218 protein-coding genes, 8 tRNA genes and 1 other RNA gene (2 of these 227 cut by a window edge) are annotated in these 221,216 nt (G+C 68.1%); 126 read left to right on the forward strand and 101 right to left on the reverse strand.

Features of this window, described 5'->3' with window-relative positions; translation table 11 throughout:
* Positions 1-299, reverse strand: the 5' end (the start) of a protein-coding gene (engB, locus tag NOW55_RS07340; RefSeq protein WP_256399455.1) for a GTP-binding protein EngB. Its footprint begins 319 nt before the window's first position; only the first 299 of its 618 coding nucleotides appear in the window; it begins with the start codon at positions 297-299; the stop codon falls past the left edge of the window.
* A gap of 90 nt (positions 300-389) precedes the next feature.
* Between engB and NOW55_RS07345 the strand changes: the two genes are divergently transcribed.
* The gene (locus tag NOW55_RS07345; RefSeq protein ID WP_256399456.1) at positions 390-662 is read left to right on the forward strand and encodes a hypothetical protein; all 273 of its coding nucleotides are present in this window, start codon (positions 390-392) and stop codon (positions 660-662) included.
* Between the two features lie 202 nt (positions 663-864).
* Positions 865-2,256: a TIGR00341 family protein gene (locus tag NOW55_RS07350; protein ID WP_256399457.1), complete on the forward strand. Its 1,392-nt coding sequence runs from the start codon at positions 865-867 to the stop codon at positions 2,254-2,256.
* On the opposite strand, the gene NOW55_RS07355 is transcribed toward NOW55_RS07350, so the two are convergent.
* The 6 genes from NOW55_RS07355 to NOW55_RS07380 form a co-directional block, all read right to left on the reverse strand.
* The gene (locus NOW55_RS07355) at positions 2,253-3,221 is read right to left on the reverse strand and encodes an NOG1 family protein (RefSeq protein WP_256399458.1); all 969 of its coding nucleotides are present in this window, start codon (positions 3,219-3,221) and stop codon (positions 2,253-2,255) included. The two genes, NOW55_RS07350 and NOW55_RS07355, sit on opposite strands and share 4 nt — an antisense overlap.
* Before the next feature lie 95 nt (positions 3,222-3,316).
* Positions 3,317-4,426: an N-acetylmuramoyl-L-alanine amidase gene (locus tag NOW55_RS07360; RefSeq protein ID WP_256399459.1), complete on the reverse strand. Its 1,110-nt coding sequence runs from the start codon at positions 4,424-4,426 to the stop codon at positions 3,317-3,319.
* A 100-nt stretch (positions 4,427-4,526) separates the two neighbouring features.
* A complete protein-coding gene (hisE, locus tag NOW55_RS07365; protein ID WP_256399460.1) occupies positions 4,527-4,859 on the reverse strand; it encodes a phosphoribosyl-ATP diphosphatase in 333 nt (110 codons plus the stop codon).
* The gene (locus tag NOW55_RS07370; RefSeq protein WP_256399461.1) at positions 4,856-5,305 is read right to left on the reverse strand and encodes a bifunctional nuclease family protein; all 450 of its coding nucleotides are present in this window, start codon (positions 5,303-5,305) and stop codon (positions 4,856-4,858) included. Before NOW55_RS07370 ends, hisE begins: the two co-directional genes overlap by 4 nt.
* Positions 5,306-5,344: 39 nt before the next feature.
* On the reverse strand, positions 5,345-5,953 hold the full coding sequence (gene pdxT / locus NOW55_RS07375) for a pyridoxal 5'-phosphate synthase glutaminase subunit PdxT (RefSeq protein WP_256399462.1): 609 nt from the start codon (positions 5,951-5,953) through the stop codon (positions 5,345-5,347).
* A gap of 81 nt (positions 5,954-6,034) precedes the next feature.
* Positions 6,035-6,196 carry a preprotein translocase subunit Sec61beta gene (locus NOW55_RS07380; RefSeq protein WP_089733897.1) on the reverse strand — a complete coding sequence of 54 codons (162 nt, stop codon included), beginning with the start codon at positions 6,194-6,196 and terminating at the stop codon, positions 6,035-6,037.
* 125 nt (positions 6,197-6,321) lie between these two features.
* Here NOW55_RS07380 and NOW55_RS07385 point away from each other — a divergent pair, with 125 nt between their 5' ends.
* Positions 6,322-6,591 (forward strand): thioredoxin family protein, encoded by a 270-nt coding sequence (locus NOW55_RS07385; RefSeq protein ID WP_256399463.1) that lies wholly within the window; start codon positions 6,322-6,324, stop codon positions 6,589-6,591.
* Between the two features lie 92 nt (positions 6,592-6,683).
* Here the strand turns inward: NOW55_RS07385 and npdG are convergent, their stop codons facing one another.
* The 4 genes from npdG to NOW55_RS07405 form a co-directional block, all read right to left on the reverse strand.
* Positions 6,684-7,352 carry an NADPH-dependent F420 reductase gene (gene npdG / locus NOW55_RS07390; protein ID WP_256399464.1) on the reverse strand — a complete coding sequence of 223 codons (669 nt, stop codon included), beginning with the start codon at positions 7,350-7,352 and terminating at the stop codon, positions 6,684-6,686.
* A gap of 398 nt (positions 7,353-7,750) precedes the next feature.
* Entirely contained in the window at positions 7,751-8,155 is a 405-nt protein-coding gene (locus NOW55_RS07395) for a hypothetical protein (RefSeq protein ID WP_256399465.1), read from the reverse strand.
* A 90-nt stretch (positions 8,156-8,245) separates the two neighbouring features.
* On the reverse strand, positions 8,246-8,770 hold the full coding sequence (locus NOW55_RS07400) for a hypothetical protein (protein ID WP_256399466.1): 525 nt from the start codon (positions 8,768-8,770) through the stop codon (positions 8,246-8,248).
* A 119-nt stretch (positions 8,771-8,889) separates the two neighbouring features.
* A complete protein-coding gene (locus NOW55_RS07405) occupies positions 8,890-9,180 on the reverse strand; it encodes an ArsR family transcriptional regulator (RefSeq protein WP_256399467.1) in 291 nt (96 codons plus the stop codon).
* Between the two features lie 116 nt (positions 9,181-9,296).
* Here NOW55_RS07405 and NOW55_RS07410 point away from each other — a divergent pair, with 116 nt between their 5' ends.
* Together NOW55_RS07410 and NOW55_RS07415 are read left to right on the forward strand one after the other, a co-directional pair.
* Positions 9,297-9,635: an EMC6-like membrane protein gene (locus NOW55_RS07410; RefSeq protein ID WP_256399468.1), complete on the forward strand. Its 339-nt coding sequence runs from the start codon at positions 9,297-9,299 to the stop codon at positions 9,633-9,635.
* Between the two features lie 3 nt (positions 9,636-9,638).
* On the forward strand, positions 9,639-11,453 hold the full coding sequence (locus NOW55_RS07415; RefSeq protein ID WP_256399469.1) for a ribosome biogenesis/translation initiation ATPase RLI: 1,815 nt from the start codon (positions 9,639-9,641) through the stop codon (positions 11,451-11,453).
* A gap of 44 nt (positions 11,454-11,497) precedes the next feature.
* Here the strand turns inward: NOW55_RS07415 and NOW55_RS07420 are convergent, their stop codons facing one another.
* Together NOW55_RS07420 and NOW55_RS07425 are read right to left on the reverse strand one after the other, a co-directional pair.
* Positions 11,498-12,100: an OsmC family protein gene (locus NOW55_RS07420; protein WP_256399470.1), complete on the reverse strand. Its 603-nt coding sequence runs from the start codon at positions 12,098-12,100 to the stop codon at positions 11,498-11,500.
* Positions 12,101-12,261: 161 nt separating this feature from the next.
* A complete protein-coding gene (locus tag NOW55_RS07425) occupies positions 12,262-13,086 on the reverse strand; it encodes a helix-turn-helix transcriptional regulator (protein ID WP_256399471.1) in 825 nt (274 codons plus the stop codon).
* 152 nt (positions 13,087-13,238) lie between these two features.
* Here NOW55_RS07425 and NOW55_RS07430 point away from each other — a divergent pair, with 152 nt between their 5' ends.
* The gene (locus tag NOW55_RS07430) at positions 13,239-13,730 is read left to right on the forward strand and encodes a response regulator (protein ID WP_256399472.1); all 492 of its coding nucleotides are present in this window, start codon (positions 13,239-13,241) and stop codon (positions 13,728-13,730) included.
* Positions 13,731-13,745: 15 nt separating this feature from the next.
* Here NOW55_RS07430 and NOW55_RS07435 read toward each other — a convergent pair whose 3' ends face one another.
* Positions 13,746-14,447, reverse strand: a complete 702-nt coding sequence (locus NOW55_RS07435) for an SDR family oxidoreductase (protein ID WP_256399473.1) — start codon at positions 14,445-14,447, stop codon at positions 13,746-13,748.
* A gap of 220 nt (positions 14,448-14,667) precedes the next feature.
* Between NOW55_RS07435 and NOW55_RS07440 the strand changes: the two genes are divergently transcribed.
* Both NOW55_RS07440 and NOW55_RS20750 read left to right on the forward strand, forming a co-directional pair.
* Complete coding sequence (locus tag NOW55_RS07440) at positions 14,668-15,258, forward strand: 50S ribosomal protein L15e (protein WP_256399474.1); 591 nt, start codon at positions 14,668-14,670, stop codon at positions 15,256-15,258.
* Positions 15,259-15,384: 126 nt separating this feature from the next.
* Positions 15,385-16,251 carry a DMT family transporter gene (locus NOW55_RS20750; RefSeq protein ID WP_256399475.1) on the forward strand — a complete coding sequence of 289 codons (867 nt, stop codon included), beginning with the start codon at positions 15,385-15,387 and terminating at the stop codon, positions 16,249-16,251.
* Between the two features lie 57 nt (positions 16,252-16,308).
* Here NOW55_RS20750 and psmB read toward each other — a convergent pair whose 3' ends face one another.
* Complete coding sequence (gene psmB, locus NOW55_RS07450) at positions 16,309-16,998, reverse strand: archaeal proteasome endopeptidase complex subunit beta (protein ID WP_256399476.1); 690 nt, start codon at positions 16,996-16,998, stop codon at positions 16,309-16,311.
* Positions 16,995-17,741: an archaeal proteasome endopeptidase complex subunit alpha gene (gene psmA, locus NOW55_RS07455; protein ID WP_256399477.1), complete on the reverse strand. Its 747-nt coding sequence runs from the start codon at positions 17,739-17,741 to the stop codon at positions 16,995-16,997. The genes psmB and psmA overlap by 4 nt, the downstream gene beginning before the upstream one ends.
* A gap of 201 nt (positions 17,742-17,942) precedes the next feature.
* On the opposite strand from psmA, the gene NOW55_RS07460 reads away from it, so the two are divergent.
* From NOW55_RS07460 to NOW55_RS07470, 3 genes are all read left to right on the forward strand, one after another.
* On the forward strand, positions 17,943-18,254 hold the full coding sequence (locus NOW55_RS07460; protein WP_256399478.1) for a helix-turn-helix domain-containing protein: 312 nt from the start codon (positions 17,943-17,945) through the stop codon (positions 18,252-18,254).
* Positions 18,251-18,652 carry an arsenate-mycothiol transferase ArsC gene (locus NOW55_RS07465; protein ID WP_256399479.1) on the forward strand — a complete coding sequence of 134 codons (402 nt, stop codon included), beginning with the start codon at positions 18,251-18,253 and terminating at the stop codon, positions 18,650-18,652. Before NOW55_RS07460 ends, NOW55_RS07465 begins: the two co-directional genes overlap by 4 nt.
* 69 nt (positions 18,653-18,721) lie before the next feature.
* Entirely contained in the window at positions 18,722-19,732 is a 1,011-nt protein-coding gene (locus tag NOW55_RS07470; protein ID WP_256399480.1) for an AIR synthase family protein, read from the forward strand.
* A gap of 19 nt (positions 19,733-19,751) precedes the next feature.
* Here NOW55_RS07470 and NOW55_RS07475 read toward each other — a convergent pair whose 3' ends face one another.
* Both NOW55_RS07475 and NOW55_RS07480 read right to left on the reverse strand, forming a co-directional pair.
* Positions 19,752-20,789, reverse strand: coding sequence for an ATP-binding protein (locus NOW55_RS07475; RefSeq protein WP_256399481.1), 1,038 nt, complete (start codon positions 20,787-20,789; stop codon positions 19,752-19,754).
* A 114-nt stretch (positions 20,790-20,903) separates the two neighbouring features.
* On the reverse strand, positions 20,904-21,788 hold the full coding sequence (locus NOW55_RS07480) for a mechanosensitive ion channel family protein (RefSeq protein ID WP_256399482.1): 885 nt from the start codon (positions 21,786-21,788) through the stop codon (positions 20,904-20,906).
* 326 nt (positions 21,789-22,114) lie between these two features.
* On the opposite strand from NOW55_RS07480, the gene NOW55_RS07485 reads away from it, so the two are divergent.
* Entirely contained in the window at positions 22,115-23,035 is a 921-nt protein-coding gene (locus NOW55_RS07485; RefSeq protein ID WP_256399483.1) for a thiamine-phosphate synthase family protein, read from the forward strand.
* 20 nt (positions 23,036-23,055) lie between these two features.
* On the opposite strand, the gene NOW55_RS07490 is transcribed toward NOW55_RS07485, so the two are convergent.
* Entirely contained in the window at positions 23,056-23,628 is a 573-nt protein-coding gene (locus NOW55_RS07490) for a hypothetical protein (RefSeq protein WP_256399484.1), read from the reverse strand.
* Entirely contained in the window at positions 23,628-24,971 is a 1,344-nt protein-coding gene (locus NOW55_RS07495) for an NRAMP family divalent metal transporter (protein ID WP_256399485.1), read from the reverse strand. Before NOW55_RS07495 ends, NOW55_RS07490 begins: the two co-directional genes overlap by 1 nt.
* Before the next feature lie 113 nt (positions 24,972-25,084).
* Between NOW55_RS07495 and NOW55_RS07500 the strand changes: the two genes are divergently transcribed.
* On the forward strand, positions 25,085-25,468 hold the full coding sequence (locus NOW55_RS07500) for a hypothetical protein (RefSeq protein ID WP_256399486.1): 384 nt from the start codon (positions 25,085-25,087) through the stop codon (positions 25,466-25,468).
* Positions 25,469-25,566: 98 nt separating this feature from the next.
* Positions 25,567-26,931, forward strand: a complete 1,365-nt coding sequence (thiD, locus tag NOW55_RS07505; RefSeq protein WP_256399487.1) for a bifunctional hydroxymethylpyrimidine kinase/phosphomethylpyrimidine kinase — start codon at positions 25,567-25,569, stop codon at positions 26,929-26,931.
* A 490-nt stretch (positions 26,932-27,421) separates the two neighbouring features.
* Here the strand turns inward: thiD and NOW55_RS07510 are convergent, their stop codons facing one another.
* Positions 27,422-29,305: a PINc/VapC family ATPase gene (locus NOW55_RS07510; RefSeq protein WP_256399488.1), complete on the reverse strand. Its 1,884-nt coding sequence runs from the start codon at positions 29,303-29,305 to the stop codon at positions 27,422-27,424.
* Between the two features lie 141 nt (positions 29,306-29,446).
* Here NOW55_RS07510 and NOW55_RS07515 point away from each other — a divergent pair, with 141 nt between their 5' ends.
* Positions 29,447-31,075 (forward strand): globin-coupled sensor protein, encoded by a 1,629-nt coding sequence (locus NOW55_RS07515; RefSeq protein ID WP_256399489.1) that lies wholly within the window; start codon positions 29,447-29,449, stop codon positions 31,073-31,075.
* 65 nt (positions 31,076-31,140) lie between these two features.
* Complete coding sequence (locus NOW55_RS07520) at positions 31,141-32,256, forward strand: M20 family metallopeptidase (protein WP_256399490.1); 1,116 nt, start codon at positions 31,141-31,143, stop codon at positions 32,254-32,256.
* 24 nt (positions 32,257-32,280) lie between these two features.
* Here NOW55_RS07520 and NOW55_RS07525 read toward each other — a convergent pair whose 3' ends face one another.
* Complete coding sequence (locus tag NOW55_RS07525; RefSeq protein ID WP_256399491.1) at positions 32,281-33,234, reverse strand: CBS domain-containing protein; 954 nt, start codon at positions 33,232-33,234, stop codon at positions 32,281-32,283.
* A 612-nt stretch (positions 33,235-33,846) separates the two neighbouring features.
* Here NOW55_RS07525 and NOW55_RS07530 point away from each other — a divergent pair.
* Together NOW55_RS07530 and NOW55_RS07535 are read left to right on the forward strand one after the other, a co-directional pair.
* Positions 33,847-35,358 (forward strand): carboxypeptidase M32, encoded by a 1,512-nt coding sequence (locus tag NOW55_RS07530; RefSeq protein WP_256399492.1) that lies wholly within the window; start codon positions 33,847-33,849, stop codon positions 35,356-35,358.
* 375 nt (positions 35,359-35,733) lie between these two features.
* Positions 35,734-37,053 (forward strand): NHL repeat-containing protein, encoded by a 1,320-nt coding sequence (locus tag NOW55_RS07535; protein WP_256399493.1) that lies wholly within the window; start codon positions 35,734-35,736, stop codon positions 37,051-37,053.
* Here the strand turns inward: NOW55_RS07535 and NOW55_RS07540 are convergent.
* Both NOW55_RS07540 and NOW55_RS07545 read right to left on the reverse strand, forming a co-directional pair.
* Positions 37,011-37,739, reverse strand: coding sequence for a hypothetical protein (locus NOW55_RS07540; RefSeq protein WP_256399494.1), 729 nt, complete (start codon positions 37,737-37,739; stop codon positions 37,011-37,013). The two genes, NOW55_RS07535 and NOW55_RS07540, sit on opposite strands and share 43 nt — an antisense overlap.
* Positions 37,740-37,772: 33 nt before the next feature.
* Positions 37,773-38,294 (reverse strand): archaemetzincin family Zn-dependent metalloprotease, encoded by a 522-nt coding sequence (locus NOW55_RS07545; protein ID WP_256399495.1) that lies wholly within the window; start codon positions 38,292-38,294, stop codon positions 37,773-37,775.
* A gap of 39 nt (positions 38,295-38,333) precedes the next feature.
* On the opposite strand from NOW55_RS07545, the gene NOW55_RS07550 reads away from it, so the two are divergent.
* The 4 genes from NOW55_RS07550 to NOW55_RS07565 all read left to right on the forward strand — a co-directional run bounded on the left by NOW55_RS07550 (position 38,334) and on the right by NOW55_RS07565 (position 40,778).
* On the forward strand, positions 38,334-38,774 hold the full coding sequence (locus tag NOW55_RS07550; protein ID WP_256399496.1) for a UPF0146 family protein: 441 nt from the start codon (positions 38,334-38,336) through the stop codon (positions 38,772-38,774).
* A gap of 117 nt (positions 38,775-38,891) precedes the next feature.
* Positions 38,892-39,761 carry a TIGR01548 family HAD-type hydrolase gene (locus NOW55_RS07555; RefSeq protein WP_256399497.1) on the forward strand — a complete coding sequence of 290 codons (870 nt, stop codon included), beginning with the start codon at positions 38,892-38,894 and terminating at the stop codon, positions 39,759-39,761.
* Positions 39,762-39,815: 54 nt separating this feature from the next.
* Positions 39,816-40,223, forward strand: coding sequence for a hypothetical protein (locus NOW55_RS07560; RefSeq protein WP_256399498.1), 408 nt, complete (start codon positions 39,816-39,818; stop codon positions 40,221-40,223).
* A 300-nt stretch (positions 40,224-40,523) separates the two neighbouring features.
* On the forward strand, positions 40,524-40,778 hold the full coding sequence (locus tag NOW55_RS07565; protein WP_256399499.1) for a DUF7533 family protein: 255 nt from the start codon (positions 40,524-40,526) through the stop codon (positions 40,776-40,778).
* Here NOW55_RS07565 and NOW55_RS07570 read toward each other — a convergent pair whose 3' ends face one another.
* The 4 genes from NOW55_RS07570 to NOW55_RS07585 all read right to left on the reverse strand — a co-directional run bounded on the left by NOW55_RS07570 (position 40,779) and on the right by NOW55_RS07585 (position 44,330).
* Entirely contained in the window at positions 40,779-41,870 is a 1,092-nt protein-coding gene (locus NOW55_RS07570; RefSeq protein WP_256399500.1) for a M24 family metallopeptidase, read from the reverse strand. It lies immediately after the preceding gene.
* A gap of 3 nt (positions 41,871-41,873) precedes the next feature.
* On the reverse strand, positions 41,874-43,715 hold the full coding sequence (locus NOW55_RS07575) for a UvrD-helicase domain-containing protein (RefSeq protein WP_256399501.1): 1,842 nt from the start codon (positions 43,713-43,715) through the stop codon (positions 41,874-41,876).
* Positions 43,716-43,832: 117 nt separating this feature from the next.
* Positions 43,833-43,991, reverse strand: coding sequence for a DUF7563 family protein (locus tag NOW55_RS07580; protein ID WP_256399502.1), 159 nt, complete (start codon positions 43,989-43,991; stop codon positions 43,833-43,835).
* 153 nt (positions 43,992-44,144) lie between these two features.
* Positions 44,145-44,330: an HVO_0416 family zinc finger protein gene (locus tag NOW55_RS07585; RefSeq protein WP_256399503.1), complete on the reverse strand. Its 186-nt coding sequence runs from the start codon at positions 44,328-44,330 to the stop codon at positions 44,145-44,147.
* 170 nt (positions 44,331-44,500) lie between these two features.
* Here NOW55_RS07585 and ubaA point away from each other — a divergent pair, with 170 nt between their 5' ends.
* Positions 44,501-45,313, forward strand: coding sequence for an SAMP-activating enzyme E1 (gene ubaA / locus NOW55_RS07590; RefSeq protein ID WP_256399504.1), 813 nt, complete (start codon positions 44,501-44,503; stop codon positions 45,311-45,313).
* A gap of 9 nt (positions 45,314-45,322) precedes the next feature.
* On the opposite strand, the gene NOW55_RS07595 is transcribed toward ubaA, so the two are convergent.
* Positions 45,323-46,573, reverse strand: a complete 1,251-nt coding sequence (locus NOW55_RS07595; RefSeq protein WP_256399505.1) for an outer membrane protein assembly factor BamB family protein — start codon at positions 46,571-46,573, stop codon at positions 45,323-45,325.
* A gap of 80 nt (positions 46,574-46,653) precedes the next feature.
* On the opposite strand from NOW55_RS07595, the gene mutL reads away from it, so the two are divergent.
* From mutL to NOW55_RS07625, 6 genes are all read left to right on the forward strand, one after another.
* Complete coding sequence (mutL, locus tag NOW55_RS07600) at positions 46,654-48,876, forward strand: DNA mismatch repair endonuclease MutL (RefSeq protein WP_256399506.1); 2,223 nt, start codon at positions 46,654-46,656, stop codon at positions 48,874-48,876.
* A gap of 189 nt (positions 48,877-49,065) precedes the next feature.
* On the forward strand, positions 49,066-50,022 hold the full coding sequence (kdgK1, locus tag NOW55_RS07605) for a bifunctional 2-dehydro-3-deoxygluconokinase/2-dehydro-3-deoxygalactonokinase (protein ID WP_256399507.1): 957 nt from the start codon (positions 49,066-49,068) through the stop codon (positions 50,020-50,022).
* Positions 50,023-50,094: 72 nt separating this feature from the next.
* Entirely contained in the window at positions 50,095-50,577 is a 483-nt protein-coding gene (locus NOW55_RS07610; RefSeq protein ID WP_256399508.1) for a universal stress protein, read from the forward strand.
* 105 nt (positions 50,578-50,682) lie between these two features.
* Complete coding sequence (locus tag NOW55_RS07615; protein WP_256399509.1) at positions 50,683-51,828, forward strand: PGF-CTERM sorting domain-containing protein; 1,146 nt, start codon at positions 50,683-50,685, stop codon at positions 51,826-51,828.
* A gap of 279 nt (positions 51,829-52,107) precedes the next feature.
* Positions 52,108-52,563, forward strand: coding sequence for an Hsp20/alpha crystallin family protein (locus NOW55_RS07620; RefSeq protein ID WP_256399510.1), 456 nt, complete (start codon positions 52,108-52,110; stop codon positions 52,561-52,563).
* A gap of 176 nt (positions 52,564-52,739) precedes the next feature.
* Positions 52,740-52,976, forward strand: a complete 237-nt coding sequence (locus NOW55_RS07625) for a DUF8132 family protein (protein ID WP_256399511.1) — start codon at positions 52,740-52,742, stop codon at positions 52,974-52,976.
* On the opposite strand, the gene NOW55_RS07630 is transcribed toward NOW55_RS07625, so the two are convergent.
* Together NOW55_RS07630 and tnpA are read right to left on the reverse strand one after the other, a co-directional pair.
* The gene (locus NOW55_RS07630; protein ID WP_303648711.1) at positions 52,973-54,124 is read right to left on the reverse strand and encodes a tubulin/FtsZ family protein; all 1,152 of its coding nucleotides are present in this window, start codon (positions 54,122-54,124) and stop codon (positions 52,973-52,975) included. The two genes, NOW55_RS07625 and NOW55_RS07630, sit on opposite strands and share 4 nt — an antisense overlap.
* A gap of 552 nt (positions 54,125-54,676) precedes the next feature.
* Positions 54,677-55,075 (reverse strand): IS200/IS605 family transposase, encoded by a 399-nt coding sequence (gene tnpA, locus NOW55_RS07635; protein WP_256399513.1) that lies wholly within the window; start codon positions 55,073-55,075, stop codon positions 54,677-54,679.
* A 54-nt stretch (positions 55,076-55,129) separates the two neighbouring features.
* Here tnpA and NOW55_RS07640 point away from each other — a divergent pair, with 54 nt between their 5' ends.
* Positions 55,130-55,285 (forward strand): DUF2080 family transposase-associated protein, encoded by a 156-nt coding sequence (locus NOW55_RS07640; RefSeq protein ID WP_256399514.1) that lies wholly within the window; start codon positions 55,130-55,132, stop codon positions 55,283-55,285.
* Entirely contained in the window at positions 55,282-56,541 is a 1,260-nt protein-coding gene (locus tag NOW55_RS07645) for an RNA-guided endonuclease InsQ/TnpB family protein (protein WP_256399515.1), read from the forward strand. Before NOW55_RS07640 ends, NOW55_RS07645 begins: the two co-directional genes overlap by 4 nt.
* A 54-nt stretch (positions 56,542-56,595) precedes the next feature.
* On the opposite strand, the gene NOW55_RS07650 is transcribed toward NOW55_RS07645, so the two are convergent.
* The 6 genes from NOW55_RS07650 to NOW55_RS07675 are packed head-to-tail and all read right to left on the reverse strand — an operon-like array spanning position 56,596 to position 64,775.
* Positions 56,596-57,015: a NusA-like transcription termination signal-binding factor gene (locus NOW55_RS07650; RefSeq protein WP_256399516.1), complete on the reverse strand. Its 420-nt coding sequence runs from the start codon at positions 57,013-57,015 to the stop codon at positions 56,596-56,598.
* Positions 57,015-58,217 carry a DNA-directed RNA polymerase subunit A'' gene (gene rpoA2, locus NOW55_RS07655; RefSeq protein ID WP_256399517.1) on the reverse strand — a complete coding sequence of 401 codons (1,203 nt, stop codon included), beginning with the start codon at positions 58,215-58,217 and terminating at the stop codon, positions 57,015-57,017. The genes NOW55_RS07650 and rpoA2 overlap by 1 nt, the downstream gene beginning before the upstream one ends.
* Positions 58,210-61,143 (reverse strand): DNA-directed RNA polymerase subunit A', encoded by a 2,934-nt coding sequence (locus NOW55_RS07660; RefSeq protein ID WP_256399518.1) that lies wholly within the window; start codon positions 61,141-61,143, stop codon positions 58,210-58,212. Before NOW55_RS07660 ends, rpoA2 begins: the two co-directional genes overlap by 8 nt.
* A gap of 1 nt (position 61,144) precedes the next feature.
* Positions 61,145-62,974, reverse strand: coding sequence for a DNA-directed RNA polymerase subunit B (gene rpoB / locus NOW55_RS07665; protein ID WP_256399519.1), 1,830 nt, complete (start codon positions 62,972-62,974; stop codon positions 61,145-61,147).
* A 3-nt stretch (positions 62,975-62,977) separates the two neighbouring features.
* Entirely contained in the window at positions 62,978-64,543 is a 1,566-nt protein-coding gene (locus NOW55_RS07670) for a DNA-directed RNA polymerase subunit B'' (protein ID WP_256399520.1), read from the reverse strand.
* Between the two features lie 4 nt (positions 64,544-64,547).
* Positions 64,548-64,775 carry a DNA-directed RNA polymerase subunit H gene (locus tag NOW55_RS07675; RefSeq protein ID WP_256399521.1) on the reverse strand — a complete coding sequence of 76 codons (228 nt, stop codon included), beginning with the start codon at positions 64,773-64,775 and terminating at the stop codon, positions 64,548-64,550.
* Between the two features lie 276 nt (positions 64,776-65,051).
* Between NOW55_RS07675 and NOW55_RS07680 the strand changes: the two genes are divergently transcribed.
* From NOW55_RS07680 to NOW55_RS07690, 3 genes are all read left to right on the forward strand, one after another.
* Positions 65,052-65,124 (forward strand) — tRNA-Asp (locus tag NOW55_RS07680).
* A gap of 326 nt (positions 65,125-65,450) precedes the next feature.
* Complete coding sequence (locus NOW55_RS07685; RefSeq protein WP_256399522.1) at positions 65,451-65,870, forward strand: group I intron-associated PD-(D/E)XK endonuclease; 420 nt, start codon at positions 65,451-65,453, stop codon at positions 65,868-65,870.
* 68 nt (positions 65,871-65,938) lie between these two features.
* Positions 65,939-66,011, forward strand: a tRNA-Asp gene (locus NOW55_RS07690).
* A 162-nt stretch (positions 66,012-66,173) separates the two neighbouring features.
* On the opposite strand, the gene NOW55_RS07695 is transcribed toward NOW55_RS07690, so the two are convergent.
* Positions 66,174-66,869: a nuclear transport factor 2 family protein gene (locus tag NOW55_RS07695; protein ID WP_256399523.1), complete on the reverse strand. Its 696-nt coding sequence runs from the start codon at positions 66,867-66,869 to the stop codon at positions 66,174-66,176.
* Positions 66,870-67,003: 134 nt separating this feature from the next.
* Here NOW55_RS07695 and NOW55_RS07700 point away from each other — a divergent pair, with 134 nt between their 5' ends.
* A complete protein-coding gene (locus tag NOW55_RS07700) occupies positions 67,004-70,000 on the forward strand; it encodes a bacterio-opsin activator domain-containing protein (protein WP_256399524.1) in 2,997 nt (998 codons plus the stop codon).
* A 258-nt stretch (positions 70,001-70,258) separates the two neighbouring features.
* Here NOW55_RS07700 and NOW55_RS07705 read toward each other — a convergent pair whose 3' ends face one another.
* Positions 70,259-72,142 carry an ABC transporter substrate-binding protein gene (locus NOW55_RS07705; protein WP_256399525.1) on the reverse strand — a complete coding sequence of 628 codons (1,884 nt, stop codon included), beginning with the start codon at positions 72,140-72,142 and terminating at the stop codon, positions 70,259-70,261.
* Between the two features lie 287 nt (positions 72,143-72,429).
* Positions 72,430-73,470: an ATP-binding protein gene (locus tag NOW55_RS07710; protein ID WP_256399526.1), complete on the reverse strand. Its 1,041-nt coding sequence runs from the start codon at positions 73,468-73,470 to the stop codon at positions 72,430-72,432.
* Positions 73,471-73,554: 84 nt separating this feature from the next.
* Here NOW55_RS07710 and NOW55_RS07715 point away from each other — a divergent pair, with 84 nt between their 5' ends.
* Positions 73,555-74,001 carry a DUF7382 domain-containing protein gene (locus tag NOW55_RS07715; RefSeq protein ID WP_256399527.1) on the forward strand — a complete coding sequence of 149 codons (447 nt, stop codon included), beginning with the start codon at positions 73,555-73,557 and terminating at the stop codon, positions 73,999-74,001.
* Here the strand turns inward: NOW55_RS07715 and NOW55_RS07720 are convergent, their stop codons facing one another.
* A complete protein-coding gene (locus tag NOW55_RS07720) occupies positions 74,002-75,099 on the reverse strand; it encodes an iron transporter (protein WP_256399528.1) in 1,098 nt (365 codons plus the stop codon). It abuts the gene before it with no gap.
* Between the two features lie 88 nt (positions 75,100-75,187).
* Here NOW55_RS07720 and NOW55_RS07725 point away from each other — a divergent pair, with 88 nt between their 5' ends.
* The 3 genes from NOW55_RS07725 (at position 75,188) to NOW55_RS07735 (ending at position 77,463) form a co-directional block, all read left to right on the forward strand.
* A complete protein-coding gene (locus NOW55_RS07725; RefSeq protein ID WP_256399529.1) occupies positions 75,188-75,628 on the forward strand; it encodes a halocyanin domain-containing protein in 441 nt (146 codons plus the stop codon).
* Positions 75,629-75,754: 126 nt separating this feature from the next.
* Positions 75,755-77,008: a right-handed parallel beta-helix repeat-containing protein gene (locus tag NOW55_RS07730; RefSeq protein WP_256399530.1), complete on the forward strand. Its 1,254-nt coding sequence runs from the start codon at positions 75,755-75,757 to the stop codon at positions 77,006-77,008.
* Complete coding sequence (locus NOW55_RS07735; protein WP_256399531.1) at positions 77,008-77,463, forward strand: hypothetical protein; 456 nt, start codon at positions 77,008-77,010, stop codon at positions 77,461-77,463. The genes NOW55_RS07730 and NOW55_RS07735 overlap by 1 nt, the downstream gene beginning before the upstream one ends.
* Here the strand turns inward: NOW55_RS07735 and NOW55_RS07740 are convergent.
* Genes NOW55_RS07740 through NOW55_RS07755 form a run of 4 tightly spaced genes read right to left on the reverse strand, consistent with a single transcriptional unit; the run spans position 77,460 to position 80,523 of the window.
* Positions 77,460-78,188 carry a protein-L-isoaspartate O-methyltransferase family protein gene (locus tag NOW55_RS07740; protein ID WP_256399532.1) on the reverse strand — a complete coding sequence of 243 codons (729 nt, stop codon included), beginning with the start codon at positions 78,186-78,188 and terminating at the stop codon, positions 77,460-77,462. The genes NOW55_RS07735 and NOW55_RS07740 overlap by 4 nt on opposite strands.
* 23 nt (positions 78,189-78,211) lie before the next feature.
* A complete protein-coding gene (locus NOW55_RS07745; protein ID WP_256399533.1) occupies positions 78,212-79,189 on the reverse strand; it encodes a methyltransferase domain-containing protein in 978 nt (325 codons plus the stop codon).
* 52 nt (positions 79,190-79,241) lie between these two features.
* Positions 79,242-79,868: a protein-L-isoaspartate(D-aspartate) O-methyltransferase gene (locus tag NOW55_RS07750; RefSeq protein WP_256399534.1), complete on the reverse strand. Its 627-nt coding sequence runs from the start codon at positions 79,866-79,868 to the stop codon at positions 79,242-79,244.
* Between the two features lies 1 nt (position 79,869).
* The gene (locus NOW55_RS07755; RefSeq protein WP_256399535.1) at positions 79,870-80,523 is read right to left on the reverse strand and encodes an HVO_0476 family zinc finger protein; all 654 of its coding nucleotides are present in this window, start codon (positions 80,521-80,523) and stop codon (positions 79,870-79,872) included.
* 522 nt (positions 80,524-81,045) lie between these two features.
* On the opposite strand from NOW55_RS07755, the gene NOW55_RS07760 reads away from it, so the two are divergent.
* The 6 genes from NOW55_RS07760 (at position 81,046) to NOW55_RS07785 (ending at position 85,673) form a co-directional block, all read left to right on the forward strand.
* Positions 81,046-81,474 (forward strand): 30S ribosomal protein S12, encoded by a 429-nt coding sequence (locus NOW55_RS07760; RefSeq protein WP_089733776.1) that lies wholly within the window; start codon positions 81,046-81,048, stop codon positions 81,472-81,474.
* Between the two features lie 2 nt (positions 81,475-81,476).
* Entirely contained in the window at positions 81,477-82,091 is a 615-nt protein-coding gene (locus NOW55_RS07765; protein WP_256399536.1) for a 30S ribosomal protein S7, read from the forward strand.
* 97 nt (positions 82,092-82,188) lie between these two features.
* On the forward strand, positions 82,189-83,514 hold the full coding sequence (locus NOW55_RS07770; RefSeq protein WP_256399537.1) for a PQQ-dependent sugar dehydrogenase: 1,326 nt from the start codon (positions 82,189-82,191) through the stop codon (positions 83,512-83,514).
* Positions 83,515-83,585: 71 nt separating this feature from the next.
* Entirely contained in the window at positions 83,586-84,239 is a 654-nt protein-coding gene (locus tag NOW55_RS07775) for a biotin transporter BioY (protein ID WP_256399538.1), read from the forward strand.
* The gene (locus tag NOW55_RS07780) at positions 84,236-84,937 is read left to right on the forward strand and encodes an energy-coupling factor ABC transporter ATP-binding protein (protein ID WP_256399539.1); all 702 of its coding nucleotides are present in this window, start codon (positions 84,236-84,238) and stop codon (positions 84,935-84,937) included. The genes NOW55_RS07775 and NOW55_RS07780 overlap by 4 nt, the downstream gene beginning before the upstream one ends.
* Positions 84,938-84,947: 10 nt before the next feature.
* Positions 84,948-85,673: an energy-coupling factor transporter transmembrane component T family protein gene (locus NOW55_RS07785; protein ID WP_256399540.1), complete on the forward strand. Its 726-nt coding sequence runs from the start codon at positions 84,948-84,950 to the stop codon at positions 85,671-85,673.
* A gap of 4 nt (positions 85,674-85,677) precedes the next feature.
* Here the strand turns inward: NOW55_RS07785 and fer are convergent, their stop codons facing one another.
* Both fer and NOW55_RS07795 read right to left on the reverse strand, forming a co-directional pair.
* Complete coding sequence (gene fer, locus NOW55_RS07790; RefSeq protein WP_256399541.1) at positions 85,678-86,325, reverse strand: ferredoxin Fer; 648 nt, start codon at positions 86,323-86,325, stop codon at positions 85,678-85,680.
* Between the two features lie 402 nt (positions 86,326-86,727).
* Positions 86,728-87,480 (reverse strand): DUF5781 family protein, encoded by a 753-nt coding sequence (locus NOW55_RS07795; RefSeq protein WP_256399542.1) that lies wholly within the window; start codon positions 87,478-87,480, stop codon positions 86,728-86,730.
* 213 nt (positions 87,481-87,693) lie between these two features.
* On the opposite strand from NOW55_RS07795, the gene NOW55_RS07800 reads away from it, so the two are divergent.
* Positions 87,694-89,883: an elongation factor EF-2 gene (locus NOW55_RS07800; protein WP_256399543.1), complete on the forward strand. Its 2,190-nt coding sequence runs from the start codon at positions 87,694-87,696 to the stop codon at positions 89,881-89,883.
* 533 nt (positions 89,884-90,416) lie between these two features.
* The gene (locus NOW55_RS07805) at positions 90,417-90,872 is read left to right on the forward strand and encodes an Ig-like domain-containing protein (protein WP_256399544.1); all 456 of its coding nucleotides are present in this window, start codon (positions 90,417-90,419) and stop codon (positions 90,870-90,872) included.
* On the opposite strand, the gene NOW55_RS07810 is transcribed toward NOW55_RS07805, so the two are convergent.
* Positions 90,848-91,066 carry a hypothetical protein gene (locus NOW55_RS07810; protein ID WP_256399545.1) on the reverse strand — a complete coding sequence of 73 codons (219 nt, stop codon included), beginning with the start codon at positions 91,064-91,066 and terminating at the stop codon, positions 90,848-90,850. The genes NOW55_RS07805 and NOW55_RS07810 overlap by 25 nt on opposite strands.
* A gap of 171 nt (positions 91,067-91,237) precedes the next feature.
* Here NOW55_RS07810 and NOW55_RS07815 point away from each other — a divergent pair, with 171 nt between their 5' ends.
* The 6 genes from NOW55_RS07815 to NOW55_RS07840 all read left to right on the forward strand — a co-directional run bounded on the left by NOW55_RS07815 (position 91,238) and on the right by NOW55_RS07840 (position 95,252).
* Positions 91,238-91,768: an amino acid-binding protein gene (locus tag NOW55_RS07815; RefSeq protein ID WP_256399546.1), complete on the forward strand. Its 531-nt coding sequence runs from the start codon at positions 91,238-91,240 to the stop codon at positions 91,766-91,768.
* Positions 91,765-92,709 carry a homoserine dehydrogenase gene (locus NOW55_RS07820; RefSeq protein ID WP_256399547.1) on the forward strand — a complete coding sequence of 315 codons (945 nt, stop codon included), beginning with the start codon at positions 91,765-91,767 and terminating at the stop codon, positions 92,707-92,709. Before NOW55_RS07815 ends, NOW55_RS07820 begins: the two co-directional genes overlap by 4 nt.
* 146 nt (positions 92,710-92,855) lie before the next feature.
* Complete coding sequence (tuf, locus tag NOW55_RS07825; RefSeq protein ID WP_256399548.1) at positions 92,856-94,121, forward strand: translation elongation factor EF-1 subunit alpha; 1,266 nt, start codon at positions 92,856-92,858, stop codon at positions 94,119-94,121.
* A gap of 4 nt (positions 94,122-94,125) precedes the next feature.
* Entirely contained in the window at positions 94,126-94,434 is a 309-nt protein-coding gene (rpsJ, locus tag NOW55_RS07830; RefSeq protein ID WP_089733751.1) for a 30S ribosomal protein S10, read from the forward strand.
* A gap of 95 nt (positions 94,435-94,529) precedes the next feature.
* On the forward strand, positions 94,530-95,147 hold the full coding sequence (locus NOW55_RS07835) for a rhomboid family intramembrane serine protease (RefSeq protein ID WP_256399549.1): 618 nt from the start codon (positions 94,530-94,532) through the stop codon (positions 95,145-95,147).
* A 33-nt stretch (positions 95,148-95,180) separates the two neighbouring features.
* Positions 95,181-95,252, forward strand: a tRNA-Ala gene (locus NOW55_RS07840).
* Between the two features lie 188 nt (positions 95,253-95,440).
* On the opposite strand, the gene NOW55_RS07845 is transcribed toward NOW55_RS07840, so the two are convergent.
* Together NOW55_RS07845 and NOW55_RS07850 are read right to left on the reverse strand one after the other, a co-directional pair.
* Positions 95,441-96,901: a SipW-dependent-type signal peptide-containing protein gene (locus NOW55_RS07845; RefSeq protein WP_256399550.1), complete on the reverse strand. Its 1,461-nt coding sequence runs from the start codon at positions 96,899-96,901 to the stop codon at positions 95,441-95,443.
* 426 nt (positions 96,902-97,327) lie between these two features.
* A complete protein-coding gene (locus NOW55_RS07850) occupies positions 97,328-97,561 on the reverse strand; it encodes a DUF2061 domain-containing protein (protein ID WP_256399551.1) in 234 nt (77 codons plus the stop codon).
* 106 nt (positions 97,562-97,667) lie between these two features.
* Here NOW55_RS07850 and NOW55_RS07855 point away from each other — a divergent pair, with 106 nt between their 5' ends.
* Positions 97,668-98,096, forward strand: coding sequence for a DUF8147 domain-containing protein (locus NOW55_RS07855; RefSeq protein ID WP_256399552.1), 429 nt, complete (start codon positions 97,668-97,670; stop codon positions 98,094-98,096).
* Positions 98,097-98,126: 30 nt separating this feature from the next.
* On the opposite strand, the gene NOW55_RS07860 is transcribed toward NOW55_RS07855, so the two are convergent.
* The 3 genes from NOW55_RS07860 to NOW55_RS07870 form a co-directional block, all read right to left on the reverse strand.
* Positions 98,127-98,300 (reverse strand): hypothetical protein, encoded by a 174-nt coding sequence (locus tag NOW55_RS07860; RefSeq protein WP_256399553.1) that lies wholly within the window; start codon positions 98,298-98,300, stop codon positions 98,127-98,129.
* A gap of 81 nt (positions 98,301-98,381) precedes the next feature.
* A complete protein-coding gene (locus NOW55_RS07865) occupies positions 98,382-99,677 on the reverse strand; it encodes an RNB domain-containing ribonuclease (RefSeq protein ID WP_256399554.1) in 1,296 nt (431 codons plus the stop codon).
* Between the two features lie 63 nt (positions 99,678-99,740).
* The gene (locus NOW55_RS07870; protein ID WP_256399555.1) at positions 99,741-100,031 is read right to left on the reverse strand and encodes a DUF7562 family protein; all 291 of its coding nucleotides are present in this window, start codon (positions 100,029-100,031) and stop codon (positions 99,741-99,743) included.
* A 131-nt stretch (positions 100,032-100,162) separates the two neighbouring features.
* Here NOW55_RS07870 and NOW55_RS07875 point away from each other — a divergent pair, with 131 nt between their 5' ends.
* Positions 100,163-100,642: an RNA-binding protein gene (locus tag NOW55_RS07875; RefSeq protein ID WP_256399556.1), complete on the forward strand. Its 480-nt coding sequence runs from the start codon at positions 100,163-100,165 to the stop codon at positions 100,640-100,642.
* On the opposite strand, the gene NOW55_RS07880 is transcribed toward NOW55_RS07875, so the two are convergent.
* Positions 100,639-101,337 (reverse strand): DUF1028 domain-containing protein, encoded by a 699-nt coding sequence (locus NOW55_RS07880; protein WP_256399557.1) that lies wholly within the window; start codon positions 101,335-101,337, stop codon positions 100,639-100,641. The two genes, NOW55_RS07875 and NOW55_RS07880, sit on opposite strands and share 4 nt — an antisense overlap.
* Before the next feature lie 90 nt (positions 101,338-101,427).
* The gene (locus tag NOW55_RS07885) at positions 101,428-103,239 is read right to left on the reverse strand and encodes a S8 family serine peptidase (RefSeq protein WP_256399558.1); all 1,812 of its coding nucleotides are present in this window, start codon (positions 103,237-103,239) and stop codon (positions 101,428-101,430) included.
* A gap of 209 nt (positions 103,240-103,448) precedes the next feature.
* Here NOW55_RS07885 and NOW55_RS07890 point away from each other — a divergent pair, with 209 nt between their 5' ends.
* Entirely contained in the window at positions 103,449-103,808 is a 360-nt protein-coding gene (locus tag NOW55_RS07890; RefSeq protein ID WP_256297957.1) for a cell division protein SepF, read from the forward strand.
* A 156-nt stretch (positions 103,809-103,964) separates the two neighbouring features.
* On the opposite strand, the gene NOW55_RS07895 is transcribed toward NOW55_RS07890, so the two are convergent.
* From NOW55_RS07895 to NOW55_RS07915, 4 genes are all read right to left on the reverse strand, one after another.
* Positions 103,965-104,333 carry a NifU family protein gene (locus NOW55_RS07895; protein WP_256400398.1) on the reverse strand — a complete coding sequence of 123 codons (369 nt, stop codon included), beginning with the start codon at positions 104,331-104,333 and terminating at the stop codon, positions 103,965-103,967.
* A gap of 83 nt (positions 104,334-104,416) precedes the next feature.
* Positions 104,417-105,940, reverse strand: a complete 1,524-nt coding sequence (locus NOW55_RS20590; RefSeq protein WP_303648694.1) for an LVIVD repeat-containing protein — start codon at positions 105,938-105,940, stop codon at positions 104,417-104,419.
* A gap of 120 nt (positions 105,941-106,060) precedes the next feature.
* Positions 106,061-107,614 (reverse strand): LVIVD repeat-containing protein, encoded by a 1,554-nt coding sequence (locus tag NOW55_RS07910; protein WP_256399559.1) that lies wholly within the window; start codon positions 107,612-107,614, stop codon positions 106,061-106,063.
* 124 nt (positions 107,615-107,738) lie between these two features.
* The gene (locus NOW55_RS07915) at positions 107,739-108,716 is read right to left on the reverse strand and encodes an ROK family protein (RefSeq protein WP_256399560.1); all 978 of its coding nucleotides are present in this window, start codon (positions 108,714-108,716) and stop codon (positions 107,739-107,741) included.
* 136 nt (positions 108,717-108,852) lie between these two features.
* Between NOW55_RS07915 and NOW55_RS07920 the strand changes: the two genes are divergently transcribed.
* On the forward strand, positions 108,853-111,048 hold the full coding sequence (locus NOW55_RS07920; protein ID WP_256399561.1) for a PAS domain S-box protein: 2,196 nt from the start codon (positions 108,853-108,855) through the stop codon (positions 111,046-111,048).
* Between the two features lie 8 nt (positions 111,049-111,056).
* Here the strand turns inward: NOW55_RS07920 and NOW55_RS07925 are convergent, their stop codons facing one another.
* Complete coding sequence (locus NOW55_RS07925) at positions 111,057-111,638, reverse strand: LURP-one-related/scramblase family protein (RefSeq protein WP_256399562.1); 582 nt, start codon at positions 111,636-111,638, stop codon at positions 111,057-111,059.
* 114 nt (positions 111,639-111,752) lie between these two features.
* Between NOW55_RS07925 and uvrA the strand changes: the two genes are divergently transcribed.
* From uvrA to NOW55_RS07945, 4 genes are all read left to right on the forward strand, one after another.
* Complete coding sequence (gene uvrA / locus NOW55_RS07930; RefSeq protein WP_256399563.1) at positions 111,753-114,743, forward strand: excinuclease ABC subunit UvrA; 2,991 nt, start codon at positions 111,753-111,755, stop codon at positions 114,741-114,743.
* A gap of 45 nt (positions 114,744-114,788) precedes the next feature.
* On the forward strand, positions 114,789-115,199 hold the full coding sequence (locus tag NOW55_RS07935; protein WP_256399564.1) for a GNAT family N-acetyltransferase: 411 nt from the start codon (positions 114,789-114,791) through the stop codon (positions 115,197-115,199).
* A 254-nt stretch (positions 115,200-115,453) separates the two neighbouring features.
* Positions 115,454-116,875, forward strand: a complete 1,422-nt coding sequence (locus tag NOW55_RS07940; RefSeq protein WP_256399565.1) for a sulfatase family protein — start codon at positions 115,454-115,456, stop codon at positions 116,873-116,875.
* A 57-nt stretch (positions 116,876-116,932) separates the two neighbouring features.
* Positions 116,933-117,892 carry a WD40/YVTN/BNR-like repeat-containing protein gene (locus NOW55_RS07945; protein ID WP_256399566.1) on the forward strand — a complete coding sequence of 320 codons (960 nt, stop codon included), beginning with the start codon at positions 116,933-116,935 and terminating at the stop codon, positions 117,890-117,892.
* Between the two features lie 24 nt (positions 117,893-117,916).
* On the opposite strand, the gene NOW55_RS07950 is transcribed toward NOW55_RS07945, so the two are convergent.
* The 8 genes from NOW55_RS07950 to NOW55_RS07985 form a co-directional block, all read right to left on the reverse strand.
* Positions 117,917-118,807, reverse strand: a complete 891-nt coding sequence (locus NOW55_RS07950; protein WP_256399567.1) for a DUF7351 domain-containing protein — start codon at positions 118,805-118,807, stop codon at positions 117,917-117,919.
* A 59-nt stretch (positions 118,808-118,866) separates the two neighbouring features.
* A complete protein-coding gene (locus NOW55_RS07955) occupies positions 118,867-119,520 on the reverse strand; it encodes an alpha/beta hydrolase (protein WP_256399568.1) in 654 nt (217 codons plus the stop codon).
* A 2-nt stretch (positions 119,521-119,522) separates the two neighbouring features.
* Positions 119,523-120,548, reverse strand: a complete 1,026-nt coding sequence (locus tag NOW55_RS07960) for a ring-cleaving dioxygenase (RefSeq protein ID WP_256399569.1) — start codon at positions 120,546-120,548, stop codon at positions 119,523-119,525.
* 112 nt (positions 120,549-120,660) lie between these two features.
* Positions 120,661-121,152 carry a GNAT family N-acetyltransferase gene (locus tag NOW55_RS07965; protein WP_256399570.1) on the reverse strand — a complete coding sequence of 164 codons (492 nt, stop codon included), beginning with the start codon at positions 121,150-121,152 and terminating at the stop codon, positions 120,661-120,663.
* 59 nt (positions 121,153-121,211) lie between these two features.
* Complete coding sequence (locus NOW55_RS07970; protein WP_256399571.1) at positions 121,212-121,448, reverse strand: hypothetical protein; 237 nt, start codon at positions 121,446-121,448, stop codon at positions 121,212-121,214.
* 44 nt (positions 121,449-121,492) lie between these two features.
* Positions 121,493-123,904, reverse strand: a complete 2,412-nt coding sequence (locus NOW55_RS07975; protein WP_256399572.1) for a heavy metal translocating P-type ATPase — start codon at positions 123,902-123,904, stop codon at positions 121,493-121,495.
* A gap of 7 nt (positions 123,905-123,911) precedes the next feature.
* Positions 123,912-124,715, reverse strand: a complete 804-nt coding sequence (locus NOW55_RS07980; protein WP_256399573.1) for a sulfite exporter TauE/SafE family protein — start codon at positions 124,713-124,715, stop codon at positions 123,912-123,914.
* 16 nt (positions 124,716-124,731) lie between these two features.
* The gene (locus tag NOW55_RS07985; RefSeq protein WP_256399574.1) at positions 124,732-124,926 is read right to left on the reverse strand and encodes a DUF8131 family protein; all 195 of its coding nucleotides are present in this window, start codon (positions 124,924-124,926) and stop codon (positions 124,732-124,734) included.
* A gap of 101 nt (positions 124,927-125,027) precedes the next feature.
* Here NOW55_RS07985 and NOW55_RS07990 point away from each other — a divergent pair, with 101 nt between their 5' ends.
* Genes NOW55_RS07990 through NOW55_RS08015 form a run of 6 tightly spaced genes read left to right on the forward strand, consistent with a single transcriptional unit; the run spans position 125,028 to position 129,153 of the window.
* Positions 125,028-125,258: a hypothetical protein gene (locus NOW55_RS07990; RefSeq protein ID WP_256399575.1), complete on the forward strand. Its 231-nt coding sequence runs from the start codon at positions 125,028-125,030 to the stop codon at positions 125,256-125,258.
* A gap of 6 nt (positions 125,259-125,264) precedes the next feature.
* Positions 125,265-125,774 (forward strand): cytochrome c oxidase subunit II, encoded by a 510-nt coding sequence (locus tag NOW55_RS07995; protein ID WP_256399576.1) that lies wholly within the window; start codon positions 125,265-125,267, stop codon positions 125,772-125,774.
* Positions 125,771-127,525, forward strand: coding sequence for a b(o/a)3-type cytochrome-c oxidase subunit 1 (locus tag NOW55_RS08000; RefSeq protein WP_256399577.1), 1,755 nt, complete (start codon positions 125,771-125,773; stop codon positions 127,523-127,525). The genes NOW55_RS07995 and NOW55_RS08000 overlap by 4 nt, the downstream gene beginning before the upstream one ends.
* The gene (locus NOW55_RS08005) at positions 127,522-127,737 is read left to right on the forward strand and encodes a hypothetical protein (protein WP_256399578.1); all 216 of its coding nucleotides are present in this window, start codon (positions 127,522-127,524) and stop codon (positions 127,735-127,737) included. The genes NOW55_RS08000 and NOW55_RS08005 overlap by 4 nt, the downstream gene beginning before the upstream one ends.
* A 1-nt stretch (position 127,738) precedes the next feature.
* Complete coding sequence (locus tag NOW55_RS08010; protein ID WP_256399579.1) at positions 127,739-128,368, forward strand: DUF7546 family protein; 630 nt, start codon at positions 127,739-127,741, stop codon at positions 128,366-128,368.
* Positions 128,369-128,424: 56 nt separating this feature from the next.
* Positions 128,425-129,153 (forward strand): DUF5806 family protein, encoded by a 729-nt coding sequence (locus NOW55_RS08015; RefSeq protein ID WP_256399580.1) that lies wholly within the window; start codon positions 128,425-128,427, stop codon positions 129,151-129,153.
* 60 nt (positions 129,154-129,213) lie between these two features.
* Here the strand turns inward: NOW55_RS08015 and NOW55_RS08020 are convergent, their stop codons facing one another.
* Positions 129,214-129,981 (reverse strand): hypothetical protein, encoded by a 768-nt coding sequence (locus NOW55_RS08020; protein ID WP_256399581.1) that lies wholly within the window; start codon positions 129,979-129,981, stop codon positions 129,214-129,216.
* A 72-nt stretch (positions 129,982-130,053) separates the two neighbouring features.
* Positions 130,054-130,533: a DUF7529 family protein gene (locus NOW55_RS08025; protein WP_256399582.1), complete on the reverse strand. Its 480-nt coding sequence runs from the start codon at positions 130,531-130,533 to the stop codon at positions 130,054-130,056.
* Positions 130,534-130,648: 115 nt separating this feature from the next.
* On the opposite strand from NOW55_RS08025, the gene NOW55_RS08030 reads away from it, so the two are divergent.
* From NOW55_RS08030 to NOW55_RS08050, 5 genes are all read left to right on the forward strand, one after another.
* Complete coding sequence (locus tag NOW55_RS08030; protein ID WP_256399583.1) at positions 130,649-133,129, forward strand: ABC transporter ATP-binding protein; 2,481 nt, start codon at positions 130,649-130,651, stop codon at positions 133,127-133,129.
* Between the two features lie 78 nt (positions 133,130-133,207).
* Positions 133,208-134,836 (forward strand): ABC transporter substrate-binding protein, encoded by a 1,629-nt coding sequence (locus tag NOW55_RS08035; protein ID WP_256399584.1) that lies wholly within the window; start codon positions 133,208-133,210, stop codon positions 134,834-134,836.
* A 22-nt stretch (positions 134,837-134,858) separates the two neighbouring features.
* Positions 134,859-135,881, forward strand: coding sequence for an ABC transporter permease (locus NOW55_RS08040; protein WP_256399585.1), 1,023 nt, complete (start codon positions 134,859-134,861; stop codon positions 135,879-135,881).
* Complete coding sequence (locus NOW55_RS08045) at positions 135,878-136,846, forward strand: ABC transporter permease (RefSeq protein ID WP_256399586.1); 969 nt, start codon at positions 135,878-135,880, stop codon at positions 136,844-136,846. The genes NOW55_RS08040 and NOW55_RS08045 overlap by 4 nt, the downstream gene beginning before the upstream one ends.
* Position 136,847: 1 nt before the next feature.
* The gene (locus tag NOW55_RS08050) at positions 136,848-137,189 is read left to right on the forward strand and encodes a DUF7268 family protein (protein WP_256399587.1); all 342 of its coding nucleotides are present in this window, start codon (positions 136,848-136,850) and stop codon (positions 137,187-137,189) included.
* 9 nt (positions 137,190-137,198) lie between these two features.
* Here the strand turns inward: NOW55_RS08050 and NOW55_RS08055 are convergent, their stop codons facing one another.
* Together NOW55_RS08055 and NOW55_RS08060 are read right to left on the reverse strand one after the other, a co-directional pair.
* Positions 137,199-138,485, reverse strand: a complete 1,287-nt coding sequence (locus tag NOW55_RS08055) for a dihydroorotase (protein WP_256399588.1) — start codon at positions 138,483-138,485, stop codon at positions 137,199-137,201.
* Positions 138,486-138,548: 63 nt separating this feature from the next.
* Positions 138,549-139,235: a lipoate--protein ligase family protein gene (locus NOW55_RS08060; RefSeq protein WP_256399589.1), complete on the reverse strand. Its 687-nt coding sequence runs from the start codon at positions 139,233-139,235 to the stop codon at positions 138,549-138,551.
* 54 nt (positions 139,236-139,289) lie between these two features.
* On the opposite strand from NOW55_RS08060, the gene NOW55_RS08065 reads away from it, so the two are divergent.
* Positions 139,290-140,195, forward strand: coding sequence for a DUF8155 domain-containing protein (locus NOW55_RS08065; protein WP_256399590.1), 906 nt, complete (start codon positions 139,290-139,292; stop codon positions 140,193-140,195).
* Positions 140,196-140,381: 186 nt separating this feature from the next.
* Here NOW55_RS08065 and NOW55_RS08070 read toward each other — a convergent pair whose 3' ends face one another.
* On the reverse strand, positions 140,382-140,963 hold the full coding sequence (locus NOW55_RS08070) for a cysteine hydrolase family protein (RefSeq protein WP_256399591.1): 582 nt from the start codon (positions 140,961-140,963) through the stop codon (positions 140,382-140,384).
* An 84-nt stretch (positions 140,964-141,047) separates the two neighbouring features.
* Between NOW55_RS08070 and NOW55_RS08075 the strand changes: the two genes are divergently transcribed.
* The 3 genes from NOW55_RS08075 to NOW55_RS08085 are packed head-to-tail and all read left to right on the forward strand — an operon-like array spanning position 141,048 to position 145,265.
* The gene (locus NOW55_RS08075; protein WP_256399592.1) at positions 141,048-142,589 is read left to right on the forward strand and encodes an Hvo_1808 family surface protein; all 1,542 of its coding nucleotides are present in this window, start codon (positions 141,048-141,050) and stop codon (positions 142,587-142,589) included.
* Positions 142,590-142,631: 42 nt separating this feature from the next.
* Positions 142,632-144,089, forward strand: a complete 1,458-nt coding sequence (locus NOW55_RS08080; RefSeq protein ID WP_256399593.1) for an Hvo_1808 family surface protein — start codon at positions 142,632-142,634, stop codon at positions 144,087-144,089.
* Between the two features lie 30 nt (positions 144,090-144,119).
* Positions 144,120-145,265 (forward strand): nicotinate phosphoribosyltransferase, encoded by a 1,146-nt coding sequence (locus NOW55_RS08085; protein ID WP_256399594.1) that lies wholly within the window; start codon positions 144,120-144,122, stop codon positions 145,263-145,265.
* Here the strand turns inward: NOW55_RS08085 and NOW55_RS08090 are convergent.
* Positions 145,262-145,870 carry a TIGR00296 family protein gene (locus NOW55_RS08090; protein WP_256399595.1) on the reverse strand — a complete coding sequence of 203 codons (609 nt, stop codon included), beginning with the start codon at positions 145,868-145,870 and terminating at the stop codon, positions 145,262-145,264. The genes NOW55_RS08085 and NOW55_RS08090 overlap by 4 nt on opposite strands.
* Before the next feature lie 119 nt (positions 145,871-145,989).
* On the opposite strand from NOW55_RS08090, the gene rnpB reads away from it, so the two are divergent.
* Positions 145,990-146,313: RNase P RNA component (gene rnpB / locus NOW55_RS08095), an RNA gene on the forward strand.
* Between the two features lie 35 nt (positions 146,314-146,348).
* On the opposite strand, the gene NOW55_RS08100 is transcribed toward rnpB, so the two are convergent.
* The 3 genes from NOW55_RS08100 to NOW55_RS08110 all read right to left on the reverse strand — a co-directional run bounded on the left by NOW55_RS08100 (position 146,349) and on the right by NOW55_RS08110 (position 147,906).
* Positions 146,349-147,440, reverse strand: a complete 1,092-nt coding sequence (locus NOW55_RS08100; protein ID WP_256399596.1) for an aminopeptidase — start codon at positions 147,438-147,440, stop codon at positions 146,349-146,351.
* 55 nt (positions 147,441-147,495) lie between these two features.
* The gene (locus tag NOW55_RS08105; protein ID WP_256298024.1) at positions 147,496-147,630 is read right to left on the reverse strand and encodes a hypothetical protein; all 135 of its coding nucleotides are present in this window, start codon (positions 147,628-147,630) and stop codon (positions 147,496-147,498) included.
* A gap of 202 nt (positions 147,631-147,832) precedes the next feature.
* Positions 147,833-147,906 (reverse strand) — tRNA-Val (locus NOW55_RS08110).
* A 68-nt stretch (positions 147,907-147,974) separates the two neighbouring features.
* Between NOW55_RS08110 and NOW55_RS08115 the strand changes: the two genes are divergently transcribed.
* From NOW55_RS08115 to NOW55_RS08140, 6 genes are all read left to right on the forward strand, one after another.
* Positions 147,975-148,481 carry a DUF192 domain-containing protein gene (locus tag NOW55_RS08115; protein WP_256399597.1) on the forward strand — a complete coding sequence of 169 codons (507 nt, stop codon included), beginning with the start codon at positions 147,975-147,977 and terminating at the stop codon, positions 148,479-148,481.
* Between the two features lie 55 nt (positions 148,482-148,536).
* Complete coding sequence (locus NOW55_RS08120; protein ID WP_256399598.1) at positions 148,537-148,806, forward strand: DUF7538 family protein; 270 nt, start codon at positions 148,537-148,539, stop codon at positions 148,804-148,806.
* A gap of 179 nt (positions 148,807-148,985) precedes the next feature.
* Entirely contained in the window at positions 148,986-150,911 is a 1,926-nt protein-coding gene (locus NOW55_RS08125) for an ABC transporter ATP-binding protein (protein WP_256399599.1), read from the forward strand.
* Positions 150,912-150,974: 63 nt separating this feature from the next.
* Entirely contained in the window at positions 150,975-152,693 is a 1,719-nt protein-coding gene (locus tag NOW55_RS08130) for a sensor histidine kinase (RefSeq protein ID WP_256399600.1), read from the forward strand.
* Positions 152,694-152,770: 77 nt separating this feature from the next.
* Entirely contained in the window at positions 152,771-152,947 is a 177-nt protein-coding gene (locus NOW55_RS08135) for a DUF7501 family protein (RefSeq protein ID WP_175526433.1), read from the forward strand.
* Positions 152,948-153,007: 60 nt separating this feature from the next.
* Entirely contained in the window at positions 153,008-153,730 is a 723-nt protein-coding gene (locus NOW55_RS08140) for a creatininase family protein (protein ID WP_256399601.1), read from the forward strand.
* A 2-nt stretch (positions 153,731-153,732) separates the two neighbouring features.
* Here the strand turns inward: NOW55_RS08140 and NOW55_RS08145 are convergent, their stop codons facing one another.
* The 3 genes from NOW55_RS08145 to NOW55_RS08155 all read right to left on the reverse strand — a co-directional run bounded on the left by NOW55_RS08145 (position 153,733) and on the right by NOW55_RS08155 (position 155,066).
* Complete coding sequence (locus tag NOW55_RS08145) at positions 153,733-154,146, reverse strand: DUF5790 family protein (RefSeq protein ID WP_256399602.1); 414 nt, start codon at positions 154,144-154,146, stop codon at positions 153,733-153,735.
* 132 nt (positions 154,147-154,278) lie between these two features.
* Complete coding sequence (locus NOW55_RS08150; RefSeq protein ID WP_256399603.1) at positions 154,279-154,725, reverse strand: MaoC/PaaZ C-terminal domain-containing protein; 447 nt, start codon at positions 154,723-154,725, stop codon at positions 154,279-154,281.
* Positions 154,722-155,066: a dihydroneopterin aldolase family protein gene (locus tag NOW55_RS08155; RefSeq protein WP_256399604.1), complete on the reverse strand. Its 345-nt coding sequence runs from the start codon at positions 155,064-155,066 to the stop codon at positions 154,722-154,724. Before NOW55_RS08155 ends, NOW55_RS08150 begins: the two co-directional genes overlap by 4 nt.
* 381 nt (positions 155,067-155,447) lie before the next feature.
* On the opposite strand from NOW55_RS08155, the gene NOW55_RS08160 reads away from it, so the two are divergent.
* Positions 155,448-155,690, forward strand: coding sequence for a glutaredoxin family protein (locus tag NOW55_RS08160; protein WP_256399605.1), 243 nt, complete (start codon positions 155,448-155,450; stop codon positions 155,688-155,690).
* Here NOW55_RS08160 and NOW55_RS08165 read toward each other — a convergent pair whose 3' ends face one another.
* Complete coding sequence (locus NOW55_RS08165) at positions 155,691-157,433, reverse strand: MutS-related protein (RefSeq protein ID WP_256399606.1); 1,743 nt, start codon at positions 157,431-157,433, stop codon at positions 155,691-155,693.
* Between the two features lie 266 nt (positions 157,434-157,699).
* Between NOW55_RS08165 and NOW55_RS08170 the strand changes: the two genes are divergently transcribed.
* The 3 genes from NOW55_RS08170 (at position 157,700) to NOW55_RS08180 (ending at position 161,353) form a co-directional block, all read left to right on the forward strand.
* Entirely contained in the window at positions 157,700-159,646 is a 1,947-nt protein-coding gene (locus NOW55_RS08170; protein WP_256399607.1) for a hypothetical protein, read from the forward strand.
* Between the two features lie 57 nt (positions 159,647-159,703).
* Positions 159,704-160,600 (forward strand): ribonucleotide-diphosphate reductase subunit beta, encoded by an 897-nt coding sequence (locus NOW55_RS08175; RefSeq protein ID WP_256399608.1) that lies wholly within the window; start codon positions 159,704-159,706, stop codon positions 160,598-160,600.
* A 198-nt stretch (positions 160,601-160,798) separates the two neighbouring features.
* Complete coding sequence (locus NOW55_RS08180; protein ID WP_256399609.1) at positions 160,799-161,353, forward strand: metal-dependent hydrolase; 555 nt, start codon at positions 160,799-160,801, stop codon at positions 161,351-161,353.
* A 31-nt stretch (positions 161,354-161,384) separates the two neighbouring features.
* Here NOW55_RS08180 and NOW55_RS08185 read toward each other — a convergent pair whose 3' ends face one another.
* A complete protein-coding gene (locus NOW55_RS08185) occupies positions 161,385-163,055 on the reverse strand; it encodes a hypothetical protein (RefSeq protein WP_256399610.1) in 1,671 nt (556 codons plus the stop codon).
* 138 nt (positions 163,056-163,193) lie between these two features.
* Positions 163,194-164,396: a hypothetical protein gene (locus NOW55_RS08190; protein WP_256399611.1), complete on the reverse strand. Its 1,203-nt coding sequence runs from the start codon at positions 164,394-164,396 to the stop codon at positions 163,194-163,196.
* Between the two features lie 183 nt (positions 164,397-164,579).
* Between NOW55_RS08190 and NOW55_RS08195 the strand changes: the two genes are divergently transcribed.
* The 7 genes from NOW55_RS08195 (at position 164,580) to NOW55_RS08225 (ending at position 169,102) form a co-directional block, all read left to right on the forward strand.
* Positions 164,580-165,383: a hypothetical protein gene (locus NOW55_RS08195; protein WP_256399612.1), complete on the forward strand. Its 804-nt coding sequence runs from the start codon at positions 164,580-164,582 to the stop codon at positions 165,381-165,383.
* Positions 165,384-165,392: 9 nt separating this feature from the next.
* Positions 165,393-166,259, forward strand: coding sequence for a winged helix-turn-helix domain-containing protein (locus NOW55_RS08200; RefSeq protein ID WP_256399613.1), 867 nt, complete (start codon positions 165,393-165,395; stop codon positions 166,257-166,259).
* A gap of 64 nt (positions 166,260-166,323) precedes the next feature.
* The gene (locus NOW55_RS08205) at positions 166,324-166,605 is read left to right on the forward strand and encodes a hypothetical protein (protein WP_256399614.1); all 282 of its coding nucleotides are present in this window, start codon (positions 166,324-166,326) and stop codon (positions 166,603-166,605) included.
* A 48-nt stretch (positions 166,606-166,653) separates the two neighbouring features.
* Positions 166,654-167,193, forward strand: a complete 540-nt coding sequence (locus NOW55_RS08210) for a metalloprotease family protein (RefSeq protein WP_256399615.1) — start codon at positions 166,654-166,656, stop codon at positions 167,191-167,193.
* Positions 167,194-167,271: 78 nt separating this feature from the next.
* Positions 167,272-167,736 (forward strand): CopD family protein, encoded by a 465-nt coding sequence (locus tag NOW55_RS08215; RefSeq protein ID WP_256399616.1) that lies wholly within the window; start codon positions 167,272-167,274, stop codon positions 167,734-167,736.
* 95 nt (positions 167,737-167,831) lie between these two features.
* Complete coding sequence (locus tag NOW55_RS08220; protein WP_256399617.1) at positions 167,832-168,422, forward strand: AsnC family transcriptional regulator; 591 nt, start codon at positions 167,832-167,834, stop codon at positions 168,420-168,422.
* An 86-nt stretch (positions 168,423-168,508) separates the two neighbouring features.
* Positions 168,509-169,102 carry a riboflavin synthase gene (locus NOW55_RS08225; protein ID WP_256399618.1) on the forward strand — a complete coding sequence of 198 codons (594 nt, stop codon included), beginning with the start codon at positions 168,509-168,511 and terminating at the stop codon, positions 169,100-169,102.
* A 33-nt stretch (positions 169,103-169,135) separates the two neighbouring features.
* On the opposite strand, the gene NOW55_RS08230 is transcribed toward NOW55_RS08225, so the two are convergent.
* The gene (locus NOW55_RS08230) at positions 169,136-170,173 is read right to left on the reverse strand and encodes a PrsW family intramembrane metalloprotease (RefSeq protein ID WP_256399619.1); all 1,038 of its coding nucleotides are present in this window, start codon (positions 170,171-170,173) and stop codon (positions 169,136-169,138) included.
* 404 nt (positions 170,174-170,577) lie between these two features.
* Between NOW55_RS08230 and NOW55_RS08235 the strand changes: the two genes are divergently transcribed.
* Both NOW55_RS08235 and NOW55_RS08240 read left to right on the forward strand, forming a co-directional pair.
* Positions 170,578-170,952, forward strand: a complete 375-nt coding sequence (locus NOW55_RS08235; RefSeq protein ID WP_256399620.1) for a DUF7532 family protein — start codon at positions 170,578-170,580, stop codon at positions 170,950-170,952.
* Positions 170,949-172,382, forward strand: coding sequence for a ribonuclease FAU-1 family protein (locus NOW55_RS08240; protein ID WP_256399621.1), 1,434 nt, complete (start codon positions 170,949-170,951; stop codon positions 172,380-172,382). Before NOW55_RS08235 ends, NOW55_RS08240 begins: the two co-directional genes overlap by 4 nt.
* Here the strand turns inward: NOW55_RS08240 and NOW55_RS08245 are convergent.
* On the reverse strand, positions 172,379-172,678 hold the full coding sequence (locus NOW55_RS08245; protein ID WP_256399622.1) for a DUF6432 family protein: 300 nt from the start codon (positions 172,676-172,678) through the stop codon (positions 172,379-172,381). The two genes, NOW55_RS08240 and NOW55_RS08245, sit on opposite strands and share 4 nt — an antisense overlap.
* Before the next feature lie 125 nt (positions 172,679-172,803).
* Here NOW55_RS08245 and NOW55_RS08250 point away from each other — a divergent pair, with 125 nt between their 5' ends.
* The 3 genes from NOW55_RS08250 (at position 172,804) to ygfZ (ending at position 175,587) form a co-directional block, all read left to right on the forward strand.
* Complete coding sequence (locus NOW55_RS08250; protein ID WP_256399623.1) at positions 172,804-173,958, forward strand: DUF7093 family protein; 1,155 nt, start codon at positions 172,804-172,806, stop codon at positions 173,956-173,958.
* 37 nt (positions 173,959-173,995) lie between these two features.
* A complete protein-coding gene (locus tag NOW55_RS08255) occupies positions 173,996-174,385 on the forward strand; it encodes a DUF5611 family protein (RefSeq protein ID WP_256399624.1) in 390 nt (129 codons plus the stop codon).
* 107 nt (positions 174,386-174,492) lie between these two features.
* Positions 174,493-175,587 carry a CAF17-like 4Fe-4S cluster assembly/insertion protein YgfZ gene (gene ygfZ / locus NOW55_RS08260; protein ID WP_256399625.1) on the forward strand — a complete coding sequence of 365 codons (1,095 nt, stop codon included), beginning with the start codon at positions 174,493-174,495 and terminating at the stop codon, positions 175,585-175,587.
* Between the two features lie 5 nt (positions 175,588-175,592).
* Here ygfZ and NOW55_RS08265 read toward each other — a convergent pair whose 3' ends face one another.
* The 3 genes from NOW55_RS08265 to NOW55_RS08275 form a co-directional block, all read right to left on the reverse strand.
* Entirely contained in the window at positions 175,593-176,516 is a 924-nt protein-coding gene (locus NOW55_RS08265) for a metallophosphoesterase (RefSeq protein ID WP_256399626.1), read from the reverse strand.
* Between the two features lie 39 nt (positions 176,517-176,555).
* Entirely contained in the window at positions 176,556-177,638 is a 1,083-nt protein-coding gene (locus NOW55_RS08270) for a geranylgeranyl reductase family protein (RefSeq protein ID WP_256399627.1), read from the reverse strand.
* A gap of 115 nt (positions 177,639-177,753) precedes the next feature.
* Positions 177,754-178,143, reverse strand: coding sequence for a hypothetical protein (locus tag NOW55_RS08275; protein ID WP_256399628.1), 390 nt, complete (start codon positions 178,141-178,143; stop codon positions 177,754-177,756).
* Positions 178,144-178,293: 150 nt separating this feature from the next.
* Between NOW55_RS08275 and NOW55_RS08280 the strand changes: the two genes are divergently transcribed.
* Complete coding sequence (locus NOW55_RS08280) at positions 178,294-178,746, forward strand: universal stress protein (protein ID WP_256399629.1); 453 nt, start codon at positions 178,294-178,296, stop codon at positions 178,744-178,746.
* Positions 178,747-178,894: 148 nt separating this feature from the next.
* Positions 178,895-179,224 carry a DUF7344 domain-containing protein gene (locus tag NOW55_RS08285; RefSeq protein WP_256399630.1) on the forward strand — a complete coding sequence of 110 codons (330 nt, stop codon included), beginning with the start codon at positions 178,895-178,897 and terminating at the stop codon, positions 179,222-179,224.
* A 41-nt stretch (positions 179,225-179,265) separates the two neighbouring features.
* On the opposite strand, the gene NOW55_RS08290 is transcribed toward NOW55_RS08285, so the two are convergent.
* Positions 179,266-179,814 carry a GNAT family N-acetyltransferase gene (locus tag NOW55_RS08290; RefSeq protein ID WP_256399631.1) on the reverse strand — a complete coding sequence of 183 codons (549 nt, stop codon included), beginning with the start codon at positions 179,812-179,814 and terminating at the stop codon, positions 179,266-179,268.
* The gene (locus tag NOW55_RS08295; RefSeq protein ID WP_256399632.1) at positions 179,811-180,179 is read right to left on the reverse strand and encodes a universal stress protein; all 369 of its coding nucleotides are present in this window, start codon (positions 180,177-180,179) and stop codon (positions 179,811-179,813) included. The genes NOW55_RS08290 and NOW55_RS08295 overlap by 4 nt, the downstream gene beginning before the upstream one ends.
* 104 nt (positions 180,180-180,283) lie before the next feature.
* Between NOW55_RS08295 and NOW55_RS08300 the strand changes: the two genes are divergently transcribed.
* Together NOW55_RS08300 and NOW55_RS08305 are read left to right on the forward strand one after the other, a co-directional pair.
* Entirely contained in the window at positions 180,284-182,356 is a 2,073-nt protein-coding gene (locus tag NOW55_RS08300; protein ID WP_256399633.1) for a beta-propeller domain-containing protein, read from the forward strand.
* 78 nt (positions 182,357-182,434) lie between these two features.
* Positions 182,435-183,295 carry an aldo/keto reductase gene (locus tag NOW55_RS08305; protein WP_256399634.1) on the forward strand — a complete coding sequence of 287 codons (861 nt, stop codon included), beginning with the start codon at positions 182,435-182,437 and terminating at the stop codon, positions 183,293-183,295.
* Between the two features lie 171 nt (positions 183,296-183,466).
* On the opposite strand, the gene NOW55_RS08310 is transcribed toward NOW55_RS08305, so the two are convergent.
* Positions 183,467-184,084 carry a hypothetical protein gene (locus tag NOW55_RS08310; protein WP_256399635.1) on the reverse strand — a complete coding sequence of 206 codons (618 nt, stop codon included), beginning with the start codon at positions 184,082-184,084 and terminating at the stop codon, positions 183,467-183,469.
* Between the two features lie 232 nt (positions 184,085-184,316).
* Between NOW55_RS08310 and NOW55_RS08315 the strand changes: the two genes are divergently transcribed.
* The 3 genes from NOW55_RS08315 to azf all read left to right on the forward strand — a co-directional run bounded on the left by NOW55_RS08315 (position 184,317) and on the right by azf (position 186,371).
* Positions 184,317-185,159, forward strand: coding sequence for a ZIP family metal transporter (locus NOW55_RS08315; RefSeq protein WP_256399636.1), 843 nt, complete (start codon positions 184,317-184,319; stop codon positions 185,157-185,159).
* A gap of 93 nt (positions 185,160-185,252) precedes the next feature.
* Positions 185,253-185,564, forward strand: coding sequence for a DUF8106 domain-containing protein (locus NOW55_RS08320; RefSeq protein WP_256399637.1), 312 nt, complete (start codon positions 185,253-185,255; stop codon positions 185,562-185,564).
* A gap of 54 nt (positions 185,565-185,618) precedes the next feature.
* Positions 185,619-186,371 carry an NAD-dependent glucose-6-phosphate dehydrogenase Azf gene (azf, locus tag NOW55_RS08325; protein WP_256399638.1) on the forward strand — a complete coding sequence of 251 codons (753 nt, stop codon included), beginning with the start codon at positions 185,619-185,621 and terminating at the stop codon, positions 186,369-186,371.
* Positions 186,372-186,520: 149 nt separating this feature from the next.
* On the opposite strand, the gene NOW55_RS08330 is transcribed toward azf, so the two are convergent.
* Positions 186,521-186,958 carry a hypothetical protein gene (locus NOW55_RS08330; RefSeq protein ID WP_256399639.1) on the reverse strand — a complete coding sequence of 146 codons (438 nt, stop codon included), beginning with the start codon at positions 186,956-186,958 and terminating at the stop codon, positions 186,521-186,523.
* A 448-nt stretch (positions 186,959-187,406) separates the two neighbouring features.
* Here NOW55_RS08330 and NOW55_RS08335 point away from each other — a divergent pair, with 448 nt between their 5' ends.
* The gene (locus tag NOW55_RS08335) at positions 187,407-188,231 is read left to right on the forward strand and encodes a hypothetical protein (RefSeq protein WP_256399640.1); all 825 of its coding nucleotides are present in this window, start codon (positions 187,407-187,409) and stop codon (positions 188,229-188,231) included.
* A 67-nt stretch (positions 188,232-188,298) separates the two neighbouring features.
* Positions 188,299-189,204, forward strand: coding sequence for a diacylglycerol/lipid kinase family protein (locus NOW55_RS08340; RefSeq protein WP_256399641.1), 906 nt, complete (start codon positions 188,299-188,301; stop codon positions 189,202-189,204).
* A gap of 6 nt (positions 189,205-189,210) precedes the next feature.
* Here NOW55_RS08340 and NOW55_RS08345 read toward each other — a convergent pair whose 3' ends face one another.
* The gene (locus NOW55_RS08345) at positions 189,211-189,828 is read right to left on the reverse strand and encodes a DUF309 domain-containing protein (RefSeq protein WP_256399642.1); all 618 of its coding nucleotides are present in this window, start codon (positions 189,826-189,828) and stop codon (positions 189,211-189,213) included.
* A gap of 93 nt (positions 189,829-189,921) precedes the next feature.
* On the opposite strand from NOW55_RS08345, the gene NOW55_RS08350 reads away from it, so the two are divergent.
* Positions 189,922-190,965: an NAD(P)-dependent alcohol dehydrogenase gene (locus tag NOW55_RS08350; RefSeq protein ID WP_256399643.1), complete on the forward strand. Its 1,044-nt coding sequence runs from the start codon at positions 189,922-189,924 to the stop codon at positions 190,963-190,965.
* A 393-nt stretch (positions 190,966-191,358) separates the two neighbouring features.
* On the opposite strand, the gene NOW55_RS08355 is transcribed toward NOW55_RS08350, so the two are convergent.
* Positions 191,359-191,431, reverse strand: a tRNA-Arg gene (locus NOW55_RS08355).
* A gap of 157 nt (positions 191,432-191,588) precedes the next feature.
* Here NOW55_RS08355 and NOW55_RS08360 point away from each other — a divergent pair.
* The 4 genes from NOW55_RS08360 to NOW55_RS08375 all read left to right on the forward strand — a co-directional run bounded on the left by NOW55_RS08360 (position 191,589) and on the right by NOW55_RS08375 (position 195,413).
* A complete protein-coding gene (locus NOW55_RS08360) occupies positions 191,589-192,227 on the forward strand; it encodes a hypothetical protein (protein ID WP_256399644.1) in 639 nt (212 codons plus the stop codon).
* 168 nt (positions 192,228-192,395) lie between these two features.
* Entirely contained in the window at positions 192,396-193,853 is a 1,458-nt protein-coding gene (locus tag NOW55_RS08365; protein WP_256399645.1) for a single-stranded DNA binding protein, read from the forward strand.
* A gap of 119 nt (positions 193,854-193,972) precedes the next feature.
* The gene (locus tag NOW55_RS08370) at positions 193,973-194,404 is read left to right on the forward strand and encodes a histone (RefSeq protein WP_256399646.1); all 432 of its coding nucleotides are present in this window, start codon (positions 193,973-193,975) and stop codon (positions 194,402-194,404) included.
* A 1-nt stretch (position 194,405) separates the two neighbouring features.
* Positions 194,406-195,413 carry a histone deacetylase family protein gene (locus NOW55_RS08375; RefSeq protein WP_256399647.1) on the forward strand — a complete coding sequence of 336 codons (1,008 nt, stop codon included), beginning with the start codon at positions 194,406-194,408 and terminating at the stop codon, positions 195,411-195,413.
* Positions 195,414-195,455: 42 nt separating this feature from the next.
* Here the strand turns inward: NOW55_RS08375 and cca are convergent, their stop codons facing one another.
* On the reverse strand, positions 195,456-196,820 hold the full coding sequence (gene cca, locus NOW55_RS08380) for a CCA tRNA nucleotidyltransferase (RefSeq protein ID WP_256399648.1): 1,365 nt from the start codon (positions 196,818-196,820) through the stop codon (positions 195,456-195,458).
* 118 nt (positions 196,821-196,938) lie between these two features.
* Between cca and NOW55_RS08385 the strand changes: the two genes are divergently transcribed.
* Together NOW55_RS08385 and NOW55_RS08390 are read left to right on the forward strand one after the other, a co-directional pair.
* Positions 196,939-197,011 (forward strand) — tRNA-Asn (locus NOW55_RS08385).
* Positions 197,012-197,275: 264 nt separating this feature from the next.
* Positions 197,276-197,386 (forward strand) — tRNA-Ile (locus tag NOW55_RS08390).
* Positions 197,387-197,550: 164 nt separating this feature from the next.
* Here NOW55_RS08390 and NOW55_RS08395 read toward each other — a convergent pair.
* Complete coding sequence (locus tag NOW55_RS08395; protein ID WP_256399649.1) at positions 197,551-197,709, reverse strand: hypothetical protein; 159 nt, start codon at positions 197,707-197,709, stop codon at positions 197,551-197,553.
* A gap of 928 nt (positions 197,710-198,637) precedes the next feature.
* Here NOW55_RS08395 and NOW55_RS08400 point away from each other — a divergent pair.
* The 3 genes from NOW55_RS08400 to NOW55_RS08410 all read left to right on the forward strand — a co-directional run bounded on the left by NOW55_RS08400 (position 198,638) and on the right by NOW55_RS08410 (position 202,889).
* Positions 198,638-200,254 carry a glycoside hydrolase family 99-like domain-containing protein gene (locus tag NOW55_RS08400; RefSeq protein ID WP_256399650.1) on the forward strand — a complete coding sequence of 539 codons (1,617 nt, stop codon included), beginning with the start codon at positions 198,638-198,640 and terminating at the stop codon, positions 200,252-200,254.
* Between the two features lie 158 nt (positions 200,255-200,412).
* Positions 200,413-202,326 (forward strand): hybrid sensor histidine kinase/response regulator, encoded by a 1,914-nt coding sequence (locus NOW55_RS08405; RefSeq protein WP_256399651.1) that lies wholly within the window; start codon positions 200,413-200,415, stop codon positions 202,324-202,326.
* A 53-nt stretch (positions 202,327-202,379) separates the two neighbouring features.
* Positions 202,380-202,889 (forward strand): GNAT family N-acetyltransferase, encoded by a 510-nt coding sequence (locus NOW55_RS08410; RefSeq protein ID WP_256399652.1) that lies wholly within the window; start codon positions 202,380-202,382, stop codon positions 202,887-202,889.
* Here NOW55_RS08410 and NOW55_RS08415 read toward each other — a convergent pair.
* Positions 202,886-203,767, reverse strand: a complete 882-nt coding sequence (locus NOW55_RS08415) for a DUF4397 domain-containing protein (protein ID WP_256399653.1) — start codon at positions 203,765-203,767, stop codon at positions 202,886-202,888. The genes NOW55_RS08410 and NOW55_RS08415 overlap by 4 nt on opposite strands.
* 172 nt (positions 203,768-203,939) lie before the next feature.
* Between NOW55_RS08415 and NOW55_RS08420 the strand changes: the two genes are divergently transcribed.
* Both NOW55_RS08420 and NOW55_RS08425 read left to right on the forward strand, forming a co-directional pair.
* A tRNA-Phe gene (locus NOW55_RS08420) sits at positions 203,940-204,013 on the forward strand.
* A gap of 84 nt (positions 204,014-204,097) precedes the next feature.
* A complete protein-coding gene (locus NOW55_RS08425; RefSeq protein WP_256399654.1) occupies positions 204,098-205,732 on the forward strand; it encodes a DUF7845 domain-containing protein in 1,635 nt (544 codons plus the stop codon).
* Between the two features lie 217 nt (positions 205,733-205,949).
* Here NOW55_RS08425 and NOW55_RS08430 read toward each other — a convergent pair whose 3' ends face one another.
* Complete coding sequence (locus NOW55_RS08430) at positions 205,950-208,553, reverse strand: DUF262 domain-containing protein (RefSeq protein WP_256399655.1); 2,604 nt, start codon at positions 208,551-208,553, stop codon at positions 205,950-205,952.
* Between the two features lie 149 nt (positions 208,554-208,702).
* Between NOW55_RS08430 and NOW55_RS08435 the strand changes: the two genes are divergently transcribed.
* Positions 208,703-209,284 carry a tyrosine-type recombinase/integrase gene (locus NOW55_RS08435; RefSeq protein WP_256399656.1) on the forward strand — a complete coding sequence of 194 codons (582 nt, stop codon included), beginning with the start codon at positions 208,703-208,705 and terminating at the stop codon, positions 209,282-209,284.
* Between the two features lie 69 nt (positions 209,285-209,353).
* On the opposite strand, the gene NOW55_RS08440 is transcribed toward NOW55_RS08435, so the two are convergent.
* The gene (locus NOW55_RS08440; protein ID WP_256399657.1) at positions 209,354-210,133 is read right to left on the reverse strand and encodes a helix-turn-helix transcriptional regulator; all 780 of its coding nucleotides are present in this window, start codon (positions 210,131-210,133) and stop codon (positions 209,354-209,356) included.
* A gap of 207 nt (positions 210,134-210,340) precedes the next feature.
* On the opposite strand from NOW55_RS08440, the gene NOW55_RS08445 reads away from it, so the two are divergent.
* Positions 210,341-214,849, forward strand: coding sequence for a PKD domain-containing protein (locus tag NOW55_RS08445; RefSeq protein ID WP_256399658.1), 4,509 nt, complete (start codon positions 210,341-210,343; stop codon positions 214,847-214,849).
* Positions 214,850-214,877: 28 nt separating this feature from the next.
* Here NOW55_RS08445 and NOW55_RS08450 read toward each other — a convergent pair whose 3' ends face one another.
* Complete coding sequence (locus NOW55_RS08450; RefSeq protein ID WP_256399659.1) at positions 214,878-215,798, reverse strand: EamA family transporter; 921 nt, start codon at positions 215,796-215,798, stop codon at positions 214,878-214,880.
* Positions 215,799-215,917: 119 nt separating this feature from the next.
* On the opposite strand from NOW55_RS08450, the gene NOW55_RS08455 reads away from it, so the two are divergent.
* Positions 215,918-216,598, forward strand: a complete 681-nt coding sequence (locus NOW55_RS08455) for an HAD family hydrolase (RefSeq protein WP_256399660.1) — start codon at positions 215,918-215,920, stop codon at positions 216,596-216,598.
* A gap of 29 nt (positions 216,599-216,627) precedes the next feature.
* On the opposite strand, the gene NOW55_RS08460 is transcribed toward NOW55_RS08455, so the two are convergent.
* Positions 216,628-218,070 (reverse strand): dihydrolipoyl dehydrogenase, encoded by a 1,443-nt coding sequence (locus NOW55_RS08460; protein WP_256399661.1) that lies wholly within the window; start codon positions 218,068-218,070, stop codon positions 216,628-216,630.
* Between the two features lie 300 nt (positions 218,071-218,370).
* On the opposite strand from NOW55_RS08460, the gene NOW55_RS08465 reads away from it, so the two are divergent.
* The 3 genes from NOW55_RS08465 to NOW55_RS08475 all read left to right on the forward strand — a co-directional run.
* A complete protein-coding gene (locus NOW55_RS08465; protein WP_256399662.1) occupies positions 218,371-219,948 on the forward strand; it encodes an acetolactate synthase large subunit in 1,578 nt (525 codons plus the stop codon).
* Between the two features lie 300 nt (positions 219,949-220,248).
* The gene (locus NOW55_RS08470) at positions 220,249-220,776 is read left to right on the forward strand and encodes a winged helix-turn-helix domain-containing protein (RefSeq protein WP_256399663.1); all 528 of its coding nucleotides are present in this window, start codon (positions 220,249-220,251) and stop codon (positions 220,774-220,776) included.
* Positions 220,777-221,216, forward strand: the 5' portion of a protein-coding gene (locus NOW55_RS08475) for a toxin-antitoxin system TumE family protein (RefSeq protein WP_303648696.1). 1 nt of this gene lie beyond the right edge of the window; only the first 440 of its 441 coding nucleotides appear in the window; its start codon is at positions 220,777-220,779; only part of the stop codon is in view: it crosses the right edge, with 2 bases visible at positions 221,215-221,216.

Genomic DNA, 221,216 nt, shown 5'->3' on the forward strand with positions numbered 1-221,216 from the left:
ACGACGAGGACCGCGGCGAGGAAGTTGTCGGCGTACTCCTCGAGGTAGGCGACGATGTCGTCCTTGATGGCCTCGCGGCGGTCGGCTTCGACGCCGGACATGAAGCCGAAGCCGGGGAGGTCCGTGACGACGAAGTCGTGGCTGGACCAGTCGTAGTGGTTCGGCTCGCGGGTGACGCCGGGTTTGCCGCCGGTGTCGAAGGAGTGGCCGGTAATCTCGCGCATCAGCGTCGACTTGCCGACGTTTGACCGCCCGACGAAGACGACCTCGTGGGCACAGTTCGGACGGTTCTCGAACATGGTCGTCCGTACCGGCCCGACGGGGAAAAGGATGTCTCGTTGGGTCCGCGTTCCCGAAGAGTGACGTGTGACGAGTTCGACAGCCGGCACATGGCCTCCGCCGTCGACCACGTCGTTGCGCTCGGTTTCGGGTTCCTCGATGGGCTCTCGTTCGCCCTGGCCTTCGCCGTGCTCACGCTGCTCTCGCTCGGAATCGTCCCGTGGTCGGTGCGGGTGGTGCTGGTCGTCGTTGGAGTCGGGTGCGTCGTCGGCGTCCCGGTCACGGTGTACAGCACACACCGGTTCCACCGGGACGGACAGGCGTTCCCGGCCGTCCGCGGGCTGTTCCGGTTCTGGAAACGTCACGTGCCGTGGTGGGTCTGAACACTCCCGGGCTTTATCACGGAGCACGCGGCCAACGACGGCGTGCCCCTCCGAGCCGCCACCGGACCCTGAGCGGGTGTGCGACGCATCGTCCGGTGGACAGTAGCGCGTCGCCTGTTCGCCACTCCACCAGTCGGGCGTTCCAGCCGCAGGCATCGCCCGACCCACGGGCTTTTTCTGCTCGTTCTGCGTCGGGAGTTACGTGCGACTCGTCCAGGTCATGATTCCGGCCGGGAAGCGCCGGGCCGTCCTCGACGCGCTCGACGACGCGGGTGTCGAGTACGCACTGACGGACGAGATGAGCGGCCAGGAGTACACCGCCGTCGTCTCGTTCCCGCTCCCGACGGAGGCGGTGGAGCCGATCCTCGAACGCCTCCGCGAAGCCGGTATCGAACGGGAGTCCTACACGGTCGTCCTCGACGCGCAGACGGTCGTCTCGAAGAAGTTCGAGCGCCTCAGCGAGGAGTACGCCGAGGACGAGGAGACGGGCGGCCGTATCTCCCGCGAGGAGCTGAAGACGGAGGCCGACCAGATGGCACCGGAGTTCTCAACCTACGTGCTGTTGACGGTCATCAGTGCCGTCATCGCGACGGCTGGCGTGCTGCTCGACTCGGCGGCCGTCGTCGTCGGGTCGATGGTCATCGCGCCGCTCATCGGACCGGCGATGGCCGCGAGCGTCGGAACCGTCCTCGACGACCGCGGCATGTTCGTTCGGGGCGCGCGCCTCCAGCTGCTCGGCGTCCTCGTCGCCATCCTCGCGGCGGCCGGGTTCGCGGTGTTGCTCAAGGAAGCTCGCCTCATCCCGCCGATGGACGTAACCACCATCGGGCAGGTCCGCGAGCGACTGCTCCCGGATTTCCTCTCGCTCGCCGTCGCAATCGGAGCTGGCGTCGCCGGTGCGACCTCGCTCCGGACGGGCGTCTCCGCGTCGCTCGTCGGCGTCATGATCGCCGTGGCGCTCATCCCGCCGACGGCCGTCATCGGCATCGGCATCGCCTACGGGCTCCCCCTCGTGGTGCTCGGCGCGAGCGTGCTGGTGCTCCTCAACGTCCTCTCCATCAACCTCGCGGGGACAGCGACGCTCTGGTACGCGGGGTACCGCCCCAGACAGTGGTTCCGGACCGACGAGGCTCGGTCGGTGACGCTCCAGCGCATCGGGGTACTCGTCGCCTCTATCGCCGTGCTCTCGGTGTTCCTCGGCGGTGTGACCTACATATCCTACACGACGGCGACCATCGAGGACGACATGGTAGCCGGCGTTCAGGACACCGTCGACGAGTACCCGGAGGCGACGCTGGTCGACATCGAACTCGTCCACGATGACAACGTCTACGAGCGGGCGTTCGACCCCCGACCGGAGCGCGTCGTCGTCACGGTGGCGCGACCGCCCGGTGAGTCGTATCCGCTACTGCCTGAACGGATCGCGAGTGTGCTTCGGAACGGCGACGGACTGGTCGTCGAGGTCCGGTACATCGACTCCGTGACGGTATCGGAGCAGGGCAGCACCGCGCAATCGGGGGCGGCTCCGGAGCCGCGCCGCTCGTCGTCGGGCGCGCCGTGGGCGCAGAACTCGGTTCTCGCGGAGCCGGCCTAGTTCGACTTCTCGAAGGGCAGTTCGAGCTCGTAGCCGATGGCCTCGACGGCGGCGTCGAGGACACCGTCGACGTTCTCGTCCTCGGTGATGCTCATGTACAGGTCGGCGTCGACGTCCCGGGAGCGGTCACTCTTGTTGCAGACGGTGAGCAGCGGGACGTCCTCGAAGTCGTCGGCGACGGCGTCGCGGAGCGCCAGCTGTGCGTCGAGCGGGTAGCCGCAGTCACCGCTGGCGTCGACCATGAACAGGAGGCAGTCGCCGAGGTGGGTCAGCGCGGAGATGGCCTGCTGTTCGATGTCGTTGCGCTCGTCGGCGGGCCGGTCGAGGAGGCCGGGCGTGTCGACGACCTGGTAGCGGACGCGGTCCCGTTCGAAGTGGCCGACGCCGATCCCCTTCGTCGTGAACGGGTAGGAGGCGGTCTCGCCGCGGGCGCGGGTGACCGTGTTGACGAACGAGGACTTGCCGACGTTCGGGTAGCCGGCGACGACGATGGTCGGCGCGTCGGGGTCGATGTCGGGCAGCGTCTTCAGCTCGTCCCGTGCTTCGCCGATGCGGAGCAGGTCGTCCTCGACCTCTTCGACCACGTCGGCGAGGCGGGCGAACGCCTGCTTGCGGAGTTTGCGGGCGGTGTCGACGTCGTTGCGCCGCATCCGGCCCTCGTACTCCGAGCGGATCTCGGCTGTCTTGCGTGACGCCCAGCTCACCTCGCTGAGCGACTGTCGCAGTTCGTCGACGTCGACGATGGCGTCGGCGAGTTCGTAGTAGAACGGGTCGACCGTGTCGAAGTCGGGCCAGGCCGTGACGACGTTCTCCATGTTGTCGGAGAGGATGTTCGACGCCGTCTGGAGCATCGAGCTCTGGGCCTCGTGGCCGGACTTGGCTCGCCCCGAGCGGGCCGCCCGCGAGAACGCCTTGTCGATGAGTTCCTCCGACCGGGGGGTCGTCGGAAGGCTCTCGAAAATCATGGTCATACGTTGTCTGCGCGGACGTATAAGGCGTTCCTTGTGGGTTCGTGCGCCGAGACGTGGTGTACGGTGGCGGTCCGCCGTGGGGTGCGGTGCTACACCGCGGCCAGCCACTCCTCGGGGCACCACGCCCAGACGTTCGTCCCGTCGTCGAAGTGGACGCCCCACCAGGTGTAGCCGTCCTCGTCGACCGGCCCGTTGACGACGTTGCCACCGGTGTACGCGGGCATCACCTGGACCTTCGGGGCGTCGAGCCCCGGCTGTTCGCGGACCCACACGTCGGCGGTCGTCTGGACGGGTTGCTCGTCGGAGAACGTGGCACCTCCCCCGGCAGCGAGGTACGCCTCGACGGACCAGCCCCACACGTCGGCGTCGAGCCAGTGCAGCCCCCACCAGGTGTAGCCGTCGGACTCGACGGGACCGTTGACGACCTCGGCGGTGGTGTCGGCGGGGAACGTGTCGACGAGCGTCGCGCTCGTGTCGGGCTGCTCGCGCGTGTTCAGGTCGGTGGTGTTGTGGACGATGTCGCCATCGGCGAAGGTGGGGTCGCTCCCGCCGCCCCCGCCGCCGCTGCCGTCGTTCACGAGCGACATGAAGTAGTCCCAGTCCCACGTGTCGCCGGGGTCGACCTTCCCGCCGGTGACCTGTGAGCAGTCGTACGGCGAGGGGATCTGCTCGTGGCCGATGACGCCGCCCTGGCCGTCGTACGCCGAGCAGGGCGCGATGTCGTAGGTCGGGTGCTGCATCGGCACGTCGTACGTCTCGCAGACGTACCGGACCACGTCGGCTGTCTGCTGGTAGATGTTGTCGTTGAAGTCGGTCGAGTTCGCGTAGCCCTCCATCTCGATGGAGACGCCGGTGTCGTTGTAGGGCCCGTTGCCCTGCGTCCACGCCACGTCCTCGAGCTGGACCATCTTCGTGGTCTGGTCGGCCTGGTTGCCGACGACGTAGTGCGAGGAGACGTTCGAGTCGGGGTTCTGGAACCAGCTGATACAGCCCTCGTAGCTCCCCTCGATGGTGTGCAGCACCACCCAGCGGATGTCCGAGGCGCTCCGGCTCGCGTTGGTGTAGTTGCTCGAATCCGCGGGCTGCCAGTCGTCGGTCGGGTCGGCTGCCGTCGCGGTCGTCGCCGCCATGCCCGAGAGCGCGAGCGCGCCCAGCGACGCACCCGTGGCCCGCAGGAACTGCCGTCTGTTACCTGTCATGACACGCTACTGCATGCCAGGGGAGGGGGCAAGAAGCTTTTTGAACACTCCGTACGTTCACGAAAGTTTCTTTTGGTTATTGTTTATGGTGTTTGTAGTTTCACCGCCGCTCCGCCAGCTCCGCCCGCAGCTCGTCGATGTCAACGTCCTTCATCGAGAGCAGGACGAGCAGGTGGTAGACGATGTCCGCGCTCTCGTGGACGAGCTCCTCGTGGTCGTCGTCCTTCGCCGCGAGCACCAGCTCCGTGGTCTCCTCGCCGAGCTTCTCCAGCACCGCGTTCTCGCCCTTCTCGTGGGTGAACAGGCTGGTCGTGTAGGAGCCCTCGGGGAGGTTTGCCTTGCGGTCCTCGACGACGGCGAACAGCTCGTCGAGCACGTCGGCCGTCGACTCGTCGGTGGACTGGCTGGCAGGCCCGGTCGGTTCGCCGCTCATGCGTACTCCGTCACCTCGCGGATGTCGTCCAGTTCGGCGAACTCCCCGGCGTCGCGGCGGCTGTCCTCGAACACCGCCGTCGAGATCTCGATGGGAGCGTTCGTGCGGGCGGCGAGCGCGAGCGAGTCGCTCGGCCGGGCGTCGACGACGACGTCGTCCCGCGGGGTGGCCACGTGGAGGTCCGCGATGTAGGTGCCGTCCTCGACCGCGCTGACGACGACCTGCGTGACCCGCCCGCCCAGCTCCTCCACCACGTCGAGCAGGAGGTCGTGGGTCAGCGGCCGGCCGATGTCCTCGGCGTCGAGGCCACGGGCGATGGCCATGGCCTCCTCGAAGCCGATGAAGATGGGGACCACGTCCTCGGCGTCCTCGACGCTCAGGACGACCACGGGGACGGGTCCGTCGCGGGTTCCCGCGACGCGGACCGCGTCGATGGCTGCGTTCATGGCCGGACGGAGGGGACCGAGGTAGAAAAGTCCCCGCTCTCACCGGGCCAGCGGGTCGGCCTCGTCCGCGGCGAAGAAGGCGAGCCGGTGGACGCGCACGTCGGGCGTCAGCTCGGGGTGGAACGAGGTCGCCACGACGGGCCCGTCGCGCACCGCGACCGGGCGCTCGTCCCACGTCGCCAGCACCTCGACGTCGTCGCCCACCTCGTCGATGACCGGCGCGCGGATGAAGACGGCCGGGAACGGCTCGTCGAGGCCCGCGACGTCGAGCGGTGCCTCGAAACTGTCCTTCTGTCGGCCGAACGCGTTGCGGTCGACGCTCGCATCGACGAGGCCGAGCGTCTCGACGCGGTCGTCCTTCGCGTCGCGCGAGGTGACGATGAGCCCGGCACACGTCGCGAGCATCGGCTTGTCGGCCTCGACGTGGGCGACGATCTCGGGCGCGATACCCTCCTCGTGGAGCAGCCGGGAGATGGTGGTCGACTCGCCGCCCGGCACGAGCAGCAGGTCGCAGTCGGGGACGACGCCCGCATCGCGTATCTCGCGTACCTCGACCTCCTCGCCGTGGGCACGGCCCGCCCGACGGATGGCGTCGGCGTGCTCGGAGACGTCGCCCTGGACGGCGACGACGCCAGCGACTAGTGTCATATCCCGACCTAGCGAGTGCCGAAGGAAAAGCCTCGCGAGTCCGCGATGCTGCCGGTGTCGTGGACGGGGACGTGCCCGAACCTACAGCGCGACGCGCAGCACCATCACGAGTGCGCCGAAGAAGACACCGAACGCGACGACCGTCTTGGGGTCGATCTGGATGGCGTTGCGGTCCTCGGCGTCGAAGTAGCGGACGAGTCCGGCACTGGACATCAGCCCGCCGGAGTTCTCTCCCTTGCTCATACCGGCCTCTCGTCACTGCGACGGTCTAAACCTTTCGACACCGCGTTCGGGTCGCTCCCGCGGTCGTGTACGCTCCTCGCCTAACCAAACCCTTATGCGCGCAGCGAGGGAACAGTCGGCCGATTATGGCAGTCACGCTCAAGGACTTCTACGCCGACTGGTGTGGCCCCTGCAAGACGCAGGACCCCATCCTCGACGAGCTCGAGGAGGACTGGACCGACCGGTTCGAGGTCGAGAAGATCAACGTCGACGAGGAGCAGGACGTGGCGAACGAGTACCAGGTCCGCTCGCTCCCGACGCTCATCGTCGAGAACGACGACGGCGTCGTCGAGCGCTTCGTCGGGGTCACCCAGCGCGAGGACCTCGAGGACGCTCTCGAGAAGGCCGGCGCGTAGACACGCCGACGCGTAGACACGTCGACGGTGGCGGCCGGGGCAGCCGCCTGCAGTACCGAGTTCCGCGAGCAACAGCAGTCGTTCGTCGCCCGTTACTCGAACGTCACGCCGACGTCGTGCATCCCGTCGTTGTAGCGCGCGATGTTGATGACCAGCGGCGTCACGCTCTCGACCTCCGCCGCGTTGGCGAGCGGGCCGGCGTCGAGCGAACGTAGTCCCTCGATCTCATCGGCGAGCCGGCGTACGATGTCCTTCGCGTCCGTGTCGTTCCCGACGACCAGCGTGTCGAGGTGGAGCTCCACGTCGAGGTTGGCGAGCCGGTCCGCCGAGAGGTTGTGGAACGCGCCGACGACCGACACGTCGTCCGGGGCCGCCTCGGCGGCGATGGCGGTGACGCTGCCCGCGCCGGGCCGGTGGTAGTGCATCCCGTCCTCGTCGCCTTTCATCCCCACCGCCGGTGAGACGAGGATGGTGTCCTCGTCCAGCTTCCCCGCCACCGAATCGACCGTGTCGCCGACGTGGTACGGCGGGACGGCGAGCACGACCACGTCCGCGCGGTCGGCCGCCATCTCGTTGACGAAGCCCTTCACCGTCCGGTCGACGCCGCGGCTGTCCAGCTCCGTCTCGTACGACTCGGCCGCCGTACGCGCCTTCTCGGCGTCGCGCGAGCCGATCAGTACCTCGTGGTCCGTGTCGTAGGCCCAGCGGAGCGCGAGCCCCTGGCCGATGTCGCCCGTGCCACCGAGCAGTGCGATTCGCATACGCGTGTCGTGGACCCGGACCGTGAATAAGGGTTCGGAGTCGGCAGTCACGAGGTGGGTCTACTGCGTGGGCTGGCTGCGGTTCCGGTGTTGGTCGTCGCGGTGTTGCGCACCGTGCAAACGTCTCCGTTGACGAGAGCAACGGGTGGGGGAACAGTCGGGAAGCCCCGACCGGCTCGATGGCTGCACTCGCTGCGCTCCCGATGTCCTCGCGCGGAATGGCTCGCGGCCTTCGGCAGACGAGCCAGCCGCGCGCCGGCGGTGGCGGGTTACAGTAATTGTGAACGCTGATTGACTCGGAGCTCGCGGTACGCTCGCCAGCGCGCTGTGCTGGAGCACGGGAACCGTCGCGAGCAGTCCGGAAACAGCGTCCAGCGACGGAAACAGCGTCCAGCGACCTACTCGTCCCGTGCGGGCGTCTCGTTGTACTCGCCGGCCCGCCAGAGGAAGGTGAAGAACGCGAGGAAGTAGCCGAGGGCGGCACCGGTCCAGCCCGCGAAGCTCGGTATCGCACCTTCGAGGGCGGTTGCGGCGGCGAGCGCGCCGATGACGGCGGCGAGTTCGACGAAGACGAGGTCGCCGAACTTCCCGGCCCAGGAGCGCTCTTCGAGGTAGCCGTCGGTGTCGAACGTGCCCGCGACGAGGGCGAAGACGGCGATGCCGACGGGTGTCGAGAACGCGATTCCGAGGGCGGTGCGCTGGGCGTCGGACATGCCGGCGATGGGGGTCGACTGGAACGTGCCGGCGACGAAGCTCCCGACGACGAGGAAGACGAGGACGGCGGCGATGCGCTTGACGTTCATGGGCTGGCTACCGTCCCCGAGCACGAAAGGCGGTTCGACTCCGGGCGACGTTCGGACCGACGTGACGGTCGGTCGTGGCGACAGCGTTGTTCACGCCGCGGTGACGGTGATGGCCGCGATGCGGACCTCCTGACCGTCCGCCACGTAGAACACGGTGACGACCTCGCCGGAGTCGACGCCCACGAGGCTGACCGAGTCGCCCGGCGCGACGGGGTCGTCCGGGCCGGTGTCGAACCGGAGGTCACCCCACGTCGCCCGGTCGCCGTCGACCGCGACGACGAGGCGTCCGGCCGGGACCGATTCACCGCCGGCGTGGCTGAGTGTCGCGGGGCCATCGGGCTGGACCGAGAGGTCGAACGCGACGTCCGGTGCCTCGACCGGTTCTTCCGGGCTCTGCGTGAGGGCCCAGGCGACGCCGGCGATGCTCGCGCCGACCATGAGGACGACGACGCCGACGACCACCAGCCGTCGTCGCGGGTTCTCCGTCTCCGGGGCCCGGGGGTCGGTCGCCGGCGAGCGCACGTCGGCTGACTGCTCGTTGTCCGTGGTGTCCTGGGTCGGCCCGCCGTCGCGGGTGCCGTCGTCGGACGGCGGACCCCCGTCACCATCGCTCATAACCGACCCCTCGCTCGCCTCGGTTAAAGGCGGTGTGGCCGGCGGCGAGCGCACAGCACGACTTCGATTGGGCGGTCGCTATGGACCGGACCGCCGAGAACGAGTGCAGCGAAAGAGTGTTACTCCGCGCAGCAGGGCTCGGCTTCGTTGCAGTCGGCCTCGCCGCCGTCGGCTGCCACTTTCTCCTCCTCGATCTCGTAGAGACTCTGTCGAGCATCGGCAAAGTAGACGTCCTGATTGACGAGATCGATCTCCTGTAGCCGTTCCAGTGCGTACCTGACCGTCCGGGCCGAGAGCATCGACTCCTGGACGATCTGCTTCTGCGTGAGCGGGCCGTCGTATTCGAGCACCTTGTACACGAGCTTGGCGCTGGGCGGTAGCTCCTCGAGTTCCTCCCCGGTTGTGCTCATCGTTACGAATCGAAAACCGCCACGACCTTAAACTTCACCCCAACGAGCCTACTGGACACCTGCCAGGACGGGAGACAAGCGAACGCCTTTTTACCGGCGCTCACACACCCACGAACATGGCTACCGACACGGCTGGCTCCGACACGGCGGACTCGGAGGACCAGCACTTTCATACGGTCACGCGGACGGCCCTCTCGGCGGGGGTCGGCGTCGCGGCGGCCTTCCTCTCGGCGTCGCTCAGCGCTGGGGCCGAGACGGCGACGATCGCGGCACAGAACCAGACGGCACAGCTCGTCGTCATCGTCGCCATCGCGGTCCAGCCGCTCCTCCAGCGGCTGCTCGGCGTCTACAAGGACGACTTCGGGGCGAAGGACTTCCTGTTCATCGCGTTCATGACCTTCTCCTTCTGGTTCGTGACGTGGGGAATCATGCTCACCGCGCAGCACACGGGGTGACCGATGGCGGACGATAGCATCGCGGTGGTCGACCTGGAACGGTGCCAGCCCGACCGCTGCAACTACGAGTGCAAGAACTTCTGCCCGCCGAACCGCACCGGGAAGGAGTGCATCACCCTCCGCGGCGAGGAGGCCATGGAGGGGAAGCCCGACCAGGTGCGCATCTCCGAGGAGATCTGTCTGGGCGAGACCTGCGGTATCTGCGTCGAGAAGTGCCCGTTCGACGCCATCGAGATCATCAACCTGCCCCAGGAGCTCGACGACGAGCCGGCACACCGCTACGGCGAGAACGCGTTCTCGCTGTACGGACTGCCCGCCCCGGACGAGGGTCGCGTGACGGGTATCCTCGGCCCGAACGGTATCGGGAAGACGACCGCGGTCCGCATCCTCGCCGGGGAGCTCACGCCCAACCTCGGGAACTACGGCACCGAGCCCGACTGGGACGACGTGCTCGACCGCTACCGCGGCACCGAACTGCAGGCGTTCCTGCGCGAGCTCCGCGATGGCGACGTGAGCGTCGCCCGCAAGCCGCAGTACGTGGACCAGATCCCGAACCAGTTCGACGGCACCACGCGCGAGCTGCTCGCCTCGACCGACGAGCGCGGCGACCTCGACGCCATCATCGACCGCCTGAGCATCCGGCCGGTGATGGACCAGCACATCGGCGACCTCTCCGGCGGCGAGCTCCAGCGCGTCGCGCTGGCCGCGACGCTGGCCCGGGACGCGGACTTCTACTTCCTCGACGAGATCACGCCGTACCTCGACATCGGCCAGCGCGTCACCGCCGCGCGGCTCATCCGCGACCTCGCGGCCGACGGCGACCGGTCGATGCTCGTCGTCGAGCACGACCTGGCCATCCTCGACCTGCTCGCGGACAACCTCCACGTCGCCTACGGTGAGCCCGGCGCGTACGGTGTCGTCACGGACCCGAAATCCGTCAGGAACGGCATCAACGAGTACCTGAAGGGCTACCTCGACAACGAGAACATGCGCATCCGGCCGAACGCCATCCAGTTCGAGGAGCACGCTCCGCGCACCGTCGCGAAGGGCGACGTGCTCGTCGAGTACCCCGACCTCGAGATGAGCTACGGCGAGGGCGAGTTCTCGCTCACCGTCGACGGCGGCACCGTCCACGAGAACGAGGTGCTCGGCATCGTCGGCCCGAACGGCATCGGGAAGTCCACGCTCGCGAAGCTGCTCAACGGCAGCCTCGAACCGGACGAGGGCGAGCTCGACTTCCGGCTCGACATCTCCTACAAGCCACAGTACGTCGAGATCGACCAGCCGATGCGCGTCGACGTGTTCCTCCAGTCCATCACCGACCAGTTCGGCTCCTCGTACTGGAACACGGAGATCGCCCAGCCCCTCCAGCTCGAACGCATCATGGAGCAGAACCTGGAGGACCTCTCCGGCGGCGAGCGCCAGCGCGTCGCTATCGCGGCGTGTCTCTCCGAGGACGCCGACCTCTACCTGCTCGACGAGCCCTCCGCGCACCTCGACGTCGAGCAGCGCGTCCAGGCGACCAGCGCCATCCGGCGCTACGCCGAGAGCCAGGACGCGACCGTCATGGTCATCGACCACGACATCTACATGATCGACCTGCTCGCCGACCGGCTGATGGTGTTCGACGGCGAGCCCGCCGAGCACGGCCACGCCGGCCGTCCCCAGGCGATGCGCTCGGGGATGAACGAGTTCCTCGCGAACCTCGACGTGACGTTCCGACGGGACGAGCGCACGAAGCGGCCCCGGGTCAACAAGCCCGGCTCGCAGCTCGACAAGCAGCAGAAGGACGAGGGCGAGTACTACTACTCGGCCTGAGCCGGGACCGGTTCGCCGCCCCCGTCCCGGCCGTCGGGCCTCGATCAGTCGTCGGCGGCCTCGACGGGCGTGTTGAGGCTCACCTCGACGTCCTGTGCGAGCGAGACGAGCGTGTAGACCGGGGCCCGCCGCGCCCACTCGTCGACCATGTCCGGGTCGAGGTCCGGTCCCTCGATCTCGACCTCCGCCGTCAGGTTCTGGAACACCGAGTCGGCCTCGGCGACCTCCGCGAGACTGAACAGGACCGCGGGGTCGAAGTCGGTCCGGACGTCCGTTCTGAGGTGGTCGATCTCGACGCCGTTGGCGGCGGCGTTGATGCTGATACCGACGTTGATGCAGGCGGCCAGCGCCGACAGCGCCGCCTCGACCGGCTCGATCCGGTCGGTCGCCCCGACCCACCCGCCTGCGTCGAGCACCTCCTTCCAGCCGCCGTACGGGACGGTGTACTCACGGGTCTCGCGGGCGATGGTGTCGCCGCCGAGCTCGTACGAGTCGATCTTCGCCAGGCTGTGGGCCGCGGTCCCCTCGTAGGTCGCCGACGCGCCGAGTCCGAGCTGGACCGCCTCGGGCTCGGTGGCCGCGTGTTCGGCGAATTCGCCGAGTGTCTCCAGGTCTATTCCGTGTGCGATCGTCTGGTCGTCGGTCATGTGGTGTCGCCTCCCGGCGAACGGAGATACGGGATTCGAGCCGTTGTAGTTATCTCGTGCGATTTCGGCGGTAGGTTGCACTCCTGCAGTCGCTGCGACCGTACCACTCTCTGCCGACGGGTCGGGGACTGACCGGGTGGCAGGTCCACCGTCCGCCGGCATCACCCGGGGAGCGGTGCGGGTTCGAACGGCCGGGCGTCGGCGCTGTGGCGCTCGTAGACCTCCCGGGCCCACTCGCGGACGGCCGGGTGTGCGGTGTCAATCAGCGCCTGTACCGTTCCGCTCTCCCGTTCGTAACAGCTGATGGCGACGCGGTCGTCGAGCAGGGTGGTGCCGTACGGTGGGAGCTCGTCGTGTTCGAGGACGGAGAAGTTCTCCCGCTCCAGCAGCTCGGTGCTGCGCTCCGGATACGTCGAGTAGAAGTACGTGTGGCAGTTCAGTCGGTCGATGATCGTCACGTCCAGCCCGTCGTCGACCAGTCGACAGAGCAGGTCGAAACAGGGCTCCATCAGCGCGACCTCGGGGCGGATACAGCGGAGCGTGTCCGTCGCCCCGAGGAGGGACTCGAACCGGTTCACGGGCTGGTACGGACAGTCGGGGCCGGCGACGGTCACGGTCAGCTCGGACCAGCTCTCGACCGGGAGCGCGGTGACCTCGTCGGGCAGCCAGTGCCAGACGTCCCGCAGCTTCCGTTCCGTCCCGAGCCTGTCGAGCAGTTCATCGACGCCCTCGGCGACCGCCTCGCCCAGCCGCGTCGCCACGTACTTGTAGCCGTCCTTGCGGACCCAGAGCCGGTCCTCGAACTCCCCCATCGTCCGTCGTATGGTGGACGAGGACACGTTCACCAGCTCACAGAGCTCGGAGCGGCTGCGGGGCCGTTCGGTCAACAGGACGAGTGTGGGGATTCGGTGCGGCGACCGTGCGAGGTAGGCGACGTCCCCGACCGACCCGTCGTCACTGCCGTGTGGAATGGTACCTCTTTCCATACTTCGGGTACGTCGAGCGCGTCAAAAACTGTTGGGTAGCCGTGTGGGGAGTCGGGTGTGGACGTGTGTCGCTGTCCGGTCACCGCCGAACGGGACGTGGTTGCACCCTCGCTCCCTCAAAACACTTACCGAACGAGACTGACGGGTCGACCATGCGACGCCGCGCCCTCCTCGCAGCGACCGCGACCGCGCTCGGAAGCGCCACCGTCGCCGGCTGTCTCGGCGACGGCGCGACCGACGGCGACGGGACGACTACCCACACCGACGCTGTCCCCGAGAACTGCTCCGAGACGCCCGACATCGACGGACTGCCGGCACGCCCGGAGAGCCTGACCGAGTCGAGCGTCGTCGACTACGTCCGCGAGTTCGAGGAAGTGTACGTGGTGGCGACGGACGACGGCTATGCCGGTATCCGATCCATCACCGTCAGCGAGGTCACGGCGGTGGAGGACGGCTACGAGGTCGACATGGCAGTCGACGGGGTCGAACCGACCCGGACCGGGACGGCGACCGAGCAGCCCGTCGACGCGACCGTGCACCGGGCCACCTACCGCCTCCGGGGGCGCACGCTGGTCCGGGAACTTCGGGGGCACCCAGCCAACCGGCTCATCTGGACGGACTGCTGGACGGTCTCGAGCAGGTGACCCCGGTGCCGCAGGTCACCACGGTTGCCGCTTGTCCGTCGCGTCGACCGTCAGCTCGCGGAGCTCCACGTGGTCCGGCCGGGAGACGGCGAACACGATGGCGTCCGCAACGTCGTCGGGGTCGAGCGCACGGCCATCCCACTCCGCCCAGTCGTGCATCTCGGTCACGACCGGCCCCGGCATGACGGTGGTGACACGGACGTCCTCCTCGCGCATCTCCTTGCGGAGCGAGTCGTGGAAGCCGTTGACGCCGCACTTCGACGCCGTGTACGCGCTGCCCCGTTCGGCGGGATACTCGGCGTTCATCGACGAGACGCAGACGACGTGCCCGCCCCCGTCGAGCACGGCCGGGAGCGCGGCGTGGACCGTGTTCATCGTGCCGAGGAGGTTCACCGCGACCTGTCGTCGGAGGTCGGCTCCGTCGGCCTCGGCGACCGGGTCGAACGTGGCCACCCCGGCGTTGTTCACCAGCACGTCGATGCGCCCGAACCGCTCGCGCGTCGCCGCGACCATCGCGTCGACGGCGTCGGGGTCGGTCACGTCCGTCGGCGCGACCAGCGTCTCGCCATCGATGTCGTCGGCGAGTGTCGCCAGTCGCTCCGCCCGGCGCGCGACGAGCACGACCGCGGACCCCTCGCGTGCCAGCGCACGGGCCGTCGCCTCGCCGATACCGGCGGACGCGCCGGTCACCACCGCGACGCTCTCTGTCAGTTCCATGACTGCGTTGTCGTCGGCTGACGAGTAAACGCCATCGACACGTGTTACCGATGACCACGGTCTGCCGCCGACGGGGTTTCGAAGCCCTTAACCCCCTCAGTGGGGAAGTTCGGGTAACTCGCTGGCGGACGGGCTCCAGCGGGCACCTGCGCACAACAGGTCATCGGAATGTGGTTCGCCGACGCGAACTGAACCGGACAACGCCCGTGGTGATACACACATGGCACGAAGCTTCTACTCCCACATCAAGGAAGCCTGGCGGGACCCGGACGACGGGAAGCTCGCCGAGCTGCAGTGGCAACGAAAACAGGACTGGCGACAGGAGGGCGCAATCGAGCGCGTCGAGCGCCCGACCCGGCTGGACAAGGCCCGCGAGCTGGGCTACAAGGCCAAGCAGGGCATCGTCGTCGCCCGCGTCTCGGTCCGCAAGGGGAACGCCCGCAAGCAGCGCCACAAGGCCGGTCGCCGGTCCAAGCGCCAGGGCGTCAACCGCATCGGTCGCCGGAAGAACATCCAGCGCATCGCCGAGGAGCGCTGCGCGCGCAAGTACCCGAACATGCGCGTGCTCAACTCCTACTGGGTCGGTGAGGACGGCTCCCAGAAGTGGCACGAAGTGATCATGGTCGACCCCGAGCACCCGGCCATCGAGAACGACGACGACCTCAGCTGGATCTGCGACGACAGCCACACGGGCCGCGCGTTCCGTGGCCTCACCAGCGCCGGCAAGCAGAACCGTGGCCTGACGTTCAAGGGCAAGGGTACCGAGCACACCCGTCCCTCGAACACCTCCGGTCGCGGCCGCGGCAAGTAACCACGCCGCCTTCTCTCTGTTCCGCACCGCGCCCAGCCGCGCGTCCGTCGAACGGTCGCGACGCGGTGGGGTCGAGGTCCTGCCGCAACCGGACGGTTCATCCCGGCCCGCGAGGGAGCATGAGCCGTGAACGGTATCGCCCTCGCGCTGTTCGCGGCGGTCCTCTTCGGCGGCTACATGTTCGGCGTGAAACGCTACTTCGCCGCGTACCCCGCTTCGGTCTACATGTTCGGCGTGTACGCCGCCGCTGTGGCTTGGTACCTCCCTGTTGCCGTGGCGACGACGGACGGCCCGCCGGTCCCGATGACGGTGACGGGACTGGTCGCGTCGCTCGCGGTGAGCGTCGGCGTCGTCGTCGCGCTGCTCGCGTTCTTCCGGGCGCTCTCGACGGGTGACGTGAGCTACGTCGCGCCTATCAGCAAGGTCGTCCCCGCGTTCGTCCTGCCCATCGAGGTGCTGTTCCTGCACGAGCGCCTCTCGATGGTGCAGATCACGGGTATCGTCGTCGTCACGCTCGGGCTCTACCTCGTGAACTACGAGCCCGGCACGCTGCTGGAGCCGCTCCGACGTGCGGTCCGTGCCCGGCCCGCCCAGCTCGCGCTCCTCAGCGCGGCGACATTCGGCGTCGTCGACGTGGGGAAACGGATCGTCCTGCAGGAACTGGGCGTCGACCCCGCCGCGTTCGTCGTCGTCATGCTCGTCACCACGTTCGTCTCCATCGCGCCGCTCGCGCTCCCGAAGCTGGACCGCGCGGCCATGGCCGCCGACTGGTGGAAGTTCGTCGCCTTCGGCGCGGTCGTCGCCGTCGGCCAGCACGTCATCTCCCTCGCGTTCACGACGCTCCCGGCCAGCGTCGCCTCGCCCATCGTCAACGCGCAGGCCGTCGTCGCGGTGCTGCTCGGCGGCGTCGTGCTGGAGGAGTCGAACTTCCGCGTCCGGCTGGCCGCCGCGAGCGTCGCCATCGCCGGTGTCGCCCTGATCACTCTCGGATAGGCAGCGCGGACCGACGCCGGCAGCACGAAAAAAGAACTCGCGAGACGAAACCGCGACTTACAGCTCGTCCTCGTCCGGGAAGTCGTCGTACTCCGTGATGTCGACGCCGTCCGCGGTGACCTCACAGAGGACGAGCCCGTTGCCGGAGCCGGTGTCGCGCTCTGCGGCGCTGTGGACGGCGCGGGCGGCGAGGCGGCGGGCCTCGTCCATCTCGATGTCCTCGTGCCACTCGCCCTCGAGCAGGCCGTAGGCGACCATCATCCCGGAGCCGGTGACGGTGTAGTCGTCCTTCATGACGCCGCCGGCGGGGTCGATGGAGAAGACGTGGCTGCCGTCGTCGTCGACGCCGCCCAGGATGGGGTTGATGGCGAAGAACGGGCCGCCGCGGGCGAAGTTGCCCGCGAGCGTGGCGAGCGCCTCGATGCTCATGTCCTCGCCGCGGCGGGTCTCGTAGAGGTTGACCTCGGCGCGGAGGGAGCTGATGAACGACTGTGCGCCGCCGACGCTGCCGACGAGCGTCATCGCGGCGGTCGGGTGGATCTCCTCGACCTTCACGACCTGCTTGTTCGAGACGAAGCGGCCGCCGAGGCTGGCACGGCGGTCGGTCGCGATGAGGACGCCCTCGTCGGTCGCGATGCCGATGGTGGTCGTCCCGGTCTTGTTGACGTTCTGTTCGTCGTCGGCCTGTTCTCGCCACTCGGAGGCGCCGAGTTCGGGTTCGTAGGGGTCGGTGTTGTCGAGCTTCATTCGTCGTCACCCTCCATGAGGAGGTCGAGTTCCGCGAGTCTGTTCTCTATCTCGTCCAGTTCGAGGGTCCGGTACTCACCGCTTTCGGTCTCTATCGTCGAGATGGCGAGTCCCTCCGGCGGGAAGCCGTCCTCCTCGCCGACGGCCAGTGCCTCGATGGCGAGGTCGATACCGCCCTGGAGCGTGAGCTCCGCGTCGTACTCCTTCTCCAGGTAGCCCTGGATCTCCTCGCGGTTGCCGCCGATGGCGATGGCCTTCCACTCGTACGGCGTGCCCGAGGGGTCGGTCTCGAAGAGGCGCGGCTCGCCGTCCTCGACACCGCCGACGAGCAGTGCAACGCCGAACGGGCGCGCGCCACCGGTCTGGGTGTACTGCTGGATGTGGTCTGTGACGGCCTTCGTCAGCGTCTCGACCCCGATGGTCTCGCCGTAGCGGAGCTGGTTGACCTGGGCCTGCCGGCGCGCCACGTCGATGAGCTGGCGGGCGTCGGCGACGTGGCCGGCACTCGCGATGCCGACGTGGTCGTCGATCTTGTGGAGCTTCTCGACGGAGTCGCGCTCCATCAGCGGCGAGCGGCTGCGACGCTCGGCCACGAGGACGACACCCTCCGGTGTTCGGATCCCGACGCTCGCGCTGCCGCGCTTGACGGCCTCGCGTGCGTACTCGACCTGATAGAGACGTCCGTCCGGCGAGAAGATAGTGATCCCCCGGTCGTACGCCTGCTGCTGGTTTTGACCTTGCATTGTCTGCGTTAACCTGAAGTTAGCGACGTGTTTTTAAGTACTTTTTTGTACTCCCCGGCGGCGGGATGGGGACTGCTGCGTGTCTTCACCGTGGTCTCCCAGCCCCATAACGACGTTGCACTCGGCAAGGGTGAGTGCGTCAGGAACTGGCCGACAGACGGCCACCCGAACAAGCATATGAGCAGCTGTTCATCTGTGAATATGGCTGCGACTGACCGGCTTGAGTGGCTCATCGCCGACGAGTGCGGGAGCTGCTGTGACGGCGACGTGGACGCCAGTGTCGCCGAACTGGAGGATGTTCGCGACCGGGCAGCGCTCGACCCGCTCGTGGACGTGAGCGACAGCGCGGTGAGCCACGCGCTCTCGACCCTGGCCGACGCGGGCCTCGTGGACCGCCGGAAGGAGGGTCGCTGGCGCTACTACCGGGCGACCGACCGGGCCAGGGCGCTGCTCGCGGCCGTGGACCCCGGCCACGCCGACGCGACCACCGAACCCGGAGGGACCGACGAATGACCACCCTCGGTTTCGTCTGCGTGCAGAACGCCGGTCGCAGTCAGATGGCGACCGCGTTCGCCGAGCGCGAGCGCGACCGTCGCGACCTCGACTGGGAGATCGTCACCGGCGGCACACTCCCCGCCGACCACGTCCACGAGGCGGTCGTCGACGCGATGGCCGACGTGGGCATCGACCTCTCCGACCGGACGCCGCGGGAGGTGCGCGACGACGAGCTCGAGTCCTGTGACGTGGTCGCGACGATGGGCTGCTCGACGCTCTCGCTCGACACCGGCGTCGACGTGCGAGACTGGGACCTCACCGACCCCGACGGCGAACCCCCGGAGGAGGTCGCCGCCATCCGCGACGAGGTCGAGCGCCGGGTCGTCGCGCTGTTCGACGAGCTCGAGGACCGCTGACGCGGCGGACCGACTCGCGGGCCCCGCCGAACGGTACGCCTTTCCACCCCCGGCCGGTAGTTCGGGACGATGACCGACCGCGGAAAGATCGACCGCTCGTTCTTCGACGAGGTGATCTACCCGAACCTCGGTGCCGACCGCGACGACGTGGCGCTCGGTCCCCGCCACGGCGTCGACTTCGGCGTCCTCGACGTGGGCGGCAAGGCGGTCGTCACCGCGACCGACCCCGTCTCCATCCTGCCGGACCTCGGCTGGGAGCGCGCCGCCCGCTTCGCCCTCGGCGTCGTCCTCGCGGACGTGGCCGTCTCCGGCATCCCGCCGAGCCACCTCGCCATCTCGTTCTCGCTCCCGCCCGCGATGACCGACGACGAGTTCGCGACCGTCTGGGAGACGATGGCCGGGGAACTCGAAGACCTCGGAACGACGGTGCTGACGGGCCACACGGCCAGGTACGCCGGCTGTGCGTTCCCGTGGGTCGGCGGCGCGACCGTCCTCGGCGTCGGCGACCACGAGGACGTGATCCGACCCGACGGCGCGCGCCCCGGCGACCACCTGCTCGTCACGCACGGGCCCGCGGTGGAGGCGACCGCGCTGTTCGCCGCGCTGTTCCCCGACCGAATCGACCTCCCCGACGACCTGCTCGCCCGGCAGGCCGAGCGCCTCCCGTCGACCGAGCACGTCCGCGATGCCCTCGTCGCCGCCGCGAGTGGACCCGTCACGGCGATGCACGACGCGACGGAGTGCGGGCTCCAGGGCGCGCTCGTCGAGCTCGCCGGCGGTGCGGGCGTCCGCATCGACGTGGCGTCGGCGGCGACCCCGGTGTCTGACGAGGCCGCCGCTCTCTGCGAGTACTTCGACATGGAGCCGTGGGCAGCGACGACCAGCGGGAGCCTCCTCGTCGCCGTGCGGCCCGATGGCGTCGACGCCGTGGTGGACGCGCTCGAATCCCGTGGGACGCCCGTCGCCGACGCCGGCCGAATCAGCGCGGGCGAGGGGGTCTACGTCGACGGCGAGCGCGTCCACCACCCCGACGAGGACCCCGCCTGGCGCGTCTGGGCCGAGCTTTCGGGCGCGGAGTGAGCGACCGCGGTGACGCCGCTCACCACCCGTTGCCGTCGAGGGGCAGCAGTATCCGGACGACGTTCCCGCGTGGCTCGTTCGTCTCGAACACCAGCTCGCCTCCGAGCGAGTCGATGCACCACTGCATCACCCAGAGGCCGAGCCCGGAGCCGTGGTACGTGTCGGTCTTCGTCTCCGACGCGTCGAGGACCTCGATCTCGACCTCGGGGATGGGCGGCCCGTCGTCGACGACCCGGATCTCGCCGCGGCCGCTCTCGGGGTCCTTGGTGACGCTCACCTCGACCGACGGCTGTTCGCGGTCGTTGTGCACGATGGCGTTCTCGATGGCGTGGCTGATCGCGTGGTTCAGCCCCTCGTCGGCCAGCACCCAGACCGCCGCCTGTTCGTCGAGCCGCACGGCCGCCTCGGGGTACTGCTGCTGTGCCGTCACGACCTGCTCGCGGACGAGCTCGTTCACCGAGGTCCGGGAGCGCCCCCTCGCGTTCGGGTCCGCGATCTCCTCGAACTCCTCGATGGAGTCGCTCAGCGACCCGATGTCCACGGCGATGTCGAGGATGGTCTCGATCTCCTCCTCCAGGCGCTCCTGCTCGACGGCGTCCTTGAGCTGCTCGGCGTAGCCCATGAGGACGGTGATGTCGTTCCGGAGGTTGTGACGGACGACGCGGTTGAGCAGCCGCAGCCGGCGCTCACGTGCCTTGTACTCCGTGATGTCCCTGACCTCCGCGAGCACGCAGTCGCCCCCGCCGATCGCGATTCCCGTGAGGTCGACCGACACCCAGCAGATCTCGCCGTCGCCTCGCTCGATCTGCCACTCGAACGACTGGGGGTCGCCGTCGGCCGCCGCCTGGATGCGACCCACGGCCGTCTCCTGGGTGAACTTCGTCGTCGGTGCGGTGAAGTCCTCCACCTGCATCGTCCGGAGCGTGGGGGCGTCGTACCCGAACAGTCGTTCCAGTCGCTCGTTCACGTCGAGAATCCTCCCGGTCGTGGCGTCGTGGAGCAGCACGCCAGTCGTCAGCGAACCGAACTCGTCGGGGAGTCTGGCCGACCGACTCATCGACGATGATGGTCGGCCCGTGGTCGTTCCCCTCCGCGGTCTCTGATAGCGAACCCCGCCATGCGACAGGGATGGTGGTTCGGGTACGAATAGTTACCGGCAATCAGGCGACCGTCACTCGGCCCCGTCGACCTCGATCCGCCCCAGCAGCTCGCGCTTCGACGCCGGGGCGATGGTGATGCCGGCCCGGTCGAGCTGCTCTTTCACCCGTCGGGCGTAGTTCGACCGGATGCGGAAGAGGCTGCGCCGACTCGGCGCGGTCACCCAGAACTCGGCCCGGAGGACGACCGCGTCGCCCGAGAACTCGTCGACGTACGCCGTCGGGCTCGGCCCCTCGACCACGCCGTCGACGTTGCGTGCGGCCTCCTGAAGCAGCGCCATCGCCTCGTCCACGTCGTCCTCGTAGGCGATACCGACGTGCTCGACGACCCGCGTGCGGTCGTAGCCGTGCGGCCGGGTGACCGCCTGGCTCGTGAGCTTCGTGTTCGGCAGCGTCACCAGCCCGCCGTCGGGCGTCTGGACCCGCGTCACCCGGAGCGTGATGGCGCGGACGGTGCCCTCGCCGTCCTCCCACTCGATGTAGTCGCCGACGTTGAACTCGGGGTCCAGCACGAGCACCATGCCGCTGACGAGCGACGCGATGACCGTCTGTCCAGCGACGCCGAGTGCGAGCGTCCCGGCGGCGACGACGAGCGCCGACGACTGCAGGAACGCGCCGTAGCCCGTGACGAGTGCGCCGACGAGGAACGCGACGACGACCACGAGCAGCCTGAAGTACCGCGAGATCGCCTCGTCGACGGTCGGGTTGTTTCGGTTGCGAGCCTGGACGATGCGGCCGATGGCCGGGTCGAGGACGTACCAGCCCAAGATGAAGACGAGGGCGAACCCCAGCACACCCCAGCCGAGTCGCACGACGTTCGGCCAGTCGTCCCCGAACTGTGAGGGCCAGAACTCAGGCGGCGTGGCCTGGAGCAGGAGCGACATCGCGTCCGAGAGCATGTTCGGCTCGACGTGAGTCAGCCACTAAAGTACAGGCGGCGATTCTGCTCACCTCGTGTCTGGTAGTCGTGGAACCCTCTGGAACCGAGACCAGGCGGCATCCTCCCTCAACCGTCGAATCCCCTGCAATCACGAACAGGCGGAAAGCCCCCGTTCGCTGACGCGCGTCGGCGGCGAAGGAGTTTACGATATACGTAAACTTCTGCCGGGAGCAACTGCAGGCCGGCGTACTGCTCGCCAGTCGCGCGCCGGTGGTGAACGATCCGACGAGGTCGTCGCCAGCGACACGGGCACCACTTAACACGGCGGGGGGCGAACCGCCGTCCATGCCAGTGGTGCTGCCGAGCGAGATCGTCGTCGAGCGGTTCCTGCCGACGGCGCGTGCGATGCTCGTCGACGACCTCGCGGACCGTGGGCTGACACAGCGGGAGATCGCCGGCCACCTGGGCGTCACGCAGGCCGCGGTCAGCAAGTACCGGAGCGGCGAGGTGGCCGTCGAGGAGCGCTTCAGCGAGGACGCCCGCATGGTCGCGACCGTCGAGCGGGTCGGCGAGGGACTCGCCGAGGGCGGGATGGACCACTACGAGGCGCTGTCGGAGCTGCTCGCTCTCGTCGAGGAGTTCGAGGACCGCGGCCCCATCTGTGCGGTCCACGAGGACGTGATGCCGGCGCTCCGCGGGATGGGCTGTGACCTCTGCGTCCGCGGGCCGGACAGCGACGTGCTCGACGAGCGCGCCGTCCTGGACAACGTGCGCGAGGCGGTGCGCCGGCTCGGCGGCGCGCCAGCGATCGTCGCCCACGTGCCGAACGTCGGGTCGAACGTCGCGATGGCGCTGCCCGACGCGGACGAGGTGGGCGACGTGGCGGCCATCCCGGGCCGGCTGCACGCCATCCAGGGCCAGCTGAACGTGCCCGGCAACCCGGAGTTCGGGGCGTCCCAGCACGTCGCCGGGCTGGTGCTCGCGGCGACCGCCGTCGACCCCGAGGTGCGCGGCGCGGTGAACCTGAAGACCTCCGACGCGCTGCTCGACGCGGCCCGCGATGCCGGTTACGAGCCGCTGGCGTTCGACGCGGGCTACGAGGACCGCCGGAGTCGACTCCGCGAGCGGTTCGCCGAGGACGGCGTCCCGAGGGTCGCCTACCACGACGGCGACTACGGCGTCGAACCCATCCTGTACGTGCTCGGTGCGGACGCGGCCGACGCCGTCTCGCTCGCCGTCTCGCTCTGCGAGGCTGCCGGCGAGTAGTCAGCGCCCGGGGCGAGTAGTCAGCGCCCGAGCCGGTGACGCCGGTCGGCCCACGCCGCCAGCGCGTCGAGTGCCGCGCGTTCGTTCTTCGACACCTCGTCGTCGGTCCCGAGCTCGTCGCTCTCGAAGGCGTTGCAGACGGCGAGTTCCGCCCCCGAGCAGGCCGCCAGCAGCGGCGTCGGGTCGCCGTCGGCCTGCGCCGGGATGGTCGCGTCGTTGACGAAGACGGCCCGCGGCGACGGCGCGGCGTCGAGCAGCCGGCGAGCGCGCTCGGCGTTCGACCGGGCGAGTTCGAGGGCGTCCTCGTCGTCCCTGCCGTCGCTCCGCGGTGCGTGCGCGTCGAGGACCCCGTACCAGCAGCCGTCGGGTGGGCGGTAGAAGCGGTCGATGCGACCGCCGAGCAGGTCACCGTCGCGCTCGACCTCCGGCGCGAAGTCGAGGACGACGACGCCGTCGGTGCCGCGGGATTCGACCCACCGCGCGAGCGTCGCGGCGGTCGTCCGGGTCTTGCCGACGTTGGACGGCCCGACGACGAGGTGCCGCCCGGCGTCGACGGGGAGGGCGTCCGTGGCGGCGAAGGGGTCGGGCGGCATCACGCGTCGCTCGCCGGCGTCCGGTCGGTCGCGCGCTCGTGGACGAACCGGCCCCCGAGCGCGAGCGTCGCCACGGCCAGCAACGACGCGAAGACGGCGGCGAGCAGCGTCCCGGGGTCGCCGAGCAGCCCGACCGGGTCGCTCGCGTACGGCGAGAGCTCCGAGCGCAGCCACGAGCCGGCGGTGACGCTCGTCACCGCGAGGAGGACGAGACCGCCGAGGCTCGCCAGGACCGGCGGTCGCTCCGGGACGGTGCCGGGGTCGTGCAGCAGGTAGAGCACGAGCGCGATGGCGAACGGCGTGCCGACGAGGCCGAACGCGAGCACGAGCACGAGCAGCTCGAGGACGTTCCCGCCCAGTACCGGACCGAGCGCGGCCGCCAGCGCGGTGACGGCGAGTGCGGCCCGGTAGCGGTCGTCGTCGCGGTCCCAGCCCAGCCTGTCGGCGAGGGCGTAGGGTGGAACCGTGGTGTTCCCGCCGAGGGTCGACACGGCCGCCCCGAGCAGGCCGGCGAGGAACATCGATTCGGCGAGCCCGCCGACGGCCGGGCCGAGCGCGGTCGCGGCCCGGGTCGTCGTCAGCTCTGCGAGCGGGACCGGCCCCTCGTGGAAGACGCTGGCTGCGACGAGGAAGATGGCCAGCGAGTAGCCGCCGAAGGCGACGCCCATCGAGGCGACCACGTCGAAGCGGGCGAGCCCCCAGTCCTCGCGGGTCCAGCCCCGCTCGCGCATCGTGTAGCTCTGCATCGTGACGAGCGTGACGTGGACCGCGCCGCCGAGGATGCCCGCGGCGACGAGGGCGGCGTCGGCGGTCGGCAGCGAGGGGACCGTGCCAGCCGCCGCCGCGCCGAGGTCGACCGGCACGACGGCCAGGGAGCCGAGGAAGGCGAGCACGACCAGCGAGACGACGAGCTTCGCGCCGAACTCGGCGACGCGGTAGCCCCCACCGACGAGGCCGACCGCGAGGACGACCGCCCAGACGACGCCCCAGACCGTCGCGTCGATGCCGGTCGCCAGCTCGGTCACGTCGGCGACGGTCTTCATGATGACCAGCTGTGCCAGTCCCGCCGCGGCGACCACGTCGACGACGAGCAGCCACGCCCACCAGCTCCCGAGATTCGCCTCGACCGTCGAGACGAGGCCGTCGCCGGTCAGCACGCCCAGTCGCGCGGCGAGGTACTGCGCGGTCGCGCCGAGCACCGCCGAGAGCACGACCACCCACAGCAGCTCGTAGCCGTAGCCCGCGCCCGCCCCGAGCAGGCTCGCCATCGTGGCCGGCCCGGCGGCGATCGCCCCGGCCAACCACGTCGGTCCCATCGAACGAATCCGCGCCCCGAGTTCCATGTGCTCGAAGTCGCTACCGCACGGACAAGAGTGTTTCTACCCGGTGGTACCACTCGGATATGGTCGCCACGACCCGGGAAAAACCTATAACAGAACGTGTCGAACCGCCGCGCATGAACGAGCGTCGCATCGTCGTCGCGAGCCTCGCGGTCGCCGTCCTCCTGACCGGCGGCACGACGCTCGCGACGGGCCAGCCGACGGTGTTCGCCCGGACGCCGCTCGGCGTCGCCATCTACGCCTTCGTCGGCGTCGCCATCCCCCAGCACGTCGTCGCGATGCAGACCGGCTCGGAGGTCCGCCTCGGCTTCGCCGGACTCGCGGGGCTGGGTGCGCTTGCGGCCGTCATGGCGGGCTACGCCCGCGGCGGCGTCAACGACCCGTGGTCGGTCGGCTTCGCGAGCCTGCTCATGGCCATCGTCTTCGGGAGCATCATCGGCAGCGTCGTCCGCGAGTTCCGGGCTGGCTACCGCGCCGGCACCGCCGAGGGCTCGCGCTGAGACCGTCCTCGTGCGGTTCTCGTGCAGGTGATGAGCGACAGCGGCGGGTCGCGCCGCCACCCATCACCGATTTGTACTACCAGCTAATACCTCCCGGTATGGACCACGACACGACACGCGAGCGACGACCGGCACCCGACACGCTGCCCGTCGCGCTGACCGTCGCCGGCAGCGACTCCGGCGGCGGTGCCGGCATCCAGGCCGACCTCGCGACGATGGGTTCCCACGGCGCGTGGGGCACCAGCGCGGTGACGAGCGTCACGGCACAGCACACCCGCGGCGTCGAGTCCACGCACGTCCTCCCGCCCGCGGAGGTCGCCGCGCAGGTCGACGCCGTGTTCGACGACTTCGACGTGCGGGCGGTCAAGACCGGGATGCTCGCCACCGCGCCGGTCGTCGAGACCGTCCACGAGCGACTCGCCGACCGGGACGCCCCGGTCGTCGTCGACCCCGTGATGGTCGCCACGTCGGGCGACCGCCTGCTCGACCGCGACGCCGAATCGGCCTACGAAGCCCTCCTCGCGGACGCGACGCTCGTCACACCCAACGCCGACGAGGCCGCCGTGCTCACCGGCGTCGAGCCGACCGACGTCGACAGCGCCCGCGACGCCGGTGCCGAACTCGTCGCGATGGGGGCCGACGCCGCGCTCGTCAAGGGCGGCCACATCGACACCGAGGGCGTCGTCGACGTGCTCGTCACCGCCGACGGCTCGACCGTCTTCGAGCACCCCCGCGTCGCCGACGCCGCGACACACGGCTCCGGCTGCACGCTCTCGGCGGCCATCGCCGCCAACCTCGCCACCGGCGACGACCTCACCGACGCCGTCGAGGCGGCGGTCGACTTCGTCGCGCGAGCCATCCGATACCACGCCGATGTCGGAGCCAACGGCGCGGTGAACCACCACGTCGGAATCCGGAACGAGGCCGCCGCCCGGGAGACCATCGCCGGTGTCGAAGGTGTCGTCGACGACCTCGTCGCCGCCGACGCCAGCGCACTCGTTCCCGAGGTCGGCACGAACGTCGTCGGCGCGCTCCCCGCCGCCGAATCGGTCGCGGAGACGGTCGCCGTCGACGGCCGCATCGCCCGCGTCCACGACGGCGTCCGCCCCACCGGCGGCGTGCGCTTCGGCGCGTCCAGCCACGTCGCCCGGTTCCTGCTGTCGGCCCGCGAGTACGACCCGACCATCCGGTTCGCCTGCAACTGCCGGTTCGACGAGTCGGTCGAGTCTGCCGTCGACGCGCTCGGCTGGCCCACCGCCACCTACGACCGAAGCGAGGAACCCGCCGACGCGAGCACGATGGACTGGGCCGGCCGGACGACGTTCGGCGCGGCCGACGAGACCCCCGTCGCCGTCCTCGACCACGGTGCCCAGGGGAAGGAGCCGATGTGCAAGCTGGTGGCTCCGGATTCGGCGACGCTCTCGGAGCGCGTGCTCGAACTGCTGGACGCCGTCGAGGGGTGAGCTTCCAGTGGAATCGCGGACTAGATTCTCCACGTGGCGCGCGGCTGGCGAGCGTGTCGAGCGTAGCGAGACTGCGAGCCATCCGCGCGAGGGATGAGCGAGGGAGTGGGAGACGCGACCGCCAGGGAGCGTCTCCAGACGGAACGGCGAGCGGAGCGAGCCGTGGAGTGCTGCGACCGAGAGAATCGGCTGGGGAGGCGTGAGGTGCGGTACTGTTGGGCGGGACTGAAAGGGGCGAGCGTCTCGACGACGGCGGCCGACGCAAGGACCGCAGGTACGAGGACCGGTCACGAGACGCGAGCGTCTCGTGAGCCCACCGGAAATCGGAGATTTCCGGGGACGCAGCGAGGCCCCCGAGTCGAGACGCTCGGGGCTTTCTGGCTGTTTGCGGTTTCAGCGAGACCCACGACTATCGAGATTTTCTGGCTGTTCGAGTCACCAGCTCTCACTCAAACCACGAACACACCAACCGCAACGAAAACAGCCGATCTCAGGCCGTGTGGACGGTGATCGTCCGCTTCCGGTCGATGGCCTGCTCCAGCTCCTCCGCGATAGCCGAGCCCCGGGACACCTGCACCTCGCCGCCACGGCCGACGGTCGCGGTGAACAGGTACTCGCCGCCGGCACGCACTTCCACCGTCTCGCCGGTGTGCCCGTCGACGGGCACGATGACGTGTCGGGAGGTGATCTCGGGTGTGACGAGCTGGCCCTTCTCCTCGGCACCCGACCCACCGGACCCACCCGAACCACTCGAACCACCCGAGCCGCCGGTCCGGTAGTTCGGGTTCTCGTCGTGGGTGCGCACGTCGATGTCGATGCCGAGGCGGTCCTCGACGTCGGTGATGCGGCCGCCGCCCTTGCCGATGACGGCGGAGATGTCGTCGTCCTCGACGTAGACCACGGCGGTGTTCCCGCCCTTCAGCTCGACGGAGACGTGGCCGCGAGCGATGGAGCGGATCTCGCGCTCGATCTCCTGTTTGGCGATGCGGTCGACGCCCGAGTCGCTGCCACCATCGTCGTCGGTGAGCGGGACGGTGACGACCTGCCGGTTGAACGTGTAGATCTCGTACTCCGGCTTGCCCGTCTCGAAGTCGGTGATCTGGATGACCGGGCGGGCGAGGTCCTCGGCGGTGAGGCCGGAGGGTACCTTTACCTCTGTCTTGACGTCGTACACCTTGGCGATCTGGCCGGCCTCGATGTAGACGACGGTGTCGACGACCTGCGGTATCATGCCGAGCTCGACCCGGCCGACGAGGCGCTGGAGCGCGTCGATGGCGCGGGTGGCGTGGACGACGCCGATCATGCCGACGCCGGCGAGGCGCATGTCCGCGAACACCTCGAAGTCGTTGGTCTTCCTGACCTCGTCGTAGATGGTGTAGTCGGGCCGGACCATCAACAGCGCGTCGGCGGTGTTGGCCATCTCGCCGTCGAGCTCGGTGTACTGCGTGATCTCGGGGCCGACCTGGAGGTCGCGCGGTTTCTCCATCGTCTTCACCGAGTAGTCGTGCTCGGCGATGAACCGGGCGACGGCCTGCGCGAACGTGGACTTGCCGGCACCGGGCGCACCGGAGATGAGGACGCCGCGCTGGCGTTCGAGCAGGCGCTCTTTCAGCTCGTCTGCGTGCTCGTAGTCCTCCATGTCCGTCTGGGCGATGGGCCGGACCGCGGTGATCTCGATGCCGTCCGCGAAGGGCGGGCGGGCGACCGCGATGCGGTAGTCCCGGAACTGGACGATGTCCATGCCGTTCCGGGAGAGCTCGAGGAAGCCGTCGGAGGACTCCTTGGCGGCGTTGATGACCTCGGTTGCGTACTCGTCCATCGTCTCGTCGGAGAGCGGCTCGTCGGCGACTTTCAGGTAGTGCATGTCGCCGAGCGCGCCGCGTTTGGCCATCGGGACCGCCCCCGCCTTCAGGTGGACGCTCATCGTCTCGTCGTCGAAGTAGTTCTGCACCTGGAGGCGGTCGATCTCGGTCTTCCCGCGCACCTCCGCGGAGACGAACTCCACGTCGAGGCCCTTCGCCTTCGCGACCTCGGCCTGGACCACGTCGCTCGTGAGGAACGTGGCCCCCAGCTCGGCGGCGAGGTCGCGGATCAGCGCGTCGATCTCGCCCTCGGCGGCGTGCCCGCGCTCGACCGCGTCGGGGCGCGTGCCGACGTACTCCAGCTCGATGCGGCCCTCGTCGGCGAGGTCGGCGAGGCGCTGGAGCTCCGCCAGCCCGTCCCAGCCCGTCTCGAACCCCTCGTTCGCCTGCGATTCCAGCTCCGCGACGACGGCTTCGGGGACCTGTATGGTGGCCCCCTCGTACTCGCCGTCGTCGACCTTGGCGGACACGCGGCCGTCGATGACCACGCTCGTGTCCGGTACGACGTTCATACGTGCAGTAGGGCCGTCGCGGTTGATAAGGGACCGGTTCCGACGGGACGGCGTGACACACCCATCGCAGTCGCCCTACCGATTCCAGCGTGCTGGGAACCACCCCCACCAGATTCTTCCCCCGAACGTCTTCGGCCCGGTATGGACCCCTCGAAGGAGTTCGGGCTGGGTGGACTGAACCGGTTCGTGGAGGCAGCGTCGCTCACCGGCGAGATCGGGCTGGACGACGAGGAGATCGCCTGGCGAAAGCAGTTCGTCGGCTTCGACGCCGCGGACGAGCGCCGGCTCGACGACCTCGAACCGCTGCTCCGGGCGAACCAGGACGCCATCGCCGACGCGTTCTACGACAACCTGACCGGCCACGAGCAGACCCGTGCGGTCATCGAGCGGTCGCCGAAGGGCGTCGAACAGCTCAAGCGAACACAGAAGGCGTACCTCGTCTCGCTCGCGACCGGCGACTACGGCGAGGACTACTTCACGAACCGGGCACGCATCGGGAAGCTGCACGAGCTGCTCGACATGCCGCTGAAGCAGTACGTCGGGCAGTACGGCCTCTACTACGACCTCATCCTCTCGCGGGTCGACGAGCGCGTCCAGACGCAGGTGGTCGACGCCATCGAGGACTGGGTGGACGCGCGCGAGGCGACCGACGGCGGCATCGAGCGCGTCGTCGGCGCGCTCCGGGGGCTCGGGGGCGACGACGAGCCCGACGGGCTGGACGAGACGCTGGAGGCCACCGTTCGGGACGCCATCCACGACGGGATGCAGGACGTGCTCGCCGTCCTCCGCATCCTCAACCTCGACCTGCAGGTCGCCAGCGACACGTACGTCGACTCCTACAGCCAGCGCCTGGAGCGCGCCATCGACGCGCAGCGCGAGCTCGCGATGGAGGTCGAGGAGGCGGTCCAGCCGCCGGTCGTCCAGCTGCAGCGCTCCTCGGCGTCGGTCGCCGAGAGCGCGGCCACCATCCGCGACCACGCGGAGGGACAGGCCGCGGACGCGACGGACGCCGCGGCCGACGTCGCGGAGGTCAGCGCGGCCGCCGAGGAGGTCGCCTCGGTCGCCGGCGACGTGCGCGAGACGAGCGAGCGCGCCGCCGCGGAGGCCGGCGAGGGCGTCGACGCCGGGGAGCGAGCGCTCGACGCGCTGGAGAGCGTCGAGGACACCACCGAGGCGCTGCTCGACACCGCCGAGCGGGTCGAGGCCCGCGCCGCGGACATCGAGAGCGTGGTCGACCGCGTCGAGGACGTGGTGGACCGGACCGCGGTGCTGGCGACGAACGCGAAGGTCGAGGCGACGCGGGCGAGCGACGGCGGGCCGACGGCGACCATCGCCAGCGAGCTGGAGACGTTCGTCGAGGGCACCCGCGACGACCTCCGCGAGCTCGACGACGCCGCCACGGCCGTCCGGGCGGAGGCCGAGACGACCCGTGAAGCGGTCGCCGACGCGAACGAGCGCGTCCACGAGGGTCGGAGCGAGGTCGCTGCCGCCGTCGAGACGCTGGACGAGATGGAGGACGTGGTCGACGACGCCGCGGCCGGGATGGACGAGGTCGCCGCCGCCGCCGACCAGCAGGCCCGGAGCGTCGTCGAGCTCTCGGAGACGGTCGAGGCGCTCGCCGGGGCCGCCGACTCGGTCGCCTCGGAGGCGCAGTCGGTCGCGAGCGCGAGCGAGGAACAGGCCGCCAGCGCCCGGCACGTCGCCGACGCCGTCGCACAGCTCTCGACCGACCCCATCGACGAGCAGGTGCCGGTGTACGAGCGCGTCTGAGCCGGTGCATTCGGCTGTCTGCTGCCTGCCGAACCCTCTTGTGCCGGGCGACCGCAGGGTCGGTCATGGACGAACTCACCGCACTCACCCGCGACCTCGTCGCCATCCCGAGCCACGACGGCGAGGCCGCGGCGGGGGACCACATCGAGGGGTGGCTCCGCGCGGAGACCGACGCCGAGGTGACACGGGACGACGCCGGCGACGACGACCGCGGCGGGAACGTCATCGCACGCCGCGGCGCGACCGCCGACCCCGACGCGCCCACGCTCGCGTTCGTGGGCCACCACGACGTGGTGCCGCCGGACGACACCCAGGTCGACACCGACGGTGGCTACGTCGTCCGGGAGCGCGACGGCCGTCTCTACGGCCGCGGGACCGCCGACATGAAGGGGGCCGACGCGGCGATGCTGCTCGCCTTCCGGGACGCTGCCCTCGGTGACGAACTCGAACTCGTGTTCGCATCCTTCGTCGGCGAGGAGGTCGGCGGCGTCGGCGCGCGCCACGCCATCGACGACGGCTTCGCCCCGGACTGGGCACTCGTCGCCGAGGGTTCGACGGGCTACTCCGCGCCCGGCGTCCTCGACGTGGCCGTCGCGCACAAGGGCCGCCGGGGGAGTACCGTGACGGCGCAGGGCCAGGCCGCTCACGCCAGCGAGCCCGACGCCGGCGAGAACGCGGTGTACCGGGCCTGCGACGCCGTCGGCACGATCCGCGACCTCGACTGGCCGACGGTCACGGTCGCCGGCGAGGAGCTGTCGGGCAGCGTCGTCGTCACCGGCATCGAGGGTGGGTCGGCGTGGAACGTCGTCCCCGAGTCCTGCGAGGTGACCGTCGACGAGCGCACCGTTCCCGGCGAGCGCGCCGACCTCGCACGGGTCGAGCGCATCGATGGCGTCGCCTGGACCGTCGACCAGGACCTCCCGCCGATGCGCTGTTCGGACGACGCCTTCGCCGATGCGGTGCTCGACTCCGTTCGGGACGTGCAGGACGGCGTCGGCGAACTCGTCACGAAACCACACGCCACCGACGCCGGCTGGCTCGCGGAGGCGGGGGCTGCCTGCGTCGTCTGCGGCCCCGCCGAACCCGGCGAGGCGCACACCGCCGAGGAGAGCGTCTCCATCGACGTGCTCGAACGGTGCTACGAGAGCTACCGACGCCTCGCGGGGTCGTGGACGGGGTAGGAGCGACGCGGTCGGGCCGTCGGCTCAGTCGTCGTCCGCAGCGGCCTCCTCGACGGGCACCGCCGCCGACTCGGTCCCCGTCGGAAGCTCGTCGACGAGCACGACCGACTCGCCCTCCACTGCGGCCTCGCCGTCCGCGTCGTACACCGCCACGTCCAGCCGAAACTTCGCGCCCTGGAGGTCCTCCGTCACCCGACAGACCGCCGTCGCCACGTCGCCGACGCCGACAGGGCCCATGAACCGCAGGTCCTGCGAGAGGTAGATGACCAGCCCGGGCAGTCGCGCCAGCGCCGCCGAGACCACCCCGGTCGTGAGCACGCCGTGGACGATGCGCTCGCCGAAGCGCGTCCTCGCGGCGAACTCGTCGTCGAGGTGCAGCCGGTTCGTGTCGCCGCTGGCCTCCGCGAACGCCCGCACGTCCCCGTCAGTCAGCCGCTTCCGGAACCGGACCACGTCGCCGACGCCCAGCCCGTCCCCGGTGCCCTCGCCCACGAACTCCCAGTCCGGGTGGTCGTACGCCATCTCGGGGCTCTCGGACGGGAGATGCGGGTGCGGGTCGGCCTCGAACGCCGCCTCCACCCGCCGCCGTCGGTCGGTCAGGTGCGGCAGGTAGTCCGCGAGGTCGCTCACCGCGACGATACCGACCAGCTCGCCGTCGTCCACGACCGGGAACCGCTCTACGTCGTGTCGCTCGAACAGCTCCGCCGCACGTTCGAGCGTCGCGTCCGCGCCGATGGTGATGAGGTCCGGGGCCATCACCGTGCCCACCGTCACCTCGTCCGGGTCCAGGGCGTCGGCGAGCACGTGGGCCAGGTCCGTCTCGGTGACGATGCCGACCGGTTCGCCGCTCTCGCGGACCACGAGCGAGCCCACGTCCGCGGCCGACAGCTCGCGGGCGGCCGCCCGGACCGTCGTCCCGGGTGTCGTCGTCAGGACGTCCCTGACCATGCAGTCCTCGACGGAGAGTGGAACGAGCATCGTGGTACGTATCGTGGGGCTGGCATATGTACGCACCGCCGCCGGACACGTCTGGAACTGGCGTGCGAGGTCGTTCTGCGAGTCGGGTTGCTGCCTCGGACGCTGCTGAATGTGCGTTCTCGGGACCCGCGAACACCCAGAAAGCCCCCTCATCGACACGGGGAACTGGTGACTCGAACACCCAGAAAGCCCCCGCGTTCTCGCCGCCTGCGACTCGCTGCGGTCCTCGTACCTGCGGTCCTTGCGTCGTCTCGGTTGGCGAGAACGCGGCCCCTTTCAGTCCCACCCCGCACCGCACCTCACGCCTCCCCAGCCGATTCGCTCGGTCGCAGGCTCCCTCGCTCATCCCTCGCGCGTGCACGACGAGCGGCCTGGCGAGACTCCTCCGTCGTCTCGCTGCCCGCCGCTCGCAGGCTCGCGGAGACCTCGCTGCGCTCGGCACGCTCGTCGGCGCGCGCCACCCGGTTGGTCGGGAGTCATCGCCGGCGGAGAGTTTACAACTATTGTAAACTCTCGGGCTCGGATCCAGTCGCTCGCCGTCGTGACGCTCCATCGGCGCGACGGTTCTCGCGAATGGGAGCGTTCATAGGTTCCGAATCGGAACATCCTCCCATGGCAACGGAAGCCGCCCAGCACTCCGACACCTACGGTGAGTTCATCGCACTGGTCGAACGGATCTCGAACGTCGGGAGCGCCCAGTCGCTGCTGAACTGGGACCAGGAGGTCATGATGCCCGAGGAGGGCACACCCGCCCGGTCGCGCCAGCTCTCCGCGCTCTCGGCCGTGAGCCACGAACTGCTCACCGGCGAGGAGATGGCGGGCTACCTCGACGAACTGGAGGATGCGGAGCTCGACGCCGGGCAGGAGGCCGTGGTGCGCGAGGTGCGCCGGAAGTACGAGCGCGCAGCTCGTGTCCCCACGGACCTCGTCGAGCAGATCTCCCAGACGGCCGCGGAGGCCCACCCGCTCTGGAAGGAGGCGAAGGCGGAGGACGACTTCTCCATCTTCGCGCCGAAGCTGGAGGAACTGGTCGAACTGAAGCGCCAGTACGCCGAACACATCGACCCCGACCGCGACCCGTACGCGGTGCTGTTCGAGGACTACGAGCCGTACCTCGGCCTCGACACCGCGGAGGAGACGCTGCGCGAACTGCGCGACGAGCTCGTCCCGCTCGTCGAGGCCGTCCGCGAGTCCGACGTGGACCTCGCGACCCCGTTCGAGGGCGAGTTCGACGCCGACACGCAGGAGGAGCTGGCCCGCGACGTGCTCGACACGCTCGGCTACGACTGGGACCGCGGCCGCCTCGACGTCGCGCCGCACCCGTTCTCCACGGGCAACCAGTTCGACGCCCGGGTGACGACCCGGTTCGACGAGTCGGACCCGCTGGGCGCGCTCACCTCGACCATCCACGAGTTCGGCCACGCGACGTACACGCTCGGCCTGCCCGACGAGCACTACGGCACGCCGCTGGGCGAGTCCCGCGACCTCACCGTCCACGAGAGCCAGAGCCGCCTCTGGGAGAACCACGTCGGCCGCTCCGAGCCGTTCTGGGAGCGCTTCCTCCCCGCGATGCAGAAGCGCTTCCCGCAGGTCGACGACGCCACCCCGCGTGACGTGTACGAGGCCGCGAACACCGTCAAGGAGGACAACCTCGTCCGCGTCGAGGCCGACGAGCTGACCTACCACATGCACATCGTCGTGCGCTTCGAGATCGAGCGCGAGCTCATCTCGGGTGAGCTCGACGTCGAGGACGTCCCCGAGGTCTGGAACGACAAGTACGAGCAGTACCTCGGCATCCGGCCCGACACCGACGCCGAGGGCTGCCTGCAGGACATCCACTGGAGCCACGGCAGCTTCGGCTACTTCCCGACGTACTCGCTCGGCTCCGTGCTCGCCGCGCAGCTCTACGAGGCCGCCGAGGACGATCTCGGGACCCTCGACGAGCGCACCCGCGACGGCGAGTTCGACGACCTCCACGCGTGGCTCACCGAAAACGTCCACCAGCACGGCTGTCTGTACACCACGGACGACCTGGTGCAGGTAGCCACCGGCGAGGGCTTCACCGCCGACTACTTCCTCGACTACGTCACCGAGAAGTACGGCGCGCTCTACGACCTGAACTGAGTCGGTTCGTCAGTTCCCCGTTTTCGGCGTTTTCGATTCCCACTGACCATCAGGTATGGCGCGCGGCTGGCGAGCGTGCCGAGCCCTGCGAGGCCGCTCGCCCCACTCGTGCGAGGGACGAGGAGCGCAGGAACGAGGAGCGGTCACGAGACGCTCGCGTCTCGTGAGTACACCGGAAATCTCCGATTTCCGGGGCGCAGGGAGTCGCGGGAGTCGAGACGGCTGGGGCTTTCTGGCTGTTGTCGCCACCAGCAGTTCTCGTCAACCGCCGAGCTTTGGAACTGTCTGCGCTCCCCGGCAGACCAGTTGCAACTCCTCGATTTTTCTAACACGGAATCGAAGCGCTAACGTGTCCCTCCACCCCAACGAACGGGCGTGCAACGTCCTCGTTCCGCGGCCGCCGAGCTCCGGACGCCCGGCGGGCGCGCCCGTCTCTTCGCGCTGCTGGCGCTCGTCTTTCTCGCCGTCGCGGTCGTGGGCTACGTCACGACACCGACCCAGCCCGTGCTGACCGTCGACGAGGAGCCGCCCGAGAACAACACGCTGGTCGCCGTCCAGGGCTACCAGGACGGCGGGAAGGCCCTCGAACTCACGCCCGACGGCGAGGTGGCGTGGGAGTACACCGAACCCGACGACGTGTTCGACCTCGAACTCGTGAACGAGTCGACCGTGCAGGTGTCGACCGCGACGACGGTTCCCGACTCGGAGTGCCCCGAACCGTACGCCAGCGACGGCTACGACGGCTGCGTGCGGAACGCGCTCCAGCACGTCGACACGGGCACGAACGACGTCGTCTGGGAGTACGCCTGGTACGACGTGGAGAAGCACGAGCACGAGCTCCACGACGCCGACCGCTACGTCGTCGACGGCGAGGCGCGCTACGCCATGGCCGACATGGGCAACGACCGCGTGTTCGCCGTCGACCACGACGGCAACGTCCTCTGGGAGTGGTACGCGACCGACGACTACGAGCGCCCCGACGGGATGGGGCCCGAGGGCGACTGGACGCACGTCAACGACGTGGACCGCATCGAGCCCGGCGTGTTCCAGATCAGCCTGCGGAACTTCGACACCGTCGCCGAGCTCCACGTCGGGAACGACTCCGTCGACATCGAGCCGGTCGTCGGGCCGAACGACTTCCACGCCGACGACGAGGGCGAGCTGTACGAGCAGCACAACCCCGACCGGCTCGCGGACGGCTCGCTCATCGTCGCCGACAGCGAGCACGACCGCATCGTCGAGTTCGGGCCGGACGGCGACGTGGTCTGGCAGGTCGGCGGCAGCGCGACGTTCGACTGGCCGCGCGACGGCGACCGGCTCCCCGACGGCGACACGCTCGTCGCGGACTCGTACAACGACCGCGTCGTCGAGGTCACCCCGGACGGCGAGGTCGTCTGGGCGGTGGAGGTCGGCAACCTCGTCTACGAGGTCGACCGCGTCACCACGCCGGCGAGCGCGAGCGACGGGAGCGCCCCCGGACCATCGGCCACGCAGGGCGAGTTCTCCAGTGCGATGACCGACGCGAACGTCGTCTCTGAGTACCTCGCGTTCGGCATCGCGGTCTCGAAGTACGTCCTCCCCTACGCCGTCGCCGAACAGCTGTACTGGCTGCTCGGTGCGCTCTTCTCGCTGCTGCTCGCTGGCGTCGAGCGCTACCGGGCGTCGTCGCGCTCGCTGCCGCTGCCGTCGCGCTGAGCGTTCGCGACACCCTCACGGCGGGCGAGCAGCGTCTCGAGGTCGTCCAGCAGGTCCGGGAGCACCAGCCGTGCGTCGGGGTCGAAGGCGAAGAGCGTCCCGACCGCCGGGTCGCCGCCGGGCGCGACGTAGACGAGCGTCTCGTCGTCGGTCGCGACGACCGCGGTCGTCGGCTCCGTGCCGTCCGCATCGAGCGCGCGGGCGAGCCGTCGGCACCGGGTTCGTGCCGCACCGGCGGACAGCGCGTCGGCGTCGTCACGCTCGTAGGCGACGGTCACGTCGTCGTCCACGCGGTGGGCGACGGCACGGAGGGCGAACTCGCTCCGGGTGCGGACGAGTCGGACGAGCAGCTCGTCCGTGTACGGCGCGACGCCCGCGATGGCAGCGAGCTCCTCGGTGCGGGTGCCGCCCTCGCGGTGGAGCCGCTGCATGTACGCCAGCGCGAGGTCCTTCGCCTCGGCGAGCGTCTCCGTGCGTCCGAGCGTCAGCGGCGTCCAGTAGTCGTCGCCGAACAGGCGGTGGACGCGGACGAGGTAGCCACTCGCGGTCATCTCGCTGGCGCGTCCGCGCGGCGAGTCGTAGCGCGGGAGGATGCTCAGCGCGAGTTCGCGTGGCTCGTGGAAGTACTCCGCGCCGTTGCGCCCCTCGTACTCGCGGACCCAGCCCGGCGGCAGGTCGGCAGCCATCTACGCTCCCTCCCTGAGCGGGTCCTCGACCATCTACAGGACCTTGCGCTGGCAGGTCCCGCAGAGGTTCTCCTCCTTCACGTCGACCTCGCGGACCGTGGGGGAGAAGTTCATCACACAGCGCTTGTTGTCGCAGTGCTCCAGCCCCATCGTGTGGCCGATCTCGTGGACGATCTCCTTGCGGATGCGGTCCTGGAAGATGTCCTCGGAGCTGCGGTTCGAGAAGCCGCCGTCGCTGGAGGTCTGGAGCCGGTACGTCGAGACGACGCTCCCGCTCCCGTCGAGGTAGGCGAGTCCGAACACGTAGTTCCGACGGCGATAGAAGAGGTCCTTCGGCGTGATGCCGATGTTCTTCTCGCCCGTCCCGACCTGCTCGGCGAGCTGGATGAACTCCTCGGCGGAGTACTGCCCTCGGTTGTGGTCGTACGCGTCGCTCGGGAGCGGCTGCGGCTCGTGGATCGTCACGTCGCAGTCGTACACCGACCTGAGTCCCTCCGAAGCCGCACGCTTGACGGCGGCGGAGACGTCCCCGACGGGGACGATGTCGACGAGCATGGAAAACCGTAAGACTGCCCGGGCTATAAATATCCCGCCGTGGTCCCCGACTCGACCCCCGCGCTCGTCGACAGACTCGCCCGCTTCGAGCGGGTCGTCGAGGTCGGTATCGGCAACCGGACCGACGTGGCCGCCGGGCTCGCCGAACGGGGCGTCGCCGTCACCGCGACGGACGTCCACGACCGGCCCGTTCCGGACGGTGTCAGCTTCGTCTGCGACGACGTGACCGACCCCGACCCGTCGGTGTACGAGGACGCCGACGCCGTCTACGCGCTGAACTGCCCGCCCGAGCTCCAGCGCGCTGTCGCCGCGGTCGCCCGCGAGGCCGGGGCCGCCTGCTTTCTCACCACGCTCGGCGGCGACCCCGCGGCGGTTCCGGCGACGCCGGAGCCGATTCCGGGCGACACGCTGTTCGTCGTCGACACCGACGCGCCGGGCGGCGGTCGACGCGGCGGGCCCGGGAGCGGTCGCACCCGGTGACGCTGCCGCAGTCGGTCACGCGCCGCGGCCGGTGCCCTCACCGACCGCGACGACGGTGATGACCGCCAGCGACGAACGTCCGATAGGCCCATTACCCGGGGGAACAGAGGGCGATGCATGCAGGTGGACACGGTCGTCCTCGACGTCGACGGCGTGCTCGTCGATGTCTCCGACTCCTACCGGCGTGCCATCGTGGACGCCGTCGAGCACGTCTACGGCGAGACCATCGACCGTGCGGACGTGCAGGCGTTCAAGGACGCCGAGGGGTTCAACAACGACTGGGAGCTGACGTACGCGGCCGCGCTGTTCGTCCTCGCGAAGCGCGAGGGCCTCGAACTCACCCTCGAGGAGTTCACCGGCGAGATACGCGAACACGGTGGCGGGTTGGACGCCGCCGAGCTCGTCGTCGGCAGCGAGATCGGCGCGAAGGCGCTCGACGCCGTCCACGAGGCGTGGGACACCGAGCGGCTGCGGGACGTGTTCCAGCAGCTCTACCTCGGCAGCGAGCGCTACCGCGAACTGGAGGGTGGCACCCCCGACATGGACCACGCGGGCTACATCGAGGACGAGCCCATCATCGCCACGCCGGAGACGGTCGAGGAACTCACCGCCAACTGGAACGTCGGCATCGTCACCGGCCGGCCCGCCGCCGAGGCCGACATCGCGCTGGAACGTGTGGGCCTCGACGTCCCCGACGAGCACCGGTTCACGATGGACGACTGGGAGGCCGGCAAGCCGGACCCGCACGCGCTCGTGACGCTCGCCGAGCGCTTCGAGTCGGACTCGCTCGTCTTCGTCGGTGACACCATCGACGACATCCAGACCGCACGCAACGCCGCAGCCGAGGACGGCAGCCGCGAGTACCACGCCGTCGGCGTCCTCAGCGGTGGGCTCTCCGGCGTCTCCGGCAAGGAGAAGTTCGTCGCCTACGGCGCGGAGGCCATCCTCGACGACGTGACGCTGCTACCCGACCTGCTGGAGACGTAATCGCCCGCCGACGGCTAGCCAGCCTTTTGTATCACCGTCGCCCAGCCCCACCTGATGGGTACCCGACTTCGACGACTGGGATGGGCACTCCCGATCGGCATCGCACCCGCCGTGGTCGGCGGGGCGACGCTCGGCCCGCCCGACCCGTTCACGAACATCGCCTACGTCGCTGCGGCCTTCGCCGTCACGCTCCTGCTCGGCTACCACGTCGCGACCATCGAGACGCCGGCGGACGAGACGTCGCCCGACCCCGACCGCCTCTGGCTGTTCGCCGGCACACTCCTCGTCTTCCTCATCGTCGCGGGTGCGGTCTTCACCCGCGTCGACACCGGGCTGCTCTGGGACCTGCCACAGGGCCAGCAGCTCGCCGCCGTCGCCGGCATCGTCGGTGGCCTGTTCCTGCTCGCCGAGCTGTTCGTCTACTACGGGCCGTACGACCGGCTGTACGCGGTGTTCCGGTGACTATTCTATTACTTTGATGACGTTCGCCCGAGTGCGAGTGTTCTCGGGCGGTTCTTCCGAGCTACTGACGCCCGGACTGTCCTGTCAGTCGTGGGGCTCGTTGGAGCGGGATTCGTTGGAGCCGACAGCAGCCCGGAAGCCCCGGTCGGCTCGCGGCCGGTAGCAGGGCCGCGAAGTTTACAAAATACGTAAACCCTGGGGAGAGTGAGCAGGTTTCTGGCTGGTCGAGTACCGACCGGTTGCCTCGCAGAATCCCGAGTAGCACCTTTTTTCTCCGCTGATGACGTACGGACCTCCAACATGGGCCAGAGCATCTTCGGGCAGTTCTCGCTGCTGGTGACGCTCGCGTTCGCGCTGCCGGCGATGGCGGCGGGCGTCGACCTCTTCTTCGTCCAGGGCAACACCACCTGGGGCGGGGCGCTCATCGGCATCGGGGTGCTGATGATACTGATGGAGAAGTACGTCGACAACCCGTTCGACGCGGGGAGCATCGTCGGCGAGACGGTCGTCGAGGCGGCGGTGAAGGAACCGGACGAGGGAGAGGACGAACAGTAGTCAGGGGACGAGCGAGCGGGGGAACGCGCCGAGCAGCTCCCCACCGTCCTCGGTGACGGCGACGAGGTCGGCGAGGCGGACGGTGCCTTCTGCGGGGTCCGAGACACGCACGTCGAGCGCGAGCACCGCGCCGACGGGCAGCTCGCCGGCGTCGAGTGCGGGACGTTCGTGCCGTTCGAGGCCGACGCCGTAGCCACCGGAGTCGGGCGCGGGCTCGAAGCCGTAGGCGGTCACTTCGGCGTCGAGCTCGGTCTGGACGGCGTCGGCACCGCCGGGGGAGAGTTCGGGGATGGCGGCGTCGAGTGCGCCCTCGGCGGCGAGCTGGGCGCGGCGGGTCCAGCCGCCGTCGCCGTCGACGACGAACGTGCGGACGAGTCGGCCGTGGTAGCCGTCGGGGCCCTGCGGCGCGAGGTCGACGACGACCGTCTGCCCGGGCTCGATGGCGGTTTCGGAGCGCGGTGTCGCGGGCTCGTCGCCGACGCCGATGGCCGTGAATCCAGGGACCATCCCCTCGGCGGCGATGGCGGCGTCGACCTCGCGGCGGAGGCGGAGCGCGGTCAGGGGGGCGTCCTCCCAGTCGAGGCGGCCCTCGTGGACGTGGGCCGAATCGAGCACCGCGGCGGCGCGGCGCATCCCGGCGCAGGCGGCGGACTGGACGGTCGACTGGCGGAGGCGTTCGGCGTCGGTCTTGGCGACCCGCGCGTCGCCGACGACGGCAGTCGAGGCGACGTCGTGGCCCGAGTTCTCGAGGTAGAGCGCGGCGTCGTGCGGGACGGTTCTGGGGGCGAGGACGGTCCCCTCCAGCCCGAGGTCGTCGAGCACGGTCGCGACGCGCTCGCCCGTCGGAATCCCCGCGCCGGCGGGGAGCACGCTGTCGCCGGGGAACGTCTCGCGAGCGGCGGCCGGGGCGTCGGCGGCGAGCAGCATCGCGGACTCGGCAGTGACGACGACGGCGAGCTCGCCGTCGACGCGGCCGGTACGACCGAGGTACCGGAGCGTCGGGTCGTCCTCGCGGCCGACGTGGACGAACGCGCAGGCGTCGCGGTCGCGGAGCTCCTCGCGGATCGGCTCGAACGGAACGGGAAGCGTCATGCGTCAGTCCGCGGCCCCGACGGGCTCGGTCGCCAGCTCGGCGAGTTCGTCCGTGGTGGCCCCGGTGAGCTCGTTGTTCAGCAGGACGTCGATGGGGAGCGTGGGCGCGCCGCTGACGAGGTTCTCGAGGAGCACGAGCCGCTCGCGGGCCCGGGACATCCCGACGTAGAACACGCGGCGCTCGTTGTCGGTCAGTACCGGCACCGGCGAGGTGGTCTTCGTGAACTCGATGTCGTCGTCGAGCGCGTCCTCGTCGACGGTCGCGACCATCTGCTCGACGACCTTCTCGGTGAGGTCGGTGCCGACGAACACGTGGTCGGCCTCGCGACCCTTCGCGGAGTGGATGGTGCCGACGCGGACCGTGTCGCGCTCCATGCCGCGGTACTCCTGTGTCGCGAAGTACGCCTTCATCGACTTGCGCTGGAAGGACGTGACCTTCCGGACCATGTCGGAGGCGGAGGCCGGGCCGGGCATGAACGGGACGAAGTCGGCGACGAGACTCGGGTCCACGTCGAGCTCGGTGAGGTCCTCGACACCGGCGTCCTCCTGCTCGGCGTCGATGGCGTCGAACAGGTCGTCGCGCTCGTTCGTGCCGAACGCGGAGTCGGCGAGCATGTCGGCGAGGCGGCGGGCCTGCAGCCCGTTGATGTCCTCCTCCTCGTCGAGCGCCTCGACGGCGGTGACGTAGTCGTCGAGCCGGTCGGTCCACATGCGCTGGTCGGTGAGGGACTTGAACGGGATGCCCTCGCTGATGAACTCGTCGATGAACTGGAACATCTGGTAGCGCGCCCGGAACAGCACCATGACGGTGCCGTCGTCGTTCTGGACGGTCCGCCGGACGTTCCGGACGAGGTCGAGCATCGAGGGGTTCTCGACGGCCTCGACGCTGCCACCCTCCTTGCGGGGTTTCAGGTCCTTGTCCTGGCGCTTGTCGATGTGGCGGATCTCGCGGTTGACGACATTCAGGATGCGTGAGGGGAGGCGGTAGGAGTTCGGGAGGACGACGTCCTCGTCGGGGTCGGCCTCGAGCAGCAGGTCCGGGTCCGCGCCCTGCCAGGCGTAGACGACCTGGTCGTCGTCACCGGCGATGAGGACGGTCTCCATGTGGGGCTTCCACTCCTCGTACACCTCGTGCTGGAGGGTGGTGATGTCCTGGAACTCGTCGATGACGAGGTGGTCGACACTCGGCAGCAGTGAGCGCTGCTTCACGCGCTCGAGCATGTCCGCGAAGCCGGTGAGTTCGTGCTCGCCCTTGTAGTTCCGCCAGGCGCGGATGACCTCGGGGACGTCGATGCGGTCGTCGTCCGAGGGCCACGTCGGCGTGTACTTGTTGCCGTCCTGTGCGTTCGGGTCGATATCCGGCGGGAGGCGGACCTCCTCGACGTTCCACTGGAAGGGCACGTCGTACCAGTCGGCGACGTCGCGCTCGGTCCGCTGGAGCCACTGCGAGGTGGCGATGATCTTGTTCCCGATGGTCGTCGAGCGGGCGGTCCGGCGGCCCGCGCCGCCGTACTCGTCCTCGTACTCGATGCCGTACTCCTCGCAGAACTCCTCCTTGTCGGACTCGCCGACGACGTCGCCGCGGGAGAGATTGAGCAGCTCGTACGCCTTCGCGTGCATCGTACAGACGTTGCCCTGGAGGGACCGTGGGTTGATGTCGAGTCGCTCGGCAAGGCGTTCGCGGACCTCGGCTGCGGCGGCGCGGGTGTAGGAGACGACGAGGATGTCACGGTGGCTGACGTCCTCTCGTTCGAGTAGTTCTTCGACGCGGTCGAGGAGGGCTGTCGTCTTCCCACTCCCCGGCCCACCGAACAGGCGGGTGAGTTTCGTGTCGGCGTCGCTCATTGCACATATACTGGAGGCCGATACGTATAAGAGCCGTGGGTTCGCCCGACCGGTGGAATCGTGCGCCAGCGACCCGGTGTGGCGGTGCTGCAGGGAGACGAACTGTCGCGAGAAAATTCAGTTGTTCCGGGGGGATCGCGCCTCTCGAACGTCGCTGCCGTCGCGGATCTTGTCCTTGCAGTTGGGGCAGACGCGCGGGTCGTCGATCTCTCGTGGTGTGAACACTCGCGCGTAGGCCTCGGTGACGAAGGACCCGCAGTTCTGACATTCCGGCATTTGAATCTCCAAGACTGTCTGATGGAATTATGTTTAATAACGTTACCGCCAAACCGCCCGTGTTGCCGCGTCTCATGTATCTGACAACACACCGCACGCTGGCGGTTCCGTCGCGCGTGCGTCGCTGACAAGAGAACCGGCGCTGACCGACGGTTACGCCGGGGTCGGCTCCCAGCCACACACCGTACAGTCGTCGGCCGATTCGTCGTGCAACGCCATACAGTCGGGACACTGTAGCTTGTTGTAGTTCCGGTCCCACCCTACTCGCTCTGTTTCGTGACCGCGGTCCGAGAGGAATTCGTCGAACACGTCGTCACCGGAGTCGGGTGCGGACGCCATGTGTCATGATACACCACACCACGTTAAATCCGTTATGGTGTGACACTCTTTCCCAACCATGGGCGGGGCGCGCCGACGCGGTACCGTTCAGCTGCGCGTGGGTTACCACCGTCCATCTGCGCGTGGGTTCGAGCGTGAGAGTCTTGCCGTCGGAGGCCGAATCCGAACTCATGACCGACCTCTCGCTCTCGCCGACCCAGCTGGACCGCTACTCCCGGCACGTCATCATGGACGAGGTCGGTCCCGACGGCCAGGCGAACCTGCTCGACGCCTCGGTCTGCTGCGTCGGTGCCGGCGGGCTCGGCTCGCCCGTCCTCGCCTACCTCGCCGCCGCCGGCGTCGGCCGCATCGGCATCGTCGACGACGACACGGTCGAACGCTCGAACCTCCAGCGACAGGTCGTCCACGGCGACGGCGACGTGGGCCGCCCGAAGGTCGACAGCGCCGCCGAGTTCGTCGAGGACCTGAACCCGGACATCACGGTCGACCGGCACGAGCTCCGGGTCGACGCCGACACCGTCGGGGACCTCGTCGCGGACCACGACCTCGTCGTCGACGGCTCGGACAACTTCCCGACCCGGTACGTGATCAACGACGCCTGCGTCCTCGACGGGACGCCGTTCGTCCACGGGGCCATCTACCGCTTCGAGGGGCAGGCGACGACCTATCTGCCGGACGGCCCCTGCTACCGCTGCGTCTTCCCCGAAGCGCCCGAGCCCGGGACGGTCCCGGACTGCGCGACGACCGGCGTCCTCGGTGTGCTCCCGGGCGTCGTCGGCGGCATCATGGCGACGGAGGTCGTCAAACACTTCGTCCCCGTCGGCGACCCGCTGGACGACCGCATGCTCGTCTACGACGCCGCCGACATGACGACCGACGAGGTGCCGGTCGCCAGGAATCCGGACTGTCCGGTCTGCGGCGACGAGCCGACGGTGCGGTCGCTGGGTGACGTGAGTTACGCGGGGACGTGTGCGGTGGAGTGAGGGGGCGGCTCAGGCTCGGAGTGCCCGCACCTCGCCGTCGGTCGCGACGTACAGCGTCTCGCCAGCGACGGCGAGTTCGGGCCGCTCGTTGACGGGCCGTCGCCAGAGCTCCTCACCCGTCTCGGCGTCGAGCGCGACGAGTGAGTCCTCCAGATTCCGGTACGGTCCCGTGTAGACGGTGCCGTCTGCGACGACCGGCGACCGTGGGTCGGCATCGGGCTGGAACCGCCATTGCACCTCGCCGTCGTGTGTCACCGCGGCGACGACGCCGTCCCGTCTCAGCGTGCCCGTCCGCACGTCGGCCGTGGCGACGTATGCGGTCCCGTCTGCGACGGCGGGTGTCCGGAGTCCCTGGTCGAACGGGACCGTCACCGTCTGGACACCGTGTCTGTGGTTCGTGTCGTACACGGTCAGTCGGCTCTGGGGCAGGTCATCGTCCTCGAAAACCCGATACCCGCCGCGGTAGACGAGACCGTCGTCGACGACCGGACTGTCAGTCGTCTCGTAGCCCGGGTAGTCGTTCTCCCACCGACGTTCGAGACGGCGGTCGTCGGCGGCCAGGGCAGAGAACACTCGGTCCCCACCGTACAGCAGGCTGCCGTCGGTCGCGACACGGTGTAGCCCCTCATGCTCCAGTCGGTCGACCACCTCCCCGGTGTCGGCGTGGAGGCACCGCACCTCGTCCGGGCCGAACAGGAACACCCAGCCCTCGCGCTCCACGAGGTCGTAGTCCCACACGTCGAAGTTACCGAGTCTGGTCGACCAGACCAGTTCCCCGTCGAAAGAGTCCAGCGCGACGATCCCGTCCCCGTTCCCGGCGTAGACCCTCCCCATGACGTACTCCAGATTGCCGCCGTTCCCCTGGGTTGACCATCGCCAGCCCTGCTCGCCGGTCTCGGGGTCCAGGGCGACGACCGTCCCCGAGAGGTCCGCCAGCACCCACCCGCCCGCCAAGATCAGGTTGTCGAAGTTGCCGCCGAGGGTGCTCACGTCCTCGGTCCAGACGGCCGACGGCTCCTCCCGGGGCGGCGACGCGAACGGGTTGTGACCGGTCCGTGCGAAGTCGTACTGCTCGGTCGGCCAGTCGCCCGGATTCGGCGTCCAGTTGGCGGGCACCTGACGCTCCGGCGGCTCGACCCCGTCGCCGAGCAGCGTGTCGACGGTCGAACAGCCCGCGAGGGAACCGATACCGACGGTCGAGGCCGAAGCGAGGAACGTGCGACGGAGGGAACTCGGAGTGGAGGGTGTTTCGGATGGCACACGATGGAGAACCATTGGTAACGGCAAGGGTCTTTCCCCGGACCACAGCACGTATTGCGATAGCACCCGACCCGACGCACATGCCCGACACGGACATCCGGAAGCTCGACCAGGCGACGGTCGAGCGCATCGCCGCCGGCGAGGTCGTCGAGCGCCCGGCGTCGGTGGTGAAGGAGCTCGTCGAGAACAGCCTCGACGCCGACGCGACCCGGGTCGACGTTGCCGTGGAGAACGGCGGCGTCGACGGCGTGACGGTCGCGGACGACGGCGCGGGGATGACCGAGGCGGACGTGCGCGCCGCGGTCCGCGAGCACACGACGAGCAAGATACGCGACATCGACGACCTGGAGGGCGGCGTCGGCACGCTCGGCTTCCGAGGGGAGGCGCTGCACACCATCGGCGCGGTCTCCAGAACGACCATCCGGACGAAGCCACGGGACCCGGACGACGGCCCCGCCGAGGGCACCGAACTCGTCTACCAGGGCGGCGAGGTGCAGTCGGTCGAGCCCGTCGGCAGGCCGGCGGGGACGACCATCGAGGTCGCGGAGCTCTTCTTCAACACGCCCGCCCGGAAGAAGTACCTGAAGACCCGCGCGACGGAGTTCAGCCACGTCAACCGCGTCGTCACGCGTTACGCGCTGGCGAACCCGGACGTGGCCGTCTCGCTCACCCACGACGGCCGCGAGGTGTTCGCGACGACCGGCCAGGGCGACCTGCCCTCGGCCGTTCTCTCGGTCTACGGGAAGGAGGTCGCACGCGCGATGGAGTCCGTCGAGGCACCCGACCTCGACGACGGTCCGCTCGACGCGGTCGGCGGGCTGGTCTCGCACCCCGAGACGACCCGGAGCACCCGCGAGTACGTCTCGACGTTCGTCAACGGCCGGTACGTCACCTCGAAGCTGGTCCGCGACGCCGTCCTCTCGGCCTACGGCGGCCAGCTCGCGGGGGACCGCTACCCGTTCGTCGTGCTGGACCTCTCGGTCGACCCCGGACAGGTCGACGTGAACGTCCACCCGCGCAAGATGGAGGTCCGCTTCTCGGACGAGGCGGGTGTCCGCCGGCAGGTCCACGCCGCCGTCGAGGACGCGCTGCTCGACGCTGGCCTGCTGCGGTCGTCGGCCCCGCGCGGGAAGTCGAAGGCGGCCGAGGCGGACGTGCGGCCCGAGCCGGTCGCTGGTGACGTGCGACGCGACGGCCCGGAGCCGACCGGCGAGACGACCGAAGCCGCGAGCGTCGGGGATACCGCGGCTCGGAACACCCGGAGTCGCGCGTCGCGGCCGGCCGACGAGCCGTCGTCCGACGGGCCGGCGGCGTCGACGTCGGCGGACGCGTCGCCGGCGACATCCGCGGGCGACGCCGAGTCGTCGCCGGCAGCCACCGACGCGGACCCCGCGGCGGCAGCGGAACCCACCGTGTCGTCCGGAGCCACCGGATCGAGTGGCGAGACCGCCGACGCGCCGGACTGGGGCAGCACCGAGAGCCGGGAGCGACCGACCGACCTCGGCGAGTTCGGCCCGGGCGACTCCCGTTCGTCGGGCGGCTGGCCGGACCCGCCGTCGTCCAGCGAGCACGCGGGACCGACCGGCGCGGACGCCGCCCCCCACGCCGGCCCGACCGACGACGCCGACCGCAAGTTCGGCGGCGAACGCACCCAGACCACGCTGACCGGCGAGGACGCCACCGAACCCACCGACTACGACGCGCTCCCCAGACTGGAGGTGCTCGGGCAGTACCGCGACACGTACTTCGTCGCAACCTCGCCCGATGGGCTCGTCCTCGTCGACCAGCACGCCGCCGACGAGCGGGTCAACTACGAACGCCTCAGGGCGCAGTTCGAGGAGGGCGCGACCGCCCAGACCCTCGCCGAGCGGGTCGAACTCGAACTCACGGCCGGCGAGGCCGCGGCGTTCCCGGACTACCGCGAGGCCCTGTCGGCGCTCGGCTTCCGGGCGGAGCGGACCGGCGACCGGACGGTTGCGGTGACGGCGGTCCCCGCGGTGTTCAGAAAGACGCTCGACCCCGAGGACCTGCGGGACGTGCTCGCGGGCTTCGTCGCGGAGGGGGCCGACGGCGAGGCGACCGTCGACGAGCTGGCCGACGAGTTCGTCGCCGACCTCGCGTGCTACCCCTCCGTCACGGGCAACACGTCGCTCACCGAGGGCTCCGTGGTGGACCTGCTCGCCGCGCTCGACGACTGCGAGAACCCGTGGGCCTGCCCGCACGGCCGCCCGACGCTCGTCTCGTTCCCCGACGACGAGATCGAGGCGCGCTTCGAGCGGGACTACCCCGGCCACGGGGGCTGAGATGCGGCCGAGCGACGGCGGTGGCACGGTGCCGCCGGGCTGACCGCACCGTCGGACCGGGCGGGGCGCTCTCGGCCTTCGATTTGATACCCGACGAGCGGCTGTGGTGGGGACACTTATACTGGTGCCGTCCGTTCGGCCGCACATGAGTGCTGTGAGCCAGTCGGCGGCGACGCCGGGAGGGTACAGATGAGCGACGACCTTGTCACGTTCGGCGAGTCGATGCTGCGGCTGTCACCGCCGGGGAACGAGCGGATGGAGACGACCGGGCAGCTTGACGTCCACGCCGCCGGTGCCGAGTCCAACACCGCCATCGCGGCCGAGCGGCTGGGCGCGAAGGCGGCCTGGATGTCGAAGCTCCCGGACACGCCGCCGGGGCGACGCATCGCGAACGGCATCCGCCAGCACGACATCACGACCGACGTCGTCTGGTCCGAGGACGGCCGGCCGGGGACGTACTACCTCGAACACGCGGGCAGGCCCCGCGGGACCAACGTGGTCTACGACCGCGCCGACTCCGAGTTCTCGGTGGCGGCCGCCGAGGAGTTCAACCTCGAACGGATCCGCGACGCCACCGCCTTCTACACGACCGGTATCACGCCCGCGCTCTCCGAACAGATGCGCGAGACCACCGTCAACATGCTCAGCGTCGCCCGCAACGCCGGCACGATGGTCGCCTTCGACGTGAACTACCGACGCAAGCTCTGGTCGCCCGAGGCGGCCCGGAACACCATCACGCGGCTGTTCCCCGCCATCGACGTGCTCATCATCGCCGCGAAGGACGCCGAGGCCGTCCTCGACTACGACGGCGAGCCGACCCAGCTCGCCCACCACCTCGCCTCCGAGTACGAGTTCCGCACGGTCGTCGTCACCCGCGGGGCACACGGCGCGGTCGCCATCCACGACAACGTCGTCCACGAGCAGGACGCCTTCGAGACCGACACGCACGACCCCATCGGCTCCGGCGACGCCTTCACCGGCGCGTTCCTCGCCCGCCGGCTCTCCGGCGACGACGTCGGCCGCGCGCTGCAGTACGCGACCGCGACCGCCGCGCTCAAGCGGACCATCCCCGGCGACGTGGCCACCGTCACCAAATCGGAGGTCGACGCCATCGTCGCCGACCGCACCGAGGACATCTCGCGCTGACGGACGCCTGCCTTCCTCGAAACCTGAGAGCGGTGTCGTCTGTTTAATGTGTCCCGCGGCCTACCCTCGCGTATGACCTACGTCGTCCCGTTCGACGACCAGCGCCTCTCGCGTGTCGCGCTCGACCGGGCGCAGTCGTACGCGGGCCTGACCGAGGAGCGCGTCGTCGCCGTCTCGGTCGTCCCGCGGAACCCCAGCTACGCCAGAGAGCGCGACTGGATCGCCTCCGACGAGAGCTTCGACGTGCAGCTGGTGCTGGAACGGCTCGCGGAAACAGTCGACAGCATCGCGCCCGAGGCCGAGTTCGAGTACGTCCTCGCGGACCGGTACGCGTCGCCGGGCACCATCTCCTCGAAGATCCGCCGCAAGGCACGGAACTTGAACGCGACGGTCGTCTTCGTCGGGAGCGAGAACGCGGGTCGGATGCTGACCACGCTCCGGAGCGTCGGCCACAGCGTCGCGGCCGACGACACCTACGACGTCCACATCGTCCGTCGCGCCCGCGCGACCGGCGTCGCGGTCCTCGACGAACACTCCCAGCTGTTCGAGGACTGACCCGGGACACCCAACCAGTTCGGCATCTGCCTTATATCCGCCGCCGATTTCCCAACGCGATTAGGGTCGGATTACTCCAGTCGGTCCGGTCTTGGGTTCGATGCGATGAACCGAATGGCACCACTGCTGGCCGCGCTGCTGGTCGTCGCGTCCGTCGCGACACCCGCCGCCGCCGCAGTCACGGCCGATCGAACCGAGACGCAAGACGCCTACGCTGGAGCGCACGTGAGCTACGACGTGCAGGGCGACGCGGTCGTCGACTACACCGTCGACAACGAGACGATGGTGGAGTCGATGCGCGTCGAGTCCCAGTCGAACTACGAGAGTCGGGCGGGCGTGAGCGGCGAGGTCGACCTCGACTCCGTCGTCGAGCTGGACGGCCTTGGGCTGGACATGGGCGCGTCCACCACGACGCAGGCCACCGTCCAGACCGAGGGCGCTGCCAGCATCGTCACCCACGACAACGAGGACGGCACGCTCGTCGTCCGCGGTGGCGAGAACGGCCAGTTCGTCGAGGCCCAGGTCGGCAGTGATGCCGAGGCGGAAGCCGCGTCCGACGACCGCGTGGTCGTCGAGACCGACAACGGCACGACGGGCACCTTCATCGTCGTCGGTGACGGGAACGTCACCGTCAACGAGGCGGGCAACGTCACGGCAGAACTCGGGAGCGATGCCTCGCTGGTGTTCCGCGAGTCCGGCGAGGAGCGCACCGACGGCGAGAAGCGCGTCGAGCGCATGATCGCCAACGGCACCGCGACCGCCGAGGTGTACGTCGAGGAGCAGGGCGAGCAGACCGTCGAGGACACGGTCACGTACGGGCAAGACACGACCGTCGAGGCCGCCCAGGAGGGCGAGCACACGGTCAACATGACCGTCGAGCGCACCCAGAGCCAGGGTAAGGTCGTCGTGATCCACGTCGCCGAGAGCGTCGTCGACGCTGGCGAGTCCGCCGAGGTACTGGTCGACGGGCAGGCCGCTGCTCGGGCCCAGAGCGTGAGCGAGCTCCGCGCCGCGACCCAGAACGGCGACGAGTCCATGTACTACGTCGCACAGGACGCGTCCGCACAGGCCGAGGCGTCCACCACGGTTATGGTGGGCTTCGACCACTTCTCGGAGCGGACCGCCTCCATCCAGGGCGAGGAGACGACCGACGGCGACGACTCGGGCAGCGGCATGCCCGGCTTCGGCGTGACCGCCGCGCTCGCCGCACTCGTCGGCGCAGCACTCGTCGCGGTTCGCGCCCGGAGCTGACGCCGTCCCCGATTCCTGACGCGACTTCCGACCGACGCACCGCGCTCGAACAGCGAACCGCGATCTCGAACCGACGCCGCCCGGACGCGAATCTGGCGGCGCACACTGCTGGCGAACCTCTTCTACGGGCACTCCGGGTATCCTCGACGGCCTGTTCCGAAAGCCGCGGAACAGGTCACTTGATAGACACTGCGCGTTCTGAAACTGGATATATATGTGGCTCCTGCGTGCTAACCCGTGTACATACGTGTTTATATAGATATAAGTCGTCTATCTGGTATGGCATTCCGAACCTTCGATGACATGGACAGCATGTTCGACCAGATGGACCAGATGTTCGACGAGATGCGAACGAACTGGATGGACATGACGCCCCGCGGCATGACACCCCAGCTCGAGTCCGACTCCGACGTCACGACCTACGGCGACGCCGCGACCAGCCTCTCCGAGCGCGACGGCAACTACGTGTTCGTGATGGACCTGCCCGGCTTCGAGCGCGAGGACATCGAGCTCACCTTCCGTGACGGCTCCCTCCACATCGACGCCGTCACCGAGATCGACCACGACTCCGAGTTCGTCTCCATGCACCAGTCGCGCCGCAGCAGCGAGCGCGTCCGCATCCCCGGCGACGTCGTCGCCGAGGAGATCGAGGCGACCTACCGCAACGGCGTCCTCGAGGTCCACCTCCCCATGCTGGAGGACGAGGACGACCACCACATCTCCATCCAGGACTGAGCGGTCCCGGACGGGGCAACCGCGACGGGTCCGCACCCGCTGCCCGACCCCTCGCTCCGCTCTTCGGTGATCTCCTGAATACGGATTTTACATTCTAATCTTCTATCGGTTCAAACTATTCTCTGGAGGTAGAAATCATCGGTTAACTTTAATCTATTGGCCGATAAGCGGCCGGTATGCGTGCGCCTCTGAGTACCACCGTGATGCTCCTCGGGCTCGTCGTGACCGTCGGCTCCGGCTGGTACATCGCCAAGGGACCCTTCTTCGGCTTCGCGACGCCGCCGCTGCCGTACATCCTGGGCGCGACGGGCGTCTTCGTCTTCGGTATCATCGTCTTCGGCTGGGGGCTGAGCAGCCGCATCGACGCCGGGCGGGGCAACGAGCGCGTCATCCCGAGCAACGAGAAGGTCTAGAAGAGCGGCGTCAGCTCCTCGTCGCCGTCGTCGAGCAGCGCCGCCAGGTTCGCGTCGGACTGCGAGCGGATCTCCTCCAGGTTCTCCATCGCCTCGATGGCGACCTGCTGGAGCCCCTTGATGCGGGGCACGTCGGTCACGCCCGACAGCAGCACCACGCAGGCGACGGAGTGCTCGTCCGGCAGCGGGTAGTCCCCGCCGCGGATCTCCATCGAGCCGGTCTGCTCCTCCAGCCACCGGCGGCCGTGCTCGATTCCCTTCCGGTTGAGGTACTCCGGCGGGCCTGCCATGACGAGCAGCCCACGCTCCGCCCCGTTGAGCTCGCACGGGAGCGTGAGCCGACCGAGCGCCGCCTTCCGGACCAGCGAGGTGATACGGTTCGTCGTGTCGGTCTCGTCCAGCTCCTTCTTCGAGAACCGGGAGAACAGCCCGCCCTTCTCGCGCTCGACGTGGTCGACGGCGTAGCCGATGGTCGAGACGCCGCCGCTGCCGAGCGTGTTGATGATCTCGGAGGCGTCGACGACCGACTCGCCGACAGCGCCGCCCTCGTCGACCTCGCCCGCGCCGAACAGCACCGCGAGCCGGCGCACCAGCTCGTCGTTGATGTCGGCGTAGCCCTCGCCCAGCGACTCGCCCGTGTGACGCCACGACTCGTTGTCGAAGACGATGAGGTTGTCCACCTCGCGGACGAACGTCTGGAACGACCGCGCCGCGTTCAGCGTGTACAGCCCGCCCTCGTCCGAGCCCGGGAGGATGCCCAGCCCGTAGACGGGTTCGGCGTAGAGCCGCTTCAGGTGCTTCGCCAGCACCGGTGCGCCACCCGACCCGGTGCCGCCGCCGAGCCCGGCGACGACCATGAACGCATCCACCTCGTGGACCGGGACGTCGTCGAGCGCCGCCTGTATCTCCTCGATGTCCTCCTCGGTGACCTCCGCGCCGAGCTCGTTGTCGGCCCCGACGCCGTGGCCCTTCACCCTGGTCTGCCCGATGAGCACCTGCTGGTCCTTCGGGATGTGCTTCAGGCCGCGGAGGTCGGCCGTCGCCGTGTTCACCGCGACGGCCGCCCGGACCGTCTTCCCCCGGGTCTGCCGGTCGAACTCGACGAACCGGTCGACGACCTTCCCGCCCGCCTGGCCGAAGCCGACCATGGCGAGCTTCACTGTCGAACCACCCCGGAGAACCGCGTCGATACTGTACTCATGGTGACCAGTTACGCCCCCCGTGCAGATAAATACAGACGCCGACCCGGGATATTGATTGGACGGTGTGGCAGCCCGGCCAGCCGCACGAGGGATGAGAGGCGCAGGGAGCCTGCGACCGAGCATCGGGCACGGGACGCGAGCGTCCCGTGAGCCCGCAGGAAATTGGGGCTCTCCCGGGACGTTACCGGAACTCTACGAGTTCCGGTCAGCAGCCAGAAATCTTCGATTTCTGGCCACGTTGCCGGACTCCGTCTGGCAAGCAGTCAGAACGTTCCGCGTTCTGACAACGCAACGAGTCGTGGGAGTCGAGACAGTCGGGGCTTTCTGGCCGTTTGCGGTGTCGGACAGCGCACTCCGAGTTGAAGGAGCAGGAACTTTCGAACTCGCTGTAGCTACGTTACAGAGTCGAAACCCAACAAAACAGGCCTGAAATCGCCGAATCTACAGAGAAAACAAGGCGAGTGCCTCGGGGCTTGACCCCGAGGGTGAAGCCGACACCTAGACGTGTTCTGTCCGCTCGATGTACCGCTCAATTGTTTCCGTTGAGACTGTTCCTGCCGTTCCGGTGTAGTACGACTGTTCCCAAAAGCCACCGCCCCACAGATACTCCTTCAAGAACGACTCGTGCTGTTCCCACATCTCCCGCGCCGTGGTGCTCTTGACAGTCCTTGCAATCTCGCTCGGCGCGTGTTTCGGGTGGGCGGAGAGGAACAGATGTACGTGGTAGGGTGAGATCTGGAGCGACAGTATCTCGTAATCGTACTCGTCGCAGACGTTGCGGAAACTCGCTTCCAGCGAATCCTCGATGGGTTCGAGAATCGCGTGTCGGTACTTCGGACACCACACGAAGTGGTAGTTGACGTTGTACACCGTGTGATTCGACCGCTTTTCACCCATCTCGAACTCACTCTATCAACACAGTTAAGTATATCCAAAGTATATACTTAGAGTGTGCCGGACAGCTTTGAAATCGAAGGTGAGGAAGTTCTCGACGGCGAGGTCAAACCGTTCGGGAACAGTGCCCACGTCACCGTCCCCAAACGCTGGCGTGGGGCCGACGTGAAGGTCGTCAGAACCTCAGAACCCGCCGAACAAGACGAAGAATGACCGACTCACAGGCTCTCGTCAAGACGCTGGACTTCCAACTCGACATCCAGAGTGATAACGAGGGCCTGCTGTACGACGCCACGCTCGAAGCCCGCTCGGTGTACAACGAAACTATCCGTCTCGCCAAAGATGGTGTGGACTGGAATACGATTCCCGACCGCGTGGCCGACGACGCCAACCTCGTGAAGAACACGACACAGCGCGTCGTTGTCAAAGCACTCGGTGCGATGGATAATTACTACGAGTACGACGACTTCGGCCAGCCGAGCCACACCAAGGACGGCGCGTACCCGCTCCGAGCGAACTACGAGGAAGGGTACAACCTGTCGCTTACTGACGACGGCGACGTGGCGTTCCGTATCAGCGCGAAGCCGTACAAACACGTCAAGGGCGTCCTCAAAGGGAGTGACGCCCACCTCGACATTCTCAAGACCGCGCTCACGAGTGACGAGTGGAAGATTGGGACGGCGGAAGCCCTGTTCCATAACGAGAACGCCGAGTTGCACGTCAATGTCACCAACACCGAGCAGACTGTACGAGACAAGCAGGACTCACGAACGGTCGTCGGCGTGGACGTGAACGAGGATAACGTGGCTCTCACCGCACTCTCCGCGAACGGTGTCGAAGACACGTTGGTCATCGACTTCCCCGAAATCAAGTTTGAGCGACACCGCTACTTCACGATGCGGAAGCGCGTGCAAAACGCGGGGAAAGACAGCATCCACGACACGTTGGAAGGGCGTGAAGAACGGTTTGTCCGTGACCGACTCCACAAGGTGTCTCGGCACATCGTTGAGTGGGGTCATCAGTTCGAGAGGCCGTGCATCGTCTTTGAAGACCTCAAAGAGATGCGCGACAGTATCGACTACGGTACGCGGATGAATCGGCGCTTACACCACCTCCCGTTCCGTGCCCTCCAGTTCTATACGTCGTACAAGGCCGCGTTCGAGGGGATTCCGACTGCGTGGATTAACCCCGAATACACGAGCCAGCGGTGTCCGATGTGCGGGCATACGGAGCGTGCGAACCGCAACAAAAAGCGGTTCAAGTGCAAGGGATGCGAGCATCAAGACCACAGCGACCGTGGTGCAAGCGTCAACATCGCCGTGAAAGGCATCGAGAAGCATCAGGACTGGAATGTGCCTGCTCTCAACAGCCTTCCTGTTGTTCGGAAGGTGCGACGGCAGGCATCGGGGGCCGTGGACGTCCCGACCGTGACCCACCTGACCGTTCGAGGCTCTCAGGCCGATGGTTGAGTGGGAGTGCCCGACTAAACCACGGGAAGCCTCGGGGCTTGACCCCGAGGCGGTTCACGCCAGCTGGATGTCGTCGACGTCGAAGTGCCGTTTCGCCAGCTCGCGCGCGGTGTCGATGTTCCGGCCGTCCGCGCCGATTGCGACGCCGGTGTCGGCCTCGTCGACCTCCGCGTAGGCGACCGTGTCGCCGTTCTCGCTGATGGTGACGTGGTACACCGCCGCCGGGGCGAGCGCGTTCGCGACGAAGTCCGCCGCGGTGTCGGCGTCCTCGACGAGCTTCACGTCGCGGCCGAGGCGCTCCTCGAACTCGGCGACGTGCTGGCCGCCAGGGCCGATGGCCGTGCCCATGTCGCCCGCGGCGACGAGGACGACGACGCGGTCGTCTTCGATCAGGCAGTCCCGACCGCTCGCCTCGGTCACCTCCTCGAACAGCCCGAGGATGCGCAGCGCCTCGTCCGTCAGCGTGACCGCCATCAGTCCGCTTGCGAGGACCGGTTGACCGACCCCATCTTGAGGTTCACGTCGCCGGTGCCGAGCTTGATGGGCTTGCCGACGATGACGTTCTCGGTGACGCCGTTCAGGTCGTCGACCTCGCCGTGGATGGCGGCGTCGAGCAGGTGGTTGACCGTCACCTCGAACGCCGCACGCGCCAGCACGGAGTCCTTCGAGCCGGAGATGCCGTGGCGGCCGATGGACTCGATCTCGCCGCGGTTGGTCATGATGTCCGCGACGAGCATCAGGTGCCGGACGTTCACGTCGTCCAGCCCCTGCTCCTCGAGGGTGGTCTTCGTCTCCTCGATGATGGTCTCGCGTGCGGCCTCGATGCCGAGCTCGGAGTGGATCTCGTGGATGTTGTTGCAGGTGGTCCGCGAGGCGTCGACGCCCTCGATGGTGAGCACGTCGCCGAACGCCGAACCCTCGGTGTAGAGGACGAACTCCTCGCCGTCCTCGGTCTCCTCCTTGCGGATGACGACGCGGGCGATCTCCTCGATGCCCTTGAACGTCACCTCGCGCAGCTCCTCGACGAGCTGGAGCAGGTCCCGGTAGGACGGCTCCTCGGGGCCGAACTCGACGTCTGTGCCCTGCTGGACCGTCTTCACACCCAGCGAGTCCTCGATTATCTCTGCGACCTCGCCGGCGATCTCGTCGACGCTGTCGACGGTCGGCCAGCGCTCCTGGAGCGTGTCCGGGTTGAGGTCGATGTGGACGCGCATGTCGGCGACGTTCGTCGAGATGTCGCCGAGCGCGAGGATCTTCGTCGCCTCGATCTTCCAGACGACCTCGTGGGCCTTCTCGCGGTCGGTCCCGTACTCGTCGTCGAGGTGGACCGTCATCGTCGGCGTGTCCGGCGTCTTCCGGGCGTCCACCAGCTCGATGAGCCGGGGCAGGCCCTGGGTGACGTCGATCTCCGCGACGCCCGCGTAGTGGAACGTGTTCATCGTCAGCTGCGTGCCCGGCTCCCCGATGGACTGGGCGCTGACGGTGCCGACGGGGTCGAGCGCGTCGACCCGGGTATCGAGGTACCGGTGCTCGACGGCGCGGGCGATCTCGTCGGCCTGCTCGACGTTCGCGTCGTTCGCCTCGACGGTCCGGTACACCTCGGCCTTGAGGTCGTCGGGCAGCTCGGTGTCCTCGACGACCGCCTCGACGTCCGCGGAGACGTCGAACTCAGTCATCCGACTCCACCTCCGAGAGGAGGTCGGGGTTGCGACGTGCCTCCCCGTGCTCGGAGAGGTTCGTCGGGCGAGCCTTCTCGCCCAGGAACTCCGCCTTCGAGTCCTCGCTCTCGAACTCCGCCTCGATGACGCGGTCGGCGATCTGGTCCACGTCGATGCCGTGGTCGTCGTCGTAGGCGACCTTCGTCGGTGACGTGCCGTCCTCGCCGAACTCGAACTGGACGATGGTGTCGCTGGTGTCGCGCACCGTGCCGTCGTACTGCGTCTCCAGCTCGGAGAGCGCGTTGATGAGCCGGCGCTGCAGGTAGCCGGACTTCGAGGTGCGGACTGCCGTGTCGACCAGGCCCTCGCGGCCACCCATCGCGTGGAAGAAGAACTCCCGCGGGGTCAGCCCGCCGGTGTAGGAGTGCTCGACGAAGCCGTGTGCCTCCGCGGAGAGGTCGTTCTTCTTGTAGTGGCTGAGGGTGCGGTCCTCGTACCCGCGGTTGATGCGGGTCCCACGGACCGCCTGCTGGCCGACACAGCCGGCCATCTGGGTCAGGTTCAGCATCGACCCACGCGCCCCGGAGTTGGCCATGACGACCGCCGGGTTGTCGTCCTCGAAGTGCTCCTCGGCGATGTCGCCGGCGTTGTCACGCGCCTTGCCGAGCGTCTGCATGATCTTCATCTCCAGCGTCTCGTCGACGGTCCGACCCGGGAGCGACTCGAGCTCGCCCGCGTCGTACGTATCGATGAGCTCCTCCACGCGGTCGTAGGCGTCCTCGATGGTCTCGTCGATGCGCTCCTGTGCCTCTCCCGGGATGGTCTCGTCGTCGATGCCGATGGAGAACCCGAAGTGCATGATCGAGCGCATCGCGAGCGTCGCGACCTCGTTGATGAACTGGCGGGCGCGGGTCAGGCCGTACACCTTCGCGATGGTGTCGACGACCTCGCCGCCGAACGCGCCGACGGCGTCCTCGTCGATGGTGCCCTCGAGGAGCCGCCCGTCCTCGATGACGACCGAGTCCCCGGTGTTCGACTTGAAGTCGAGGTTGAGGTCGTCGGGGAGCAGTTCCGAGAACAGCTGGCGGCCCGTCCAGTACGGGCGGCCGTCGTCGTCGACGCCGACCTCCTCGGGCAGCTCGTCGATGCGGGTCGCACGCAGCAGGTCGAGCGCCTGCGTCTCGTTGAACTGCGGGTTCGTGTGCGTCAGCAGGTACGTCCCCGAGATGTGGTCCTGGATGGCTCCGATGATGTTCTCGCCGAAGCGCGGCGAGAGGATCTGCTCCTGCACGCGCATGAGGACGCGCGCCTCGGCGCGGGCCTCCTCGTTCTGGAGCGCGTGCATGTTCATCTCGTCACCGTCGAAGTCGGCGTTGTACGGCGGGCAGACGACGGTGTTCAGGCGGAACGTCTTGTACGGCATCACCACGACCTCGTGGGCCATGATGGACATCCGGTGCAGCGAGGGCTGCCGGTTGAACACGACGATGTCGCCGTCGATGAGGTGTCGGTTGACCTCCCAGCCGGCCTCTACCTTCTCGGCGAGCTCCTCGCAGTTCTTCTCGGTCACCTTCAGGCGGCGACCGTCCGGCCGGCGGACGTAGTTCGCACCCGGGTGCGTCTCGGGCCCGTTCGTCACGTAGCGTCGGGCGTCCTCCAGATTCCGCTCGGTGACGTTCATCGTCTGGGTCATCTCCGTCGCGACCCGGTCCGGCACGCCGACCTCGTTCAGCGAGAGCGTCGGGTCCGGGCTGATGACGGTCCTGGCGGAGAAGTTCACGCGCTTGCCGGACAGCGAGCCACGGAAGCGGCCCTCCTTGCCCTTCAGGCGCTGGGACAGCGTCTTCAGCGGACGGCCGGAGCGGTGGCGCGCCGGCGGCGTGCCCGAGATCTCGTTGTCCATGAACGTCGTGACGTGGTACTGGAGCAGCTCCCAGAGGTCCTCGATGATGAGCTGGGGCGCACCGGCCTCGCGGTTCTCCATGAACCGCTGGTTGATACGGATGATGTCGACCAGCTTGTGGGTGAGGTCGTCCTCGGAGCGCTGGCCGTTGTCCAGCGTGATCGAGGGTCGCGCCGTCACCGGCGGGACCGGGAGCACGGTCAGGATCATCCACTCCGGTCGGGACTTGTCCGACGAGATGCCGAGCACCTCGATGTCCTCGTCCGGGATGTCCTCGAACCAGTCGCGGATGTCCGAGGGCATCAGCTTGTTCATGTCCTCCTCGGTGAGGTCGATGTCGAGCGCCTTCTCCAGTGCCTTCCGGTCGGACTCCCGGGGGCGGAACTCGCCGGAGAGGATCTGGTTGACCCGGGAGAGCTCGATGCCCGTCTCGTTGGCGAGCGCCTCGCGTCCCATCGGCTCGTCGTCGTCCTCGCCGGGCTGCATCGCGGCCGCGATGCGCTGGGAATACTCCGAGGTCAGCACCTGCTGGACCTCGTAGTACGTCGTCGGCTTCTCGTGCTGGATGTCGAACTGGATCTCGCCGCAGAACGGACAGCGGTCCTTCTTCCGGGCCTGCCGGATGGCCGCCTTCGTCACGTCGTTGAGGTCCCGACCCAGCTTGCGCGTCTGGTCGAGCTGGCCGCGGAACTCGTCGCGCTCGTCCTCGGTGAGACAGAGCCGGGCGCACTCGCGGCAGGTGCCACGGAGCAACCGCCGGATGAGCTTCGTGAAGCCGACGTGGATGACGGGCGCGGCCAGCTCGATGTGGCCGAAGTGCCCGTTACACGAGCCCGAGTGCTGACCGCAGGTCTTGCACTCCAGCCCGGGGTCGATGACGCCCAGCCGCGGGTCCATCAGCCCCATGTCGATGGGGAAGCCGTCGTCGTCGTACGTGTCCGCCGTGATGATCTTCGTGGCGGACATGTCCCGGTACTCCTCCGGGTCCATCAGCCCGAAGTCGATCTCGCCGATCTCCTTTGGTGTCTGTGAGCTTGCCATGTTAGACTGCGTCCTCCAGTTCGAGTCGCGGCGCGATGCCGAGTGCCTTCATCTCGTCGAGCAGGAGCTTGAAGGCGTAGCTCATCTCTATCTCGTGGATGTCCGTCTCCTCGCCGCAGTTCGGGCAGTACACCCGACGCTGGTCGACGTTCTCGACCGCACTCATCCCACACTGACCGCAGATGTGGATGAACTCGCGGTCGGACTCGTCGAGCAGGCGCTCCTTCAGCGCCATCGCCGCGCCGTGCCCGATGAGCACGTCGCGCTCCATCTCCCCGACACGGAGGCCACCTTCGCGGGCGCGACCCTCGGTCGGCTGGCGGGTGAGCACCTGCACCGGCCCGCGCGAACGGGCGTGCAGCTTGTTCGAGACCATGTGGTACAGCTTCTGGTAGAAGATGACCCCGACGAAGATCTCGGCCTCGATCTTCTCGCCGGTGACGCCGGAGTAGAGGCTCTCCTTGCCCGAGGACTTGAAGCCGGCCTCCTCCAGGCCACCGCGGAGCTCGTGCTCGTCCTCGCCGGTGAAGGGCGTGCCGTCGACACGGCGGCCCTCCAGGGCACCGATCTTGCCGCCGAGCATCTCCAGCACGTGACCGACCGTCATCCGCGACGGCAGCGCGTGCGGGTTGACGATGAGGTCCGGGACGACACCTTCCTGCGTGAAGGGCATGTCCTCCTGTGGTGCGATGTGGCCGACGACGCCCTTCTGGCCGTGGCGGGATGCGAACTTGTCGCCCATCTCCGGGATGCGCTCGTCGCGCACGGAGACCTTCGAGAGCTTCGAGCCGTCCTCTCCCTCCATCAGCGTGACCGTGTCGACGACCCCGGACTCGCCGGAGCGCATCGTCACGCTCGTCTCCCGTCGCTTCTGGGGGGAGAGACCACCCATGTCGTCGGGCTCTTCGAGGAACCGCGGCGGCGAGGTCTTCCCGAGCAGCACGTCGTTCTCGTCGACGCGCGTCTCCGGGTTGACCAGGCCGTCCTCGTCGAGGTGCGTGTACGCGTCCTCACCGCGTGCACCGCGCACGTCCTGGCTCGGAATCTCGAAGCGGTCCTCCTGACCGCCGGGGTAGCGCCGCTCCTCGCCCTCGTACGTCCGGAAGAAGTGCGAGCGGGCGAGCGCGCGGTCGACCGACCCCTGGTTGAGCACGAGTGCGTCCTCGATGTTGAACCCCTCGTAGCTCATGACGGCGACGACGAAGTTCTGCGCCGCGGGGCGCTCGTCGTAGCCGATCTGCTCCGTGGTCTGGGTCTTGACCATCGAGAGCTGCGGGTAGTGCAGCAGGTGCTGGCGCGTGTCCGGCCGGATGCGGTAGTTCGCGCTCGGCAGGCCGAGCGACTGCTTGATCATCCCCGCCCCCATCGTAATCCGGGGCGAGGCGTTGTGCTCCGGGTACGGAATCATGCCCGCACCGATACCGAAGATGAGCTGCGGGTCCACCTCGAGGTGCGTGTGGTCCTCGGTGAGGTCCTCGCGGTCGACGGCGACGTAGATGTCCTCCTCCTCCTCGGCGTCGATGAACTCGACGTGGCCGTGCTCGACGAGGTCGTCGAACTCCAGCTCGCCGTTGCGGACCGCCTCGATCTCCTCCTCGGAGATGCGGGTCTCGCCGTTCTCGACGACCAGCAGCGGGCGACGCGCCCGGCCGGCGTCCGCGTTGACGATGACCTCGCGTGTGCGGTCTTTCACGGAGACGTTGACCATCTCGCTCACCTCGCCGAGCCGGCGGGCCTCGCGGATCTGCTCCGCGAGCTGATGCGGCTCGGGGTGTGTCCCGACCAGACTACCGTTGACGTATACCTTCGCTTCGCGCTGTTGACTTGCCATGTGTTAGTCGTCCGCGGGTGTTTCCTGGCCCTGTCCTTCGAGCCCGGGGATACCCTTGACCCCCATCGACGCCAGTTCTCGTTTGAGTCCCTGTTCGTCCTCGATGTTCTGTGACAGCTCCATCGCCTGGGCGAAGTTCTTCACCAGCCCACAGTTCGGCCCCTCGGGCGTCTCGGAGGGGCAGATGCGACCCCACTGGGTCGCGTGCAGGTCACGCGCCTCGAAGTGGGGCTGGCTGCGCGACAGCGGCGAGCGCAGCCGGCGCAGGTGCGAGAGCACGCCCATGAAGTCGGTCCGGTCGACCAGCTGGCTCACGCCGGAGCGGCCGCCGACCCAGTTCCCCGTCGCGATGGGGTGCTCCAGGCGCTCGGTGAGCACGTCCGAACGGACGACCGTGCTGACCGAGAGCTGCCGGTTGCGCATGTTGGCGCGTTCGAGCTGGTACTTCACGTCGCGTGCCAGCTTGTTCAGCGCCGTCCGGAACAGGTCCTTCATCAGGTCGCCGGAGACCTTCAGGCGCTTGTTCGCGTAGTGGTCCTTGTCGTCGGACTCGCGCCGCCCGAGCGCGAGTTCGAAGCAGGCCTCGGCCATCCGGCAGAGGTAGTACGACTTGTTGATGCGGACGTCCTCCTCCTCGACGCCCTCCTCGTGGAGGTGCGGCAGGAGGTACCGGTCGATGACGTAGTTCGCCCGCTTGAGCTGGTAGTTCTTCCCCTGCCCGGAGGCGACGCGCTTGCCCAGCGTCTCGATGGCCTCCTCCTGGCTCTGGACCTCGGCGGCCTCCAGGTTCTCCAGCATGTACTTGACGACCTCGGGGTCGTCGCTGACGCGGTGGACGATCTCCTCGTCCGACTCCAGCCCGAGTGCGCGCACGAGCGTGACGAAGTTGATGCTCCCCGACACGGACGGGAACGACACCTCGAGCAGGCCCTCGCGGTTGCGCTCACAGAGCACCAGCGCGCGGTAGCCACGACGCTGCGAGAAGGTCTTCGCGACCTGGATCTCGTCGCCGTACTTCGTGTCGTACTCGGCGAGGATCTTGTTCGGTGCGAGGTCCTCGCTCGTCATCAGCACGCGCTCGGAGCCGTTGACGATGAAGTAGCCACCGGGGTCGGCTGGGTCCTCGCCGATCTCGATGAGCTCCTCGTCCGAGAAGCCCGCGATGTTGCACTTCTCCGAGCCGACCATGATGGGCATCCGGCCGATCTTGGTCTCGGTGGAGTCGACGACCCGCTCCTCGCCCTCCTCGCCCTTCACGATGGACATCTCCATGAAGACGGGCGCGGAGTACGTGATGTTCCGGAGGCGGGCCTCCTGCGGGTAGAGCAGTTCCTCGGAGCCGTCGGCCTCCCGCACGCGCGGGGTCACGACGCGGACGTCTCCCAGCTCGACGTGGACGGGCTCTTCGCCCTCCTTGTCGCCGATGTCCGTGTCGATGGTCTCCTTCTCGTCCACGACGCGCTGCATCCCCCGGGTGAGGAACGCGTTGAACGAGCGGAAGTGGTGTTCTGCGAGTCTGTCCTTCGAGAAGTACTCACGCGAAATCGCGCGTCGGTTTGCTCTGTCCATTCTGTCAGTCCACCACGAGTCGGTACACGACCGCTGTGTCTGTCGTTCGCGATTCTCGGATTATCTTCACCACGTCACCCATCTCCGCGTCTTCAGGGAGCGCGGGGTCGGTGTTCTTGATCTTGGGAAGGTCCGTCCTGTCGATGTCGTACTCGTCGAGCACGTCCTGAAGGTCGTCCTCGTCGAGGACGACGTGCTCGGGCACGAGTTCGTGTTGGCTTACGTCTACCATGGTTGTGTCTGACCGGAGAGAGAAGCTGCTGTCACGAGATACTACAGGGCACTACCGGCGGCAGGCATTTAACGTTTGCCAAGTGCGGCGGGAGCTTTCGCTATTGGTGCCCGCCTCGGCGGCGGGTACGAACCCGCGGTCGGGACGACGCGAACAGATTCAGTTTCGTCCTGACGATTGCGCTACGACCCTAAAGCGTTTGTGCCGCGGTGGACACACGCACACGTCCTCCGATTGGAAAGCCTTAAGCGTACAACCCGGGTACGATAGGGTGAAGCCCGGGTGGTGTAGTGGCCCATCATACGACCCTGTCACGGTCGTGACGCGGGTTCAAATCCCGCCTCGGGCGCTTCTACGAGGAACTCCGTGACGAGCAGAGCGACCGTAGCGGGATTTGAACCAGGGAGGGCACGCGCAGCGAAGCGAGCATGTCCGACCGAGGTTCAAATCCCGCCTCGGGCGTATTCTGCTGGCGCAACCGAACGAGGAGCGCTAGCGACGAGTGAGTCCGCGCCAGCGACTCGCCACGAAGGGGTTTGAAGCAGCGAGTGGAGCGACGCGGAACGAGTGAGGTTCGAATCCCGCCTCGGGCGGTTCTTCGACTTCTCGTCCACGAGCGAGACGACTCTCGCCCCCGTCGCTACAGTTCATACCGGAAGCCGACCCAACGTCGGTGTGAACCCCTCCCGACGAGGCGACGAGACCGAAGCGATCCTACTCGCGAGGCTGCTCGAGTGTGGCTGTTCCGTCGCGGTCCCGTTCGGCGACAGTGACCGGTACGACCTGCTCGTCGACGACGACGGCTACCTGTTCCGTGTCCAGTGCAAGACGGGCAGCTGGGTGAACGGGACGGTCCGGTTCAAGCTGTACAGTCCGACGGTGACCGACGGCGAGCGCGTGGATACCGGCTATACAGCCGCGGAGGTCGACGCGTACGCGGTCTACTCGCCCGAGACGGAAGCGGCGTACTGGGTGCCGATCAGCGAGACGGGGACCGGCGAGATGCGACTCCGTGTCGAGAAACCGGAGCCGAAGGCACCGCGGTCGCGGCTGAACTGGGCGTCTGAGTATCTGTTGGTGGAACGGTTCGGGTGACGGTCTGGCGTCGTTCCGAATCGACACCGATTAATAAGGCCAGCCGGAACGGAGAGATGCGTTCGAGAGCCCGGGTGGTGTAGTGGCCCATCATACGACCCTGTCACGGTCGTGACGCGGGTTCAAATCCCGCCTCGGGCGTATTCTGCTGGCGCAACCGAACGAGAAGCGTTAGCGACGAGTGAGTCCACGCCAGCGACTCGCCACGAAGGGATTTGAAGCAGCGAGTGGAGCGACGCGGAACGAGTGAGGTTCAAATCCCGCCTCGGGCGTATTCTGCTGGCGCAACCGAACGAGGAGTGTTCACCGCACGTCGTACTCGTGGCGCATGAGCATGACCGACCGGTCGGCGCTACTCCACTGCAGCCGGAGGACGCCGGTGCTGTCGGCGGGGACGGAGACGGTACCGGAGTCACCGGGCTCGACGGGCGAGTCGATAACCTCGGCGAGTGTCCCCCGGGGAGAGCCGCCGACCTGCACGGTGATGCGGTCGGGGTGCTGGATGGTCTCGCCACCGCCGTGCGTGATAACTACGGCGTTCTGGTCGGGCTGGTCGGTGAAGTCGAACCCCGCGTTCGGCGGTGTCCCACCGGGAGAACCAGCGTCCCAGACGCGCCAGTTCCCGTCGTGGGTGCGCAGTTCGTACTCGACGCGGTCGGTCTGGGAGTTGCCCTGCTGGTCGGAGAGGGTGTACTCGACGACGACCATCGCGGTGCTCTCGTCCTGTCTCCGGACCTCGGTTTCCTCGATGCTGATGTCGAGGTCCTGCTGGGTGTTCTCCTGCTCGCTGTCCTCGGTCTCTGCCATCATCGGCCCGTCGGGGTGAACGAGGTCGCGCGCCCGGTCCCTGTCGCCCTCGATGGCGGCCGTGAGGAACGTCCGGAGCGTCTGTTCCGGGTCGTCGCCGACGTCGCTGCCGTCCCCGCCGAGGATGCCCGTGCAGCCGGCGAGTGCCGTCAGTGAGAGCGTGCTCGCAGTGAGATACGTGCGTCGTCGCATGCGAACCGAGTTCAGGATAGCGCGTCAAAAGTGTACGTATTCTAATCTGTTTCACGGTCACCGATACCGAGCGCCAGTGCCTGTCGGCCGGGCTGACTCTAATCCTTTAGTACCCTTGCGACGTAGCGGCTCCCATGGCAAGAGACGGGCCCGGCGAAATGGTGGCCGGGACGCCGACCGTCGAGGAGGTGTCGGTGCTGTTCGTGGACAACGACGCCGACTTCGCGGAGGTCTCGAAGACGATGCTGGAGCGGGCGGACGAGAGTATCTCGGTGACGGTCGTCCCGAACGGGTCGGCGGCGATCGAGGTGGTCGAGGACCCGGGGCGGCAGGTCGACTGCATCGTGAGCGACTACGACATGCCCGAGATGGACGGGCTGGCGCTGCTGGAGGCGGTTCGCGAGCGGGACGACCGGCTGCCGTTCGTGCTGTTCACGGGGAAGGGGAGCGAGGAGATCGCGAGCGACGCCATCGCGGCGGGCGTGACCCAGTACCTGCAGAAGAAGCCGGGCCGCGAGCGGTACGCGCTGCTGGGGAACCAGATTCGGAACGCGGTGGCGCAGTACCGGACCCAGAGCGCGCTGCAGGACCGGGTTCGACAGCAGGAGGCGGTGGCGACCATCGGGCAGCAGGCGCTGAACGAGCCGCAGCTGGACGTGCTGTTCGAGACGACGGTTCGGCGGGTCGCGCGGGCGCTCGACGTGAGCCACGTCCGCATCCTCTCGGGGTCGGACGAGGAGCTCCGGACGGAGGCGGCCGTCGGCTGGCGACCGGACGCACCGCCGTCGGGGCAGGCGCAGTACGCGGTCACCGACGGGAAGCCGGTCGTGGTGGTCGACGACCTGTCGTCAGAGGAGCGGTTCGACACGGCCGACGCGGCCGAGGTGGAGGGGCTCCGGAGCGGTGCGTGCGCGACGGTCGGCCTGCGCGGCTCCGACTGGGGGGTGCTGGAAGCGCACGCCCGGACCCATCGTCGGTTCACGCAGGACGACGTGACGTTCCTCCAGAACGTGGCGACGGTGCTCGCGAGCGCCATCGAGCGCAACGTCATCGAGGGGGAGCGGCGGGAGAGCAGCGAACGGTACCGGACGCTGGTCGAGGTGTCCCCGAGCGCAGTCGTCGTGCACCGCGACGGCGACCTCGTCTACACGAACCCGGCGTTCGTCTCGCTCGTCGGGGCCGCCGACGAGACGGCGCTCCTCGGGACGGAGCTGGCGTCGCTGGTCCACCGGGAGGACGAGGCGGCGGTCACGACCGCGATGTCGCAGACGATGGCGGGCGAGGCGGAGCCGACACGACAGGAGCGACGAATCGTCGGCCACGACGGGTCGGTGGTCCACGTCGAGATGACCTCGCGGGCCATCGAGTACGAGGGCGAGCGGGCGGTCCTGACGGTTGCGACGGACGTGACCGAGCGCAAGCGATACGAGGAGACGCTCGATACGCTGCACGAGACCTCTCGGGACCTGATGCGTGCGGAGACGCAGGCCGACATCTGCGAGACGGCGGCGGAGACGGCGGCGGACCTGCTTGGACTGAGCGCGCTCATCGTCTACACGTTCGAGAGCGATACCGGGACGCTCGAACCGGCCGCGACGACGCCGAGTACGAGCGAGCTGCTGGGGTCGCCGCCGACGGTCGAGCGCGGCGCGGGGTACGTCTGGGAGACGTTCAGCGCGGGTGAGTCGCGGTACTTCCCGGACGTGGCGGACGAGTCGGGAGCACTCGACGACGTGGTCGAGAGCCAGCTGGTGATCCCGCTGGGGACCCACGGCGCGCTGGTGGCCGTCTCGGACACCGTCGAGGGGTTCGAGGAGCCGACCATCGAGCTGTTGCACATCCTCGCGGCGAACACCGAGGCGGCGATGGACCGGGCCGGGCGCGAGCAGCTGCTCCGGGACCACGACAGCCGGTTGACCCGGCAGAACGAGGAGCTCCGGAAGCTGAACCACACGAACAAGATCGTCCGTGACGTGAACCGTGCGGTCGCGCAGGCGTCGACCAGACGCGAGATCGAGCAGGCGGTCTGTGATCGGTTGGCCGAGGCGGAGCCGTACGTCGCCGTCTGGGTCGCCGAGGCGGAGGGGCCGAACGGCGCGATGACGCCGCTCGCGTGGGCGGACACCGACGCGGACTACGTCGACCGCATCGCCGACGACCTGGACGACCCGACGCCAGAGGGGGACCTCGTCCGGCGGGCGGCCGACGACCAGGAGGTCGTCGTCGTCGAGGACGTGCTGACGAACGAGTGGAGCGAGCGCCGGACGGAGGCGCTCACGTACGGCTTCCAGACGGTGGTGGCCGTGCCGCTGGTCGACAACGAGCGCGTCTACAGTGTCCTCGTGTTGCACGTCGCGACGCCCGAGACGGTGACCGAACAGGAGCTGGCGGTGCTCGGCGAGCTGGGGGAGACCATCGGCTACGCCATCCACGCCGTCGAGCGGACCCGGGCGCTCGTCACCGACAGCGTGGTCGAACTCGAGTTCGAGGTGGCCGACGAGCGGTTCACCTTCTCGCGGCTGTCGGCGGCGGTCGGCGGGTCGATTCGGATGGATGGGGCCGTCGCCCGACCGGACGGGACACACCTCTGTTTCGTCCGCACCGAGGCCGTGGACCCGGACCTCGTGGAGGAGACGCTCGCGGAGTGGTCGTCGGCACCGTCGGTGTCCCGGATCAACGAGGACGGCGACCAGACGCTGTTCGAGATCCAGCTGTCGGAGCCGCGCCTGTTCGAGCTGCTCCGGGAGTACGACGGGACAATCCAGTCGCTGACGGCCACGGACGGCGTTGCGACGATGGTGGTCGAGCTGCCCCAGGGTGGCGACACGCGCGGGCTGTGGAACGACCTGAGCGAGTCCTACCCGACGACGGAGCTCGCCGCCCGGCGGGAGACGAGCCAGAGCAACCGCCAGCATCGCGACCAGCGCTCGTGGGTCGAGGGCGAGCTGACCGAGCGACAGTTCGAGGCGCTCCAGACCGCGTACTACGCCGGTTTCTACGACTGGCCGCGCGAGGTGACCGGGGAGGTGCTCGCCGAGGCGCTCGACGTCACACCACCCACGTACCACTACCACCTGCGTGCGGCCGAACGCAAGCTGGTGAGCGGAGTGTTCGAGTCTGGCTCTAATTGATTAGTGTCGGTCAACACCCGGCACTAACGAGATAGAATAAAGTGTTAATCCGATACCATCCGTAGCAGTAGTCGGCGAAACAGCAGCGAACCGCTGTCGCCACCCCATACTCCCCCCAACCCCCCTTCCTGACGGACTTCCCGACGAGAGGCGTCACTGTGGCGAGGCTCGAAACGGGCCGCGAACTACCGAAGAAAGAGCGGTGTCAGGGTCGGAACCGGTGTCGACGGCTGCGGTCGCGGCGGGCCGACGGAGGGGTCAGCTCCGCTCGCCGATGGTGACCTGGTTGTACTTCTGGCGGCTGCCGCCGCTGGCGCCGTACGGTTCGATGTCGACCCAGTCGTACACGAAGCGCTCGTCGGTGCGGTGGTAGCACGGCAGGAGCACCATGTCCTCCCAGTTCGCCTCCTCCATCTGGACGTAGGCGTCGCCACGGGTCGAGGCGGCCGCCTCGCTCGGTGCCTGGTTGTTCTGGACGGTCTCCCAGGCGCTGTTCATCTGGTCGACGGCGCCGCCCTCCACGTCGTCCCAGTCGACGTACGCACCGCGGGCACCGCCGTCGCGGTCGGTGTTGGTGAGGTCGGGCACGAGCTGTCCCCAGAAGTTGTCCGGGGCGGGCCAGTCCATCGCCCAGCCCAGCGAGTAGGCGGCGAGGTTGCCGTTGCGGCCACGGTTGAGCAGCGTCGCGAACGGTGCCTCCTCGAGGTTCATGTTGACGTGAGCGTTGACGAGCTTGTCGCGGAGGATGGTGCCCAGCCCCTGCCACGTCGGCGACTCGTAGGTCGTGAACGTGACCTCGTACTGGTTGTTCGGGCCGTAGCCGGCGTCCTCCATGATCTGACGGGCCTCGCCGAGGCGCGTCTCGCCGTAGCCGTAGGGGTAGTTCTGCTCGGCGTGTTCGTCGTACGCGCTGGTGCCGCCGGGGTAGATGCGTGGCGGGCTGAAGTGGTACGCGGGCTCGCCGCGACCCTTGAACACCTCCTCGACGCCCTCGTGCTGGTCCATCGCGTACGCGATGGCCTGCCGCACGGGTTTGGGGACGTTCTTCGCGTTCAGGCCGATGTAGAACGTGTTGATGGTCGGGACGGCGGCGTAGTCGACCGTCTCGCCGTTCCGCATCTGTCCGTAGGTGCCCAGCTGCCGGCCGAGTTCGTCCTCCTCCTCGATGGAGACGAGGTTCGGGTCGTACTTCGACGTCGGCATCGGCGGGAGGTCCGCGTTCTTGTTCTGGCCGTAGTTGTACAGCGCATCGGTGTCGGTGATGATCTGCCAGTGGACGCCACCGATGAGCGGTCCGTCACCGTGATAGTCGTCGAACCGACTGACCTCGGCCTGCGTGCTCGTCTCCCAGTTCTCGAAGGTGAACGGGCCTGCACTGATCGGGTTGTTGCGTGCGAACTCGTCGTACCCCATCTCGCCGTCGTAACCGGGCGTGTCGTCGACGAGGCCCTCCGGAATCGCGCCGAAGGCGGTGTACGCGAGCATCTCCAGCGTCGAGTGGAACGGGGCCGAGAGCTGGATCTCGAACGTCGTCTCGTCGACGGCTGTGACGCCGAGGCTGCCGGGCGCGTACTGCTCGACCTCCTCGCCGTCGTCGTTGGTGACCGTCTCCATCTCGTGTTCGATGCCCATCGCGGACGTGACGAAGTACGCCCGGCGGGAGTTCGGCGAGGCGGTCAGGCGCTCGAACGAGTAGACGAAGTCCGAGGCGGTGACGGTGTCGCCGTTGTGGAACGTCGCGTCCTCCTTGAGCGTGAACGTGTACGTGGTGTAGTCATCCGACACCTCGTAGTCCGTCGAGAGCAGCGGCTCGACCTCGATCTCGCCGTTCGGGTAGTTCATCAGCCCGTCGAACACCTGCTGGATGACCCGACCGTTCGCCGTGTCGGTCGAGGCGATGGGGTCCAGCGTGCTCATCGTCGCGTTCGTGAGCTGGAGGGTCCGGTCGCTCTCGCCGAAGCCCTCGTCGTCGTCGGTGCCGGTCCCGGGGTCGTCCGTCCCCTGGGTGTCGGTCCCCTGGGTGTCGGTTCCGCCCGGGTCTTCGTTGTTGTCGCCCGTACAGCCCGCGAGGGCCAGGGCAGTCGCTGCGCCGCCGGTCGCCTTCAGGAACGTCCGGCGCTGGAGGGACTGGTCGTCTGACATACACCCACCGGTTCGGTCTTACGTGTCAAAAAACGACTGCAAGCACTAGTCGACTCTAGTCCAAAAGAAAACCTTATAAGTGGGATGCAGTCCGCCTAATAGGATAAAGTTAAAATCTCATTTTACTTTTCCCGCAAAAGACGAAGCGGCGGCTGTCGACAGGAGCGAACTGGTCTGAAACGCAGTCGCGGAGGCCGAATCGGGATGGGGATGACAGCAGGCGGCGTTCCTGTCGACGATAAATCCTTGTCCCGGACGGGTATTAAGGCCGGTGAAGGGTCAAACCGTCACTTGAGACTTCGGCCCGTCAGGGCCGCACTCGCGGTCGGGCTCCCTCCGTCGTGTGGCGTGCGCCGCTCGCGGACCTGCACCGCGTGGAGCCGCTCGGTGGCGTCGTCGACCACCCTGACCTCGCCCGGCTCGGTCGGCATCCGTGCCGTCAGGTCCTCGTCGACGTACGAGGGCCGTGCCCGTGCCAGTGCCTCGCGGTCCCGCCGGTCGGTGAGTCGGTGGGCGACCAGAAGATCGGCCTGCGACGCGGCCACCGCCGGCAGCGCGCTCGGGCGCTGGGTCGCTGCGACGAGGCTCACTCCGGGCTGCCGCCCACGCGTGAGCAGCGTCCGCAGCGCCGGTGCCGCGACGCCGTCGAAGAACGCGTGCGCCTCGTCGACCAGCAGCCACGGGAGCCGGGCGACCGTCCCCTGCACCCGCGCCCGGTAGAGCGCCGTCGCCGTCGCCCGGACGACCGCGTTCGCCGCCGCCGCCGGCAGTCCCGACACGTCGAGCACCGTCGCGGTTCCCGACGCCAGCGACCCCGCATCGAGCCCGTCCGGGTCGAACACGTCCCACGACGCCGCGAGGTCGAGGTGGTTCCGGGCCGCGCGCCGCGCTGCCTGGTCGCAGTCGAGCTCGGCCAGCGTCGCCCCGATCTCGGCGACGGTCGTCCCCGTCGCCGCCGCCCGCCACAGCGCCGCCCCGCCGGGCGACTCCGGGTCTAGTCCGACCAGCTCGCACCACGCTGTCGGCGGGAGTGCGTCGGGGTCCACCCGCGGCTCTGTGACGACGGTCGCTGAGCCGTCCGCTGTCAGCGTCCCGAACACGTCCATCGGGTCGACCACGACCGGCGCGACGCCTGCACCAGCCGCCAGCCCCTCCGCCAGCACCCCGAGCGTGTACGACTTGCCGTAGCCGCGCTTGCCGACGACGAGCGCGGCGTGCGGGGACTCGCAGTCCAGTTCCACGCTCGCGCCAGCGCTCCCGTCCGGCGCGCGGTAGCGCCCGAACTCGACCGTCGCACCCGGCCCGCCGTCGCGTCCGATGACGACCATGCCCGGTCTGGGCCCGGGATGGTACTTGAACGGTGGGGCCGGGGCACGCCAGCCTTCAAATACCATCGAGCGCCCAACCCCGGCGTGCGACACACACCGCTCCGGCGCGACGACCGCGCCATCGAAGGACTACCGATCCGCCTCGTCATCGCTCTCGTCGTCGGCGTCGCCAGCCTCTCCGTCATGATGAACATGATCTCCGGCATCGGCGGGCTCGCCGTCACCGAGGTCGACGCCCAGCCGACGCCGGACGTCATCACGCCCGGCGAGCAGACCGTCAGCATCCGCGTCGTCGACAGCGACGGCAACCCCGTCGAGGGTGCGACGGTCGTCGTGAAGGGTGCGACCGCGCGACTCGACGGCATCGAGACCGCGAGCACCGGCGAGAACGGCACCGCCGAGATCGAGATCGACCCGTCGCTCGGGCCGAATCAGGCGGAGGGGACGCTCGAGATAGACATCAAACCGCCCGCAGGCAGCGAGTACGCCGACCAGCGCGCGAACACGGTCATCCTGGTGGTCGAGGACTAGTCACCCCACGGTGAACGCGACCGACTCCATCTCGAAGAAGGCCGTCTCGTACCCCTCGTGTCTGGCGACCTGTGGCGGTGTCAGCACCGGGACGACGAGCCTGTCGCCGGATTCGAGGGTCGGTATCGGCGTCCCGTAGTGGGGACCGAGCACCGGGTCGACCGTCCGCGACAGCGTGCGCTCGACGGCCGGCCCGCCACGCCGGTCGGGCTCGACACGCGCCCGGAGCCCCATCCCCGGGAGCACGAGCTCGTTGTGGGGCGTCCGTGCGAGCACCGCGAGGTAGGCATCACCGTCGCTGGCGTCTTCTCCACGGTCCTCGCGATCGATCTCCAGCCGCGCCACTGCGTCACCGGTGAGCTGGAGAACGTCGAGGACCGCGCCGTCGGTCCTCGCCCGACCGAGGTGCTGGCCCGGGAGCGCGTCGATGGTCGGCGCGACGGCTGCGGGGACGCCCGGAGCGTCGGCCGTCGGCAGCGCCCCGTCGCTCCCGGCCTCGGCGAGCCGTCGGCGGTCGATCGCGTCCCGTTCGTCGCGGGCGTACGCCAGTTCGAAGTCGGTGCTCGCCGGCCCCTCGAAGCGCCCGGTGAACACCCCGGTCCGGCGGATGGCGAGGCCGCCCACGCGCACGCGAACGGTGTAGGTACCGTCGCCGGGGAGCGAGACGTTGTCCCCGTAGTGGAAGCCCAGTCGCTGGGAGAGCATCGCGTACACCGCCTCCTGGACGACCAGCTCGCCGTCCCGGAGCACCTCGACGGTCAGCCCCACGTCGGGGAGGACGACACCTGTCTCTCTGTCCCAGACGAGCGTCATGAGGTGGACCGAGTCCGCGGACGCCACCGAGCGGCGGTAACGCTCCCGGCCGACGACCTCCCAGAACCGGCTCGGGTAGCTGTAGAGCAGGCCGAAGCGATAGTCGCCGGCGTCGCGGGTGCCGACGACCCGGACACCGCCCGAACTCGTCGGGCGGTAGACACCGCTCGGCGGGTCATCGAGCACCGGTGGCGGCCACGAGTCGTCGTCCCCCAGCACCGCACAGCCGGCGGCCCCCACCGTCGTCGTGCCGGCCATCGCGGTGAGGAACGTCCTGCGACGCATCGTCCCGGCTTCGACGCGCGACGGGATAGCAGTTGTGCCACGCTACCGCGCACCAAGCTATTTGTACGGGTTGACCGTCGGACCGAGCATGCAGCGACGACGCGTCCTCGCGGGACTGGCGGCGGTGGCGGGCTCGCTGGCCGGCTGTCTCGGCGGCGGTAGTGCAGGGGGGGCCGGCGGCCCCAACGACTCCTACGGCGACTGGTTCGACGGCGTGGACAACTACGACGGCGAGGTCGACCGGACCGGCGAGTCCGAGACGACCGTGCTGGTCGGTGCCGACGACGGGCTCGCGTTCGAGCCGGCGGCCGTGCGTCTCTCGCCCGGGACGACGGTGGTCTGGGAGTGGACCGGCGACGGCGGCGCGCACAACGTCCAGGCAGAGGGTGGCGGGTTCGAGAGCGACCTCGTCGACGACGAGGGCCACACGTTCGAGCACACCTTCTCGGAGCCGTCGCTCGTCCGGTACGTCTGCGACCCGCACCGCGACCTCGGGATGCGCGGTGGGGTGCGTGTCGTCGAGGAGTGAGCGAACGGCCAGTCGAGGTGGGTGGACCGGTCCCCTGCAGTGTGGTGTCTGGTAACAATTATGTCGGAATGCCTCGTTGTATGCGGGGACACGGATGACCGAACGCATCACATCAGGGGGGAGGCGATGGCGCTGAGCCGCCGTCGGCTGCTGCGACTCGCCGGCACGGCCGGGGTCGCGGGGAGCATCGGGGGAGCCGCACTTGCACAGGGGGGCGACGGCGGACGCTATCCGGCGGACCAGCCACGACGCGAGCCGCCACGGGAGTACGACGACTACACCGTCCACCGCGTCCCCGAGGCGTACGACAGCATCCAGGCCGCCGTCGAGGCCGCCGAACCGCGCGATCTCGTGCTCGTCGGGCCGGGGATCTACCGGGAGGCGGTCAGCGTGACCGACACGCCCCGGCTCACCATCCGGGGCACCGACCGCAACGAGGTCATCCTCGACGGCGAGTTCCGCCGGGAGGACGGCGTTCTGGCGACGGTCGACGACGTGATCGTCGAGAACATGACCGCCCGCAACTACCAGCGCAACGGCTTCTTCTGGTCGAGCGTGACCGGCTGGCGCGGGTCGTACCTCACCGCCCACAACAACCGCGTCTACGGCATCTACAACATCGACTCGACCCATGGCCGCTACGACAACTGCTACGCGTCGGGCCACACCGACTCGGGCTTCTACATCGGCCAGTGCAAGCCCTGCTACGCCCGCATCGAGGACGTCCGCTCGGAGCACAATGCCATCGGCTACTCCGGCACCAACGCGGGTGGCTACCTCACGGTCGCGAACTCGGTCTGGCGGCACAACAAGGCCGGCGTCGTCCCGAACACGCTCGACTCGGAGGCCGACCCGCCGCAGGACGCCGCCCGTATCGAGGGCAACCTCGTCGAGCACAACAGCAACGACGACGCACCCGACGCCGCGTTCGGTTACGCGACCAGCGGCGTCGGCATCTCCGTCGCCGGCGGCATCAACAACGAGGTGTTCGACAACGAGGTACGCGGCCACGCCAACTACGGCATCGCGGTGCTCCCGATGATCGACGAGAACCTCTACCAGCCACGGAACAACCTCGTCCGTGGGAACACCGTCTCCGAGTCGGGCCGGGTCGACCTCGCCCTCGGTGCGCCACAGGCCGGCGGCAACCGCTTCGTCGACAACGAGGCGAGCAGCAGCCGCCCGGGACACCTCACCGGCGGCCTCCGCCTGCTCGGTGGCGACCCCGCCGTCACGGTGGCGCTGGTCGAACAGTACCTCCAGCTGGAGAACGGCGACGCGCCGATCGGTGACTGGCGCGAGGCTCCGGAGCCGCCGTTCGACGAGTTGGAGTCGATGCCGGACCCCGAACGAGCGCCGAGGGAGGCGGTGCGTCGCTGATGTCGACCGTCGACTCCCTCAGAGAGCGCGTCCGCTCGCCCTTCGAGCAGCGCCACGATGCGGCGACCACGGCGCTCGTCGTCGGCTGGGCGCTCGTGCTCGGCCTCGTCGCGGGCTGGGTCGTCGCGGACTTCGAGGTTCGGCAGCTCGCGACCGTCGTCGTCGCGCTGGCGGCCGGAATCCTCCTGTACGGGCGGGAGACGCCCCGAGATATCGTCGCGGGCGGGCTGTACATGCTCGCCGCGCTGCTCGCGCTGTTCCCGGTCGCGTACGAACTCCACGTCTTCACCGTCACCGGGATGGCCGGCGTCGACAGCCCGTGGACGCACGTGCTCACGGTCAGCGACCTGCTGCTGTTCGCGCTGTTCCTCGCGGTCGCGGCGGTGCCGGCGCTGCTGGCCTTCCTGGTGGGGAACTGGACGGTGGTGCGGCGGCGACTGGCCGCGCTGCGCTAATCCCAGTCGATCCACTCGTGCTCCCAGCCGTTCCCGAGTGCGGTCTGGGCGCGCTCCCTGTCCTCGCGGTCGGTCCGGTTGCGTTCGAGCGCGCCCGCCTGCTCGCCCTCGACGAGTAGCGGCGCGAACGCGACCGGGCCGTGCTCGTCGACGATTTCGCCGGCTGCATCGACGGAGACGAGCGTCTGTCCGGCCGCGCCGCGGGGCATGACGAGCCGGCCGTCGTCGGCCAGCTGGGAGACGAGCGCACGCGGCGGTTCGACGGCCGCAGCCTCCACGAGCACGCGGTCGAACGGTGCGTACCCCGCGAGGCCGTGGGTGCCGTCGCGGCAGTCGACGAGCACCTCGCCGTAGCCGGCGTCCGCGAGGTTCGAGCGGGCGTCGTAGACGACGCGGCGGGTGATGTCCACCGCGTGGACGTTGCGCGCGCCGGCGAGTTCGGCGGCGACCGCACTGGTGTAGCCGACGCCCGCACCGACGACGAGCACCGCGTCGCCCGGCTCGACGCGCAGGGCCTCGAACAGCCGTGCGACCGAACTCGGTGAGAGGATGCGGGTGCCGGCGTGCTCGTGTGACTGGTCGGTGTACGCGCGCTTCTCCTCGGGGACGAACTCGTGTCTGGGGACCTCCCGCAGCGCCAGGCCGACCCTATCGCTCCGGACGACGCCCTTCGCGTCGTGTTCGAGGCTGTCGACCATGTCGTCCCGCAGCGCCGCCTGCTCCATATCCGAACGTCAGTGATGCGCCGTTATGAATCTCGCGCCTGTCCCAGCACCGCCTGCCGGTCCGTCCCGGGCACGTCGCGCACCTGTACCGCCCGTACTCCCGCGGATTCAAACCACTCGCGGTAGGCGGCGGGCTCGTATGCCTCCCCGGAGCCGAGCGCGAGCCGACGGACCGTCGTCGTACGCGCGGCGGGCGAGCGCCCGCGAAGATGATCCACGACCACGAGCCAGCCGCCCGGCGCGAGCGCGTCGGCCGCCGCCGCGACGAGTCGCCGGTTCGCCGCCGCCGAGCGGTCGCTGGTCCGGAGCGGGACGAACGCACAGTCGACGCCGTCGACGGGGAGTGCGGCGGTACCGTCGGCACCACCGTCGCTGTCGTCGGGCAGTCCCCACGCCACCGTCTCCACGGGCTCGCGGGCGAGCAGCGACGCCGACGCCTCGATACGCCCGGGGGCGTCGAGCAAGGTCACATCGTACCCCCGTCGAGCGAACTCGACGGCGTAGGTACCCGGTGCGCCGCCGACATCGACGACCCGGCCGTCGGGTGCGACGTGCTGGGCGGCGGTGACGCAGGCACGGACGGTGGCCTCGTCGGTCGCCTGCACGCGGCCGAGTCGGTTCCGGGTCCACGCGGTCGTGGTGCCGTCGGGTGCCGGCTCGGTGGCGTCGTCGCTGATCGGTGGAGCCCCGCCGCGCATCGTCTCGGGGAGTTGGCGGAGCGCGTCGAGGTCGTCGAGTTCGGCCGGGAACCGCCCCACCGAGCGGAGGTCGGCAGCTGCGAGGAAGCCCAGTGCGCGGTTCGTCGGCTCGTAGACACCGCCCACGTCGCGGAAGAAGCCGGCGTCGGCGAGCCCCTCGACGGCGAGTCGGGCCGCGCGCTCGGTCACGTCGGTCCGTGCCGCCACCTCCGCGGGCGTGTCGGCGTCGGAGAGCAGCGCGTCGAGTACGCCCGTCTCGCGGGCGGCCCACAGCAGGAACAGCGTCTCCCGGTCCTCTGTCATGGTCGGGCCGACGGACCGGAGGGGAATAACTCCGGCTACTGCCCGCGGTCGGTCACTGCATCCGGACGAAGCGGACCCCACCGCGGTCCTCGCGGTCGAGCGAGCCGTCGGCCCGTCGGGTCGCGTGGACGAGCGTCTGCCGGTCGGTGCCGATGGGGGCGAGGACGACGCCGCCCGGTCTGACCTGCTCGACGACCGCGCTCGGGAACTCGGGTGCAGCGCAGGTCAGGTAGGCCGCGTCGTAGGGGGCGTGCTCGGGCCAGCCCTCGCTTCCGTCGCCCGCTCTGATTCCGATGTCGTCGTAGCCCAGCCGGTCCAGCCGTTCGCGGGCCTCCTCGGCGAGGCGGTCGCTGTACTCCACGGAGAAGACGTTCTCGGGGCCGACGACCTCGGCGGTGACGGCGGCGTGGTAGCCACAGCCGGTGCCGACCTCGAGCACCTGGTCGCCGGGCGAGAGGTCGAGCGCGTCGACCATGATGGCGACCATGTGCGGCGCGCTGATGGTCGCATCGTCTCCGATGGGGAGTGGACGGTCGGCGTAGGCGTTCTTCCGCCTCGATTCGGGGACGAACTCGTGTCTCGGGACCGCCCGCATCGCCTCCAGCGTCGACTCGCGCCGGATGTCGCTCCGGCGGGCGAGCCGGTCGACCAGCGACTCGCGGGCGGCCTCGAAGGTCATCTCACCAGGCGGACCAGGCGGTGGTCTCCTCGTCCCACGCGTAGACGCGTTTCGCGTCCTTGGCGATGACCGTGTCGCCGTCGTGGTCGAGCTTGTCGTGATAGTAGCCCTCCGCGTCGGCACGGACGGCGATACCGCTGATGGTGAACTCGTCGTTGTCGAACGTCTCCGTCTCGCCCACCACGAACTCGTAGTCGCCGGGGACGTACACGCGCTCCGAGCGCGTCTCGTTGTTTCGTCCGTCGCGCGGGTGGATGGTCACGTTGACACCGACGTTCCCGACCGCGCGGGTCCAGAACGTCTCCACGTCGCCCGCCTCGGCCTCCTCGACCCGGCGCTCGCCGTCGAGCTCGAGGCTCGTGATGCGGACCGTCATGATGGCCTCGTCGGTGTCGAGGATGAACTCCTCGCCCGTCGCGACCGTCTCGTCGACCGGGGCCTCCACCGTCGCGGTGAAGGAGTCCCCGTCCTGACTGACGACGACGTCGACGTCGACCGTCTCCTCGGCCTCGACTCGCTCCTTGTGGACGTGCCCGCACTCCGTACAGCGGACCGTGTACATCTGCCCGCGCTCCTTCAGCACCTCGTGCGCCCGTTCGAACTCGGGCGAACACGAGGGACAGGGGAGTGCGAGCCTGTCGGCGACTTCGCTCATACCCGTCTCTACAGGGCGACGCGGTAAAAGCCGTCGGACCGCCCGCGTGTGTGGTGGTGGTTGTCGGTGTGGGTCCCGGCCGGTGTCGTCGTCGCCCGCTCTCGCCCGCTCTGCGACCCGAAAGTTTACACTAATCGTAAACTTTGCTGGCTGAGCAGCCGGGTGGCGCGCGGCTGGCGAGACCGCGACCGTAGGGAGTCTCGCCAGTCTCCCGAGTCGAGAGTATCGGGGCTTTCTGGCCGCTGTCTGCCCCAGTCCACTTGCCTGAACACCCACCAACCAGGTGCCGACCAACTCACGGGAATACAGACAGCACACCAACCAGAACAGCCGAACGCACCAGATACCCAAACGAGCGAGTCTGCGAACAGCTTTCGAGATAAGGAGCGCGCAGAGCGCGTAACTCGCACACCCGAAACGGCCTCAGATTCCTCCTTCGACCCCTCTCGCGCTCGCTGGGGCCGTAACTCGTGGGGCCAAAAGGGTGGGCTTAAGTGCCTCCGTAAGATAGCGACTGGTACTATGGCGAACGGCAAATACGCCGCGCGCAAGCTCAAGAAGGACCGCCAGAACCACCGGTGGTCCGACTCTGAGTACGCTCGACGCGAGCGCGGACTTCGCAAGAAGTCCGACCCGCTCGAGGGCGCGCCCCAGGGTCGAGGTATCGTACTGGAGAAGGTCGGCATCGAGGCGAAGCAGCCGAACTCCGCGATTCGGAAGTGCGTCCGTGTCCAGCTGATCAAGAACGGCAAGCAGGTCACGGCGTTCTGCCCGGGCGACGGTGCAATCTCGTTCATCGACGAGCACGACGAGGTCACCATCGCCGGTATCGGTGGGGCGAAGGGTCGCGCGATGGGTGACCTCTCCGGCGTGAACTACAAGGTCGAGAAGGTCAACGGCGTCGCGATGCTCGAACTCGTCCGCGGGAACGCGGAGAAGCCGGTGCGATAACCATGTCGGCAGAAGACACACCCGAGCCGGACAAGCCGGCCGGAACGGACGACGAGGGCGCACGCGCCCAGCTGTTCGGCACGTGGGACGTGACCGAAACCGAGTACAACGACCCGTCGACCGAGCGCTACATCTCGGTGACGCCGGTCGCGCACACGATGGGCCGTCACTCCTCGAAGCAGTTCAAGAAGTCCGAGATCTCCATCGTCGAGCGGCTCATCAACCGCCTGATGCAGACCGAGGAGAACACGGGCAAGAAGCAGAAGGCGATCCAGATCGTCCGCGAGGGCTTCGAGCAGATTCACGAGCGCACCGACGAGAACCCCATCCAGGTGCTCGTCACCGCCGTGGAGAACGCGGCACCCCGCGAGGAGACCGTTCGCCTGAAGTACGGTGGCATCTCCGTCCCGAAGGCCGTCGACGTCGCGCCGCAGCGTCGCGTCGACCAGGCCCTCCTGTTCCTGGCCGACGGCACCTACAAGGATTCGTTCAAGACCTCGACGTCCGCCGCCGAGGCGCTGGCCGACCAGCTCATCGGTGCGGCGAACTACGACGTCCAGACGTACGCCATCAGCCAGAAGGAAGAGAAGGAACGCGTCGCGGCCGCGGCACGCTAACGCTCTCTCTATCTCCCGTTCTCGCCACGCTCCGGAGTCGCTGGCTCGGTCGCTGGATAGCACGAAGTATTTACCTGTCCTGTCGATAGCACGTTGTATGGCACCGAACCCTCCATCCCGCCGCCAGTTCCTCGCGGCGGCCGCAGCGGCCGGTCTGGCCGGCTGTCTCTCGGACGTCACCGGCACCGACGGTACACCCACCGACCCGCCCACGTCGGCGTACGACCCGACGGTCGACGACGCCGAGTGGCCCCGGTACGACGAGGACTGGGACGCGCCGACGGACTCGCCACTGGACTACGAGTACGAGACGGAGGTGCTGGTCGAGAACCTCGAGATTCCGTGGGACATCTCGTTCACGGGCGAGGACGAGCTGTTCCTGACCGAACGCACCGGCACCATCCGGCGGTTCGAGTCGGGCGACGTGGTCGACGTGGTCGAGCCGGACGAGGCCATCGACGCGAGCGCCATCGACAGCCCCGACGAACAGACCTGGTGGGTCGAGGGCGGCGAGGGTGGCCTGCTCGGCGTCGCGGCGCACCCGGACTACCCGGAGCCGCCGCTGGTGTACGCCTACTACACGTACACCGAGGGCGGGACGAAGAAGAACAAGGTGTCGTCGTTCGACGCCTCCGCGGACGACCCGCAGTCGACGGTGACGCCCATCGTCGAGGGAATCCCGGGCGAGACGTACCACGACGGCGGTCGCATCGCGTTCGGCCCGGAGGGTCACCTCTGGATCACGACGGGGGACGCGGGGACGGCCTCGCGCAGCCAGAACATGGACTCGCTGGGCGGGAAGGTGCTCCGCGTCACCGCCTCGGGCGACCCGGTCGACGGGAACGCCGAGGGTGGCGACGGGCGCATCTTCTCGCTGGGCCACCGGAACCCCCAGACCATCACGTGGTTGCCGGACGCGACCCCGGTCGAGGCCGAGCACGGCCAGACCGCACAGGACGAGGTGAACCTGCTCTCGCCCGGCTGGAACGGCGGCTGGCCCGAGGCCCGGACCGCCGACGAGTACCCCGGCACCGACTACAACCGCCCGGTCGCACACACGGGGCGGTCCACCTGGGCCCCGAGCGGCGGCGTCTTCTACACGGGCGACAGCGTGCCGGGGCTCCAGAACCGGCTGCTGCTCGGCGGACTCAAGAGCCAGCGCATCAACGTCGTGACGCTCTCGCCGGCGGACGCGGAGCTGCCGCCCGCCGAGAACGGCCGTCGACACGACGCCGACTGGATGAACAACGACTACGTCGCCACCTCCCACCACCTGTTCGAGGACGAGTTCGGGCGCATCCGCCACGTCGAACAGGGGCCCAACGGCGACCTCTACTTCATCACCTGCAACCGCGACGGCCGTGCCGACGGGGACTTCCCCAAGGAGAACGGCGACCGGCTCGTCCGCGTGCGGCAGGTCTGAGCCGTCAGTTCACTGGTCCTCCGCGCTCGTAAACCGGCACTCTATTATTGGTTGACGGTAATTCGAGACGTATGTCCGACTCGCACGAATCGGTCGACCTCGTCGCCGACGAGACGGTCGAACGGCTCGCGCTGGCGGCGGTCGTCGCGGCGCTGACGGCCGCGCTCGCACAGGTGTCGATTCCCGTGCCGGGGTTGCCCGCGCCGGTGTCCTTCCAGCCGTTCGGGGTGTACGCCGCCGGGCTGTTGCTCGGCGCGCGCTGGGGTGGGTTCTCGATGCTACTGTACCTGCTCACCGGCGCGGCCGGCGTGCCGGTGTTCTCGGACGGCGGTGCGGGACTCGGCTACGCCCTCGGCCCGACGGGCGGCTACCTCGTCGGCTACGTCGTCGCGGCAGTGGTCATCGGGCTGGTCGCCCACGGTGGGCTCGACGCGGAGCGGCCGTCGTCGGTTCCGGCGTGGCGGCAGTCCCTCGCGCTGTTCGTCGGCATCGCCGTCATCTACGCGCTCGGCGTGCCGTGGCTCGCGGAGACGACTGAGTACTCCCTGTCTGCCTCGATGGCGGTCCCACTTGACGTGCCGTTCGTCGGGCTGTCGGGGCCGACGGTGACGATGCCGGAGGCGGTCGTCGTCGGGGCGGCCATCTTCCTCCCGGGTGACGTGCTGAAGATACTCGCGACGCTCGGCCTCGTCCGGACCGGCGAACTCGACGCACTCGTCGAATGATCCGCGTCGAGGACCTCTCGCACAGCTACGGCGACACGCAGGTGCTCGACGACGTGTCGACGACCGTCGACGACGGCGAGTTCGTCCTCGTCGTCGGCGCGAACGGCAGCGGGAAGACGACGCTCGTCCGGCAGTGCAACGGCCTGCTCGCCCCCGATTCGGGCCGGGTCGTCGTCGACGGCACGTCCGTCCACGAGAACCTCGTGCGTGCCCGCACCCGCGTCGGCATGGTGTTCCAGCACCCCCGCGACCAGCTCGTCGCCGCGACGGTCGGCGCTGACGTGGCGTTCGGCCCCGAGAACCTGGGCCTCGACCGCGACGAGGTCGACAGCCGGGTCGAAGACGCCCTCGATGCCGTAGGGATGGCCGAGCGCGAGGACGAACGCGTCGACGAGCTCTCCGGCGGGGAGGAGGCCCGGGTCGCCATCGCGGGCGCGCTGGCGATGGAGCCGGCGCACCTGATACTCGACGAACCGCTCGCCGGGCTGGACGCGACCGGTCGCGAGTCCGTCCGCGCGCGCCTCGCAGAGCTCCATGCCGACGGGACGAGCGTCGTCGTCGTCACGCACGACCTCCGCGAGTGGTTCGACACCGCGGACCGCGTCGTCGCGCTCGCCGACGGGCGCATCGTCGCCGACGGTCCGCCGGAATCGGTGCGGGGCGACCTCGACGGCGTGGCGGTCGACGTGCCGCCGTGAGCACCTCGCCATGATCAGCTACACACCCGGCGGCACGCCCGCCCACCGGCTCGACGCGCGCTCGAAGCTCCTGTTCCAGTTCGGCTTCGCGCTCGCCGCGTTCGCGAGCCCGACGCCGCGCTGGCTCGCCGCGGTGGCGGTCGTCGCTGGCCTCGCGCTCGTCGGCTCGCGGACCAGCCCCGTCGCGGTCGTCCGCACGTACTGGTTCGTGTTCGTGCTCCTGTTCAGCGGCCCGGCCCTCGACCTGGTCGCGCTCTCGCCACCTCGGCTCACCCCCGGGCGGGCAGTCGCCTCGACGCTCGCCGTGAGCCGGGTCGCGCTGGTGCTGTTCGTCGGCGCGGCGTACGTCCGCACCACCCCCGTTCGCGAGACGCGAGCGACCATCCAGCGGTACGTCCCCGGGAAGGCGGGCCGCCTGCTCGGTGTCGGCGTCGCACTCACCGCCCGGTTCCTGCCGGTGCTCCGCCGCGACCTGCTCGCCGCCCGGACCGCGATGCGTGCCCGTCTCGGTGGCGAGCGCCCGGTGACCGACCGCCTCGGCCGTCTCGGCCGCCTCGGACTCGCCCGGGCGTTCGAGCGTGCCGACCGGCTGGCGCTGGCGCTCCGGGCACGGTGTTTCTCGTGGGAGCCGACGCCGCCGAAATTCCGGTTCACCGCGGCCGACGCGGTCGTCTCGACCGTCGGCGCTGGGCTGGCGGTCGCGGGGCTGTCAGTCACGCTCGGCCTGTGGCCCTGACCGGTCAGTTCATCCGCGACGGTAACTGGAGCTCCTCCAGCCCGGGCAGGTCCTTCACGTTGTAGACCACCTGCAGGTCGTCGGTCACCGGCGTCCCGATACAGGAGAGCTGGATGCCCTGTGCGACGAGCTCGTCCGAGAGCACGTTGTCGACGGTCATCTCGAGTGCGCCGTCGACGACGAGCACCGCGCAGTTCGCGCACGCGCCGCCGCGACACGAGAACGGCCAGTCGAACCCCTGCTCCTCGGCGGCCTCCAGCAGGTAGTCGCCGGGCTCGACCTCGAAACTGCCGTACGATTCCTCGGCCAGTCCGGCGCGGCGAGCCTTCCGGAACAGCTCGTCGTCGCCGAGCTCCCAGCCGTTCGCCACGACCGCCTCGTAGTCGAGGTACTCCACGTAGACGTTCGGGTCCCGCTCGGGCTCCGGCGCGGACTCCGCCGCCGTCGCCGGCTCGTCGGTCCCGTTCGTCTCGTACCAGCTGTCGGCGCTCCCGTCGACGATGGTCTCGTAGGCCGACTGGACCAGCTGGAACTCCCGCGCCGACCCACCCTGGTCCGGGTGGACCTCCTTCACCCGCCGACGGTACGCCCGGTGCACCGTCTCCTCGTCGGCGTCGGGGTCCACCTGCAACACGTCGAAGGGCGAGGGCACGCGTATCGCTAGCGAAATCAGCGTAATAAGTCTCTCCCACTCAGCAAGGTCTGCTGGGGTGTCTGTGACCATGGGACGGGGTGAATGTGAACAGTCACAACGCTCTGCTAGTCGTGGGACGCTTCCGGACCGGAAACGACCAGAGAGCCCCCGGCCCCTTTCAGTCCCAGTCGACGGCGACCGCACCGCACACCTCCCCAGCCTCTCATCCTCGGAAATTGGAGATCTCAGGTCGGCTCACGAGACGCAAGCGTCTCGTGACCGCTGCTCGCTCCGCTGACCGATGCTCGCTCCGTTCCTCAGCCCTCGCGCGCCACAGGCTCGCGGTCTCACTTCGCCCGACACGCGCGCCGGCGCGCGCCGGTGGTGAAAATCGAACCGTTGTCGTACCCGGGTGGTTCCTCAGTCCGCAGCCTGCTGCCCGCCGAGCGCGAACGCGCGGGTCACGTCGACGAGCGACTTGCGGTACTCGCTCTCGGTCGGGTCGTCGACGAGCGAGACGAACCGCTCTTTGAACTGGTCGAGGCTCACGTCGGGGGCGTCGCTGGCGGCGGCGGCGGCGAGGTCGTACAGCCGATGGTCCGGGCCGGCGAGGTCGTGGCGTTCGACGAGTGCCAGCGCGAACGCGGCGTTGACCGCGGTGATGTCGGGGTCGGAGCCCGGGTTCGCGGGAACGAGGCCGCCGCGGAACGGGCGGGGCTGGTCGGCGACGGCGGCGGCGAGCCCGGATTCCAGGAAGGACACGAGCTTGTCGGCCGAGGCGACGCGCATCGTGATGTCGTCGGCGTAGATGTCCTTCATGTGGTTGGCGATCTGGTAGCACTGGGCGACCTTGTGGCGTTCGACGCTGTTGCCGGCGAGCCCGAGGAACAGCGCCTCGTCGGTCGACTGGGTGTGTGACGGGTGGGACTCCTCGTAGCGGACCATGTGGGCGAACTCGTGGAGCGCGAGCTCGCGGGCCATCGCGCTCGTGGCCGCCCGTCTCGAGATGTTGAGGACGTGGTGGTCGTCGTAGTGGCCCGTCCACGTCCGCTCGTCCGGGTTCTCCCGGACGTGCACGCGGACCGGCAGGTCGAGGTCGCACTCGGTCTCGAAGACGTCCCTGGCGCTGAGAAACGGGGCGGTCGGTCCGCCGTCCTGCACGCGAACCTCCATGTACACCAGTATCACGGCTCTCTCGCGTATGAGCGTTGCGGCTGTGGTACCGGTTGCCGCGTCATGCGGTGCCGATTTCATGTCACCACCCGGGACCGTGTGTATCGTTGTCGCACGAACGTCCGAATCGGGGGCCAACACCCGGGTATTCGTGGGGTTCCACCCCGATTGAAACCGCGTTACTTTTGAACCTTGTGCCGGTATCAGGCATCAATGGGTAGACGCAAGAAGATCGTCGACGAGTGCGAGCGACTGATGGACGAGCCGGAGCAGATCCGGAACATCGCCATCGCCGCACACGTCGACCACGGCAAGACAACGCTCACAGACAACCTGCTCGCCGGAACGGGCATGATCGCCGACGAAGGTGAGGCGACCAAGCTCATGATGGACACCGAGGAGGACGAGCAGGAGCGTGGGATCACCATCGACGCGGCGAACGTCTCGATGACCCACGAGTTCGAGGGCCAGAACCACCTCATCAACCTCATCGACACTCCCGGCCACGTCGACTTCGGTGGCGACGTCACCCGCGCGATGCGCGCGGTCGACGGTGCGCTCGTCGTCGTCGACGCCGTCGAGGGCGCGATGCCCCAGACGGAGACCGTCGTCCGGCAGGCCCTGCGCGAGGGCGTGAAGCCGGCCCTGTTCATCAACAAGGTCGACCGCCTCATCAGCGAGCTCCAGGAGGGGCCCCAGGAGATGCAGGAGCGCCTCCAGAAGGTCATCGCCGACGTCAACGAGCTCATCCGCGGGATGACCGAGGACATGGACGACGTCGACGACTGGACCGTCTCCGTCGAGGACGGCACCGTCGCGTTCGGCTCCGCCCTGTACATGTGGGGCGTCTCGGTCACCTCGATGCAGCGCACCGGCCTCGACTTCGGCGACATCATCGACATGGAGCGCAGCGACCAGCGTCAGGAGCTCCACGAGAAGACGCCGCTGTCGAACGTCGTGCTCGACATGGTCGTCGAGCACTTCCCGAACCCGGTCGACGCCCAGCCCCGGCGTGTCCCGCGCATCTGGCGTGGCGACGACGACCTCGACATCGCAGAGCAGATGCGTCTGGTCGACGACGAGGGCGAGGTCGTCCTGATGGTCACCGACATCGGGATGGACCCCCACGCCGGCGAGATCGCGACCGGCCGCGTCTTCTCCGGCACCGTCGAGAAGGGCCAGGAGCTCTACGTCTCCGGGACCGCGGGCAAGAACCGCGTCCAGTCCGTCGGTATCTACATGGGCGGCGAGCGCGAGGAGGTCGAACACGTCCCGGCAGGCAACATCGCAGCCGTCACCGGTCTGCGCGACGCCATCGCCGGCTCCACCGTCTCCTCCATCGAGATGACTCCCTTCGAGTCCATCGAGCACATCTCGGAGCCGGTCATCACGAAGTCCGTCGAGGCGAAGAGCATGGACGACCTGCCGAAGCTCATCGAGACGCTGCGTCAGGTCTCCAAGGAGGACCCGACCATCCAGATCGAGATCAACGAGGACACCGGCGAGCACCTCATCTCCGGACAGGGCGAGCTCCACCTCGAGGTCATCACCCAGCGCATCGAGCGCAACCAGGGCATCCCGGTCTCGACCGGTGAGCCCATCGTCGTCTACCGCGAGGCCCCGCGCCAGGCGACCGAGGAGGTCGAGGGTATCTCGCCGAACCGCCACAACCGGTTCTACCTCACCCTCGAACCGATGAGCGAGGAGATCGTCGAGAAGATCCGTCTCGGCGAGGTCTCCATGGACATGCCCGAGCAGGAACGCCGCGAGGCCCTGCAGGAGGCCGGCATGGACAAGGACTCCTCCCAGAACGTCGAGCACATCTACGGCACCAACATCCTGCTCGACGACACGAAGGGTATCCAGCACCTCAACGAGACGATGGAGCTCTTCATCGAGGGGCTCGAGGAGGCCCTCGAGGACGGCCCGCTCGCCGCGGAGCCCGTCCAGGGTTCGCTCCTGCGCCTGAAGGACGCCCGCCTGCACGAGGACACCATCCACCGCGGTCCGGCACAGGTGATCCCGGCAGTCCGGAACGCCGTCCACCGTGCCCTCATCCACTCCGGCGTCGCGCTGCTGGAGCCGATGCAGAACGTCCGCATCGACGTGCCCAACGAGCACATGGGTGCCGCCTCCGGCGAGATCCAGGGCCGCCGTGGCCGCGTCGACGACATGTACCAGGAGGGCGACCTCATGGTCGTCGAGGGTATCGCGCCCGTCGACGAGATGATCGGCTTCTCCTCGGACATCCGCTCCGCGACCGAGGGTCGCGCGTCGTGGAACACCGAGAACGCCGGCTTCGAGTTCATGTCCGACTCGCTCCAGAAGGACAAGATCATGGAGATCCGCGAGCGCAAGGGCATGAAGCTGGAGCTGCCCGAGGGCGCCGACTACCTGAACTGAGGGTTTCGGTCGCTTTCGTTTCTTCTGCGGTTCTTTCGTCGTTTTTGTGAGTGGCTACGATTCGTGGTTCGTCGGGGTTTGTGAGGAGAGTTGGTGGCTGACGCAGCCAGAAAGCCCGTCTAGCGTCGGAACTGCTTGAACCGCAAACGGCCAGAAAGCCCCGGCGTGCTCGTCGGCTGTGACTCGCTGCGTCCCCGGAAATCGGAGATTTCCGGTGTGCTCACGAGACGCTCGCGTCTCGTGACCGCTCCTCGTTCCTGCGGTGCTTGCGTCGTCTCGCTCGACGAGCACGCCGCCCCTTTCAGTCCCACCCGACCGCACCGCCACCGCCCTCGTACCTCCCCAGCCTCCTGCGATGCTCGCTGGCGCTGCGCTTCTCGTCCCTCGCGCGAGCGTCGGCGAGCGGCCTCGCTGTGCTCGGCACGCTCGCCAGCCACGCGCCACCAGGTTGATTCGAAAATCAACGGGCAGAACGACCCCGGCAGGCTCACTCAGGCCGGGAACTTATCAGGCGCGACCCGGTGCTGTCACCGATGGCAAGCACGCCCCCCAGGCGGCGACTGCTCGGCTCGGTCGCGGCCAGCATCGCGCTGCTCGGCGGCTGTCTCGGCGATTCGGGTGGGGACGACAGTCCTCCGAACCTCGGGGCGGTCGAGCTCCGGAACAGTCACGACCGGGCCCACGACGTGCGGGTGACGGTGGTCGACGACGGCGAGACACTGTACGAACGCACGGTTTCGCTCGATGCCGCGTCGGACGGCGAGGTGGCGGGCCGGGTGTTGACCGGCGGCTTCACCGCGGCCGAGGATGGCCTCACCGTCGAATACTCGGTCGATGGCGGCGAGAGGGAGCGGGTTAGAACGACGGATCTCGGCGACGAACCGTGTTACGTGCTACTGATTCGAATCGGGGACGGCGGCGGCGTCTCGACGTTCACCACGACCGGCTACGAGTGCGAAACGACTCAGAACGGCAGGATTCGGTCGTAGAAGGCGTCGATGCTGTCGTTGATGCCCTCGGGCTGGCGCGACCCCCAGGGGTAGCGCGAGAAGTAGTAGCCGCAGGCGACGATGATGCCGACGGTCTGTGCCATCGAGGGGGCGACGAGCGCTGTCAGCAGGATGCCGGCGATGGCGAGGACGCTCGCGACCACGACCTCGACCATCTGGCGTGCGATGGACATACCCGAGGGTACGCCCGACGGGGCAAGAAGCCACCGGACCCGGGCGTCGCGGCGTGTGACCGTGTTACGACGACGGGACAGTGGTGAGACTTGCACGTGGCTGAAGGCTTATGTCCGCCCCGGCGAACAGCGTAGACATGAAGCGACGACGCCCGGTGTCGGGTGAGAGCGATGGCTGACGTTGCCGAGACGCGGCGCGCGTACACGGTTCGACTCGAGCTCGTCGACGAGCCCGGCGAGCTGATGCGTGCGCTCCGGCCCATCGCGGAGAACGGCGGCAACCTCCTGTCGGTGTTCCACGAGCGCGGCAACCTGACACCGCGGGGGAACATCCCGGTCGAGGTGGACCTGGAGTGCTCGCCGGGCCGGTTCGACGACATCGTGGCGGGGCTGCGCGACGCGGGCGTGACGGTGACACAGGCGGGCGCGGACGGCTACGCCGAGGAGGTGACGCTGCTGCTCGTCGGCCACCTCGTCGACACGGACCTCTCTGATACGCTCTCGACGGTCGAGTCCTGCAGCGGCGCGTCGGTGACGGACTTCTCGCTCGACGCGCCCGCGGGCACCGACGAGCAGTCGAGCGCGCGGCTCCGGCTCGCGGTCGACCCGCCACAGGTCGACGAGGTGCTGTCGGTGGTCCGCGACGTGGCCGACCGGAAGGGACTGCAGGTCGTGGAGCCGCTCGTGGAGGGTGAGCGATGAGGCTCGCCGTCCTCGGTGCGGGCGCGGTCGGGCGGTCGGTCGTGAAGCTGGCGGGCGAGCACGGGCATACGGTCACCGCGGTCGCGGATTCGAGGGGGGCGGCCATCGACGCGGACGGGCTCGACCCCGAGACGGTGCTGTCGCGGAAGTCCGCCCGGGGCAGTGTCGGCGGTGCGGACCCCGGGGACGCGCTCGCCGCGGAGTACGACGTGCTGGTCGAGGCGACGCCGACGACGCTCGACGACGCAGAGCCCGGGTTCTCGCACGTCCGGGGGGCGCTCGACCGCGACCGACACGTCGTGCTCGCGAACAAGGGGCCGGTCGCGGAGCGCTACGGCGAGGTGCGCCGGCTCGAGGCCGAGAGCGAGGGGTCGGTGCTGTTCGAGGCGACCGTCGCGGGTGCCATCCCGGTGCTGGGCACCATCGCGGACTACGGCCCGGACCAGGTGACGGCGGTCCGTGGCGTGCTCAACGGGACGGCGAACTTCATCCTCTCGCGGATGGCCGCAGAGGGGCTCGATTACGAGCACGTGCTCGCCGAAGCCCAGGACCTCGGTGTCGCCGAGGCCGACCCGGCGTTCGACGTCGAGGGGACCGACGCCGCGCTCAAGTGCGTCATCCTCGCGAACGTGCTCGGGAACGGGGGATACACGCTCGCCGACGCCGAGGTGTCCGGCATCGTCGACATCCCGCCGAGCGCGCTCTCGCTCGCGCAGGCGGACGGACGCACGGTCCGCCTCGTCGGCGAGGCGACGCCCGACGGCATCCGCGTCGGCCCGCGGCTCGTCCCGACGGAGAGCCCCCTCGCCGTGGGGGGGACCGAGAACATCGTCCAGCTGGAGACGAGACACGCGGGCACGCTCGCGCTCCGCGGGCGCGGCGCGGGCGGTGACGAGACAGCGAGTGCGGTGCTCGCGGACGTCGCGCGGCTGGAATGCTGAATCGCCACCCGAGACGGGGCCACCGTGTGTCGGTGTCACACAAACCGCGGGACGGCGACGCGGTCAGCAGGAGTCCGTATCGAAATGGTTTTAACCGTTTCTGCCGAAAGCTTCCCACACAGCGCCTCTGCGCGTGAGATATAACAATGAGCGACATACCGCACCAGAACCTGGCCATCATCGGCCACGTCGACCACGGCAAGAGCACACTTGTCGGACGACTCCTCTTCGAGACGGGGAGCGTCCCGGAGCACGTAATCGAGCAGTACCGAGAGGAAGCCGAAGAGAAGGGCAAGGGCGGCTTCGAGTTCGCCTACGTCATGGACAACCTCGCCGAGGAGCGAGAGCGAGGTGTCACCATCGACATCGCCCACCAGGAGTTCGACACGGATAAGTACAACTTCACCATCGTCGACTGTCCGGGCCACCGTGACTTCGTCAAGAACATGATCACGGGCGCCTCGCAGGCCGACAACGCGGTGCTCGTCGTCGCCGCAGACGACGGTGTCGCGCCCCAGACCCGAGAGCACGTCTTCCTGGCACGTACGCTGGGTATCGGCGAGCTCATCATCGGTGTCAACAAGATGGACATCGTCGACTACAGCGAGGACAAGTACAACGGTGTCAAGGAGGAGGTCAACAAGCTCCTGAAGCAGGTTCAGTTCCGCTCCGACGACGCCACGTACATCCCGATCTCCGCCTTCGAGGGCGACAACATCGCCGAGCGGTCCGACAACACGGACTGGTACGACGGCGAGATCCTCCTCGAGGCACTCAACAGCCTGCCGGAGCCGGAGCCGCCGACGGACGCGCCGCTCCGCCTGCCGATCCAGGACGTCTACACCATCTCCGGCATCGGTACCGTCCCCGTCGGACGTATCGAGACCGGGACGATGAACATGGGCGACATGGTCTCCTTCCAGCCCAGCGACGTGGGCGGCGAGGTCAAGACCATCGAGATGCACCACGAGGAGGTCCCCAAGGCCGAGCCCGGTGACAACGTCGGGTTCAACGTCCGCGGCATCGGCAAGGACGACATCCGCCGTGGCGACGTCTGTGGCCCCGCCGACGACCCGCCGACGGTCGCCGAGACCTTCAAGGCCCAGATCGTCGTGATGCAGCACCCGAGCGTCATCACGGCCGGCTACACGCCGGTCTTCCACGCGCACACCGCACAGGTCGCGTGCACCATCGAGAGCCTCGACGCCAAGATCGACCCGGCATCGGGTGAGATCGCGGAGGAGAACCCCGACTTCATCCAGTCCGGCGACGCGGCGAAGGTCACCGTTCGCCCGCAGAAGCCCCTCAGCATCGAGCCGGCCGGCGAGATCTCCGAGCTCGGCAGCTTCGCGGTGCGTGACATGGGTCAGACCATCGCCGCCGGTCAGGTCCTGAGCGTCAACGAGAAGTAAACAGATGCAACAGGCACGCGTCCGTCTCGCGGGCACCAGCCCCGACGACCTCGACAACATCTGCGACGACGTTCGCGAGATCGCGAACAAGACCGGCGTCTCGCTGTCGGGACCGATTCCGCTCCCGACGAAGACGCTGGAGATCCCGACTCGCAAGTCCCCCGACGGTGAGGGGACCGCGACGTGGGAGCACTGGGAGATGCGCGTCCACAAGCGCCTGATCGACCTCGACGCCGACGAACGTGCGCTTCGTCAGCTGATGCGGATCCAGGTGCCGAACGACGTCAGCATCGAAATCGTCCTCGAGGACTGAGGACGCTGCCGACGGCTTCTCTCTCTCGCGCAGCGCCGTCGGTCGACGCGCGGTCGACCCCCTCAGTTTAGTAGCTGCGGGACTCCACTGAATATATGTCGCGCGGGAGCCCGACCCTCGACACGCTCGTCGTCTTCGCCGTCGTCTTCGCCTTCCAGCAGCTCGTGGTGGGTCTCTTCGGTATTTTCGGCGCGTGGCGACCCGTCTACGCCTTCCTGTTCGTCCTCGACTCACCGATTTCGCAGCCGTGGACGTTCGTCACGAGCGTCTACGCGCATGCCGGCGTCGGTCACCTCCTGTCGAACGCCGTCGCGCTCGTGCTCGTCGGGTTCATTCTCGAACGGTACACGACCCGGTGGCGGTTCCACCTCTTTTTCGTCTGTACCGGCGCGTTCGCCGGCTTCGTTCAGGTTCTCCTGACCGACGCCCCCGGCGTCCTCGGTGCGAGCGGCGCCGTGTTCGCACTGTACGGCTACGTCCTCGGCGGGAACCGGCTCACCGACGGCCTGCTCCGGAACCTCGACATCCCGGCGTGGGCCGAGTACGGCGTCTTCCTCGTCGTCGCGCTCGTGGTCACCGTCGCGACCGGCGCTCCCGGCGTCGCGCTGCTCGCGCACTTCACCGGCTTCCTCGTCGGCGTCGCCGCCGGCCGCGTCAACCTGCTTGCGGTGTCACAGTCCACCCCGTACGGCACCCGAAAGGAAAGGTACTAATACGCACCACGGGCAAGCATTGGATGCGTTCGCGGGCTTGTAGATCAGCGGTAGATCGCTTCCTTCGCAAGGAAGAGGCCCTGGGTTCAAATCCCAGCAAGTCCATCCCGATTCTCGACGGACTACATCGCGAGCCACGCACTTCGGCGGTGGATCACTTCCGCGAAGAGCGCTGTCGCTCGCCGGTACGGGTCTCCGTAGAACGCCTCACTACGAGCCGTTATCGCGAGAAGCACTTAAACCGAGGATGGGACGTGTCGACGGTGATACACCCGGTGAGGGCGTCCAGTGCCCTACAGGTCGCTCCCGTCGCAGGGATAGATGCTGACGGGTTCGTCCATCGGCAGGTCGACGACGGCGTCGTCGCCGGAGAGGGCGACCCACGAGGTGATCTCGCCGGGGTTGAGCGGTGCCCTCTCGGCTGCGTCGTTGAACGCGGGCGTGATGTCGACCCGGAACGGGTCGCCGTCGACAGGGATTGCACCGCCGTCGGTGGGAGCGTTGGCCCAGGTCCAGTCGGCCTGCGAGATGACGCCGCTGTCGGTCGTGTAGACATCCTCGGGGTCGTCCTGCACGGCCCAGCTGCCGGGGGCGATGCCCTCGAAGTCGAACTCGAAGGTGACCGCGCCACCGCTGCCGTCGCTCACGGTGTCGTGGATCATCACGAGGTGCGTGTCGCCGGTGCCGGTGTTCCGGTAGAGGAACAGCTGGCTGCGGTCGCTCTCGGTGTAGCCGAGAGCCGGCTCGCCCGCCTGGTGCGGGCTGTAGTTGTAGAACTCGTCGACGGTCATGTCGTGCTCGATGGCGGTGATGCAGTGCTGCTCGCCGCCGGCCTCGACGACGAACTCGTCAGCGAGGCACGGGCACGGGTCGGGGTTGTGCCGGCACTGCTCGGTGTAGAAGCCGATGTCGAAGCCGACGGAGTCGGTCTGGATGACGTTGCCGACGTCCTCGGGCACCTCCCAGCCGACGTTGACGCAGTGGCACTCGCCGCCCTCGAAGCAGTCCTCGGAGAGGAGGAGGCCGTTGGAGCCGGTCTCGACCTCCTCGCGGGCCTCGGCGAGGGTCCCGCTCCAGACGGTGGTGTCCGCGTCGTTGAACCGGGAGTTGCAGTTCTCGTCGAGCGCGACGTACACGTTCACGTGCTCGGCGAGCTCGCCGTCGTCGGGCGTGCTGTCGACCTCGCCCTCGGGTTCGGTGATGCCGTTCTCGCCCTCGACGAAGTTCGCGAGCGTGAGCCAGATGTAGCCCGGGTTGTCGCAGAGACAGAGGTTGAACGTGATCTGGCCGCCGTCGCCGGGCTTGACGTCGTCGAGCGCGACGAGGGTCTCCTGGTCGCCGAACATCTCGGCGTAGTCCTCCTCGACGTTGTCACAGTCGATGACGTCGGTGACGTCGGTGTCCGCGCCGGTCGGGCCGCCCATGTTCCAGTCGTAGACGCCGTCCTCGGTGTCGATGGACTGTTCGCCGTCGCCGTCGTGGTCCGGATTGGCGTTGACGAACTCGCCGAGGTCATCGTTGCGTGGGCGGACCGGCCCCGCGTCCGGTTCGAGTCCGTTCGGGCCGTAGTACACCTGCTGCCAGCCGACCTTGAGGTCCAGCTCGCCTGCGGTGAGGCTGTTGCCCTCGAACGATTCGGTGTCGCTGAAGTACGCGCTCGTTCCCAGTCCGGCGCCGACGGACGCGACCCCGACGGCACCGATGCCGCCGAGGATGCGCCGCCGCGTCAGTCCGGTCGTGTGTTCGTCAGTCATTGGTAGTTCCCCCCGAACCCCCGACGTGCGTCGGGGCCGTTCGGTCGTCTATCGTGTCACATCGTACCACCGTAGTTATCGGTCTACACGTCACCGTTCAACGGCGGAATTGAAGGCCGGTTCCGGACTCAAACGCCGGAATTGCCGACCGGAACGGTGTGCGTTCGGGGCGGCGCAGTGGGGTGGTCCCGTCGTCGCTCCTTGGTCCCGTCGTCGCTCCTTCCGCTCTCGCGTGGGACGGCCCTCGCGGACCCATTTAAGTATCTCTCGCGATAACGGCTCGTAGTGAGGCGTTCTACGGGGACCCACCGTCCTGGAGAGCCGGTGCCGTCTCGCCCGGCTCTTTAAGTGCTTCTCGCAATAACGGCTCGTAATGAAGCGTTCTCGGGGACGTCTGCACGCCCAGCGAGCCGCGTGGCTCGCGGTTCAGACGCCCCATGCGATCCGGTCCCAGAGTCGCTCGTAGCCGTAGTACGTCCCGGTCTTCACGACGTTGGTCACCAGCCCGATGTTCACAGCGGCCAGCACGTCGTCAGTGACGGCGAAGGCGACAGCGACGGTGATTAAGACCATCAGCACCCGGTACAGCAGCGTCTTGACGATGGCTCGCGAGCGGAGCTGGTTCGGCGTCCGGGTGAACAGCGAGGAGAACGCGCCCATGCTCGTTGCCTACGGCAGTGACTCGCATGATGGTTGTGGTGGATTCGTTCCCACCGGCCGGGAAGCAGAATACGGCTATATCCGACGAGAGCGCGTCTCTCCGTACATGAAGACACTCTCGAAGGTCCTCGCCGGCCTCGCAGTCGGGCTGCTCGCCTTCATCGCCGCAGGGGTCGCGGTCACCGCGGTTCTCGACCCCCACATCTGGCCGTCGCTGCTCGTCGGTGCGCCGGTCGGCGTCACCGTGGGGGTGACCGCGTTCCTCGCGACGGTGGCGACACTGCGCTACCGTGACCGCCGTCGTGTGGGCGACCTCGACGCCGGCGTCGTTGCCGCGTACCGGGCGTCGGTCGTGGCCGTCGCTACCTGCGTGGTCGTCGTGCCGCTCGGGACCGCCGCCGTCGTGTTCGACGTGGGCGAGCTCGGGATCGCCGTGCTCGTGTTCGGGCTGCCGGCGTGTATCCTCGTCGCGGCCGTGGTCGCGTACGTCACGGTCCGACGGACGGTGCCGGCCGGTCGGCCACCGCCCGCCTGAGGAGCGTCCCGACCACAGACTGAGCGCCGACTACCAGACTGAGCGTTCGTCGCTGTCGACGACCTCCTCGTCGACGAGCGCGTAGCAGTTCTCGTAGGGAACGAACGCGGCGAACGTGCCGTCGATGTAGCACTCGATACCGTGCTCGACGTGCTCGTAGTCGTCGCACTCGATGACGCCTTCGGGGAGTACGATGCGGTACATACGAAGGGGTACGACGGCAACGAGGAAAGAGATGACGCCGATACTGTCACCGTGGCGTCCAGTCGTCGGTGCAGCCAGCCCTCACTCCTCGTCGGGGTCGTCGACGACCTCGATGCCGCGGTTGTTCACCGCGTCGGGGTCGAGTCCGACCTCCTGGAGGAACCCCTTGTACTCGCGCTCGCACTGCTCGGCGGCCTTCTGCTTGTCCGAGGCGCGCGAACAGAGCGCGGCGAGGTCCTCCGGGACGTCGTTCGTGTAGACGATCCAGTGGTTGATGAGGTCGGAGAGCCGCCGGATGGGGCTCGTGAAGTGGCCGTAGATGTCGAAGTTGAGCGCGTGGTGACCGCCGAAGGGGTCGCTCATGTACTTCGCCCGGGGCATCACCTTCATGACGGCCCACTGGATCTTGCCGAGCTGGCGGCCGGGTGCCTGCTCGAGCGTCGCGTTGACGGCCTTCCGGGGGTCGTCCCAGGAGTCGCCCGGGATGCTCACGCCGTCCAACTCCTGAATCTCGACGAGCGCCTTGTCCCACTCGTCCGGGGTCGGCTGCGGGTGGACGCGGTACATCGCCTCGACGCCACGGTTCCACATCAGTTCGTGCGTGACTGCCTTGTTCGCCTTCAGCATGCACTCCTCGATGATGGTGTGGGCGCGGTCCCGGCGCGGATTGAGCACGAGCGAGCCGTCCTCCTTGCGCTGTTCGTGCATCTGGTCGGCCACCTCGAAGACGAGCGAAATCTCGTCGTGGAGTTCGGCGTCCTCGTCGTCGAGGCGGTTCTCCGTCTGGGTGTAGGTGAGGCGTTCGTTCGAGTGGATGACGGACTTGTAGATGTCGATGGACTCGTAGCTCAGGTGCTCCTTGTCGAGCTCCATCTCGACGGTGTGGGCGAGGCGGTCCTCCTCGGGGACGAGCGAGCAGACCGTCTCCGCGAGCGTCGGTGGCAGCATGTGGATGGTGTACGCCGGGAGGTAGACGGTGTTGCCGCGCTCGACGGCCTCCGCCCACATCGCGCTCTCGGGGTGGACGTAGTGGGTCACGTCGGCGATGTGGACCCACAGCGTGAACGTCTCCTCGTTCTCGCGGATGGAGATGGCGTCGTCGAAGTCCTGTGCGTCGATGGGGTCGGTCGTCCACGTCGTCAGGTCGCGCAGGTCCTCGCGCTCGTCCAGCTCGTCCTGGATCTCCTGCTGGACGCCCTCGGTGCGCTCCTCGGCCTCCTCCAGCACCTCGGGCGGGAACGCGTCGGCGATCTCGAACTTCTCGAACAGGTCGTCGCGCTTGTTCTCCAGATGGCGCGCGAGCTCCTCGTCGATTTCGACGGGGCCCTGCCCTTCGGCGGTGCCCGCGGCAGCCTGCGCGCTGGCGTCGTCGGTCATGGGCCGGGCTACGCAGGGGGCACGGGAAAACGTATCGGGGTGGCCGTGTCGTCGGTCGGTCGCTCAGTCCCGTCGTTCCTGTCGGGTGGCGGTCGCGTCGCGGAACCGGGCGAGGAACTCCTCCTGCGGGACCTCGCCGGCACCGAGGTCGACGAGCATGGACTCCAGCCCCTTCCGCGGCTGGTGACAGCAATCCCGGTCGCAGGGCTTGCAGAGGTACTCGAACTCCTTGTCCGTGCGCTCCCACCGGTTACCGTGTTTGTCGTACTCGCGGGCGTCGTCGCGAGGGACCTCGTCGCCGCACGCGATGCACGTCACGGGGCCGTCGTCGACGTCTCGCCGGGAACCCCACATGGTTTTGCCAACGGTGGGCCCGTATAAAGACGTTGCCGCGAGTTTCTCACCCAGTTTAAGTACGGACGGGGCGACTGCGCCGGCTCCGCGAGAACGACCGGTTTATGCGGCTCCCCGTGGACGGATTGGGTATGCAGGTGAAGTCCCGACATCATCTCCGCAGCGACGACGTCAGGGACGTCGAGAGCGCTGTGGTGGACGCACTGGGCGTCGATCTCGACGGTGACACGTACGAGCTGGTCGAGTTCGAGGACAGCGAGTTCGACGTCGTCCTCGTCGACGGCGAGCCCCACGTCTTCTACGTCGACGACGAACCGTTCCTCACCGTCGTGGGCGCGAACGCGACCGAACCGACCCGTCGCGTGGTGACCGTCGACGCCGGCGCGATCTCGTTCGTCTCGGACGGGGCGGACGTGATGCGCCCCGGCATCGTCGAGGCCACCGCGGACATCGCGCCGGGCGACCTCGTCGTCGTCGCCGAGGAGACCCACGGGAAGGTGCTCGCGGTCGGCCGCGCGAAGGTCGACGGCGACGACATGACCGGTGACTCCGGGAAGGTCGTCGAATCCATCCACCACGTCGGCGACGACCTCTTCGAGTTCCCCGGCTAGCTCTCGTCCTCGTCGTACGCGTCCTCGTACAGCTCCATCGCCATCTCGTAGCCCTCGACCGCGTACTCGTAGGTCTCTCGCAGGTCCGCGATGGGGGTCTCCGTCGCATCGACCCGCAGGTCCTCGTAGTACGGGTCGACGACGCGCTCCTCGGTCGATTCCACGACGAGCGCCGCGCTCTGGACGTGCAGCTCCTCGCGCCTGTCGCCGCCCTGTTCGTGGCCCGCCGCGAGCGCATCGACGAGTCGTTCCGCGAGCGGTCGGTCGTCGTCGCGGCTCGATTCGTACTCCTCGGCCACGGCGTCGATGACGGCCTCGCCCGTCAGCAGGTTGCCCGCGACCGTGTAGGAGTCGCCCTCGACGTGCCCGTACCAGTCCTTGCAGTCCTCGCCGGAGAAGACGAAGGTCCCGTCGGCGTCGACGCCGTGGAGCTGGCGGTTCTCCGCGCCCTCGTCGGCGTTCAGGAGCGCCTGGAGGGCGTCGTCGACCGCGAGCCCGTCGTCCATGTACTCGATTCCCTTCCGGCCGAGTTCGACGTTGACGAGGCTCTGTGTCGCCACCGCGCCGGACTCGCTGGCGAACGGACAGAGCGTCCCGACGCCGGGGAGCCGCGTCGTGACCGCCACGCCGAAGCGGTCCTGTTCCTCGCCGTCGTCGTCGGTGTACGTCTCGTGGACGCAGATGCTGAACGTCACACGCAGGTACAGGGCGGAACCGAGCAAAAAAGCCGGTGTGCCGGAAGTCGCTGCGGGGTCGTGCCCGCGACCGCGGTCGCGCCGGCCCCGTCAGGCCGAGACGGTCTTCGTCTGGCTGGTCGAGTTGCCGGCCGCGTCGGTCACGGTCAGCGTGACGTCGTAGCTGCCCGAGCCCTTCTTGTCCTGCAGCCTGTCCGACCCCGACGCACTGGCGCCGCTGACGCTGTTGCTCGCGCTGTCGACGGTGCCGTTCTGGTCGAGGACGACGTCGACCGACGCGAGGTCGCCGTCGGCGTCCGAGACGGCCCAGCTCACCTCGAAGCGGGCCCAGCCACCGTTGCTCCGGTTGCTGAGACCGAACTCGTCGATAGCGGGGGCCGTGCTCCCGCTGCTGCTGTTGTCCGTCGTCACCGTGATGGACGAGCTGCTGGTGTTGCCGGCGGAGTCGGTGGCCGTCGCCGACAGCGTGTGGTCGCCGTCGGAGACGGCCGTGCTGTCCCAGCTGGCCTCGTAGTAGCCCGACGTGCTGTTGTACGACGCCGACTGTGCCGTGCCGCCGTCGACGCTCCACTCGACGGCGAGACTGTCGTCGCCGTCCTCGGCGTCCGAGGCGCTGATCTGGAGCGTCACCGAGTCGCTGACCGTGTCGCCGTCCGCCGGGTTCGCCCACGAGACGCTGGGCGCGGCGTCGTCGCCCCCGCCACCACCGCCGGCGGCAGCGACGGCGTTCTCGGCGTCGAGGAGCCCGTAACCCTGCTCGTTGTCGCCGAGCCCGATGTCCTCGGCGCTGTCCTGGAGAATCGTGCGGGCCTCGGAGGCGGTCGCGCCCGTCGCCATCACCTGTGCGGCCGCGCCGGAGACGTGCGGACACGCCATCGAGGTGCCCGAGAACGTCGCGTAGCCGCTCGGGACCGACGAGTAGATGTCGGTGCCCGGTGCGGCGAGCTCGACCTCCGGACCGGTCGAGGAGAAGTCCGAGAGGCTGTCGTCGCTGGCCGTCGAGGAGACCGCGACGACCTCCGAGTAGGCCGCCGGGTAGCCCACGCAGTCGCTACAGGGGCCGTCGTTGCCCGCCGCCGCGACCATCAGCAGGCCATTGTTCGCGGCGTACTGCACGGCGTCCTGCAGCGTCTGGTCGCCCGAGGACGCCCCGAGCGACATCGACGCCACGTCGAAGCCCTGGTCGGCGGCCCACTCGATGCCGGCCGCGATGGCCGACAGGGAGCCCGAGCCACAGCCGTCGAGCACCTTCCCCGCCCAGAGGTTCGCCTGCGTCGAGACGCCGACGACGCCCTCGGTGTTGTTCACCGCGTCGGCGATGCCCGCGCAGTGTGTCCCGTGGTCGTTGTCGTCGTCCCAGGCGTTCGGGCAGTCGTTGTTGTTCGTGTCACACCCGAACGGGCCGCCGCCCCCGCCGGCCTCGCCACAGCAGTTGTCGGTGAAGCACTTCCCGCCCTGGACGTTGCCGGCCAGGTCGGGGTGGTCGCTGTCGATGCCCGTGTCGAGGATGGCGATGTCGGCCCCGCTGCCGGTGTCGCCGTTGGCGTGTAGCACGTCGGCGTCCACCCGGTCGACGCCCCACGGGAGCGTCTGGGCGAGCGCGTGGTACTCGCCGTCGTCCTCGACGTACCGGACGTGCGGGTTGTTCTGGAGCGCCTCGAGGGCCTCGGTGGGGAACCGCCCCGCGACGGCCTGCCCGATGTCGTCGAAGTCGAACTCGTGTCTGATCGACGACGCCTGCTCTCTCGCCCTCTGGAGCCCGTGATCGTCCGACACGCCCACGATCACGTCCTGTGCACCCTCGCCGGCGACGACCTCGCCCGCCATCGTCGTCGCCGCCAGTCCAGCTCCCGCTCCCTTCAGCAATCGCCGCCGGGAAACGCCATCGGTATCTCTGACCATGCGAGCCGATGTCACGCACCGTAGGTTATATAATTAACTATATTTGCATACCGATTTACAGAAATTGGTGGCCGGGTGTTCCTGGGAAAATTTCCAAAACGAAACGGGAGGTTCCGTCGTGTGTAGCATCTCGACCGGTGGGTCGATTCCGGCGACCAGCACGCTGTCTGACGTAAGAACTAAACGCTCGCCACCGTAGGTAGACACCCATGGGCCTCATGAGCAAGATCCTCGGCGGCAACAACTCTCACAGTACCGAGGACTATCTCGAACTCGACCTCGACGACTTCGATACGGTCTCGGGCGACGCGGCGATGGAGGTTCACATCGCCGAGGTCGCCGGACAGGCCGACGCTATCGACATCAAGGACGCTGTCTACGACGGCGACCTCGTCATCGCCGACATCACCCGCCTGCGAACGGAGGACAGGACGGTCGAACACATCGTCGACGAGCTCAGACAGGTCGCCCAGGAGGTCGACGGCGACATCGTCCAGAAGGGCGACGACCAGCTCATCGTCACGCCGACCGGTGTGAAGATCAGCCGCGAGAAGCTCGGCCGCGACTGAGCCATCGCCTCGGTGTCAGCGTTTATCTACGAAGCCGCACCCAGAGCCAGCGTCAGCCACGACTCGGCCGCGCGGTGGTCTGGGCGGGTGTGCGGTGCGCCCCGCGCGGGAGCCAACGCACCGCCTGTTCGCCAGAACCGATGGCGACGCCTCCGGTCAGAGGTGGTCCTTTCCGGGGTTCGAGGAGCCCCAGTCGCCACGGCCGCCCTCGGTCCGGTCGACACCCATGATGGACTCGGCCTGCTCGACCCCGAGTGACTCGCCACTCTCTGGCACCCGAACCGTCACCTCCTCGACCTCCGGCCACTGCAGCAGCTCGGACTCGATGTTGCCCGTGGTGATATCGGCGACGCCACAGCCCGAACAGCCGCCGCCGAGTTCGACGACGACCTCGCCGGTCTCGGGGTCGGCGCGCCGCACGGAGCTGGTCCCGCCGTGCATCTGGATGATCGGCATCTCGCGCGCCAGCCACTGCTCTACCCGCTCGGCGAGCGCGTCGTCCGTCTCGGCCCCGTCGGTACTCATCACTCGGTGGTAGGGACTCCGACGGTGAGAAAGCTTTGGGTCCGTTTCGCACGATTCGACAGGAACGACCGTGAGGGACCGCGCTACTTCTCGTCGCGACCGCGGAGGAAGCGGGCCGCGCCGAGCCCGAGGCCGGCGATGGCGGTGAGCGCGCCGAAGCCCGGCGAGCCGCCGTCCCCACCGCGCTCCGTCGGCGTCGGGGTGTCGGTCTGCGTCGGTGTGGCCGTCGGCGTCGGCTCGGGCGTTGCCGTCGGCGTCGCCGTGCTTTCACCTCCGTCGCCACCGTCGCTACCGAACGCGCTCGGCAGGTCGACGTAGTGCTCGTTCTCCGCGCGCAGCAGCGGGTCCGCGTCGACGAGACTCGACGGCGGCGAGGACTGCTCGCCGGCCTCGTCGGGGAACAGGAGGAGTCCTTCGTTCTCCGCGCCGGGGACGCCGCTGTAGCTCGTGGCGGCGTAATACCCCACGTCGGGCGTCGAGACCGCCGTCCAGAAGGCGTACGACGGGTCGCGCCACCACGAGAGCTGTTCGGGACCCGTTGGGTCGGAGACGTCGAACACCTTCACGCCACCCTGGTACCAGGAGGTGTAGAGGCGGTCGCCCACGAACTGGAAGTTGTGCGAAGTGGTCCACGTCCCGCTGCGAGTGGTGTCGCCGTCCGCCGGCATGGGCGGCTCGATGGTCGACAGGTGCGTGGGGCTCGTCGGGTCGGAGATGTCGTACAGGGAGATACCGGCGGGGCCGCCGTGGTCGTCGTCGGTCTGTGTGTCCCACGTCTCGCGCCCGACGCCGAGGATGCTCGCGTCGTCGTTGACCTCGACGTAGTGAGCGTTCCCGCGTGGCTCCGTGTAGTCGGTGCTGGCGCGCGACCCCTTCCACTCGCGCAGGTCCTGGAACGCGTAGTCGCCGATGCGGACCACGAACTCCGGGTCGGTCGGGTCGGAGACGTCGACGACGAACGTCCCGGCGTCCCAGTACGCACAGTAGGCCATCCCGTCCTGCACGTACATGTCGTGGAGGACCTTGCCGAGTACCTCACCCCAGCCAGCGTCGAGGTCCTGGCTCGGCGACCAGCGACCGAGCTGTTCGAACGCCTCGCCCGAGACGTCGATCATGTTGAGGTAGGCCGACTGCTGGGTGTTGCCGGTCAGGTACACCACGTCGTCCTCGATGAACGAGTTGTGGTTGCCGTGGGGCGTGTCGAAGAAGTCGCCGATCCGGGTCGGCTCGGCGGGGTCGGAGACATCGTAGAGGAAGAAGCCCAGCGGGCCGCCACCCTGTGCGGCGGTCGGGACGAGGAGCTTGTCCCCGTCGACCTTGATATCGAGGATCTCACGGGCGGAGCTTCCGCCGCCGGTCTCGATGGGACGCTCCTCGGCCAGCACGGTCGGGTTGGCGGGGTCGGAGACGTCCACGGTCACGAACCCGGTGCTCGCGGCGACGTACGCCGTCGAGCCGTCGTCGTCGAGGACGACCTCGGCCGCACCGTCGATCTCGAGTTCGCCGGACGGTTCGTACGCTGTCGTCCCGCTGGCGGCGACCGTCCGAGCGAGCGTACTCGCTGCGAGCGCGCCCGCACCGGCGCGAAGGAGGGTTCTCCGTTGCATACACTGCTGAAACGGTCGAATCGAAAAAAGACTGCCGGAATGTAAGCCGAACTACCTACTCCGCCACGGCTCTCTGCGGTCGCCGTTTCGGGACGCGGTTCTCGCTCGTCCCGGTCCGCCCTACTCCCCGTCGCCGCGGAGGAAGCGGGCGGCACCGAGGCCGAGGCCGGCGATGGCGGTGAGCGCGCCGAAGCCGGGCGAGCCACCGTCGTCGCCGCTGTCGGTCGTCCCGGCGGTGGTGCCGTCCATCGCGGTGGTGCCGCTGTCGGTCGGGGTCGCGGTGGGCGCCTCGGTCGGCGTTGCGGTGGGTGTCTCCGTCGGGGTCGGTGTCTCCGTCGGGGTCTGCGTGTTCGGGCTCTCGTTCTCGACGTAGTCCGGCCAGTCGACGCTCGTGATCATGCTGGTCTCCTCCGGCGGGGTGAACACGCCCGGGGGCTCCGCCATCTCGCCATCGGTGTCCGGGAAGACGTAGAGGCCACCGGTGCTCTGCCCCGGCCCCATGTTGCCGGCGACGAAGACGCCAACGGCGTCCGGACCGTTGTACCGGGCGTACTTCGCGCCCCAGAACTGCGTGCTGTCGGGGTCGCGCCACCAGGCGATGCGCTCCGGGTTGGCGGGGTCCGAGACGTCGTGGATCATGACGCCGCCGTAGTACCAGGACGTGTAGAGGCGGTCCCGGTGGAGGGAGAAGTTGTGGGAGGTGGTGAACTGGCCCTGGAAGCCCTCGTTCTCCGCGCCGGGGGCGCGGATGGTGGTGAGCTTCTCGGCGTTGGCCTTGTCCGAGATGTCCCAGATGTCGATGCCGCTCGCGCCGCGGCGGTCGTCGTCGGGGTTGGCGTCCCAGGACTCCGCGCCGACGTACAGCGTCTCCGCGTTCTCGTCGACGGTGACGTAGTGGTCGTTGCCGGGAGGCTGGTAGAAGATGTTCGCGATGTCCTGTCGCTGGACCTGTGCGAGCTTCTGGGGGTCCGCACCGCCCAGTCGGGTGACCATCGACGGGTTCGCCCTGTCGGAGATGTCGACGATGACGGTGCCGGCGTCCCAGTTCGCGAGGTAGGCGTAGTCGCCCTGCACCCACAGGTCGTGGACGTTCCGGAACGCGGGGTTGACCTCGTTCCAGATGTCGTCGGTCTGGTGGATGCCCCACTCGGAGACCGCGCTGAACTCGTCGTTCGAGGTGTCCATGATGCGGAACCGGTCGCTCTTGGTCAGGTAGGCGTAGCCGTCCTCGAAGAAGCTGTTGTGGATGGAGTGGTCGACCGTCTGGACCGCCAGCTGTTCGGGGTTCGCGGGATCGGAGATGTCGTAGAGCAGTGCCGCCTTGATGACCTCGCCGGGCTGGTTGGGGCCGACCACGAGCAGGCGGTCGCCGTCGACCTTGACGTCCGCGACGGCCTGCATCGGGCCGGCGTCGCGGTCGGCGAGCAGGTCGCGATCCTCGAAGGCGATGCTCGGGTTCGCCTCGTCCGAGATGTCGACCGAGACGAAGCCGTCACCGGTCGCGACGAACGCGAAGTTCCCGTCCTCGGTCGGTGCGACCTCCATGGTCCCCTCGATGTCGACGCTGCCGAGTGGCTCGTAGGCTTCCTGTGCTCGTGTTGCGGAGACTGTCCCTCCAACCGCACCCAGTGCGAGCGCGCCTGCACCCGCACGGAGTACATCTCTTCGCTCCATACCCGCATCCAATGTCCCACCCTAACTAAAGGTTCAGGAAGCTCAAAGATGTCTTTTTGTTACTAGTTCGCGCGTCGAAAGGGGAGACGGTCGTCGGGCCGACCGAGCCGAACTCGCGGTCGCGTCAGCGATGTGTCCGTGACCTGTCACCGGTGCCGCCGGTGAGGGCGCTGGCGAGCGCACCCTTGACCACGACGTCGTCGCCGAGCGTCGTGAGCTGGATGTCGGGGATGTTCGTCATCACCATCTCGTCGATGCGCTCGCGAATGGGGTCGAGGACGAGGTCGGTGTTGTGGAGGGCGACCGCGCCGCCGATGTAGATGACGATGGGTGCGAACGAGTGGACGACGTTGCTCACGCCGATGGTGTTCCAGTGTGCGAGCTGGTCGACGACGTGGTCGGCGAAGGCGTCCTCGCCGACGGCGTCGAACACGTCCTTCGCGGTGAAGTCCGGGTCGTCGAGCGGGAGGATCGTCTGGACCTCGGGGTCGTCTTCGGCGAGCAGCCGGGCGTAGTTCGGGATGTTGTTGCCCGAGCAGTACGCCTCCCAGTGGCCGTCCTTCCCGCAGCCGCAGGTGAGCCGCCCCTGCGGGTCGACGACGTAGTGCCCGACCTCGCCGGCGTTGCCGTCCCAGCCTGCGATGACGTCGCCGTCGACGCAGACGCCCGCGCCGATACCCGAGGAGATGGTGATGTACGCCATGTCGTCGGGGTTGCGGTCGGCGTGGTAGCGCTCGCCGATGACCCCGGCGGCGGTGTCGTTGTGCAGGTAGACCCGGTCGCTGTCGATGAGCTGCCCGATGGGGCCCGAGAGCGGGATGCGCTCGACCGTGTCGGGCAGGTTCGCCGGGTCCTCGACGGCACCTTCGGCGAGGTCGAGGGGGCCGATGGAGCCGATGCCGCAGGCACGGACGGCGGTCGGGTCGACCCCGGCGTCTGCGCAGGCGTTCCGCAACGTGTCGAGCACCGCCTCGGTCACCGCGATACCGGTCGGACCCTGTGGCGTGCTTGTTCGGTGCGACCCGAGTATGCGGGCGTCGCCGTCGCCGACGACCGCCCGGACGTTCGTCGCGCCGAGGTCGACGCCCGCGTACGTGGCCATGCAACGAGTGGTACGGGCGGGCTGGCACTTAAGCGGTTAGATTTACTCGCGCCCGAGTACCGACACGTCTTGCGGACGGGGGAGGGGAGACAGTTTGATGTAGCCGCCTGCCCATCGTCCGAGTGACTTCCCCCGCATGAGCTCGCGTCCGGTGGTCCTGTCGATCCGTGGTTCCGGTGAGGAGCCACTCCTGTCGAACCACTCGGACGTCGCCGTCACCGTGGTCGACGACCACGCCGACGCCGCGGACCACCTCGCGACCGACCCCGTCGACTGCGTCGTCTGTGCGAACGAGCGCGACGGGCTGTCCGGGCTCGAACTCCTCGGCCGGCTGCGTAGCGCGTACCCACACATCCCGAGCATCCTGCTCACCGACGAGCCCAGCGACGAGGTCGCCGCCGCGGTCGCCGACGGCACCGCCTCGGAGTACCTCCCACTCGCCATCTGGCGCGACCCCGCCAGCCGGCTCGCCGAGCGGGTCACGCTCCTCTCGCAGGAGCAGGACCCGACCAGACCGGACGAGCGCACGCTCAGCGGCCTGCTGGCGACCGCCCGGCAGCTGCTCACCATCCACTCGCCGGACGAGATCGCCGACGTCGTCATCGACGCGGCGGTGGGAACCCTCGACTTCGAGTGGACGACGGTCTGGCTCGTCGACGACCACGACGAGCGGCTGACCCCCGCGACGGGCGGTGACGACCCGGCGTACGAGGTTGGCGAGCCACCCGTCGGGCGCGTGTTCGAGACCGGTCAACCCACCGTCCAGCGTCGCGACGAGGACGCTGCACTCTACTTCCCGCTCGGCGACCATGGCGTCCTCGCGGTCGGCACCGGCAGCGTCACCGACATCGAGGAGTCGGACGTCCAGCTCGCGGAGATACTCACGGCGAACGCCTCGGCCGCCTTCGAGCGCGCCGCCCGCGAAGAGACGCTGGAGCTGTACCGCACCGTCGTCGACAACGTCCGCGAGATGGTGTACGTCCTCGACGAGACCGCCCGCATCGTCCTGGTCAGTCGCCAGATCGTCGAGGCGACCGGCTACGACCGCGACGAGCTCGTCGGCGAGCACGTCTCGAAGTTCATCGACGAAGGAGGGTTCCGCCGCGGCGGCGAGCTCGTCGCCGAGCTGTTCGCGGCCGGCGACGACGGCAGCCGGACGTACCGGACGACGGGCCTCCGGGCAGACGGGACGGACGTCCCTATCGAGATCGAGCTCTCGTTGCTGCCGAGCGACGACGGCGAGTTCCGCGGCACCATCGGCGCGGTGCGGGACATCTCCGACCTCGTCGAGACGGAGGAGCGGTTAGCCCACGAACGCGACCGCTTCCGCTCGCTGTTCGAGCACCTGCCCGACCCCGTCGTCGACGCGCGCTTCGAGGGCGACGAGCCCATCGTCGACACCGTGAACCCGGCGTTCGAGCGCGTCTTCGGCCACGAGACGGGTGCGGTCGTCGGGCAGTCGGTCAACGACGTGCTCGTCCCGGCCGACGACGAGGACACCGGACGGGAACTCGACCGTCGGACGCTCGCCGAGGGCGACGACCCGGTCTCCGCCGAGGTCCGTCGGGAGACGGCCGACGGCGACCGCTACTTCCTGTTCCGTGGAATCCCGTACCGTACCGACGACCGGGGCACCCACGCCTTCGGCATCTACACGGACATCTCCGACCAGCGCGACCGCGAACGGCACCTCCAGGTGCTGCACCGTGTCCTCCGGCACAACCTGCGCACCGACATGGGCGTCGTCATCGGCTATCTCGACCAGCTCGACGACCGCCTCGACGACCCCGACGACCACGCGCTCATCGAGCGTGTCACGGGCCGGGCGGAGGACGTGGCCCGCCTCGCGGACAAGGTCCACCAGCTCGAGCAGGTCATCCAGCGGGACACCGACCTGACGCCCGGGCCGACGGACGTGGTCGCCCGACTCGAACCGCTCGCCGACGGGCTCCGCGACCGCTACCCCGGGGCGACGATCGACGTCGAAGCGCCCGAGACCGCGATGGCCCACGCCGACGAGCGCCTCGACCTCGCGGTGGAGAACCTCGTGGAGAACGGCATCCAGCACACCCACGCGCCGGAACCGACCGTCGGCGTCCGGGTCGAGACGGACGCCGACGGCGTCGACATCCACGTCACCGACGACGGGCCGGGCATCCCCGCCCACGAGCGGGCGTTCCTCACGGGCGACCGGGACGTCTCGCAGGTCGAACACGGTGACGGCCTCGGCCTGTGGGTCGTCAACTGGGTGGTGCGGTCGCTCGGCGGCGAGGTGACCTTCGGCGACCCCGACGTCGGGACGGAGGTCGTCGTTCACCTGCGACCGGCGTGAGTCCGCCCTCAGTTGCCCTGGATGGCGTCGATGACCATCGCGGCCGCGATGATGGGTTCTTTGGGGACGTCGCTGGCGTCGTCGATGACGATGTCGTACTTGTCCTTCAGCGAGAACTGGCCGGTTATCTTGCCGACGTGGTTCCCGTTCGCGTCGGTTATCTCGTACTTGTGCGGGATGAGTTCGCCGAACGGGACGAAGTTGCGGGCGAGCGTGACGGCCGCGCCGCGGGAGTCGATGCGTGCGATGACCGCCTCGGTCTCCGCGTCGCGGATGCGCCACGTGTCCTGCAGCAGCGAGAAGTCGTTGTCGAGGATGACGATGTCCTCGCCGGTGCGGGCGTCCGTCAGCATGTAGTTGCCCGCCACGTCGATGATGCCGCCGGCCTTGACGGTGAACACCTCCTCCCCGTTGGCGTCGGTGAACGGGAACTCCTCTTTCATCTTGAACAGCTTCTGTTTCCCCTTCAGCACCGTGTTCCCGGCGGCGTCGAGCGCCTCGTACCTGTTCCGGATGAGGCTCTGGACGACGGTGTAGCGGTCGTCGGTGAGCTCGACGCCCGAGATGTCGTAGCGTGCTGACGTGCTCATTACTCCCACTGCCCGCCGCCCGACATTTAAAGCCTGACATCGACTGCGTCGTGCCCACGCGGGACGACCCGGAACCGACACCCTAAGGGTCGTCCCGCCCCAGGCTATGACCAGATGAGCAAGGACTTCATCGAGGTCAAGGGTGCCGAGGAGCACAACCTGAAAGACCTCGACGTTCGCATCCCACGCGAGCAGTTCAACGTGGTGACGGGGCTGTCCGGGTCGGGCAAGTCCTCGCTCGCGTTCGAGACGGTGTACGCAGAGGGCCAGCGACGCTACATCGAGTCGCTGTCGGCGTACGCACGGAACTTCCTGGGCCAGATGGACAAGCCACAGGTCGAGAACGTCGAGGGGCTTTCACCTGCGATCTCCATCGACCAGAAGAACGCGGCGAACAACCCCCGTTCGACCGTCGGGACGGTCACCGAACTGCACGACTACCTCCGCCTGCTGTACGCCCGCGTCGGTACGCCGCACTGCCCGGAGTGCGGCCGCGAGGTCGGCGAGCAGTCCGCGGAGACGATGGTCTCGCGGATCCTCGACCTGCCCGATGGGACCCGTGCGAAGATCGCCGCGCCGGTCGTCCGGGACCAGAAGGGCGCGTTCGAGGACCGCTTCGACGAGCTCGTGAGCGAGGGCTACGCCCGCGTCGAGGTCGACGGCGAGGAGTACGACCTGACCGTCGACCGGCCCGAACTCGACGAGAACTACGACCACACCATCGACGTGGTCGTCGACCGCGTGAAGCTCTCGTCGGAGGCACGCCCGCGCATCACGGACTCCGTCGAGACCGCACTGGAGGAAGCCGGCGGCGTCATGAAGCTGATCCTGCCCGACCCACCCGAGGACCCGGACATCGGCGGGAGCGAGGCGCGCTCGACGGGTGACCTCGCGAACGTGGGGAGCGACGAGGACGTTGCCGACGCCGCGGACCGACTCGTGCTGGAGTTCTCCGAGGAGCTCGCCTGCACGCACTGCGGCATCGACTTCACCGAGATAGAGACGCGCTCGTTCTCGTTCAACTCGCCCCACGGTGCGTGTCCCGAGTGCGAGGGCATCGGCGAGACGAAGGAGGTCAGCGAGAAGCGGGTCGTCGTCGACGAGTCGAAGCCGCTGAAGCACGTGTTCGAGCCCTGGAGCTACAACCGCTCGTACTACCAGACCAGACTCGACGCGGTCGCCGCGCACTTCGACGTGAGCCTCGACACGCCGTTCGAGGAGGTAGACGACGAGATACAGCGCCAGTTCCTCTACGGCACCGACGACGAGGTGGTGTTCGAGCGACAGACGAAAAACGGCACCCGGCGCAAGCAGAAGCGGTTCGAGGGAATCATCCCGAACCTCGAACGGCGCTACGTCGAGACCGACTCGCAGGGCACCCGCGACCACATCGAGGACTACATGTCGGTCACCGAGTGCCCCGCCTGTGACGGCACGCGCCTGAAGCCGGCCTCGCGGTCGGTGTACGTCGCCGGCACCGCAATCAGCGAGGTCAACCGGATGAGCATCGGCGACGCCCTGGCGCACTTCGATGGCATGGAGGCCCGGCTCGACGAGCGCCAGACGACCATCGCCGAGGAGATACTGAAGGAGATCCGCGCCCGCCTCGGCTTCATGACCGAGGTCGGGCTGGAGTACCTCACACTCGACCGGGAAGCATCGACGCTCTCGGGTGGCGAGAGCCAGCGCATCCGGCTCGCGACGCAGGTCGGTTCCGGCCTCGTCGGCGTGCTGTACGTCCTCGACGAGCCCTCCATCGGCCTGCACCAGCGCGACAACGACAAGCTGCTCGACACGCTCGAAGGACTCAGGGACCTCGGGAACACCCTCATCGTCGTCGAGCACGACGAGGAGACGATGCGTCGCGCGGACAACGTCATCGACATGGGGCCCGGCCCGGGCAAGCGCGGCGGCGAGGTCGTCGCGCAGGGGGACTTCGACGACATCGTCGCCAGCGACGACAGCATCACCGGCGACTTCCTCGCCGGGCGCAGGCAGATTCCCGTGCCGGACACGCGCCGCACCGCGGACGACCATCTGTCCGTCCTCGGCGCACGCCAGCACAACCTCGCGGACGTCGACGTGGACCTCCCGCTGGGCTGTTTCACCGCCATCACCGGCGTCTCCGGCTCCGGCAAGTCGACGCTGATGCACGACGTGCTCTACAAGGGACTCGCCCGCCGGATGAACGACAACACATCCGTCAACCCCGGCGAGCACGACGACATCGAGGGCATCGAGGGCATCGAGACGGTGCGGCTCATCGACCAGAGCCCCATCGGGCGCACCCCGCGCTCGAACCCCGCGACCTACACCGGCATCTTCGACTACGTCCGCGAGCTGTTCGCCGAGACGAAGCTCTCGAAGCAGCGCGGCTACGAGAAGGGCCGCTTCTCGTTCAACGTCAAGGGCGGTCGCTGCGAGGAGTGCGGCGGGCAAGGGACGGTGAAGATCGAGATGAACTTCCTCTCGGACGTCTACGTCCCCTGCGAGGAGTGCGAGGGCGCACGCTACAACGACGCCACGCTCGACGTGACCTACAAGGGCAAGACCATCGCGGACGTGCTCGACATGAGCGTCGAGGAGGCCCACGACTTCTTCGAGTCCTCCTCGCGCCTGCGCCGTCGGCTGAAGCTCCTGAAGGACGTCGGGCTGGACTACATGACCCTCGGGCAGCCGTCGACCACGCTCTCCGGCGGCGAGGCCCAGCGCATCAAGCTCGCCGAGGAGCTGGGCAAGCGCGACACCGGCAACACGCTCTACCTGCTCGACGAGCCCACGACGGGACTGCACTCGGCCGACGAGAAGAAGCTCATCGACGTACTGCACCGGCTCGTCGACAACGACAACACCGTCGTCGTCATCGAGCACGAGCTCGACCTCGTCAAGAACGCCGACCACGTCGTCGACCTCGGCCCCGAGGGCGGCGAACACGGCGGCGAGGTCGTCGCCACCGGCACGCCCGAGGAGGTCTCCGAGGTCGACGCCTCCCACACCGGCCGCTACCTGCGCGACCTGCTCCCCGCCGTCGACGTCGAGGGGCCCCGCGGCCAGCGCGTCGAACCGGAGACGCGAGAGATGGCGACGCCGACCGACGACGACTGAGCGCGCCGGGACGACCTTTTTCGTCCCCGCCGCCGGAGGCCGGATATGGACACTCGCGAGCTGACGAGCGACGCCGAGCGCCGTGCCGCCGTGACCATCCTCCGCCAGCTGTGGTCCGAGCGCGACCCAGCGGACGTGTTCGCCTGGACGGGCGACGACGACTACCACCTGTTCGGCGGCCACGTCGACGGCGAGCTCGTCGGGGTCGCCGGCGTCGTGCTCACGAACGTCCTCCACCACGCCCGCCACGCCTGGCTCTACGACCTCGTCGTGGACGAGGCACACCGCGGCGAGGGCTACGGCACGGAACTCGTCAACTTCGTCGAGGAGTGGGCGGCGGGCCGTGACTGCGAGCGGGTCGCGCTCGCCTCGCCCCGCGAGAAGGAGCGCACGCACCGGTTCTACGAGGAACTGGAGTACGAACGGTGGGGGTACGTCGTCGAGCGGGAGCTCTGACCGTCGCCGACGGCTCGACTCCGGGCGATGGTTTATATCGGATGCCGGCCCCAGACCCGCCGATGCGCTGACCGTCGCCTCCGACGGGGAGCGGGTGTGCGACACGTCGTCGGGGGGCTGTCGAGTGTCGCCTGTTCGCCACCGAATCCGCCACCGGGACTCCGGAGAACTATATATATTCACCCCGATAGCTATTTTGCGTCACCGGCGCTACGGATACGCGAGAGGCCGGGGTGTATCCCGGTCAGACACGCATGAGTGAGGACGTACGAGCCACCGTTCTGATAACCGTCGATTCGCTACGAGCGGACGCACTCGACCTGACATCCGAGTCGTCGCACACCCCGGCACTTCGGGACCTCGCCGGGCGGGCGACCGTGTTCGAGAACGCCTTCGCACAGGGGAACTGGACGCCCTTCTCCTTCCCGAGCATCCTCGGCGGCGCGCCGGTGTTCGCCGACGGGCCACGCATCGGCGTCGGGAACGGGCCGACGCTCGCGGAGACGCTCGGCCGGTCCGGCATCGCCACGGGTGGGTTCAACGCATCGAACGGGTTCCTCACCGCGTACTGGGGCTATGACCGCGGGTTCGAGGAGTTCGAGTCGTTCCACGCCGAGGCGTCGAACCCGGTGAGCCGGGTACTCTCGGCGCACCCGACCTGGCAGGCGTGGGCGCAGTTCGCCACCCAGCCGTTCCGCGCGGCCTACCGCCGACTGCGTGGGCAGGAGAGCTATCCCGCCGAGAACACCTCCCGGATGCGCGACGTGGAGAACGCCGCCGTCTCGTTCATCGAGGACGCCGAGGGCGAGTTCTTCTGCTGGATCCACTACATGGACACCCATACGCCGTACGTCCCCGCGCCGGTGAACGTCCGGGCGGTCACCGACGAGGACTACGGCACCCTCCGGATGCTCAGCCCGCACCTGCGGACGGGGCTCGGCCGCGAGGTCGGCCCGGAGACGCTCGCGGACCTGCGGACGCTGTACCGCGCCGCCACCCACCAGGTCGACCAGAGCATCGGCCGGGTGCTCGACGCGCTCGAACGCGAGGGGATCCGCGACGAGACGACGGTCGTCGTCGCGGGCGACCACGGCGAGGAGTTCATGGAGCACGGCCACCTCTCGCACTACCCGAAGCTCTACCGGGAGCTGACGCACGTGCCGTTCATCGTCGACGTACCGGACACGACGAGCCGCCGGGTTGAGGCGCCGGTCGCGCTCGATGCCATCCCGCCGACGCTGTGTGACCTCCACGACGTCCGGCGACCGGAGGGGTTCACCGCCGACAGCCTCGTGCCGACCGTCCGGGACGGCACCGAGCCAGCCGCCACGCCGAGCGTCTCCGTGACGGTCCGTGGCGACTCGGTCACTCAGCAGCCCATCCCGCGGAACCTCGGCGACGGCGACACGGTCGTCAGCGTCCGCGACGACCGCTGGACGTACATCGAGTGCCGGGCGGCCGACGAGCGCGAGCTGTACGACCGGACCGTCGACCCCGAGGAGCAGGAGAATCGGTGGGATGCGGCTGCCGACGAGGACGGTGTCGCCGCGCTCCGCCGGGTCGCCGAGCGTCGGCTCGACGCGCTGGCAACCGTCGCCGGCGAGCGTGACGCCGAGGACGACGAGGAGGTCCCCCGGGAGCTGGAGGACCGGCTCAGCGCGCTGGGCTACCGCTAGACGCCCACCCAGCCGCTGGCACCCGAGGTTTTTGTTCGGGAGCGCGTATCCGGAGCCATGCAGTTCGTCGCACTGGACGACGCGCTCCTGACGGTCGACGACGACACGGTGACCGAGCGGTTCGACGGACACGAGTTCGAGTGCGTGGTCGCCGGCCCCAACCGCGTCTTCGCAGGGACGTTCGAGGCCGGGCTCTACCGCCGCGAGGACGGCGGCTCCGGCGACGACGACTGGCACCGCGTCGGCGACTCGCTCCCCGATTCGGTGACGGCGGTCGCGCTCGACCCGCACGACGGCGACGGCGTCTGGGTCGGCACGGAGCCGAGTCGCGTCTTCCACTCCGCCGACGGCGGCGATAGCTGGACCGAGCGGACCGGACTCACCGACCTCCCGTCGGCAGACAGCTGGTACTTCCCACCGCGGCCGGACACCCACCACATCCGTTGGCTGGAACCCGACCCACACCGCGAGGGGCGTCTCTACGTCGGCATCGAGGCGGGTGCGCTCGTCGTCACCGACGACGGCGGCGAGACGTGGACCGAGCGTCCCGGGGGGAGCCGCCGTGACAACCACCAGCTGGCGACGCATCCCGCGGCCGTCGGTCGGGTGTACAGCGCGGCCGGCGACGGCTACGCCGAGAGCACCGACCACGGACGGACGTGGGTGCAGCCGCAGTCCGGGCTCGACCACCGCTACTGCTGGAGCGTCGCGGTCGACCCCGGCGACCCGGACCTTCGCGTGGTCTCGGCAGCATCGGGTGCGTCGCGTGCCCACCGCTCGGGAACCGCCGAGAGCTACGTCTACCGGAAGCACGGCGACGACCCGTGGGAGGTGTCGATGGGCGGGCTGCCGGAGCCGGAGGGGTTCCGTCGGCCCGTCCTCGCGCCTGCTGGCCACGGAACCTTCCTCGCGGCGGCCGACGACGGACTCTACCGGAGTGAGGACGGCGGTCGCTCGTGGAAGCAGGCGGTTACGTGGGACGAAACCGGCCCGGTGCGCGGGCTCGCGATCCGGTGAGCACGACGGACCAGCGCGGGTGACTCAGGCGGGCGTCCGTTCCTCGTCGAGCACTGACAGCCCGTCGTCGACGGTGAGGGTCAGCGTCTCGTCGTCCAGTGTGACCGAGACGGCGACCCGAAGCGGGTCGCGGCCGACGACGGTGGACGCGTCGGCGCTGACCCATTCGAGCTCCCAGAGCCGCGTCTCGCGCGTGTCGATGCCGTGGTCGTAGTGGAAGGCGACGACGGCGGGATGCGACAGGAGCGCGAGCCCGACGTCGGTGAACCAGCCCGACCCACACCGCTCGCAGTCGTAGCGGACGAACGCCTCGAACCGTCCCTCGACGAGCCAGTCCGGGGAGTCGTCGCTCTCGCCGTCTATGACCCAGCGGTCCATCCGGCCGTCGCAGCGCGTGCAGAAGCCGAGCTCGGCGGTGCTGTGGTTCCGGATCGCCCAGCGGTGGGCCACGTCGACGGCCTCCTCGGGCGTGCAGTCGTAGAGGGCACCCGGCGGGACCTCGACCTGTGCGAAGTCCTCGCCGCAGTCGGGGCAGGTGATGTCGACCCGGGATTCGTCGAACGTCGCCGTCATCGACGAGCCGCAGTCGAGACACGGAGCGTCCATCTGGACGGGGTCGGCGTCGATGCCTTTCGTGTAGCCGCCGGAGAGGATGGCCCCGCCGACGCGTGCGCCTTCGCGGGTGAGGGCGTAGCCGTCGTCGCGCTCCTCGACGAAGCGGTCGGTGAGCTTCCCGAGGTGGTAGTTGAACTGGCCGGTGTCGCGCATCCCGACGCGGTCGTTGAGCTCGCTGAACGACAGCGGCTCGGCGGCGTCGAGCAGCGCTTCGAGGACGCGGACCCGCGTCTCGTGGGCCACCAGGCCGAACGCCTCGTCCGGCGGGAGGCGCTCGATGACGATGTCGGAATCGCTCATACTGCTCCGTTCTCGGACCGAGATAATGAGCGTTGGTGACGGTCGGAGTCGCGGGGCGGCTACTCGTCGTCGTCGGTGACGGCACTCACGAGCACGTCCCGTGCGCCCTCGACCTCCTCGGGGATGATGGTGTGGCCCATCCCCTCGAAGATCTGCTCGGTCACGTCCGCGCCGAGGTCGGAGAGCACGTCGCGGGTCTCGTGGACGCGCTCCTTCGGGATGTGCGGGTCGTTCGCGTCGCAGCCGAGGTAGACGGGAGTGCCGTCGAGATGGCCGTCGTACTCTCGCGGGGTGCCTTCGGGGCCGATGAGGCCGCCGCTGAAGGCGACGAGGCCGCCGAATCTGCTCGCGTTCCGGGCGACGTACTCGCTGGCGAGGCAGGCTCCCTGCGAGAAGCCGAGCAGGACGACCCGCTCGCGCGGGATACCGGCGTCGACGGCTCGCTCGACGGTCTCGTCGACGAGTTCGAGCGCCGACGAGAGGTGCGGCTCGTTGTTCGCTGTGTCCGCCATGAACGAGTACGGGTACCAGGTGTTGCCGGCGGCCTGCGGGCCGAGCCACGCCACGTCGGACACGTCGAGCTCGGTCGCGAGGCCGAGGACGCTCCGGGCCATCGCGCCCCGGCCGTGGAGCGCGACGACGGCGACACGGGCCTCGTCCAGCGATGCACCGGTCGTCAGGACCTGCGCGTCGGCGTGTGGTCCCTCGACCATCGTCACCGCCCACCCGCGGTTTCGTCGTCCGCGTCGGTTCCGCCGTCGTCATCGACGCCGCCGTCGGTCACCTGTTCCGTCTCCCGGACCGACAGCGGCGCGAGGTTCGCCTCGATGCGCTCGCGGTCGCCTTCGAGCCACGGCGGGAGCTTGAGCCCGCTGCCGAGGTCCTCGACGGACTCGTCGGCGGTGAAGCCGGGGCCGTTCGTCGCGATCTCGAAGAGGACTCCGCCGGGCTCGCGGTAGTAGATGGACTGGAAGTACTGCCGGTCCTTCTGCTCGGTGACGCGCTGGCCGGCGTCGAGCAGTTTCTCCCGCCACGCGAGCTCGCTCTCGGAGTCCGGCGTGCGGAAGGCGACGTGGTGGACGGTGCCGGCACCGGGCCGTGCGGCGGGCGCATCGGGCCGGTCGAGCACGTCGACGACGCCGGCACGGTCGGGCACCTCGTAGCGGGTCCGGTCGCCGGCGGTCCCGGTCGCCTCGTAGCCCATCGTCGCGAGCACGTCGGCGGTCGACTCGGGGTCGGTCGGCAGCAGCGTCACGCCGGCGAAGCCGCGCAGGGCGTGTTCCGTGGGCACCGGCCCGTCGCCCCACGGCTCGACCGCGCCGTCGTCGTGCGGGTCCTCGCCGAAGACGAGTTCGAGCGGCTGGCCGTCCGGGTCGCGGAACGGCAGGACCGTCTCGCCGAAGCGCTCGACGGGTTCGGTCACGTCGGCGTCGCTCTCGGACAGACGGCCCTGCCAGTACGACAGCGAACCCTCCGGCGCGCGGAACGCCGTCGCGCTCGTCATCCCCTTTCCGACGCGGCCCTGTCGCGTCTGGCCGAAGGGGAAGAACGTCATCGCCGTCCCCGGCGTGCCCGTCTCGTCGCCGTAGTAGAGGTGGTACGTGGTGACGTCGTCGAAGTTGACGGTCTGCTTGACCATTCGGAGGCCGAGTACGTCGGTGTAGAACGCGACGTTCTCGGCGGGGTCCGCCGCGACGGCTGTCACGTGGTGGATGCCGTGGAGTCTGTCCGTGTCGGTCATACCGAGTCGTAGGCGTCCGGCGGGGAAATAGCGTGTGGACGCCTGTGTCGGCAGGTTACACTCGTGTCACGTGGGCTCGGGACGGGCCGGCAACCGGGCCGAGATGGCGGACTCACAGGCTGGTCCACAGCTCGACCACGTCGCCGGTGACGCCGTCGCCGAACTCGTGGCGGTGGGTCGTCACGCGCTCGTAGCCCCGGCGCTCGTAGAAGCTGGCGGCGTTGGCCGACGCCCAGCACGCCGCCGAGGCCACATCCTGTTCGCGGAGCGACCCGTGGAGTGCATCGAGCAACAGGGTACCGACACCCTCGCCCGCCCGGTTCGGGTCGACGTACAGCGCGGTCACCTCGCCGTCGACGTCGGCGACGAGGTGGTCCCGGCACTCGGGGAGGGCGATGCCGAACCCGACGACGGTTCCGGCGTTGGTCTCCGCGACGAGGAACGTGTCCTCGCCGTCGAAGGTGTAGTCGTCGACGCTCCGTCCAGCGTGCCACGCGTCGACGACGGCGTCGTCGTAGGCAAGCGGTCCGCGCTCGGCGATCGCGGCCTCGTGGACCGAGAGGATGGCCGCGGAGTCGTCTGGTTCCGCCGCTCTGACGTGCATGACTGCGCTAGAACCCTCGCTCCCCTCTAGGTGCCGGTTCTGCAGAAGATAGCTGTCCGTCAGCGCGGGCGAGGGGTACCGTAGTGGCGCATCGCGGCCACGACGAGCACGAGCAGGGCCGTGAACACCAGCGCCACCGGGACGTAGCCCGCCGTGAGCGTGCCAGTCCCGACGGTCGCGAAGACGACGGCGGCCGTCAGCAGGAACGCCACGAGGAGGCCGAGTGCGCCGGCGATCCAGAGGATGCGCTCTTCGGTCGGGAGTCCGTCGTTCGTCTGCTTCGGGTACTGGGTCATAGCTGTAAGGACGCGGTCCACGTATAAACCCGATCTCTAGATTTTCACTCCCTGGGAACGAGCGACCGCGCCGAGTTCAGCACCACGAGGGCGCTGCTGGACCCCATCGCCAGTGCGGCGAACAGTGGGTTCAGGAGCCCCGTCGCGGCCAGCGGGATTGCGACGGCGTTGTAGCCGAACGCCCACGTGAGGTTCTCCCGGACGCGTCGCCGGGTCGCCGTTGCCACGTCGAACAGCACGGGGACCGCGTCGAGCCGGCCGTCGGTCACGACCGCGTCGGCTGCCTCGGCAGCCAGCCCACCGCTCCCCGCGATGGCGACGCCGACGTCTGCGGCGGCCAGTGCGGGCGCGTCGTTGTCGCCGTCGCCGACCATCGCGACGGTCCCTTGCGCGCGGAGTCGCTGGACCGTGGCGACCTTCCCGTCAGGCGGGACGCCCGCGAACACCTCGTCGACCGCCGGATGGTCGCGGAAGCGGTCCGCGGCGGCCCCGTCGTCGCCGGTCAGCACGACGACGGAGCGGCCGTCGTCGGCGAGCGCCGTGACCGTCTCGTCCCAGTCGTCGCGCGGCCGGTCGGTGACCGCGAGGACGCCCCGACAGCGACCGTTCCAGCCGACGAGGACGGGGACGCCGCCGTCGCCGGCGATGGTGTCGGCGCGCTCCTCGAAGCGCTCGGGGACGGCGAGACCCTCGGATTCGAACAGGTCGCGGTTGCCGACGACGGTCTCCTCGCCGTCGACGGTCCCGACGACACCGGTCGGGCGTCCCTCGACTGACGACGCGGGGTCGTCCCAGTCGTCCGCCTCCCGATTCCGTCCCGTGGCCTCGGCCGGTCCGCCGCCGTCGGTCGCTGGGTTCTCCGGGGCCGGTCGCAGGCCCTCGCCGGCGGCGAACGCGACGACGGCGTCGGCGACGGGGTGGTTCGAGTAGCGCTCCAGCGCGGCGGCGCGGGCGAGGAGGTGTTCGCCGTCGTCGGCATCGACGCCGGTGACGGTCATCTCACCGCTGGTGAGCGTCCCCGTCTTGTCGAGCGCGACCACGTCGACGTCGGGCAGCACCTCGAAGATGGTCTCCGAGGCGACGACGACGCCGGACTCGGCGGCGCGCTGGATGCCCGCGGCGACGGCCAGTGGCGTGGCGAGGCCCAGGGCACAGGGACAGGCGACGACGAGGACCGTCAGTCCGACGAGCAGGGCTCCGGTGGCGGTGCCGCCGAGCACGAGCGTCCCGGCGGCGACCAGCAGCGCGAGGGCCGTCACCGTCGGCACGAACACCGTCGCGAGCCGGTCTGCGAGGCGCTGGACGCCCGGGCGGGCGCTCTGGACCTCCCACAGCAGGCCGACGATGCGGTCGAGCGTGCTCGTCGCGTCCTCGCTCACCGCGACGACGAGCGGCGTGTCCGTGACGACCGAGCCGCCGACGACGTCGTCGCCCTCGCGCTTCGTCACCGGCAGGGACTCGCCGGTCACGAGCGCCTCGTCGACCGCGGCGACGCCCTCGACGACGGTGCCGTCGAGCGGGACGCGCTCGCCCGGGCGGACGAGCAGTTCGGAGCCCGGTGCGACGTCCTCGACCGGAAGCGTCCGGCCGTCGCGGAGGCGGGCCTCCTCGACCGACGCCGCGGTGAGGTCCGACAGCAGCGAGACGGCCGAGCGCTTCACGCGGTCCTCGTAGTAGTTGCCGGCACTGACGACGAGCACGATGGCGACGGTGACGTCGAAGTAGACGTCGATGCCGCCGGTGAGCATCACCGCGGTGCTGTAGACGTACGCGCTGGTCGCCGCGAGGGAGACGAGCAGGTCCATGTTCGGCTGGCCCGCACGCAGACTCACGTACGCACCGCGCAGGAGCGGGAAGCCACTGTAGAATAGCACGACGCTCGTGAACAGCCAGATCTGTGCGAGCAGGTAGAGCCGGCCGAACGAGCCGAACTCGACGACCGGCGCGAAGCCGAAGTGCTGCGGGTAGATGAACAGCACGTACCACAGCATCGTCATCATCCCGAAGAAGCCGCCGCCGACGAGGAACGTCGCCGTGGGCGAGTCCGGCTCGTGGTCGTCCTCGACGCCCCGCTCGCGCGCCTCGTACCCGGCCGTCGAGACCACGTCTGGCAGGTCGCCGGCGTCGACGCGCCCGGGGTCGTAGACGAGCTTCATCGTGTCCGTCGCGTAGCTCGCCGATGCACCCTCGACGCCGGCGTGGTCGGTGGCGGTCGACTCGAGGAACAGCTCGCAGGTCGCACAGTGCATGCCGTCGACCGAGAGGTAGCAGACCTCGCCGTCGGCGTCGTCGTCGCCGGGGTCGAGCAGCTCCTCGGGCGAGGCCGCGTCGAGGTCTGCGTCGTCCAGCGACCGTGCGACGGCGAGACAGCCCCGACAGCAGAACTCGCCGTCGACGTCCGGGTCGGTCACCGGGTCGGCGGGCAGGTCCAGATCGCAGAGCGTACAGCCGGTCATGGGTGTCTCACAGCGGCTGGTAGTACGGCACGGGCGGGTGCGGCAGGTGGATGCCGAACAGCATCAGCCCGTGGGCGAGCGGCAGGTAGCCCAGGCCGAGGAACGCAACGCCCATCGTGCGGTGCAAGAGGGTCCGGTGGCGGACCGACAGCGACCCGATGGCGAGCCCGTACGCGAACAGGGTCGGAACGGTGCCGATGCCGAGCAGTGAGAGCGCGAGCGCGCCCCGGAGTGGGTCGCCGATGACGAACGCGTACAGGTACGCCGGGTAGGTGATGGGACAGGGGAGGGTCGCGTGGACCGCGCCGAGTCCGACGATGCCCGTCGAGTTCGTCGCCCGGTCGAGGTGCCCCGTCAGGAGCCCGCTGACGCGTCGGAACACCGCCGAGAGTCCGGGGATGGAGTTCCCGACGGCCGCGCCGCCGGCGGTCCCCCGGAACAGGTAGCCCACGCCAGCGGCGAGGATGAACAGCCCGACGAGCACGCCCATGCCCCCGCGGACGACGTCCGAGAGCGACGTGACGGCCGTGATGCTCCCGACGAAGAGGCTCCCGGCGAGCCCGAGGGCCGCGCCGACGACGGCGTACCCCGCGGTCCGGCCGAGGTTGAACAGCCCGTGCTGGCGCACGTCGACCGTCGTGAGCTGGTCGCTCCGGCGGTCGTCGCGGCTCGCGGTGATGCGGTCGGCGTACGTCGACACCAGCGGGCCGCACATCCCGAGGCAGTGCGCGCCGCCGAGGACGCCGATAACGAGGAACAGGAACAGGTCGGCGTTCTCGGTGACACCCTGCGTGGCGACCGTGGCGCTCACGGCCCACCCGCTCACCTCACACCCCGTTCGCGTCGGCGTCGTGGTGCTCGTCCTCGTGGGGCGAGAGCGCGAGCGCCAGACAGCCGGTGATGATGAGCACGTTGAGGAGCGTGACGGCGGCGATGGTCTCGCCCGAGAGCGCCACGAAGACCACCGCGGGCACCAGCGCGGCCAGCGAGATGAGTCCGATCACACGCGGTGTGATGTCCATGCTGGTGGCTGTTGTCCCGTGAGAGTATAAACTCTGGTCCGATTCCCACGTCGCTGAAGCCACCCCGATAGTTAAGAGAAAAGCCTCCCGAATACGTTCGCATGAGTAGGGGCGTACCAGCAGTGGAGGAGGAAAGCGAACCTGACGCGGGGGAACAGAGTGTTTCGGCCCCCGTCACGCAGGAGGAACCGGAGCGCGAGCTCACCCACGAGGAGTTCGACCCGAAGGGGACGCTCGCGTTGATACTGATGTACTTCGCGATACTGGTCGTCATGTGGGTGTTCATGTACTTCATCGAGTTCCTCGGCAACGACCTCGTCGTGGTGGGGTGATCACGGGTGCACATCCACCAGTACGAGAAGCTCTGGCTCGGGATGTCGCTGCTGCTCATCGTCGGCTTCATCGCGACCATCACCTACGGTGCGGTCGGCGTCGGCGTGTCGATGGTCGACGACAGCGGCGGCAACGTCGACCCGAACGCCCTCGACGAGCACCCCGAGTTCAGCGACCCCGGCGTCCAGAAGGTCGGCGAGAACGAGTACGAGGTGTACGTCGTCGCCCGGCAGTTCATCTTCCAGCCCGACCCCATCGTCGTGCCCGCCAACAGCACGGTGACGTTCTACGTGACCTCCGCCGACGTCATCCACGGCTTCGCGGTCGTGGGGACCAACGCCAACACGATGGTCATCCCCGGTGAGGTCGCGGAGATCACCGTCGAGGTGAACGAGCCCAACGAGTACGGCATCGTCTGTCACGAGTACTGCGGCTCCGGCCACCACACCATGGAGGGGCTCCTCCGGGTGGTACCCGAGGGTGAGTACAACGCCAGCGACGGAGGGAGCCAATGAGCGTCGAACAGGAGACCTTCGTGGACCGGTACCCCGAGGAGGCAGAGCTCGTCCGGCGGTCGTTCCTGGTCGCGTTCACCGCGCTCGGGCTCGGTGCCCTGTTCGGCATCTTCCAGGCGCTCCACCGGACCAACGTCCTGCGTATCATCCCATCGACGGACTACTACACGGCGCTGACCGCACACGGAGTCCTGCTCGCGATCGTCTTCACCATCTTCTACCTCGTCGGCCTGTACCAGTGGGCAATCACCCGCAGCCTGGACCGGTCGCCGACGAACATCAACTTCACCCGGGCGTGGCTCACGCTGATGACCGTCGGGTCGGCCGTCACCGGCATCACCATCCTGCTCGGGTTCGTCGACCAGGTCGGCATCAGCGCCGACGTGCTGTTCACCTTCTACGCGCCGCTGCAGGCCCACCCGCTGTTCTACACGGGACTGGTCGTGTTCATCATCGGGACGTGGCTCGCCGGCGTGGACTGGTTCCGCACGTGGCTGCACTGGAAGGAGGACAACCCCGACGAGCGCATCCCGCTGCAGACGTTCATGGTGCTGACGTCGATGATCATGTGGTACGTCGCCACCATCGGCGTCGCCATCGCGACGCTCTTCTTCCTGCTGCCGTGGTCGCTCGGGCTCATCGAGACGGTGAACCCGCTGTTGACCCGGACGCTGTTCTGGTTCTTCGGCCACCCGGTCGTCTACTTCTGGCTGCTGCCGGCGTACCTGCTCTGGTACACGGTGCTGCCGAAGCTCGCCGGCGGGCGGCTGTTCAGCGACCCCCTCGCACGGGTCGTCTTCGTGCTGTTCGTGCTGCTGTCGACCCCGGTCGGCATCCACCACCAGTACGTCGACCCCGGCATCGCGGAGGGGTTCAAGTTCATCGCGATGACGAACACGATGTTCCTGCTGTTGCCGAGCCTGCTGACCGCGTTCACCGTCGTCGCGAGCATGGAGCACGGGGCACGCCAGCGCGGCGGCGAGGGCCTGTTCGGCTGGCTCACCGCCCTCCCGTGGCGCGACCCCGCGTTCACCGGGATGGCGCTCGCCGGCCTGATGTTCGCCGCCGGCGGCTTCTCCGGCATGATCAACGCCGGGATGAACATCAACTACCTCGTCCACAACACCATCTGGGTCCCCGGCCACTTCCACCTCACCGTCGGTACCGCCGTCGCGCTGACGTTCATGGCGGGGACGTACTGGCTGTGGCCCCAGCTCACGAACCGTCGGCTCTACTCCCGGCCCATCGGCCTGCTGCAGGTCGTGATGTGGTTCGGCGGGATGGCGCTGATGTCCAACTCGATGCACGTCGCCGGGCTGTACGGCGTGCCGCGCCGGACCGCCGAGCCGCAGTACTCCGGCTTCGACTTCCAGACCGCGTTCGGGAGCATGGCGGAGCTGAACATCCAGCTCGCCGTCGGCGGGACGCTGCTGTTCGTCTCGACGCTGCTGTTCCTCGGGAACCTCACGCTCTCGCTGGGCAACCCGACGGTCGAGGGGCTCGGGCAGTCGCTCCCAGAGCCGCTCTCCGGCCCGGAGGACAGCCCGCGCGTGCTCGACAACATGAAGCTCTGGGCCGGCATCGCGCTGGTGCTCGTCGTGCTCGCGTACGCGCTGCCGCTCGGGGCCATCGTCCAGAACGGCGGCCTGTTCGGCACCGGCGGAGACGCCTACCCGGTGTCGGTGCTCGGTGCGTTCGACCCCGGCGTCGGCCTCGAGGCGGTCCGCGAGCTCCTGGGGGTGGGACGATGAGCGACCGTGGCCCCATCGTCCAGACCCGTGGCGGACTGCTCGTCGCCTGGGCGTTCCTGCTCGTCCTCGGCTTCGAGCTCCGGACGGCGCTCGGGCTGTTCCTGGGTATCGACGTCCCGGCGGTCCCGTACCTCGGCACGCTGGCCGTCGTGCTGACGCTGTTTGCCGTGCTGGCGGACTTCCAGCGCGCGTCGGCACAGCGGGAGGCCTGAGATGTCGGTCGTCGACCACCGTCCCCGGCTTCCGCTGTCGTGGGTCGGGCTCGCCGTCGTCGTCGGCGTGACGCTCGGCTACTGGCTGGCGGTCGACCCCGTCGTCCAGTCGCCCGCACAGGTCGCCTACCCGCTGCTGTGGCTGGCAGTCAGCGCCGTCGGGGTCGCGGTCGCCGTCGAATCGGGGGCTCGCTCGCTCTCGCCGCTCCCGGCCCTCGCCGGTGGCGCGTACGTACTCGTGCTGCTGTGGACCGCGGGGCTGCTCGCGCCGGCGGCCTCCGACCCGACGTTCTCGGTCCACCTGGCCATCCCGGGCTGGGGGCCGGCGGTGCACTACGTCGGCCCGGTCGTCGCGCTCACCGTCGTCCCGTTCCTCGTCTTCGGCTACGCGACGCTCGGCCTGCTCGCCGCGGTCGCCGTCGACCGGACGTGGAGTGCGTCGATGCCCGGCGCGGTCGGCCTGCTCGCCTGCGTGAGCTGTACCGCGCCCCTGGTCGCCGGTGTCGCGGGCTCGCTCGGTGCGGGCTCGGTCGCCGCCACGCTCAGCCACGCGCAGTACCCCGTCGCGACGGCAGCGTTCCTGCTGTCGGTCGGCGGCTTCGCCGTCGTGCTCCGTCGGACCGCCGACTGAGACTGCGCCGGCACCACCGGCGAACCTTTTTAGCCGAGAGCGAGGTAGGGCAGGGCATGACCGAGCAGTCGCCGGGCACGGACGGGGACGAAGAGGAGACGCCAGCCACCGAGGCGGCCCAGGAGCCCGCCCCCTCGGCTGACACACCGGCGGAGCAGGACGCGCCCGAAGGCCCCACCGGCGACGACGCGGCCGAACCACCCGCCAGCGACGACGCGGGGTCGACCCCAGGCGAGTCGGCCGACGCCGGCGGCCCCACGCCGGGTGTCCCAGACGAGGAGACGCTGGACGTCCCCGAGGACGTGGCCACCTACGACCGCTTCAAGAAGATGGACGGCGCGCAGTACGAGCGCGTCAACGAGTTCCTGCGCGACCGCACCTACATCACGGCTCGCGAGTGGGCCATCGCCCGGCTCTGCTCCGACTTCCGCACCGAGACGGGCGTCGAGATGACGAAGATCGGCGAGAACCTGCCCGAGCTGGTGCCGTTCATGACCGACACGTACACGCCACAGGCGGTCAACCAGGCCCGCGCCGCCTTCGAGGACAAGATACGGACCGCGGGCGCGACGTTCCTCTACGGGGCGATGTGCGACTTCTTCACCGCCGAGGAGCTCGACGACGTGATGTACGAGTCCACCGAGGTCGCGAAGTTCCTGCTGGAGGTCGAGGGCGTCGACCTCTCGGTCGAGGAGGAGCTGGAGGCCGAGGAGCGCATCTCGTCGGTCATGCGAGAGGTGCGCGAGGCGAGCGCGGAGCTGCGCGAGGACGAAGACACGGAGTAGGTCTCTGCCGAGGTCTCTCGCACTGAAGATTCGAATGTCAACTAGGGAAATCTGAAGTAGTCACGACGAGGTTCGACATTCCTCGACGACACGTCTTAGTTCGATATGACGGGGTTTGCTGCTCTTCTGGACACTTTTTGAACTACCTTCTCCAGTGTCACCCCGGTTTGAAATTTCGAATACATCCTCGTTATCCCCCTCTGTCGACATATGAGTCGGCTCGCGCGCACCGGAACGGGAAACGTAGCTGAAATGTAGGTTTACCATCGGCGACTGTCGGCTCTCCTCTTCGTTCCCATCCCCTGACTCCCCAATTTTGTATTCTTTTGCCATTTCCTCAACCCATCCCCACTCTGCGTCGCGAGCGAGACTCATGAATTCACCTTCGCTCAAATGGAGGGGACGGTCGTGAACCTGAAAATGTGCAACTTTTTCAGTACCATCTTTCACCCCCACTGTAACTAATGCCTGAATGTAAAGCGCCGGCCCTGGTCCATAGTTGCGGAGACCGAAGTCGGTCTCTCCGTCCCTTTCATCGAAATCCTCACGGACGGTTGGTCGTATCTTATTCGGACGATGGCGGAGGCGATAGAGCGCGATGATGGCTGTCCATGCAGTCAGTAGGGCAAGTATTCCTGAATTTTTTAAAAATTCGGCAAATGCCGGTAGCAATTTGGCCAATCCCGGTTCTGGTCGTGAAAGAACAAAGGAACCGTAGCCAACAGTGACTACTCCGAGTAATATCACCGTGAATATCGTATCGAACTTGTCCCACCAAGGGGCGACTCTTCGTAGCCAGGACCTAGGCGTCATCTGTTCCAAAATCACAACTACAGAACATAATACCGGTGGTAGAATAGGTGCGCGACTACCAGCAGCAAAAATGTTGACCCATGGTGGTTACTCTGTCGGCGGCAGCAGTAGCGACGGGTCCGACGGCTCGACGGTGACGACGTCCTCGATGGTGAGCGGGCGGACGTGCACCGGGAAGGTCTCGCGTTCGAGGACGCCCTCGATGGTGTCCTCGGCGTCCTTGATGCCGTAGTACGCCGGCACGAGGACGACCTGCTCGCGCGCGCGGTCCTCGACGGCGACGACGAGGAACACGTGGCCGCCCTGGACCGCGCGGAACACCTCGAACTCGTCGAAGGCGGCTCCCTCGTCGGTCACCATCGTGCTGACGGTCTCGTACTCGTCGCCGCCGACGAGCACGTCGAGCCCGAAGCGGTCGTGGTCCGGCGGCAGCGGCGTCACGTCGCCGGGGTGCAGTTCGACGACCTCCCACCCGTCCTCGCGGTACTCGGCGGCCGTGGCCTCCATGTCCTCGACTACGCGCTCCCACGAGCTGAGGACCGAATCGTCGACACCGGGCGTCTTCATGGGCGTAGGTGCGCGGGGGGACGGTGAAAAGCGTTCCCGTCCGCGCCGACGGCGGGGTGCCGTTCGCTAGCGTCGGTAGAAAGATACTTTATTCTCGCTCGTAGCTACGGAGACAATGAACGAACTACTCTCCGTCTCCGGTCTCAGAACACAGTTCGCGACCGACCGGGGGCAGGTCAAGGCCGTCGACGGCGTCGACCTGACGGTCCGCGAAGGGGAGACCGTCGGTCTCGTCGGCGAGAGCGGCTCCGGCAAGAGCGTCACCGCCCTGTCGACGATGGGGCTCGTCGAGGACCCCGGCGAGGTCGTCGACGGCACGGTGGAGCTCCGCGACGCCGAGCTCGCCGAGCAGCTGGCCGACGAGTTCCCGAACCGCACCGACTCCTTCGTCGATACGGGCGAGGGCGTCGTCGACCTGACCGCCGCGCCCGAGCCGGCGATGCGGTCCATCCGGGGCGGCGAGATGAGCATGATCTTCCAGGACCCGATGACGTCCCTCAACCCCGCCCTGACCGTCGGCGAGCAGGTCGCCGAGAGCCTGCAGCTGCATCAGTACGGCGGGCGGAAGAAGGACAACTGGTGGAACGCGGTCCGGGAGGTCCTCCCGTCGCTACGGGGTGGGGGCATCGACGAGGAGGTGCTCGAATCGACCGTCTCGATCCTGGAGCAGGTCGGTATCCCCGACCCCGACGAGCGGCTGGACGACTACCCACACGAGTTCTCCGGCGGGATGCGCCAGCGCGTGCTCATCGCCATCGCGCTGGCCTGTCAGCCGAAACTCCTCATCGCCGACGAGCCGACGACGGCGCTCGACGTGACGATCCAGGCCCAGATCCTCGAACTCATCAACGAACTGCAGGCGGACATCGGGATGTCCGTGCTCTTCATCACGCACGACCTCGGCGTCATCGCGGAGACCTGCGACCGGGTCGCGGTGATGTACGCGGGCGAGATCGTCGAGGAGGGCCCCGTCGAGGAGATCTTCGCCGACCCGAGCCACCCGTACACGTACACGCTGCTGGAGTCGATCCCGTCCGAGGACACGGAGCGCCTCACCCCCATCGAGGGGAACGTGCCCGACCTCGTCGACCTTCCCGAAGGGTGTCACTTCGCGCCGCGCTGTCCGTGGGCGGAGCCGGCGTGCCGCGAGGGGGAGATACCCTACCTCCAGCACGGCCCCGACGATATCGACCACCGGTCGAAGTGCATCCTCGACGACTTCGACGAGTCGCTGTACGGCGAGGCGGGAGCCGGGATGTCCGCGTCGGCCGAGCAGTTCGGCGGCGAGCCGTTGGTCGACGTCGACGGCCTCACCAAGCACTTCTCGCAAGCCGACGACTTCCTCGACAGACTGTTCGCCGACGAGCAGCGTCCGGTCCGCGCCGTCGACGGCGTCGACTTCGAGCTGTACGAGGGCGAGACCCTCGGCCTGGTTGGCGAGTCCGGCTGTGGCAAGTCGACGACCGGTCGGACGCTCCTCCGGCTGATCGAACCGACGGACGGACGGGTCCTGTTCGCCGGTGAGGACCTCGCCTCGCTCGACAAGGACGGGCTCCGCAGGCGGCGGCGGGACATGCAGATGATATTCCAGGACCCGATGTCCTCACTCGACCCCCGCATGACCGTCGCCCAGACCATCCGGGAGCCGCTCAAGATACACGACCTGCCCGAGTCCGACGGGAGCGGCGACCGTTCGAAGCGACAGCGCCGGCGCGAGCGGGTCGACGAACTCATCGAGGCGGTCGGCCTGGAGGTCGACCAGCGCGACCGCTATCCGCACGAGCTCTCCGGTGGGCAGCGCCAGCGCGTCGGCATCGCCCGCGCACTCGCGGTGGACCCGGACTTCATCGTCGCCGACGAGCCGGTGTCGGCGCTCGACGTGAGCGTGCAGGCACAGATACTCAACCTGCTGGAGGACCTCCAGGAGGAGTTCGGGCTGACGTACCTGTTCATCGCACACGACCTGAGCGTCGTCCGCCACATCTCCGACCGCGTCGCGGTGATGTACCTCGGGAAGGTGGTCGAGGTCGCGGAAACGGACGAGCTGTTCGACGACCCACAGCACCCCTACACCGAGGCGCTGCTCTCGTCGATACCCGTCGCCGACCCGTTCGCGGAGACCGACGACCGGATACTCCTGTCCGGGAGCGTCCCTAGCCCCATCGACCCGCCGAGCGGCTGTCGGTTCCGGACGCGGTGTCCGAAGGTCATCCCACCCGAGGACCTCGACATCGAGCAGGCGACGTTCCGCGAGCTGATGGACTACCGCCAGCAGGTCGCCGAGGGGAGCGTCCCGGTCCAGCTCCCGGCGGTCCCCGGGGACGGTCCAGGGGGCGACTCGACGGCGGTGACCGACGGCGGGCCGGCGGCCGACGTGTCGGTCGCCGACGCCCGAGCGGAGCTGTTCGAGACGACGCTCCCGGCGGAGGTGCGACGTGTCGTCGACGACTCGCTACGACTCGTCGCGGCCGGCGAGTACGACGAGGCGGCCGACGTGCTCGCCGAGGAGTTCGGGAGCGTCTGCGAACGCGAGGAGCCCGAACTCGGCGACGGGTCACACACAGCCGCCTGCCATATCCCCCGCGCTGACCGGTAGTTTCTACCGAAATCTACGTTTGGTATACTTTGCCGGGGTTTCGTTATATTTATTGGAGATAGCCGAGGATGCCGTCCTATGGCACGAGATCTGGATCGACGAAGCTTCCTCAAATCGGCGGGTGCCGCCGCAGCAACGACGACGATGACCGCGAGCGCGGGGTGTATCGGCGACCTCGTCGGTGGCGGCAGCGGTGGAACACTCGTCTACGGACGCGGTGCCGCATCCGAGACACTAGACCCGCAGGCGACGACCAGCGGCGAGGTCGCCAAGGTGACGAACCAGGTGTACGACGCGCTCATCGGCTTCGAGCCGGGCGGCTCCGCACTCGTCGAGTCGCTCGCGACCGACTTCGAGCTGAACGGGACGACCGCGACACTACAGCTCCGCGAGGACGCGACGTTCCACAACGGCGACGACTTCACGGCCGACGACTTCATCGCGACGTACCGCCGCTTCCTCGACGAGAACTACGAGTACTTCTTCGAGGAGGGCTCTATCTACGGACCCTACCTCCTCGGGTCGGTGAACGAGGTCACGGCACCGGACGACTACACCGTCGAGTTCGATATCTCGAAGCAGTACGCCCCGTTCCTCGCGAACCTCGCGGCGTTCGCGCTGGTCGTGCTGCCGAAGTCCGAGATCGAGGCCGGCACCGACTTCTCGTCGAACATGGTCGGCACGAGCGCGTTCGAGTTCGAGAGCCTCGACGAGGGCTCGGGGACGATCCGCCTCTCCGGCTACGGCGACTACTACGGTGACGGCCCCAACGTGGACGAGGTCGTCTTCGAGGTCGTCGGCGAGAACTCCACCCGTGGATCCTCGCTCAACGCAGGCGAACTCGACATCATCGACGGGCTCGACCCGCAGACCATCACGCAGGTCGAGGACGGGGAGGGTGAGATCCACCGCACTGCGGGGATGAACGTCGGCTATCTCGCGATGAACATCGCCGAGTTCGAGCCGTTCCAGGACAAGAAGGTCCGGAAGGCGATGAACTACGCCATCGACACCGAGGAGCTGGCCAGCAGCGTCTACGAGGGTATCGCGGTGCCCGCGAGCCAGCCCATTCCGGACTCCATCATGGGGTACAACGAGGAGCTCGACCCGTACCCGCACGACCCCGAGCAGGCACAGACGCTGCTCGAGGAGGCCGGCTACGGCGACGGCTTTGAGTTCGAGCTCGCGACGTTCCAGAACCCGCGGGCGTACAACCCGTCGCCGGTGCAGGCTGCCGAGACGGTCCGCTCGTACCTCGGCGAGGTCGGCATCACGGCGAACATCGAGCAGAAGACGTGGGAGACGTACCTCACCTACACCGGTGAGGGGAGCCACGACGCCTGCTTCCTCGGCTGGATGACCGACAACGGCGACCCGGACAACTTCTACTACGCCCTGCTCCACCCGCAGGTGGAGTCGAGCTCCGACCAGGACTACGTCGAGTGGGGCACCGAGGGGATGAACACGAGCAACCGTGCCGCCTGGGCGAACAACGAGTTCATGGGCCTCGTCGAGCAGGGACAGACGACCTACGACGAGGGCGAGCGCGAGTCGCTCTACCAGGAGGCCGGCTCCGTCTTCCACGAGGAGTGCCCCTGGGTCCCGCTGGTCCACACCGAGGAGGTCCGTGCGACCGGCACGAACGTCTCGAACTACGTCGTCGAGCTCATCGGTGGGCCGTTCCTGAACCAGGTCGAGCTCGAGTAACTGCCTCCGCCATCTCTCCCTGATGATATCAAAGCGATACGTAATCAAGCGATTGCTGTTGCTGGTCCCGGTGCTGTTCGGAGTCGCGACGCTCGTCTTCTCCATCCTGCACCTCTCGCCCGGCAACCCGGCGACCGTCGTCGCGGGACAGCAGGCCTCGGCCGAGGAGGTCCGACAGGTCGAGGAACGGCTCGGCCTCACCGACCCGATCTGGGTCCAGTACGGGCGGTTCATGCTCGACACGGTCCAGCTCGACCTCGGCGAGTCCTGGGTCATCCGGAAGGGTGAGCCGGTCACGAGCGTCCTGCGGTGGAAGTTCCCCATCACGCTCGAGCTGGCGGTTCTCGGGCAGATCGCCGGTATCATGTTCGGCATCCCGATCGGCATCGTCAGCGCCATCAAGCAGGACACCATCACGGATCACCTCAGCCGGGTCGGTGCACTCTCCGGCATCAGCATCCCCATCTTCTGGAGTGGGCCGCTGGTGATCCTGCTGTTCTCGGTCTACCTGGGGTGGTTCCCGACGAGCGGGCGTCTCACGCAGCGGGCGTACGAAGGCGGTGCGCCCCAGTCGACAGGCGTCCTGCTCGTGGACTCCCTGCTCGAGGGGAACATCATCATGTTCATCGACGCCACCTGGCACCTGTTCCTCCCGGCGATGGTCATCGGCATCTACTCGATGGCACTCATCTCCCGGATGATGCGCTCCTCGATGCTGGAGGTCATCCGCCAGGACTACATCCGGACCGCACACGCGAAGGGACAGGGACGGAAGATCACGCTGCTGAAACACGGTCTCCGGAACGCTCTCATCCCCGTCGTCACCGTCATCGGCATCCAGTTCGGGAGCCTCCTCGGTGGGGCGGTGCTGACCGAGACCGTGTTCAACATCAGGGGTATCGGGATGTTGCTCGTCGACGCGATCACCGACGGCGACTACCCGATCATCCAGGGGACCGTCCTGCTGTTCGCGCTCGTGTTCACCATGGTGAATCTTATCGTCGACCTGACCTACTCCTACCTCGACCCGAGGATCGAACAATGAGTACTGAAACAGCCGCACCGAACCGCGACGAGCGGGGATTCGTCGACCGACTCCGTGCGTCGCCGTTCATCACCGAACTCCTGTCGAACCGGCTCGCGATATTCGGCCTGTCGCTGATACTGCTGATCACCGTCATGGGTGTCGGGACCCGACTGGCGGTGTTCTTCGGCGTCCTCGACTTCGGCCAGCTGCTCGATACGCAGTTCGCACAGGAGCAGTACTACCCGCCGTGTGGCGACCCGACGCTCACCGGCTGGCTCTCGTCGCTCGGCTCCTGTCAGCACTTCTTCGGGACCGACGCACAGCGCAGGGACGTGTTCCTGCGGACGATGTACGGGGCGTGGCTCGCGCTGAAGTACGGCACCGTCACGGTCGCCGCCTCGACGGTGCTCGGCGTCGGCCTCGGGACCGTGGCCGCGTACTACGGCGGCTGGACGGACAACGTCATCATGCGGACGATGGACGTGCTGCTGTCGTTCCCGTCGCTGCTGCTGGCGCTCGCGGTCGTCGCCGTCTTCGGGACGGGGCTCTGGAAGGCCGTGTTCGCGCTGACGCTCGTCTACACGCCCCGGTTCGCCCGCGTCGTCCGCGGTGCGGCGTTGAAGGTACTCGAGGACGAGTACGTCGAGGCGACCGTCGCGCTCGGAGCGCGTGACTGGCGGGTCCTCGTCAGGCACGTGCTCCCGAACTCGCTCGCGCCGATCACCGTCCAGAGCACGCTGAACTTCGGGCTGGCGGTCATCGACCTCGCGGCCCTGTCGTTCCTCGGCTTCGGTGCGACCGCCGGGACGCCGTCGTGGGGCTGGATGCTGACGAAGGGCGTCGAGAACGGGCTCATCAACGGCCTCTGGTGGATGTCCTTCTTCCCCGGCCTGTTCCTCGCGCTGACCGTCCTCGGGTTCAACCTGCTCGGCGACGGGATGCGCGACGCACTGGACCCGCGGATGCAGGACGCCGTCGACTGACGTGGCTCCCGACACGGGGCTCGCCGCGCCCGCTCGCCGGCTCGCGACCGCAGCGGTCGCCGGCGTCGCCGCCGGCCTCCTCCTGGTCGTCGGGCTCACCGTGAACGGCACGCTCCGGGGTGCGACCGAGACGACGTTCGCCCTCGGCGCGCTCCTGCTCGGGTTCGGCGTGCTCGGCTGGTCCGGCTCCGTGATGGCCGGCCGGGGCATCGAGAACATGCAGCGCTACATGGACACGGGCTCGGACTGGACCGAGGCCGACTCGCGGCGCGCGATGGCCAGAATCAGCGGCTTCGGCGTCGGCGTGATGCTCGCCGCGTCGCTCGCGACCGCGTTGCTGTGAGCTTCGGACTCAGTTCCTGACGTTCCGCCCGTCGTTCTCGCCGAACTCCTCGCCGTCCCAGACGACGGTCCCGCGGACGGTCGTCCACTCGGGGAAGATGCCGGTCCAGCCCTCGAACGGTGTCCACCCGCAGTTCGAGTGCAGGTCCGAACCACGGATCTCGCGACCGGTGTCGATGTCGTACAGCGCGAGGTCCGCGTCGTAGCCCTCGGCGACCCGCCCTTTCGCGTCGAGCCCGAATATCTCGGCGGGGTTCGTGGCGACGAGGTCGCGGACGCGCTCGTAGCCGAACGCGCCGTCGGTCGCGGTGGCTTCGACGAGCAGGAGCGGGACCATCGTCTCGACGCCGGGGACGCCCGACGGCGCGTCGCGGATGGTCGCCTCCTTCTCCTCGACGGTGTGCGGGGCGTGGTCGGTGGCTATCACGTCGACGGTGCCGTCGGCGACGCGCTCGAAGACGGCCTCGCGGCGCGGTTCGGAGCGAAGCGGCGGGTTCATCCGGCCGTACGTGCCGAGCTCGGGGAGGTCGTCGCGCGAGATGAACAGGTGGTGGGGCGTGACCTCGCAGGTCGCGCCCGCGTCGGCAGCGGCGTCGATGCCCTCCGGCGTCGACGTGTGGGCGATGTGGAGGTCGGCACCGGAGTCGGCGGCGACCTCGCAGGCACGTTCGACCGCGGCGGCCTCGGCCTCGGCGGGGCGGTAGGCCGACCACGCGTCGGCGTCGGCGTCCTTCCCGATGCCATCGTCAGCAGCGTCGAGCGCCGCCTCGTCGAACAGGTCGGCGTCCTCGGCGTGGACGGTGACGGGTACGTCGTTGTCGGCGGCCAGCTCGACCGCGTCGTCGAACAGGGCGGCCTCGATGCCCATGTCGCCCGTCGAGTCCGCGAGGAACACCTCGCCGAGCGCGAACAGCGGCCGGTCGAACAGCGAGTCGGGTTCCCACGAGTCGGTGACGCCACCGTTGATGCCCCAGTCGACGAGCGAGTCGGCGGCGAGGGCGGCCTTCTCGTCGAAGGCGTCCCCGGTGACGGTCGGCGGGTCGGTGTTGGGCTGGTCGACGACGGTCGTCACGCCGCCCGCGGCGGCGCTCCGCGAGCCGGTCGCCCACGTCTCCTTGTGCGAGAAGCCGGGCTGGCGGAAGTGGACGTGGACGTCGATCGCGCCGGGCATGAGCAGCTTCCCGGTCGCGTCGACGTCGGCCTCGCCGCCGAGGTCGCCGACGGCGTCGATGGTCTCGCCGTCGACGCGCACGTCGGCGGTCGTCCCGTCCGGCAGCGTCGCGTTGCCGATGAGCATACCAGTGTCTCCCGCGTCGGGCGTCCTAAGTCTCCCGAACTACGGTGCGTCGAGCGACTGACCCTACACCCCGTCGAGCTGCTCGACGGTCGGCTCCGCATCGCCGACCAGCTCCGTCTCGATGGTCGCCCGCACCGTCTCGGGGTCGCTCGTCCCACCGGCGCGCTCGATGCTCCCCAGCGACTCCGGGTCGAACGGGGCGTCGAGCGCGCCGTAGACCGCGGCGAGCACGTCCGCGAGTTCTGAGTGGTTCCGGACGATGCAGACGCCGGAGGTGATGGCGGCGTCGGAGCGGACGCGCTGGGCGATGCCGACGAGCTTGCCGTCGCGCTGGAGCGAGTGCTGGCCGGGGCAGAACGAGTCCGACGGCTCGCCGCGTTCGGCCGGCACACCGAGCCGCCGGAGCGCACGCCGGACGTCGACCGTGAGCGCCTCGTACCGCTCGTCGAGCCCACCTCGCACGTCGTCGACCGGCGTGATGCGGGCGAACGCGAGCGTCGTCGCGCCGTCGTAGGCGACCGCGCGGCCACCGACGCTCCGCGTGACGGGTTCGAAGCCGCGTTCTCTCGCCGCACTCGCCGCCGCGTCGTATCCGGGCTCGTTCGCGTCGCGCCGCCCGAACGCGACGATGCGGTGCGGAGCCCACACCCGGACCGCCCGCTCCCGGCGCTCGCCGACCTCGTCGAGCAGCCGTGCCGTCACCTCGCCGTCGGCCGTCGGGTCCTCCCCGCGGCCGCGAACCACGCGCATGGCTCCGGCTTGGGGGCGACGCGTCTAAACCCATCGGGTCCGAAGGCCTGCCCGATGGAGGTCACGCTCTGTCCCGCCGTCCTCGACCAGTACGACCGGCTCTCGCTGTACAACTCGCCGTACCCGGCCCACGACGCCGGCCACGCAGTCGACTGCTACCCCGGCGACGACGCGGCACCGAGCCCCGTCGCCGGCACGGTTCGAGACACGGTGACCGTCAGAGCGCCCCCCCGCGACTACGCCGACGAGGATGACCACCTGCTGCTCGTGGACGTGGACGTCGCGGCGACACCGGGCCTGTCGGTCGCCGGAGACGATACCGAGTCCACCGTCCCCCCGCTCGTCGCCCGGATCATGCACGTCGACTCGCCGCTCGAACCCGGAACCAGGGTCGCGGTCGGCGACGACCTCGGCGACCTCGTCTTCCCCGGCTTCTTCGGCCCGTGGGTCGACCCGCACCTGCACGTCGGCTTCCGTCGCCCGGACCAGCACCTCCGGCGCGCATCGGGCTCGCTCCCGCTCGTCGCCGACCTACCGGTCGAGGCGGTCCCCTGGGACGGCACCGGCGAGGTCATCGCGACGGGCGACACGTGGGCGATGCTCGACGCGCCAGCACATCCCGCACCCGGTCGGTTCGTCGGCATCGAGGCGACCGACGCCGCCGGCGCTCCCGCGGCGCTCGACGGCGGCTTCAGGCACTACGACTGCGGCGGCCTGTTCGACGAGCGCGGCTCCCGATGCGACGGCGACGGCCCGGTCACCTTCCTCGGCGAACGGGTCGGCGTCGCCGACGGACGCACCGTCCGCTGGGACGACGTGACCGTCCGGGCGAACGGTGAACCGGTCCACGGGCTCTCGCTGTTCCTCGCCCGTGATTCTGGCTTCGGCGCGAAGCTCGTCTGCCCGGACCGCGAGTTCGCCGTCGGCGAGGCGGTCGCGGTCACCGTCGACCCCGCATAATCTGGGGTCCTGTCGCTCCGGGGGTTTATGAACGATACCGCGGCCAACGACGGCGTGCGCTGATACCACGTCGACCGTCGGTTTCGCGGGTGTGCGACGCCCCGTCGGTCGAGCAGCGCCGCGTCGCCTGTTCGCCACACTATCCGGCCACGCCAGCGACCGCGTCGGTAATGCCTGCGGCGGTCGCTACTTCCCGCCGACGAAAGACACGTCCTCCGACTGAGCCACCTCGCCGAAGAGCCAGTCCGCGTGGTCGAGGGCGTACTCCCGGTGGTCGTCCTCGATGGCGCCGATGCAGTCCTCCACGAGCACCGGCCTGTAGTCCCGCAGCCCGGCGCTCCCGGCCGTGTGGAGGACGCAGACGTTCGCGAGCGTCCCGCAGATGACGAGGTCGTCGATGCCCCGCGCCGTCAGCCAGCCGTCCAGCTCGGTCTGGTGGAACGCGTCGTAGGTGTGCTTCTCGACGATGTGGTCGCCCTCGCGCACCTCCAGCTCCGCGACCAGCTGTGCCTCCCACGAGCCCTCGACGACGTGCTCGCCCCACTGCTCGAACTCGTCGTAGTAGTGCGCGTCGTCGAACTGTCCCGGCGGGTGCACGTCGCGCGTGAAGACGACGCGGACGCCGGCGTCGTGTGCCCGGTCGACCAGCGACGCGACCGGGTCGACGACCGCCTCGCTCCCGGGCGCGTAGAGGCTTCCGTCCGGCTTGCAGAACCCGTTCTGCATGTCCACGACGACCAGTGCGGTGTCGGTCGAGTCGAACTCCATAGCCGGGTCTTCGGGCGGTAGCACAAAGTCCGTTGTGCTGGCAGCACCGGGCCGTTTATTCCCGCGTGGGACCTCGCCTGAGGTATGCGAGCAACGGCGAGCGTCCTCGTCGCCCTGCTCGTGGTCCTCGCGGGCTGTAGCGCACTCACCGGTTCGAGTGCGCCCGACGCGGAGACCACGGCACCGACGGAGACGATGCAGACGACGGGAGAACCGACCACGACGACCAGCGACGGCGGCGACGGCTCCTCCGCCCCCGCGGACCCCGAGGAGGACGTCATCGGCTGGGAGGACGGCTACTGGTACAACGAGAGCATCTCCGTCGACCGGAGCGACGGTCTCAACGACTCCGAGCTCGACAGGGTCGTCTCCCGTTCGATGGCGCGTGTCGAGGAGGTCCGCGGCCTGGAGTTCGAGAGCCGCGTCCCCGTCGAGATAATCTCCCGCGAGGAGTACCGCGAGCAGGTCCAGTCGGGCAACACGACGCCCGAGAACCGCCTCCACCAGAACGTGAAGTGGGAGGCGATGCTGATGGTCGACGAGTCGACCGACGCCATCGCGGTGCAGAACCGGAACTTCGCGGGCGGGGTCGGCGGCTACTACTCGCCGAGCCAGGAGCAGATCGTCATCATCTCCGACTCCGAGACGCCGGAGATGAACGAGGTCACGCTCTCACAGGAGCTGTTCCACGGGCTGCAGGACCAGCGCTTCGACATCGGCTCGTTCAACCAGTCCACACAGGAGCTTCACAACGCCCGGGACGGCATCATCGAGGGTGACGGCAACCTCGTCGACCAGCTGTACCAGGAGCGCTGTGAGTCCGACTGGGACTGCCTGATGCCCCAGGGGCAGCAAGGTGGCGGCGGTTCCAGCGACATCCACATCGGGCTGTACCAGGTCTCCTTCCAGCCGTACAGCGACGGCGTGCTGTTCGTCCAGCAGCTCTACGAGCAGGGCGGCTGGGACGCCGTGAACGCCGTGTACGAGAACCCGCCGGCGAGCACGGAGCAGACCATCCACCCCGAGCGGTACCCGGACGAGGAACCGAACTATCCGACCATCGAGGACCGGAGCTCGGGCGAGTGGGAGGTGCTCGACCTCGAAGGGGGCATCGACTACGCATCCTTCGGCGAGGCCGGACTGTACGTGATGTTCTGGTACCCGTCCTACGAGACGACCCAGGCGACCGGCCAGCTGACCGACGTCGTCATCCCCTACCGGGACCATCTGAACTACGACGGCCAGCAGCTCAACCAGACGGACCCGTTCAACTACGACCACCCCATCACGGACGGGTGGGCCGGTGACCGGCTCCTGCCGTACGTCACCGACGACTCGATGAGCACGAACGAGACGGGCTACGTCTGGCAGACCGAGTGGGACAGCGAGAGCGACGCCAGCGAGTTCGCCGACGCCTACCGCGACCTGCTCGACCACCACGGCGCGCAGGCGGTGAGCGACCGGCCGAACACGTTCGCCATCGACGACAGCGCCGAGTACGGTGACGCCTACTACGTCGTTCAGCAGGGGACTACCGTCACCATCGTCAACGCGCCGACGGTCGACGACCTGAGCGGCGTCCGCAGCGGCGCGGGCACGACGAACGCCAGCGTCGTCGCGGCCTGAGGCAGGCCAAACTCCTTTGTCGCCCGGGCCGAACCCACCGCCATGAGACGCATCCTCCCGGTCGCCTGTCTCGTCGCCCTGATCCTGCTGTCGGGCTGTCTCGGGCTCGGGTTCGGCGAGACACGCCTCGCCGAACCCGAGTCGAACCGCCCCGACCCGGACACCGACGTGCGGGGCTGGGAGGACGGCTACTGGTGGAACGACTCGCTCCCGGTCGACGCGAGCGACGGGCTGAGCAAGCCCGAGATCGAGGCGGTGACCGCACGGGCGATGGCCCGCATCGAACGCATCCGCGGGCACGAGTTCGAGGAGTCGGTGTCCGTCGAGATAATCTCGCGGGAGACGTACCGCGAGCAGCGGTCGGGGGGCGGCTCCTCGCCGGCGTGGCGCGAGCAGTTCTGGGAGGCGCTGTTCGTCGTCGACGAGGACACGACAGTGGACGAGGCGTTCGGCGAGCTGTACGGGTCGTCCGTGCTCGGCTACTACTCGGCGGGCGACATCGTCATCGTGAGCGACGGCTCCGAGCAGCTCCGGCTCTCGCGCGGGACGCTCGTGCACGAACTCGAACACGCGCTGCAGGACCAGCAGTTCGGGCTCGGTTCGAGCGCGGAGACGCGCGACGCGCGGATGGCCGCCTCCGGCGTCGTCGAGGGCGACGCGAACTACGTCGAGGGACTGTACGAGCGTCGCTGCACCGAGGGGACGTGGGACTGCGTCGAGGTGCCACAGGCGGACGGCGCTGGAGGCGGCCGGAGCGACGTGAACGTCGGGCTCTCGGTGGCGACGTACACGCCGTACGCGGCCGGCGAGCGGTTCGTGGCGACGCTGCACGAGCGAGGCGGCTGGGACGCCGTCGACGCCGCCTTCGCTGACCGTCCGGTCAGCACCGAACAGCTCATCCACCCGGAGGCGTACCCGGACGAGCAGCCCGCCACGGTGACGGTCCCGGATCGGTCGGTCGACAGCTGGCGGCGCATCGCGGTCGGCGGCGAGTCGGTCCTCGAAACGGCGGGCGAGGCCCACATCTACTCGATGTTCTGGTACGGCGAGACGGTGCCCCGCGAGCACTACACCAGCGGCGAGGGTGTGAACCGCTACACGTACGACCACCCGTACTCGACCGGCTGGGCCGGCGACCGGCTGGTGTTCTACACCGACGGCGACGAGGGCGCGTACGTCTGGCGGTCGCAGTGGGAGTCGGCCGAGGACGCCCGTGAGTTCACCGACGCCTACCGCGAGCTGCTGACCGCAAACGGGGCCGAATCGCGCGGCGACGGCGTCTACGTCGTGCCCGACGGCGGCTTCGCCGACGCGTTCCGGCTGGTCCGCGTCGACGACACCGTCCTCGTCGTGAACGCGCCGACGGTCGGCGACCTCGACGCGGTGCACGAACCCGGGTCGCTCTCGGTCGAGGGCTCCGTGGCGGCGGCGTTGTCGCCACCGTCGCCGACTGGGTCGACGCCGACGGGTTCGACGGCGAACCGGACCGGAGCCGCCTAGGTTTTTGCTCGCGGGCGAGAAGCGCCCGGTATGGACGACTCGTTCGACGTGATTCCCGGCGAGGCGATACGCGACGGTACCGCGACGGACGCCTACTTCGAGCGCACGGAGGGGGCACTGGCGCACGCCGGGGTGAACCCCCGTGTCGTGGCGGAGGTGACCGCCGACCAGTTCCCCTCCGGCGAGTTCGAGCTGCTGGCCGGGGTCGAGAGCGTCGCACGGCTGCTGGAGGGTCGCCCGGTCGACGTCGATGCGATCCCGGAGGGGCGGCTGTTCGACGGTGGTCCGGTGATGCGTATCGAGGGGGAGTACCTCGACTTCGCCCGGCTTGAGACCTCGATTCTGGGATTCCTCTCGCAGGCGTCGGGGTTCGCGACGGCGGCGCTGGAGGCCAAGCTCGCCGCTCCCGACTCGCAGGTCCTCTCGTTCGGCGCGCGCCACGTCCACCCGGCCATCGCGGCCGTCGTCGAGCGGAGCGCGCTGGTCGGCGGACTGGACGGTTTCTCGCACGTCGCCGCGGGGGAACTGCTCGGTCGGGAGGCGGGCGGGACGATGCCCCACGCGCTCGTCATCTGCATGGGACGGGGGCAGCAGGAGGACGCGTGGCGAGCGTTCCACGAGGCCGCACCGCCCGAGGTGCCCCGCATCGCGCTCTGTGACACCTACACCGACGAGGTCGACGAGACGCTGCGCGCGGTCGAGGAGCTGGGCGACGAGTTAGACGGCGTGCGTCTCGACACGACGGGCTCGCGCCGGGGGGACTTCCCACACATCGTCCGCGAGGTGCGCTGGGAGCTCGACGTCCGGGGCCACGGCGACGTGGACATCTTCGTCAGCGGCGGGCTCACCCCCGAGCGCATCCGGGAGCTGGGCGACCTCGCCGACGGCTTCGGCGTCGGGAGCCACGTCACGAACGCGAACCCGGTCGACTTCGCGCTCGACATCGTGACCGTCGACGGCGAACCGGCGGCCAAGCGCGGGAAGCTGTCGGGGAGGAAGCAGGTGTACCGGACCGCGGACGGTGCGCACGCGGTCGGGCTGGCCGACCGCGAGGGGCCCGAAGATGCCGAACCGTTGCTGGAGCCGTTGCTCCGGGATGGCGAGATCGTCGGCGAGTTCGACATCGACGCGGCGGCAGAACGTGCGCTCCGCGACGCCGAGCTGGTCGGCTTCTAGTTCGTCAGCTCCTCGATGCTGCCCTCGGGCTCGCGCTCGCGGAAGATCTGGCCCTCGAACAGCGTCACCATCACGTCCTCCTGCTGCCATGCCATGGGCGGCAGGCCGGCCTTCCGGCAGACGCGACCGAGGTACTCGGCCTCCGACCAGCCGTGCTCGACCGGGACGGTCGGGTAGAGCCAGCCGCGTTCGCTGCCGGTGTCGACGGCGACACCGTGTGTACCGAGCTCCATGTCGGCGACCGGGTCGTCGGTGAGGACGAGGTTACAGACACAGCAGACGGAGACGGTGAGACTCGAGAGCTCCGTCGGCGTGACCTCGGAGCCACAGGAGTCCTCGCTGGCGGCTTCGATGGCGGCGTCGACGATGACGTGGCCGAGCTGGTCGTCGGACTCGTAGCCACCGGCACAGCCCCGGAGGCTCCCGCGGCCACGGGTCGATTCGAGCCGGACGAACGCTCCGGTTCGGTTGTAGAAGGCGTCGATCATGCTGCCTGGCTGCTCACGTCGACCGTTCACGACGAAGCCCTCGACCGCTTCTCGCGCAAGTTCGACGGCACGCGCCCCGTCATCGTACGTCAACTGGACGCCTTTTGCCTGCGACATAGAACGTATGTGGGGCGACACGCTCTTGAACGCTTTCGTTTCGTCTCGCCGGGAGTAGGCTCCTCCTACCGCCCCCTGTGACCGAGGGGTTTAAACGCGGAACGGGGCTACGTTCTGACGGTAGAGAGAGCCCGGCCGCCGCGACGTGGCACCGCCACGACGTGAGGAAAGTCCCCCCACCGTCCGGACAGGTGGCCGGACGCAAGTCCGGAGCGGGAGACCGCTGGCTCTGGAACAGAAACGAGACCCCTCGCCCCGAGCGATGAGGCGTGCGAACCGACCCGCAAGGGAAGGGAGCTGACCCGCCGAGCGTCGACGGGCGAGAACGGATGGAACGGCGAATCCCCACCGGTGCAAGTCCGCGCCGTCAGGTAGTCCGGACGAGGCGACGGACGCTCAGCCGAATGCCGGGACGAACAGAAGGGGGCTTACTCCTCTCAACCACCACCGCTTCTCCAGCGACGCGTAGCGACGGCTATCATTCGAACCCGTCCTCCCACCGGAAGACGCCGTTGCGCTGCACGACCTCGCCGTCGACCTCCATGCGCGAGTCCTCGCTCACGTCGGTTATCATGTCGACGTGGACCGCGGAGTCGTTCCCCGTCTCGCCCTCGGGCAGGTTCGCGTCGTAGGCGCGGCCGACGGCCATGTGGACGGTGTCGCCCATCTTCTCGTCGAACAGGATGCTGTCGGTGAAGCGGTCGATGCCGCGGTTCATGCCGATGCCGAGCTCGCCGAGGCGGCGCGCGCCCTTGTCGGTGTCGAGGATCTCACCGAGGACGTCCTCGCCCTGGTCGGCGCTGTAGTCGATGACTTCCCCGTCCTCGAACGTGAGGTGGACGTTCTGGACCCGCGTCCCGCGGAGCGTCATCGGCACGTCGAAGAACACCTCGCCCGCGACGTCGTAGGGTGCCGTGAACACCTCGCCGCTGGGGAGGTTGTGGCTGTCGTAGGCGACGCTCGCCGCGGAGTTGACCGCGGTGCGGCCCTCGATGGACATCGTGATGTCGGTGTTCTCCTTGACCAGCCGGACCTCACTGCCCTCGTCGAGGATGGTCTTCATCTTCGCCATCTCGTCGGCGAGCGCCTCCCAGTCGCGGAGCACGGCGTCGTAGACGAAGTCCTGGTACTCTTCGTAGGCCATGCCGGCCTGCTGGGCGAGCGAGCGCGTCGGGTGGACCGTCGACACCCAGTCGGTGGCCATCACGGCCTCGCGCACGCCCTGGGCCGCCTGCATGGACGCCTGTCGCGTCTCCGCGGGCACGTCGGCGTCCGCGCTGGTGTTGCGCCCGCCGCCGAGGCGGAGCACCACGTCGCTCTCCTCGTACAGCGCCAGCTCGTGTGTGCTCTCCTCGAACTCGCCGTCGTGGGCCTTCGTGTACGCGCGGCCGACCTCGCTGGAGCCGTACTGCATCGACATGTTCGCGCCGACGTCGCCGAGCTCCGCGGCGACCGCGACGGCGAGGTCGTGTGCGCCCTCGTCGACGCTGACGACGACGTTGTCTCCCTCGCTCACGCGGGCGCTCCAGTTCACGAGCACCGCGGCGTGCTCGTGGATGCGTTCGTCCATGTTCCAGCCGACGCCCCTCCGACACAAAACTGCCGCGGAGTCGGTTACCAGACCGCTACTTCGACGCGACGCGGTACCGCCCGCCGACCTCGTTCGTGTTCAGCTCGTCCGCGCGCTTCTTCGCCGACTTCCGGTTCTCGAACGGCCCCTCGAACTCGTGCCCATCGACCACGACGTAGTACTCTGCCATCGTCGCCGTCACTACTGGGTGGGGGGTGAAGTGTGTGACGGCTTCGCGTGACGATACCGGATCACCCGGGTGGCGCGGCTGGCGAGACTGTGCGAGTGAGACCAGATGGTCGGAGAGCGAGCAGGGGCTTTCGAGGTAGTTCACAGCCGAACGGGTGAGCCTCTCCAGACGAACTGTCGTAGACCCGTCCGAAAACGACCAGTGGGGTGGGCCAGGTTCGAACTGGCGACCTTCTCCTTGTAAGGGAGATGTCATAACCGGCTAGACCACCACCCCGCGTTCGGCGGTAACCGACCCGGCGGAATAACGCTTCCCTTTTTCTGATGCGGGCCCCATCGTCGGGTGTGAACCGAGAACGCCTCTTTCAGTTCGCCCTGTTGGGGTTCGCGGCGGTCCTCCTCGTCGCCATGTTCTGGTACCTGGGGGTGATCGAGCTGCCGGGCGAGAGCCAGTACGAGGGCGGGACCGTCGTGGTCTCCGACGGGAACGGCACGGAGAAGGCCGTCATCGAGGTCGAGGTCGCGGACACCCGCCAGGAGCGATTCACCGGGCTGAGCGACCACGATAACCTCGAGGACGGACACGGCATGTGGTTCGTCTACGACACCGAGAGCCAGCACACGTACGTGATGCGCCGGATGGACTTCCCGCTCGACATCATCTTCGTCGGTGCGGACGGCCGCATCAACAGCATCCACCACCGGCGCGCGCCCGATCCCAACGAAGACGGGAACGACATCACCGCGACCGGCACCGGCCAGTACGTGCTGGAGGTCCCGCGGGGCTACGCCAACGAGACCGGCATGGAGGTCGGGGACTACGTCGAACCGCACTACAACGGGTCGAACTGACCGGCGACGACTCCCGACCGGAACGACTACCCGCCCACCGGTCGCAGGTCGGCACATGACCGACGCCGTTGCCGCGCTGGCGGCCCGCGACGGCTGGCGCGCCGAGGGGTTCGCGGCCCGCGTCCACTACGAGGGTGCGGGCGACCGCTACAGCATCGAGTACTACGCGCCGAGCGACTGCGTCCTCTACTGGAAGGTGAAGGGCGACGGGGACGTCGCCGTGCCGGTCGGACGGAACACCGTCCCCGACCCGCTCCGGGCGCGGATTCGGGAGGACCTGAGCGAGGCGGGTATCGACCCCGAGGCCGAGCATCGCCAGCTCTGAGCTGGCTCGCCGGCGACGGTCCCCGGCAGACACCTGCTAGCACACACGGTGATCCGTCTACGGACGGCGTGCCAGGGAGGGGTCCAGGCAGCGCCATCGCCCCCACGGCCGGTGTCGATTCCGGCAACTGTTTCGAAACGTAACAAGCCTTTTCAGTTCGAGCCACCAGAAGATTCACAATGAGTTTCGAAGCTGAAGACGACGACCCGTTCGAGGAACAACGGGAGAACGCGGAGAACCCGATGAAGCGGCTGTTCCTCGAGTACGGGTCCGACAGCAAACTCGCCTTCGTGGTGGGATTGCTCTCCAGCATCGTCGCCCGCCTCCTCGACCTGCTCCCGCCGGTCCTCCTCGGCGTCGCGATCGACGCGACGTTCCGCGACTCGCGGCCGTTCGCGCTCGGGCCGATCCCGCTGTACAGGTACGCGCCCGACCCGGAGTCGCAGGTGATCCTCGCCTCCTCCATCATCGGGTTCGCGTTCTTCGGTGGGGCGGCGTTCCACTGGACACGCAACTGGGGCTGGAACTCCTTCGCCCAGCACATCCAGCACGAGGTCAGGACGGACACGTACGACAAGATGCAGCGGCTCAACATGGACTTCTTCGCCGACAAGCAGACCGGCGAGATGATGTCCATCCTGTCGAACGACGTGAACCGCCTGGAGCGGTTCCTGAACGACGGGATGAACTCGGCGTTCCGCCTGAGCGTGATGGTGCTCGGCATCGCCGGCATCCTCTTCTACTACAACTGGCAGCTCGCGTTCATCACGCTCGTCGTCGTCCCGCTCATCGGGCTGACGACGTACAAGTTCGTCAGCATCATCCAGCCGAAGTACGCCGACGTTCGCTCCTCGGTCGGGCAGATGAACTCCCGCCTGGAGAACAACCTCGGCGGCGTGCAGGTCATCAAGACGTACAACACCGAGGACTTCGAGTCCGACCGGGTCGAGGACGTCTCCCAGGACTACTACGACGCGAACTGGGACGCCATCAACACCCGTATCAAGTTCTTCCCGGCGCTGCGCGTGCTCGCTGGCGTCGGCTTCGTCATCACCTTCCTCATCGGGGGGCTCTGGGTGTACAGTGGCGAGGGGCCGGGCTTTCTCACCGGGACGCTCTCCGAGGGCGAGTTCGTCGTGTTCATCCTCCTCAGCCAGCGCTTCATCTGGCCGATGGCACAGTTCGGGCAGATCATCAACATGTACCAGCGGGCTCGCGCCTCCAGCGAGCGCATCTTCGGGCTGATGGACGAGCCCTCGCGTATCGCCGAGGACCCCGACGCCGAGGACCTCGTCGTCGAGGACGGGAACGTCACCTACGACGACGTGACGTTCGGCTACGACGAGGAGGAGACCATCGTCGAGGACATCAGCTTCGACGTGTCGGGCGGCGAGACGCTCGCGCTCGTCGGCCCGACCGGGGCCGGCAAGTCCACCGTCCTCAAGCTGCTGCTCCGGATGTACGACGTGAACGAGGGCGCAATCGAGATCGACGGGCAGGACCTCCGCGACGTGACCATCCCGAGCCTGCGCCGGCACATCGGCTACGTCAGTCAGGACACGTTCCTGTTCTACGGTACCGTCGAGGAGAACATCACCTACGGCAGCTTCGACGCCGACCGCGAGGACGTCGTCGAGGCCGCGAAGATGGCCGAGGCCCACGAGTTCATCCAGAACCTCCCCGAGGGCTACGACACCGAGGTCGGCGAACGCGGCGTGAAGCTCTCGGGCGGCCAGCGCCAGCGCATCTCCATCGCGCGGGCCATCCTGAAGGACCCCGCCATCCTCGTGCTCGACGAGGCGACCTCCGACGTGGACACGGAGACGGAGATGCTCATCCAGCGCTCCATCGACGAGCTGGCGGCCGACCGCACCACGTTCGCCATCGCCCACCGACTCTCGACCATCAAGGACGCCGACCAGATCCTCGTCCTCGAGGACGGCCAGGTCGCCGAGCGCGGCAGCCACGAGGAGCTGCTCGGCAACGACGACCTCTACGCCCACCTCTGGGGCGTGCAGGCCGGCGAGATCGACGAGCTCCCCGAGGAGTTCATCGAGCGCGCGAGGGAGCGCGAGAACCGGGTCGAGGCGAGCGACGACGACTGACCAGCCCGTAGGCTAAAGGACCTGTCGTCCTATCGTTGGGACGACTCTCGTCGGAGGTCGCCCATGCCATACGAACTGACGCCCCTCGCTATCCCGTACGTCGTCGCCTTTCTCCTGACCGCAGGGCTCTGGATGCTCCTGTGGCGACACCGTGACCGACGGGCCGCGAAGGGCTTCCTGCTCGACGTGACCGGCGTCGTCCTCCTGTCGGCGGTCGTCGCGCTGAAGGTGAGCGCGACGGACCCCGCGACGAAGCTGTTCTGGTGGAACTGGCGGTTCCTCGCGGTGTCGTTCATGTCGATCGGCTACATGCTGATGGCGGTCCAGTACACCGACAACGAGCACCTGCTGACCCGCCGGGTCGTGGCCGCGCTCGTCGCCCTCGTCGCCCTCGTCCAGGTCGCGACGTGGACGAACGGGACCGACGGGCTGTTCTACACTGCGGGCGAACTCCAGGACGGCCTGCTCGTCCCCTCGTTCGGCCCGTTGTACTGGGTCTACGCCACCGTCATGGTCGGCCTCCTCGTCGTCGGTGTCGGGTTGCTTCTCGGCCTGTTCCGGTCCCGGAGCGGCTTCGCGGTCCAGACCGGCGTCCTCGTCGGTACCATCACGCTCGTGATGGTCGGGGTGACCGTCTGGTGGCTCCGCATCGTCCCACTCGATACGCTCGCACTCACGAGCACCGTCAAGGTGCTCGCGTTCTACGTCGCCATCGAGCGTCTCCAGCTGCTCGACACCCTGCCGGTGGCGCGAACGACCGTCCTCCGGAACATGGAGGAGGCCGTGTTCGTACTCACCGACACGGGCCACATCGTCGACGTGAACCCTGCCGCGGAGGAGCTCGTCGGCGACCGGAGCGTCGTCCACGAGGTCATCGACGACGTGCTCGACGTGGAGCTCGCGGACGTCGTGGCAGCTGGCGACGCCGGGGCTGGAGAGCAACTCGCCAGCCGGGAGCTCACCCTGGACCGCGACGGTGAGACGCGGTTCTACGACCTGAAGCTCTCGCGGTTCCCCGACGGGACGGGTGCGGTCGCGGTCTTCCACGACATCACCGAGCGACGGAACCGCGAGCAGGAGATAACCATCCTGAACCGCATCGTCCGCCACGACATCCGCAACGAGATGAACGTGCTCCACGGGCGTGGGCAGCTCCTCGAACCGCACGTCGACCCGGCGGGAGAGGACGACTACCGCCTCGTCATGGAGAGCGCGGAGCACGTCATCGAGATCACCGAGACGGTGCGCGAGCTGATGGAGACCATCACCAGCGACGGCTCGCTCACGCTCAAGCCGGTCGTGCTCGACCAGGTCCTCGGGACGGAGGTCGAGAAAGCGCGCGCGAACTTCCCGCATGCGAGCTTCCACCTCGGCGACGTACCGTCGACCCGTGTCGCCGGCAACGAGATGCTCACGTCGGTGTTCACGAACCTGCTGAACAACGCGGTTGTCCACAACGGCGGCGACGAGCCAGGCGTCTGGGTGGACTGCACCGTCGACGACGGGGTTGCACGGGTCCGCATCGCCGACGACGGACCCGGCGTCCCCGAGAACCAGCGCGAGGAGATCTTCGGCCGCGGCGCGAAGGGTCTGGAGAGCGAGGGGACGGGCGTCGGGCTCTACCTCGTCGACACGCTCACGGACGCCTTCGGGGGCGACGTCTGGATCGAGGACAGCGAGCGGGGCGGTGCCGCGTTCGTCGTCGAGCTACAGGTCGTCGACGCGGCGACGGACGATGCGGCACGCCGCGCGGTCGAGTCCGTGACGGCCGACCAGACTTAAAGGGTGTTTAATCACCACTAATGTCTCCTATTACTTTGTAGGCGGGATTGATACGTGATGCACGCGAACCCGTATGTATGTCAGTCGGCACGCCCACCGCAAACTGGACCGACGAGAACACCTGTCCGTTCTGTGACGCCACGCTCCCGAACCCCGGCGCGGGCTTCATGGACCACCTGAAGACCAGCCCCGAGTGCAGTTCGGGCTTCGACGCCTGGCGGTTCCACCTCACCGACGACTTCGGCGGCGCATAGAGCGCGACGAGCCGGGGTCGAGGCAGCGGATACAAGACCCGACCGTCCGTCGGTTCCGGTATGCAGCTCACCGACGCCACGTGGACGGACGTGCGTGACGCCGACGCCGATGTCGCTTTCCTCCCGGTCGGCAGCACCGAACAGCACGGGCCACACGCACCGCTGGGCACCGACGCGATGAGCGCCGCCGAGATCGCCGCGCGGGCGGCCGACGCCGCCGACTTCGACCCGCTCGTCGCGCCCGTCGTCCCCGTGGGAATCGCCGAGGAGCACCGGCAGTTCGACGGCACGCTCTGGGTGAGCGAGGACACGTTCCGGGCGTACGTCCGCGAGACGGCCGAGAGCCTCGCCCACCACGGCGTCGACTACGTCGTCGTCGTGAACGGTCACGGCGGCAACACCGCCGCCGTACAGGAGATCTGTGCCCGAGTAACGCGTGACGAGACGGCCTACGCGGTGCCGTTCACGTGGTTCGACACCGTCGACAGCGACCTGCTCGACGGGCTCGGCCACGGCGGCCCCGTCGAGACGAGCGTCGTCGCGGCCATCGACAGCGACCTCGTCCACCCGGACCGGTACGACGAGGCCGCAGCCGGCGCTGGCGACGGCTTCGGCGACTGGGTCGCGGGCGTCAACGTCGCCTACGACTTCAGCGAGTTCGCCGAAAGCGGCAACGTCGGCGACCCGAGCACGGCGAGCGCCGAACGGGGCGCTGCCGTGCTCGAGGACGCGGCCGCAAAACTGCTGGCGCTGGTCGACGGGCTCAGGGAGCGGTCGGCGTAGGACTACTCCTCGTCTTCGTCGTCGTCGCCGGCGGCCTCCTCCAGCGTGCTCCGGAGCCCCGGGATGGTGGAGGTGAGCTCGCCGACCTGCTCGCCGGCGGACGAGATGTCCTCGATGACCTCCTCCAGGTCCTCGAGCTCCGCCTCGAGGTCGTCGGCGTCGTCGAACGCGTCGGCGCGCTGGCCCATCGTGAACCACTTCTTCGCGTCGCGCAGGTGGTCCTCGGCGTCGCCGACGTCCAGCGCCGAGCGCAGGCCGTTGAGCACGCCCAGCACGTTGTCGGCGTCGGTCTCCCAGACGTCGTCGGGGTCGGGGAGCTCGTCCCACGCCTCCGCGAGCGACTCCTCGACGTCCTCGCGCATCTCGCTGGCCGCCTCGCCGAACAGTTCGTCGTCGTTCAGGGTGGACTGGCTCATGGCTCACGGTTCGAGCGGGAGGTGGTTAAGTACCTGCCTGAAAGTGAAAGTGAAACCGGCGGTCTCGGGCTCCCTCGCGGCCGGATAGCTCAGCGGAACCGGAACTCCGCCGTCGAACGTGTCGCCCCGGCGTCAGTCCTCGCGCCGGCGCACCAGCCCGACGCTCTCGTAGGTCAGCACGGGGTCACGGCCGTCCGCGCCCTCGCGGGTGACCCGGACGCGCTCGCGGATGACCCCCGTCCCCGGTCGCCCCGCCGACGGTCGTTTCTCCGCGAGTTCGAGCGCGACCGCCAGCTCCTCGTCGGGGAAGACGGGGGCGTGCCACCGGTGGTTCTCTATGCTCATGCCCGCGATGCCCGCCACGTCTGCCCGGAACTCGTCGACGACGAGCCGGTTCGCCGCCGCCAGCGTGTGGTACCCGCTGGCCACCAGCCCGCCGAACGGCTCCGCCACGTCGGGGTCGACGTGCATCGGCATCGGGTCGAACTGCTCGGCGAACGCGCGTATCTCGTCGGCCGAGAGCGAGAACGTCCCCAGGTCGTGGGACTCGCCGGCTTCGAGGTCCTCGAGGTACCTCATTCGACGTCGTCCACCCGCATCATCGGGTAGTCGCCCTCCATCGACATGCTCGTCTCCACCCGGGTGCCCTCGTACTCGACGACCAGCTCGACCTCCATGAACCGGCCCGTCAGCTCGAGGTAGTCCGCCGACTGCTCCGCGAGCGCCGCGGCGATCTCCGCTTCGAGCACGTCCACCGTCACGTCGACGCAGTGCGGCTGGTTCTCGATGGCTTCGGCCATCGCGGTCTCCAGACTGGCTGCCGAGTCCGGGGACACCGGCGTCCCCGCGAACTGATGGTACAGCGTCCCGAACTTGATGCCCGCCTCGAAACAGGCCGTCTCCGCTTCCGTCGCGTCCATGTGCGCTGGTGGGGTGGGCGGGCGAAGTTCGTTGTGGTCTCGGACTCCGGGTGGTGTGTCGCGACCGCAGCAAGTTCGGGAGGGATGTGACCGCCTCGAACGCGCACTGACCGTTCTCCAGCGCTTGATTCTCCCGTCCCGTACGGCCAGAAGGTCCCCTCGACTCGGGAGACGCGCTGCGCTCCCCCGTTCGCAGTCGCGGTTCGTACTCGCTGCGCGCTTCGAACCGCGCACCGCGCGCCGTGCTGGTTGCCGCGGCGAAGCGGCACGCCGCCGGAAGTTTACAATATTCGTAAACTTCCAGCGGACGATACGGCCGCCAACGGCCGTCCGACCCGAAACGTCGGTGCCGACAAGTCCCTCCACGCCCAACCCCGAGCCATGAGCCTGACACTCTACCAGCTGGAGGGCTGCCCGTGGTGCGAGACGGTCGCGGACGAGCTCGACGAGATGGGCCTCGACTACGAGACGATCTGGGTGGAGGCGCTGCACTCGAAGCGGAACGAGGTCAAGCGCGTCTCCGGACAGCGGGCGGTGCCGGTGCTGGTCGACGACGAGCACGGCGTGACGATGAACGAGTCGGCGAACATCGTCGAGTACCTGGAGACGACGTACGGGAGCTGACTACTCGGCCCACTCGGCGTCGGCGAGCGTCTTCTGCACCGTCTCCTCGCCGACAGCCGCGGCGAGGGTCTCGAAGCCGGCGCGCTCGACGCGGTCGTCGGCGTCGGCGACGAGCCGGGAGACGATGAACTCCGGCGTGGAGCGCCCGAGCTGGTCGAACCGGGGCTGGTAGTCGACCCGGAGTTCGAGGTCGCGGGTGAGCCCCTCGGCGAAGATGCCGTCGACGCGGGCCTCCTCGGGGAGCGGTTCGAGGTCGTCGGCGAGGTGGGTGACGAACGCGCCGACGGCGTCGCGGTCGACGGTCAGGGTGACGAGCCCGTGGAGCAGGTCGGCGGCGCTGCCGGGCTCGGTGATGGCCTCGAACTCGTCGACGAGCATGAGCGTCCGGCCCTCGCCGGTGAGCGGCGGGACGACGGATTTGAGGGTGGATTCGAGCACGCCGGCGTTGAACGAGGCGTGCCGACGGTGGAACACCACGTCGTCGAAGGTGGTGAGCTCGGCCGACTCGGCGGGGACGGGCAGGCCCATGTGCGCGAGGACGACGACCTGACACACCGTCTCCAGCAGCGTCGTCTTCCCGCCGGAGTTCGCCCCGGTGAGGACGGCGACGCGCTCGTCGCCCGGCGGCGGGGCCAGCGTGTGCTCGCCCAGCGCGTAGCGCACCGGCTGGACGTCGGCGTCGCCCGCGAGCAGGTCCAGGTTGCGGGCCCCCTCGACGGCGACGGTGGCCTCGCCCTCGACGAAGGTCGGCCGGGTGAGGTCGTAGGCGGCGGCGAACCGCGCCAGCGAGAGGTCGAGCGCGATGTCGTCGACGGCCGAGACGGCGCGGTCGATGTCCGCGCGGGCGTCGCTGATGGCGTGCTGGAGGTCGACCCGGACCTCGCGCTCGCGCTCGTCGACGGCCGTGGCGAGCTCCTGGGTCAGCGAACGGAGCGCCGAGCCCACGAAGTCGGTGGCGTCCCGTGCGTCCGAGGGAACCGCGTCGCGGATGCGCTCGGCGTCGACCTCGGCCTCGCCGCGGACGTGGTCGACGAACGCGCTGCGGAACTCGTCGGGCGAGCGCGCGCCGGCGTCCCGCACCGCCTCGATGACGTCCACGGCGTTGGCGTCCATCGTCTCCACGGCGGCACGGGCGTCGCGGAGCCGGTCGAGCCGGTCGTCCGCGCCGGGGGCGACACGGCCATCCTCGAGCGCGCCGAGTGCGTCCGCAGCGTCGGCCAACCCCTCGCGGTCGAGGTCCGCGAGCGGTTCGAAGGTTCCCTCGGTCAGGTCCAGTTCGAGCAGGGCGAGTGCGGTCTCGACGGCCGCGAGCTCGCCCCCACCGGCCTCGTCGTACTGCGCGAAGGCGTCGATGATGGCCTCGCGGTCGTCTTCGACGAGGGACTCCCAGGACTCCCGCGCCGTGGTCACGTCGTCGAGTCGGTCCACCATCGCCTCGCGGTGTGCCAGCGGCGTCAGCACGCGGATGCTGTCGGCGGCGTCCTGCGTGACGGCGTGGCGGCGCGCGAGCTCGATGCACTGCTTGTACACCGAGCGCGTGTCGCCGGTCGCGAGGATGCCCATGCCCTCGCCGCCGCCGGCCCGCCGGAGGATACGTGTCGCCCGGCCGCGCGAGAGCCCCGCCTCGGCCAGCGTCCGCACGTCCGCCGACTCGATGGCGTCGACCGCGCGCTCGACACCGAGTTCCGCGACGAGCAGCTCCCGGGTCTTCGGCCCGACGCCCCAGTAGTCTTCGAGTCGCATACTCGCCGGCAGGGCCCCCGCCCCCAAGAGCCTATCCGAAGCGGCCGGACCGAGCACCGTCGTCTGGCCCCACGAGGGGCGCACCGTCCGGGGTGAGCCAGCCCAACGGGAGCGAGAATCGGGAACTCTCGGCCAGCGGACCTGAATAAGTTAAGATTCCGGTGAACTCGTGCGAGTTCTGTCGAAAAAAGCGTTCCAGCCCCCGACTTTCAGGCTGTGAAACTGTGTCGGTTCCTTTATGAGACTACCAGTCAGACGTCCGATGTATGCAGGACAGTCCCCGCAGACAGGTCCTCCGCAGTATCGGTACAGCCCTCTCCATCGCCACCCTCGGCTCCGTCTCCGCGGCCGCGAGCGACGGCCGTTCCGGCCGGTCGACCGTCCTCGACCGCACGTGGGGCGACGCCGCCGAGTTCGGCGAGCTCTTCGAGTACGTCCCGGCGTCGGCCGCCGGGGACGAGTTCGTCTTCGGTGGCATCGACTACGCGACGATGCGCGAGTCGAACCGCCAGGGGTCGACCTCCGTCCCGGTCGCGGGCCTCGACGTCGACACCGACGCACTCTCGAAGGGTGTCGTGCTCCAGAACGGCCAGTACGGCGGCTCGGTCGAGCTGCTGGTCCTCACCGGCGACGTGTCCCTCGACGCCGAGGGCGAGGTCGTCGAGGGGCCGGCCGGCACGGAGTACGAACGCTACGAACGCGGCGGGAACGTCGTCGCGGCCGTCGACGACCGGCTCGTCGTCGCCTCGTCCGACGACCTGCTGACCGACGCGCTCGCGGCGAAGGCCGGCGATACCGAACGCCTGCTCGACGCCAACGAGGTCGTCTCGGAGGGTATCGACGCCTTCGGCGACGCCGACACCCGCGCCGTCATGGTGGGCGACGAGATCGGGTACGGACAGGCGTTCGACGTCGAGGTCCGGTTCTCGGGGTACGCGACGACCGTCCGCGACCCCGATACGCTGGAACGCACCTTCCTGTTCGGGCTGGCGGACGAGTCCGACACCGAACAGGTCGCCGAGACGCTCCGGGAGGACGGGTTCTACGGCGACGGCGAGAACTCGACCGTCGAGACCGACGGGGCGGTCGTCACCGTGACGACGGTCATCGACCTGGCCGCCCGTCGTCGAGCGCGCGAGCACGACAGTCCGGGCGGGCTCCGGGTCGACCGCGAGAACCTCCGGAGCAACGACGAGTACGTCACGGTCGAGGTGACCGACGGCGACCCGACCCCGGTCGACGAGCTCACCCTCGAGGTCGGCGGCGAGACGTACGACCGGTCCGTCTGGGCCGGCGACCAGGAGACCATCGCCGAGGGCGACACCGTCCGCTTCCGGGCGGCCGACGTCGAGCCGAACCTCGAGGTCACCATCACCCACGAACGGGAGTACGGCACGAGTTCGAGCACCACCTACGTGCTCGGGTCGCTCGAGTTCGACTTCGCCTACGCGTTCGACGACCGCCGCCTCGACATCGAGTACGCCGACACGTTCGACATCGACGGCGACGAGCTCTCCGTGGTCGTCTTCGAGGGGCGGCAGTGGTGGCGTCACGACGCGGACGACGAGACGCGAGCCGAGAGCCCCTGGACCGACGAGACAGTCACCGAGGGCGACACCGCCTCGCTCGCCGACGTCGACCCCGGCGAGACGGTCATCGTCACCTACGGTGGTACCGACCCCCAGGACGGCATCGCGTACTTCCGGCCCGACCCGCCGGGCGAGGCGACCGTCGAGTACGACTTCGAGGCTCGCTCGATGACCGTCACGCTCGACCTCTCGGAGCCCCGGCCGGCGGCGGAGTACGGCGTGCTCGTCGACGACGAGACCGTCGAGTCGGGGTGGAGCGACACCGTCGAGACCGGCGACAGCGTGACCGTCGATGACGTGGCCGTCGGGACGTCGGTCGCCGTCGTCTGGGGCGAGAACGACGCCGTCATCGCGTCCGAACGGGCCGTCCCGGGGATCGAGCTCGACCTGGTCCTCGGCGACGAGATCGAACTCGAACACGTCGAGGGTGACGCCGTGCCCGCGTCGAAGCTCGCGGCCCACGTCTGGGACGGCGACCGGACCGTGGTCGAGCTCGACGACGAGCTCGATGGGGAGTTCGCCCCGGGCGACACCGTCCCGCTCGGCGTCGACTCGGTCGAGCACGTCTCGCTCATGTACGACGACGAGTACTACGTCGCCTTCGCGACGGCACGGACCCGGTAGCCGCCGACAACCCACAACGCCGGTACGGTTTTTTCCAGGGGTCGCGTACACCGACACATGACGGATGCCTTCGACGGTGCCGACCGCATCGACACCGACGCCCGGTCGTACCGCTACTACCGCAACGCGGTCGAGCGCCACTGGGACCCCGCCGACATCGAACTCCAGCAGGACCGCGTGCGCATCGCCGCCCTCGACGACGACACGTTCGACCAGCTCCGGGGCGTGCTCGCGCTGTTCGGCGCGGGCGAGGAGGCCGTCACGGAGGACCTCGCCCCGCTCGGGGTGGTCCTCTCCGACCTGAACGACCAGCTGTTCATCACCACCCAGCTCTACGAGGAGGCCAAACACGCCGACTTCTTCCACCGGTACTGGTCGACCGTCATCGCCCCGGAGGAGGACAGCCGCGGCATGACACGAACCAACCCGCGGGACCCGAAGTGGTACTCCGACGCCTACGTCGAGCTGTTCGAGCGCACCGAGGATGCGATGCACCGGCTCCTGACCGAGGACACGCCCCGGACCCGCGCCGAGGCATTTTGCCACTACCACCTCACCATCGAGGGCATCCTCGCCCAGACGGGGTACTACGGCATCCAGACCAGCTTCGACGGCAGCGTCCCGGGCGTGCCCGAACTCCCCGGCCTCGTCGAGGGGTTCGGCAACATCCGCGCCGACGAGGGCCGCCACGTCGGCTTCGGCATGGCCAAACTCGAAGAGCTCGTCGAGTCCGGCGCGGTCGACCCCGACGAGCTCTCCGAGCTGACGACGGAACTGGCCATGCTCACCCAGCAGGCCGTCTCCGACGCCGCGACCGACGGTCGGACCGGCGTCAGCCCCGACGAACTCGCCGAGTACGCCGCGACGAAACACGCCGAGCGCATGACCCAGATCACCGACGAGGACGTCGAGATCCCCGACGTCGAGGAGCTGGTCGACATCCGGACCGAGTGAGGGCGAGGGGTCCGTCGCCTCGGAGCGGGGTACGGATACCGTTCACCACCGGCGCGCGACCCGCGGCGCAGCGAGCCGCGGAAGTCGACCGGGCAGCGGCTTTCTGGCTGTTCCTGTCGGTCTCCTCTCGGAGCACCCGGCCTCCGAGGTACCGCGACGAAAACGCTCATTGCCGACGAGGGCCCTAGAGGTCGGCACATGATGGCGACCACGCACGCGTTCGTCGGGCTCGCGCTGGCAGTGCCCGTGGCGCTGGTCGCACCGGAGCTCGGTGTCGCCGCGGCCACCGGCGCACTCGCGGGCGGGGTCTTCCCGGACCTCGACCTCGCCGCCGCCCACCGGAAGACGCTGCACTTCCCGGTGTACTACAGCGTCGCGGCCGTCCCGGCCGCACTCGTCGCGCTCGTGAACCCGACCACCACGACCGTCGCGGTCGCGCTCTTCCTCGTCGCGGCGGCGGTCCACTCCGCGAGCGACGTGCTCGGCGGGGGGCTCGAACTGCGGCCGTGGGAGGCGACGGGCGAGAAGGCGGTGTACGTCCACCCGAAGCGGCGGTGGCTCCGGCCGCGTCGCGTGGTCCGGTACGACGGCGCGCCGGAGGACTTCGTCGTCGGGGCGGCGTTCGCGCTCCCGGGGCTGGTCGTCTTCGACGGCTGGGTCGAGCAGGCCGCCCTGGCGGGGCTGGTGGTCTCGCTGGCGTACACGGTCGTCAGGAAACGGCTGCCCGACGTCACGCCGGAGCGGTTCCGGTAGGGCGGTACGGTACGGCGATGCCGTCGGGTTCTCAGGAGAGCGTGAACCGCTCGAACCGATCGACTGCGTAGACGTACGACAGCAGCGGCGCGGCGAGGCCGGCGGCGACGACGACGCCGCTCACCGGCAGGAGCCACGCGGGGTCGAGCCCGAGCGTCCACGGCGTGAGGAAGCCGACGAGGCCGTTGGCGAGCGCGGCGAGCAGCTGGCGGGTGCCGGCGTCGGTCGCGAGCGCGACGTTGCCGGCGATGGTGACGAGCGCGACCGAGAACGTGGCGAGGGCGGTCTTGCTCGGGACGACGGCCTGCTTGTTGCCGGCGACCTGCACGCTGCCGAAGCGGGGGAAGGTCATGCCGACGCCGATGGCGAGCAGCGGTGTGAGCAGTGTGCCCAGCACCGCGACACCGACGGCCGCGGCGGCCTCGGCGGGTGGGAGCGGGCTGAGGAACGCGACCGGGGCGACGACGAGGACGGCGGCGGGGATGCCGACCACGGCACCGGCGAGGACGTGGCCGACGACGTACTGTCGACCGGAGATGGGTGCGGTGAGCGTGGCTTCGAGGGCGGGGCCGTCGTCGCCGAGCGGGTTGAGCGCGAACGCGAGCGCGACGGTCCAGGCGACGTAGAGCCCGAGCAGCCAGGGGAGGTGCGAGGGGATGGTTCCGGTCCGGACGATGGTCTGGACGTCGGAGATCAGGAAGAACAGCGGGTAGACCGCGTAGATGAGTTTGATGGGCGCGCGGCGGGTCCGGGTCCAGGCGACGCGGACGACGCTCCGGGTTGGCCGGTCGACGACCGCGAGGAGGCGGTCTCCGAGTGCGAGCCCAGAATCCGTCTCGACGCGCTCGTGTTCGGTCTCGGTCGCGGGGTCGGAGAACCAGTGGTAGTTCGCCAGCCTGACCGCGAGGAGGTGGCCGACGAGGACGACCGCGACGGTGGTCGCGACCGCCCCTCCGGCCCGCAGGGGGGAGGCGTCGACGTTCGGCGCGCCGAGCAGCAGCAGGTCGCCGTAGCCCGACAGCGGCGTGGACTGCAGTGGCTCGAACAGGAGTTCGGTGAGCACGGCGAAGCCGTTGCCGAAGACGAGCCCCATGTAGACGAGGAACGCGAGCAGTCCGATGGCGGTCCGGTTGCGCGCGATGGGTTCGTACCGGGTCACGAGGTGCCGGCCGACGAGCCCCAGACAGAAGCCGAGCCAGATGGCGGGCAGGAGGACGCCGAGTAGCACGACGGGCAACGCGAGGAGGACGAGCGGCGCACGGGCACCGTAGGCGAAGCCGCCGACGGTGAAGGCGAGGGGGACGGTCAGCCACGCCAGGTAGTTCACCGTCTCGGCGACGAGGATGCCGGCGACCACGTCGCGGACGCGGGCGGCCAGCAGGACCGTCTCGGGTTCGTCGACGCTGCCGCGCTGGGCGATGGTCCGGAACGTCGCCAGCGCGAGCAGGCCGAGGACGGCGAGGCCGACCGCGCCGCGGACGCCGGCGACGAGGCCGCCCTCGATGGGCAGGTCCCCGAGGCTGCCGGTGCGGAGGTCGCGCCCGAGGATGGCGAACAGGGACGCCGCCCCGAGCGAGATGGTGCTGAACATGAGGCCGGCGAACGCCAGTGCGACGACCTGCACCGTGCTGTCGCCGAGCTTGCGGAGGGTCCGACGGAACTCCATCCGGGCGATTCGACGAACGTGTCCGTGGTCTATCACCGGAACCACCACGGCGCGAGCCGTCTCGTGGAGCGGGCGGCCTGTCTCATGTCCGGAGCGTCGGCCGCGACCGAGTTAAATCGCTCCGACGACTGCTGGGTCGGAAAACGCGGACGGGGAGCCGGCAGCCACACCGGATCAGACGTAGTGGGCGGCGACGATGAGCCCGTACCAGAGCAGCCCACCGGCGACGAGCGAGCGGCGGAGCTCGAAGTCGTCGAACGCGCTCGCGCCGGCCGCGATGAGGCCGATGCCGGTGGCGAGACCGACCCGATGGAGCACGATCTCGATGGGGAGCACGCGGACGCCGATGAAGCCGTAGTCGAGGACGACGCCGGTGCCGAAGCCGAGCGTGCCGAAGATGAAGCCGTCGACGGGGTCGAGGTTCCGGCCGGCGACGTAGGCGGCCGCGGCCGTCCCGAAGACGAGGATGGGGTAGAGCGCGGCGACGATGGCGTTGGGGTCGACCGACATCGCGTTCTCGATGGCGATGCCGGCGAAGCGCACCCCGAGCAGGACGGCGGCCGGACCGACGAACACCGCGACCCGGAGCCGGGTCCGGTAGGTCCAGACGCCGTCGAAGATGGTCCGGGCTGTCGCCTGCGCGGAACCGAGGGAGACGCTGCCGAGCAGCGGGAGCGCGAGCAGGTAGACGATGGTCGTCCAGCCGTCGTGGTCGTGGGTGTCGCCGTTGTCGTGGTACACCCGCTGGACGTCGCTGGACGGCCTGGAATCGATGAAGTCGCGTTCGATGTCGACCCGGGCCTCCTCCAGACTGTCGACGGTGTGGGTCAGCGTGAACCAGTCGAAGTGCTCGGCGTGGGCCTGTACCGCCGTCCAGTTCCCGGTCTCGCTCTCGATCTGGTACGCCCGGATGTGGTACTGGCCGCCGAAGTAGTCGCCCCGGTGGAGCTGGTAGGACTGGGGCGTCCACGTTCCCGCGCCGTTCGCGCGTTCGTAGTAGACATAGCGCTTCGCCCCGACGGCGTCGGCCCAGACGATGCGCGAGTCGTTGCCGAACTGCGGGTTCTCGTCGTTCTCCTCGGTGAACACCGGCTCCGTCTCGTTCCAGCCATCGCCGCCGGCCTGGAGCCGTGCTTTCACCTGTTCGGGGTTCCCACGGACGAGCAGATTGAGCGCGCTGGCCCGCCCACTGAACGCCTGCCTGCTGCTGACGTACGGCCACACGTCGGTCTCGGTGTCACCGAGTGCGACGAGCGCCTCGTCGTCGTCGGCCGGATCGTCGGGTGGCGTCTGGACCGAGGGCGAGACGAACGTCGTGCCGACCAGCAGGATGGTCACCGCGAACACCAGCACGAGCACCCGGTTTCGTGTCCACATGGTTGCGATGCTGCATCCTCCTAGCAGACGACGCGTGATAACAGTACCCGTCGAACCCCCTTCACTGACGGCCCACAGCGCCGCCCACTCACCGGCGACGATATCCGTTAGCAACGCACTGCGTCCAATCCCCACGCCGACTTTCAGTGAAATTTATAGGTCTCGGGGGCAAGACAATGGACGATGGAACAGCGCGACGACCGGGACGGCGAGGCCGTCGCGGTCGAGATACCGACGGCGGTGGCCGACCGCATCGAGCGCATCTTCGTCGACTGCCGTGGCTACGAGCCCGCGTCGACCCAGGAGAGTCTCAGCGTGCTCTGTGACCTGGCCGAGGGGCGACTCGACCCGGCACCGGCCGACGCCGACGGGGGCGCGACCGCGGCCCCCGGGCCGACCACCGACGCGACGACCCGGCACGAGAGCCCGCCGGGCCCGACGAGCGACCTCGTCGAGCGCATCGACGAGGCGTTCCCGGCCCGCTGGGACGCCGACCCGACGGTCCGCCGTCGGCTGCACGCGGTCGTCGACCGCTACGTCCACAACCCGAACGAGTACACCGGTCACGACGAGCGCGAGGCCGACGCCGTCGCCGCCGTCGCCCGGCGCGAGGGTGTCTCGCCGGAGGACCTTCGGGCGGACCTCGTCTCGACGCTGTACGGCAACGCCGGGCTGCCGGACGACCTCGCCGGCGAGTTCTTCGGCGAGGCGATGCGGTCGGTCGTCGACGACGAGCCCGACGAGCCGGACGACCCCGGGCCCGCCGAGGACGCCCTCCTGCGCGGTGGCTCGGCGGACGAGCTCGACGCGGACCTCGGCGACGATGCCTTCGACGTGGAGAACCTCCTCGGCGAGGTGTCCCAGCCGACCGCCGACTGCGAGCGCTGCGGCGACAGCCACCCGGTCAACGACCTGGAGACGGTCATCGGCTCGAAGACCGCGACCATCGAGCTGCTCTGTGCGGTCTGTGCCGCCGACGCGGAGTGATTCCGGCCGATGGCAGATCCAGACACCGACACCGACGACGAGCCCGCGCCCGCCGACGCGTTCGCCGCACTGAGCGACCCGATCCGTGTGGAAATCCTCGACGCGCTGACCGACCACCATCGGGACGAGGGGCTCGCCCCGATCGGCTTCGCGGTGCTGCGTCGGCGGGTCGGCGTCCGTGACTCCGGGCGCTTTCGCTACCACCTGAACCAGCTGCGCGACCGGTTCGTCGAGCGGAGCGACGACGGCTACCGGCTGACCGCCACCGGTGCGCGCGTTGCCGGGGCCATCCTCGCGGGCACCTACACCGGGTCGGTCTCGCTGGGGCCGGCCGAACTCGACAGCACCTGTCCGTTCTGTGGGACGACCGCGGTCGCGACTGTCCACGACGGCCAGTGCGTCGTCTCCTGCGGCGACGAGCACCCGCTGTTCTCGTGGCATGTACCCGCGAACGCGACGAGGGACGCCACGCTCGCCGAGGTGGTCGACCTCGCCGAGCTGCTCGCGTTCCAGGCCATCGAGCAGGCCCTGGCAGGCGTCTGTGCGCAGTGCTACGACAGCGTCGAGACGACGGTCGGCGACCCCGACGAGCCGGGCTTCCGCTCGGTCTGTGACACCTGTCCCGGCCGGCTCGTCGGTCCCATCAGCTTCCCCCTGCTCGTCGACCCCGACGTGGCGGGCTGGTGCCGCGACCACGGTTACACGCTCCGCGAGGACCACGTCTGGGAGTTCCCGTTCGTCGGCGAGGACGCGACCGTCGAACCCGCCGGGGACGACGCCGACGGCGAGCTCGTCGTCACCGTCGCCATCGACGACGACAGCCTCACCGCGACGCTCGACGGGGACGGCCTCGTCGTCGCGGTCGACGAGAACTGACGGATTCCGGATAGAAAATTCGTTCTCCGAGCGCCCAAGTAGCGAGCGGTCGTACCGGTACTCGATGACACAGAACGGCCACTCCGACGACGGTCTCCGTTCGCTGTACCGGGCCGCCCGGGCCATGACCACCTCCCCGCTGCTGTACATCGGGGCCGTCACGGTCGTCGTGGGGAACGAACTCGCCGAGCTGCTCGTCGAGGGGGGCTACGTCCCGGAGACGGTCGGCGCGCTAGCGCTGTTCCCCATCGCGCTGGGACTGCTGTACGCCCAGCTCCTCGTGCTGGCGTCCTACCGCCGGCGTCGAGATGCGGAGCCGCCTCGACGTTGCGGGGTCGACCCGTAGCCCGTCGTGCCCGAGCGCTTACGGCCCTCGCGACGCAACTCGCCACGCATGTACGTCGACCCCGACCCCGAGTGCCACGAGGACGGCTGGGGGGCCGCGCGGTCGACCGCCGTCGGCGCGACCGTCGCCCTCGCCGTCGTCGGGGCCTACGCCGCCACCTACGGCCTCGACCGGTACCTCACCTACGCCGACGCGCTGCCCGCCGGCGAACTCCTCCAGTTCGCCGTCGTGGCCGCCGTGCTCGTCGCCCACGAGGCGGTCCACGCCGTCGCCTACGCCACCGTCGGGCGCTGTTCGTGGGAGGAGATACGGGTCGAAGCCGGCATCGACTTCGGCGACGGGCTCGACCCGGTCCACCACTCGGTGCATCCGACGCGGCCGGTCCGCCGCACGGCGTACTGGCTCTGCCTCGCCGCGCCCACACTGCTGCTCGGCGTCGTCCCGGCCGCGGTCGGACTCGCCACCGGGAGCGCGCTGGCGACGTTCGTCGGCATCGTCGGCCTCCTGCTCGTCTCGACCGACGTCGGCCCCGCCGTCACGGCGTGGCGACACCCCGACCGCATCGCGGTGCCCGCCCCGTCGGGCTGAGGGAGCGACGGTCCTCCTGCTGCCGCCCGTGTGCCGACTTCGGCAACCCTTTTGTCCCGTGCTTCGTCACCGACGAGCATGTCCACCATCGACGTCGCCGTCCGGATGGTCCACAGCATCACGTCGGCCGTCTGGGTGGGGAGCGTCCTGTTCGTCACGTTCGGGCTGCTCCCCGCCGCGCTCGACGGCTCGCTCAACGCCACCCCCTCGCAGGCCATCGTCTCGCGGTTCCGCTGGCTCTCGCGTGGCTGCTCCGCACTGCTGTTCGCGACCGGCGGCCACCTCGCCGGCACACTGTACACGGTCGACTCGCTCACCGGCAGCGGCCGCGGCCACCTCGTGCTCACCATGCTCGCGCTCTGGTTCGTCCTCACCGGCCTGGTCGAGGTCGCCGCCGGCAAGCTCGACCGCGGCTTCGACGACCAGAAGGTCCGGACGCCCGCCGGCGAGGCGAAGCCGTTCCTCTACGCCGCGAGCGTCGTCGCCGTCCTCCTGCTCGTCGACGCGACGCTCATCGTCTACGGCTCCGGCCTCGTCTACTGACCACGTTCGGGTTCGGGGGTCGTTCCTCGTTCCCCCTTCGATTCCAAAGTCGAGTCCGCACAACGCTTTTCGTCATCGGGCTCGTCGCCTCGTCCATGCGCGACCTCGACGACACCGACATCGAGATCCTCCGCCTGCTCGCCGCCGACGCCCGCCGCTCGTTCGCCAGCATCGGCGACGAGGTCGGCCTCTCCGGTCCCGCCATCTCCGACCGCGTCTCCCGTCTGGAGGCGGTCGGCGTCGTCCGCCGGTTCACCGTCGACGTCGACCGCTCGCAGCTCCGCGACGGCACGCCCGTCCTCGCCCGCCTCGACCTCGCTCCCGGCGCGAGCGACGAGGTCGCGGGCGCGTTCCGGGCCGCGGACGCCGTCGAGCACGTGTTCACGACCGCCGACGGCGACGTGACCGTCCACGCCCGCGTCCCCGACGCCGCCGTCCACCGCTGGCTCGACACCGTCGTGGACCCGTCCGTGGTGCGGGACGTCGACGTGGAGCTGGTCGCCAGCTCCGAGTGGTCGCCCAGCGTCGGCGGCGTCGACTTCGCGCTCTCCTGTGCCGAGTGCGGCAACACCGTGACCAGCGAGGGCACCTCCGCCAGCATCGGCGACGACGTCTACCAGTTCTGCTGTGGGTCGTGTGAGGCGCGGTTCCAGGAACGGTACGAGGAGCTGGACGCCGGGGTGTGAACCCCCCGTTCGATCCGACGGTGTCCGACCCGTGCCCGGCGCGTGGAACGGGAGCGTTTTGGGTGCCCGAACCCAAGCACCTGCCAATGTTCACTGGAATCGTCGAGGAGACGGGCGAGATCGTCGGGGTCACCGACACCGACGACGGTCGTCGCCTCCGTATCGCGGGCGACGTGGTGCTCTCGGACGTGGGCCACGGCGCGAGCATCAGCGTCAGTGGCGTCTGTCTCACCGTCGAGGCGTACGACGAGGAGGCGTTCGAGGTGTTCCTGGCGGAGGAGACCGTCGCGAAGACGTACCTCGGGGACGTGGCGGTCGGCGACCCGGTCAATCTGGAGCGGGCGATGCCGGCGGACGGGCGGTTCGACGGGCACGTGGTGCAGGGTCACGTGGACACGACGGCGACGGTGCGGTCGGTGGAGGCGGTGGGCGAGGACTGGCGGTTCGCGTTCGACCTGCCGGCGGGCTACGGCCGGTACGTCGTCGAGAAGGGCTCGGTGACGCTCGACGGCATCAGCCTCACGGTGGCGGAGCGCGACGAGGACGGGTTCGCGGTGGCCATCGTGCCGACGACGTACGAGCTGACGAACCTCTCGGAGAAGGAGCCGGGCGACCCGGTCCACCTGGAGGTTGACGTCATCGCGAAGTACGTCGAGAACATGCTGGGCGAGCGGGCCTGAGTCGGTGGCCGGCGATACGGGGCAGCCGGCGGCTCAGGGCCGCGGCGGGCCGTCGAACTCCGTGAGTTCGGGGTCGTTGGGGCGGTTCCGGTGCTCGAGCACGCCGGTGTCGCGGTAGGCGCGTTTGTAGTTCCGCAGCTTCCGGTAGAGGAACAGCCCGATGAGGGTGTCGTAGGCGACGATGTAGACGATGCTCGCGGCGAAGCCGTCCAGCGGCGAGACGACGGCGATGATGCCGGGGACGTAGCCGACGGTGATGTTGTAGGTGGCGTGGAACAGCGCGGCGAGCAGCAGCCCCTTGACGACGATGGGGCCGTAGTTCTCGCGATTGAACTTCGCGAGGCCCAGGTAGAAGCCGGCGATGCCCGAGTAGATGACGTGGCCGGGGCCGGCGAGCGCGCGCAGGGCGGCGATGTTCGACCCGGCCTCGACGATGGAGACGGTGGTGCCGGTCGCCTCGACGAACCGGGTGATGTAGAAGGCGTTCTCGATGGTGGCGAAGCCGAGACCGGCGACGGCACCGTACACCGCACCGTCGATGACGGCGTCGAACTCGGCGCGGCGGAAGGCGTAGATGCGGACCGCGAGCCACTTCACGAACTCCTCGCCGGGGCCGACGATGAACAGGAAGAAGAGCACGCCACCGAAGAACCCCTGCGTGGGGAGGTTGACGCTCGCGAAGACGGCGCTCGTGAACGTGTTGACGATGCTCGCGAACGTCGAGAACACGACGGCGAGCAGGAACGTGCCGGCGAGCATCGGCAGGGGTTCGCGCGTGGTCACGTCGCTGCGGTAGACGTAGCCGGCGAGCAACAGCGCGGGGACGAGCGAGAGGAGGACGAACGTCCCGACGATGGGGTTCGAGACGGTGGCCAGTCCGCCGAACGCGAACAGCGCGAGCGTGATGGTCGTCGCGATGCCGATGACGACCCAGCGTGCGGCCGGCCGCAGTCCCTCGTAGACCGCGACGGCGATGCCGTCGAACTCGCTGCGCTGGTCCCAGGTCGCGACCTCGTACAGGTCCCGCCCGCGTTCGGCGGCCCGTTCTATCGGGTCCCGTCGTGGACTCATTGGCTCCGATTTGGGCGAACTGCCCCGTAATGGTTCCCCCTCCGCCCACCGCCGGTGTCCTTAAGGATTCGGCGCCCATCTTAGTATGACATTGATTCACAATATCCGTATTAGGGATAGCTTATCAACGAGAAACCCTGTGTACGTTGCAATGACAGACCAGAGTAGCCGTGGAATGCTCTACACTCCCCTCCCAACCGAGGAGGACGGTTTTAGAAAACCAGTACCGACACTAACACGACCGACAGACGCCCCTACTCCCACGACCGACGCACCGACCACCGAACAACAGACTTCTCGTCCCACCTCCACCGAATCTCCGACCTCCTGGCAGGGCACCCTCGCGGACGACTGACCGGCCGGCGGAAGCCAGGTTCAAGACGCTGCTTCGAGTAGCGGCGGGTATGCACTTCGACCAGCGGACGCAGGCCGCCCTGCGCGATGTCGGCCTGACGACCGGGGAGCTACAGGCCGCCTCGGAGGGTGTCGTCGAGCGCGTCGCCGAGGCCGCCGACGCCATCGAGGGGTTCTTCGAGACGAACGACGTGGTCTACTCGGACATGGACCAGGCGCACTCGACGGCGGAGTTCCCCGAGCACACCGTCGAGTACTGCGACGTTACGACCCACGCCGCCGACATGCGCGGCTGGCTCCGCTTCGACACCTGGGGCGTGTACGTCGAGGACGGCCGCCTGCTGGACGACGGCACCGTCGAGCTGACGCTGGGGCCGAGTGTGAACGACCGGGTGCGGTTCGCGCCGACCCGCGACGCGCTATGACGGTCCGGATCCGGGGCATCTACACGACCGCGCTCACCCAGCTCCTGCTCGATTCTGGCGTGGACGTGGTGCAGGCGTCGCCGCCCATCCAGCACCGCTTCGCCGACCACGACGCCGACCTCGCGGCGGTGCCGGACGCCGCCGCGGTCGAGACGACCGACGACAGACAGGGCGTCGGCATCCACGGCGACGAGGGGACCGTCGCGACCGTCCGCGAGGTCTGTACCGGCGTCGGACGCGACGCGCTCTCGTGGGCCGACCCCGCGGGCCGCGGCGCGGTCGTCGACGGCGTCGTCACGGAGACGCTGGGCTCCGGCGCGGTCGTCGACTGCGGCGACTTCGAGGGCTTCCTGCCGTTCGGCGCGACCGACGGCTACGTCGAGGACGGCGACGCGCTCCGCGTGCAGGTGACCGAACCCACGCCACCGTGGGGCGACGACCGCGCCGAGCTGACGACCGAGCTGACGGTCCAGACCGGCCTCGTCGAGCTCTCACGTGGGCGCTCCGGCGTGTCGGCGAACGTGCCCGGCGACCGCGCGACCGAGCTCGTGCGCAGCGTCGAACTGCTCTCGGCGGACGTGCCCGACGGCTGGGGGCTCCGCTGGCAGCGCGCCGCCGAGGACGCCGAGATGGGTGCACTGGGCGACGCGCTCGCCGACGCCGTCGAGCGTGCAGAAGCGCTCGACGCCGCGGTCGCCGACGCCCCACCCATCGAGGACAACCTGGGGAGCGACGACCCGTTCGTCGCCGAGGGCGAGGCGACGGTCTGGGTCTGGTTCGGCCGCGAGAGCCGGTTCGGCCTCGACGACGTCCGGCGCGAGGTCGAGTCGACGATGGTCGGCCACCACCGGGTGAAGGCGGCCGCCCGGTCGGCCAACACCGCCGTCGACTTCGTCGAGGCCGTCTGCGACGACCCCGGCGACGGCGAGTTCCCGTTCCGCGCCGTCAGCGAGGGGTTCGGCCCGCGGCTGGGCGACCGCCTCGGCATCTGCCACGGCAAACCGGAGGGCCGGGCGTTCACGCTCGGGCGGGGCGAGGTCACCGAGTGCGACCCGGACGCAGGCACGCTCACCGTCGAGCGCTCGATGACCGGCGGCGGCACCTACGACGCGCTCGGCACGCCACGCGAGTCGGGCGACACCGCGGTCACGAAGCTGAAGGAGGGTCGCTGGTGGTACCCGACGGTGTACCGCGATTCGGAGGGGGAGTCGAAGGGGACCTACGTCAACGTCTGCACGCCGGTCGAGCTGTTCCCCGACGCGGCGCGGTACGTCGACCTGCACGTCGACGTGGTGAAACACGAGGACGGAACGGTCGAACGCGTGGACGACGACGAGCTCGACGAGGCGGTCGCGGCCGGTCACGTGCCCGAGCCCCTCGCCGAGCAGGCCCGGCAGGTCGCGACCGCCGTCGAGCGGGCGCTCGGTTAGAACGGCAGGCGGCGGCGGATCTCGTCGACGAGCGACGGGTCGTCCGCCAGATCCTCGGGGTCGGGGACGACCTCCTCGGCCGGCTTGATGACGGTCCGCGAGGCAGACGGCTGTTCGACGACGATGAGGTCGTCCTCCTTCAGCCCGGCCAGGGCGTCCTCCAGCGCGTCGATCTCGACCTCGACGTGCGACCGAAGCTCGAAGACGGTCATCCCGTCGTGCTGGCGGTCGACGAGGGCGTCGAGCACCGAAACGTCGATCTCGTCCCGGTCCCGATACTCCCGCTTTGCCTTCATCACCCCACACTTCGTGTGGATACGATTTGATGTTTGTCCCTGCGTGCCGGTTCCCGTCGGACGCGTGTCAGACGCCGACTGGCGCGGCAGTAGCCTTTTAGGCACGGACAGGGTAGGCCGTCACAATGGGTCTGATGTGTTCGCTCCGCGGTCACGACTGGAGCGAGAGGGAACTGGAGGACGAGCGCGACGAGCGCGGCAACGAGGTCGTGCTGACGGTCCGGGAGTACGAGGTCTGCTCTCGCTGTGACTCCCGGAACCTCGTCAGCGAGAACACGGAGGTCACGTCTGTCGCGAGCACCGACGACGAGACGGACGAGGCCGACGAGGCGGCTGCAGACGGGGCGACTGCGGACACCGGACGGGCCGACGACACCGAGGACGAGGCCGCAACGGCCGACGATGCGGCGACGGAGGTGGTGGAAGACGCCGTCGACGGGGACGCGGTCGTCGAGGGCGACGATGCCGCCATCATCGTCGACGCCGAGGACGACGAGGGGACCGACGCGGTGGCGGCCGACGTCACCCCGGACGCGACCCGGGAACCGGCGGCGGCGACCGACGAGCCGGCAGTCGACCCGGCTGACGAGGACGCGGTGGTCATGACGGACGACGAACCGACCGCGGCGGCGGCCGACGCCGACGCGACCGGGGCCAGCGCCGACGCAGCGGCCGACGCGACCGGGGCCAGCGCCGACGCAGCGGCCGACCCCCACGAGGACCCCGCGACGGACGACGGCGTCATCCTCCCCGGCGAGGAGGCGGAGCCGTCGACCGACGACGAACGCGGCCACGGCGAGTGGCCGGAGCACGAGCAGACGGACGCGCCCGAGGCCGGTGGGACGACCGACTGGCCCGACCACGACGCCGACGACGGGGGCTACGACGCACAGGCCCCCGACGACGAGGCGGCCGACGTGGAGTTCGGTGGTGGGCTCGCGCCGGAAGCTGCCGACGACGACGCGGCCGAGGAGGGTGACACGGCCGAGCCCGAGGAGGAGGGCCACGACGCCGAGTTCGTCGACAACGCGACCGGACGCGCACCCGAGCGAGCACGCGAGGAGCAGTCCTCACGGCGACCGACCGACGGCGAGAGCGTCACCGGAATCGCCAGCGCGAGCGAGGTCACCGCGCCCTCGGAGGGCACGAGCACGAGCCCCGACGCCCAGCTCGTCTGCCCGGCCTGTGGGAACGCCGAGAGCCGCTCGCGCACCTCGCTGCGCGCCGGCGACATCTGTCCGGAGTGCAAGCGGGGCTACCTGGCGGAGGCGGCGGAGTGACGAAACAAGTAAACGGTACCCTGTCGTTGACCCACCCATGAAGGAGTACAAGATGCGACGAGGCGAGTACCTCGAGGAGCGAATCCCGGACCTCGAATCGACCGTCGAGGAGTACTTCGGCCCCATCACGGGCACGGAGGAGTTCAAGGGAAGCGACCTGTTCGTCATCGAGGAGCCCGCCAACCCCGTGTTCGAGCGGGTCGTCGCCGGTGCCGTCTCCTACTCCGGCAAGAAGGACAAACTGGCCGTCGAGTTCCACGAGCGCGACGTCGCCGACCTCGGCCCCGACGAGCTGGAGGCCGCAGGCGACGCCGTCGACAAGAAGAACGACTTCCTCCTCGAGGCGACCGGTCGCGACGCCAAGTCCCGCCGCAAGTCGATGAAGCGGTCGGTCGAGGACGACCCGGACCACGACGTCGACGCGTAGACACCTTCTCCCCGGCACAGCCCGAGGTTCCCGTCACGCCCACCAGCCCGCCGGCCGTCCGGAATGGGAGCCTTTACCCGCGAACGATGCCAACTCCGGCACAGAGAATGACGGTCATCGAGTCGGTCCACGCGGACCACGGAGCCACGTTCACGGAGCGCGGCGGCCGTCGGGTCGTCGACCACTACGGTCGCCCGGAGCGCGTGCACAAGGCGGTCCGCCGTGTCGTCGGAGTCATCGAACTCGGCTACGGCGTCGTCGTCGTGTCGGGTGACGACCGCCTCGAGTTCGTCGACAACGCGGTCTCCAACGACGTCCCCGAGACCGACGGCAAGGGCTGTTACGCACTGCTGCTCGACCCGCAGGGCGGCATCGAGACGGACATGTACGTCTACAACGCGGGCGAGCGCCTCCTGCTCTTCACGCCGCCACAGCGGGCCGAACCGCTCGCCGACGACTGGTCGGGGAAGGTGTTCATCCAGGACGTCGAGATCCGGGTCGCCACGGACGAGTTCGCCACCTTCGGCGTCCACGGTCCGAACTCAACCGAGAAGATCGCGAGCGTGCTGAACGGCGCGGCCAGCCCGGAGGGCCACCTCTCGTTCGACCGGGGCTCGATGGGCGACGACGGCGTGACCGTCATCGCGAGCGACGCACCAGCGGGCGACGAGGGCTACGAGGTCGTCTGCAGCGCCGACGCCGCCGCCAGCGTCTTCGACACGCTCGTCAACCACGGGCTGAACGCCGCGCCGTTCGGCTACCGGACGTGGGACGCGCTCACGCTCGAAGCCGGGACGCCGCTGTTCGACACCGAACTCGAAGGGAGAATTCCGAACGTCGCGGGCATCCGGAACGCGCTCGACTTCGAGAAGGGCTGCTACGTCGGCCAGGAGGTCGTCTCCCGTGTCGAGAACCGCGGTCGCCCGAGCAAGCGGCTGGTCGGGCTGGAGCCCGACGCAGTCCCCGAGTCCGGCGCGGCCGTCTTCGCCGGCGACGCCGCCGTCGGCGAGGTAACGCGTGCCGTCGAGAGTCCGATGCTGGAACACCCCATCGCGCTGGCGTACGTCGAGTGGGACGCGGCCGACGGCGAGACGGCGCTGACCGTCCGCTACGACGGTGACGAGGTCGACGCGTCGGTCGTCGACCTGCCGTTCGTCGACGGCAGCGACCGCTCCGCACGGCTGCCGTCGTACGAGTCGTAGCGCCGCTACACCTCGCGCAGCTCCACACCGCCGTCTGCCTGCCTGACCAGCGCACACAGCGAGTCCGGCGTCTCGACCAGCACCGCCTCGCCCCCCGGTGTCTCGCGGTTGTTCAGCACCACGTCCCCGCAGACGACGTTCCCGGTCCTCGTCGGTTCCTCGTGGCGCGTGTGGCCGACGATCTGCGGTGGTGCGGCCGCCGGCAGATGGTCGAAGCCGAGCCAGAGCGGGCCAGCGCCGGGGCCTTTCACGTGGCCGTCGCCGCCGTCGAGGATGTGGATGCCCGCGTCGAAGACGGGGTACTCGCCGAACCGGTCGACGACGGCCCGGAGGTCGTCCTCGGGCGTGCCGACGACCGTGCGCAGGTCCGCGGCGGCCGCCGCTGCCTCGTCGTTCACCGCGGCGGGGTCGACGCCGTCGGGCTGTCCAGCGTGGCTGTACGTGTAGTTGTACCCCTCGTAGGCGACGGCAACGTCGCCGTCCACGATGGCGTCGTACATGGCCCGCCGCCGTTCGTCGGGGACGGCGTCGCAGTACCAGCTGCCGTCCCCCGGGTCGTTCGGGAGCAGGCAGAACCACTCGTGGTTGCCGAGATGCTGGCGGACGTGGCCGTCGGGGGCCTCGTCACGGAGCCGGGCGACCAGGTCGAGACAGCCCGCGGAGTCCGGCCCGCGGTCGACCGCGTCGCCGTTGAACACGAAGACGTAGTCGTTGCCGGCCCAGTGCAACAGGCCGTCGTCGCGCTCCTCGACGATGGGGTCGAACTCGTCGTGGTCCGAGAGCGTCAGGAGCGCGCTGCGGGCCCGGTCGAGGTAGCCGTGGACGTCGCTCAGGCTGACGATGGTCGGGGCCCCGTAGCGTGTCTCGACCGAGTCCCGGTGGCTGGCAGCGACCGGGTCGCTCGCGCTGGCGGCTGTGTCGTCGCTCATTGCCGCGTCGTTGGCCCCGACGCGATAAAAACGCCCGCCTCAGGGACGGAGCATCTTCTTCAGATGTTCGACCGAGAAGACGCTGGTCGGGCGGTCCATGTGGACGCCGATCTCGCCCGACACCGACGCGAGCCCGAGCGTCTGCACCGGCTCCGGCAGCGAGTACGCCTTCCGGATGAGGTGGCCCAGCCGGATCTCCGTCGAGAGGTCGTCGCGCCACGCCGCCTCGTAGTCCGCCAGCGTGCGCGGGTCGTCCGGGTCCACCGTCCGGACCGCGTGGTCCGCCGCGGTCATCCCGTAGAGGATGCCACCACCCGTGAACGGCTTCGTCTGCGCGGCGGCGTCGCCGACGAGGAGGCCACGGCGCGTGGTCACCACGCCCGGCGGCCCGACCGGGATGAGCCCCGAGCAGCGCGTCTCGATGTCCGCGCCGTAGCCCGCGACCAGCTCGTCGAACAGCTCGTTCACCTGCCGGCCCGGCGGGCACGCCAGCCCGTACTCGACGCCGGCGTCGGCCCGCGGGATGCGCCACGCGAAGAAGCGCGGCGCGGTCAGGTGGACGTCCACGAAGTCCTGCGGGTCCGCGTCCGGGTCGAAGCCGAGCACGCCGTGGAGCAGTTCGCCCGGCTCGGGCAGGTTCAGTGCCTTGCGCACTCGCGACGTGGGGCCGTCCGCGCCGACGACCATCTTCGCCTCGTGCGTCTCCACGCCGTCCGGGCCACGCGCGGTGACGGTGACGTTCTCGCGGGACTCCGCGACCTCGGTGACGGTGTGCTCCTCCCGCAGGTCCGCGCCCGCCTCGCGGGCGAGCTCGGCGAGGTGGCGGTCCAGCCCCACGCGGTCGATGACGTTCGAGACGACCTCGCGCTTGTAGAACTCGTGGGCGTCCGAGCCCGGCCCGCCGACGTGGAACCGCGCGCCGTACACCTCGTTCTGCAGCAGCTCGTCGCGCGCGTCGGGGCCGGTGAACCCCCAGATGTCGGTGCTCACGTGCCCCGAACACGCCAGCGGCTCGCCGACGCGGCCCTGCTCCAGCGCGAGCACGTCGTGGCCCGCCTCGCTCGCACGCCGAGCGAATCGAGAGCCGGCGGGACCGGCACCGACGACGACGAAGTCGTACATGTCCGACGGCTAGCGGGTCGCGGGTAAATACCTTCCTCGTCTTCGTTCCTGTGTGAGGGTGGTATCGAGGTGAGGATTGGTCGTGGGCGCGGTCGATAGACTACAGGCCGTACTACTAACCACCCCTGCCTTTCCAGAGCGTGATTTGGTACAGTTCTCCGTCTGCGCGAACGTAAATCTGGAGCTCCTCATTTGGATTAATAGACTCCGTGTACGCTGGGATCTGATCAAAGGTACGTCTCAGCGACTCGTACTGTGTTCGATTTATCCCCCTGTTCACGTCGTTGTTCTCACTATCATCTGTCCTGTTTATAATATCGCGTATCAGCCACCGACCATCTAGTTCAGAATTTGATAGAGTGATGATCGAAACGTCCTCGGGTGCCTGCTCGATCCGCTCTCCCTTCAAATAATACTCTTCTTCACCTGCGCCAGGCCCCGCCTGGCAACCTGCCAGAACTGCCAAGAGTACTACAATCGAAACCACCAGGTTACCGTTGGCCATGGTCAAACGATTATGTTGGCGGTGCAAAAAGCGCGCTGCTTGGCGCTGTACTCCAATCTCTGTGGCGGTCCTCTGAGCGGGGCGCCGATGACGGACACCACTCACTCGCGAGGGGGCACGTTTTTGGTGCGTGCCGACGCACTCCCGCACATGACCGAGGCGCTCGACGTAGACCTCGTGCTCGTGCCGGTCGACGGGAGCGACGAGTCCGTCACGGCGGTCGAGTACGCGGTGGCGATAGCGGGCTGCTACGACGCGAGGGTGCACGCGGTGTACGTCGTCGGGCAGGACGTCTCGCGGGCCATCGAGGAGGGAGCGATCGACGAGGACGAGGTCGCCGCAGAGACACAGTCGTTCGTCGACGACGCGGTGGCGGTGGCGGCCGACCAGGACGTCGAGCTGTCGACGTCGACTGCGTACGGCTTCTCGACGCACCGGAAGACCCAGCACCCGGGGAGCGTCGTGCTCGACACGGCCGAGGAGCTGGGGGCCGATTTCATCGTCGTCCCGCGCGAGTCGATGGCCGACGACGCCGGCGACGTGCTCGCGAAGGCGGCGGAGTACGTGCTGCTGTACGCGAGCCAGCCGTTGCTGTCGGTCTGAGTTCGTTCTTCCGGCCGCACGGTCGCACTCGAACCGACCCCGGCTGTGCCGTCGATTCCGTGGTGAACGGACGACTGTGGAGAGAACTCCTCGGCGGGGAGTTGTTCCAACCCCGATGTTTATGCTACAGATTAACTAGCATTGGGGTATGTCGCTTGAAAGCTGTTACCCCGACAAATCGCCGGCAATCGACGACCTGCTGGACGTGCTGTGTGACAACCTTCGACGCGAGACCATCCACTACTTCGAGAACTGCACCGAGGAGAGGACAGCGACGGTCGACGAGCTGGTCGCACACATCGACGACCGGGTCCCTGCGCCACCGCGCGAACAGCTCCGAATCCAGCTCCGTCACGTCCACCTGCCGAAGCTCTCGGACCGGGGGTGGCTCGACTTCGACGCCGACACCGGTCGTGTCAGGTATCGAGGCAACGACCAGGCGGGGCAGCTAACGAGAGAAGTGCACGAGATATTCTGACCGGCAGTCCGAATCGGGGTCGACGGTTCCTCTGCTGGCTCTCAGCTGTTCAGGCGCAACGACATCTCCAGTTCGAAGCTCTCGGAGCCACAGGTCTCGAAGCCCACGTCGTGGTAGAGCTCGACGGCGGCACGGTTCCAGCGTTCGACGGTGAGCCAGACGCGTTCGATGCCCTCGCGTCGCCCGTAGCCGAGCAGCGTGGTGAGCAGTTGCCGGCCGATGCCGGCGCGCTGGTGGGACTGGAGGACGAAGATGGCCAGCTCGTAGGCGCACTCCTCGCCCTCGTGGCCGCTGGTGTCGGGGACGAGCGTGGCGTGGCCGACGACGGTGTCGCCGTCGAGTGCGACGACGTTGAGCCCCTCGCCGAAGATGGTGTCGAGCCACTCGCGGATGCGTCCCTCGCCGCTCGGGGGGATGCCCTGGGCCCGGTCGGCGGGGTCGAAGTCGCAGTACATCTCGGTGACGGCGTCGACGTCTGCGTCGTCGGCGGTCACGACCGATATCTCGCGGTCCTCCTTGTCCGCGAACGTCTGTGGCGGCTCGGGGAACGGACCGGCCGGCTCCTCGGGGTAGACTCGTTGTCGGGTCATCGGACGAGCCTCACGGTGACGTTCGCGTTGAGCAGGACGAACTCGGTGATGGGTCCGAGCCGGATCTTCCCCATCGGGCTCTCCGTGCCGCCGCCGATGGCGAGCTGGTCGAACGATTCGCGCTCCGCGATGTCGACGAGCGTGCTCCCGGGGTCGCCGGAGACGACGCGGACATCGGCGTCGAGCCCGGCCTCGGTGACGAGTTCGCGGGCGGCGGCTGCCATCTCGTCCTGCGAGCGCTTGGCCTCCTCCTTCGGGACGACCACGACGGTCAGGTCGTCGCCGGCTTCCCGGGTGCGGTCGATGGTCTTGCGCAACGTCTTCACCGACTCGTCGCTCCCGTCGATTCCCAGCAGCACCTTCATACCCACCCACTCCGCCCGAACCGTGAAAACGGTTGCCCTCGCAAGCTGAAACCGCCGTTTCAGCCAGCGATACGGCCTTTATGTCGGCTGTCGTCTCTCGGTGTATGCGACGTTCCCTTCAGGTAGTGGTGTTGCTGGCCGCCATCGCGACGGTGGCGGTCGGCGTGGGTGCCTTCGCACTCATGACGGACAGTTCCGGCGACGCGACCGGCCCATCGACGACCGAACCGCCGAGCGTCGACGGCGACGCGTCGGTCGAGCAGTTCGAGTCCGACGCGGCGTTCGCGGAGTACGTCAGGGCCTCACAGCGCGACAGCGGGGGGTTCTTCGGTGGCGGTCGGGTCACCTTCCAGGGCGGTGAGGAGGTGGCCGTCGAGACCGCCGACGCCGCGACCAACAGCCAGCGTGCGGGCGGCAGCGACGGTGGTGGCAGCGACGCCCGCATCTCCGACACGAACGTCCAGGTCCAGGGTGTCGCCGAGCCGGACCGGCTCCAGACCGGACAGAGCACCCTGTACTACGCCGACGGCCGGTACTGGGGCGGCGGCTACGTCCGCGAGGACGGCTACGGCCGGACCAGGATCATCGACGCGAACGACCCCGCCGCGCCCGAACTCGTCGGCGGTATCGACGACTCGGGGCAGCTCCTGCTCGTGAACGACACGCTGGTCGTGCTCTCGAACGAGCGCGTCACGGGCTACGACATCTCCGACCGGGAGACCCCCGAGCAGGTGTGGTCGGTCGGGCTGAACGCGCACATCCAGACCGCCCGCATGACCGAGGGCCGGCTCGTCCTCGTGCTCCAGCAGGGCGTCACGCTCGACGACCCGTGCCCGGTCGAGCCGTTCACGGACCGGCCCGGCACGGCCTGCACCGAGGTCTACCACCCCGGCCAGGGCGCCGACGCCTCCGTGACGTACACCGTCGTCTCGATGGACCCGCACACCGGCGACGAGCACGACCGGGTGACGTTCCTCGGCACGTACCAGCACTCCGCCACGTACGTCACGAACGACTCGGTGTACCTCACGTACACGCAGCGCACGCCATACGCCGAGACGTACCAGGCGTACCTGCAGGGCAGCGACCTGCTCTACGAGCAGGCCCACGACCGCCTCGACGAGCTGGCGACGTACGAGCTCACCCGAAACGCCCGGATGACCGAGCTCAGCGCGCTCGTGCAGGACTGGCTCGCCCGCCAGCCCGCCGACGAGCGCGAGCAGCTCCGCGAGGAGCTCCAGTCCGGCTACGGCGAGTACGTCGACGAGCGCAAGCGCGACCTGCTGCGCTCCGGCATCGTCCGCATCGACCGCGACGGCGACTCCCTCTCCGTCGCCGAGACGGGCGAGGTGCCCGGCCGGCCGCTGAACCAGTGGGCGCTCGACGAGCACGAGGGGACCCTGCGCATCGCGACGACGGTCGACCCGCACGGGGCGACCTCGGTGAACGACGTGTACACGCTCGACGGCTCGCTCGAAATCCAGGGCTCGGCCCTGAACATGGGCGAGACGGAGCAGATCTACTCGGTGCGCTTCGAGGGCGACACTGCGTACGTCGTCACCTTCCGGCAGATCGACCCGTTCTACACGCTCGACCTCTCGGACCCGGCGAACCCCGAGATCCAGGGCGAGCTGAAGCTCCCGGGCTTCTCGCGCTACCTCCACCCGCTGTCGGACGACCGCATCCTCGGGATCGGCGAGGAGGACGGCCAGGTGAAGGCGACGGTGTTCGACGTGTCGGACCCGCAGAACCCGACTGTGGCGGAGTCCCGCATCCTCGACGCCCGGTGGTCCGCGGTCGCACAGACCCACCACGCGTTCCTCTACGACCAGCGCCACGACGTGTTCTTCCTGCCGACCGAACGCGGCGGCTACGTGTTCGACACGGAGCTGAACGAGCAGACGTTCGTCCGCACCGACTCGCCGGCGACCCGTGCGGCCTACGTCGGTGACTACCTCTACGTCTTCTCGAACGACGGGCTGACCGTCGTCGACGAGGAGACGTGGGAGCCCGTCTCCGAGCTTCCGTTCGACCGCGTCGAGACCGAGGAACCGAGCGAGCCCGTCGAGGAGCCCGCCGGTCCCGAGCCGCGCCCGGCCGACGAGCCGGTCTGGCCCGTCGAGCCCGTCGACGCGGAGTGGCCCGCCGGCCCGCCCGGTGCCGACGCGACTCGCTGACCGCGGTCGGTTCGAACGGTCCCGGCCGCGACGACCGGGAGGCTGACACTCTTGGGGCCGGCGACCGCACCACCCTACATGGCGACACAGAACCAGTCCGAGACGTTCGACCTGGGCGGCGAGACGACGGTCAACCGACTCGGCTTCGGCGCGATGCGGCTCACCGGCGAGGACATCATCGGGCCACCGGCCGACGAGGACGAGGCCCGACGCGTGGCCCAGCGCGCGGTCGAACTCGACGTGGACTTCGTCGACACCGCCGACTCCTACGGCCCGGGCGTCTCCGAGCGCATCCTCGGCGAAGCACTCGACTGCACGCGCGACGACCTCGTCGTCGCCACCAAGGGCGGGCTCCTCCGGAACCGCGACGGCGACTGGCTCCCCCACGGCGACCCCGACTACCTCCGCAACGCCGTGCTCTGCAGTCTCGACCGGCTCCGCGTCGACAGCATCGACCTCTACCAGTACCACCGGCCCGACCCCGACACCGACTTCGAGGACTCCATCCACGCCCTCGCCGAGCTCAAGGACGACGGCGTCGTGGACCACGTCGGCGTGAGCAACGTCAGCGTCGACCAGCTGGAGACCGCACTCGACATCGTGGACGTCGCCACCGTCCAGAACCGCTTCAACGTCGGCTACCGCGAGGAGAGCGACGTGCTCGCCGCCTGCGAGGACCACGGCGTCGGCTTCATCCCGTGGTATCCGCTCGGCGCGAGCGAACTCGACGACGACGTCGCCGCCGCCGTCGACGATGTCGCCGACGCCCACGACGCCTCACCGCAGCAGGTCGCCATCGCGTGGCTGCTCGGCCACTCCGACGTGACGCTCCCCATCCCGGGTACCGGCAGCGTCGCCCACCTGGAGGAGAACGTCGCCGCCTCCGCGCTGGAACTCACCGACGACGAGATGGCCCGGCTGGACGCTGTTGGCGAGTAGCGGCAGGGGCTCCGACCGTCCGGTTTGCCACCGGTGGCGCACGGCCCACGAGCGTACCCAACGGAGTGAGGCTGCGAGCGGCGATAATCGGAGGTCTGAAAGCGATAGGCGGCAGGAGAACCTCGACTGACGGCTCTCCTCGCGAGATACGGCGTTGTGTTGCGATTCGGCCTACGTGACGCTGAGTTTTGCAAGCATACACATGATACCGAACATCTCCACATTGGAGAGGTTGGCATCGTCCTCTATCTGGATGCTTTTCGAGGGTTTACTCGCAGGGTTTAGCTGGCGGTCCTCTTGCGCTGTGCAAACGTGCCCGTGAGTTGGTGACGTTATCTCCCACTTTTCCCCGAAGATAAAGTCGGCCACAGGAATCAACGACAGCACCTGACGTATGCGGTCACTCTCAAGGGTCAACAGCGTGTCGCCGGAGTCGTATCGTCTCACCTCACCGCCACCCGTCAATTTCATGTCCACAGTCAGCAGTATCTCGTCGGCGATCGGTGAATAGACCACCTCCCCCGACCGAACCTGCTCCTCCGTCACTTCATCGATGGCGACATGATCCCCCATTTTGGCGATCACTTCCCCATTCGAGTTCTCGACCGTATACCCCGCCCCCATGTCGAATGCAAGTATCGACTCTCCACGAGGATTCTCTATGCGCCACTGGTACGTCCCTCCCCGAAGATGCTGTGTTGGGTCGTTTTTATTCTTCCATCCGACCAGGGTGTAGTTCTTCGCTCTGAAATCAACTCCGGGGATTCGACCGGTAGTAGTCGAAGGCACATCGGTTCCTGCTGAGCCATCCCCAAAAAGTTGATGGCAGAAGATACATTTCGGTTGAGATTGATTTTCGATCCTACCAGTGGTGGGCGTTCGTACGTCACTTACAGTCGCGTAGCTGCGGTATCCCACCTCGTTCTTCAGCACGTATCCGAACACCACCGAGAGAGGGGGACAACACTGAAACGACCGCACCGAGAACCGACCCGGTAATGCAGACGGAGGACACGACGAGATGAGCCTCGAATCCCAGTTCGTCGAACTGTTCGGGACGAACGCCCTCGTCTGGGGGCTGGTCGGTGGGCTCGTCATCGCCGGCATGAACCTCCTCGGAGCCTGTCTGGTGTTCGTCTGGACCGACCCCTCGGAGCCGGAGCTCGACGGGCTGCTCGGCTTCGCAGCGGGCGTGATGCTGTCGGCGAGCTACACGAGCCTCATCCTGCCGGGGATCGAACTCGCCGGCGGGAGCCTCCTCCCGGTCGTCGTCGGCTTCGGGCTCGGGGTACTCCTGCTGGACCAGGCCGACGAGTGGGTCCCCCACGTGCACGTGTTCGTCACCGGCCGCAAACGGACCGAGGGACGCGGCGACGACGCCCGCGTCGCTTCGGTCCTGCTGTTCATCGTGGCCATCACGCTCCACAACATGCCCGAGGGACTGGCCGTGGGGGTGGGGCTCGGGTCGGCAGCGCTCGACCCGACCGCGGCCGTCGACGGGCAGTCCGCGCTCGGGAACGCCCTCTCCCTGATGTTCGCCATCGGCATCCAGAACATCCCGGAGGGGTTTGCGGTCTCGGTCGCGGCGGTCAACGCCGGCCTCGGCAAGCGGTTCTACGCCGCGTTCGCGGGTATCCGGGCCGGGCTGGTGGAGATCCCGCTCGCGCTGTTCGGCGCGCTCGCGGTCAGCGTCGCCGCCCCCATCCTGCCGTACGCGATGGGCTTCGCGGCGGGGGGGATGCTGTTCGTCATCAGCGACGAGATCGTTCCCGAAACGCACGCCCGCGGGAACGAACGCGTCGCCACGCTCGGGACCATGGCTGGCGTGCTCGTGATGCTCTCGCTCGACGTAGCGCTCGGGTGATACAAGGGGCTCTAGGGAGGTGCATACACCTCCCTCGACTACGGTACACACACGCAGGAGAGGCTTTTACCCGTCGAGCACGTCCCGTCTAGTATGACTACCCCCCGTGTCGACGCACCCGGCGACGGCACTCGAACCCGTCGCAAGGCCACGCTGTTCTGTGGGGCCTGCGACCACGAGAGCCCGTCCGATGGTGACTGGCTCTTCCACGACCGCTCGTCGGGCACCGCCCTCGTCTGCCCCGACTGCGGCCAGACCCTCACCGTCCGCCCCGACTACGGCGACGCCGAGGACGCCGACGACCGCAACGGTATCGCGGTGCTGGCGGCCACCCCCGCCCGCCTCCTCAGTGACTACGCCACGGCCGTCAACCGCGCCGCGAACGCCTGGACCACCGGCGACTGAGCCGCCGGGGCAAACCACATCCTACTTACTGCCCCCCGTCGTTCCTCCGACCGAATGGACGACCCCGTCCTGCTCACCGGCGCGTCCGGCCACGTCGGCACCGCCATCCTCGACGAGCTGGCCGACGACTACGAGTGGCGGTGTCTCGACCGCGACCCGCCGACCGACCCCGACCGGTTCCCCGGCGAGTTCGTCGTCGCCGACGTGACCGACGAGGACGCCATCCGCGACGCCGTCGCGGGCTGTGGCGCGGTCGTCCACCTCGCCGGGGACCCGCGTAAGACCGCGCCGTGGGACAGCGTCCTCGCCAACAACATCGACGGCACCCAGAACGTGCTCTCGGCGGCCGTCGACGCCGGCGTCGAACGCGTCGCCTTCGCCTCCTCGAACCACGCCGTCAAGCACTACGAGACCGAGCGCAAACCCGACCTCTACCGCACGGGCGACGAGTTCCGGCTGGACGGGAGCGAGTTGCCGCGACCGGGCAACCTCTACGGCGTCTCCAAGGCCAGCGGCGAACTGCTGGGCCGGTACTACCACGACGAGCACGACCTCTCCTTCGTCGCGGTCCGCATCGGCAACCTCACCAAGGGCCACCCGCCGAAGGACTACGAGCGCGGGCAGGCGATGTGGCTGTCGTACCGCGACTGCGCACACCTGTTCGACTGCTGTCTCACGGCTGAGTACGGCTACGAGATCGTCTACGGCATCTCCGACAACGACCGGAAGTACTACTCGCTGGAGAACGCGAAGGAGGCCCTCGGCTACGAGCCGCTGGACAACTCGGCGGACTGGACCGACGAGTAGCGGAGATAAGAAGCCCTCTTAGGAAGTAAGGGGAATCCGTATTTTCCTGCGTTTCTCCCGCCCTGTTTTCGTAGCCATACAGGGCGTGTTGGTGGGTCGTCGCCATCTGTCGGTTCACTCGTAGTACAGTCTGGAGGGTTCTAGTTCTTTCAGTGAGAAAGATGAACCGGAAGCAAATTTTCGGGTGTTGCCCTCACCTTGATGTTTGGATTGCTCTCTAACCAATCAATGTAATCTCCATATTGGAAGACATGGAGCTGGTCGTATTCTTCAGGAAGGATGTGTTTAGAGGTATATTTTAGTTGATGATAGTCATCTTCAGGCATAACAGCACTAAAAGAGGAGTAAGAAGAGATATGAAAGTATGTGATATCACCTACACATAACAGTACTGCACCGGATTTATCATGTCTACCAATTTCGATTAGATGTGGCCAAAAGAAGATACAGCCGTGACGTTTCGAATTTGGAATTTGATAATTGTCTTCTGCATGGTGCCTATATGGATTCTCGAAGCCGTCAGACATGATATCCTCTGCCCAACCGAGGTTCGTTTCATGCGCTACTACCGCTTCCCCTTCCTCCAAGGCAATCTTCGAAGCATGTTGCCCAATCAGGGTTTGAATCTCGTCTCGGTCTCGGTTATCTGTCTCAATAAGGACCCGAGGGTCGGCGGCTTGGGGTGGAGCAAAAGCTTCGACACATTGTCCTCTAGAAAAGATATAGTCAAGCCGGTCTTGCGTGCAATCTATTGTTCTGATGTTCTCTATGTCCCTACGTTTAAGCACAGGAACAAGGTAGCAGCCCAGCTATCAAATTAGTAACGGATAAAGAAATGATTCGATGCGTGATACTGCGAGAGGTATAGATGTATGACTTCACGCGAAAGTACCACTCGCTGGAAGGGTGACGAAAGTGTTTAGGTACGATCTTCTGGATTTAGTGGGGACCGTGGCGGATAATCGATGATTCTACCAGTTGATGAATAGAGTTCACCCAAAAATTATATTTCCGGGCACTATAGCTGTCCGGGTAATGGATGAAGGAAACAAACAAGAATCAGTGGAAGTATTTCAAGAACTGTATAACGAGTTTAGAGAATATCATGAAGAATCACAAGAACGAGAATTCCAACGCCGGCGCGAAAATGTTCAAGTACTAATTGCTCTTGCTGTCATTGGTGGGTATATTTCATTTGAGGCAAGCCGGAAGGATTTTTTCAATACTGGGCTAAGTGAGATAGTGCTTCTCGCTTTAGTTTCCAGCAGCGGAGTTTTCTTATTTATTAAAATGACTACAATAACGGTGCGGCCTGATTTCAATCATCCAAAAATCGAATTCTTTGATGAATTAGTTGCGCCCATGCTCTACTTGCTCTCTGTCTATGGCCTTATTGGGGTAGCCGGTATCACAGCATTATTGAATTACATTGATCAGATTCCGTTGGAAGTTAGGATTATCGCACAGGGGATCGCTATGGCAGTCGCTATCTTCGGAGTGGCAAGCTATGCATCTCGAGCCCGCCTCCGACGAATTGCTAAATCTGAAAAACAACTTCGTACTAAACTCGCGGCCACGCTCTCCCTTCTACAAAATAAAAATATTATTGAAAGTTCAAAAAGTGATGAGTTAGCAATGCGGTTCGATCGTGTGCTCTCACATGACCGTGAATTTAGTTTACTCGATGGATTCATTGCTGGCTCGTCAAGTACGGGTTCCGCATTCACTCTCCGAAGTTCAGATCGAAAGCGTCTCAATAACGTAGTTGAACGGATTCGGATCCGTCTTGGACAGGGTACTGACGTTAAAGAGGATGTTGAAAGATTAGAGGAAATCCTAACAGAGATTGAAGAACGTTAACGACAACTATTGGACTTATGCCTGCAACCGCCCGTGCTTAAATAGCAGGGCCACCTCACCCAGACGTATGCAGGTCGGGTCCCGGCGTGCCATCGTGAACCCAATCAGCGGCGGCGGTGGGCACGCGGACTACGCGCGACGACTCCTCGGAGCGCGCGGGTTCAAGGTCCAGGAGACGGCGGGCCCGGAGGACGGTGTGGAGCTCGCGCTGGAGGCCGGGCGCGACGGCGTCTCCGAGCTGGCGGTCGTCGGCGGCGACGGCACGGTGAACGAGGTGCTGCGCGGGCTGTCGGCGGCGGATCACCTCGGCGAGGTGACGCTGAGCGTCGTCCCCGCGGGCACCGCCAACATTTTGGCCAGACAGATCGGCGTCGTCGGCATCGAGCAGGGCGTCGAGGTCGCGGACACCGGCGACGTGCGCACCATCGACCTGGGGATGGCGGACGGCCAGCCGTTCGTCGTCTCCTGTATCGCGGGCTTTCCGGCCGAGGCGAGCGTCGCGGCGACGAGCGACCTGAAGGCCAGGTTCGGCACGCTCGCGTTCCTCGTCACGGGCGCACAGGAGGCCCTGGAGTTCGAGCCGCTCTCCATCGACGTGGAGGTGGCGACCGACGACGGCGACGAGCGCTGGTCCGGCGAGGCGCTCTGCGTGCTCGTCGGCAACGCCCGGAAGTTCGTCGAGCAGGGTGGACAGGCGGACCTCGAGGACGGGTTGTTCGACGTGGCCGTCGTCGAGCGGATGCCGACGAGCAACCTCGTCGCCGAGGCGGTCCAGCACCGGCTGCTCGGCTCGGGCAGCGAGAACGTCACGCACTTCCAGGCCGCCCGCGTGACCGTCAGCGACGCCGACGGCGAGCCCATCACCTTCAGCCGCGACGGCGAACTGAGCGAGCACGAACGCCTCGCGCTCGACGTGTCGTCGGGGGCGCTCGACCTCCGCGTCGGTGCCGGCTACACCCCACACCCCGAGTAGTGCGGGTCAGTCGAACAGCCCCTCGACGTCGCGCTCGCGATGCCGGCGCTGGTCGACGTGCCCCGCGAGGCGCTGGTGGATGATCCCTCGATTCGCGGGGTCGGCGGCGAAGTCCCGCACGAGATGGACGAACCGGCTGTTCTCCCGCCCGTCGGCGAGGTCCTCGCGGGCGTAGGTGATCCCGCTGTCGATGGTCTCCTCGTCGTAGCCCTCGCGCTCGGCGTAGACACCCGCGGCGACCGCCGCCGCCGTGAAGTCGAGGTCCGCGAGCCGGACGTGTGTGCCTTCGTGGGTCAGAAGCGGCGCGCCGCGGCGGTACAGCACCTCCGGGTCCCGCGCTATCTCGGCGAGGACGCGCCGAACGCGCCCGACGTCGATGCCACGGTACTCGTCGGGGAGGCCGGACAGGTACTCCTCAGCGCTCTCGACGAGCCCGACGCAGCCGGCCCAGTTGCGGCCGTAGCCGTGGTGGACCGCCGCGGTGAACTGGATGAGCCCGTGGAGCAGTCGCTCGTCGTCGGTGCCCGATTCGAGGTCGAGCCAGCGGTCCTCCCACGCGTCGTGGGCGTCGTGGAAGTCGCCCGCGTTGAAGACGGCGATGCCCGCCCGCAGGTGCTCGCGCATTCATCCCTGGCTACGGTGGCGGGCCGGAAACCCCTTTCCGGTTCGACGCAGCCGGCATTGTCACTTATTAGCACGGCAGCCGATGAATCGAGTATGCACGCTGCACGACTCCACGAGTACACCGAGGACATGAGCCACGGGCTCTCCATCGACGAGGTCGAGCGCCCGACGGCGACGCACCCCAACCAGGTGGTCGTCGACGTCGAGGGTGCGGGCTGGTGCCAGACGGACAACCACATCATCGAGGGCATGTGGACGGAGTACGTCGAGCAGGACCTCCCGATGACGCTCGGCCACGAGAACGCCGGGACCGTCGCCGAGGTCGGGTCGGCGGTGACGCTGGTCGAACCCGGCGACCCCGTCGTCTGCCACCCCGTCCAGACGTGTGGCACCTGCCGCCCTTGCCGGCAGGGCGAGGACATGTACTGCGAGAACCAGTCGTTCAACGGGCTCACGACCGACGGCGGCTTCGCGGAGTACCTGCTGACGACCGAGCGTGCCGTCGTCCCGCTCCCCGACGGCGTCGACCCAATCGACATCGCCCCGCACGCCGACGCCGGTATCACGGCCTACCACGCCGCGAAGAAGGCGACGCGGCGACTCAACCCGGGCGACATCGCCGTCGTCATCGGCGTCGGCGGCCTCGGCCACATCGGCGTCCAGTGCCTCGACGCGATGAGCGCCGCCGACATCGTCGCCGTCGACCTCAAGGACGCCGCACTCGACCTGGCCGAAGCCGGCGGCGCGGACCACACCGTCAACCCGACCGAGAGCGACGTGCCGGCAGTCCTCGACAGCTTCACCGACGGCGTCGGCGCTGCACAGGTGCTCGACTTCGTCGGCGCGGACGAGACCACCGGCTACGCCCCCGACATCGTCGCCGCCGGCGGCGACCACCACGTCATCGGCTACGGTGGCCACGTCCACGAGCCCTGCCAGGCGCTCGTCAACGGCGAGTTCTCCTACGAGGGCAACATCGTCGGCCGCTACGCCGAGCTGCAGGAGCTCGTCGCCCTCGTCGAACGCGGCGACGTCGAACTCCGCACCGAACGCCACGACCTCGACGAGATCAACGAGGTCGCAGAACGGCTCGAACACGGCGAGATCGAGGGCCGGGCCGTCATCGTTCCGCCCTGAGTTGGGCTCGTCGTGGTGGTATGCTGAAAACGTCCGGACGGAGTTCTACGCGAACGCAGTGAGCGTAGAGCACGACTGACCGCAAGCGGTCAGTCGGAGTCCCCGCGAGCGTAGTGAGCGGGGGCAGGGCGGACGTGATGGAGTGACTGAACGGAGTGAAGATACGAAGGAACGTCCGGACGGAGATTTGAACTCACTCGCTTCGCTCACTCCGTTCGCTGCGCTCGCTGCTCAGATCTCCGCGCGGAGTTTCCTCCAGCGCGGACGAACCGCTCGCTGGCGCTCACGGTTCTGCGCTGGAGAGAAATGTCCGGACGGAGTCCCCGCGAGCGTAGCGAGCGGGGGCAGGCCGGACGTGACGTAGTGACTGAACGAAGTGAAGGAACGAAGGAACGTCCGGACGGAGATTTGAACTCCGGTCCCTGGCTCCGCAAGCCAAGAGGATAGTCCACTACCCTACCCGGACTCATCTACACGTTCCGCGGAGAAGGATAAGAGGGTTACGATGTGGTGGGCCCGCGCCGTGTGCGGGCATCTGTCACGCAGTTCGAATCGAAGTTCCAACTGAAACAGGATTTTCACCGTGGGGAAGGGATTTGAAATTAGGATGTGTCTGTGAGGGTATGAAGCGACGAGAGCTACTCACGAAAGCGGGCACCGTGGCGGCGATCGGTTCGGTCGCGGGCTGTATCGGGTCGCTGGAGACGGACGGCGACGACAGTTCCCCGGGTGCCGGCGGCGACGACACGAGCACGCCGACCGACAGCAGTGACGGCTCCAACGACGACGGCTCCGACGAGGGCGGCTCCGACGACGAGGACGGCTCCGACGGCGAGGGGACGGCGACGGACGGCGACGACTCGTCGAACTCGGACGTCTCGGACGACGGGGAGTCGACCAGCCCCAGCGTGCAGTCCCGGAACATCAGTACGACCGGGTCGGGGTGCGGGTCGACCAGCGAGGCCGCCGTCACGTTCGACGACGGCTCGTCGACGGTGAGCGTCGACGGCTCCATCATGGCGTCTGACCCGTGCCACGTCGCGACGATCGAGCGCGCGTCGATGACCGACGGCACGCTCACGGTCGTCGTCGGGATCGAGGCCGACGACTCCGAGGCGTGCCAGCAATGCCTCGGGCAGGTCCAGTACGAGGCGCGCTTCGCGTTCGCCGACGCGCTGCCGGGCACCGTCGAGGTCCAGCACGCGAGCATGGACGGGACCACGACCGTCACGACCGAGTCGCGGAACGTCCAGCCGCACTGACCGCGCACCGACCGACGGGCACGTCACGTCCTGTCCTTCTTGTCGGAAGCCGACGCAACCGTCGGGTATGTACAGTCGGCGACGGACGCGAAAACCACCAGCAAGCGACGACCGTTCACTGCAAGGACAACGCTTAAGCGACGCCCAACCCTGCGAAATTCTAGGATTATGGGCGCTATAGAGGACGTCTACGAGGACCTCGAGGCCGACGTCTCCTTGGAGGAGTTCGAGGAGGCCGTCGAGGCCAAGGTCGAGCAGATGGGGGGACTGGCCGACGAGGAGACAGCGGCGATGCTCATCGCGCACGAGCTGCGCGACGAGGAGGTCAACGGCATCGCCGACGTGGCGGCGGGGATGGACGAGGTGAAGTTCCTCGCGAAGGTCACCGCCATCGGCGACGTGCGGACGTTCGAGCGCGACGGCGAGGATGCGGAGGACGGCCGTGTCGTCAACGTCGACGTGGCCGACGAGACCGGCTCGCTCAGGCTCGCCTTCTGGGACGAGAAGGCAGGTGCCGCCGAGAACGAACTCGAGGTCGGCCAGGTGCTTCGCGTGAAGGGCCGGCCGAAGGAGGGCTACAACGGTATCGAGGTGAACGTCGACGAGGTCGAGGTCGACGAGGACGCCGAGATAGACGTACAGATCCGGGACTCCTACCGCGTCGAGGACCTCTCGCTGGGGCTCTCGGACGTGAACACGAAGGGCCGTATCCTCGACACCGAGTCGGTCCGCACGTTCGACCGCGACGATGGCTCCGAGGGCAAGGTCGCGAACCTCACCCTGGGCGACCCGACGGGGCGCATCCGTGTGACGATGTGGGACGGGCAGGCCGACACCGTCGAGGAGCTCTCCGCGGGGACGAGCGTCGAGGTGGTCGACGGATACGTGCGCGAGCGTGACGGCAGCCTCGAGCTCCACGTCGGTGAGCGCGGAGCCATCGAGGAGCTGGACGAGGAGATCCAGTACGAGCCCGAGAGCACGGCCATCGAGGCGCTCGAGATGGGCGACACCGTCGACATCGCGGGCGTCATCCGCTCGGCGGACCCGAAGCGCACGTTCGACCGGGACGACGGCTCCGAGGGGCAGGTCCGGAACGTCCGCGTTCAGGACGAGACCGACGACATCCGCGTCGCGCTCTGGGGCGACAAGGCCGACTACGACATCGGACCGGGCGACCGCGTCGCGTTCGCCGACGTGGAGATCCAAGACGGCTGGCAGGACGACCTCGAGGCGTCCGCGGGCTGGCGCGCGAGCGTGACCGTCCTCGACGGGGCGGGCGAGGCCCCCGGCGGCGACGACGGCGACGGTGCCGACGAGCAGGCGACCGGGCTCGACGCCTTCGCCGGCGAGGACGCGGACGACGGTGGTGACGGGACCGAGACGACCGACGACGCGGGCACCACGGTCGCCGACTCGGGCGGTGCCGGCGGCTCCGCCACGGCGTCGCTCCAGGGAGAGGTCGTCGAGTTCACCGGCACCGTCGTGCAGGCGGGCTCGCCGGTCATCCTCGACGACGGCGAGGAGACGATGAGCGTCGAGACGGACGCCGACGTCCACCTCGGGCAGGAGGTCACGGTCCGGGGAACGGTCTCCGGCGGCACCCTCGACGCCGACGACGTGTTCTGAGGCGTCGGTCCGGTCCCGTGCGCACCGAACGACGCTCGCTCCGGGCTGCATCGACCGAGTCCCGGCCGATGCTGGCGTGACGGAAAACTACAAAGGGACGGGCGGACTCGGTTCACGGTATGAGCGTTGAGCTACCGTTCGCCCCGGTGGACTCCATCATCCGACGGAACGCAGGCGACCTTCGGGTCAGCGCCGGAGCCGCAGAGGAGCTGGCGCGGCGCATCCAGCTTCACGGTGCGGACCTGGCCAAGGACGCGGCGGAGGTTGCCACGGCGGACGGGCGGAAGACGCTGATGGCGACGGACTTCGGCGTCGAGGCGTCCATCGACAAGGACGAACTGGAGCTACCGGTCGCCCCGGTCGACCGCATCGCCCGCCTCGACATCGACGACTCGTACCGGGTCGCGATGGATGCCCGCGTCGCGCTCGCGGACATCCTCGAGGACTACGCGGACAACGTCGCGGCCGCCGCCGCGACGCTCGCGCGCCACGCAGACAGACGCACCATCAAGGCCGAAGACATCGAGACGTACTTCGCCCTGTTCGAATGAGATGAAGTTCGGATACAGCCCCCGCTGTCTCGAGCACGACACCGGCCCACGACACCCCGAGACGCCGGACCGGTTGCGGGCCATCCGGGAGGGGCTGAAGCGCAAGCACGGCGTCGAGTACGTCGACCCGGACCCGGCGACGGTCGAGGCCATCACGAACGTCCACGAGAGCGACTACATCGAGGCGGTCCGCGAGTTCTGCGCCGACGGCGGGGGCGACTGGGACCCCGACACGACCGCCGTCGAGGAGTCCTGGGACGCCATGCTGAAGAGCGCGGGGAGCGCGCAGTGGGTCGCGCTCAGCGCGCTCGACGGCGAGCAGGGCCGGGAGACGCCGTTCTCGCTCGGCCGGCCGCCGGGCCACCACGCAATCTACGACGACGCGATGGGGTTCTGTTTCGTCAACAACGTCGCTGTCGCCGCCCAGACGGCCATCGACGAGCGGGACGTAGAGCGCGTCGCCATCGTCGACTGGGACGTCCACCACGGCAACGGCACGCAGGACATCTTCTACGACCGCGACGACGTGTTCTTCGCGTCGGTCCACGAGGACGGCCTCTACCCCGGGACCGGCGACGTCGAGGAGACCGGCGAGGGCGACGGCGAGGGGACGACGATGAACGTTCCCCTGCCGGCCGGTGCCGACACGAGCGACTACGCCACCGTCTTCGAGCGCGCGGTCGAGCCGGCCATCGAGCGGTTCGACCCCGGGCTCCTGCTCGTCAGTGCGGGTTTCGACGCGCATCGACACGACCCGATCTCGCGGATGCGCCTCTCGACGGAGGGCTACGCGGTTCTTACCGACCGCCTCCGCAGCTGCTGCGAGCGCGTCGATGCACCCATCGGGTTCATCCTCGAGGGGGGCTACGGCCTGGACGTGCTCGCCGACGGGGTCGCGATAGTCCACGAGACGTTCGACGGCCGCGACCCCCTCGACCCCGAGGAGGCGGTCACCGATGATGTCGTCGAGCTGCTCGACGAGGTCCGCGCGGCACACAACCTCGACTGAGCTGGCTCACCACCCGCCGCCCGTTCCGGTCGCCGGACCGTGTCAGGGCCGCGGCGAGAAGTAGGCCGCCAGGTCCTCGCCGAACTCCGCGGCGAGCACCGCGACATCGTCACCGACGAGCACCTCGTAATCGTCCTGGAGCGCCCGCTCGACGCCCGCGCCGAGTGCCACGTCGAACAGCCGGTCGCTCCGAAGGAACCCCGCGGCGGTCCTGCAGTCGCGTTCGCGCTCGACCACGTAGCGGTCGTCGTCGACGAACGGCCCGTACGGCGGTGTCTCGTCCATCGCGCCGTACTTCTCGTAGAAGCCGGACGCGTGGTCGCGGACGTGCACGGGTGGACCGGCGTGTCGCTCGACGGCCGGGCGCTCCGCGACGGCGAGCTCGACGAACAGCGCGGCGGTCTCGTCGGCCAACGCGGTCGCCCGGAACGTATCGAAGCCGCGCCGGTCGAGTTCGTCGGTGACACCCGACAGCGACTTGCGGAGCTGCGGCCAGAGCTGGTCCTCGACCACGTCCGGCGGGTCGAAACGCACCGCGACGGGCGTCGTCCCCCGCGTCGCCAGATGGTTCCGCACGTCGGCCGGCGAGAGCCCCTCGAGCTCGCGTGGCTCGAACCGTTCCGGGTCGGGCTCCGCGAGCAGCGCCCGCGCGTGGTGCTGGAACCGCGCGACGTTCGTCGGCGAGACCACCGCGGCGACGTTGCGCTCGTGGTCCGTCGGGTCGACGACGACGAGCGGGTCGTCGAACGACCGCGTCCCGTGGTCCTCGGGGTCGAGTTCGACCTGCGGGTGCCAGTCCGCCGCCGCCGAGACGAGCTCGCGGAACCCCCCGTACTCGAGGACGAGCAGCTCGACGAGGTAGCCCGAGAACCCCTGCGTGCGGAGATCGCTGCCGTAGACACCGATGCCCTTGCAGAACGCCTTCGCGACGCGCACGTCGCCCGCGAGGTCGTCGTCCAGCCGCTCGCTGAGATAGGCGTTGTGGAACGGCGTCCGGTCCACCGCCGACCGGATCTCGGTGGCGCTGTCGACCCGGAAGCACGGCACGAGGTCCACGTCGAACCCCTCGTACTCGCCTTTCACGTACGGGTGCTCGGCGTACTCCTCGTGACCGTCCGGGAGCACCGCGCGGCCGACCTCCAGCCCGTATCGCTCCAGCGTCTCCCGGTCGATGTCCGTCGGGAACCGCACGAATACGTCGATGTCGCGGTCGCCCGCCGTCCAGGTGCCGCGGGCGGTGCTCCCGACCTGGACCACGTCGGCGTCCGCGACGCGCTCCGTGGCTGCTGCCTCCGTCCGCTCGACCAGCTCGTCGGCGACCGACCGGAGCCGCTCTCGCTCCGCGGGCGACGGGTCCACCTGCTCGCGGACCGCCGCAATCGTCGCCTCGAAGGCGTCCTCGCTCATGCTCGCCGGGTACTCGGCGGGCCCGTAAACGGATGTCGATGGGTTGGTGACACGGCACCCGGTCGCGGTAAAGCGAAAGTCTCTTTATATCCGGCAGGCCTACCTGAGAACGCGACGAGCCGTCATAGCTCAGTTGGTAGAGCACCACGCTGTTAACGTGGTGGTCCCAGGTTCGAGCCCTGGTGACGGCGCTTTTCGCAATTTCACACCCGAGCAGCATCGTCTCTAGGCAATCGCGAAGTCCCGAATAGCGAGACACACCAGGGCTCGAGCAGACGAGTCGCAGCCCGCGCAGCGGAGCGAGCAGGACCGTCTCGGCGAGTTCGAGCCCTGGTGACGGCGCTTCTGGTGATTCAGTCCGCGAGGAGTCCCATCTCCGAACAGTCGCCCGGAACCGCCTCCTGCCCGCATTTTCGACACGTCTATTATGCCGGGTCGGGAACTACCGACTATCAGGGCCCTTAGCTCAGCCTGGTTAGAGCGCTCGGCTCATATCGACCGTCGACTCGCGTCGGGTCCGGTCGTGGGACACCGAGTGGTCGATGGTTCGAATCCGTCAGGGCCCATCGACGAAACACCCGTTTCTCCACTCTCAGAAATCAGGACTCTTAGTACTGCGTAGTGCTTTGATTCGGCGTTTCCGGATTTTCTGGAACCCGGCCCTCAGACTCGAAATCGCTCGCCCACGACTGCACGTGGTCCCTGTAGGTCGGATTCGTCCGCCCCATCGTCAGCTCTCCACCCGCTCCTTCGCCTTCTCGGCGTAGTCGATGATCGCGTCCTGGACCGTCTCACCGGTTCCAACAGTCCTACTGCCCGCTTCCTGTGCCCGATACTCGTCGCCGTCTTGCTTCACCCGGATCTGGAAGAGTTGTGCGTAGCGTCCCATCCCAGTAGAGGGGTACGACTGGGAGGATGTAATACCGAGCCAAGGGCGGAGTGAAACTGAAAGTGAAACACCCCGCACTCGCCCGATTCCCAGTTGGTACTAGCGTGGATTAAGTGGGGAGAAGGCGAGGGACAGCGACCGTGGGTTTTGGAAGTGAATCGGGTTGCTCCTCTGGGACAGACTCCCTCCGGATTATCCACATATGAATCGTTCAACATATTCAATAATTCTGCTGGCTGTCATTCCAAGCTACCTTTGATTGTAATGCCCCTGGCGTAAGACCCCTGAAAGCACTGGATTTGACGGTCATCGCATCACTGTCTCGATCGTCACCTTCTCACTGTCGGGGTGCCCACCCGTCGGTGACCACAGCGACCGGAGCGGCAGCTGCTCGGGCCGCGACATCCGGGCCTTCAGGGTGCTTCTCCGCGAGCGAGCCGTATCGGCTCGCGTTGCTCGACCGACTCACTCGGCCGCACAAGTGCGTCGAGTTCGGAGCGTCGTTCAGGCGGGACGACGACTCGTCGGAAGGTGAGCAGGGCCAGGGGGAAGCGCTGCCACGTCGGTGTCGGGAGGGCGTTTCCTGAAGGAGGCTCGTCGTCGTTGGTCACGACCGTCACGTGTTGGCAACCATCTATTTATGTGTTCGAAGGGACACCTTTCTGTGTCCGAAAAAGAGGTCGACCGGCGTCTGTTGTTGACGACATTGGGGACGGGTTGTCTCGGGGCTCTCGCAGGCTGTTCGGGCAGGTCTGGCGACGACGAATCCACACGAGCCGACACGGAGACTGCGGACGGGACCACCGAAGACTCCACCACAACCGGGGAGGATGCGTCGGAGTCCGAACCAACGGAGACTGCAGCCGGCGGCCACTCGATCGAAACGGAGACGACGTTCGAACGGGCGGAGAGCTCCCAGACGCTGGTGGTGAGTACGACGGTCGAGGCCAGTGCCGGAATCGACCGGGTCAATGTGACCGTCGGCGACGAGTCGAGGAGCGTCTCCGGTGGGGGTGAGACAGGCCGTTCGTTCGAGCTGACGTTCCCGGTCGAGGGTGGCCGAGCGTACACCGTCGACGTTGAACTCGTCGACGCGAACGGTGACCGCGACGGACAGACCGTCGAGACCACGCACATCCCGATCCACGTCGACCCAGTCGAGACGGACCGTCTCGTCGGGGTCAACTACTACCCCTGGTTCGGTGAGAAGGCCCCCTCCCACAGCCCTCACCGAGACGACTGGGTCGAGGAATCGACGCTGACGCCGGTGCTCGGCGAGTACGATTCGGCCGACCCGGAGGTCATCGACCAGCATCTGCAGTGGTGTCTCGAACACGGCATCGAGTGGCTCTCGATCAGCTGGTGGGGGCCGGACGACCACCGCGACGAGATCATCCAGCAGGACCTCCGAGCGCGCGAGGCGTTCGCCGACATCCAGTACTCCATCACCTACGAAACGCAGGGTCGACTTGCCGATAACTACCACACGGACGGGATCGATCTCGACGACGACTCGGTCAGGGGACAGTTGGCGGCGGACCTCGAGTATTTCGACGAGAACCATTTCGGCGAACAGAACTACCTCCACATCGACGGCCGCCCGGTACTCTACCTGTACTCCGCGCAGTTGCTCGAGGGTGACGTCGAGGCGGCGTTCGAGGAGATCGCGGCGACGACGGGGGTGGAGCCGTACATCCTCGCCGACCTGCCGACAGCGCGCGTCGTCGATTTCCCCATCTCACGGGTCGCCGACGGGGTGACGAACTACAACCCGTATCATCCCCGCGAGGATATCGAGGAGGTGTTCCACGACCTGTACAAGAGCAGGATCGTGTCGATGTACCTCGGCGCGAGCGCACTGGATGCGGACTTCGTCCCCTCGATAATCCCCGGGTTCGACGATACGGCGGTGACGCACGTCGACCGCGACAACCCGCCGCTCGAACCATCACCGGAACGGTTCGAGCGCTGCTGTGACCAGCTCGACCCCCACATGGGTGACGCCGAGGCGGTTCTCATCACGTCGTTCAACGAGTGGTACGAGAGTACGGCCATCGAACCGGCCGAGGAGTTCGGGACCGACTATCTCGAGCTGACCTCCGAGAAGCTGGCCACGGGCGAGTCCTCGGGGTACGACCAGAACGGCACGATCGTCGAGCTCGACTGGGGGCAGCTGGTCGTCCCGGCGGAGCGAGATTCAGGGAGTGGAGACACGCGGGAACTCGCGTTCATGTGCAACGAACTCACGGTGCTGGACGGTGCAGGTGACCCGCTCGTCTCGTACGACATCGGGAGTGAGGAAGACGAACCGGTGTACATCGGGGGGTCGTTCTTCGCGGAGTCATACGACGGCGAGACCATGCGCTGGTTCGGAACCAGCTACGGGAAGACGACGATGCTGGTCGACGCCGACCGAGACGCCATCGGGGGACTCGAACTTCGCGGCAGCCCGATAACGGAGATGGAGGTCCGGCTCGCAGTCGGCGACCGTTCCGCGGTCACCCGGCTGGAGGACGGCGCACACACGTACCGTCTCATGCTCTGACCGTCGGGCGACGGCGGCCGGCGCCCCCGGTTCTGTCGACTGCTCCCAGCGAACCGTCCCGGTCGAACCGTCGACCCGGATTCCGGGGCAATACCACGGGTATCTGGCATCGTCCCAAGAGTATTAATCGGTGCCACGGCTACGTGGAGCAACGACGTATGACCGACGCCATCCGGGTCCTGCACGTCGACGACGAGCCGGCGTTCCTGACCCTGACCAGTGAGTTCCTCGCGCGGGAGCTCGAGGCCGTCGAGGTCGAGACGACGACCAGCGCAGCCGATGCGCTGGACCGGCTCGACGCGTTCGACCCGGACTGCGTGGTCAGCGACTACCAGATGCCCGAGATGGACGGGCTGGAGCTGCTGGAGGCGGTCCGTGAACGCCGGGAAGAACTGCCGTTCATCCTGTTCACGGGCCACGGCTCCGAGCAGATCGCGAGCAACGCCATCTCCGCGGGCGTGACGGACTACCTCCAGAAGGGGAGCGCGAACGAGCAGTTCCAGCTGCTCGCGAACCGCGTCCGAAACGCGGTCGAGGCGTACCGCACCCAGGAAGCGTTCGAGGAGTCCGAGCGGATGTTCTCCACGCTCATCTCCAACCTCCCCGGCATGGTGTACCGGTGCCGGAACGCGCCCGAGTGGCCGATGGAGTTCGTCAGCCAGGGCTGTCTGGACCTCACCGGCTACCAGCCGTCCCAGCTCGAACGAGGGGACGTGGTCTGGGGCGACGAGGTGCTCCACCCGGAGGACCAGGAGATGGCGTGGGGGGTCGTCCAGAACGCCATCGAGGACGAGGAGTCGTTCGAGGTCACCTATCGTATCCGTCGGCGCGACGGCGCGGTACGCTGGATGTGGGAGCAGGGCCGCGGCGTGTACGACGAGGACGGCGCACTCCTCGCACTGGAAGGGTTCATCACCGACGTGACCGAGCGCGTGCGCTACGAACAGCGCCTCGACGCGCTCAACGAGGTCCTCGGAAAGCTGCTCGAGACCTCGGACAGACACGAGTGCGCGTGGGTCGCGGTCGAGGCCGCGTCTGACTCCCTGGAGTTCCCCATCGCGTCCGTCCGACTGTACGACGGGGAGACGGACGAGCTGGAGCCGGTCGCCGTGACCGACGCCACCGCGGCCGACCTGGAGGAGCGGCTGGCGTTCCCCGGTGAGAACGGTCCCGCCTGGGACGCATACACCACGGGCGAGGTGCAGTGGTACCCCGACATCGCCCCGGAGTCGGTGACCATCGAGTCCCACGCGGACATCCGCTCGTTGCTCGTCCTCCCGCTCGGCCGGTACGGGGCGCTCGTACTCGCGTCACCGACGCCGGACGACTTCGCCGAGACCGACCACAACCTCGCGCGCATCCTCGCGGCGAACCTGCAGTCGGCACTCGACCGTGCCGACCGCGAGCGGGCGGTCCGCGAGCGCGAACGCGAGCTCCGCGACCAGAACGCCCGACTGGAGGAGTTCACGAACATCGTCAGCCACGACCTGCGGAACCCACTCGCCGTCGTCCGCGGGCGGCTCGACCTCGCGCGCGAGACCGGCTCCGACGAGCACTTCGACCGTGCAGAGGCGTCGCTGACACGCATCGAGGACCTCGTCTCCGACATGCTCACGCTCGCCAAACAGGGGATGGTCGTGGGCGAGACGGAGGCGCTCTACCTCGAGGTCGTCGCCCGGCGTGCCTGGGAGGCCGTCGAGACCGACGGGGCCGGCCTCACGGTCGCGTCGGATCTCCCGCTGGTCGCCGACCAGGGGCGGCTCCAGCAGCTCCTCGAGAACCTGTTCGCCAACGCGGTGGAACACGGCTCGACCGGTCGGTCCGCGGCTATCACGGTCGGCGAACTCGACGACGCGTCCGGCTTCTACGTCGCGGACGACGGACCGGGGATCCCCGACGAGCAGCGAGCGCAGGTGTTCGAGCCCGGTTTCAGCACCGACGAACAGGGCACCGGCTTCGGCCTCGCCATCGTCCAGCAGATCGCCCGTGCCCACGGCTGGTCGGTCGCGGCCACCGAGGCCGACGACGGCGGCGCGCGCTTCGAGTTCACCGACGTCGAACTGGTCGAGTGAGCGGGTCTCACGCCGACCGAACGCTTTTCAGCCGCCTCGACGACAGTCCGCCCATGTCCGAGCACACCCTCCGCCCCGCCGAGCCGGCAGACGTTCCGGGTATCCAGCGCGTCGCCCGGGCCGGCTGGCACGCCGCCTACGACGACGCCATGGGGGCCGACACCGTCGACGACTGCATCGACGACTGGTACGACCGGGAGTCGCTCGTGGATGCGATCGAGGACGACGACATCGACTACCTCGTCGCCACGGTCGACGACCGGGTCGTCGGCTACGCGTCCGTCGGCCAGACGGGTGACGACCGCCCCGCGACGGTCGCCGGGCTCTACAGCATCTACGTCCACCCCGACCGCTGGGGAGGCGGCATCGGGACGGAGCTGTTCGAACGGTGCGCCGACCGACTCCGCGACCGTGGCTTCGAGCGGCTCTGCCTCCGGGTCATCGCCGACAACGACGTCGGTCTCTCGTTCTACCGGACACACGAGTTCGAGAAGACCGACGAGGAGACGGTCGAGCTGAAGGGCCAGCCCCTCGTCGAGTACGAGTTCGCCCGCGACCTCTAGACCAGCCGCATCGTCGTCGTCGCATCCGTCGCGAGCAGCAGGTCGAACGGCTCGTCGCCCGGCGCGTTCGCCGGGTCGAGGTAGCCGACGGCGAACGCAGCGTACGTCGTCCCACCCTCGACCTCGACGTCGAACGTCGCGACCGGGTCGCCGCCGCTTGCGGGTCGCACCTCCAGCGTGTACGACCCCGCGGGCACGGTGACGTAGTCCGCCTGCTCACCGTACCCCACCCCCTCGAACAGCGCGTCGCCGCTCGACGCGACAGTCACCGTGACCGGCGGGGCGTCCGGCGACGCGTGGAACAGACTCACCGCCGCCTCGTCCGAGCCGGGCGACGGCGGGTCGTCCGTGAGTACGTCCACCGAGAACTCGTCCGTGGTGAGGTTCCCGAACGCGACGGCGGTGTAGTTCGTGTCCGCCTGGACCGTCACCATGTCATCGAACGCGACGGTGCTCTCGTCGCCCGCCGCCGTGATGCGCACCGCCCGCTCACCCGCCGGTGCCGTCAGATAGTCGCTGATCGTCCCGAACGACACCCCCGTCAGCACCGCCTCGTCGTCGACGTACACGTCCACGGCCGGCGCGTCCGGCGACGCATGGACCACCCGGAGCCGCCCCGAGCCGCCGGTCGTCGTCGTCTGCTCCTCGGTGGTCTCCTGCTCGGTCGTCCCGTCGCTGGTCCCTTCCGTCGTTCCCTCCGTCGTCTGCATACCGCCGTCCGTGGTGCCCGCGGTCGTTCCCATCGGGCCGGTCCCGGTGCCGTTCCCTGTGCTGTTGTTGCCGCCGTCGCCGGTGTCTGCACAGCCCGCCAGCGTCGCTGTCGCCAGTCCGGCTGTCAGCTGGAGCACGCGTCGCCGTCGGAGGTCATCTGGTTTCATACGGACCAAACCGTCGGGGGACGGACGTGTAAGTCTGGTTTCGGGTTCGCCGGCAGTTAGGGGCCAGCGGGCGGCAGGTCGACCCACCGTCTGCATCCGGCTCCCGACGGCTGGTTACCACGCTACCGATTCGAAATCCTTTTTTAGTGCATCCACCGAAGTCAGAGTGCGCGCCGCCTTAGCTCAGACTGGGAGAGCACTCGACTGAAGATCGAGCTGTCCCCGGTTCAAATCCGGGAGGCGGCATAGACTTCTCGGTTCACATGCCGGAACGACAATCCCCTCAGAGAGGGCTCTATTCGCCCGTTCTGGGATCGGGGGTGAGCCGCGGTGCAGCTGATCGAGACCGCGCCCCACGAGTTCGCGGCCCACTTCCTGTTCGACGAGTTCGGGCTGGACCCCTTCTTCGCGTGCAACCGTCGCGTGAAGGACGGCGACGGGAGTGTCGAGGCGAAGTTCGAGTGCGACGGCGAGACGTGGGTCGCGCGGCTCTCCTATCGGGGCTCCGGGCTCGAACATCCCGGCGACCGGCTGCCGGGCGGGACCGAGTTCCTGCTCGAGGAGATGCGCGAGTTCGATATGCATATCGAGAGTGATGACGACCCACTCGGTGAGCGGAGCGCACATATCCATATCATGCCGCGCTGGCAGGGGATGCGGAGCGAGAGCGGGCAGGACATCCCCGTCCCACCGGACATCGACGAGGCGGTGAATCTCCACGTTCAGGGGTCGAACATCGAGTTCGAGGAGTACCAGACCCTGATTCGGAAGGCGATGAGCGCCGTCGGCGTCGACGGCTACTACTTTCGGTCGCTGCACGAGTTCTCGACGGTGCTCGACGCGGAGCGGTACGTGCGAATCCAGGAGAGCGTTAGTGGGAAGGTCCACGCCCGGGACGGTCCCATCGCCCAACTCGGGCATCTCTTGGAACACGACCGGACTGGGCGACGCAAGCTCGTGCAGTTCGACAGCGACGAACGCGGTCGTGACCAGCCGGGCTACTACCACACAGCGACACTCGGTCCGCGCCGTATCCAGGAGGCGTTCCCGTCGCATGAGCTGCCGAAAGAGGTGAAGCACTACTACGCCCAGGAAGCAGCTGGGATGAGCTCGGACCGCGAACTTGCCCATCCGAAGGTGGGTGTGTCCTACCAGAAGTCGTTCTGGAAAGACAAGCTGGACCCCTCAGTGGAGGGGCTGGACCAACTGACGTGTGAGATCGAAGAGACGCTCCTGAGTGTGCTCGCGGAGGCAGGAATCCCGCTCCGGCCCGGGTCTGGTTCCTACGTCGAGGATGCGTACTTCGAGCCGGTCGAGTCCGAGAGGGCCCGGACGCTCGTCGAGTTGGACTTCACGCAGATCAAGCACCGCCAGGAGTCCGTCGTCATCAAGCACATCGCCGACGGCATCGCGCCAACCGCGTGGGACGCGCTTGAGGTGCTCGTCACAGACGGTGGCGAGGTGAGTCCGAAGGATATCGCCGAGGAGAAAGACAGGCATCCGAGTAGTGTCCGGCGAGCGCTGAATCGGATTCCCGAACTCGTCGAGCGGGAGTACGGCAGCGTCTCGTTGAGGTCGGACTACATCGCGGAGTTGGTCCACGACGCTGTCTCCGAGGCACGTGAGGCGACTCGTCGCGCTGCGGAGGCTGGTGCAAAGGCTATCGAGGCGGCCGAGCGTGGGCTCGACGAGGGTACCAGCGCGTTCATCGCGTGGGCCGCCAAGCACGACATCGACGTCACGGACTACGACGATGTGGAATTGCGGTTGGACTTCGGGTCCGTCGACGACATCCGCCGGAAGCTCCGTGAGGGATTCGAGCTGTGGCGACATGCGGACTTACCGGAGTCGCGGTATCGGATGGCGAAGGTCAGATACGAGAAGAAGGTGAGTTCAGATCTCCGCTCGGTAGACACGAGTGAGACGAAATCGTATGCTACGACGGCGTGGCACTACCTCGACTGAAGCGGTTTGAGGAGTGGCAACACTATCGAACACCCCCGAAAACGGGGGTCGCGCGCGGTTTCGAGCTGATTCTCAGCGGTAAGTCGAACCCCCCGTGGTGCTGAGAATGCTGTAAGGTGTTTTGTGAGAGTGCCCTTAGGCACACGTCTAAGAGGATACCTAACACTCTGTGCATCGAGTCAATTCTGAAGTTTAGTAAAAACGGGAGTTGTAGTTGTTAGAAAGCGCGTCGTCCGATACGCCGATCGCGGTCCGACTTGACCACTTCGTCTACTCTATCTTGCAAACCTTCGAATTCATCTCCTCTCACTTCAGAAAGACTTCCATCTTCATCGGTCGATCTCGGACTGAAGGCCAAGTATTGCAATATATTATATACTAGTTTAGACTTCCGCTCGAACATTACCTCGTATGTCCATGATTTATCTACTCTCTCCGCGGCGTCCGACTCCCAGACAGGGTCGTCGTTACCCAGCTCTTCGAAGTCTGATTCCTCCATTGAGATGTGCTCAGAATTAGCAAATTCGGAGTCTATTCCCCCATTAAAGTAGTCATTGACGACAACTGGGAGGTAATCATCTTTTGCATAAACTGGGAGTTTTTTTGACATCAAGTCGTTGGAGTTATCTATATTATCGAAATCGACTAGAAGCAGAAGATTCCCAATGTCATCAATAAATCTATTCGAGATTTCGTCTTGGATCTGCTCGATGTCATCTTCGTCGACATCCCCGCTCAGTTCCTCTGGGTCTATATCGCCATTCTTCAACGAGGGCACTCCTTCATCGATTAGTTGCTGCACTGCCTCGGAAATTGGCGGGCGGTCACCGTTGTCTGCTGTTCTGAAGAAATACTCTAACCATGCATAGTCACCAGGGTCATTGCCAGATTGAGTTCGATTACTGCGGTTCGAAATTGGCGATTGGGGTAAAATGTGTTCTACTTCGACATCGGAATAATCTTGGACGGATAACCCGATATCGTTCTCCTCGAGGTATCTGCTTGTCGTTCTTTGCAGGACACATTGGGCAGTCGAGCCGGTTGTCCACCCCCGGTTTTTCACCATCTGATAGATCATTCCGTCCTCAAATAGGTCGGGAGCTTTGTCACGAACTTCTCCAGCGAGGTCGTCTACTATAGCAGCACTGTCGAATTTATCGTCTCCCGATCTACTTCTGAACGACTGCACGGTTTGGACGTAGGCCCCTTCGATCGCCGCCCCGCTCCGGTCACTAATCGATTGACGAAGGGTCACCACTTCAATCGCATCGAACACATCATAGAGGAAGTCTCCTATATCACCTTCATCGTAATCCGCTGGTGCTTCTTCATCTGTTTTCATGTAGATGTAGGGTGCTAAGGCATACCACTGCGTAGCACCTATCTTGTGGCCTACTCGGTCAATTATGCGTTTTACTTCCTGCCGCCTTGAATCATCAATTTCTCTACTAAAGTTACTGAGACTAGCGTTGGTCAGGTTGTGGTAATATTTCGAAAACTTTGATACATCAGTCACTAGATCTGCAGCATTTTCTTTGGTGAGCCGGGGGGTGACATTTGAGTCGTCAGAGACAGATCGGTCAAAGAAATTCATTAGCTCGCTTCGAGCATCTGAGACATCGTCTACTGAGTCTTCGGTGGCCGCGACGTAATATACCAACATATTTTCGATGTCATCTTTGTCTCCTCCAAGTCTTGCTAGTGTATCTCGCCATTCGTCCATAGGACCACTATCGTCTTCACCGACCAATCTGTGTTTAATTCTTGCTCGTATTTTGTCAACGTTATGAAGGGGCCTTCCTTTATCATTAATGGACTGGAAAATATCTAACCGCAGATCCGGGTTTGGTCTAGTAATCAGACACCGATCTACTACGATTGCGTGTAAAATGAAAGAAGAAAAATTCATCGTAATGTTTGCCCGCTCTTCTAATTCTCCATTGGTCAACTCATCGTGTAGCTCATCAATGAGTCCATACGACTCCTCATAGGCGTTGAACATCCTTTCATGGGATGTCTCAAACCGGATATAGTCATCTAAATGTGACTCATTGTCATCCTCATCTGGATCTTCTGCAAATGGCTGCTGCTCCTTCAGATCGATATCCGTATTGGTCTTTAGAGGAGCTTGAATCAAATCTATAAGCTCTTCGATTGTTTTGACCCGAGGCCTCATTTTTCCGGAGACATTATCATCCACACCCTCTAGCTTCGACACAAGTACATCTCGAACTTTTGTATGCCAGTTCTCCGGATACGCTGCGAGAGCTGCAAAGAATTCTTCATCCTCTGAATTCATGATTACAGAAGGGTCAGTCCCCGAGAATGCCGAATCCAACTCTGTCTTTATATCTGTGAGATCAGACTGTAACTCGAACTTCCCTTCGTTTTGTGCTTCCTGTTCTAGGCTATTGCAATAATCATAGAGAGCCTTTAATAACAATTGGAAGGTTGCTAGCCTTTGCTGACCGTCGACTATATCAAGTTCTTCATACTGCGACTCGGTTCCGGGCTCGGCCAAATAGACGCCACCCATATACAATCCCGCCAAATCAGTCATTTCTCCCAGATCTTCTGGGATCGGTTGAAGTTCATTGAAGCTACTTTTTAGTGTGTTCCAGAAATCCCTTCGATCAGACGAATCCCATGAATAATTTCGTTGATATTCCGGAATTCGAAACTTCGACTGATCGATTACTTGAACCCACGATCTCTCTCGAACTTCCAAAGCCTCACGGACTGTTACTGATTCTGAATCGAGATTTTTCAACAGATGGCTTTCACTGAATTGAGGCACATCTTCGTTGTCTACGGAATCCACCAATAGTTTTGGGGTGGTTGACAATACGGAAATATGATAATAGACTTGTCCCACTAACCGATTAAATTCTCCCGGATTCAGTGCCTTCTGACCCTCTCGACTGGGCTCCAAGGTGTGGTTTACAATCGGTTCGTCTGTACGATTCGATTATGGTGCGAATCGATGATGCTGGAAGCGAGACGAAGTGCTGGCTCTCCCGTGAGGAACTGGACCAGCTCGAGCGCGAAGTCGGGTCGAGTGACTGGCAGCGGGAGATCGCCGTGCAACTGATGGGCCGATGTGGGCTCCGGGCGTCGGAGGTGTCATATCCGGCTGACGAGCATCTTCGCTGGTCCGAGGATGGAGACATCTGGTTGTTCGAGGTACGGGGAAAGAACACGCGAGGCGGGCAGCGGAAGGTTCGAGACGCATGGATGCCTGAAGCCGTAGCTGACGACGTCCACAAGTACAGTCGCGAGCGTGGTCTGGCTCCGACCGAGTCGTGGGTCCAGGCATCGACTCCCTCGGTTCGCCGCTGGGTGAAGGAGGCAGTTGAGGAGATTGCGGACCGTCGGGACGACGAGCGATGGCGGGATGTCTCGTCGCACGACCTTCGTCGGTCGTGGGCGACCCACCATATGGTCGAGCGGCAGGTCGACGTGCGGACGATGATGGCGGTGGGTGGGTGGTCGGACTACTCGGCCATCGAACCGTACCTGAAGGAACCCTGTGTTTCTGACCGACGACCGTAGCCAACCATCAGAGCACGAGCTGTCGTTCGCGACCGAGATGGTCGATTGAGACGGACCCTGGACCGCGTCTCAGGCGACCGCTTCCGGAACGTCCAGCGGCTCCGCAGCGCGCCGGTACTTGCGGTAGAGTTCGGCAGCCCACTCGCGGGCGTCGGGGTCGTCGGTCACCACGGAGGCGACGGGCAGGGAGGTCTCGCTGTCGAAGCCGCCGACGATGACGACGTCGTCGATGATGCCCATGGTGAACGGGAGGTCGGGGTGGGTGTACAGCGACGGTGCCTCGGCACTGGCGATGGTGTCGAACGCCTCTTCGGACGCGTTCTGGTCGGCTTCGAGTGCCAGCGGCGTACAGATGGACTCGAAGTCGACGTCGTTCTGGGCGTGCTCGACGCCCAGCTTGGTGACCGCGGGCGGGCAGCCGGCGACGACCAGGGTCCGGCAGCGGTCGAACGACTCGAAGTGTTCGAGCCAGGGTTCGACCGGGGCGCTCGGGTTCTGTGGCGTGGCGACGGCGAGTTCGGCGTCGGCGAAGCGGTGGATGTTTCGCGTGAGTTCCGGTGCGGAGAGCTGGGAGAGCAGTGGTTGCAGTCGGTCGATGGCGGTCATGGAGCGCTCGAACCGCTCGGCGGCATCGATGGCGGCACAGCCCGCTCCGGTCGCGCGGTAGCCCGTCGGCGTCTGTTCGAGCAGTCCCTCCTCGGTGAGCGCGGAGGTCCGGCGGTAGGCCGTCGCGCGGGAGATGTCGAGTTCGTCCTGCAGGGTCGACCGGTCCACCGACCGATCACGGGTCGCTTCGAGCACCGGGACCCGGTTCAGCACCTTCAGATACTCGTGTTCGTGTTGGTTCATGTGGGATTCTCGAAGTTACGGATGGTAAGCGTTTCGGCAGAATCTCACGGGGTGAAACATCGTCTCACTCAATGCCTATAATCCGGGTTCGGCCCTCACCGTCTACATGGATGCGACAGGGGCGACGGGAGCTGCCGGCTCCGGTCGGCAGCGGCGACCTGCAGGGAGGAGGATTGCGTGACGACGAATCCAGGGGGGAGATGGGGGGTGGTCACGTTCTCGGTGCTGCTGGTTGCGGCGATGCTCGCGGCCGCGTCCGTCGCCGTCGTCGGCGTCGCTGGCGCATCCGACAGCTCGCCGGCACCGGACTGTAGTACGGTCTCGTGGACGACACAGACCGTCTCTGGGGAGACGTACTACGAGGTCGACAGCCTGGAGACGCTCCAGTGCATCGAGAGCCAGGGGCTCGACAGCAACTACATCCTGACCGACAGTATCGACGCGAGCGAGACCGCGACCTGGAACGGCGGGAGCGGGTTCGACCCGATCGGCGACGAGAACAACGAGTTCACCGGGACCTTCGACGGCAACGATCACACGATCTCGGGACTGACCATCGACCGGGGTGGGACGTACTCCGTTGGCCTGTTCAGTGAGGTTGCGTCGGGCGGAACGATCACGGCGGTTGGTCTCGAAGGTGGGTCCGTCACCGGCGCGAGAAGGACCGGACAGCTCGCCGGGTTCAACGATGGGACGGTCGAGGACTCCCACGCGACTGGCGAAGTCTCCGGGACCGAGCGGGTCGGCGGCCTGGTGGGCCGAAGCGATGGGACGATTCGTCGCTCCTACGCGAGCGGGGAACCCACTCGTGGTACCGATTGGATCGGCGGACTGGTCGGTTTCAATCGGGGGACGGTCGATCGCTCCTTCGCTGCACGCGCCGTCGTCGGAGAGGGGGGCGGTTTCGATGGCGCTTCTGCCGGCGGGCTCGTCGGGGCCTCCACGGGAACGATAGCGGATTCCTACGCCACTGGCACGGTAACTGCAAGCTGGTTCGTCGGTGGACTGCTCGGGTCGTACCAGGCGGACGACGGGGGGACGACGCGGCGGTCCTACGCCACTGGAGCCCTCAGTATCGACGACGAGACCCAGGGGATCGGTGGCCTCGTCGGTGGTTCCGCTGTTAGTGATACCACCGTGGAAAACGCCTACTGGGACGTGGGAACGACGAACGAGGCGAGCGTCAGTGGGCAGTCGATCGGGACGGTGACCGGCGTCAGCGGCTTCGGGTCGACGGCCGACACCGCGCCCGCCCCCGAGATGCAGGGGGCGAGTGCGGAGACGAACATGCCCGCCCTCGACTTCACGAGCACGTGGGAGACGGTCGAGAGCGAGGACCCGGACGCGGCGATGGACGGCTATCCGATACTACAGGGACTCGACCGGACCGCACAGCTGCGAGCGCAGGGCAACACGCCGGACACTGCACCGACGGCGACGGACTGCGCCGACCTCTCCTGGACGACACGGGAGATCACGGGCGCGACGTACTACGAGGTCGACAGCCTGTACAAACTCCAGTGTATCGAGCAGCAGGGACTGGGGAACGACTACGTGCTGACCGGAGACATCGACGCGGGTCCGACGGCCGGGTGGAACGGCGGCAGCGGGTTCGAGCCGCTCGGTGACTCCGATACCGGATTCACGGGCACCTTCGACGGCGACGGCTACACGATCTCGGGACTGACCATCGACCGACCGGGGACGGAGGACGTCGGTCTGTTCGGTTACGTCGGTTCGGCGGGGACGATAGCGAACGTCACGCTTGAGGGCAACGTCACCGGACAGCTCCGGGTTGGACAGCTAGTCGGTCTTAATGATGGGACGATCGAAGCTTCCGCTGCCACAGGTCTCACCAACGGGTACAGGAACGTTGGCGGACTGGTCGGCCGTAGCGATGGGGCGATTCGTCGCTCCGCCGCCACTGGGCAACGTACTAGTGAAACTAAGGCCGCTGGGGGGCTGGTCGGCCAAAGCTTCGGGACGATCGACCGTTCCTACGCCACTGGAGACGTCGACGCAGACACGCTTGCTGGCGGGCTGGTCGGCCACAACGAGGGGACGATAGCGGATTCCTACGCCACCGGAACGGTCACCGCAGGGTACACTGCCGGTGGGCTGGTCGGGAAGAACACCGGTGCGGATCCTAGTGGTATTGGTCTCGGGACAGTCAGGCGCTCCTACGCCACCGGGACCGTCACTGCCACTGAAGGCGACGCGGAGGCCGGTGGGTTGGCTGGTCGCAACGAGCGACCGGACGGCGACGGCACTATCGAGAACTCCTACTGGGACGTGGGAACGACGGGTCAGGAATGCGCGGGCGGAGACGGTGGTATCCTAACCGACAACGCTGGTTTCGGTTCGGTGGGCGATAGCACCCCGGCGGCGAACGCCACGGGCGACGCCGTCTACGACACCATGCCCGCGCTGGATTTCGACGCGACGTGGACCGTCACCAGCGACTATCCCCGCCTCCAGTGGGAGGGCGTCGACACACTCGTCGTCGAGTCGCTCGGTGCCACGGACCCAGCTGTCGGTGAGAACGGGACCGGGAGCATCACGGTGACGGCGACGGACAGCGAGGGGGGTCCCGTCGAGGGCGCGACCATCGAGGTGACGAACGCCGACGGTCTCCCGGGACTCTCCGGCGAGGCGGTCACCGACGCGAACGGGCAGGCGACGTTCCCGTTCACCGCGGGGATGCCGGACGACCACGCCCCGGAGTTCGCCTGGAAGTACGACGACGAAGTCGGCGAGACCGTCGCGACGCCGTCGTCCGTCACCGTCCTCGACGCGCCGGACGTCGACTCTATCACGCGGACCAGTGCGAGTCCGACCAGCGCCGACGGCGTCGACTTCGACGTGACGTTCTCCGAGAGCGTCGTCGGTGTCACGGCGGACGACTTCGTCGCGACGCAGGCGGGCGGTGACGTGTCCGGGACCGTCTCGGCCGTAACTGGGTCCGGGAGCACGTACACCGTCACCGTCGACTCCATCACCGGCGACGGCGACCTCCGTCTCGACGTGACCGACGACGACAGCATCACGAGCGACGGGACCGGCGTCGAACTGGGCGGTGCGGGGACGACCGGGGCGGGCGACGGTGGGTTCACCGGTGGCGAGACGGTCGTCATCGACAACACGGCCCCGACCGCGGACGCTGGTTCCGACCGGGCCGTCGACGAGGGAACGACGGTGACGTTCGATGCCTCGAACTCCTCGGACGACGACGCGATCGCGTCCTTCGAGTGGGCCTTCGGCGACGGCTCGGCGAACGCGACCGGCGCGACGCCGACGCACACGTACGACGACGCCGGCGACTACACGGTCACCCTGGCCGTCACCGACGCGAGCGGCAACACTGCCACCGAGACGGTGACCGTGGCGGTCCAGCGGGACGACGACGACGGCGCTGCCCCGGACAACTGGAACGCCATCCCGACCGCGAACGCCGACTCGTACAGCCTGTCGGCGGGAGCACGCCTCGACGTGGCGACCGGGGATGGACTGCTGGCGAACGACAGCGACCTCGACGGCGCGGTGAGCGACCTCACCGTCTCGGTCGTGGACGGCCCGACCGACGGCTCGCTCGACCTCGGCTCCGATGGGTCGTTCACGTACACGCCCGACGACGGCTTCACCGGCACGGACTCGTTCACCTACGCAGTGTCCGACCTGGCGGGCGCGACCGACAGTGCGACGGTCACACTCGTCGTCGACGATGGAGTCGAACGGACCGTGTTCGAGGACCCGGAGACGATCCGCCGGCTCCTCGAACTGCCGGCGAACACGACCCCGACGTACGCGGAACGAGTAGCGGTGTCGGCGGAGCAGTCGGGCTCCCCGTCCGTCACCTTCACGTCGAACTCGACCGTCTCCTCGGTTCGGTTCGGGGCAGACACCGAGGCGGGCGGCAACCTCACCGTGACGGTGTTCGCCACGAACGCCTCGCTCCCCGACGGCGTCCCCGGACGGGTGCTCGTGCCGCTCCGGCTCACCGGCTCGCAGGCGGTCGAGAACGCGTCCGCGACCGTCCGGATGCGAGTCCCACGGGCCGAGCTCCGGGCGGCCGGTGCGAACGCATCCGCAGTCCGGGTCGCACACCACGCCGGGGGCGTGTGGGAGCTGCTGGACGCGACCGTCGTCGACGAGACCGACGATTCGGTGACCGTCGAGGTCACGACGACCGGCTTCTCGCCGTTCGCGGTGACCGCGGTCGGGACCCCCGAGGCGACGTTCTCGGCGCTCCCGGTCGCGGTGACGGCCGGCGACGAACTCGCGCTCGATGCGAGCGAGTCGTCGACGCCGTACGGGCACCTCACGAGCTACGAGTGGTCGGTCGCTGGACGGGAACGGTCCGGCGAGACCACGACGGTCACGCTCGACGAGCCGGGCGAGTACACGGTCGCGCTGACGGTGACGAACGACGCCGGTCGCACGGCCACCGCGACGGAGGCGGTGACCGTCGAGGAGTCAGCACCCTCGACGGAGACGCCGACCGCTACTGGCACGCCGACCGCGGGTGGGATGCCGACCGAGACAGCTGGCGGGACGCCCTCCTCGACAAGTTCGTCGGAGGACGGTGGGACACCGGTCGAGACGACTACCGATGCGGCCGAAACCACACCGAACGGGTCGGGCGGGCTCGGCCTCGGCCCCGCCGGCTCCATCGTGGCGATACTGGCGCTCTCGGTCCTCGCGGCACGGCGTCGCTGACCGGACCGAAATCCCGGTTCGGGCTGGCTCACACGCCGACGGCTCCGGGCCCCAACGTCACGAGCGCAGCGCCGATCACTACCAGCACGGCCCCCAGCACGACGCCGCGAGTCACGCGTTCCAGATCTCTGAGGAGGAAGTACGCGAAGACGGTCGTAAAGAGCGGTGCCGTCGACGCCAGCGACTCGACGATGGCGACGCGGCCGGCCGGCAGCGCGAGCGCGCCGAACAGCGAGAGAAGCGCAATAGCGGTCAAACACCCACTCACAGCGAAGTAGCCGTAGGAGCTGCGGTCGGCCGAGCGGAAGCCCTCGGTTCCCCTGACCGACGCGTAGGCGAGGAAGACGAGGAGTGCGCCGGCCTCGTTGAGTGCGACGGCCTGGAGCACGGTCGCGCCGCCGTCCTCCAGCCCGAACCGTCGGAGGACGTTCCCGAAGGCGAACAGCGCGCCCGAGCCGAGGGGGAACACGAGGTCGCGGGGCTCCCAGCCGGCGAGGTCGCCGCCCTTCGCGAGGCTGAGGACGACGAGGCCGACGACGAGCACGACGATGCCGACCGCGGTGGTGGCCGTGACCGGCTCGCCGAGGAGGCCGAGGGCGAACGCGGCCCCGAACAGGGGGCGGGCGCTCACGACCGCGCTGTTGATGCTCGCGCCGACGCGGTCGACGCCGACGAAGATGGCGAGCCGGCCGAGTGCGGTGCCGGTCGCGCCGGCGAAGAGGAACAGTCCGGCGATGGCGGGGTCCAATCCCGCGAGGAGGTCGGGGCCGCGGAGTGCGAGCAGCGCGAGGAGGAACAGCGAGAGGTCGACGACGACCACGGTGAGCGCCGCCTGCAGCGCGGTGCCGTCGGCGGACATCCCGCGCTTGTCGAGGACGGGGGTGAACCCCCAGATGACGGCCGGGAGGAGCGCCAGGAGGTACACCGTGACGTCGGCGTCGACGACCATACTCGGCGTGCGGCCGGGGGCGGGAAGAAGGTACGTCTTGCGGCGATGACGGCGAGGTGGTGTCGTGTGGGACGGCCCGCCGTCGAAAGGCTGAACAGCCCGCTGGTCGTCCCTTCGACATGGAGACCGGCCCCGCCGCAGTCACCCTCGACCTGGACGACACGCTCTGTCGGTACGACCGCTCGACCGCGGACCTGCTCGCACTCGCCTTCGACCGGGCCGACGTCGAGCCCTTCTTCACCGCCGCCGAGTTCGCGGCGACGATTCCGACCGTCACCGGCGAGAGTCCGCTCGACCTGCGTCGGAAGTGCTTTCGAGCCATCGCCGCGGAGCAGGGGCAGCCGGAGCGCGTCGCCGACCGGGTCGCCGAGGCGTACCCGGAGCGTGACCCGACCGCGGTCTCGTTCCTGCCCGGCGCTCGCGAGGCGCTCGACTCGCTCGCCGACCACCATCGGCTCGCGCTCGTCTCCAACGGCGAGCCGTCCCACCAGCGAGCCAAGCTCGAGACGCTCGCTATCAGCGGTGCGTTCGAGACGACGGTGTTCGGGACGCCCGAGACCGGCGTCAAACCCGACCCGGAACCGTTCTACCGTGTGTTGGACGCGCTGGGCGTGCAGTCGGAGCGAGCAGTTCACGTCGGGAACTCGCTCGCCTCCGACGTCGTGGGCGCCCAGGCCGCGGGGATAGCCGCGGTGTGGCTCCGTGAGGACGGTTCGGCTGACGACGAGACGGTACCGGAGTACGTCGTCGACGACCTCGCCGAACTGCACGGGCGGCCGTTCCCGTGGGAGCAGGGGTGACGCCAGGACATCCCGTCGAGCCGACGCCGTCAGTGGTGGTCGTGCCCGTGGTCGTGGCCCGCCTGCGAGAACTGCCCGGAGAAGGCCCGCTGGACGACCTCCGGCAGCGCCGGGTGGATGTGGACGGCGTTCCGGATGTCGGCCACCGTACCGCTCCCGGCCGTCATCGCGACGACGACCTCCTGGACGAGCGTGGCGGCCTCGGGGCCGATGACGTGACAGCCCAGTATCTCGCCGTCGAGGTCGACGATGACCTTCACGAACCCCTCGGCGTGCATCGCGTCGCCGCGGGCGGTGTTCTCGTATCGATACGTGTTCGTCGCGTACTCCTGGCCCTCGGCCCGCAGGTCCTGCTCCAGTGCGCCGACGCCGGCCACCTCGGGCGAGGCGAAGACGGCGAACGGTATCGCGGTGTAGTCGACCGGTTCGAGCTCGCCGCCGAAGACGTTCCGTGCGACGGTGCGGGCCTCGTGGTTCGCGCTGTGTTTCAGGAGGTACTCGCCGACGATGTCGCCGAGCGCCCAGACGCCCTCGGCGGTCGTCCGCAGGTACTCGTCGGTCTCGACGAAGCCGGCGTCGTCGACCGCGACGCCCGTCGCGTCGACGTGCAGGATGTCGGTGTTCGGGACGCGCCCCGCCGCGACCAGCAGCTCGTCGCCGGTGACCCGGACCGGCTCCGCCTCTTCGTCGACGCCGCCGTCCGGGCCGTACTCGTACGGGCGTGCCTCGAGGGTCAGCTGGCCGTCGTCGTCCTCGGACACCGCCGTCGCCGCGTGCCCGGTGTGGACGGTGAAGCGGTCCGCGTACCGCTCGGTGAACGCTTCTGCGACTGCCTCGTCGGCCTCGGGCAGGAGGTTCGGTCGCCTCCCGACGATGGTAACCTCGCTCCCGAACGTCCCGAAGAAGTGCCCGAGCTCCGCGGCGATGTAGCCGCCGCCGACGATGACCAGGTGGTCGGGCGGCGTCTCCAGCTGCAGCGCCTCGGTGCTCGTCAGGTAGTCGACGGCGTCGATACCGTCGACGTCGGGGATTCCAGGGCGCGTCCCCGCCGCGACCAGGACGGTGTCGGCACGGAGTGTCGTGCCCTCGTCGTCCCCGTCGACGATCTCGACCGTGCGGTCGTCGACGAACCGTCCGGTTCCCCGGACGAGCTCGTGCTGTGGCGAGGACTCCAGCCCGCGTCGGATGGAGTCGGCGTCCTCGGCGACGTCCGCGTTCACCTCGCGGACGATCTTCGCGAAGTCCACGCCGTCGACGGAGGCATCGATGTCGAACTCGCCGGCCCGCTCGACGGTCTCCATCACGTCGGCGTGGTACAGCAGTTGCTTCGAGGGGATGCAGCCGCGGTTCAGACAGGTGCCACCGAGCGGCCCCTTCTCGACGACCGCGACCGACTGCCCCTGGTTCGCTGCCACGTTCGCCACGTCGAGCCCGGAGCCGGACCCGACGACGAGAAAGTCGAACTCCTCCATGTGTCGTCCTTCGGTGCGCCGCTCCTTGAATGGCCAAGCTACCTGCAGGTGACCGGGGAGTCGGGTTCGTCGACGCGGCGGTCTGTGCCGTCAGGCCACCTACAGATCTGGTCGTAGGACGCGTGTCATCTCTGCTCGAACACGTGGTCGTCGCTCGCCCGCAGAAACTCGTTTCACGCTGCTCGAAGAACGAGACAGTATGCAGGTCGTCTTCCCTGCGACCGGCGGCCGGGTCGAACCGCACGCGGAACCGGCGGCGTGTCCCCTCGCACACGACGAGACCGACGTGGGGGCCGGACGATGAAGGCCTCGGACCTGCTCGTCGAGTGCCTCGAAGCCGAGGGTGTCGAGTACGTCTTCGGGCTCCCCGGCGAGGAGCTGGAGGACCTGCTGTTCTCGCTCCGGGAGTCGGACGTGGCGTTCATCCCGGTGCGCCACGAGCAGGGCGCGGCGTTCATGGCCGACGTCCACGGCCGGCTGACTGGCGAGGCCGGGGTCTGTCTCTCGACGCTTGGGCCGGGCGCGACGAACCTCATCACGGGCGTCGCCGACGCCCACCTGGACAAGTCGCCGCTGGTCGCCATCACGGGCCAGGGCGGGCTCGAGCGCCTCCACCAGGAGAGCCACCAGGCACTCGACATCGTCCACATGTTCGAGCCCGTCGTGAAGTGGAACACGCAGATCCCCGACGCGGAGATCGTCCCGGAGTCGGTCCGCAAGGCGTTCAAGCTCGCGGAGTACGAGAAGCCCGGTGCGACCCACATCGAGTTCCCGGAGGACGTCGCGGGCGAGTCCATCGACGCCGAGCCGCTCCCCGCCCGCCCTCGCGTCCGCAGGGCCGACCCCGACGAGGCGTCGCTCGAACGGGCCGTCGGGCTCCTCGACGAGGCCGCCGACCCACTCGTACTGGCCGGGAACGGCACCGTCCGGACCGCGACGGCCACCCGCCTGCACGAGCTGGTCGACCACGCCGGGTTCCCCGTCGTCGCGACGTACATGGGGAAGGGCGCGGTCTCGGACCGACTCGACGCCTCGCTGATGACGCTCGACTCGGGGCCGGAGGGGGAGGCCTCGATGGCCATCGAGCGGGCCGACTGCGTGCTCGCGGTCGGCTACGACATCGCCGAACACGACCCGCAGTCGTGGAACCCCGACCTCGACAAGCGGATCGTCCACGTCGACCACGAACCCGCCGAGGTGTACCAGCACTACAACCCGGACGTCGAGATCGTCGCCGACATCTCGACCGTGCTCCGCGAACTGCGCCGACGGCTCGAGCCGTCGACCGTCCCCTCGTGGTGTCGTGACCTCCGCGAGCGCATCGTCGCGGACGTGCAACGGGAACCCGCGGCCGACGAACCGTTCTCCGTCGAGCGGACACTCCCCCTGCTCCGTGCGGCGATGGCCGACGAGGACGTGCTCATCTCGGACGTCGGGAGCCACAAGATGGCCATCGCGCAGTCGTTCCCGACGTACGAGCCGAACACCTGCATCATCTCGAACGGGCTGGCGAGCATGGGCATCGCCGTCCCGGGCGGGGTCGCAGCCGACCTCGCGGTCGACTCGAACGTCGTCGTCGCCACGGGCGACGGCGGGTTCCTGATGAACGCCGCCGAGATCGAGACGGCGACCCGGCTCGACCTCGGGTTCACCATCGTCGTGTTCACCGACGACGACTACGGCCTCATCTCCGAGAAGCAGGTCGCCCACACCGGCGAGCACTTCGGCACCGAGCTGACGAACCCCGACTTCGTCGAGTTCGCCGAGAGCTTCGGTATCGCGGGCTACCGGCCCGAGACGTGGGCCGAGGTCGAGGAGGTGCTCAGGGAGGCCGTCCCCGCGGACGAGCTGTCGCTGGTCGAGATTCCGCTCCCGTAGCTGGCCGACGGGTAGGAAACCCACCTGTCTCCGGAACCACCGAAGCCCGGACTGCCAGTGGAAACGAGCAGAGCCTGAGTAGGCCAAGAACGAGGGTGGCCAGGCGGTTTATTACCGAACTCGGGAAGATGCAGACGAACGCCGAGTTGGACGACACCTCGCCCACGGACGTGTGGCCGCTTCTCTCGTGACCGGCTGCGAAGGCTGACGACGAACGAAGGGTCTCAGCCGACCAGCAAGATTTTCTCACATATCTGCACGGTCAGAAGATATATTGATACACACCACGTACAGTCGTGCATGACCGAGTTCGATCCAGCCCCGGAAGCTGACACCACCGAGCGACGGTGGCAGGAGGGGACGGACACGTTCGGACGCGTCTACGAGGTCGCTCTCGGCGTCACAGACCCGACGCCGTACACCGAGATAGCCGAGATAGCTGACTGCTCACCGAACGCCGCGAAGAAACACCTCGAACGCCTCACCGAGATGGGTATCGTCCGCGCGGACAGGGAAAGTCGGCCCGCACGGTACGAACGGAACGAAGGGTACCTCGAGTGGCAGGACGCTAGTCGAATCGCGGATGAGCTCGCCGTCGAGGAGATCATCGACCGCGTCGAGCGACTGGAAGAACGGCGCGAGGAATACGAGGAGCAGTTCGGCACGACTGATCCAACAGCTGTGTCCGTGTTCGACCAGGAGGAGCATGACACGGTTCACGAACGGATGGCCGCGGTCAGCGACTGGCAAGGCGTACTTCGCGACATTCGGCTGTACGAACTCGCTCGCCAGCTCGCACAGAACGACGGCCACCTGATTCCCGCGTAGATGAGCCCCCCAGTGGACGACCACGAGACGACCGGGCCACCGGACAGGGAGACGCTTCGACTGCTCGAACGACACCTCGCGTCGGATTCGCTCGTCGTCAAGACCGCGTTCGACCCGGACAGGTTCGAGCCGCGGCTCCTCCGAGTAGCGCTCGACGCCGATCAGTATCCGGCCGCAGTCGAGACGGCACGACTCGACGTTCGGTGGTTCACGACGGGTGATTTCTCGATACACTACGTCGAGGACCAAGGCCGGTGGGAGTGTCGATGGGACCGCCACCCGAACGGTCACAACACACGATTGTACTTTCATCTGCCACCGAACGGAGCGGAAATAACCGATCTCTCACTGTCATCGCTCCATCCGCTCGATCTGTACTCGACAGTGCTGACTGCGATCGAAGCGCGAATCGAAACCCTGTGGGACGGAACTGGCCAGTA

This window comes from Haloarchaeobius litoreus (genome assembly GCF_024495425.1).
GTDB lineage: Archaea > Halobacteriota > Halobacteria > Halobacteriales > Natrialbaceae > Haloarchaeobius > Haloarchaeobius litoreus.

What these genes read in the sequence shown, in the direction of transcription:
- NOW55_RS07890 (WP_256297957.1), top strand. Translation starts at nt 103,449, where the DNA reads ATGGGCCTCATGAGCAAGATCCTCGGCGGCAACAACTCTCACAGTACC.
- NOW55_RS07510 (WP_256399488.1), bottom strand. Translation starts at nt 29,305, where the DNA reads ATGAACGTCGTACCGGACACGAGCGTGGTCATCGACGGCCGCGTGTCC.
- NOW55_RS08450 (WP_256399659.1), bottom strand. Translation starts at nt 215,798, where the DNA reads ATGGTCGTCGACGCCGACGTCACGGTGTACCTCCTGGCGCTCCTCCCG.
- NOW55_RS08210 (WP_256399615.1), top strand. Translation starts at nt 166,654, where the DNA reads ATGTACGTCGACCCCGACCCCGAGTGCCACGAGGACGGCTGGGGGGCC.
- NOW55_RS08010 (WP_256399579.1), top strand. Translation starts at nt 127,739, where the DNA reads ATGTCGGTCGTCGACCACCGTCCCCGGCTTCCGCTGTCGTGGGTCGGG.
- NOW55_RS08455 (WP_256399660.1), top strand. Translation starts at nt 215,918, where the DNA reads ATGGAGACCGGCCCCGCCGCAGTCACCCTCGACCTGGACGACACGCTC.
- NOW55_RS08305 (WP_256399634.1), top strand. Translation starts at nt 182,435, where the DNA reads ATGGCGACACAGAACCAGTCCGAGACGTTCGACCTGGGCGGCGAGACG.
- NOW55_RS07420 (WP_256399470.1), bottom strand. Translation starts at nt 12,100, where the DNA reads ATGACCGACGACCAGACGATCGCACACGGAATAGACCTGGAGACACTC.
- NOW55_RS07555 (WP_256399497.1), top strand. Translation starts at nt 38,892, where the DNA reads ATGCAGGTGGACACGGTCGTCCTCGACGTCGACGGCGTGCTCGTCGAT.
- NOW55_RS07955 (WP_256399568.1), bottom strand. Translation starts at nt 119,520, where the DNA reads ATGGTCGAGGGACCACACGCCGACGCGCAGGTCCTGACGACCGGTGCA.
- NOW55_RS08395 (WP_256399649.1), bottom strand. Translation starts at nt 197,709, where the DNA reads ATGGGACGCTACGCACAACTCTTCCAGATCCGGGTGAAGCAAGACGGC.
- NOW55_RS08060 (WP_256399589.1), bottom strand. Translation starts at nt 139,235, where the DNA reads ATGCGCGTGGTTCGCGGCCGCGGGGAGGACCCGACGGCCGACGGCGAG.
- NOW55_RS07650 (WP_256399516.1), bottom strand. Translation starts at nt 57,015, where the DNA reads ATGGCGGTCACGCTGACGGACGAGGCGCTGCGCATCCTCGGGCTGTTC.
- NOW55_RS08200 (WP_256399613.1), top strand. Translation starts at nt 165,393, where the DNA reads ATGGCAGATCCAGACACCGACACCGACGACGAGCCCGCGCCCGCCGAC.
- NOW55_RS08205 (WP_256399614.1), top strand. Translation starts at nt 166,324, where the DNA reads ATGACACAGAACGGCCACTCCGACGACGGTCTCCGTTCGCTGTACCGG.
- NOW55_RS07740 (WP_256399532.1), bottom strand. Translation starts at nt 78,188, where the DNA reads ATGGAGCAGGCGGCGCTGCGGGACGACATGGTCGACAGCCTCGAACAC.
- kdgK1 (WP_256399507.1), top strand. Translation starts at nt 49,066, where the DNA reads ATGAGCGACGACCTTGTCACGTTCGGCGAGTCGATGCTGCGGCTGTCA.
- NOW55_RS07800 (WP_256399543.1), top strand. Translation starts at nt 87,694, where the DNA reads ATGGGTAGACGCAAGAAGATCGTCGACGAGTGCGAGCGACTGATGGAC.
- NOW55_RS07585 (WP_256399503.1), bottom strand. Translation starts at nt 44,330, where the DNA reads ATGGCGTCCGCACCCGACTCCGGTGACGACGTGTTCGACGAATTCCTC.
- NOW55_RS07725 (WP_256399529.1), top strand. Translation starts at nt 75,188, where the DNA reads ATGCAGCGACGACGCGTCCTCGCGGGACTGGCGGCGGTGGCGGGCTCG.
- NOW55_RS07565 (WP_256399499.1), top strand. Translation starts at nt 40,524, where the DNA reads ATGGGCCAGAGCATCTTCGGGCAGTTCTCGCTGCTGGTGACGCTCGCG.
- NOW55_RS08015 (WP_256399580.1), top strand. Translation starts at nt 128,425, where the DNA reads ATGACCGAGCAGTCGCCGGGCACGGACGGGGACGAAGAGGAGACGCCA.
- NOW55_RS07440 (WP_256399474.1), top strand. Translation starts at nt 14,668, where the DNA reads ATGGCACGAAGCTTCTACTCCCACATCAAGGAAGCCTGGCGGGACCCG.
- NOW55_RS08040 (WP_256399585.1), top strand. Translation starts at nt 134,859, where the DNA reads ATGATATCAAAGCGATACGTAATCAAGCGATTGCTGTTGCTGGTCCCG.
- NOW55_RS07630 (WP_303648711.1), bottom strand. Translation starts at nt 54,124, where the DNA reads ATGGTCGGCTTCGGCCAGGCGGGCGGGAAGGTCGTCGACCGGTTCGTC.
- NOW55_RS08170 (WP_256399607.1), top strand. Translation starts at nt 157,700, where the DNA reads ATGCAGGACAGTCCCCGCAGACAGGTCCTCCGCAGTATCGGTACAGCC.
- NOW55_RS07870 (WP_256399555.1), bottom strand. Translation starts at nt 100,031, where the DNA reads ATGTGGGGTTCCCGGCGAGACGTCGACGACGGCCCCGTGACGTGCATC.
- NOW55_RS08030 (WP_256399583.1), top strand. Translation starts at nt 130,649, where the DNA reads ATGAACGAACTACTCTCCGTCTCCGGTCTCAGAACACAGTTCGCGACC.
- NOW55_RS07475 (WP_256399481.1), bottom strand. Translation starts at nt 20,789, where the DNA reads ATGAGTCGGTCGGCCAGACTCCCCGACGAGTTCGGTTCGCTGACGACT.
- NOW55_RS07460 (WP_256399478.1), top strand. Translation starts at nt 17,943, where the DNA reads ATGGCTGCGACTGACCGGCTTGAGTGGCTCATCGCCGACGAGTGCGGG.
- NOW55_RS08005 (WP_256399578.1), top strand. Translation starts at nt 127,522, where the DNA reads ATGAGCGACCGTGGCCCCATCGTCCAGACCCGTGGCGGACTGCTCGTC.
- NOW55_RS08065 (WP_256399590.1), top strand. Translation starts at nt 139,290, where the DNA reads ATGGAGGTCACGCTCTGTCCCGCCGTCCTCGACCAGTACGACCGGCTC.
- NOW55_RS07895 (WP_256400398.1), bottom strand. Translation starts at nt 104,333, where the DNA reads ATGAGTACCGACGGGGCCGAGACGGACGACGCGCTCGCCGAGCGGGTA.
- NOW55_RS07520 (WP_256399490.1), top strand. Translation starts at nt 31,141, where the DNA reads ATGGACGAACTCACCGCACTCACCCGCGACCTCGTCGCCATCCCGAGC.
- mutL (WP_256399506.1), top strand. Translation starts at nt 46,654, where the DNA reads ATGCCCGACACGGACATCCGGAAGCTCGACCAGGCGACGGTCGAGCGC.
- NOW55_RS08155 (WP_256399604.1), bottom strand. Translation starts at nt 155,066, where the DNA reads ATGGACGCGACGGAAGCGGAGACGGCCTGTTTCGAGGCGGGCATCAAG.
- NOW55_RS07410 (WP_256399468.1), top strand. Translation starts at nt 9,297, where the DNA reads ATGGCTACCGACACGGCTGGCTCCGACACGGCGGACTCGGAGGACCAG.
- NOW55_RS07700 (WP_256399524.1), top strand. Translation starts at nt 67,004, where the DNA reads ATGGCAAGAGACGGGCCCGGCGAAATGGTGGCCGGGACGCCGACCGTC.
- NOW55_RS08145 (WP_256399602.1), bottom strand. Translation starts at nt 154,146, where the DNA reads ATGAGCCAGTCCACCCTGAACGACGACGAACTGTTCGGCGAGGCGGCC.
- NOW55_RS08370 (WP_256399646.1), top strand. Translation starts at nt 193,973, where the DNA reads ATGAGCGTTGAGCTACCGTTCGCCCCGGTGGACTCCATCATCCGACGG.
- NOW55_RS08275 (WP_256399628.1), bottom strand. Translation starts at nt 178,143, where the DNA reads ATGGCCAACGGTAACCTGGTGGTTTCGATTGTAGTACTCTTGGCAGTT.
- NOW55_RS07480 (WP_256399482.1), bottom strand. Translation starts at nt 21,788, where the DNA reads ATGCTCTCGGACGCGATGTCGCTCCTGCTCCAGGCCACGCCGCCTGAG.
- NOW55_RS07875 (WP_256399556.1), top strand. Translation starts at nt 100,163, where the DNA reads ATGCAGGTGAAGTCCCGACATCATCTCCGCAGCGACGACGTCAGGGAC.
- NOW55_RS07885 (WP_256399558.1), bottom strand. Translation starts at nt 103,239, where the DNA reads ATGGTCAGAGATACCGATGGCGTTTCCCGGCGGCGATTGCTGAAGGGA.
- hisE (WP_256399460.1), bottom strand. Translation starts at nt 4,859, where the DNA reads ATGAGCGGCGAACCGACCGGGCCTGCCAGCCAGTCCACCGACGAGTCG.
- NOW55_RS07495 (WP_256399485.1), bottom strand. Translation starts at nt 24,971, where the DNA reads ATGGAACTCGGGGCGCGGATTCGTTCGATGGGACCGACGTGGTTGGCC.
- azf (WP_256399638.1), top strand. Translation starts at nt 185,619, where the DNA reads ATGGACGACCCCGTCCTGCTCACCGGCGCGTCCGGCCACGTCGGCACC.
- NOW55_RS07625 (WP_256399511.1), top strand. Translation starts at nt 52,740, where the DNA reads ATGCGTGCGCCTCTGAGTACCACCGTGATGCTCCTCGGGCTCGTCGTG.
- NOW55_RS08245 (WP_256399622.1), bottom strand. Translation starts at nt 172,678, where the DNA reads ATGAAGGCAAAGCGGGAGTATCGGGACCGGGACGAGATCGACGTTTCG.
- NOW55_RS07730 (WP_256399530.1), top strand. Translation starts at nt 75,755, where the DNA reads ATGGCGCTGAGCCGCCGTCGGCTGCTGCGACTCGCCGGCACGGCCGGG.
- NOW55_RS07545 (WP_256399495.1), bottom strand. Translation starts at nt 38,294, where the DNA reads ATGCTCGTCGACATCGTCCCCGTCGGGGACGTCTCCGCCGCCGTCAAG.
- NOW55_RS08135 (WP_175526433.1), top strand. Translation starts at nt 152,771, where the DNA reads ATGTCAGTCGGCACGCCCACCGCAAACTGGACCGACGAGAACACCTGT.
- NOW55_RS08360 (WP_256399644.1), top strand. Translation starts at nt 191,589, where the DNA reads ATGAAGCGACGAGAGCTACTCACGAAAGCGGGCACCGTGGCGGCGATC.
- NOW55_RS08090 (WP_256399595.1), bottom strand. Translation starts at nt 145,870, where the DNA reads ATGTCGCAGGCAAAAGGCGTCCAGTTGACGTACGATGACGGGGCGCGT.
- ubaA (WP_256399504.1), top strand. Translation starts at nt 44,501, where the DNA reads ATGACCGACCTCTCGCTCTCGCCGACCCAGCTGGACCGCTACTCCCGG.
- tuf (WP_256399548.1), top strand. Translation starts at nt 92,856, where the DNA reads ATGAGCGACATACCGCACCAGAACCTGGCCATCATCGGCCACGTCGAC.
- NOW55_RS07935 (WP_256399564.1), top strand. Translation starts at nt 114,789, where the DNA reads ATGGACACTCGCGAGCTGACGAGCGACGCCGAGCGCCGTGCCGCCGTG.
- NOW55_RS08300 (WP_256399633.1), top strand. Translation starts at nt 180,284, where the DNA reads ATGCGACGTTCCCTTCAGGTAGTGGTGTTGCTGGCCGCCATCGCGACG.
- psmB (WP_256399476.1), bottom strand. Translation starts at nt 16,998, where the DNA reads ATGAAGCTCGACAACACCGACCCCTACGAACCCGAACTCGGCGCCTCC.
- NOW55_RS07960 (WP_256399569.1), bottom strand. Translation starts at nt 120,548, where the DNA reads ATGACCGACACGGACAGACTCCACGGCATCCACCACGTGACAGCCGTC.
- NOW55_RS08180 (WP_256399609.1), top strand. Translation starts at nt 160,799, where the DNA reads ATGATGGCGACCACGCACGCGTTCGTCGGGCTCGCGCTGGCAGTGCCC.
- NOW55_RS07385 (WP_256399463.1), top strand. Translation starts at nt 6,322, where the DNA reads ATGGCAGTCACGCTCAAGGACTTCTACGCCGACTGGTGTGGCCCCTGC.
- NOW55_RS07965 (WP_256399570.1), bottom strand. Translation starts at nt 121,152, where the DNA reads ATGCACGTCAGAGCGGCGGAACCAGACGACTCCGCGGCCATCCTCTCG.
- NOW55_RS07370 (WP_256399461.1), bottom strand. Translation starts at nt 5,305, where the DNA reads ATGAACGCAGCCATCGACGCGGTCCGCGTCGCGGGAACCCGCGACGGA.
- NOW55_RS07380 (WP_089733897.1), bottom strand. Translation starts at nt 6,196, where the DNA reads ATGAGCAAGGGAGAGAACTCCGGCGGGCTGATGTCCAGTGCCGGACTC.
- NOW55_RS08190 (WP_256399611.1), bottom strand. Translation starts at nt 164,396, where the DNA reads ATGTGGACACGAAACCGGGTGCTCGTGCTGGTGTTCGCGGTGACCATC.
- NOW55_RS08220 (WP_256399617.1), top strand. Translation starts at nt 167,832, where the DNA reads ATGCGCGACCTCGACGACACCGACATCGAGATCCTCCGCCTGCTCGCC.
- NOW55_RS08435 (WP_256399656.1), top strand. Translation starts at nt 208,703, where the DNA reads ATGGTGCGAATCGATGATGCTGGAAGCGAGACGAAGTGCTGGCTCTCC.
- NOW55_RS08195 (WP_256399612.1), top strand. Translation starts at nt 164,580, where the DNA reads ATGGAACAGCGCGACGACCGGGACGGCGAGGCCGTCGCGGTCGAGATA.
- NOW55_RS08440 (WP_256399657.1), bottom strand. Translation starts at nt 210,133, where the DNA reads ATGAACCAACACGAACACGAGTATCTGAAGGTGCTGAACCGGGTCCCG.
- NOW55_RS07525 (WP_256399491.1), bottom strand. Translation starts at nt 33,234, where the DNA reads ATGCTCGTTCCACTCTCCGTCGAGGACTGCATGGTCAGGGACGTCCTG.
- NOW55_RS07530 (WP_256399492.1), top strand. Translation starts at nt 33,847, where the DNA reads ATGGCAACGGAAGCCGCCCAGCACTCCGACACCTACGGTGAGTTCATC.
- NOW55_RS07750 (WP_256399534.1), bottom strand. Translation starts at nt 79,868, where the DNA reads ATGACCTTCGAGGCCGCCCGCGAGTCGCTGGTCGACCGGCTCGCCCGC.
- NOW55_RS08270 (WP_256399627.1), bottom strand. Translation starts at nt 177,638, where the DNA reads ATGTACGACTTCGTCGTCGTCGGTGCCGGTCCCGCCGGCTCTCGATTC.
- NOW55_RS08415 (WP_256399653.1), bottom strand. Translation starts at nt 203,767, where the DNA reads ATGAAACCAGATGACCTCCGACGGCGACGCGTGCTCCAGCTGACAGCC.
- thiD (WP_256399487.1), top strand. Translation starts at nt 25,567, where the DNA reads ATGGACCACGACACGACACGCGAGCGACGACCGGCACCCGACACGCTG.
- NOW55_RS07660 (WP_256399518.1), bottom strand. Translation starts at nt 61,143, where the DNA reads ATGGCAAGCTCACAGACACCAAAGGAGATCGGCGAGATCGACTTCGGG.
- NOW55_RS07920 (WP_256399561.1), top strand. Translation starts at nt 108,853, where the DNA reads ATGAGCTCGCGTCCGGTGGTCCTGTCGATCCGTGGTTCCGGTGAGGAG.
- NOW55_RS08000 (WP_256399577.1), top strand. Translation starts at nt 125,771, where the DNA reads ATGAGCGTCGAACAGGAGACCTTCGTGGACCGGTACCCCGAGGAGGCA.
- NOW55_RS07425 (WP_256399471.1), bottom strand. Translation starts at nt 13,086, where the DNA reads ATGGAAAGAGGTACCATTCCACACGGCAGTGACGACGGGTCGGTCGGG.
- NOW55_RS07835 (WP_256399549.1), top strand. Translation starts at nt 94,530, where the DNA reads ATGTCGCGCGGGAGCCCGACCCTCGACACGCTCGTCGTCTTCGCCGTC.
- NOW55_RS08140 (WP_256399601.1), top strand. Translation starts at nt 153,008, where the DNA reads ATGCAGCTCACCGACGCCACGTGGACGGACGTGCGTGACGCCGACGCC.
- rpsJ (WP_089733751.1), top strand. Translation starts at nt 94,126, where the DNA reads ATGCAACAGGCACGCGTCCGTCTCGCGGGCACCAGCCCCGACGACCTC.
- pdxT (WP_256399462.1), bottom strand. Translation starts at nt 5,953, where the DNA reads ATGACACTAGTCGCTGGCGTCGTCGCCGTCCAGGGCGACGTCTCCGAG.
- NOW55_RS07435 (WP_256399473.1), bottom strand. Translation starts at nt 14,447, where the DNA reads ATGGAACTGACAGAGAGCGTCGCGGTGGTGACCGGCGCGTCCGCCGGT.
- NOW55_RS08175 (WP_256399608.1), top strand. Translation starts at nt 159,704, where the DNA reads ATGACGGATGCCTTCGACGGTGCCGACCGCATCGACACCGACGCCCGG.
- NOW55_RS08240 (WP_256399621.1), top strand. Translation starts at nt 170,949, where the DNA reads ATGACGGTCCGGATCCGGGGCATCTACACGACCGCGCTCACCCAGCTC.
- NOW55_RS08160 (WP_256399605.1), top strand. Translation starts at nt 155,448, where the DNA reads ATGAGCCTGACACTCTACCAGCTGGAGGGCTGCCCGTGGTGCGAGACG.
- NOW55_RS08470 (WP_256399663.1), top strand. Translation starts at nt 220,249, where the DNA reads ATGACCGAGTTCGATCCAGCCCCGGAAGCTGACACCACCGAGCGACGG.
- ygfZ (WP_256399625.1), top strand. Translation starts at nt 174,493, where the DNA reads ATGACGGTCATCGAGTCGGTCCACGCGGACCACGGAGCCACGTTCACG.
- NOW55_RS07670 (WP_256399520.1), bottom strand. Translation starts at nt 64,543, where the DNA reads ATGGACAGAGCAAACCGACGCGCGATTTCGCGTGAGTACTTCTCGAAG.
- NOW55_RS08100 (WP_256399596.1), bottom strand. Translation starts at nt 147,440, where the DNA reads ATGGACGAACGCATCCACGAGCACGCCGCGGTGCTCGTGAACTGGAGC.
- NOW55_RS07745 (WP_256399533.1), bottom strand. Translation starts at nt 79,189, where the DNA reads ATGACAGAGGACCGGGAGACGCTGTTCCTGCTGTGGGCCGCCCGCGAG.
- NOW55_RS08315 (WP_256399636.1), top strand. Translation starts at nt 184,317, where the DNA reads ATGAGCCTCGAATCCCAGTTCGTCGAACTGTTCGGGACGAACGCCCTC.
- NOW55_RS08375 (WP_256399647.1), top strand. Translation starts at nt 194,406, where the DNA reads ATGAAGTTCGGATACAGCCCCCGCTGTCTCGAGCACGACACCGGCCCA.
- NOW55_RS08130 (WP_256399600.1), top strand. Translation starts at nt 150,975, where the DNA reads ATGCCATACGAACTGACGCCCCTCGCTATCCCGTACGTCGTCGCCTTT.
- NOW55_RS07570 (WP_256399500.1), bottom strand. Translation starts at nt 41,870, where the DNA reads ATGACGCTTCCCGTTCCGTTCGAGCCGATCCGCGAGGAGCTCCGCGAC.
- NOW55_RS07540 (WP_256399494.1), bottom strand. Translation starts at nt 37,739, where the DNA reads ATGGCTGCCGACCTGCCGCCGGGCTGGGTCCGCGAGTACGAGGGGCGC.
- NOW55_RS08085 (WP_256399594.1), top strand. Translation starts at nt 144,120, where the DNA reads ATGGACGACTCGTTCGACGTGATTCCCGGCGAGGCGATACGCGACGGT.
- NOW55_RS07915 (WP_256399560.1), bottom strand. Translation starts at nt 108,716, where the DNA reads ATGGCCACGTACGCGGGCGTCGACCTCGGCGCGACGAACGTCCGGGCG.
- NOW55_RS07465 (WP_256399479.1), top strand. Translation starts at nt 18,251, where the DNA reads ATGACCACCCTCGGTTTCGTCTGCGTGCAGAACGCCGGTCGCAGTCAG.
- NOW55_RS08405 (WP_256399651.1), top strand. Translation starts at nt 200,413, where the DNA reads ATGACCGACGCCATCCGGGTCCTGCACGTCGACGACGAGCCGGCGTTC.
- NOW55_RS07775 (WP_256399538.1), top strand. Translation starts at nt 83,586, where the DNA reads ATGTCCGACTCGCACGAATCGGTCGACCTCGTCGCCGACGAGACGGTC.
- NOW55_RS08365 (WP_256399645.1), top strand. Translation starts at nt 192,396, where the DNA reads ATGGGCGCTATAGAGGACGTCTACGAGGACCTCGAGGCCGACGTCTCC.
- NOW55_RS08250 (WP_256399623.1), top strand. Translation starts at nt 172,804, where the DNA reads ATGGGTCTGATGTGTTCGCTCCGCGGTCACGACTGGAGCGAGAGGGAA.
- NOW55_RS07770 (WP_256399537.1), top strand. Translation starts at nt 82,189, where the DNA reads ATGGCACCGAACCCTCCATCCCGCCGCCAGTTCCTCGCGGCGGCCGCA.
- NOW55_RS08165 (WP_256399606.1), bottom strand. Translation starts at nt 157,433, where the DNA reads ATGCGACTCGAAGACTACTGGGGCGTCGGGCCGAAGACCCGGGAGCTG.
- NOW55_RS08225 (WP_256399618.1), top strand. Translation starts at nt 168,509, where the DNA reads ATGTTCACTGGAATCGTCGAGGAGACGGGCGAGATCGTCGGGGTCACC.
- NOW55_RS08025 (WP_256399582.1), bottom strand. Translation starts at nt 130,533, where the DNA reads ATGAAGACGCCCGGTGTCGACGATTCGGTCCTCAGCTCGTGGGAGCGC.
- NOW55_RS07910 (WP_256399559.1), bottom strand. Translation starts at nt 107,614, where the DNA reads ATGGAGCGAAGAGATGTACTCCGTGCGGGTGCAGGCGCGCTCGCACTG.
- NOW55_RS07415 (WP_256399469.1), top strand. Translation starts at nt 9,639, where the DNA reads ATGGCGGACGATAGCATCGCGGTGGTCGACCTGGAACGGTGCCAGCCC.
- NOW55_RS07345 (WP_256399456.1), top strand. Translation starts at nt 390, where the DNA reads ATGGCCTCCGCCGTCGACCACGTCGTTGCGCTCGGTTTCGGGTTCCTC.
- NOW55_RS07990 (WP_256399575.1), top strand. Translation starts at nt 125,028, where the DNA reads ATGAGTAGGGGCGTACCAGCAGTGGAGGAGGAAAGCGAACCTGACGCG.
- NOW55_RS07360 (WP_256399459.1), bottom strand. Translation starts at nt 4,426, where the DNA reads ATGACAGGTAACAGACGGCAGTTCCTGCGGGCCACGGGTGCGTCGCTG.
- cca (WP_256399648.1), bottom strand. Translation starts at nt 196,820, where the DNA reads ATGAGCGAGGACGCCTTCGAGGCGACGATTGCGGCGGTCCGCGAGCAG.
- NOW55_RS07490 (WP_256399484.1), bottom strand. Translation starts at nt 23,628, where the DNA reads ATGCCGCCCGACCCCTTCGCCGCCACGGACGCCCTCCCCGTCGACGCC.
- NOW55_RS07785 (WP_256399540.1), top strand. Translation starts at nt 84,948, where the DNA reads ATGATCAGCTACACACCCGGCGGCACGCCCGCCCACCGGCTCGACGCG.
- NOW55_RS07710 (WP_256399526.1), bottom strand. Translation starts at nt 73,470, where the DNA reads ATGGTCGTCATCGGACGCGACGGCGGGCCGGGTGCGACGGTCGAGTTC.
- NOW55_RS08320 (WP_256399637.1), top strand. Translation starts at nt 185,253, where the DNA reads ATGACTACCCCCCGTGTCGACGCACCCGGCGACGGCACTCGAACCCGT.
- NOW55_RS07810 (WP_256399545.1), bottom strand. Translation starts at nt 91,066, where the DNA reads ATGTCCATCGCACGCCAGATGGTCGAGGTCGTGGTCGCGAGCGTCCTC.
- NOW55_RS20590 (WP_303648694.1), bottom strand. Translation starts at nt 105,940, where the DNA reads ATGCAACGGAGAACCCTCCTTCGCGCCGGTGCGGGCGCGCTCGCAGCG.
- NOW55_RS08055 (WP_256399588.1), bottom strand. Translation starts at nt 138,485, where the DNA reads ATGCTCATCGGCAACGCGACGCTGCCGGACGGGACGACCGCCGACGTG.
- NOW55_RS07815 (WP_256399546.1), top strand. Translation starts at nt 91,238, where the DNA reads ATGGCTGACGTTGCCGAGACGCGGCGCGCGTACACGGTTCGACTCGAG.
- NOW55_RS07645 (WP_256399515.1), top strand. Translation starts at nt 55,282, where the DNA reads ATGACCGACTCACAGGCTCTCGTCAAGACGCTGGACTTCCAACTCGAC.
- NOW55_RS07580 (WP_256399502.1), bottom strand. Translation starts at nt 43,991, where the DNA reads ATGCCGGAATGTCAGAACTGCGGGTCCTTCGTCACCGAGGCCTACGCG.
- NOW55_RS07925 (WP_256399562.1), bottom strand. Translation starts at nt 111,638, where the DNA reads ATGAGCACGTCAGCACGCTACGACATCTCGGGCGTCGAGCTCACCGAC.
- uvrA (WP_256399563.1), top strand. Translation starts at nt 111,753, where the DNA reads ATGAGCAAGGACTTCATCGAGGTCAAGGGTGCCGAGGAGCACAACCTG.
- NOW55_RS07610 (WP_256399508.1), top strand. Translation starts at nt 50,095, where the DNA reads ATGACCTACGTCGTCCCGTTCGACGACCAGCGCCTCTCGCGTGTCGCG.
- NOW55_RS07695 (WP_256399523.1), bottom strand. Translation starts at nt 66,869, where the DNA reads ATGCGACGACGCACGTATCTCACTGCGAGCACGCTCTCACTGACGGCA.
- NOW55_RS08290 (WP_256399631.1), bottom strand. Translation starts at nt 179,814, where the DNA reads ATGACCCGACAACGAGTCTACCCCGAGGAGCCGGCCGGTCCGTTCCCC.
- tnpA (WP_256399513.1), bottom strand. Translation starts at nt 55,075, where the DNA reads ATGGGTGAAAAGCGGTCGAATCACACGGTGTACAACGTCAACTACCAC.
- NOW55_RS07805 (WP_256399544.1), top strand. Translation starts at nt 90,417, where the DNA reads ATGGCAAGCACGCCCCCCAGGCGGCGACTGCTCGGCTCGGTCGCGGCC.
- NOW55_RS07860 (WP_256399553.1), bottom strand. Translation starts at nt 98,300, where the DNA reads ATGTACCGCATCGTACTCCCCGAAGGCGTCATCGAGTGCGACGACTAC.
- NOW55_RS08280 (WP_256399629.1), top strand. Translation starts at nt 178,294, where the DNA reads ATGACCGAGGCGCTCGACGTAGACCTCGTGCTCGTGCCGGTCGACGGG.
- NOW55_RS08235 (WP_256399620.1), top strand. Translation starts at nt 170,578, where the DNA reads ATGCACTTCGACCAGCGGACGCAGGCCGCCCTGCGCGATGTCGGCCTG.
- NOW55_RS07795 (WP_256399542.1), bottom strand. Translation starts at nt 87,480, where the DNA reads ATGGAGGTTCGCGTGCAGGACGGCGGACCGACCGCCCCGTTTCTCAGC.
- NOW55_RS07405 (WP_256399467.1), bottom strand. Translation starts at nt 9,180, where the DNA reads ATGAGCACAACCGGGGAGGAACTCGAGGAGCTACCGCCCAGCGCCAAG.
- NOW55_RS07485 (WP_256399483.1), top strand. Translation starts at nt 22,115, where the DNA reads ATGCCAGTGGTGCTGCCGAGCGAGATCGTCGTCGAGCGGTTCCTGCCG.
- NOW55_RS08340 (WP_256399641.1), top strand. Translation starts at nt 188,299, where the DNA reads ATGCAGGTCGGGTCCCGGCGTGCCATCGTGAACCCAATCAGCGGCGGC.
- NOW55_RS07850 (WP_256399551.1), bottom strand. Translation starts at nt 97,561, where the DNA reads ATGGGCGCGTTCTCCTCGCTGTTCACCCGGACGCCGAACCAGCTCCGC.
- NOW55_RS08345 (WP_256399642.1), bottom strand. Translation starts at nt 189,828, where the DNA reads ATGCGCGAGCACCTGCGGGCGGGCATCGCCGTCTTCAACGCGGGCGAC.
- NOW55_RS08465 (WP_256399662.1), top strand. Translation starts at nt 218,371, where the DNA reads ATGAAGGCCTCGGACCTGCTCGTCGAGTGCCTCGAAGCCGAGGGTGTC.
- NOW55_RS07515 (WP_256399489.1), top strand. Translation starts at nt 29,447, where the DNA reads ATGGACCCCTCGAAGGAGTTCGGGCTGGGTGGACTGAACCGGTTCGTG.
- NOW55_RS07940 (WP_256399565.1), top strand. Translation starts at nt 115,454, where the DNA reads ATGAGTGAGGACGTACGAGCCACCGTTCTGATAACCGTCGATTCGCTA.
- NOW55_RS08070 (WP_256399591.1), bottom strand. Translation starts at nt 140,963, where the DNA reads ATGGAGTTCGACTCGACCGACACCGCACTGGTCGTCGTGGACATGCAG.
- rpoB (WP_256399519.1), bottom strand. Translation starts at nt 62,974, where the DNA reads ATGGCAAGTCAACAGCGCGAAGCGAAGGTATACGTCAACGGTAGTCTG.
- NOW55_RS07755 (WP_256399535.1), bottom strand. Translation starts at nt 80,523, where the DNA reads ATGAGCGAAGTCGCCGACAGGCTCGCACTCCCCTGTCCCTCGTGTTCG.
- psmA (WP_256399477.1), bottom strand. Translation starts at nt 17,741, where the DNA reads ATGCAAGGTCAAAACCAGCAGCAGGCGTACGACCGGGGGATCACTATC.
- NOW55_RS08045 (WP_256399586.1), top strand. Translation starts at nt 135,878, where the DNA reads ATGAGTACTGAAACAGCCGCACCGAACCGCGACGAGCGGGGATTCGTC.
- NOW55_RS07705 (WP_256399525.1), bottom strand. Translation starts at nt 72,142, where the DNA reads ATGTCAGACGACCAGTCCCTCCAGCGCCGGACGTTCCTGAAGGCGACC.
- NOW55_RS07855 (WP_256399552.1), top strand. Translation starts at nt 97,668, where the DNA reads ATGAAGACACTCTCGAAGGTCCTCGCCGGCCTCGCAGTCGGGCTGCTC.
- NOW55_RS08295 (WP_256399632.1), bottom strand. Translation starts at nt 180,179, where the DNA reads ATGAAGGTGCTGCTGGGAATCGACGGGAGCGACGAGTCGGTGAAGACG.
- NOW55_RS07735 (WP_256399531.1), top strand. Translation starts at nt 77,008, where the DNA reads ATGTCGACCGTCGACTCCCTCAGAGAGCGCGTCCGCTCGCCCTTCGAG.
- NOW55_RS07395 (WP_256399465.1), bottom strand. Translation starts at nt 8,155, where the DNA reads ATGAACGTCAAGCGCATCGCCGCCGTCCTCGTCTTCCTCGTCGTCGGG.
- NOW55_RS07760 (WP_089733776.1), top strand. Translation starts at nt 81,046, where the DNA reads ATGGCGAACGGCAAATACGCCGCGCGCAAGCTCAAGAAGGACCGCCAG.
- NOW55_RS07470 (WP_256399480.1), top strand. Translation starts at nt 18,722, where the DNA reads ATGACCGACCGCGGAAAGATCGACCGCTCGTTCTTCGACGAGGTGATC.
- NOW55_RS07615 (WP_256399509.1), top strand. Translation starts at nt 50,683, where the DNA reads ATGAACCGAATGGCACCACTGCTGGCCGCGCTGCTGGTCGTCGCGTCC.
- NOW55_RS07975 (WP_256399572.1), bottom strand. Translation starts at nt 123,904, where the DNA reads ATGACCGGCTGTACGCTCTGCGATCTGGACCTGCCCGCCGACCCGGTG.
- NOW55_RS07820 (WP_256399547.1), top strand. Translation starts at nt 91,765, where the DNA reads ATGAGGCTCGCCGTCCTCGGTGCGGGCGCGGTCGGGCGGTCGGTCGTG.
- NOW55_RS08125 (WP_256399599.1), top strand. Translation starts at nt 148,986, where the DNA reads ATGAGTTTCGAAGCTGAAGACGACGACCCGTTCGAGGAACAACGGGAG.
- NOW55_RS08150 (WP_256399603.1), bottom strand. Translation starts at nt 154,725, where the DNA reads ATGAGGTACCTCGAGGACCTCGAAGCCGGCGAGTCCCACGACCTGGGG.
- NOW55_RS07620 (WP_256399510.1), top strand. Translation starts at nt 52,108, where the DNA reads ATGGCATTCCGAACCTTCGATGACATGGACAGCATGTTCGACCAGATG.
- NOW55_RS08255 (WP_256399624.1), top strand. Translation starts at nt 173,996, where the DNA reads ATGAAGGAGTACAAGATGCGACGAGGCGAGTACCTCGAGGAGCGAATC.
- NOW55_RS08075 (WP_256399592.1), top strand. Translation starts at nt 141,048, where the DNA reads ATGCGAGCAACGGCGAGCGTCCTCGTCGCCCTGCTCGTGGTCCTCGCG.
- rpoA2 (WP_256399517.1), bottom strand. Translation starts at nt 58,217, where the DNA reads ATGACTGAGTTCGACGTCTCCGCGGACGTCGAGGCGGTCGTCGAGGAC.
- NOW55_RS07970 (WP_256399571.1), bottom strand. Translation starts at nt 121,448, where the DNA reads ATGACCCAGTACCCGAAGCAGACGAACGACGGACTCCCGACCGAAGAG.
- NOW55_RS07865 (WP_256399554.1), bottom strand. Translation starts at nt 99,677, where the DNA reads ATGACCGACGACGCCAGCGCGCAGGCTGCCGCGGGCACCGCCGAAGGG.
- NOW55_RS07500 (WP_256399486.1), top strand. Translation starts at nt 25,085, where the DNA reads ATGAACGAGCGTCGCATCGTCGTCGCGAGCCTCGCGGTCGCCGTCCTC.
- NOW55_RS08230 (WP_256399619.1), bottom strand. Translation starts at nt 170,173, where the DNA reads ATGAGTCCACGACGGGACCCGATAGAACGGGCCGCCGAACGCGGGCGG.
- NOW55_RS08105 (WP_256298024.1), bottom strand. Translation starts at nt 147,630, where the DNA reads ATGGCAGAGTACTACGTCGTGGTCGATGGGCACGAGTTCGAGGGGCCG.
- NOW55_RS08285 (WP_256399630.1), top strand. Translation starts at nt 178,895, where the DNA reads ATGTCGCTTGAAAGCTGTTACCCCGACAAATCGCCGGCAATCGACGAC.
- NOW55_RS07720 (WP_256399528.1), bottom strand. Translation starts at nt 75,099, where the DNA reads ATGCGTCGCAGGACGTTCCTCACCGCGATGGCCGGCACGACGACGGTG.
- NOW55_RS08410 (WP_256399652.1), top strand. Translation starts at nt 202,380, where the DNA reads ATGTCCGAGCACACCCTCCGCCCCGCCGAGCCGGCAGACGTTCCGGGT.
- NOW55_RS08265 (WP_256399626.1), bottom strand. Translation starts at nt 176,516, where the DNA reads ATGAGCGACGACACAGCCGCCAGCGCGAGCGACCCGGTCGCTGCCAGC.
- NOW55_RS07400 (WP_256399466.1), bottom strand. Translation starts at nt 8,770, where the DNA reads ATGAGCGATGGTGACGGGGGTCCGCCGTCCGACGACGGCACCCGCGAC.
- NOW55_RS07765 (WP_256399536.1), top strand. Translation starts at nt 81,477, where the DNA reads ATGTCGGCAGAAGACACACCCGAGCCGGACAAGCCGGCCGGAACGGAC.
- NOW55_RS07430 (WP_256399472.1), top strand. Translation starts at nt 13,239, where the DNA reads ATGCGACGCCGCGCCCTCCTCGCAGCGACCGCGACCGCGCTCGGAAGC.
- NOW55_RS07355 (WP_256399458.1), bottom strand. Translation starts at nt 3,221, where the DNA reads ATGATTTTCGAGAGCCTTCCGACGACCCCCCGGTCGGAGGAACTCATC.
- NOW55_RS08035 (WP_256399584.1), top strand. Translation starts at nt 133,208, where the DNA reads ATGGCACGAGATCTGGATCGACGAAGCTTCCTCAAATCGGCGGGTGCC.
- NOW55_RS07985 (WP_256399574.1), bottom strand. Translation starts at nt 124,926, where the DNA reads ATGGACATCACACCGCGTGTGATCGGACTCATCTCGCTGGCCGCGCTG.
- NOW55_RS07950 (WP_256399567.1), bottom strand. Translation starts at nt 118,807, where the DNA reads ATGAGCGATTCCGACATCGTCATCGAGCGCCTCCCGCCGGACGAGGCG.
- NOW55_RS07575 (WP_256399501.1), bottom strand. Translation starts at nt 43,715, where the DNA reads ATGAGCGACGCCGACACGAAACTCACCCGCCTGTTCGGTGGGCCGGGG.
- NOW55_RS08215 (WP_256399616.1), top strand. Translation starts at nt 167,272, where the DNA reads ATGTCCACCATCGACGTCGCCGTCCGGATGGTCCACAGCATCACGTCG.
- NOW55_RS07780 (WP_256399539.1), top strand. Translation starts at nt 84,236, where the DNA reads ATGATCCGCGTCGAGGACCTCTCGCACAGCTACGGCGACACGCAGGTG.
- NOW55_RS07945 (WP_256399566.1), top strand. Translation starts at nt 116,933, where the DNA reads ATGCAGTTCGTCGCACTGGACGACGCGCTCCTGACGGTCGACGACGAC.
- NOW55_RS07560 (WP_256399498.1), top strand. Translation starts at nt 39,816, where the DNA reads ATGGGTACCCGACTTCGACGACTGGGATGGGCACTCCCGATCGGCATC.
- NOW55_RS08080 (WP_256399593.1), top strand. Translation starts at nt 142,632, where the DNA reads ATGAGACGCATCCTCCCGGTCGCCTGTCTCGTCGCCCTGATCCTGCTG.
- npdG (WP_256399464.1), bottom strand. Translation starts at nt 7,352, where the DNA reads ATGCGAATCGCACTGCTCGGTGGCACGGGCGACATCGGCCAGGGGCTC.
- NOW55_RS08120 (WP_256399598.1), top strand. Translation starts at nt 148,537, where the DNA reads ATGACCGACGCCGTTGCCGCGCTGGCGGCCCGCGACGGCTGGCGCGCC.
- NOW55_RS08335 (WP_256399640.1), top strand. Translation starts at nt 187,407, where the DNA reads ATGGATGAAGGAAACAAACAAGAATCAGTGGAAGTATTTCAAGAACTG.
- NOW55_RS07675 (WP_256399521.1), bottom strand. Translation starts at nt 64,775, where the DNA reads ATGGTAGACGTAAGCCAACACGAACTCGTGCCCGAGCACGTCGTCCTC.
- NOW55_RS08350 (WP_256399643.1), top strand. Translation starts at nt 189,922, where the DNA reads ATGCACGCTGCACGACTCCACGAGTACACCGAGGACATGAGCCACGGG.
- NOW55_RS07845 (WP_256399550.1), bottom strand. Translation starts at nt 96,901, where the DNA reads ATGACTGACGAACACACGACCGGACTGACGCGGCGGCGCATCCTCGGC.
- NOW55_RS08460 (WP_256399661.1), bottom strand. Translation starts at nt 218,070, where the DNA reads ATGGAGGAGTTCGACTTTCTCGTCGTCGGGTCCGGCTCCGGGCTCGAC.